A 205,435-nucleotide genomic window follows, 5' to 3' on the forward strand; every position below is an offset into this window, starting at 1 on the left:
CTTTGTCATTAAATTTTTTATTTTTACTCACCCTATCAAGTTTTGGAAATGAAATAATTGTAAAAAACTGGCTTCTTCTTGGGACGAACTCTTCATAAAAAAGGTTTACGCTTTTTCCGTTTTCCAACTGGTTTCTCGCAACTACAGGTAAATCTTCCAAAAGTTTTCTAAATTCACCGTGTGGAAAAACTGCGATATTCTCTTCACCTGTAAATTCAACCAAATCTTTTAAATCATCGTTTTTCTTTACTTCTGTATCTTCAATTACTGTATTTACATTTGATTTAACTTCTTTAAGATTGGTATATTTTTTCAATTTTGATGAGAATTCATTATCAATGTTTAAACTCTCCATTTTATCCACAAGCGTTTTTATACTCTCATCTGACATACAAAAAACATAAGGATAATCCTTGCTTCTAAAAGGCATACCAAGCAGATTGGCTTCGGTAAAGACAACATTCCCCTGATTTTTATCCTCATCTCCGAAAATATGTCTGATAAATTCATCATCGTTTTTATAAAACTCAAAAAATTCTCTTATTGCACCTTTTAACGATGAAGAATGAATTACAGGGTAATTTGTCAATACATCCCTTTGAACAAGATTATCAACTATTCCAAAATTAGTATCCCCGCTTCCAACGTGTAAATTTGTAATATTTTGTATTTTATAAATTTTATTATCATATAACATCCTAGCTCCTTTTATATTTATTGTATCCGAATTTATATAAATGATTTTTAAGTAATTTTTCTACTTTTTGCATATCATTTACGTAAAGCACACTTCCTCTCCTTAGTATCCTTGTTCTTTTAGTTTTTTCCTTACCTCTTCTTACCCCACGAAAAATTTCATTTTCACCGAAGATATAATCACAATACTCTTCTATCTCACTATCTACATACCCGTCACTCGTCAAAACGAATCTCTCAAAGCCCTCTTTTTTCTCAAATTCAGGCATTTTTAGTTCTTTTATTTCCTGAGTTAATTTAAAATAACTCCTATCTCCTCCAATCTTTACAATATCTTCCAAATTAATCTCTTCCTCCAGCTCGACAAAAAATCCAAACTCAAACCCCTCTTTTAATTTATATGCTTCACGCTGAAAAAACCCTTCTTCTTCAGAGTTTTTCTTAATCCCGACACTTACCACTTTTTCAAAAATATCACTTACACTTAAAGTGTCCTTATTTGAAATAAATTTATCATTTTCAAACTTTTTTGGATTTATTCCAAAATCAATAAATTTTCTTTTTCTACCGTTAAAACTGACTTCAATATCAGTTTTTTTAGGCTCTAAATCATTATCATTTGGAGCTTTATAAAAAGCTTCATCACCATTTAAAATAAAACATTCACTGATACCTTTTATAATACCGCTGTTTATTTTTTTTGAAAAATCAAATGCCTCACTTCCGACAAGCCTTACGACTTCAAGCCACTCTTTCGAGTCTTTTTCCTTTCTTTTAGGAAGTCCTACCCACTCTCCGTTTATATGAAGTTTCATTTTGCCTGTCTTACGCAAAATCTCCGCTCTTAACATCCCGAAAATTGAATGAGGCTGAGGGAACATAAAACTTTTGGCAAAAAAAGAAGCTTTGCCGTTTGAATCTTGATTATCTTTTCTCAAATCATCCCTGCTGAAACTCTGCTCACTTCCAAAGAAAAATTCCCCAAGAGGTTTTAATCTTATTAAATATTTCATTTTCTGCCTTTTAAAAGTTTTATAACACTAACTGCCGGAAAAACAAACTTCAGTTTATCAGGCTTAAGCTCTTCTTCTGAAACTTTTTTTCCTTCTTTTTTTTCTTTTTGAAGTTTTTCAATTATCTTTTTTTCCTCTTTATCTGTCAGTTCGATTAACTTTTTAATTTCTTCAAGCCCTTTTTTAAATTTTTCTTTGTGAATATTTTCATTAAAATAATTCTCAAAAAACGCATCATAACTGTCTATTAAATTGATCAGTTCTTTTAGCTCATTTAACTTATAATGAACTGAAAAAGGAACGTCAGATTTATCAAACAAAACATCTTTTAAGAGATTTTTAAAAACTTTATATCTTTCATCATCAAATCTTACCCTCAAGTCAAACGTCTGGCCGCTGTGTTTTCTCATTGTTATATTTACAGCGTTTTTTATCTCTTTTGCTTTTCCAAAAAGAGCATTTCTTGATAGATTCAGTGCTTCATTGAGAGGGAATTTGTAATAATTTATACTTATTCCGAAACTTAATGTAGTTTTATCACCTTTACTAACATTTTTATTATAAAACTCAAATTCTTTTTCATAAATATCTTTTAATTCATCCAGTAAATCAAAAATTGTTTTATCTTTATCATCCACTTTCATAATAACAGGAGCAAAAAACAGTAAATCATCCCCTCCTATAAAAATAGTATCGCATCCGTATTTATCCAAAACGTCTTTAGATTTTTTTCCGAAATTAAAAAGAGCTTTTGATACTTCATTTTCATATTTTTTTTCACCGTCCAGTTTTAAATTCTTGACCACCTTTCCGAGATTATCCCCGTCAGCGTGAACAATTGCGATATATTTATAAACCTGCTTAAAATCCTCTCCGAGTTCATTATCAAGTTTTTTATAATAATCACTGTCATCTTCCATATATCCGTAGTTTTTTCCGCCTGCCGCAGAAGCTATTTCAGGAATAGAGTGAAATCCTTTTTTACCTGTCTTTTTAACCAAAGATGAGCTTATAATATTTTCTCTAATCAAAAATCTGTCAATATAGTTTTCATAATCATAAACTTCTTCATTGTATTCGAGATTATCAAGTATTTCATACATTTCTATTATAGAATAATCGCTTTCTTCTTTTGCGGCAATGTATGTTTTTATATATTTTTTAATATATTCTTTTACTTTTTGCTCATCATCTTTTACGGCTTTTGCGATTAATCCGCCGAGGTTTTCTTTTTCTTTTTCTATTATCTTTTCAACTTCATCAATTGACATATCCCCTTCAAATATCAGTCTGTCATGATACATTCCGATTCCGCCGTCTTTTTCTTCAAAATTTCCATCCACATAAGGAATGATGAATTTTGCGTTTTTTTCATAAAGACTTTTGGCTATATTTTTCATTAAATAACTGAAAATATAACTCGCCGCCCAGATTTCCGCCGTTTTCTTACCTCTTGACAGTGTCTCAACAATAGGCCCTACAGTTACTCCGTAAATCATTTCCCCACCTTTTTCATATCATTTAAAACTCTTTTTAAAATTCTGTATTCATTCGATTCAACCCCGTTAGAGAGTTCATCGACTATCGTATTTTTATTTTTATACAGCCAGTTTAAAAAATCGTTTACATCAAACTTCTCAACCACATTCAAATCAAAAGAACATCTTCCGGCTTTTATTCTAAAAGGTTTATTTAAAAAACTTTCAAGTTTTTCTTCCGCTCTTTTTTCTTCGGAGATATAAACAGTATAACCGTTCGAATTTTTTATATATTTAAAAAAAAGAGGTGATTTGAATCTTTTTATATGAGGATTTTCTTTTTCAACTTTTACCCTGTAACTTCTCCAATCCTGTGAAGTAGAAAGCCCTAAAACATCTCTTACAATCCTTTCTTCCCCGTCCTTGGTTAAAATTTCGTCATTATTGTGCTCTATAGCCTGTTCTTTAAGTTTATTTGAAAAACATCTTTTTTTTATAGCTTTTTTTTCCCACACAATGTTTTTATCAATAAAATATTTCCATATTGCCGGCTTGATATAAAAAGGCGAGCTTTTTCTTTGAGATAAATTTATTCCGCTTCTTATAAATTTATAAAAAATTTCCATATATTTCATAACATCATTATAATTATTTTTATTTATTATTATTTTGTAAGTATTCGGATAAACCACAACTTTATCAAGAGAAAAAGAGCCGTATCCTTTATTTTGCCGTGTACCAAAATTAGTAACGCTTAAAAACAGCTTGAAATTATCTTTTATAGCTTTTATGATTTCAGGATTAAAACTGAAAAACTCAATTTCAGCTTCTTTTACAAACACAAGCCTTTTATCGCCGTTTTTATAATCATCCCCCATATTCCCAAAGAAAAAAGGCAGTTTATTATCTTTGTTTATCGGTCTGCTTTTGGAATGGTCTATATTTATATTTTTGATTTTAATTTTATAATCAAAATACTCTTTTTTTCCATCAGGTGTCTTAACTGAGAGATTTTTATATCCTTTTCCTAATAAAAACTTATCCAGTTTGCTTTTTAGTTCCGTAGGTCTTAAAGCAGGCGCAGAAATATTCTTTTCAAAATGAATAATAGGAGTATGTCCTATTAATTTAATGACGTATCTATTTTTATTCATTCTAATCCTTTTCTCCAATATAAAAAATTGTAACAAAAGATTTTTTGAATACTAATTCGATATTTATATATTTTTATAAAATTTTATAATTTTTAGTTAATTTTTTCTGCTAACAAACTAAACAAAACAAATATTACATTTTTAATACTTATTTTACTTACTTATTACATTTCTGTCTATTAAATTATATACACAAATATAGACAACGAATGTCGTTTAAAATTTTATTTTTACGTTAGTGTCTGTCACTATTAATTTAAAATGGAGGAAAAAGAAATTTTTCTTCCAAATAATAAGTAAATTTTTAATTGGAAAGAAAAAATAAAACTATGTTTCCGAGTAATAGGTAAATTCAATGATGGTGTGTGTAGCAGCGTTTGCTTTAAATCGTCTCGAAATCACTCTCTTTCCGAGTAATAGGTAAATTTGAGTATTTCGGAGTATTAGTATATGCAACAACTTTAATGATAATGTCTCGAAATCACTCTCTTTCCGAGTAATAGGTAAATTTTAACGATGATGAAACACAGTTAGTTAGTATTTGGTTCTCGTCTCGAAATCACTCTCTTTCCGAGTAATAGGTAAATGTGTAAGCGTAACTGTCTATGAAGACAAATTACACAAGTCTCGAAATCACTCTCTTTCCGAGTAATAGGTAAATCCCCGGCAAAAACCGGGATCGATTCTATTGATCTCGCTTTTCGTCTCGAAATCACTCTCTTTCCGAGTAATAGGTAAATAATTTCTTAGTAGGAATCGACTTTGAGGGAACGTATGGTGTCTCGAAATCACTCTCTTTCCGAGTAATAGGTAAATGAGGTTACCGGCGGTGAAACCGACCTTTATGCGATGTCTCGAAATCACTCTCTTTCCGAGTAATAGGTAAATAAGGAGGTTGCATGGCAATGATAATAGCGAGGCTAAAAAGTCTCGAAATCACTCTCTTTCCGAGTAATAGGTAAATAGCCTATATTTCGGAAACTTAATTTTAGCATATTTTTCTTTAACTACCCTTTTCCACCAATTTACCGATCACTTTAAAAAAATCGGAAAATCTAAACTTTTTTACACCTCTCAACTTCAACGTTTTGCTTATAGTTTGCTTAAAGTATCCTATCTGTGGAACTTTCTTTAATCCAAAAAGTTGGAAAATCGAATAATATTTTTTTGTTTTTTGTCAATTTGCCGACTTTTTGTTTTTTTATCTGTTACTAACAGCCTATTATCGGGTCTTTTAAAACAACGAATTTTCAAAAATCGGAAAATCGAATCTCTTTAAAATATATTTTAGTCGATTTGCCGACTTTTTTCAAGCCGTTTTTACCGTTCTCGGGCTTTTCAGGGCTTAAAAAGTCGGAAAATCAAAAAAAACCACCAATAAGATCAAACACTTTTGAATTTTTAGTCAAATCAAATGATTTACTCTCACAGTTTTTACATATATGGTAAAACCTTACACTGTCATATTTTTTCGAAACGATTTTTTTAAGTTCTCTTTTAATAATATTCAATTCTTTTATCGAAATATCCATCTCAAATACCGAAAAATTAACTCGAACACCATATCCTTCAAGCAAGTCGGATACTTTTTTCCTTCTTTTATTATCTGTTATATCGTATGCAACAACATAATACATCAATATCTCCCTATAAAAGGTCTATAAGTTTTATTTTCAACAATATAATTTTTAAATTCGTATGCTTGTGAATATATTATGTTTTCTATCTGCATAGATTTATTTTTATATTCTACAAAAGTCGCCAATCTTTCATGAATGTTTTTTGATATATTTCTTTTACTCTCAATATCTAATAAGCCGTTTTCAACCTTAATATGTTCTTTTTTATTAATCATAGCTACTATAGTTCTATCGACTATATAAGTTCTAAAAAGTTCCATAAAATCAAACACCAAAGTCGGTTTTGTTCTATCCAACGAATGAAGATATGAAATATGTAAACTAAGACCGGCCATTATTAACGCATGCTGAATTTTTCCATACAAAACAGCATATGCATAATTAAGAGCTGAATTTATTTCATCACCTGCTCCTTTTGTTATTCTTTCAAAATTTTCATTATTTATCAACTTTCCTATACCATTCCAATATACAGCCGCCGCACTTCCTTCATAACCCATAAGTTCATTTACAGTTTTAGCTTTATTTAAATAATTTATAATTTTTTTTATATTTTTTATTTCGTAATCTGTTTTTTTATGATATTTATTCATATATACAAGAAAATTCTTTTGATTTCTAAGTTTTGCGTATATAAATTTTTTTGCAATATTTAAATGCTCTGGAGTATTTAAAATTAAAGCTTGTTTATGTATTAACTGAGGTATTGAAGAGTTGTAAAACGTAATACTGGCATACGGATTAGCATTTTTATCAATAAAATCAATAGGTATATTTAATCTTGAAGCTTTATAGAATACATTAGAAGAAAGAGAAAAACCCTGAGATTCGATTATTATACGTTTAATTTTGTTTAAAGGAAAATATCTAATAACTTTACCGTATTTTTTCAAAACGAACCTGTTTTTAGATATTCCTAAACTCATTCCGTATCCTGAAATATGCATTAATCCGGAAAGTGATAGTTTTTTTGCATATTTTGATCGTTGTGTATTTAAAGAAGCTTTCACACTTTTTTTCAAAGTATATGCTCTTTTTAATATAATATCAATTACACGATTTTTTGCAGCAAAAATATTAAGAGATTTCATACGGGTTAATTTTTCTTTTATTTCAATTTTTTTATATTTTTCTTTTTTATTAATTACAGCTTTTACTAAAACATCTATCAGTAAATTTTTTATTTCGTCTTTTGCCGCCGTATTGTTTCTAATAATATGAATATAATAATTTGAAATCAATGTAAAATAATTATCTATTTTTTCAAAAACATCTTCTTCGTTTACAAATGAAAAAAGTTTTTGTTTTATTTTTTCAAACCTGTCGTTATCAAGTGTTCGGTACTTACCTCTGAAATAAACTCCCAAAAAACTAAATCCGTTTCTGATATGTGTTATGTATGTTTTTTCTTCATTAAGAGAAAGTTTTATTATTTTCAGAAATCTTTTTAAATTTCTTAAAACAAATTCCGCTTTTTGCTTTGAGTAGGCAAAAACCACAAAATCATCGGCAAACCTGACAAAATCAATATAATGTCTTTCTAAAAACCTATCCATTTCATTAATATAAATATTTGAAAGGATTGGTGAAATTACACTACCCTGATCAACTCCGGTATCATGTTCTATATAATTGTTTTTAGTATCAAAAGAACCTATTTTTAAAAAATAAATTATATATTTTATAATTATTTCATCTTCAATTTTATTTCTTAACAGTTTGACTAAAATTTCATGATCAATATTTTCAAAAAAATCCTTAATATCTGTTTTGATAACATAACTATAACCTCTGTTAATATAATCACTCACTCTATTTAATGCTTTAACTGCTGATTTACCCGGCCTGTATGCATATGATTTGTTACTAAATTTTTTTTCGTATAAATCGCTTAAATATTTAGACAATATTTTTTGAACTATTTTATCTTTGGTACTGCTTAATTTAATCGGTCTTATTTTTTTATTTTGTTTCAAATCTATTTTTATTAACGGATCTGGAATATAAGTTCCTGAAACGAGTTCATTATGTAAATCTATAATATTTTCCTCATTATTAAAAAATTCAAAATAATCTTCCGGTTTTCCTATCTCTTTTGCAGCCGATTTTAGATTTTCCACCGAAAAAATATCTTTCATTTTAATCCTTTAAAAAATCATAAATATCCCTTGCAGTGTGTGAAGACAGATTTACTAGTTTTATATCAAAGCTTTCGGCTCTTTTTTTTATCATCTCTTTAATTTTGCTTTTTAAAGAAACTATTACGGCTTTTGAATCATAATCAACCATTTTTTTTAATGCTGCATATTTATAGACCACATCATTTATATCCAATGTTTTCGCTTTATGTTTACATTCTATAATATGCAAATGATTGTTCTTTATTACTAACACGTCGTATTCATTTTTAACGTTATTATCATATACGACTGTACTTACGGCAATATCATCAAAATCAAAATTTTTTAAAAGCAGATAAATATAATATTCAAAAAGCCCTCCTGTTAAAAGCTGCTTATCGGAACTAAAAGAAAGCCCCATTTCATTCAAACATTTGTAAATATTTGGAAAATTATATTTTGTTGGTTTTTTATATTGACTTTTATATCTTTTATCATATGGGTTAACAGTTAGACAAAATTTAAAAAGCCTATACTCATTATGATAGTTTTCAAAAATTTTTTTTATGAATTCTTCATTTTTAACTGCAAAATTAAGATCGCCATGAAAAAACACCTCCACCCCTTTAAGCAAAAAATGCTCCTGTATATTCATAGCTTTAGCCTGTCTTCGTTCAATTATACCTCTGCGGTCCAAAACATGATATTCATTGTCAAAAATATCGTAAGAAACAAACTTTACCCCTTTTGGCAGCAGCTTCTGAGTCATTACCGTATTTAAAGCGGCAAGACCGTCACTTATATTGACATATATTTCCCCGGCAGAATTTTGAATTATATATTCACAAACCTTGTCGATAGCACTGCTTGAATCTTCGTCTATTATTACAAAATGTTGAGTAATGTTTTTATTTTTTTTAAGACAAAAATCTCTCACGCCATTTTTAAATTTTTTAGCATAATAAGAATCTCTTTTCGAATTGTCAGATATGATTATATGCGTTGTGATTTTATCGGAAAAGTCATAAAACACAGGAGTTACGGAAGAAAAAAAATCACCTATCACACTTACTAAAGTCATAATACGCCTTTTAAATTTTAATTAATTTATAATTTCTTTTGCAATCTTTTCAAGTTTTTCCTGAAGACGGGAAGGTGAAATAATTTTCATATAAGGCATCCACTCTTTTGCCAAAAGTAAAATCTCATTTTCATCGTTAATATAATATCTTAAAATAAGACCTTCTTTAGTGTCCTTTAAAACAGTCTGGGAATCTAAAAATTTTTTGGCCTTAAAATGTCTTTCAACCTCCTGATCCACAAACACGACAACTTCATATTTCGGTTTGTCGTATGCGCTCATTAAAGACTGGAAGTTTTCTATAAACTCGAGCAAATCTTTATTTTTTTTGAACTCTTTAGGTTTCAATTCAACCTTTTTTATAAAATTCAGCCTTAAAAATTTTACTCCACCGTTAAAATTGTCATTATCCTGTGTCACTAAATACCAGTTTCCTTCCGCAAAAACTATTTTATGCGGTTTTAAATTTTTAAAAACCCTTAAACGTTCGCTGTCGTATTCTATATCTATCATCTGAGAATATTTAATCGCCTTTTTTATTTTTTGGAAAAGAGAGAAATTCATAATCTCTTCAAACGGTGAGAGTTTAATATAAAAAAGCTCGTCATCGATTATTCTTTTCAATATTTTTTCATCTACGTTAAAATATTTAAGCAGTTTAGGATTAAATGCAGCCACAATATTTGCAAACTTTTCAAAATCCTCATAATCTTCCTGATTTAAAAGAATTTCTTTTACTTTACCAAAATTCAAAAATTTATAACAGCCTCTTTTTTCTGTTACCAGTTCTATATCGAAAAATTCACTTATATCTTCAAGATACCTCTGAACCGTTCTGACGCTGACTCCTAATTTTTCAGCATAGTGTTTAGTGCAAATCGTGTTTAATTTCGATAAATCTTTCAAAATCTGCAATATGTTAAATACTTTTTTATCTTTCATCCAATTCCCCGTTCAAAACTTTTTTGACATAAACGGCATATTCCACCGGAAATAAAATTTCTTCGATTATTTTATCATTTATTTTTTCAAATAAAGGAATATTTTGCTTAAAATCCGAATAATTCAACTGGGTAAACACCACATCTTTTATAAAACTCAAATATCTGACACCTGCTTTTTTATTAAGCCCGATTAACATATTCATATAGTTATGGTCAAGCAGATATCTGGCTTCCACCTGATCGGCACTGTATACGTCGAATACTTTTTCAAACTCCGGGTTGTCCAGTTTCACTCTGTATTTATCATAAGTAATTGGAATTATCTCATTCAGATGAAACCTTGAAGGCTCAATAATCAAGTAATTCCTTATAAATCTGTTATGTTTTAACACTGCCAAAAAACCTGCATATTTTGTTACCGTTTCTGTTTGCGTATCTCCGTCGCTGTCTTCATATTCCTCTTCTTTTGTGAATTTAACATAAGCCAGTTTAAAATCGTCTCCCACAATCAAATCATAAGAATCATAATCATCATATTCAAAATCAAAAAAAGAGCTGCTTAACGCTTCTTTCTCACTTAAACCGTCTTTTGGAAAATAATGTAAACCGTTAGCTTCCAAAACAGGCTTTAATATTTTTTTTATAAAAGCCTCTTCATAATTATCAACGGCATTTGCGGCAATACCGATAACAACAAACGCCAAAACCGCTCCAATCGCATAATGCCACCAGAGAACGGAAAATTTAAACGTTACAAACGCAATTACAGGAACTATAACAACAGCGCTAATAACTTTCAGTAAAGCGGCTTTTCTCAATTGATTAACAGCTTCCATTTTCAGCCTTTAAAATAATCGGCTACATTAATATTCTCCCGCTCGGTTTCAGAAATTTCAAACACTCTTTTACGTTTCCACCCCATTATTGAAGCCAGTATATTTGTCGGAAACATTTCTATCGCGTTGTTGTAATCCGTTACAGCCTGGTTATACGCCCTTCTCGCAGCAGATATCTGATCTTCCACGTCTTTAACGGCAGTCTGCAGCTGCATAAAATTTTCACTTGCTCTTAACTGAGGATAATTTTCAACATTTACAAACAAGCTTCTGAGATATTCGCTCAATCTGTTTTCAAGTTCGATTTTTTCGTTTTCGTCATCGGTATTAAGTATTTGAGACCGTATTTCCGTTATTTTCGTAAGCAGGTTTCTTTCGTGTTTCATATATTCTTTAACGCTTGCTACTAGATTTGGAATCATATCCACTCTTTTTTTCAAAAGAGCGTCTATCGAACCGTACATATTTTCTACCATATTTTTTCTGGCAATCAGCGAGTTATACATCATAATAATAAGCAGAATAAAGAAAACGGCTCCTCCGATTCCCCAATATAACGTTACTCCCCAATGCATCTCTTTCTCCTTTTTTATTGACATTATAGGAGAATTGCAAGACAAAAAATGACGCTTAACTTAATATTTATTCTTCATCGTTTTTCAACATCGCAATATCCGCAAGATCTTTCGATATTTCCTTTTTAGGTTTGATTCCAGCTTTTTCTTTAAGTATTTCAATTTGTCTTATTACGTTGCCTCTTCCGGAAGTGAGTCTGTTTTTGGCATTGTCAAATGACTTTTGGGCGCTTTCAAGAGACTTTCCGACTTTTTCGAAATCTTCCGTAAAGCCTCTTACTTTATCATAAAGATTTTCTGCGGCTTTTACCACTTCATCAATATTTTTGGCCTGTCTTTCAAATCTCCAGCTGCTCTCAATAGCTCTTAACGATACCAAAAGAGTCGTAGGAGAAACAAGTACCACCCTTTTCTTAAATGCATACTCAAAAAGCCCAGGATCGTTTTCAAGCGCCAGCATTAGCGCATTTTCGATAGGAACGAACATAAAAATAAAATCAAGGGAATTTACGCCTTTAAGATTTTCGTATTTTTTTTCGGCAAGCGAGTCTATATGGTTTTTAAGCGCCTGAATATGTGCTTTGATATACGCTTTATCTTCCGTTTTTATATATTCCTGATATGCGTTAAGAGAAGTTTTGGCATCGATTATCACATCTCTGTTATTCGGAAGATGAACGATTACGTCCGGACGGTATCTTTTATTGTCCTCGTCGTTTAAACTCACTTCCCTTTCAAATTCTCTGCCTTCTTCCAGACCGCTTAATTCAAGCACCCTCTCAAGAACAAGCTCACCCCAGTTACCCTGTGTTTTACTCTCGCCCTTAAGCGCTTTTGTCAGGTTTTCCGCATCGGTTGAGAGTTTATGGCTTAGTTCTTTTAGGTTTTTCAGTTCGTTTTGCAATGCGCTTATTTTTTCTGCTTCGTCTTTGCTTAAAAATTCTATTTTTTCTTTAAACTCTTTCATCTGGTTTTGTAAAGGGTTCAATATTTGAGAGAGGCTTTCTTTTGAGGTTTTTGTCATTTTTTCGTTTGTTTTTTCCAAGATTTCGTTTGCGAGGTTTTCAAACGATTCTTTCAATTTTTCCTCGCTTTTTTTGAGAAGCTCCAGTTTTTCTTCAAAAGATTTTTCACTCTCTTCAAGTTTTGTTTTCAACTCCTGGTTTTCTACGGAAAGTTTGGAGCTTAACTCCCTTAACCGCTTTAGTTCCTCATAAACATTTTCAAGTTCTCTGGTTTTTTCAAAGAGCTGTTTTTGAGCTTCTTCATATTTGGTTTTTAGTTCCTGAAGCTGAATGTTAAGGTTGGAGTTTTCTTTTCTTAAATTTTCTATTTCTTCTTCAAAACTTCTATTTTTTAATTCTTTTTCCGTTAACTGACTCTTCGCTTCTTCATATTTAGTCTGAATTTCTTTTAAAATTTCTTTATTTTTTATATATTCGCTTTCAAGCAGTTCATGTCTGCTTTTGTATTCGTTTAAACTTTTAATCTGCTCCTCTTGTATTGCGTTTTGCGTTTTTTCATACTGCAGGGCTGCATTAATCTCATTCAGTTCATCTTCTTTCTTTGAAAGCTCTTCCAAAAGTTTTTCGGCTTTTTTTCTCAAAACAAACGCCGTAAATCCCACAGACAGAACCAAAGCCCCTAAAATCCCGATTATTAAATAAATATTTTCCATTGCTCCCCTTTATATTTTCTTTTCAAATTCTCTTAGCAGTTTTCTTCTTTTTTTCACGTCCGGAAGATACCTCTCCACCTCATCCCAGAATTTATTCGAATGGTTTTTATGCTTTATGTGAGCCAGTTCGTGTACTACCACATACTCTATCAGATCTTCCGGAAGCTGCGCGAGATAATAATTGAAACTTATACTGTTTTTAGGGCTGCAGCTGCCCCATCTTGTTTTATTAAATCTGAAAGAAACCCTGCTTGGATACAGATTCATTTTTTCAGAATATGTTTTTACATATTTCAAAACTGCAGGAGGCAGTTTTTCTTTAAACAGCTCTTTTACATCAGCTCCGTTTTTATCGTATTTTTTACCGAAAAGATAAAAAAACTCTTTTTCGGAAAGTTTATGAATAATATGCTCTGCATGTTTTAGAATAAATTTTTCTATATGTCTTTTAGGCACAAATCCGTTGCACCTTATTTCCACAAATCCTTCTTTTACTTCCAGATACAGATTTTTAATAGGTTTTTTAACTATTTTATATCTTATTTCAGCCCCGTTGAAAAAAAGTCTGTCCATTTATTTTTTCTTCATAAATTCAACGATTTTACCATGAAATCTCGCATAGCACAAATTCAAATCATTCTCGTAAACATCCGATAGTTTATCCCAGTTTTCTTCAATTCCTCTTTCGCACCACTCTCTCATTTCATCATACGTTTCAAATTCATATCCTTTTTTCTTAAGAAGCCTTCTGGTATATGCGTCTACTACCATTATATCACGTCCGCATGCATAGCAAAGAATAGAATCGGCCGTCTCAAACCCTATGCCTTTTTGTTCAAGCAGCCACTCTCTGTTTACATTTTCCCTGAAACTATCAAAACTGCCAAAATTCCTTAGAATATTCCGGCTCAAAGCTATAAGGCGCTTTGACTTTTGATTGTAAAAACCCGCCGGTTTTATAATTTCAGACAAAAATACCGGGTCTAAACATGCAACATCTTCAATTCTCCATTCACCATTTTCCATTTTCCATTTATTAAGGGCTTTTTCGACGTTTTCCCATTTTGTATTTTGTGTCAAAACGGCTCCGACCACCACTTCAAACGTGCCGTAATTCGGCCACCAGTATTTAGGCTTGTTTATTAAAAGATTTTTGCTTCTTAGTTCTTTTAGAAGCTCGTAAGAATTGCTAAATTCCAACTTCAACCTCCTGGGAAACATACAACTCGCCCTCACCAACGGCTTTAAACTTTTTAGCCGATACGCTCTTATTTCCGTCGGTTTTAATAAGCAGCGCCTGAAAAATAGCCTCGCATTTTTCTTTTACGTCAAAATTATGCTTAAGACCTGTCAGCATATGGGCAATAGGCGCTTTCGCTTCCATGCCAATTACGTTATCCCTGCAGCCCGTAAGACCTATATCCGTCAGATAACAGGTTCCGTCCTCTATTTCCAGATCATCGGTACCGATATGCGTATGCGTACCTACCACGGCTCCCACCCTGCCTTTTAGCATAAGATACATAGCTCTTTTTTCTGCTGTGGCTTCCGCGTGGAAATCCACAAAAATAAACTTATCTTTTCCTTCTACAAATTGATTGAGCTCTATAAACGGGTTTTTGCCGTAAGGCATCGCAAATATCCCCATTGCACTTATTACGATAATATTATCGTCTTCATAATACCATTCTCCCGGAGCTTCAAAATAATTCAGCGGTCTTAATATTTTTTTTTCTTCAAGCAGCGTAAAAGCGTCTTTTTTCTTATCAAAAGTATGATTTCCTCCCGTAAAAATATCCACTCCCGCAGTTTTCAATTCTTTATACACTTTTTCCGTCACACCAAAACCGTGCGCCGCGTTTTCGTAATTAGCAATTACGTAATCAATCTGATACTCTTTTTTTAAAGAGGGAAGAAATTTTTTAACCATTTTTCTTCCCGGTTTGCCTACAATATCGCCTATAAAAAGTATATTCATTAAAATCCTTTGGTAAAATACTAAAATGAAAAAGTTTATTTTATTTATAATTATAATTAATTTATCGTTTGCTACAGACAAGATTGTATACAAAAAAACAAAAACAGAACAAAACACCTTATATGAAACCCTAATTTCTATAAAAAAAGGGCTTATCAGCAACGTTAATTTTTTTATACCCGATTATTTGAAAATAAACCCTAAAGAGTCGTTTTTTCATTTTAAAATAAGCTATGATTCGCTAAACAGCAAGGTCTCAACCTCTCTGTCACTGCATTTAAAACTTCCGGGTTTAAAATTTTCCCACATTATCGTTAAAAATAAAACGACAAAACAAAAAAATTTAAAAAAGCAGAATCCGCAGACCAAAAGTTTATATACCTCATTGACAATAAGACCCTATTTAAGAATAAGAGATTCCAAACTCAAATTTTTTATAAAAAACAGCTTTTTGATTCAAAAAACTTATTATCTTACTTATGCGTTTAACCAGCAGTTTTATTATTACCCTTTTGATAACTACTGGGAAGAATATTCAATAGTAATTATCAAAAAAAATCCTTACACATTCAATACCACCGTATCAAGAACAAAAAACGATTCGTTTTTTACATACACTTCTGGAATTTATAAATCGTTTATTTACAATAAAAGGCTTTATGTTTTAGGATACTCTTTTACGGGCTATACCGACAGGGCTCCTTTTTGCTATTCTCATAAACTGAACCTTGTTTTCAGGCATATTATCAGATCCAAAAGAATATATATAGAATTCGAGCCTTATCTTCTATATTCCAAAACATACGATTATCACTTAAAAGAAGCGGTAAATATAAGTTTAAATTACAAATTTTAGATAAAATTTCATAAAAAAAGGTATTTTAATGATTAAAGCGTTAAGAGGAATGAAAGACATTGAGGACCCTCGTTTTTTAAAAATATTCGATACCGCCAGGGAAATTGCCGAAAATTACGGATATTCATACATAGAAACCCCTATTTTAGAAGAAACGTCTTTGTTTAAAAGAAGTGTGGGAGAAAGCAGCGACATAGTAAATAAAGAGATGTATCAGTTTATAGACAAAGGGGGCAACGACGTCTGCCTAAGACCCGAAGGGACGGCGGGAGTTGTCAGAAGCTTTATAGAGCACAAATACGACAGACAGCAGACTCCTAAAAGATTTTGGTATTTCGGACCTATGTTCAGATATGAAAGACCGCAAAAAGGAAGACTGAGGGAATTCCACCAGTTCGGAATTGAAAGCTTCGGAGAGCCTAGCATATACGAAGATATAAACATCATTGCCCTTGCGGCGGATATTTTCGATTCTTTGGGGATTGATTACACTCTTAAAATCAACTCTTTGGGATGCAGCGTATGCATGCCTGAATACAGAAACAAACTGGTTGAATTTTTAAATTCGCACAAAGAAGAACTCTGCGAAGACTGTCAAAGAAGAATTACCCAAAACCCTATAAGAACACTTGACTGTAAACAGCAAAGCTGTCAGGAGATTCTAAAAGACGCCCCAAAAATTACGGACAACCTCTGCGAAAACTGCCAAAAAGACTTCGAAACACTGAAAAAAGGTCTTGAAAATCTCGGTATCAGTTACGAAGTGGACAAAAACCTCGTAAGAGGTCTTGATTATTACACAAAAACGACTTTTGAATTCGTATCAACCGAAATCGGAGCCCAAAGCGCAATATGCGGAGGAGGAAGATATGACAGGCTGGTTGAGTTTTTAGGAGGGAAATCCACACCGGGAGTCGGATTCGCAATAGGAGTGGAAAGAATTCTGGAACTTGTTAGAACAGACGAAATCAGAGACGGTATATATATGGGTGCAATGCTTGACGAAGCTTTGCCTTTTATACAAAAAGAAGCAAAAAAACTAAGACACAACCAAAAAGTGTTCGTAGAAACAAAAACAAAATCTTTAAAAGCGCATCTTAAAGCCGCAGACAAAGGCGGATACAAAAAAGCTCTTATAGTAGGTGAAGAAGAACTAAAAGAAGGAAAATTTTTCGAAAAAGAGCTATAATTAAATTAAGTTAAACAAAGGCTTAACATGAACTACGGAATAGATATCTGGGGTGCCAACAATTTCTTTATAGAAAACGGCAAACTGAAAATAAACTACGGAAACCAGCCGGCTCTTATAGACATAATAGAAGAAATAGAAGAAAAAGGGATAAAAGGGCCTATTCTTCTCAGATTTCCCCATCTTATAAGAAAACAGATAAATTCCATATACACTTCTTTCAACAAGGCGATTAAAGAGTTTGATTACAAAGGAAAATTCCAGGCGGTATTCCCGCTTAAAGTAAACCAGTTTCCGACTTTTTTAAAACCTCTCATTAAAATAGCTCATAAATACAATTACGGACTGGAAGCCGGAAGCAAGGCGGAACTTATCCTGGCAATGGCTTATAACAACAAAAACGCCCCTATCACAATTAACGGATTTAAAGACAAAGACATGATACGCCTGGCATTCATAGCCGGTTTTATGGGATTTGACGTAACTATTACCATTGAAGGACTGAATGAACTCAAATCCATTATAGAAGTCAGCACCGAATACCATAAAATGCCGGTAAATATCGGTATCCGTATCCGTCTTCATACAAGCGGCGTCGGGATATGGGCTAAAAGCGGGGGGATTGAGAGCAAATTCGGACTAAGCTCTACCGAAATTATAGAAGCCATTGAAATACTCAAACAAAACGGCATACTGGACAAACTTAAAATGATCCATTTCCATATCGGCAGTCAGATAAACGATATATCACCGCTTAAAAAAGCTATCCGTGAAAGCGGTAACATATATGCGGATTTAAGAAAGCTCGGAGCCAAAAACCTGAGCGCCATCAATATTGGCGGAGGACTTGCGGTAGAGTATTCACAGTGGGAGGAAAAACGTGACAAAAACTATTCAATTGAGGAGTTCAGCAACGACGTTGTGTATCTTTTAAAAGAAATTTCAAACAAAAAACAGGTTCCTATGCCTGATATTTTCACTGAAAGCGGACGATTTATCGCATCGCCTTCCACTATATTAATAGCACCGGTAATCGAACTTTTTTCTCAGGAATATACCGAAAAATCCTTAAGGTTAAAAAACAAAAACCCCGATCTGGTGGAAGAACTGTTTGATCTTTATGATACACTTAACGAAAGCAACTATATTGAATATTTCCATGACGCTCTGGATCATTTTGAAAGTCTGCTTACACTTTTTGATTTGGGATATATAGACCTTATAGACAGAAGCAACAGTGAAATTCTTGTGCATCTTATAATTAAAAAAGCTCTCAAATTCGCAACTTCCAGAGGATTTAAAAACAAAGAGCTTAAATCCATTAACGAAAAAATACAGGAAAAATACCTTGCAAACTTTTCTATTTTTCAGAGTCTGCCTGATTTTTGGGGACTCGGACAGAGATTTCCTGTTATGCCTATAACAAAACTGAATATCAGCCCAAACAGAAGTGCGACTATATGGGATATCACCTGCGACAGCGACGGAGAAATACCTTTTAACAAAGAAAACCCTATATATTTACATGACGTTGACCTGAACAAAGAAAAATATTATTTAGGATTTTTCCTTGTAGGAGCCTATCAGGAAATTCTGGGCATGAAACACAACCTTTTCAGCTTCACAAATGAAGCTATCGTAAGTTTTGACGAAGAAGGAAACCACCAAATAGAATTTCTTGAACCGACCCAAAAAATAAGGGAAATATTAATCGATCTTGATTATGATATAAACGAACTTGAATGGAGATTAAAAGACAATATAGAAAATAACATTAAAAACGAAGAAAAACAAAAAGAGATTTTTGGAGAGCTTTTACTGCTCCTTAACGATATGGTTTATCTGAAAGATTAAAGATTGTTTTCCTGAGAAGGCACTATATCTTCTCTTTTTATCAAATTATCCACTTTTAAAATAGTAATAATTCTTCCGTCATCCATTCTTCCCACGCCTTCAATTATATCGTCTTCATTTGAATAAGTATCCGGAGGAGGAAGTATGTTTTTTTTCTTGATTCTAAGAGCGGAAGTAAGTCTGTCGATAATAAACGCCACATCCTCGTCTTTTATTTTCATAACGATAAATCTTGTATTTTCATCAATATCGTTTGCGGAAACTCCGAATTTTATTCTTAAATCTATAAGTGGAAGCACGTTACCCCTTAAGTTAAACACGCCTAATACGTAATCAGGAGTAAACGGAACCCTTGTCCATTCTATAGGTTTAATAATTTCCTGAATGGATAAAATAGGCACGGCAAATTCTTCTTCACCCACTATAAATCCCACTAACTGTACAATCTCTTCAGAAACGTTTTCTTCCGGCTGCGTGAGAGACTGTTGCTGCTGTTTTACGATTTCGTTTAAACTTCCCATTTTTTACCCTTATAATCCAAGATTTCTTCTAACTACATTTTGTAAATATTCAGGAGTATACGGCTTTGTAATATATTCGTTCATTCCCACTTCAACACCTCTTACCCTGTCTGATTTTGTAGTTCTGCTCGTAACCGCTATTAAAGGCAGTTTTCTGTATTTGTTATATTTTCTTATTTCCTGCGCTAACGTATAACCGTCCATTCTAGGCATTTCAATATCTATAAGCATTGCGTCGACTTCATTGTTTTTAAGCATCTGAAGGGCTTCTACGCCGTCTTTTGCCTCTATAAGATTCACTCCGAGTTCTTCAAGCGCGTTTCTCATAATTTTTCTATCCATTGCGCTGTCGTCCACAAGCATAACGGTATAATCGCTAGGTTTTTCTTTTTTCTTTTTAGCTTCGTTTAGAGATTCGGTTACTATTTTTTTGTTATGAGTTTCTTTTGCCAGCTTCATTAAAGTACCCACGTCTATAATAAGCGTAACCCTACCGTCGCCTCTGATAGTAGCACCGGCAATTCCAGGAATACCTTTTAAAAATTCGCCCAGTGATTTAATAACAATCTCTTCCTGACCTATAAATCTGTCTACAATAAGACCTATTTTAGTGGCACCGAGTCCTAAAATAACAACATACAGATATTTTTCAGGCTCTAGTACTTTTTCAATTTCAAAAATATCCGCCATATTTACAAGCGGAAGCACTTCTTCACGAAGTTTAAGTACGCTTTTTCCTTCAATTGTATAAATATCTTCTTCTACGATTCTCACCGTTTCTATAACGTTTGAAAGAGGCACGGCAAAAAGATCTTCCTGACTTGCCACAAGCAGAGCCTGAATAATTGCAAGAGTTAAAGGAATTTTCAATTTGAACGTGCTTCCTTTACCCGGAGCCGAATCGACTTCAATAATACCGTTAAGTTTTTCAATATTCGTTTTAACAACGTCCATTCCGACTCCGCGTCCTGATACGCTTGTAACTTTAGCAGCTGTTGAGAATCCTGGCTTAAAGATAAGCATAAACGCTTCTTTATCGCTCATATTAGCTGCTTCACTTTCGGTAATAATTCCTTTTTCAATCGCTTTTCTTTTTAAGACTTCAGGATCCATACCTTTACCGTCGTCTTTAATTTCGATAACGATCATATTACCTTCGTTATAAGCCCTAAGCCATACAGTACCTTCTTCCGGCTTTCCGAGTTTTTTTCTCTCTTCCGGCGGTTCAATACCGTGGTCAACGGAATTTCTGATCATATGCACAAGAGGATCGCCTATTTCTTCGATAATTGATTTATCAAGTTCAGTATCTTCACCTTCGATAATCAGTTTAACTTTTTTACCGAGTTCGCGTGAAAGGTCTCTGACTAAACGAGGGAATTTGTTAAATACTTTACCGATAGGAAGCATTCTTGTTTTCATAACGGCGATTTGAAGGTCTGTAGTTACTATAGAGATACTTGACACAACCTGATTAAGTTCTTCAAGGAATTTTTCGCCTTCATATCTTTCTTCTACGTCGTTATAAATTTTAATAAGCCTGTTTTTGGCAAGAACAAGCTCACCTATAAGGTTCATTAACTGGTCAAGTCTTTTTACGTCAACCCTGATAGTCTGTTCGGCCACGGATGAAATCGCTTTTTTGACTTCTTTTTTCTTCTGTTCTTGTGTTAGCTCCTGTTTTTTAGCAGGCGCTATTTCTTTTTTTTCTTCTTTTTTCTCTTCTTTTGTCTCTTCAGATTTCTTTTCTTCTTGGCTTTGTTCTTTTTTATCTTCTTTAGGTTCGGTTTTGCCGCCTTTGTTTCTAAGCTCAACTAAATGTTCAAGCACCGCATCGGCTTCTTCGGGAGAAAGCGAATCAAGATCTATTTCATCGGCATTTTCAAGAGTTATGTCTTCTAAATTGATATTGCCTATTTTTTTAGGTTTTTCTTTTTTGTTTCTAAGCTCAACTAAATGCTCAAGCACCGCATCAAGCTCTTCAGGCTCTAAAGAATCAAGATCTATTTCATCTGCGTTTTCCAGAGTGATTTCGTCTAAATTAATGTTTCCGACAATTTTAGGTTTATTAGAAGATTCCTGACTTTCAGATTCGGCTTCTTTTTTATTTTCTCCGTTTACAATAGCGTCAAGTTTGACTACGATAGGCTCAATATCTATATCCGGAGCCGAATCGTCGCCGTTGTCTCTTATGTATTCCAAAATACCTTTCATGGCGTCTACGGACTCAAGAATGACGTCCATTATTTCAGGAGTGATGGTAAGCTCGCCTTTTCTTGCTTTATCCAGCACTGCTTCCATGTGATGCGTAAGTCTGGTTAACTTATCAAAATTTAAAAAACTTCCGCTTCCTTTAATCGTATGCGCGACTCTGAATATTTTATTAAGAAGATCCAGATCATCGGGAGAGTTCTCCAGCTCAACAAGATCCTGGTCCATCTCCTCTATCATTTCAAAAGCTTCTACAAGGAAGTCTTCTAATAATTCTTGAATTTCATCCATAGCCTACCTTTCTTAAGAATTATTTTCTTTATGGTTTTGTAAAATATCCGCAATCTGCTGATAAAATTTATTTGAATCGAATTTAACAAGATATCCTTCAGCACCTACGGCCTTACCTCTTATATCGCTGAATGCGTCGGAAATAGACGAACTGAACACAAGAGGAATATCTTTAAATCTTTCATCCGCATGTATTTTAGCCGCCATATGATATCCGTCCATTTTAGGCATTTCAACGTCGCTAAGGATAAGTTTTAATTTGTCTTTCAAATTTTCCCTGTATACTGCATATAACTCTTCAAGCTTTTGAAGGCCTTCCTCTCCGTTTGTTGCCTCAATAACTTCAAATCCCATTTTTTCAAGCGCGTCTCTTTCTATTCTTCTGGCCGTAGCAGAGTCGTCCACAAGCAATACCATACCGCTGAATTTTTGAATAGAATCCAAATCAACGTCTTCAAGATTTGCTTCAAAAAGCCCCATTTCTTCAACAATACTTTCCAAATCAAGTATTAAAAGAATTTCGCCGTTTTCTATTCTTGTAATACCGGTGATTTTACTTCTGTCCAGTTTTCCCTGGCCGACACCGAACTGAGCCGGTTCGATATCCGCCCAGCTGATTCTTCTGATTCTTTTAGCGTCATGAACGATAAAACCTATAAGGATATTATTAAATTCCGTAATAATCACTCTTTTTTTAATAGGAGCCTCATCTTCGCTCGGCACCGTAATTCCCATCCATTTTGCCAGATCAACGACAGGGACAACCACTCCCCTTAAATCGAAAATCCCTTCAATATAATCTTCGCTTCCAGGCAGCTCAGTGAGTTCAGGCATTTTTATAATTTCTCTTACTTTAGCAACGTTAATACCGTAAACACCTTCATAAATACCGCCGTTCGGTTCTTTTTTATAAAGTCTGAAATCGACAAGTTCTAATTCGTTAGAGCCTACTTTTAGCGTTTTATCGTCCATCATATCCTATTTCCTTTATTATCGGATTATTGTCTAATTGTATTAAAATATAGCTTTTAGTGCAAATAAATGCCGGCAAATTTATATACTCTCTGTCTTGAAAATGTAATATTCTGTTTTGATGGTAATGACCTTCAATAATTATACCATAATCGTATAATTTTAACTTTTCTTTAATTTTTTTTTCAAAATTTTCAAGCTTTTTACAGCTTATTTTTTTAGAAAGAATTTTTTTAAACATCCAGTTGTTTATGAAGTTCAGGGAAATCACATTCAATATTTTTTCAACTGTTCCGTTTCTTATAATTTTCACATACATTCTGTACAAAGAATCGGTATCGGTTAAATCGCCGTGCGTTAAAAAAATATTTTTTTTATCGTCAAAAAAAGCATCGGCAAAAACCGCGTTTGGAAAAATTTTTTCTATATTAAAATCATGATTTCCCGGAGTATAAAACACTTCCGTTTTTTTAGAGAGTTCGTTTATAAGGTTTACGGCTTCTTTATTATAATTTTTCAAATAGGCAAAAGGCAGAAGAAGATGAAAAACATCCCCCAGAAAAAACACCTGAGGAGGCGGGTTTTCAATCCATTTTTTTAAAAGATTTAAAAACTTTTTATCCCCTTTTTTATAATGCACGTCGGCAATTACGGCCGCTTTGTCTTTCAGTTCAATTTTTTTAACTTTTAATTTTTCACTTTTCACTTTTCACTTTTCACTTTTACGGAACATAGGCTATTTTAGGCAGTGCGAGCCCTTCTTCAAATCCGAACATAAGATTTGCGTTTGCAACCGCCTGGCTGGAAGCCCCTCTTAAAAGATTGTCGATTACACTGTTAATAAAAAGCATATTGCCGTTTTTAACGGCAAAAATATCGCAGTAGTGCGTACCCGCAACGTTTTTAATTTCCACCGGTTTATCGCTTATTCTTATAAATTCTTCATTTTTGTAGGTTTCTTGTAAAATTTCTAACGGGTCTATCTCTTTTTTCAGTTTTGCATATACGCTAACCTGCATTCCCCTCGTAATCGGCAGAAGCTGCGGAACAAAAGTGACATTTAATCCTGTTTTTTCTTTTATTTCAACCGAATGGCGGTGTTTTACAGGGTTATAGGCAAAGAAATTCTCATTGTCTTTTACAAAATGAGTAGTCGAGCTGAGCTTCTTGCCCGCTCCGCTTACTCCACTTTTGGCATCTACGAAAACACCGTCTTCAATATACTCTATAAAAGGATAAATAGCCAGTATGCTGGCTGTAGGATAACATCCAGGATTTGCAATTAAACTTGCTTTTTTAATATACTCCCTGAAAATTTCAGGCAGTCCGTATGCCGAATTTTCAAGATTTGCAGGATCGGTATGAGGACAGTAATAATCTTCGTAATTTTTCTGATTAAGCCTGTAATCCGCTGAAAAATCGACTATTTTAGTTTTGCCGTAAAGCTCTTTTACCAGCGCCATAGCTGTTTTGTGAGGAACGGCAAGAAAAACCAAATCATATTTCGCCAGTTTTTCGGTATCGGATTTTTGTATTTCACATTCAAACACGCCTTTAAGAGAAGGATAAATTTTTTCTATTCTCTCTCCTCCTTCGCTTCCGAAAAGCCCTGATATTTCAAAATAAGGATGGTTTAACAGTATTTTTATAAGCTCCAGCCCCGTATAACCGCTCGCTCCAACTATTGCCACACTGATTTTTTTCATTCTCAATTCTCCATTCTAAATTATTTCCCTGTGCTCCCGAATCCTCCGGCACCTCTGTCGGTATCGCTTAATTCTTCAACCTCTGTTATTTCCGCCTGTACCACAGGAGCTATTACGGCCTGAGCTATTCTTTCTCCCTCTTTTATCTCAAAAGCCTCATTTCCGTGATTGATTAAAAGCACTTTTATCTCTCCCCTGTAATCGCTGTCAATTGTGCCAGGAGTATTTAATACCGTAATACCGTGCTTATATGCCAGACCGCTTCTTGGTCTAATCTGCACCTCGTATCCAAACTCGATCTCAAAAGCCAGACCAGTGCCGATAAGTTTTCTCTCTCCGGGATTGATAATTACGTCTTCTATCGAATGCAGATCAAACCCCGCCGCTTCTTTAGTCTGATATGCGGGAATAACCGCATTTTTATTTAATTTTTTAATTTTAAGTTTCATTTAAAACCTTTATTAGCTAAAACAGATATTTTCAAAACAGATTTTATCTATTTCATATACTTTAACGCCGCCCGGAAGATTTACTTCGACCTCATCTCCCACTTCTTTTCCGATTAACGCTTTCGCCAAAGGAGAATGATAAGAAATCAGCCCTTTTTCAGGATTTGCTTCCGGAGCTCCCACTATAGTGTATTTTTCTTCTTCATCCGTATCAACGTCTACAAGATAAACGGTGCTCCCGAACGCCACCCTGTTATGGGCGTGCTCACTAGGATCCACTACAACTGCTCTGCTTAATATATCGCTGAGCTCCGCTATTCTTCTTTCAATATGAGACTGCTTTTCTTTCGCCGCGTGATATTCCGCGTTTTCTTTTAAATCCCCGAGTTCTCTTGCGCTGTCTATTTCTTTAGCCACTTCGGGTCTTGCTTTTGTTTTCAAATACTCAAGCTCTTTGCTTAATTTTTCATATCCGTATTTAGTCATCGGTTCTTTATGCATTATTATCCTTTATACCGTATATTTTTTAATAATTATAGCAAAAGAGGAGAGAAAAAATCAGGTTTTATAATGATTTAAAAGTTCATCAAGATCTTTGATCATTTTATTTAGAGATTCGATAGCGTTGATAATCTTATCAACGTTTGCAGCGTTATTTTGAGAGATATCCATTACAGCTTCCAGATTCTTAGCCACTTCTTCTATAGATTTCGCCGAAACTTCGAAATTATTAACCAAATCTTCCACTTTATGAGTAGATGAAATCATTTTATTCATACTTTTATCTATTTCGTCTTTTGCTTTAGAGGCGTCTTCAACAAGCTCTAATACGTTTTTGGCGCTTTCATCCATATTCTGACTCGCATCCATAACAGCCATTACGATGACGTTTATAGTAGCGTCTATTTCAGCCAGACTTTTTTGAGTTTTTTCAGCCAATTTTCTGACTTCATCCGCAACCACGGCAAACCCTCTTCCGTGTTCTCCCGCTCTTGCAGCCTCAATAGCCGCATTTAACGCCAAAAGATTTGTCTGATCCGCAATATCCCTTATTACGTTAAGAACGCTTTTAACATCCTGGGTGTTTTCATTTAAATGTTTAACTTTTTCGGCAAGTTCCGCTTCTTTATGAGATACGTCCACTATTTTTTGTGTTAGATAGTCTATTTCTTTATTCGCTTCTTCAAGTTCAAGCTGAGTCGTTCTGATATCTTCCAGCGTTTCTGTAGCCGCTTCTTTTGATTCGCTCATGGTATTGGAAACATTATCGACTTCTTTATTGACTCTTTGAATAAGACTGCTTTCCGTTTCGACTTTTTTACCTACGTCGTGAGCCGTTTTTGCAAGATGAGAAGAGGTGTCCGCATTTTTATGACTGATTGATTTGGCTTCTACTACCGTATTTTTAATATTCTCAAGAAGCATATTTACGGCCTCGGCAATTTCCGTTATTTCATCTTTTACATTTGTAGGTATTCTATAATTCAGATTCAGACCTACATTTAGAATATGCCCTTTTAAAAACTCAATACGCTTAATAATAGTTATAAAATTCCAGATAACGAATATCATACCTATAATTGCGAATATAACCATTATCGTTTCTATAATCGTTACGTCTCTTTCAATTTCATGTCTTTTTTTAATAAGTGAGTTTTTATATTTGGTGTAATAAGTTACTATATCATCCAGAAATTTTTCAATGTGTTCAAGGTCTTTAAACGTTCCGTTAATAATCTGGTCACTGATTTTGGCGTTGATATTGTCATCTACTTTTGTAAGTATATTTAAATATTTCATAGACATTTTCTGAAGCTTTTTATAAACGGGAACTATTTTTTCTTTATAAAAAGCCTCTCTTTGGGATTTTGGCAGTTTTTCAAGCTCTTCTGCGAGTTTATGAAGTTTTTCATGAGGTTCTTTCATTTCTTTATATAATTTTGCAGCTTCAGGCATATTTATTTTTTTAAAATACTCCTCACTGTATTTATTCAGATATTTGCCTATTTTACACTTACTGCTTGAAGATGTAACTTTTTCATTTGCACCCATGGCTACATTAGCCACGTCCAGCAGCCAAAGATATTTATGCATCAAAGCTTCATAAGTCTGTTCGTGTATATCTCTGTCCATTCTCACATATTTTGTATTATACGTTTTTACTAAATTATGCAAATGTTCATGATATTTTCTGATTTTTTCCAGCTCCTGCTGAAGATACGGAGGCAGGTCGCTTTTATATTTTTTGATGAATTTGCCTAACGCACAGTTGTTAAAATTACTTGTTAAGTTTGCCGGTTTGTTTTGCAGATACGCCTTTTCAAACTGAGCCACAAACCTGATATGCGCGGTTCTTACTTTTTCCGTTGCGATTATTTTATTCTCAACCTCCGTCACTTTGCTGCTGACTTCTTCTATCGCTCTTTGAGAATAAAAATTTACAAAAATCAGCCCCCCGATACTGATTATAAGCAAAATAATAGAAATAACACTGCGTTTTTTAATACTCATTTTTCACCTTTCCCCTTTGTAATTTAATGATCTTTTTTGAATTATAGCCAATAAAAATAATTTAGTTAAGTAAAAATTACTGTTTTATTAAAATATTTTTAACGTATTCCGCACTTCCATGCCTTAACACTTTTCTTAAAAGTTTTGATTTTTCCTGAAATTTCTCCAGACTGCTGTTTTTATATTCATTTATCAGATCTTCAATATCAAAATCCTGCAGATATTCACTGTGAAACTCTCCAAGGCCTTCGCGTTCAAAAATTATATTCGCCAGCCCTACGTAATTAAGCTTAACAAACGTTTTGGCAATAATATACTCTATTTCACGGGCTTTATACATAAGAACGAAAGGAGTGCCTATAATCGCCGCTTCAAGTGTAGCCGTTCCGCTGCATATATACGCAAAATCGCTTTTCAACAGAGCCTTATGCGCATCGTTAACAATCTCAAAACCGCTGACATCCCCGTAAATCTCATTTATATTATTTTTATAAATTTCAGGCACGGCCAAAAGTTTGCCGCCCGGCAGATGCTTGATAAGCTCTCTGAATACCGGCATTAAAGACTTTATTTCACTTTTTCTGCTGCCGGGTAAAAAAGCAATATTGCCGTATTTTTCACTGTCCCTGTATGATTTTATTTCATCAAGCAGAGGATTGCCCACATATATGCCGTCTTTCCATATTTCTCTTTCGAACGGAAAAATATACGCTTTAACGTCCACGTATCTGTTTACGTCTTTTATTCTGCCTTTTTTCCATGCCCAGACTTTAGGCAATATGTAATAAATAATCTCCTTATCGGGATGTTTTTGTTTTATTTTTTTGGCAAGTCTTAAATTAAAACTAGGCGCGTCAATCAAAAGCACCTTATCCGCTTCGCCGGCCATATCGCTTAATTTTTCTATAGTCTTTTTGGCAAGTCTGATTTTAGGAATTACATCCAAAAATCCCATCACGTTAAACTCGTTACCGTCTATTATAGGATTTCCAAGACTCTTATCGAAAACACCTTTTATTTCGAAACCATATCCATCTTTTTTCAAAGCATTGAGCACTTCTTTAAGATGTACATTTGCACTTGGCTCCAGAGCGCTTACAAGCAGCTTATTCAAATTCCACCTTTGACTGGTTAATTACTTTTTTTGATTTTCCGGCATCTCTTTTTTGAGCTTTTAATTTTTCATTTTTCACTTTTAACTTTGCACTTTTGCTTTCAATGACTTTTCCGTCTATTAAACAGCATCCGAAATTTGTCTGCATACACATCCTAAACCTCCCTTAATCTCTTTTCATCAGCATAAAGTATAAAACCTCTTACTTTTTTATCAGTCAGTTTCTCAGCCGCGGTTTTATATTTTTCAACCTGTGAAATATAACTGCTTTCGTCTTTAGGCCTTGCTGATTTGTAATCTATAATAACTACTTCCTCTTCGTTTTCAATCATCAGATCCATAATTCCCTCTTCGTTTCCAAACACAAAAGGAATTTCTTTGTATTTTCTGCCTTCGAATATTTCCAATTCTTTTTTACTCGTCTCATACAGGGCATATGCTTTTTCTACATCGGTATAAATTCCGTATTTGTTTAAGACCGCGTCGTAATCTTCCATTTCAAAAGCGTAATGCAGAGCAAGTCCGAAATATATGGCTCCAAAATCGTTCGGTTTGTATTCCGTTTCTTTTTTAACGTCCTGAAGACCGTGATGTCTGAGGGGCAGACTGAATCTGCTTTTTTCTTTTTTGGTTTCCGGCACAGTTTCCGTTTCGAATTTACCAATTTTTTGAGGACTCAGCGGACTTACAAAAGAAGATTTTTCTTTTTTTAATATAAAAAGGGAATTAACGGCTCTGGTGAAAGCTACATATTCGACGTTTTTTTTATCTCTGAATTCCAGACTTTTTTCTTTTTCCTTAATTTTTGCGTATTCATAATCAAGAATTTCCCTTCCGGCTATGTTGTATTTTATATCTTTTAAATCTATACCTTCATAATCAAACAGCAGATTGCTGCTTCTGTTATTGTCCCTGCCGATTTTTTCCATCACGATTACGTTTTCAAATTCCAGACCTTTGCTTTTATGCACCGTCATAACCGTAATACCGTCAAATTCGCTTAACGGAAGCTCTTCATCGTATTCGTCTATTCCGTATACGAAATCATACAGATCTTTGTATTTTAGTGAATGTTCAAGAAGTTTAAGGCTCGATTCGTCTATCAGATTATATTCAAACATCAGATCCCTGATCATTTCCGAAGGTTTTTTTACAGGAACGTAAAAAGGCTCGGACGTATAAGGTCTGCCTATGAGCGTTAAAAAATTAAGTTTGTATATTTCGGCCTTTTTGTTTTCAAGCGTATAAAAAGTGTATTTAAGTATATCTATCAGCGCTTTGGCAAACGGCTGGGAAGAAACTTTCGCCCTTGTGGCGGTGACCACTTCTTTATTAAATTTTTCCTTTATAAAATCGGCCACTTTTAGTATATCGTCGTTGGTGTATACCAAAACGGCAATATCCCTTTCCCTTACGCCGTTTTCAAATAAAAACTTCAAAGTGTCTTCAAGCCCTTCAAACAGATCTCCCTCTTTAACTTCTACATATCCGCCTTTTTTTTCCGCCTGCTGGTTTAAATTAAACAGTCTGTTTACAAATTCTACAATCACTTCTTTCGAACGGTAATTTTTAGGAAGTTCCACCTGCTGCATTCCGAAAGGTTTAAGCTGTTCGTAAACATAATCGAAAAGATCGCTGCTGCCTCCTCTGAATCTGTAAATAGCCTGCTTTGTGTCTCCAACATAAAAGAAACTTTTAAAATTCTTAACGCCCTCACCCGATTTAATCTCATCCACGAGAGGCTCGAATATTTTCCACTGCGTTATAGAAGTATCCTGAAATTCGTCAATCAAAATATGCTCTATCTTCGAATCAAGTCTGAAATACAAAAAATCGCGGTTAAGTTCGTCTTCAACCAAAAGTTCGTAAACCTTATGCTCAATATCTTTAAAATCAAGATAGTTTTCTTTTGATTTAACGCTGTTTTTTATTTCCAGATATTTTTTATACAGTGAAAAAAGAGAATTTAGAACATACCTTTCTTTTGAAATCAAAAGCTCTTTTATAAGTGAAACAAGCCTTTCAAATTCACCATCCATCCATTCTTCGTAGCATTTTTTAAAACCTCTGACTTTGGCAAGAGTCCCGTTTTCCAAAAAGCTCGGTATTGTTTTAACTTTGAGCATATCAAAAGGGTCTTTTTTAAAGAAATTGTTTATCTGTGTACATCCTTCGGTCGCCAGAATAAATTTCGATTTTATATCTTCAATCTCTTTTAAAAGATCTTTAATTCTCCATTCTCCATTCTCCATTCTCCATTCAGAAAGCTCTTTTTCTTTTTCATACAGCATTTCAAAAAGCTCGACTATGCTTTTTGATTTTTTATTTTCGATTTTGGCAAATTCTATAAGTGAATTAAATTCTTTATTATTCAGTTTTTCAATAAAAAGCTCAAAAATATTCTCCAAATTATCGCTTTTTATGTCAAAATCCGCATCCACTCCCGCGTAATAACCGAATTTTCTGATAATTTTCTGAATAAACGCGTCTATTGTAGTTATGTGTATATCGCTTGTAAGAAACTCTTTTAGAATAAAATCTTTTTTGTTTAAAATCTCTTTTTTGTCTATCCCTGACGTTTCGCTTAAAATTTCCAGCAAATCTTCATCGTTTTGTATAGAATTTAAAAATTTAATAACTCTCTCTTTCATTTCGTTCGCCGCTTTATTCGTAAACGTAACCGCCAGAATCGAGCTTGGGTTTACACCCCTGAAAAGAAGCGCAAGATACCTGAGAGCCAGCGAAAACGTCTTACCGCTTCCGGCTGACGCTTTAAGGGAGAGAAGTCTTTGCATAAAATGCCTTTTTTATATAATTTTACCTAAAAACCTTCAAATTAAAAACTCCAAATCATAAGTTAATTTTAAGTTTTTTGCGTTACTCTGTCAGTAAAAAGAAAGGGAGGGGAAAATTATGAGTGATATTTTAATTAAATTACAAAACAACATCGAAAAAAGCAATGTTAACGAACTTCAAAATATATTTTACGAAAATGCAAAAAAACTAATGAATGAATATGTTTTAGTAATCGAAGATAAAGAATTTGAACTAACGGAATTAGAATATTATTTTTATGATGAAAACAAACATCCTGACTGTTATGTTCACTTAAATGAAATGCAAAAAAAAACATGTGGAAAATTATACGTGCACAATAAAGGCAATTGGATAGGTGGAATAGATATTACATTTGGAAACGGCAAATATTATGGCGGTATTTTAATAAGAGGTATTAAATATAAGAATGAATTTATTTCAGGCCCTGCTAAAACTAGACAATTTTTTATTAAAACTTTTAAATTAAATGAAAAAATAAATTACAAACTATTACAAAAATTTTTTAATGATAAAAAAATATTGTTAAGGGAAAAAAAAGAACCAAAAAATAATTTTGATTGCTATGTTGATATAAGATTTAATAATGGTGTAATACATTACGAACAATTTCAAAAATTACTATATAGATTTATAAGAATAGATTATTTTTCAAATCCTACAGTATATAGAAAAATTCAATATAAAGAACAAATAAGAGCAATTTCTTATTTAATTTATGAAAAATATTTAGACAACTTTGATAAAGTTAATAAAAAAATAGAAACAATAAAACAAGACCAAAAATTACATAAAAATATTATAAACTTCAAAAAACACCTTACTTAATTCCCGCACCACCAAATCCTCAACAATGGTATTTTCAAGAACAAACTCCCTGTTTTTTTAGGACCGTTTCGAATTTTATATAAATCAGAAAGTCAGTTTTGTATTCCTGAGTTATTTTTATTTTTTATCAGTTTCATAAGTTTTATGTAAAAATTAACATTTTGCAACTCTTTTTCTGAAACCACAATATTATGATTCAAGCAATGTAATACTTCATTGATAAAAGTATGTAAATAGCTTTTATTTTGACTAAATTCAAATATCTCATTATCTAAATGATACAATGTCTGAGAATTTACATATAATCCGTCATCAAACAGTTCAAAAATATACAACTCTCTCCAAAAATATAATTTTTGTTGACAGTTATGTTTATAAACCATAAAACATTCATTATCTTTAACTTCAATAAAATCATCCATCCGTTTTTCCGATACAAAACTTCCTTCACATACACTATAACAATACCATTTGTCATTATAAAAAAACTGAAAATTCTCCAATGCCATTATATGCCCTTTTATCAAATCAATTTTATGAAAGTTTTTTATACCAAATCCTCAACGCTTATATTTTTGAGGATAAAATCCTTAATTTTTTCAAGCCCGGATTTAAGGGTTTCTTTTTGAATTTCAAGATGTTTCATTAAGGCTTTTCTTTTTGCATATGTACTTAAATCTATCTTTTTAAATTCAGCCAGACAATATTCATCTTTTGCTTTTAGATTTAATTGATCAATCAAAAGATTCATACCGCAAGGTTCTACAAATCCCACGTTATATTCATCCCGTACAAACGAATCGTAAGAGAGCGGTTTGGCAAATACGATTATGCTTTTATTCTCTTTACAAAGATGTGGAAGTAAAAGCAGATAATTTTTTACGGATTTATTCAAACTTTTTAAATCTTCATTAAGAAAATATCTCCATTTCATCTCAGGTGTCCCGAATGAAGAGTTTTGCAAAAACTCCTCACTAAAATCCAACGCAAGATAATGATTTGCTGTTTTATCCACTTTATCGATTACATCTTTTAATGATTCATATATTTTAAATACAAGTTTCGGATTTTCCGTATTTAAATTATCCGCAACCATATTTGTCAGACTTACAATATCACTAAGCATTTTTTCCCTTTATATTGAATTCAGCCATACTACATCATCACACATATAGTAAATATCCGAAAAATCAGCGAAACTCTCCACCCAACTCTTATCATCCAGATTTACAAAACCAAAACCTGTTTTTTCTATTTTTTCACAAAAATTTTTTTTGGCTTTTGATTCATCAAAATCAAGGATTATTTTGATTTTCAGTGATTTTTTATTAAAAACGAACATAATATTTGATTTAAGACACACAATTAATAAATCGTCAAACTCCGAATTTATAACTTTTTCGTGATTAACGGCTTTATTTAAAACCTCATCCATTTTTTTGTTCTGTATAAGAAAAAAGACGTTTTTTTGTTCTTTTATATATTCCAGCCATTCGTTATATTCATAAAAATGTTGAAATTTAACCGTTTTACCTTTAAAAGCAATTCTTTCATACCAGTTGTTTTTTATAAACTTAAAAATTTTCAATGCCGCTTTTTTGTATGAGTTGTTTCGCTTTTCATCTTTCCAAAACCTGTTTTCAAAAACCTTTTTTACCGTCAAATAAACCTGTTCTTCGGTTCTGTATTCATTATTTAACAGACTGTAAACAATATCTTTTACTTCACACTGATATTCATAAAAATCATAAGCACAGTTAAACGGATCGGTTTCATACAGTGTTTTATTTACAAAGACATACAGTGTCTTGTATTTTTCAGGATTTTTGACAATCAGTCCCGTTTCCCTTTCACTCTTAAAAAGCCCGTTTAAATCTTTATACATATCAATAAGTTTATAAATCTCTTCTTTTGTCAGAGAATATTTTTTCATTTTTCATCCATCAGATATTTTAATCCCATAGCACTGAAAAGCATTTTACTGCTGTTTGAGTTTTTGGGGCTTATTGCATATATTTCTACAAGCTGACTTTTTTGATTTTGAGACAAAATCGAACTGATGATTTCTTTCAAATCAATAGCCTCTTCACTTCCTCTTTTTATATAACAGTTTTCGTTTGAAAAAATATTTTTAATTTTTTCAATATTCACATTCGAAAAACGAACAAATAAAAAATCAGCAGTTTCTTCACTCTCCAAAACGGCTGTCATTTTATAGCATTCCACACCTTTTAATGGTTTTAACTTTTTAACGTATCCGCCAAAATCATCAGCCATTACTATGCAAAAATTTTCACCTCTGTTTATAATTTCTTTGATTAATTCAAAAGTTCTTACACTTATCATCCCAGTGGTTTTTTCTTCGATTATTTTATTATGTGTTTGATTAAACATATTCATCCTTTCAAAAGTGCCATTATGGCACTTTTATTTCATCCAGCTTATACAGTGTAAAGCTCCGCCGTCTTTGATTATATGAGGTATTTTTACCGGTTCGACTGTTTTGTCTTCAAAAATCGTTTCGATAAAATCGACAGTGTATTTATCCTCTTCCATTCCATATACAGGCATGAATATAATGTTGTCAATTTCTATAAAATTCAAATAAGCTCCCCATTCGTGTTTTCTTAAAAAACTTTCAGGATAAGTAATTTGAACAAAATCCAGATTATGTTTTTCGAGCGTTTTAAACAGTTTGTTTATATAACTTTCACTTTCAATTGAAATATCATTAACTAACAGCGTGTTATCATCTATAAACCTTAACATTCCGTCGGTATGCCCGTATATGTCATAAGGCTGTTTAGGAACGATTATAATTTCATCAACTTTTAAAAGTTCTTTCAGTTTTTCAATAAGTATGCTTTTGTCAATTTCAGGATTTTCCTTAAATATTTTATCCGTCATTAAAACTTTGTTTTTATGCTTCACAACATTTCCGCCGTCAATATTGATTTCACTGATTTTCGGATTTATATCAAGCTAATTATGAAGTGTAAACGGATCTGTTTTAAGATATTCATAATCTTTTAAATAGTCCGGCTCGTATCTAAACTGCACATACTCGTTTTCACTTACTTTAACAGGCATATAATCCCTGCACCAGATATCTTTTGTATTGTTAATAAATTCGTAAAATATACCGTGTTTTTCCAAAGCGTTTTTAATTGTTTCAAAATCCTCAGAAAACTTCTCTTCTATCAGACTTGAAAAATAAACTTTTTTCATCCTCTCTCCTTTTCTTTTTTGACAGTATCACACAAAATTTTTAATTTTTTCTTAAGCGGCTGATATATAAAAAACTATAAAATTTTTAATAAAAATATCTATTTGTTACAATTTCAAAAAGGCAGCATATGAAAGTGTTTGTGCGTTATTTTATAAAAGGCGTTTTTGCCATCTTACCGGTTGTTTTTACAATCTGGGTGGTTACTTACATTACCGGTATATTAATCCAGTTTATAAAAATTTTCTATTCAAAAATCAACAATCCTTTATACAGCATTATCCTTATAATCGCTACGGTTCTGCTTATCACATACATAGGATATATAATCACCAAAAAGCAAAAAAGCATAATTCTTTATATTACGGAAAATATTTTTTCAAAAGTCCCCGTTATCAAAAGCATATACAATTTTTTCAAAGAGCTTATTCATATGTTTACAAACGATAAAAATTACCTCGGAGTTGTTGAAGTTATGTTTGCAAACTACAAGACCTATGCGTTTTTGACAAAAGAGGAAAAAGAAAGATTCATTGCGTTCGTCCCAACCGCTCCAAACCCGACTTCGGGATATGTCATACTGCTTGACAAAGATAAAGAAGTTAAAGGTGAAATAATGACTCTGGGAGAATGGAAAAGAGTCGATACAGACGTAAAAGAGGCTCTTGGTAAAATAATTTCATTAGGTATAAAATAAGGAAGCGTTTTGGAATTGTGGTTAAAAAAAATATCGGAAAATTACGTTAATCTGCCGGAATTCAAAAGGCTTTACCACGGGCGGGGAGAAAATGAATATAAATTTCTCACAATAGACAGCATAGACAAAATTCTTTTTGTTCAGTTTTATGAGCGTTCGGATTTGGAAGAAAATATAACAGGCACCCTTAAAACCTTTATCCAAAACACCAGACATCATACAATAATCATAAAAAAACGCTATAACAACGAAACTTTTGCTGTTTTAGGCGAGATACCGGAAGAATATTTCGCAATTGAAAACGGTATAAAATTCAAACTCAATTTTTTTAATCAAAATATAGGCTATTTCGGAGATATGAAAAATTCACGCAAATTTATTGAAACAATCGCCAAAGATAATAAAATTCTCAATCTGTTTGCCTATACGTGCGGCTTTTCACTGTTTGCCAGAAGAGGAGGCGCCGAATACGTAGCAAACGTGGATATGAACAAATCGGTCCTTGCCACGGGCATGGCAAACCATCAGATAAACGGGCTTGATATTAAAAACATATCGTTTTGGCCGTATAACATCCTAAAAGCATTTCCGAAACTGAAAAGACAGGCACCTTACGACATAATCATAATAGACCCGCCCACACATCAAAAAGGAAGTTTCATAGCTTCTAAAGATTACATCAAAATCATAAAAAAACTGCCCGGACTTTCACATAAAAACACAACCCTCTTGGCATGTATCAATTCACCTAAGTTTTCAAAAGAGGAGCTTATCGAAATGATAGAATCCAACACCTCCTTTAAATTTCAAAACCGGATTAAAAACCCGGAAGAATACACAAATTCAACTCTAAAAAGCCTAGTGTTTAGTATTCAATAACTTCTATTACCTTATCTCCGTTTTCAAGAACCGTTTTGACCATTTCCTGAAATCTTTTTGGAAAAGATCTTTTATCTTCCTCGGTTGCATCAGGAGAAATAGCGCTTTTTAAAATCGCCATAGGATTTACTATTTTGCCGGGTCTGTAATTTACGCCTACGCTTCTTTTGGTATCAAGCCTGGTAAATTTTACGTCGCATTCAATATCGGCACCGTAAAACAGAAGATCACGTCTGTTAAATTTACCTGTAGGAACACCTCCGAATCCGTAATCCGTAGTAGCTCCCGTTATATTCGAAAGCACACATCCGACCACTCCGGCATTGTTTTGAGTGGGAGTTTTCTGTATTTCAACTTTTATTTCACCTCTTTTTGGATAGCCTTCCGGATACAGGGCTTTTAATCCGTATAAAGCCGTTAAATACGCACCTGCCACGGTTGCACAGCTGTGCCCGGCGGTTTTAACTACGTCTGCGTAAGAAAAATCTATTATTCCGTCATCATTTACACCTAAAAACTGAGCCAGTTCGTCATAGGTAATTATTTTTTCCACTTCATCAAAAAATTTTGGATATTTCATCTTTCTCTCCTTTTACTTACCGTTAAGTAAGTTTTTAATATAATAACATAATTAAAAGAAAAACTGGTATTTATTTGACATATGTTCATAAAAAGGTTATAATTTCAATCTAAAATTAATAAAAGGAATTAAATTGGATAGAACTCAAATCTATAAAGAAAAGAAAAAAATAGCTCTGTTTTCTGTTACGGTTAATGCCACCCTTGCTTTAATTAAAATTATAGGTGGTATGATATCTGGATCTGCTGCATTGACGGCCGACGGTATACATTCACTTTCAGACCTAGCGGCATCGTTCAGCGTATTGGCCGGAATTATAATTGCAAATAAAAAAGCAAAAGATTTTCCTATGGGACTTTACAAAGTGGAAAATCTTGTTGCGTTGATTTCGGCTTTTGCAATATTTTTCGCAGGTTATGAAATAGCCAGAGACGTGTTTTTCGGTGAACCTATGAAAATAACCAACCTGCCTGTAGCGGTTATAGCAATAGGTCTTACGGTTGTGATAACATTTTTGTATGCAAGATGGGAAAAGAAAAAAGCGATTGAACTTAATTCGCCTTCATTAATGGCGGATGCCGAACACGTAAAAAGTGACTTTTTTACCGCTCTTGTTGTTTTAGTAGGTGTTATAGGCCAGTATATGGGCTACCCGGTTATAGAAAAAATAGCGGTAGCGGTAGTCGTTTACTTTATTTTCCACAGCGGATGGGAAATTTTAGTTGATGCCATTAAAGTGCTTTTAGACGCATCAGTCGATCATGAAACGCTTGATGAAATCAGAAAAATACTTGAAAAAGAAGATATGATAGAGAAAATAAACGATATCAGGGGAAGAAACGCGGGAAGCTATAAATTTATCTATCTTGATATAGACGTAAAAACAGACTCAATTAAAGAAGCTCATGCATATGTGCATCAGCTGGAAGAAAAAATCAAACAGGCTATTCCTGAGGTGGAGAGAGTAATTACCCATTACGAATAATAAAAACTTATACCAAATTTGATTTTTCTCCCCCTTTTAACATATAATAGATAAAAAAGGGGGATTTATGAAAAAACTTCTGATATTAGGCACTTTAACACCGTTAATATTTGCTTCTCAGATTACTGTAGAAAAAGCCGTAAAAGACCAGTTTAATTCGGTAATAGCGCCTCAAATTATTAAAAATCTTAAAAATAATTCTTCTTATACCATAACTTTGCATTATGACCTTTCAAAAGGCACACAGTTGAAAATTACTGTTACAAAACCTGTAAAAAAAGGAGAATATTTAATTATACTTCATAAAAAAGGCGATTATAATATCGGATATAAATATTACACAAAATACATTTTTAAAACAAGCAAAATTAAAGTTACGGATTTTTTAAAAATGCTTAATATAAAAACAGCCGAAGATTTAGACAGATATTTTAAAAACAATGCTGAATTATTAATTAACTCATTAAACGAACTTGACCAAAAATATGCCGTTGAAGGACTTAAAAAAATAATTAAAAAAGGAAAATTAGACGATTTGAAAGCATTTTTAAAAGGTGTGCTTGCCGGAAAAGTTCCGGCCAGCTGTTCTTAACTACTGCATACTGCATGCACTAGGCGTGCCGTTTACGCCGTATACGGGCTGAATCATTTCATTTCCTGAAAGATCTTCAGCCAATACGTAATCAATAAACTCTATAACCTCTTTTGCCGCTTTTGCAAATCTTTTAGCGCTTTCGCTATCAGGCCTGTTTACAAGAATAGGTCTTCCGGCATCTCCGCCTTCTCTGATTTCAGGCTCAATCGGAATCTGAGCAAGCACTTTAGTGTCATATTCTTTTGCCAAAGTTGCGGCCGCGCCTTTTCCGAAAATATCATATTCGACACCGCAGTTAGGACATATAAACCCGCTCATATTTTCAATTACTCCCGCAATCGGAATATGCAGCTGTTTAAACATATCAAAACTTCTTTTTGCATCGTCCACCGCAACAGTCTGAGGAGTAGTAACAGCAACTCCCGCAGTCACAGGAACCTGCTGAGCCATAGTCATCTGCGCGTCACCCGTTCCCGGAGGCATATCTATAACCAATATATCAAGTTCGCCCCACTCTACATCTTCCATAAACTGCTGAAGCGCTTTTACAAGCATAGCGCCTCTCCACATAAGAGCTTTACCTTCAGGAAGCAAGTTTGCCATTGATATAAATTTAACACCGTAATTTTCAAAAGGTTTTACTTTATTACCTACAACTTCAGGTTTTCTGTCCTGCATTCCAAGCATTCTGGCTACATTAGGTCCATAAATATCACCGTCAAGGATACCTACTTTTTTACCTTCTTTTGCAAGTGCAAGAGCAAGGTTTACAGCAGTAGTAGTTTTACCCACTCCCCCTTTACCTGATGAAACCATTACGAAAGATTTTACTCCAGGCATTTTATTTACGCCTCTTGAGCTTGTTTCCCTTGGTTTTTTAGGTCTTATAATGTTTACACTTGCTTCAATGCCTTCGGCTTTTAATGTGTCGATTGTTGTATCGTTTAATTTTTGAGCGACCTCATCATCCGTTGAAGGGATTTGATATGTAATAATTGCCTGTTTGCCGTCTTCGCTGACTTCTACGTCTTTTAAAAAACCGAAATCCACCACAGATTTTTTAAATCCGGGATAAATTACGTTTTTGAGCATCTCTTTAATTTTTTCTTTCACTCTAACTCCTTAAGTTTTTTTGCTTTATAATACTTTTTTTTGTTTTTGTCAATAACCGATATCAATTATTTGCTTCAGCTTTCATTTTTGCTTCCGCTTCTTTTTTAAATTCATCCCAGTCAAAATTCTCCATAGCGTCCTGAGTTACCTTGTAACTGCAGAACTTCGGTCCGCACATAGAGCAGAATTCCGCTTCTTTAAAAACTTCCTGCGGAAGCGTTTCGTCATGGTATTCTTTTGCCCTTTCCGGGTCGAGTGCCAGTTCAAACTGTTTTTTCCAGTCAAATCTGTATCTTGCGTCGCTCATTTCATCGTCTTTATCTCTTGCACCAGGGATTTTCCTCGCGATATCCGCAGAATGGGCGGCAATTTTATATGCAAGCATACCTTCCCTTACGTCCTCTTCGTTCGGAAGTCCGAGGTGTTCTTTCGGTGTTACGTAGCAGAGCATACTAACTCCGTACCATGCGGCCATTGCAGCACCGATAGCACTTCCTATATGGTCATATCCCGCACCGATATCAAGTACAAGAGGACCCAATACGTAAAACGGCGCTTCATGACAGTATATCTGCTCTAACCTGACGTTTCTTTCTATTTCATTAATAGGAACGTGTCCAGGTCCTTCTATCATTACCTGAACGTCTTTATCCCAGGCTTTTAGAGTCAACTCTCCTAATGTTTTAAGCTCTTCAAGCTGCGCTTTGTCGCTTGCGTCATACAAACATCCAGGTCTAAGGCTGTCACCTAGTGAAAGCGATACGTCATATTCCCTGCATATATCCAAAATATCATCAAATATAGTATAAAAAGGATTTTCTTTATGGTGTTTAAGCATCCAGCTTGCCGTAAGACTTCCTCCGCGGCTCACTATTCCCATTTTTCTTTTTGCGATTTCAGGCATATGTCTTAATAAAAGCCCAGCATGGATTGTAAAATAGCTGACGCCCTGTTTAGCCTGTTTTTCAAGAACTCTTAAAATATCGTCGTATGTAAGTTCAAGAACATCTCCTATTTCATCAATTATCTGATACATAGGAACGGTTCCGATAGGAACCGGACTTGCCGCAATAATAGCCTCTCTTATTTCATCCATGTTTTTGGCTCCGGCACTCAGATCCATTACCGTATCGGCTCCGTATTTTACGGAAGTTTCAAGTTTTCTGACTTCTTCTTCGATATCACTCGCAAGAGCGCTTGCTCCTATGTTTGAGTTTACTTTTGTTCTGCTGACCCTTCCGATTGCCATCGGCTTTAAATGTTTATGATTTATATTTGCGGGAATTATCAGCCTTCCTCTGGCAACCTCGCTTCTGACAAGCTCTGGATCCAGGTTTTCTTCTTTTGCGACATATTCCATCTCTTCAGTAATAATGCCTTTTTTGGCATAATACATCTGAGTTCTGGTCGTATCTTTCATTCTTTTTTTAATCCATTCAGTCCTCATCTATGTCCTTTAAGATATATTTGCTCGGAATTTACCTAAAAAAGCTTAAAATTAGCTTAATTATTTAATAATTAACGTAAGTTTATCACCGTTATCCATTTCAAAATCAAATTCGTCTCCGCTGTTCCCTTCAACTTTAACCCAAAAAGTTATATGCGTATCAATTATTAAGTAAGATTACAAACACTTCTTCATTATTCACCTTACAAAGATTTTACAAATTGTAACATTTTTATGTATAATTTTGTAACACTTTTACCAAAGGAAACAGTTTGGATGTTACATTGATAGTTTTAAGCGCCGGAAATTCAACAAGATTTAATTATCCGGTAAAAAAACAGTGGCTGAGAATAAAAGACAAACCTTTATGGCTGTATGTCGCAGACAGGCTAAACGGCTTCTACAGTTTTAAAAACACGATAATAACCGCAAACAAAAACGATGTAAGACTTTACGAAAAACTTTGTGATTACACTATTATCGAAGGAGCGGGAGAAAGACAGTATTCCCTCAAAAACGCTCTTGCAAAAGTCTCTACGGAATATGTAATGGTTACGGATGTTGCCAGAGCCTGCATTCCTAAAAAAATAATTGAAAACCTGATACAAAATCCTGCAGACTGTACCGTTCCTTATCTAAAACCCGTAGATACAGTTGTTTACGCAGACTCAACAATAAACAGAGACGAAGTTAAACTGATACAGACTCCTCAGCTAAGCCGTACAGAAATTTTAAAAAAAGCCCTTAACACAGACAGACTTTTTACGGATGAAAGAGCGGCCGTTGAAGCTTTAGGCGGCAAAATAAAATATATCGAAGGCAGCGAAGAAAGCCGGAAAATAACGTATTTTAGGGATTTAAACCTGCCTTGTCTTAAATCTCCTTCACAAAACATATTACTCGGAAACGGTTACGACACACATTCATTTACGAAAAACAAAAAAATGATATTAGGCGGTATTGAAATCGAAGCGGATTACGGATTAAAAGCTCACAGCGACGGCGACGTCGTAATACATTCCCTAATCGATGCTCTTCTAGGAGCTGCCGGATTCGGGGATATAGGAGAGTTCTTCCCTGACACGGACGAAAAATACAAAGGAATATCAAGTATCAAACTTCTAGAGCATACTATCGACACTCTAACATACACCGGATATGAAATTATAAATGCCGACATTACAGTTATAGCCGAAAAACCCAAACTTAAAAATTACAAAACGGCCATACAGAGAAATTTAAGCCGTATATTAAACTCGCAGGTAAACGTTAAAGCCACAACAAACGAAAAAATGGGATTTGTGGGGAGGGGCGAAGGAATAGCCGTAATATCTACAGCAACATTAAAATATAAGGATTGGCATGAAGATTATAATAGTTGAAAACGAATTATATCTCGCACAGAGCATTCAAAACAATTTAAGTGAAAAACTGAATGCTAAATGTGAAATATTCGCTTCTTACGACGAAGCGATTGAAACGGACGGAGACGTATATATAGTTAATACAAATTTAAAAGGCAATATAGAAAAACTGATTGACGCAAAAAAAGAAACCATTATTATTCTTTTAGCTCCTTACGTAACTTATACTAGCGTTACTCAGCCTATCCAGATGGGTGCTGACGATTATCTACAAAAGCCTTTTTCCATAGAAGAGTTGATAAGAAAAATCGTTCATTTAAAAGAATATTATTCTTTAAAAAAACGCACTATGAAGATGGAAAATTTCATAGAGCACATTCTTGAAGATATCGAACTGGACGATACATACGATTTAAAATTTCCTCTTTTTATAAAAACAAATTATCCGAAAGCCGTTGATAAAATAATATTTGACTACGCTAAAGAAAACATGTGTGACATAAAGCTTATTGACATTCAAAACTTAAACGTCAAAGAATTAAAAAATAAAGACACCATTTACTATGCTAAAAAATTTTATGACAATCCGGAAATTATCAATACTCTCTCAAAATACAACTCCGTAATAGTAGTGCCTAAAGATTTTGAAAACAGCTATCCTCATTTTAATATGCTTGAAATAGAAATTTCCAAAAAAAGTTTCTTAAATGACGAAATACTCTCAATAGAAGACTACATAAAATTCATAATATTAAACCATCAGCACAAACTGCCTGATACTGAACTTAGCAAAAGACTTGGAATCAGCAGAAAAAGTTTATGGGAAAAAAGGAAAAAATATGGCATCTTTAAACAAAAATAGAATATTCATAGACAAAGAAGCATATATAACCCTGGCTATGGTTCAGGCCGGGCTGTTAAACCCTATAGACAAACTAATGAACCAGGAAGAGGCAAAAATAGCAGACACCCAAAAAAGATATAAAAACCAGGCTGTGCCGTTTTCATTTATATTGGCTCCTTCAGGCAGAAAAAATGAAGAAATACTAAAAACAAATCCCAAAAAAATAGAACTTTACTGTGAAAAACACAAAATCGGCGAAGTAGAAGTAGAAGAAATTTATAAAATAGACCCCCTAAAAAGAGTAGAAACGATATACGGAACAAAAGACGCAAAAAATTATCCTCAGGTTGCAAAAACATTAAAAAGACTTGGAAAGTATGCAATAGCCGGTGAATTTTGGGTTGAAGACACAGGTATTAAGAAAAAAATAGATTTTATAAAAGAAAAAGTGAAAAATCTCGATAACGTAGTCGGAATGACCATGCACGCCAAACCGATTCACAGGGTGCATGAAAAAATCATGAGAAGCGCTATTGAAAAAAACGACCTTTTAATCGTTTTTCTTATAAAAAACATGCAAAACGAAGAAGTGCCTTACGAACTCAGATATGAAGCTCTTTCCCATGTAGTGGACAACTATTTTCCAAAAGACAAAATAATAATTGTGCCGCTTTTAAACACATATATTTTCTCAGGCGTAAACGAAGCGATATTGGATGCAATGATCGCTAAAAACTTCGGTTGCAACAAATTCATTATGGGACAGACGCATAAAGGCTTAGGAATTCATTATGAAGCCAATCATTTAAAAAGCATATTCGACTCTATGGATTTAGATATCGAAATTGAAACAATCAACGAATATGTATACTGTGACCAGTGCAAAACCATTGTAAGCGTAAATTCATGTCCTCACGGGAGCCATCATCATATAAGTTATCACAGTGATTCTATATTTGAACTGTTAAAAACAGGCCTTATGCCTCCTACCATTTTAATGAGAAAAGAGATAAGCGCTAAATTTCTGGCAAAAATGTATCCTGACAGATTTGCCAATCTTCAAAAACTTTATTACGACATATCGCCTAATAAAGGCCTGATAGAAAAAAACAAAGAAGAAGACTTTTATATTTCTCTTATGAAACTGTATCAGACAAGTTCGCTTACGTAGTTGGATTGATAGTTGATGATTAATAGTTAATGGTTGATGGTTGATAGTTAAGGTTTAGAGAAAAAAATAAAAAACGGAGTATTGAAAATGGAAAATTACAGTAAATTCAACTGGTTTTTATTAACCGGATTTTTCAGCGGGCTATTACCAAAAGCACCTGGAACATGGGGCAGTATAGTTGCAGCTGTTCTGGCTTACGTAATAATAGTTTATTTTCCGAATCCCGTTTTAACGATATGGCTTTTGGCCGTATTTTTTTCCGTAGTCGGAATAAAACTTGTAAACGATTACGAAAGCAAAGGCGGTATTCACGACGACAAAAGAATAGTAATAGACGAATTTGCGGGTATGTTTATAGCGGTAGGTCTGTTTGGCAATTTAAAAGAAGATACTTTAATTAAAGTTTTACTGGCTTTTCTGGCTTTCAGACTTTTAGACATTTGGAAACCTTCGATAATAGGAAAAATAGATAAAAAAGCTCCTGGAGGAATAGGCGTTATGGGAGACGACATCCTGGCTGGAATATTCGGAGGCGTACTGGCAGGCATAGTTTATATGGGATATTTGAAATTAATTTAAACTTTTTGATGTATAATAAATAAAAAGGCCGAAAAATGAAAGCTTTCAATACGCTAAGCGCAGCAATGCTCGGAATAGGTTCAATGGTGGGGGCCGGAATATTCATTGTTATAGGACAGGCTGGGAGTATAGCCGGAAATATAGTCTGGCTCTCTTTCGTGCTCGGTGGAATTGCAGCCCTTCTTAGCGGGTATTCTCTTGCCAAACTTGCTTTAAGATATCCCAGCCGGGGAGGTATAATAGAATATCTTATACAGGAATACAAAGAAAGCTTTTTTTCCGGCGGATTAAGCATTATGTTTTATCTCGCACAGCTTATAGCCATTGCGGCTGTTGCCAAAAGCTTCGGAGAATACGGAGCAAGACTGTTCGGATTTTCTTCGCTGTTTGTCATAAATACGTTTGCACTTTCAATTGTGTTGATATTTATGTTTATTAATCTGATAGGAGCCAGTCTGGTGGCAAAATCTGAAAATCTGATTGTATCAATCAAACTTACCGTTTTAGTTCTTTTTACGATTGCCGCGCTTTTTACTATTAAACCAGAATATTTGAGTTTAAAAGATATGCCGCCTATTTCAAATATGTTCTTTGCAATAGGGCTTACATTTTTTGCATATCAGGGTTTCAGCGTTATTACAAATACGGTGGAAGACATGGAAAACCCTAAAAAAACAATGTTAAAAGCCATGATTTTGGCTATCGCAGTAGTTATGGTTTTATATGTGGCCACAAGCATAGCCGTTCTTGGAAACCTTCCTTTAAGTGAAGTTATTAAGGCAAAAGATTACGCTCTGGCAAAAGCTGCAGAGCCTATTTTTGGTTCAGTAGGATTTAAAATTATGGCTGTTACAGCCCTTATCGCCACTGCAAGCGCTATTAACGCCACCCTTTACTCGGTAACTGAAATCAGCTATACGCTTGCAAAAAAAGGTGACTTGCCTAAAATATATGAATATAATGTTTTTAATTCCACTGAAGGTCTTATTATAAGTACCGCTATTGTAGTGCCTTTAATTCTGTTTTTCAATCTTTCTCAAATAACCACCATAGCCGCGCTTAGCGTTCTAATTATCCAGGGGCTTGTTCATTTGGGGCATCTTTTTATAATAAAAAAGACTCAGGCAAACAAAATACTCGTTTTACTGGCGTGCCTGTCAATGTTCGGAATTGCAGTTACTACTATTATTTACAACTGTAAACAGGATATCAGAATCGTATATTATATGATAGCAGCGTTTATTATAAGCTTTATATTAGAACTTCTGCTAAGATTGTTCACAAAAAGAACTATTAAAAAACAAATTAAAAGTATTACTGAAGAATTAGGGAAAAAAAGAAATTAAGGAGTGGCTATAATGCCCATTGGGCATTGTTTAACACCTTTCATTTCGTCAGCATTGTCTATAAGCTGATAAAAATCCCCCGTTACAGGATTACCTTTTAAATTAATTCTGATTTCCGTAACATAACCTTTTTTACAAACCATCTGGAATTTTCTTACATTTCCTTTTCCGAATATCTGACCGAACGTCCATCTCATTCTTTTAAGACTTACAGTCTGACCCATATGCATTCTAAAAAACTGTAAAAGAAGAGTTTCGTTAAACTGCTGTGTAAATTTTATTGCTGTAATAAAATAAGTTTCGGCATCCGTACCGAAACATGTACCGTGTTTTTTCCACTCATGTTTTGCCAGGCCGTATTTTGCTCCAGGCATATATTTTTCAAGAATTTTCATAAACCTTTTAGAAAGTTTCATCGGTTTATAAGAACAGTATTCTTTATTTTTAGGCCATAACCCGTGCAGAGTAAAATGAGTAAGAGAATAATCACCCGGTTTTCTGTTAATACATACCGGTTTGTTCGGATAAGCTTTACAATATCCGTTCAGCCAGCTTACAGCAAGAATATTTTCATTTGATACCGCAAGAAGCATTAAAGGAAACATTAACGCCAACAAGATCTTTTTCATAACACACCTTTTATTAGATTTATTTTTTCAATATCGTCTCTTACGGTATATTCGATACCTTCAATACCGAATTCCCTGTTTTCGACGAATATTGAGTTTTGTTTGAGAATATACTCGATTTCTCTCGTTTTTTCATAATCAACACTAAAAGAATACTCAAAAATATCTTTATATTCAAGTAATTGTGCATTTTTTACAGCTAAATTCGCTGCATCACTGTATGCTTTTACAAGCCCTCCCACACCTAAAAGAATACCTCCGAAATATCTGACGGTTATAATACCCACATTTATCAGATCATTTCCCTGCAATACTTTAAGAGTCGGCCGTCCGCTGCTGCCTCTCGGCTCGCCGTCGTCGGAAGAACCTTCTACTATCTGATTGTATTCGTTAAGATATCTGAATGCGGTAACGTGGTGGTTTGCTTTAGGATGAAGTTTTTTAAGTTCTTCCAGTTTTTCTTCAAAAGAGGAAAAAGGAACAAGAAAAGAGTGAAATTTTGATTTTTTAACTTCCAGTGTAGCCGCTGAAAGAGCTTTAACGGTTTTCATTAATCAAAAAGTTTATTAATACTTTCGTTATACATAATTCTTCTGATAACTTCTGCAAAAAGCTTTGCAGTTGAAAGCACTTTTATTTTTTTACAGTTGCCTTTAAAAGGAATAGTATCGCTTATAACAAGCTCGTCAAGTACCGAATCTTTAATTCTGTCAATTGCCGGTCCGCTTAAAACACCGTGCGTAGCGTATGCCATTACAGAATTGGCTCCTTTAGCTTTAAGCGCCGCGGCAGCTTTAACCATAGTACCTGCAGTATCAACCATATCATCGATTAAAATAACGTCTTTGCCTTTAACATCGCCTATTATATTCATAACTTCGCTTACATTTGCTTTTTCTCTTCTTTTATCAACGATTACCATATCAAGCCCGAGTTTGCTGGCAAAATATCTGGCTCTTGCAACCCCTCCGATATCAGGACTTGCAATAATAGGATTTTTAAGATTTAATTCTTTAAAATAATCAAAAAATAGAATGCTTCCGTAAAGATTGTCAACAGGAATATCAAAAAATCCCTGAATCTGTCCCGCATGCAGGTCGATTGTCACAACCCTGTCGATTCCGGCTTTTTCCATCATGTTCGCTACAAGTTTTGCAGTAATCGGAACTCTCGGAGCCGCTTTTCTGTCCTGTCTTGCGTATCCGAAATAAGGCACGATTGCAGTAATGCTTTTCGCACTCGCTCTTCTCATTGCGTCCGTAATAATTAAAAGCTCCATTAAATTATCGTTTGCCGGTGCACAGGTAGGCTGAATAATAAAACAGTCAATTCCCCTGATACTTTCGCCTATCTGTACGTTAATCTCACCGTCGCTGAATCTGTTAACAGTAATTTTACTTAAAGGTCTGTCAAGATACTCCGCAATATCCGCCGCCACTTTAGGGTTCGCCGTACCGCTGAATAGTTTAAATTTCATTTTTCACGCTCCTTTGTTTTGTTAATGAAATAGTAACAAATTTACCTTAATTTTACATTGCCAACTTTTGGTTTTTCTCTTTAATTTTTCTCATTTTTCACTATAAATATTATCTTCCGCCTCTTATCCATCCGCCTCCGAGAAGTCTTTCACCCTCGTAAAACACACACGCCTGCCCTTTTGCAACACCTAAAACCGGTTCATAAAAGTTCACAACAGCTTTGCTTTTGCTTTCCATTTTCACAACAGCCGGCATTTTCGGTGCTCTGTATCTTATTTTGGCTTCACATTCAAATGTTTTTTCATCAATAAAAAGATTTACGCCTTTTAAAAACACCTGTTTTTTTTCAAGATCCTTTTTATCTCCGACAATAAGGGTATTGCTTTTGGCGTCTATGCCTATTACATACTGAGGCTTATGTGATTTAAAAAGTGTAAATCCTTTTCTCTGACCCACGGTATAATACGGATACCCTTTGTGGAGACCTATTTTATGGCCTCTTTTGTTTACAACTTTTCCTTTTCTTTCCGGATTAAAATGAAGTTTGAGTACATCCGTATAACTCGTATCTATAAAACATATATCCTGGGATTCTTTCTGGCTTGCAAATTCGTCAAGCCCAATTTCCGAAGCCAGCTTTTTGATTTCATCTTTTGTATATTCTCCTAAAGGAAACAGGATTTTAGGAAGAATCTCTTTTTTTATTCCGAAAAGAAAATAGCTCTGGTCTTTGCTTTCGTCTTTTGCCTGATATAAAAACTCTCCGTCGTTTCTGACATAATGGCCGGTAGCCGCCAAATCACACCCATATTTTTCTAAAAAATTCATAAAAATACCGAATTTTATTTTAATATTGCACATTGCACACGGATTTGGCGTAATACCGTTTTTGTAACTTTCAATAAAATATTCGTATACCTCTTTTTTAAATTCATCCTGAACGTCTTCAACGACATATTCAAAATTCAGCTTTTTTGAAAGTTTTTCTATTTTTGCAAGATTTTCGGAATGATTAACACCTTCATGCATTTTCATATATATACCTAAAACATCATATCCCTGCTCTTTTAAAAGATATACGCTCATTGCGCTGTCAACACCCCCGCTGACACCCACCAATACTTTTTTATTTTTTAATTTCTCATTCTTCATTATTTAAAAAACTCCTTCATAAAAAACGTAGAACAGTCTATATTTCCAAAAGCACTGTCAAGTCTTTGAAACAGTTTAGGCTCTTTTTCTTCCATATCTTTAAGCCACTGTTTGATTTCATTTCTTACATAAGGCGTTTTAGCCTGATCGGCTTCGTTAAATGCTAGACAGCTTGATTCTCCGTCTATTATAGGAAAATCGTTTCGATCACTCATATACTGTATCCATTTTTCCCTAACCTTTATTAAAGGCCTTATAACTTCTATTTCGTTGTAGGCTTTGTATTTAGGAGGCATAGAGCGCATCATTCCGTTATAAAACATACTCATAAAGAAAGTTTCCACCGCATCGTCGAAATGATGCCCGAGCGCTATTTTATTGTATCCGAGCTCCAACGCTTTGGTATAAAGAGCACCTCTTCTCATTCTGGCGCAAAATCCGCATGCACTGCTCCCGGGACGTTTCTTTTCTTCCAAAATTTCAAGTATCGGTGTTTGATATATAATATATTCTATTCCGAATTCTTTACAGTGTTTAACTAAAGGAGAATAATCTATTCCGGTTCCCGCATCTATAGTAACGGCTAAAAGATCAAATTTAAAAGGGGCGATTAGCTGCATTCTTTTAAGAACATGAAGTAAAACGAAACTGTCTTTACCGCCGCTGAAAGCGACCATTACACGGTCGCCTTCTTTTATCAGATCAAACTCTCCGTTCGCACGCCCGGCAAATTTAGTGACTTTTTTTGAAAAATATATATCTTTTATAGGGTTTTTCATTTTCTCTTTATTTTTTTCCTTTTCCAACAATTACTCTTTAGTCTTTTTAATTTATTTTATAAGCTGTCCGTCACTGTAAAGCTGTCCTTTTTTATATTCAAGATTTAACACAACCTTTCCGTTTTTTTTCTTAGCCAAAGCAAATAAAAATGCGCTTCTTGGAACCATATTCATAATCAGATTCGCTATTTGAGGAGTTGTAGTCAAATCAAGTTTTATATCTACAAAATCAATATTTTTGCTGTTAACTTTCGCTCTAAAGTTTTTAGTTGGTAAAAATTTAATATTAAGCCCTAAATTGTATCCGCCCAAGTCTCTTTGCATAACTTTTGCGTCTTTTAGGCTGCTGTTAACATTTATATTGAAACCTTTTTCAAAAATTTTATCCAGATATTGTTCCTGTTCGTCTTTAGGAGCTTTTGCCAGCTGCTCAAGAATTTTTGTTTCAATACCGTTAATCTGGGCTTTTACATCAAATTTCTGGGCATTTGCCATATTCGGAACATCCAGACTGTCAAATCCTAATGAAGAATGTACGGTAACTTCTTTTGAAAGCAGCGTTTTGGTTGTTGAATAAACGTTCTGAACCTGAAGTTTAAATCTGTTTATATTCACATCGACATCGAAATTCGTTTTTGAATAAGTGCTTTTTTCATTGCCTTCGAAATGGTTTTTGAAATTTTTAATTTCAAAATATCCTTTTTTGTCTTTTATATATATTTCTTTTATATTCAGACTGTTTTTAATCAGTTTTCCGTTTTTAAACGTTCCTTTTATATTTTTGATACCTATATCCGCTTTGTCTTTTATGACGATATCATCGAATTTATATGCATAATCCCTGAAATTAGGCGTTGTGACGACAAATTTAATATATTTTTGCAAGAAAGGGTTTATTTTGCTTTCAAGATTTTTATACTGGTCGCTTAAAACGACTTGATCCAGTTTTCCAAGAAACAGTACATTCGTTACCGGCAGGTTTTTGAATTTTGTTTCGATATGCAGTTTTATCTCTTTTATTACTCCGTTGTCGTTTAAAAGTTTTGAAGGTATGCTTACTTCTAGAACTTTGTCTGTTTGAAGATAAGTACTTTTGTCTTTTACCACATTAATGCTTATGCCCTTCGATCTTAAATCATTAAGCATCTGGTTGTATCTTGAATTCATAAGTTTGCCGAATATAAACGGAGTCGCCGCTATCAATACGGCAAACGTTATGAACATTACTATTAATTTATTTTTATTCATTTAATTTCCTTTAACATATTTACTAAAAATTTTGCACTGACTTTGCTCGATTCTTCCAAAAATTCATCAAAATCCACACCCGCACCTTCTTCAGCGGTATCGCTGATGGCTCTTAGCATAAAAAACGGCACCTGTTCGTTCCAGCATACACACCCTACGGCACCGCCTTCCATTTCAATTGCACTTGCCCCGAATACTTCTTTTATCCACTCTTTTTTTTCTTTTGAATGGATAAACTGATCGCCGCTTGCGATAATTCCCGTTTTGAGTTTTATACCCATCTCATCCGCAACTTTTTTAGCAAGATTTATCAGATTTACATTACAGTCAAAATATATTTCACTCTCAGGTATAAATCCGTGCTTATATCCGAATACCGTAAGATCAACGTCATGCTGACACACATGCGTTGCTGTTATAAGATCTCCTATTTTCAAATCCTCGTCTATACCTCCGGCGACGCCGCTGAAAAGCAAAACGTCTACTCCGAACTTTTCTATCATCACAGTTGCCGTAATCGAAGCGTTCACTTTGCCTATTTTACTATATGCCAATACAATATTTTTACCGTTAAATTCCGCAATATAATAAGTATTGTTTGCGTGCTCTTTTTTTTCTTTAATATGCATATACTCCAAAATAGGCTCAAGCTCCTCAACCATTGCGCACATTATTCCAATCATCAGCTTTTCCTTAAAAAATATTTTTGCGTAACTGTCAGGCTATGGTTAAGCTCGCATTCTATTATCTGTTCTTCAAAATAATCAGCTTTTATTTCAACCTCTCCTTTAGGATTGACAACCCTGCTTCCTCCCCAGAATCCCAAACCGTCTTCAAAACCTACCCTGTTGCAAAAAACGATATAAGCACCGCTTAGTATAGCCATTGACTTTAAAAGAGCGTCCCACTGCTCCTCTATCAACAGCTTACCCTCACTAAATTCTCTTGCGGGAGAAGCGGCTATTACGATAATCAAATCAGGCTTGTGTTCCGATACGAAATCCATAGCGTCTCCGCTAAATACATCTTCACAAACAAACATAGCAGTTTTACCGGCTTTAGAGTCAAATACGCTAAAACTTTCCCCGGAAAAAAAGAATCTCCCTTCTTCAAAAACTCCGTAAGTAGGAAGATGCACTTTATTGTGAATATGTAAATCTTTGCCTAAATATAAAGCGCTGTTGAATATTTTTCCGTCTTTTTTTATAGCCGCGCCTAAAACCACATCTTTATCAAACTTTAAATTTTTAAAATAATCCAAACTGAAAGAATCTTCCAATAAAGCGTCTTTTATTTTATATCCGTTCATTGAAAGTTCCGGAAAAACGACAAGATCGGCATCTGTTCCGGAGATATACTCCAGATGTTTTTCCAGATTTTCCGGAGACAGTTTCGGAGCTATCTGTGCAAGAGCTATTTTCATATTTTTTCCCTGAATGTTAATTTAATTACTTAATGAACCGATTACTTTTTCCAAACTCGCCATGTCAGTTATCGGAAGAGTCTTTTTCTTTGTGATTTTTCTGTTTATACCCATTAACACTTTACCTCCGAATTCTACAAACACGCCGGCGTCATTTTCATAATTTTTAATTGACTGTTTATACAATACCGGTTTTGTAAGCTGTACAGGAAGTACTTCAAGAGCTTCAGCTTTTGTATTATACGCTTTAGCCGTTACATTGCTTACTACGTCTTTAAATTTATCTTTCAGCGCTTCCGCCAAAAGCTCTTTTAAAGGAGCGCTCGCACTCTCAAGTAAAGGACAGTGACTCGCCACGCTCATATTTAAAAGCATTGCTCTTTTTGCGCCTTTTTCTTTTAGTACAGGTTCAAGTTTTTCCAAATCTTCTCTTATTCCGGCTAATACTAGCTGACCGTCACTGTTGTAATTTGCAGGCCAGACTTGAAGATTGGATTCTTTACATATATTTTCTATTGTTTCGTCATCCAGACCCAATACAACCATCATAGAACCGACTTTATCCCTGAAAGCCGCATTCATAAGCTTACCTCTTTCATGTACAAGCTTTACAGCATCTGCTAAATCAATCGCACCGGCAGAATAAAGCGCGCTAAATTCCCCTAAAGAATGTCCTAAAGAAAACGCATAATCAAAATCTGCGCTGTTTTTAAACAATTCGTATGCTATTGCGGAATACATTAAAATTGCAGGCTGAGTATATTCGGTTTTATTTAAATCTTCGTTTTCTTCAAACATGAGTTTTTTAAAATCAATTTTTACCGAATCGCTTGCAAGTTCAAACATCTCTTTTGCAACTGCCGAATTTTCATAAAAATCTTTACCCATTCCGACAAACTGGCTTCCCTGTCCCGGAAACAATAAACCTATTTTCATTATCACCCTTTTTTACTAAAATTATATCATATAGGATAGAAATGGTTTTAATTTTAAAATATATAAACATAAAATCATAATTAAGTGCCGATATCAAACTAAATAAACAGATTATAAAAATTAAGATAATGGAAGAATAAGATACTTAGCGCCAGACACCAATATAAAACAAAAAAAGAAAAAAGAGAGGGATTAGTGGCATCCGCATCCTGTACCGCATCCGCATCCCTGACCTTGCTCTCCACCTGCAAGCTCTTCTAATGTTGCATCTCTTTTGCTGACAACTTTAACATCAAATGTTAAATCTTCACCTGCTAGAGGATGATTATAATCGATAGTTACGTTTTTATCGTCAAAATCTACAACAGTTACTGCAATAGTCTGTCCGTCAGGAGATTGTCCGTAAAGAGTCATTCCTTTTTGTAAATCAATCCCTTCGAACTGTTCTTTAGGAAGAGTCTCAACCCACTCTTCATTTCTCTGACCGTAAGCTTCGTCTGCTTTTACAGTTACAGTTTTTTCTTCTCCTACTTCCATACCTTCAACTTCTTTTTCAAGTCCCGGGATAATTTGGTTTTGTCCTGCTATAAATTCAAGAGGAGCCTGTCCTTTATTAGAGTCAACTACTTCACCTTTTGAGTTCTTAACCGTATATTCAATTCCGTATACTTTTGCCATTGTAATCCTTTAAAATTTTACGCAGTATAACATAATCTTATAATTTTTCCAACTCTTTTTTAGCTAAAGCCGCATATTTTGATTTAGGAAAATCCAAAACAAGCTTTTTAAATGTAAGTTTGGCGTTTTTGGTCTGTTTAAGTTTTAAGAATGATATTCCCGTATGATATAACAGTCTGTCAGTAAATGATGTTTTCTTCGGATAAAGTGAAATGCTTTTTTTATAATATGCCAAAGCTTCTTTATAATGTCCCTGTTTATAGGCTATTTCACCTAAATAATAAGACGAAGTGGCAGGCAGATGTCTTTTTTGAAGTGAGTATAAAAACAGATCTTTTGCTTTATTCAGTTCACCTTTAAAGTAAAGTTTTTTTGCTTTTTCGAAAGCTTCTTTAGGATTCAACTGTTTAGTCTGCTGATTTAATTTTTTCAGCTGGTCTAGAATAACCTGTATGGAATTGCTTAAATTTTGAAAATTTTCATTTTGTATTTTTGTAATTTCTTCAATCGTTTTTTTTATAGCTTTATTCTGCTCTTCCAGATTAGAAACTCTCTGCTCTAAATCTGAAATTTTATTTTTCATATCTGTTAAATTGGTATCGTTCAATTCTTTTTTAATATTTTCTATAGAAAGTTTAGCTGCATCTATTTCACTTAGTATGGTATTAAAAGATGAAAGTTTATTGCTCAAATCTGAAATAGTCTGATCGTATTCCACAAATTTCTGTGCAAGCTTAGATTTAAAATTTTCAAGTTCAGTTTTTAAACTGCTGATTAATTTGCTGTTTTTTTGAATGTTCTTTTTATTTTGAAGTATTGCTTTTTCCTGAGGTGTAAGCCCGTAAGGATTTGGAGAGTTTAAATTACCTGCGCCAAATGGATTGACATCGGCTAATAACAATACCGGGATAAGAAAAAAAAGTTTTTTCATACAATTCCTTTTTTAAGGAATTGTACACTATTTATGGAAGATATGTAAAATTATCTCTTCTGTTTTTTCTCCAGCACCATTTAGCATGTGCGGTACATACAGGATTTAATTCCCCATAACTGATAATTGTAAGTTTTTTAGGGTCTACACCTAATTTGATTAAAGCGTTTTTAACAGAGTTGGCTCTTTTTAAACCTAAAGCATAGTTGTATTCTTCTGTACCCCACTCGTCACAGTTACCTTCAATTCTTACAGTGTAATTTGCAGGATTGCTTTTAATAAGTTTTGCAAGTTCTTCAACTTTCGGCCATTGGTCAGGTCTGATATTGTATTTGTCAAAGTCAAAATAAACAACAATATTAGCAAGTTTTTTAGCAAATTTTTGATTTGCTGTTACTGTTATTTTAGTACCTTCGCCTATAGTCTGTTCTTCAACGTTTGCATTTTGAGTATTTACAGTTTCATTGCCGGTTGCAGTTGCACTGTTTTGGTTTGCATTCTGAGTGTTAGCTGTTTGAGCAGTCTGTTCAGTTTGAGTTGCATTTTCAAGATTCGGCTGCTTTGAACATCCTGTGATCATGAGTAACGCTGCTACTCCTGTTGCGATTAGTAATTTTTTCTTCATTTCTTCTCCTTTATTTTACCAATCAAACGATTGTAATATTTTTGGCAGTGGATAATAAAAAACTTTGTTTTCATTTAATCGTATTATACCAATTTTTGAATAAAAATTTTCTCTTTTTATAAACATTATAGAATTTCCATCTACAGAAAAATTAGGAAAACTGTTTTGTCCTTTAAAAGTAAGTCTTTTTAAAGAATCATCCTGTTTATTAATCAAAAACAGGTTAAACGTATTTTTTGAAAACGCATTGCTGGTTTCTCTTGTACTTATTACAAGATAATTTTTATATGCATCTACACCTACCTGGTTTTTACCGTGATAAAGCACCCTTTGTACTATTCCGTTATCAAGGTTTTTGCTAAACACCATAGGCATTCCGTATCTGTCGGAAACAAATACTATTTTATCTTTGCCCCAAAACTTTCCGTTTACGTCTATTCCGTTATAATTAGTTAGCTTCGTAAGTTTTTTTGTGGCGATATCATATTCATATACATCAGGCTGCCCTTCAGGTGCAAGAGTCAGCAGCAGCTTATCTCCCTTTACATCAGAAACAATGAGCATTCCCTGGGAAGTCAGTATTTTTTCTCTTTTTCCCGTTCTTAAATTAAGTCTGTATAAAGTCGGAAGTCTACCGAGTTTTGTATAATAAATCACATTCTGCTTAACGTCCGCCCATTTAGGGAAAATATTAAGCCCTCCGCTGATTATTCTTTTTTTATATGAAAGAGTGTAATCCGCAAGATAAATATTTGCCTGTTTAGGTGCCACAAGCATAGAATAAATAACTTTTCTGATTAAAAACTTAGCATGAGGCAGTCCAAAATATTCATTAATATCATAAACAGCTTTATGAACTAAAAACGGAAAATAGGCGTAACTGTTTGATTTATATATTTTTTCTACTTTAAGAGCATTCTTTTCATAATATTTTACTTTTAACGTCTTGTTTTGATAAGTGAAATCAAATCTGTATGTAGCGTTATTGTCTTGATTGATCACATAATTAAAATGATCAAGAACCGTTAAATCCATTTTTAAAATTTTTAAAACGTTTTTATCGCCCGTATATGTAATTTCTATTTTCGGTTTTTCGTTAAAATACTTTGTTATTACTAATTCGTTCGCAAAAACACTAATTGTCAACAAAATACTTAGTATAATTTTTTTAATCATTGCTTACCTTTGATTGGAATAATACTGTTATATTAAAATTTTTATCAAACTTTACTTTTTTTATTTCATTTATCAGCATTGTCTGTTTTGAAACAGGCAGATTGCTGTCTAATATATTAACTTCTACATTCCCGTTCATAGACTGTATGTTAATTTTAGCATATTCGCTGGGAATTGTAGAAATATCATACCATATTGAATAAAGCTTTTGTGAAATAATGTCGTTTATTTCGTCTTTAGTCAATTTTTTACCGCTGTTCTGCACAAAATTAACTTCAACACTAATTTTTTTAATTTTTTTAAGATTTCTTTCTATTCCTCTAAATCTGCTCATATCTAGCTGCTTTTTCTGAACTATTTTTTTAGTTTCAACATTATAATCCACATTTTTAAATATATCATTAAATCCTATGTCCTGCCCCCCGTGGGTCATGTTAGTTTTAGAGCCTGATTTTTTAACTTTTTTAGGTGTTTTCTTTATTTTAGAAACAATTTTTTTCTTTATTTTTTTTGACTGTTTTTTAGCGTTGGAGTTAATTTTTGCCTTTTTGGCAATTATTGCAGTATGTATATAAACTTTTTTTTCCGGCTTAGGTTTTGGAAAAAGAAAAAAGAGAAAAAAAATAACTATCAGTCCGTAAACGATTACGGTCAGAATAAAAGAAACAGCTATTTTCATCTAGTTAACAGCCCTATTTGAGTAAATCCTGTTTTTACCACCGCTGCGTAAACTTTCATAAAAGTTTTATATTTAATGTTTTTGTCCGCTGCAATATAAACAAGAGAATTTTTATTGAAATTACCGTATTTAAGATTGAATTCCTCTAAAAAATTTTTAAGTGGAATTTCTTCTTTATTTACCTTTACTATACCTTTTGCATTTATGGTAATTGTAATTGTCGGTTTTTTTGCAGCAGGTGTAGTTTCGCTGCCTTTTGGCAGATTAACTGTTTTTTCCTGATAAGTGCTTACCGTCACCGATACCATAAGTATAGCAAGCAGTACTAGCATAATATCTACAAAAGGAGTAATATTTAATTCTGGCTTTTTCATTTGCTTAAATAAAAATCCTTTTGCATTGTTAATACACTTATCAAATCTTCAACTTTTTTGCTTAGTATCTGATGAAACGAATACGCGGGCACCGCTACTATAATACCTACAGCAGTTGCTACTAAAGCATCCGCTATTGCAGGAGCAATCATATTAATAGTAGTCACGCTCTGCATAGAAGAAAACGCAGTTAGTATTCCTATAACTGTTCCAAACAGACCTATAAACGGTGCTGTGGATGCAACTATACCTAAAAACGTTATTCCGCTCTCAGCGCTGCTTTTTGCAGCTTGTATACATGCGTCAAATGTAAGTGAGTTTATGTTTTCAGTTTTATCTATACATCTTTTAAGTGATGAAACACCTGAAATGTTTCCGCTCATAAGTAAAGCATTTAATGATTCTTTTTCTTTTTTTATCCAAGAAGACAATCCTATAAATTTGTAGAAAAATATGAAGAATACAAAAAATAGATAAATCCCAAGCCACCCTAAAACAACAATGTTTATAGGGTTGCTTAAGATTTTAGATATTTCTGGCAGCACTTTCTATCTTTGCCTCAACAGATGCAACAAGAACATCGCTGTTTGCCGCATCACGAATAAGTTTTTTAGCTTTCTCTATCGCTTCTGCAATATCTCCGGCTTTTTCACCTGAAACAGGCTGGGCGCCGTCTACTAATACGTTTACGTGATCAGGCGTAACTTCTACGTAACCTGTATTAATAGCAATAATTTCTTCACTGCCGTCTTCTTTTTTAACAGTAATTACTCCCGGCTGTAAAGTAGTCATTAAAGGTGCGTGTCCTTCAAGGACACCAAATTCACCTTCAATTCCCGGAAAATATGCTTCTTTTATTTCACCCTCGTATATTCTTCCAAGAGGTGTAACAATATCAAGTTTCATTTGCTTCCTTTAGCTTTGAGCCTTCATTTTTTCAGCTTTTTCTTTAGCTTCGTCTAAATCACCTACCATGTAGAATGCATTTTCCGGTAAGTCGTCAACTTTACCTTCAAGAATTTCTTTAAATCCTGCAATTGTTTTATTAAGTTCTACATATCTTCCGTCTGCTCCGGTAAACACTTTTGCAACGAAGAACGGTTGTGATAAGAATTTCTCAATTTTTCTTGCTCTTGCAACAGTTAACTTATCTTCTTCGCTAAGTTCGTCCATACCAAGGATCGCAATAATATCTTGTAAATCTTTATATTTTTGTAATACTTCCTGAACACCCCTTGCTACTTTGTAGTGCTCTTCACCTACGATTTGAGGATCAAGAATTCTACTTGTTGAATCAAGCGGGTCAACTGCCGGGTAAATACCTTTTTCAGCAATTTTTCTGTTAAGTACTGTTGTTGAATCCAAGTGTGCGAATACGCTTGCCGGTGCCGGGTCAGTCAAGTCGTCAGCCGGTACGTAAACAGCCTGGATAGACGTAATACTTCCTTTTTTAGTAGAAGTAATTCTTTCTTGTAATTTACCCATTTCAGTAGCAAGTGTAGGCTGATAACCAACCGCACTTGGAATTCTTCCAAGAAGCGCTGACATTTCCGCACCCGCCTGAGCAAATCTGAATATGTTGTCGATGAACATAAGTACGTCTCTTCCTTCTTCGTCCCTGAAGTATTCAGCCATTGTAAGACCTGTCATCGCAACTCTGTTTCTACATCCCGGAGGTTCGTTCATCTGACCGTAGCACAGTGCAACTTTGTCAAGAACCCCTGATTCTTTCATTTCATGGTAAAGGTCGTTACCTTCTCTTGTTCTTTCACCAACCCCTGCAAATACAGAGTAACCGCTGTGTTTATATGCAACGTTGTGGATAAGTTCCATAATAATAACCGTTTTACCAACTCCGGCACCACCGAATAGACCAGTTTTACCACCTTTCATGTAAGGACATAGAAGGTCTACAACTTTAATACCGGTTTCGAATACTTCCATTTTAGTTGACTGCTCTTCAAACGGAGGAGCGTCTCTATGGATTGACCATCTCGGTGTATCAGCAGGAACTTCTTCACCGCCGTCAATTACGTCACCTGTTACGTTGAAAATTCTACCAAGAACAGCTTCACCGACAGGTACTTTAATAGGAGCGCCAGTAGCTACTACTTTTTCTCCTCTTGTAAGACCGTCAGTCAAATCCATTGCAATTGTTCTAACGATATGATCACCGATTTGTGCAGCAACCTCTAATACAACTTTTTTCTTCTCACCATTTGCTTCAAATTCCACATAAAGCGCTTCGTTTATCGCCGGAATATCTCCTTCAAATTCTACGTCAACTACAGGACCTAAAATTTGTAATACTTTACCTTCCATTTTACTCCTTTACTTTTTCATTGCTTCTATTGCAGTAACGATTTCGATAAGTTCTCTTGTTACAGCTTCTTGTCTTGCTTTGTTAAATTCCAGTGTCAACTGATGTACCATTTCTTTTGCGTTGTTAGTCGCAGCATCCATTGCCTGCATTCTCGCACTGTGCTCTGCTGCTAATGAATCTAAAAGCGCATAATAAAGTGAATACTCAATATATTTTTTAACTAAAGTTTCCAAAATTGTTTCATAATCGTTATCAGGTTCAACTTCTAAAAAGTCTTGAGAATCATTAACATCCACTTCAATCGGTAAAAGTTCTTTTACATAAACCTGCTGTGTAAGTTTATTTACATAACCGTTGTGTATTGTAATAATATTATCGATTTCTTCGTTTACGAAATCTTGATAACTCTGTTCAATCAGCTCAGCTGCTTTTTCGTAATTAGGCTGAGCGCTTAGTCCAACAATTTCTTCATACATTTCAATGCCGACGAATTTGAAATATTCTATCGCTTTTTTACCGATTACTTTAAGTCTTATTTTAACTTTTTTTTCTTTAAGCTCTTCAATTAATGCAATCGTTTTTTTAATTGTCTGAATATTGAATCCACCGCACAGACCTTTATCAGCTGTAATTACAAGCACGTCTACTTTTTCAACATTATCTATTTTAGCAAATGCTCTTAACTCAATAGAGTCTTTAACGCTTGCAAGTTTTGCTGAGATCTCATGCATAACTTCATCAATTTTTTTAGCATATTCTCTAGAGCGAAGAATTGCTTCTTCCGCTCTTTTAAGTTTAGCGGTAGAAACAAGTTTCATCGCCCTTGTTGTTTTTTGAGTGTTTTTAACACTGCTTATTTTTTGTTTTAGCTCTTTTAAAGTTGCCATTTATTATCCTTCGAACCCAGCCTTAAACTCTTCTAATGCTTTTTTAAGTAGTTCTTCAGTTTCATCGTCTAGTTTTTTCTTAGTTCTGATGCTTTCAAAAATCTGTGGATATTTAGTTTCGATGAACGGATATAACTCATCTTCAAATCTTCTGATTGATTTAGTATCGATATCATCTAAATATCCTCTTGTACCAGCGTAAATAATTACAACTTGTTTTTCAACTGGCAGCGGTGAATATGCCGGCTGTTTTAGAATTTCAACAAGTCTTTCACCTCTTTCAAGCTGTTTTCTACTTGCTTCATCAAGGTCACTTGCAAATTGTGAGAATGCTTCAAGCTCTCTGAACTGCGCAAGGTCAAGTCTTAAGTTTCCGGCAACTTGTTTCATTGCTTTAATCTGAGCGGCACCACCAACCCTTGATACTGAAAGACCAACGTTAATCGCAGGTCTGATACCTTTGTTGAAAAGGTTAGTTTCAAGGAAAATCTGACCGTCAGTAATTGAAATTACGTTTGTCGGAATATAAGCAGCAACGTCACCACCTTTAGTTTCGATAATTGGTAAAGCTGTTAAACTTCCCGCACCAAGCTCATCGTTAAGTTTAGCTGCTCTTTCAAGTAATCTACTGTGTAGGTAGAATACGTCACCTGGATATGCTTCCCTTCCCGGAGGTCTTCTTAGAAGTAATGACATTTCTCTGTACGCATCTGCGTGTTTAGATAAATCATCGTAAACGATAAGAGCATGTCTTCCGTTATCTCTGAAATATTCACCCATTGTAACACCGGCATATGGCGCTAAGAATTTAAGTGAAGCAGCTTCAGATGCAGAAGCGTTAACAACGATTGTGTAATCCATTGCACCGTGCTCTTCAAGAATTCTAACGATGTTAGCAACAGTTGACTGTTTTTGACCTACTGCAACATAAATACAAATAACATCTTCATTTTTCTGGTTAAGAATAGTATCTAGTGCAACTGTAGTTTTACCAGTTTGTCTGTCCCCAATAATAAGCTCTCTTTGCCCTCTACCGATAGGAACAAGCGCATCGATTGCTTTAAGACCAGTTTGAAGAGGCTCATGAACAGATTTTCTTGCCATAATTCCAGGCGCTTTTTCTTCTACATATCTGTATTCAGTAGCTTCAATAGGTCCTTTACCGTCAATCGGTTCACCAAGCGCGTTTACAACTCTTCCTATTAACGCTTCACCAACAGGTACTGAGATTAGTTTACCAAGTCTTTTAACTGAACTTCCTTCAGTAATGTCTGTACCTTTTCCAAGTACAACCACACCAACGTTGTCAGCTTCAAGGTTGAATACCAAACCTTTTTCACCAGTTTCAAATTCAACCATTTCACCGGCCATTACGTTTGTAAGACCGTATACCTTAGCGATACCGTCAGCTGAGTAAATTACTTTACCAACTTCTTCTACGTCTACTTTTAAGTCGTAGTTTTCAATTCTTTCCTTGATTATCGAAGTGATTTCTTGTACCACTTATACTCCTTTCTTTTAGATTGCTTTTAAAATATTGTTTATTAAATCAGATTTGATTTTATCTTCACTGAGTGCAACTTCAACGTTTAAGATATCTACGAAAACTTTTATTCCGTTTATATCTTTTTCGTCCAATTGAAGTTTAATTGTCGCATTGAATTTTTGAGACAATTTAGCTTCAATTTTTTTTAACGTGTTTTCGCTCACTTTACCCTCAACTACACCTGCGTAAGTATTAAAATGTCTGGAAACTTTTTCATATAAAGAAGTATGTATCTCTTTAAAAAGGTCTTCTCTTTTGTTTTCAAGAATAATTCTTAAAAAATTTAAAAATTTCGGATTGTCATACTCGGCGATTTTTGCCAAAGTATTAATTTTTTCATCTATGCTTAAAAGAGGAGATTTAACGATTAAAATAAATTTTGGATCTTTAGCAACTGATGCGATTCTAGCAACAGCTTCATAAGCGGGTGCTATTTCGTCTTCATTTAAAGATGCCAAAAACGCCTTTGTATATTTTTCAACTACCATTATGCTACCTTTAATACAAGTTTAGCTGCGTCTTCGCTTGAAAGATGTACGTCTTTAAGAACATCTTCAAGGAAAGCTTTAATTGCTTCTCTTTTAGCTTTTCTGATTTCGGCAAGCTTAGCTTCTTCAAAATGTTTTTCCATTATTTCAAGTTCAGTTTTAGTGTCTTCAATAATTTTGCTGTAAATTAATTCTGCTTCTTTTTTAGCATCTTCAACTATTTCCGTAGCTTTGATTTTTGCTTCTTCAAGTTTTGCTTTAAGCTCTTCTTTTCTCTGTTTAGCTTCTTTTAATTTGTTTTCAACTTCTTGGAATTTATTTGCGATTTCTTCTTTTCTGTTTCTAAAAAACGCAATAACTTTGTTTCCAACCAAGTACCATAATATTGCAACGAAGATTAAAAAGTTAATCGTTCTGGCAACTATATCAGTACCTCCTGCAGCAGCTTCGTTTGCAAAAAGCATACTGCTTAACAGTGCAACTAAAAACAACGCTTTTTTCATGCCGCATTCCTTATTTTGTTTTCAACCAATGTTTTGATTTCTTCTTTAGAACCAGCAAGTTCTGAAAGAATTCTTTCTTTTTCAGCCTGAATTTCTTTTGCAAGCTCTTCTTTGGCAGCTTCAATTTCAGCTAATCTTTTTGCTTTCATTTCTGCCGCTTCAGCCTGAGCTTTGGCTCTTGCTTCATCTCTGATCTCTTTAGCCTCTTTTTTTGCTTTGGCAAGAACTTTTTGAATCTCTTCTTCAAGTTCTTTAGTGTCTTCAGTATTGGCGTTTATCATTTCAAGAGATTTTCTTAATTTTTCTTCTCTTTCATCCATAAATTTAACCAACGGTTCAAACAGCCAAATTTTCAGTAAAATCAGCGTTACCAGGAAAATACCGGCTTCAATAAGCATCACACCTATATTAAGGTCAAGCATTAATTCTCCTTTTTTTGGAATTTTAACATAAATTTAACCGATTAGATTTAAAAGTTTTTCTAATTTTTTCAAATCTTTGTTATTTTTAAATCTAATTTTCAGCGAATCTTTGTTAATTTCAACTTTTAATCCGATTTTTTTAAATTTCTCCGCAAGTACGACAACTCTTTTATCCAGCTCGAAATCTTCTTTTTCTTTTGCAGGATTTTTAAGTCTCTGAATAAGTTTCTCGGTATCGCGCACGTTTAATGATTTTTTTTCAATTTCATCTATAACTTTTTTTAATAATTCGTCATCAAGTCCTAATAAAACTTTAGCGTGCCCTACGCTTAAAACGCCTCTTTTAATCTTGTCATGCACAAATTCAGGTAAATTTAAAATTCTGAGTAAATTTGTAACATAACTTCTGCTTTTAGAAATTGCGTTAGCCAGTTCTTCATGAGTATAGCCGTGCTCTTCTATAAGACTTTGCAGCGAATATGCCACTTCAATAGGATTTAAATCTTCTCTTTGAATATTTTCGATTAACGCGTATTCTCTTAAATCATCTTTTGAATAATCGACAACTATTGCTTTAATAAGCTCTTCGCCTAGAAGTTTGGTAGCTCTGAGTCTTCTTTCACCGGCAACCAGAATATAGCCGTCTCCGTCTTTTATAAGAACTATCGGCTGTAAAAGACCGTATTTTTTGATTGAATCGGCAAGTTCCTCAATCGCCTCTTGATTAAATTCGCGTCTCGGCTGATAAGGGTTTGTTTTGATTTTTGAAATTTCTATTTCTTCAACGCCTCCGCTAGGCAGCTCTTTTAAATAACCAGCTTCGGCATCTTCTAAAATCGAGCTTAAGCCTCTTCCTAATCTTTTCATTGTTCGGATTCCTCTATTATGGTTTTTGCAAGCAGTTCGTAAGCTAATGCACCTGAGCTTTTAATATCGTATAAAATAACCGGTTTTCCGAAACTAGGCGCCTCGGCAAGTCTGACGTTTCTTGGTATATAAATGTATTTTCCGCTTTTTTTATTTTTGAAAAGTTTGCTTGAGTAATGATTGATAAGATCCTGAAAAACCTGTTTTGAGAGGTTGTTGCTTTTGCTAAACATTGTAGGAAGCAGACCTTTTATTTTTAGTCGTGGATTTTTGGTTCTTTGTACGAGTTTAATGGTATTTAATAGCTGTGCAAGCCCTTCGAGTGCAAAAAATTCCGTCTGTATAGGGATAATAACGCTGTCACTGGCACTTAAAGCGTTAATCGTTATAGTCCCCAGCATCGGCGGAGTGTCTATTATTATGTAATCGTAATCTTCTTTAAGCTCTTTTATTCTTTCTTTAAGAGTAAGTTCTTTTTTATCAAGATATTCGCTCTCTTTCTCAATACCGGCCAAACCTATATTAGAAGGCACCAGATCAAGAGTCGGAATAAGCGTGTTTAATATAGTGTCGTTTATGTCTTTGCTTCCGATTAAGACATGATAAAGACTGTATTCATAATCACTTCTTAAAAAACCTAGTGAAGAAGTCGCATTCGCCTGCGGATCTGCATCAATTAATAAAACTTTTTTTTCGGTAATCGCAATTGAAGCGGCTAAGTTCACAGCCGTAGTAGTCTTACCTACCCCTCCCTTTTGATTAGCTACAGATATTATTTCTATCATCGCTTTGAATATATCCTTTTTTTATTATTTTCTATGCTTCCGTCCTCGGCTAAAACGCCTTCTATTGAAAAAATATTTTTATATTTTTCAAACTCTCTTTTGAATTCTATAAATACAGTATCCCAACCTCTTATTTTTTCAAAGTTAGAAAAAAATCTTTTAAGAATTTTATCATTTTTTAATTCAATATCCAAACTTCCGAATTCATCTTCAGGAGCAAAGCGCGTATTTAACCCTATTCCGCAGATAATATAATTATTTATTATATTTGTAATCACTCCGCCTATTTTTTTCGGTTTATTCCGTATTAAATAAATATCGTTTGGCCATTTCATTACCGCTTTGCTTCCGAGTTCATTTAAAGTTTTTTTGAATATCCAGCCGAAATATATTGACAGACTCTGCAAAGGCACATCTTCAAACTTTTCCTTTTCAAACGCAAAAGAAAAAAAGAGATTTCCTTTTTTTCCTTTCCAGACATTTCCTCTGCTGCCTATGCCGTCAGTCTGCAGTTCCGTCCATACGCATACGGGCGGAAAAAGCTCTTCTTTTTTTATTTTTTCAATTAGATATTTTTGAGTTGAATCTATTTTTTCCAAATATATATATTTAAGTGGAGAGTAAGTAGTATGTAGTGTGTAGTTTTCGGTATTCAGTTTACAATTTACAGTTCTTTGGTTTATATTGATTTTAAATTGTTTTTTTTTCATTTCCTATCTTTCTTTTTCACTTTTAACTTTTTATTCTTCCACCCTTCACAACATACCTACTTCACTACTTACCTACTTAACAACTTAACTACTTATAATATTATCTCCCACTTTCAAACGTTTGCCGTTTGCGTAATCAACGGCATTTATTTCCTTTTTACCCGGCACCTGGATTTTGATAAGTCTGATTTTTCCTTTTTTGCAGCCAATAACAACACCGTTGCCTATTTCCAGGATTTCACCTTCATTATTGGACGAGTCCGTATCTATCAGCTCCATTTCGTTAATTTTAAACCTCTCACAGTATATTCCCGGCCAAGGCTGAAACGCTCTGTATTTTCTGTCTATAATTAAAGCGCTTTCAAAAGTCACATATCCGTCGCTTTTTTTTATTTTAGGAGAATAAGAAGCCAATGCGTCAATCTGTTTAAGCGGTTTTATCTTACTGAAATTATCTATAACAAAAGGAGTCTGCTTTGCTGCTATAACAGCCAGTTCATTAAAAAGATCGATACTTGTTTTTCTTCCCACTTCTGTATAATCCCATGAGAGTATATCCCCCGTATCAAGCCCTTTGTCCATTAGCATGGCTGTAACACCGGTATACTCGTCCCAGTTTAATATCGCACTCTGAATAGGGCTCGCTCCTCTGTATTTCGGCAGCAGTGACGCATGAAGATTTATACACGGAGCGATATTTAATATTTTCTCCGGAAGCAAAAGCCCGTATGCCGCCACTACAATAAAATCAGGTTTTAAATTTTCTATAGTGTTATTGTCTTTTAATGTTATAGGCGTATACACCTCCAGGTTTTTTTCAAGAGCATATTTTTTTACAGGCGTCGGAGTCAAAACCTTTTTTCTGCCTACCGGCTTGTCTGGCTGTGTATAAACAGCGGCGATTTCATATCTTTTATTTAGTTCGTCTAATATTTTCACTGCATAATCGGGACTTCCCATAAAAACTATTCTCATTAGAATCCTTTAAATATTTATTTATGAAATTATATCAAACTCTCATATTAGGTGTCTGGCACGTTTTATTAAAAACATATGGAAAATGGCCAACGGCCGACTTTCCATTTTAATTACAGCATCATTCCTTTAATCATAAAGAAAATCATTGCCGCAAGCACCGCTGCTACAGGAACTGTAATAACCCAGGCCAAAATAATTTTATTAAACAGATCCCTTTTGACATATTTTACTTTTTCTTCTTTTTTAAGAATTTTTTTGAATCTTTTAACTGTTTTTTCCAAATCTTCAATCATTTCTATAAGTTCGACTATTTTCTTATAATCTTCTTTAGTTTTGTCGGTTCTTTGCTGCAGGTCTTCAAGTTCAAGCTCGTATGCTTTTAATTTTTTTTCCGCGTCATCTATTTCTTTTACTATTTCTTCTTCTTTCTGTTCAATCAGGTGAAGCCATTCTCTCAAAAATCCTACTCCGAATATAGCTCCTACCGCAATATGCGTAGAACTTACCGGAAGTCCCAGCTGAGATGCCACAATAACGGTAATAGCCGCTGCTAAAGCCACACAGAAACCTCTTATCGGGTCTATTTTTGTGATTTCGTCGCCAACCGTTTTAATCAGTCTAGGACCGTAAAGTGCAAGACCTATAGAAATACCCAGTGCACCGATTGCCATAACCCAGAAAGGTATCGCCGATTTGCTTGCGATTCCTCCGTTTAAAACGGCATCGCTGATAGCCGCCAGAGGACCTACCGCATTCGCAACGTCATTTGCACCGTGAGCAAAACTAAGAAGTGCTGCTGAAAAAATAAGAGGAACGGTAAAATATCTGTTTATTCCTTCCCTGGTATTTAAAATAGCTTCTTTTTTTAATTTAACCACCATTACAAAATATACGATGACACCGGCAATCAGACCGAAAACGGCAGCAACACCGAATGTAGGTTTTTTAGTATGAGGCAAAAAGCTTAAAACATCCGTAATATTAACCCATACGTGCTTTAAACCTTTCATTGTCAGATATGTTACAAAAGCCCACGTCATAATTGATACATATATCGGAACCCATTTTTTCGCAGCTGAAGCCATATCTTCTTTAAAAACGACCGTTTTTTTAATGGCATATAAAAATCCTGCGGCTATAATACCTCCAAGAACGGGAGATATAACCCATGAAGCTGCAATTTTCCCCATTGTAGCCCAGTGAACGATGCCAAATCCCGCAGCCGCTATTCCGGCTCCCATTACACCGCCTACGATAGAGTGTGTCGTAGAAACGGGCGCTTTAAACGCAGTAGCAAGATTAAGCCAAAGAGCAGCCGCCAGCAAAGCCGACATCATCGCCCATATAAACACATTAACATCTCCGTGAAAAGCACCTAAATCAATAATACCTTTTCTGATGGTGTTCGTAACATCTGCACCGGCAATCAAAGCCCCTGCGGCTTCGAAAATAGCGGCAATAACGATAGCGCCCGCAAGACTCAAAGCCCTGCTTCCGACTGCCGGACCCACATTGTTAGCAACGTCGTTCGCACCTATGTTCATAGCCATATAAGCACCGAAAACCGTAGCTATCACCAAAAACAGACTGTTTGGCACGCTTCCTGTTTTTGCATATGTATAAATAACCACAACGGCAATAAAAATAAGCGCAATACCAAGGCGCATTAAATCTATACCGGCGGATTTCCTTGCTTTTTTTTCAATTTTAGAGACAGTTTGCAGCTCCATTACATCCTCTTTTTTATAGGAATTTTACAAAAAGAAAAAGAAGTTGTAAATGAAGATTAATATTATCTTAAAAAATTTTTAAAAATTAGCCGAATTTACCCGCAATATAATCTGCAGTGTGTTTTTCTTTTGGATTAAGGAATATCTGAGTGGTTTCACCGAATTCTATAAGCTCTCCTAAATACATATAAGCCGTATAGTCGCTCACACGGCTTGCCTGCTGCATATTGTGCGTAACTATTGCTATAGTGACTTTATCTTTCAGCTGGGTTACAAGCTCTTCAATCGCTAAAGTTGAAATAGGGTCAAGCGCACTTGTAGGTTCGTCCATTAAAAGCACTTCCGGCTCTACCGCAATGGCCCTTGCTATGCACAGTCTTTGCTGCTGACCGCCGCTGAGACCCCTTGCATCGTCTTTAAGCCTGTCTTTAACTTCGTTCCACAGCGCTCCGCCTTTAAGTGCATCTTCGACCCTGCCGTCAAGTTCGCTTTTGCTTTTTATACCTTTTAGTCTAAGTCCGTATGCGATATTGTCGTATATACTCATTGGAAACGGTGTCGGTTTTTGAAATATCATTCCGACTCTCTGACGAAGATTAATAAGTTCGTTTTCTTTTTTAAATTCAAGAATATTTTCCATCTCTCCCGTATCAAAATTTTTGAGAAGGATTTCCCCTTCATACTTATTTCCAGGATACAGGTCGTGTATTCTGTTTAAACTTCTTAAAAGCGTTGATTTTCCGCATCCGCTAGGCCCTATTAATGCCGTAACTTTACCTTCGTAAATAGGCAAGTTTATATTGTTTAAAGAAGGTTTTGGAGCACCCGCATATGTAAAACTGAAATTTTTAATATCCATTACTTTCATATCAAACCTTTATTTTTTATCTTTTATTAAATATCTTCCGAGAAGGTTTATAATCAAAACGAAAAGCGTTAATATAAACGCTCCGGCCCATGCTATTCTTACCAGATTCGCATCCGGCATTGTAGCAAGGTTATAAATAGCGACAGTTAAGCTAGGAAACACCTGGTTTAGGTTAACGGTAAAATATTCGCTGTTTCCGCTTGTAAATAACAGCGGAGCAGTTTCTCCCACTATTCTGGCGAAAGCCAGCAGAATTCCCGTCATTATACCTACTTTTGCGGCTTTTATAATTATATTTAAAATCACTTTATATTTAGGAGCGCCAATCGCGACTCCGGCTTCTCTTAGCTCTTTCGGAACGAGTCCCAGCATATCGTCCGTAGTTCTTACGACTATCGGAATCATCATAATGGCAAGCGCAATTGCTCCCGCCCATCCGCTTTGATGTCCTACAGGGTTGACTACAACAGCATAAACGAAAGTACCTATTACGATTGACGGAGCCGACATCATAACGTCGCTCAGGTTTCTTATAAACTGCGCGTATTTGTTTCCGAACGAATATTCCTGAAGATATATACCGGCCACCATTCCTATAGGAACACCGATAATCACAGCTATCAGAGCAAGTATAAACTGCCCTACAAGCAGGTTTCTAAGACCGTTGTTTACCAAATCGTGCGTAAATATGTGAAGATCTATAGCACCAATGCCTTTTATAGTCAGGGTTATCAGTATCCAAAACAGAAATCCGAGCCCTATTAACGCACTTAACGTAGAAAGAAGCAAAACAATTTTATTTATTATAAGTCTCATTTTTTATCCCTTAAAAAATAGAACTTCGCAAATGAAATAACAGCGAATGAAATAATAAACAGTATCAGCGCCAGATAAAACAGAGCGCTTAAACTCATTCCGCTGCTTTCCGCAAAGTTGTTGGCTAGAACTACCGGAATCGAAACGGTAGGATCAGTCAGTTTGTGAGGGAAACTGAAAACCCCTCCGATTACGAAAGCGACAGCCATTGTCTCACCCAAAGCTCTTCCCAGCGCCAAAATGATACTTCCGATTATTCCCTTTTTCGCATAAGGGAAAATAACGTCTTTAATTACTTCAAATTTAGTCGCCCCCATTGCATATGCGGATTCTTTAAGAACATTTGGAGTAGTATTCATACTGTCTCTGGTTAGAGACGCCATAAAAGGAATAATCATAACGGCCAGCACCATTCCGGCTACCAGCAGCGAAACACTCTGTCCTCCGAATATGTCCGCTATTAACGGACCGAAATAAAAAAGTCCCCACATACCGTAAATAATACTCGGAATCGCGGCAAGCAGCTCTATTGCGATACCGACCGGTTTAGATATAAAAGGCGGTGCAATTTCGGCTAAAAATATTGAAATCCCCATTGCGATAGGAACAGCAAAAACCATCGCAAGCACAGTGGAAAGAATAGTTCCGACTATCGGAATAAGCCCGCCGTAAATTGTTTTCGTATTTGAAGTGCCCATTCCTCCCAGATCATTATCTTCCGGAATTGCAATATTGTCATTATCCTGAGGAATATTTCCTATATCATCGCTGTCTGTCGGGATGTTCCCGATATCGTCACTGTCTGTCGGAATATTTCCTATATCGTCGCTGTCCTGAGGAATTGCAGCGTTTGAGGCTGTACTATTTGTTGTATTATTTTGAACGCTCTGAGCCGAGGCATTGTCTGCCGGTTTGTTTTTAGCCGGAAGCTGAACGGTTACGTCCCATCTCGGATCAATAATAAAATGCAGTCCGTATTCTTTAATAGCAGGTTTTGCATACATAAATAACACAACAAATATAGCAGAAAGCAATATTAAGATAATCGTAGCACTGAGAGAGGATAACTTTCTAAAAAGAGCTTCCATACACCGCCTTTAATTTTTGTAATTGTATAAAAAATAAAAAAGGATTTAAAGCCCTTTTTTATTTTGCAGGAGAAATACCTTTTTCGGCCCAGTATTTCATAATCTGGTCTTTAACGCTCTGAGGCAGAGGGATATATCCCAGTCTGCTTGCAGCGGCGTCTCCGTGTTTATATGCGTAATTGAAAAACGCCGTTACTTCTTTATCTGTATTTACTTTTTCCTGAGGTATCAAAATAAATGTAGACGCGATAATCGGATAACCTTTTCTCGGATAAGCAATTATTTTATAAAAATCTTTTTTAGGGTCAAATCCCGCATATTTTGCGCCTTCGGCAAAGTTCGCAGGGGTAGGCGCTACGAATTTTCCGTCAGCCGCCTGAACGATAGCCATTTTAAGACCGTTTTTCTTAGCATCCGCATAATCAACATATCCGATAGAGTATTTGTTTGTTTTAATAGCGGCGCTGACACCGAAGTTTCCTTTACCAGCGATACCTCTGCCCTGTGCGTCTGTAGGCCAGTTGATAAGTTTTCTTGCACCGAAATGCGTTCTCCATGTATTGCACATTTTGCTTAAATAATATGTAAAGTTAAAAGTAGTTCCCGATTTGTCGCTTCTGTGAACGAAAATAATTTTTTTGTGAGGGAATTTTTCTCCCGGATTGTATTTTACTATTAAAGGATTGTCCCAGTATTTGACAGTGCCGAGAACTATACCTTTAATTGCCGCTTCGCTTAATTTAAGTTTGTTTATACCGGGTACGTTATAACCGAAAACGATACCTCCGACTACTGTAGGAAACTGATAAAGTCTCGCTTTTCTTAAAATATTGGGAGTCAAAGGTTTGTCGCTTCCTCCGAAATTTACGTGTCTGTAAGCAACTTCTTTAATTCCCGTTCCGCTTCCCGTTGCGGTATAGTTTACTCTGTTGCCGGTTTTATCATAATAACTTTTAATCCACTGTTTATATACAGGATATGGAAAACTTGCACCTGTTCCGTTTATAGTATATGCAAATGAACTTGCTGCGATTAACGCTCCTAATACTAATTTTTTCATTCGTTCTCCTTTTTTGATTTTCAAAATTGTAAAAAAACAAAATAACATTTTGGTAACAAAATAGAGTTTTGAATAACACAACGATAACAAACTAAATATATATTTAATGTATAATAACACAAAAAAAGGATTCAAATGCTTAGTACTTTTGAGCAGTCACTCCAGCAGATTAACAATAAATTTGTAAATTATATTACGGCTATTGAAGATTCTCTTCAAAAAAAAGAGTTAACTGAAGAGTTTTTTCTTATTGATTTAAAAGAATTTGACAACGAAGTAATTAAATTCCTTGCACTTTTCCATCCGCAGGGAGAATATTTAAGAGAAGTAGTGGCGTATCTTAAAATAAGCTCGTTTTTAGCAAAAATAAAAAAATCAACAAAATCGTTTATTAAAAAATACGATTTCGAAGACGAAAAAATCGACGCTTTATATCAAAACGCCCTTTCAACCATCGATACGCTTAAACTTGCCGTAAAAGGCGATACAATAGAAGACGCATATTCAACTATTATAAGTTACGAAAAAATCGCTGATGAAATATACAAAGACCTTGTGCTTGAAGTAAAACAGAAAGAAAACGTAGATGAAATCCTGAAAATTTTAAACATAGCAAAAAAACTTGAAAGAATCAGCGACAGTGCAAAAACAATCGCATCATACCTGCTCTTTGCAAAAGAGGGACTTGAACTTTAACTGAGAACGGAGAATTTAGAATGATAACAATCGCGATTATTGAAGACGAGGAGGATCTTTTAGAACTCCTTGAATTTACTCTTCAGCAAAACGGCTACGACGCCGTGGGCTTTACCAATACCAAAAAAGTAAAAGACTTCATAATAGAAGAAAATCCCGACCTGCTTATAGTAGACAGAAACCTTCCGGGTGTTGAAGGCAGCATGTTTGTAAAAGAGCTGAAACAGGAAGGTTACGACATACCTGTAATATTTCTAACCGCCAAAGCGGATGAAGACGACATTATTGAAGGTTTTGAAAGAGGCGCCGACGATTATATAACCAAACCGTTTAATATGAAAGAACTTCTTGCCAGAATCAAAGCGGTGCTTAAAAGACACAATATTACAGCTAAAGTTATTTCGTATAAAGACTATCATCTCGATTTGCAAAACAGAACACTCTCACACGACAGCGTAAATATAACACTGACCCCTTCCGAATTCAGACTATTAGAACTATTTTTCAAAAATCAAAAAAGAACACTCAGCCGGGAAGAAATTATGGAAGTTTTGGATATAAGCAATGAAAAAAGCGTTAATGTCGCCATAAACAGGCTTAACCACAAAATTGACGGTATTATACAAAGCGTCAGAGGCGTGGGATACAAATTAAAGTGAAAAGTGTAAAATGAAAAGTTAAAATAGAAATGGAGAATTGAGAATTGAGAGTTAAGAATATTTTAAAAAAAATCTTTTTTAAAAATGATTTAAAAGAGATTGAAAAACTGAAAGAAGAAAACAGAAAGCTCAAAAAAGAAAATAAAAAGCTTCATATTTTAAACTTTTCAAAAGACGAACTAATTTCCGCCGTTTCACATGAATTCAAAAATCCTATATCCATTATAAACGGTTATATTGAAACGATACTTACCAACGAACTGCCGGATGAAATGAACAGAAAGTTTTTAAACAAAATACAGAGAAACTCTCTTAGACTCAGCGAACTCATCGACAGACTTTATCTTATTACAAGACTCGAAAACGAAAAAGTAAAAATTAAATTTGCCAAATTCGATCTGTGTGCAGCCGCAAAAAACATAATTGAAAGTTTTAATACCGACAGAATTGAACTAAACTGTCAAAAAACACCTGTTTACGGTGATAAAACCCTGATAGAAACGGTAATATACAATCTGCTTTCAAATGCAATAAAATATTCCGACGATAAAATAACACTGAATATTACAGATACTTATTTGGAAGTTATAGACAAAGGTAAAGGTATAGACGAAAAAGAAATAGAACTCATTAAACAAAAATTCTACCGTATAGCAAAAAACGACTGGGACAACTCTTTGGGATTAGGACTGGCAATTGTTGAAAAAATACTCAAAATTCACAAAACCAAACTTCAGATTGAGAGCCAAAAAGGAAAAGGAAGCAGATTTTATTTCGATATCACTTCATTAAAAAGTAAGGCACAAGAATAATAATACTCGTTAAAATCAAAAGACCTAAAAATATACCTAATATAAATTTACCGAAATTAAACGGTTTTTCTTCCTGATTGTTGTTTTCAGTATTTAACTCTTTATTTTCCATTTTCAATTCTCCGTTTTTTAAATTTCTTTTACGTTTGCAAATGCGGCTTTTAGATACGTCGTATCTTCCGGTGTGGATATATAAAACGTATCGCTTCCGTCGCTTAAGTTAAAAAGATCCTGCAGGGCATCCACGTTCATGGCTTTAAACCCGTTTTTTCTGACTTCATCTATCGCTTCAAGATCGTTTACGCAAAAGACCGGAGTTTCATCCAGAGCCTTTGCTACCTCAACGGCTTTTTTAATTCTCTCAAATTTCTCTTTATCGGCGGTATATACATAAATGTATGTCATTAAATTCCTTTTTTGGCATTTATATAAAAAAAGAGAAAATTTGTCAACTTTTCTTTTTTCTCATATTGATATACATATGTATAATGTCAATCGCCGCAGGCGTTACACCGCTTATTTCACTTGCCGCAAATAGTGTAGGCGGTCTGAATTTTTCAAGTTTTTCGACGATTTCTCGGCTGAGTCCCGGAATTCCTTTGTATTCGAAATCTTCAGGAATTTTGACATTCAACATCTCTTTCATTTTGTCAATCTGTGCTTTTTGTCTTTCAATATAGTGATGATATCTTGCGTCAATAAGTATCTGCTCAAGCGCGTCTTCGCTGAAATCTTTAAATTCGGGAGCGAGCTTTAAAAGTTTTTCCCTGTTGAACGTATGACGCCCTGCTATTTTTCTTATTTCCATTTTGCTTTGAATTTTTTCTTCGCCCATCTCTTCAAGCATTGCGTTTATCTGTTTGTTAGGCGTTACAAACGTCTCATTCAGGATTTTCATTCCCCTGTTTATCTCTTCTCTTAACTTCTGCACTTTCTTATACGTTTCATCATCAAGAATTCCAAGTTCATGCCCGTAATCGGCAAGTCTTAAAATCGCATTGTCTTCTCTAAGCAGGAGTCTGTATTCGCTTCTGCTCGTAAACATTCTGTACGGCTCGTTCGTTCCTTTTGTAACCAGATCGTCAATAAGAACGCCTATATACGCTTCATCCCTTCTGAAAATTATAGGCTCTTTTCCGTCTATTTTAAGTGCGGCGTTAATTCCGGCCATTATTCCCTGCGCCGCCGCTTCTTCGTATCCTGTAGTTCCGTTAATCTGTCCGGCAAAGAAAAGCCCTTCGATTTCTTTAGTTTCAAGCGAATGCTTAAGGTTTGTCGGCTGTATGAAATCATACTCAATCGCATATCCGAATCTGACTATCTTGGCATTTTCAAGCCCCGGAATCGAATGGATAAAGTCTTCCTGAACGTCCATGGGAAGAGAGGTTGAAAGTCCGTTTAGATAATATTCCGTAGCTTCAAGCGTCTGAGGTTCAACAAATACGTGATGACGCTCTTTATCAGGGAATTTATTAAGTTTATCCTCGATACTCGGACAGTATCTCGGCCCAACACCTTCAATCTGACCTGTAAAAAGAGGCGCTCTGTGGAAGTTGCTTTTAATAATATCATGTGTATTTTCGTTTGTATATGTTATGTAACATGGAAGCTGTGTAGGGTTAAATGTTTTTTTATCGGTTCTGAAAGAAAAAGGTTTAGGGTTTTCATCACCCGGCTGAATTTCCATTTTTGAAAAATCAATCGTTCTTGCGTCAATCCTCGCAGTCGTTCCGGTTTTGAGTCTTTCAAGTTTAAATCCTAAATCTTCAAGCGATTTGCTGATTTTTTTAGCAGGAAGCTCGTGAAATCTTCCGCCTTCAAGTTTAACCGGTCCGAAATGCATAATTCCTCTCATAAACGTTCCGGTTGTCAGAATCAGGGCTTTTGTTTTGTATTCGTTTAAAAGGTTTGTTTTAACTCCTGCAATTTTGCCGTTTTTTACGATTATTTCATCAACAATTTCCTGAGCTACAGTAAGGTTCGGAGTATTAAGACAAACCGTTCTCATATATATTCTGTATCTGTCCATGTCTATCTGAGCCCTGCTTCCTCTAACAGCCGGACCTCTGTTTTCGTTAAGAACCCTGAACTGTATTCCCGCATGGTCGGTCGCCAGCGCCATTTCACCGCCGAGCGCGTCTATTTCCTTAACCAGATGTCCTTTTGCAAGACCTCCGATTGCCGGGTTACAGCTGGCTGCTCCTATCTGTTCTACAAGCATGGTAAGCAGAAGTACTTTTTTACCCATTCTCGCCGGCGCAAGAGCGGCTTCTATTCCCGCATGCCCTCCGCCGACAACAATTACGTCAAATTCTTTCATCAAACTCCTTTAGTTTTTCGGCATTTTGTATATATTTGTCTATATTGTTATATTTCTTAGACAGTTTCAGCATCTCGTCAAATTCCACTTCATTTTTAGGAACGGCTACATCATCCGCAAACACATCAAGCAGTACGTTTGTATTTCCTATCAGCATTAGATACTTTCTGTCCTGATATTCAAAAAGCACTATTTTATTCTTAGCGTCTATCGGTTTTTGCGCAAGAACTTTCATGTTTTCTCTAAGACTCGGAAGCGAAGCCGTTTTTCTTTTCAAAAACCATAAAATCAACGCAAGTATAATAAGAATAGATATACCGACTATATAAGAAACGGCATCGAGCCCTTCTTTATTTGCATTTAAATTTTGCAGACTGTTTTGCACATTTTGGACTTTTATAGGCTTTTCGTTTATTATTCTAAATCTAACACCGTATCCGTCAGGCGTTAGGGCAACAGACGTTTTTATAGGCTTATTAGCCGTAATATCAATTCTTACTCCGTTTTTATCAGGCGAAATTATAATAGAATTTATAAAATTTTTAGTAAATTCTTTTTGAATTACCTTATCCGTGCTTATATCCGTTAGAATATACGAGTTTTTTGACACCTGTTTTACTTTTCCTTTAAATACACTGTCTAACGAAAAGAGAATGTCAAGTTTGTTTTTACTCTCAAAAAAATTCACGTTTATAAGATTGGCTCCAAACAGTAATACCCCGAGACATATCAAAATTATTTTTTTCACAAATACTCCTTCTTTTTTAAGTAGATAAGTTGTTAAGTAGGTAAGTCGTTAAAGGCATATATGCATATGTTATCGTATTTTATCTTTTAAAATCCCCTTCACAACTTCACAGCTTATCTACTTCACAACTTACCTAGTGTTCTTTTGTCAGATAATATATAAGCTGATTTGCATCAAGAACTTCATTAAGTCTGATTGCAAGGTTTTTTTCATACACCATTACCTCGCCTTTTCCTATAATCCTTCCGTTTATATAAACTTCGGCACTTTCGCCTTCCGGCTTTTGAAGGTCGATTACGCTGCCTTTTTGAAGAGCGAGGATCTCCCTTAAAGTGATATCAACCCTTCCAAGATCACTTTCAAACAGCACTTCCGTATCTAAAAGATTTGAATAATCGGGAATATATTCTTCAACTTCCTCTTCTATAATATTTTTTTCTTCCATTATTTCCCCTTAAACAGGATATAAAAGCATTTATCTCCGTTAAATTTAAACGACAGTATATCGTCATATTCAATGTTTTTATCAAATTCTCCGAGATACTCAGGCACACCTATATCAAAAGAAACGTTTCTTTTTTGCGCCACTATTTTAGCATTTCCGATTATCTGATTTGCTATTTCTTTAGTTAAATCTTCAGTATCGTAGCTGTCGTCGCCAAAATAATAATTCGCTATATATGAAAGTTTTTCATGAGGCACTACGATATAAATATCATAATTTTCATCACCGCTTATTGATATTTTACTTACAAACCCCTCTTTTACCTCTTCGTTACATTCATCGGCTTTAGCTTCAATAGAGTCCATAAAATTCTTTACCGCCTCTTTTATAATATTAAACATCCATATCCTTTAGATTTACTAAATTTTACTATGATATAATTTTATCAAAAAAGGCTTAATTTGATAAGTGCCATAATTATTGGGATATTTGTAGGTTTCGCTTCCGGCTTTTTCGGAATAGGAGGAGGAACTGTATTAGTGCCTATACTTCTGTTTCTCGGATTCGGATTTAAAGATGCGGTAGGCATAAGCGTCACCCAGATGATGTTAAGCTCAATGTACGGGTCTTATCTTAATTTTAAAAAAGGTCTGCTAAAAATTCAAAACGGTCTCTCCCTTGCCATAGGTGGCGCCATAGGTGCCGCTCTTAGCGGATATATCGTAAAACACACCTCAAAAGAAATACTCGGTGCCGTATTCCTGACACTTGTTTTTGTAGCTATTGTAAGATTTTTTATAACAGTGCCCGAACCTAAAGAAGAACCTCCAATCGATAATAAAAAACTTTTTTTTATTGGTCTTTTTGTCGGAATGATTGCTATAAGTGTCGGTGTGGGAGGAGCCATTTTAATAACGCCGATACTTGTAGGATTCCTGCATTACAGGCTTAAAACAACGGTAAGCCTCAGCCTGTTTTTTGTCGTTTTTTCTTCAATTTCCGGATTTATTTCACAAAGCCTGGCCGGACATATCGATTATTCCAAAGGCTTTACAATCGGGCTGGCTTCTCTTATAGGAACGTATTTCGGTATAAAACTTTATCACGCAATGCATCCAAAACATCATAAAAAATTTCTGCTTGTATGGTATATTTTCGTATTTTGCGCAACAACATACAAACTGTACTTTCAAGGAAATTAATGGATATTAAACTAATAACCGAACTTATTATAATAATGCTGATAGGTTTCAGAATATACACTCTTGAAAAGTTCGGTATCCGCTCCGCAGCTGATAAACTTTTTGCACTTTATTACCTGAAAAACCACTACCCCCTTATAGGCTACACTATTATTTTTTACATATTTGAAATAATAATTATCGAAATGATTGCTCTTAAAATTGTAGATATAACACTGATTATTATAGCAATAATAGAGCTTTTTATGATTTACAGACACCTTTTTATCGCTCTCAAAACCGACGACAGAGACGACTACATCGATACAGTTATCAAAAGAATGTTTAGTACTCTTACATACAGCGAATACCAGCAGATAAAAGGAGAACTGTATAAAATCCAGCCTAAATGGAAACTGTACATAACTGAAATGCTTGTGTTTTTCTTCGCTATATGGGCTATTGAGTTTCAGTAAAGTAAAAATTTGAAAGAATTATTTAAAAATTGGCTTATTAAAAACAATAAACCAAACAGATATGCCAATACAATTACAACAATTTCTAATGACTTACAAAAAGTAAATTATAAAGACTATGACTTATATTCTATTACTGATCCAACAATAGCAAAAAAAATAAAAAACGATTACTTCAAATTCAATCAATATTTTGATAAAAACAAACGTGGTAACAATATGTATAGTAGTGCATTTGATAGATATATAGAATTTTTACTTGATTACCGTAATTCAACTCATTTAAACAATAATATTTTTCCAGATGAAATTGAAGAAAGCAATAATTTATATGAAGGGACAAAAAAACAAATAATTGTTAATTCTTATGAAAGAAATCCAAAAGCTAGACAAATTTGTATAGATCATTATGGATATGAGTGTCAAATTTGCGGTTTTAATTTTAAAAAAACATATGGTGAAATTGGTAAAAATTTTATTCATGTTCATCATATTGTAGATTTAGCTACTATTGGTAAAAATTACAAAATTGATCCAATAAAAGACATGATACCGGTATGTCCAAATTGTCATGCTATGTTACATAGAAAAAAGCCCGCATATACTCCTCAAGAATTAAAACAACTGATTAAAATAAAAAATAACTATCACTAAAAACTCTTTCCTTAAACTTTCCTTAAATTTATGGTATAATGCGCGATTAATTTTTATAAAAAAGTGGCATATTATTAAATAAATAAACCTAAATAAAGAGAAACAACTGCAAATTTTAATGTAAAAAAACGTTAAAAAAAGTGTTCTTAAGCAAAGCGGCTTACACTTTTTAGTTTTTTGCAGTGTTAAGAAATTTGCACTATTGTTGAACGCATTTAGGTGTTTTATAAAAACAACAGGAGCATAAATGGATAAAATCAAAATCATTGGAGCCAGGGAAAACAACTTAAAAAACATAAACCTTGAAATACCGAAAAACAAACTGATAGTGTTTACGGGACTTTCCGGAAGCGGTAAATCCACACTTGCGTTTGATACGCTGTATGCGGAAGGTCAGAGAAGATATATCGAAAGTCTCAGCTCATACGCAAGACAGTTTTTACAAAAAACCGGAAAACCCGAAGTTGATAAAATAGACGGTCTTACCCCGGCTATTGCGATTGATCAAAAAACTACGTCCAAAAACCCACGCTCAACCGTCGGGACAGTTACCGAAATATACGATTATCTAAGACTCCTGTACGCAAGAATAGGTATCCAGCACTGCCACCTGTGCGGTAAACAGATCACCCAGATGACTCCTCAGGATATTATCAATGAGGTTCTTAAACTGCCTGAAGGTGCGAAAATTATCATTTATGCTCCTATTGTAAAAGAAAAAAAGGGTGAATTTCACGATTTAATCGAAAAACTAAGAAAAGAAGGAATCATAAGAGCCTACATAGACGGAGTAATAGTAAGGCTCGATGAAGAAATTGAACTTAAAAAAACTAAAAAACACACCATTAAAGCCGTAATCGACAGGGTTATCGTAAAAGAAGAAAACAAATCCCGTATAGCAGAAGCTGTTGAAAAAGCTCTTAATAAAAGTTTCGGCGAAGTTGAAATAGAAATATTAAACGCAAAAGAACTCGGACTTGAGAGGGATTTTATCCATTACAGCGAACATCTTGCGTGTTTTGACTGTAAGATAAGTTTTGAAGAGCTTGAACCTGTCAGTTTTTCGTTCAACTCCCCAAAAGGCGCCTGTCCGAAATGTGACGGGCTTGGCGTAACTTATACGCTTGATATCGAAAAGGTTATAAAAGACAAACCCCTAAATAAAGGCGCAATACCGCTTATCTGGGGATTTAACAAAAAATATTACCAGGAGTTTTTCAAGGCTCTTTGCCGCGAGCTTGATATAGATATGAACAAAAGCTTTTTCGAGCTTGACGATCTGCAAAAAAGAATCATCCTAAACGGCACGGCATATGATATAGAGTTTGAATACGCTAAACACAAAATCTCAAAAAGATGGCCGGGACTCAGACAAATCGCACTGGATCTTTACAAAGACGAAGATATGAGCGAAATAATGAGCGAGAGCGTGTGTCCTTCGTGTAAAGGCTTCAGACTGCGCCCCGAAAGCCTAGCTGTAAAAGTAGCGGGTAAAACGATCAGCGAAATAATATCTATGCCTATAAGCGATGCGTATGAGTTTTTCAAAAACGAAGAAAACTTCTCACACCTAAACGAGCAGGAAAAAAGAATTGCCGAACCTATTTTAAAAGAAATACGCGAAAGACTCTTTTTCCTTGTGGACGTGGGACTCGGATACCTTACCCTTCACAGGGACGCGAGAACTATAAGCGGTGGTGAAAGCCAGAGAATCAGAATAGCAAGTCAGATAGGAAGCGGGCTTACGGGCGTTATGTACGTGCTTGACGAGCCGAGTATCGGTCTGCATGAAAGAGATACGCTTAAACTTATCAACACACTCAAAAACCTGAGAGACAAAGGCAACACCGTAATAGTCGTGGAACACGACAGGGAAACAATCCTTAACGCAGATCATATTGTGGATATCGGTCCTGGAGCCGGAAAATTCGGAGGAGAGGTTATATTCAGCGGTAATGTTGACGAACTTCTCAAAAGCGACACCGAAACCGCAAAATACATAAAACGCGAAAAAGACATAAACTATAGAAAAGACAGACCTCAAAACGAATGGATTGAAATCAAAAACGTAAATATCCACAACATAAAAGATCTAAACGTAAAAATCCCGCTAAGAAACCTCGTATGTGTAACAGGAGTCAGCGGCAGCGGTAAAAGCTCACTAATCCTTCAAACCCTGCTGCCTACTGCAAGGGAAATCCTTAACCACGCACACAAAATACAAAAAGTAAAAGGTGTTGAAATTACTGGACTTAAGCAGCTTGATAAAGTAATTTACCTCGACCAGAGCCCTATCGGAAGAACACCACGCTCCAACCCGGCAACTTACACGGGAGTGTTTGACGATATAAGAAACCTCTTCGCCCAGACTCCCGAAGCACAGCTTAGAGGCTATACTCCGGGGAGATTCAGCTTTAACGTAAAAGGCGGTAGATGTGAGGTGTGTAAGGGTGAAGGACAGATAAAAATCGAAATGCACTTCCTGCCGGATGTAATGGTAACATGCGAAGCTTGCGGAGGAAAAAGATATAACGAACAGACGCTTGAAATTAAATACAAAGGCAAATCAATTGCGGACGTGCTTGAAATGAGCGTGGATGAAGCGTATGAGTTTTTTGAAAAAATACCGAAAATAAAACAGAAACTAAAAACCCTCAAAGACGTGGGACTCGGATACATTACACTCGGACAGAACGCCACAACCCTAAGCGGAGGGGAAGCACAGAGAATCAAACTTTCTAAAGAACTCAGCCGCCGTGATACCGGGAATACTCTTTATATTCTTGACGAACCTACAACGGGGCTTCATTTCGCCGACATAGACAGACTGGTTAACGTATTACAGCATCTGGTTGATTTAGGAAACAGCGTAATAGTGATTGAGCATAACCTGGACTTTATTAAAAATGCAGATTATATAATAGATATGGGTCCTGAAGGTGGTAGCGGCGGTGGAAAAGTCATTGCTACCGGAAATGTAAAAGAAATAGCTAAAAACTATGCGGATATTTCATATACCGCAAAATATTTAGCCCAAGAGCTGCAACATCAGGCGTAAGTGTCTATACTGGTTGCAGTTATCGTATTAGTTTGAGTTTCTGGATTTAGAATATCAAGAATTGATTGATATAGCTGATCCTGAGACATACTTGAAGTATCAAGTGATTTAATCTGATCAACTATGTTTTTTCTGTCATCCTGAGAAAGACTTTGCAATTGTGAAGAAATATCCTGTCTTTGATCAGGTGTAAGGCTTTGCATTATTCTGCCCATGCCTTTACCGTGGCCTCCGCCTTGGCCTTGGCCCTGCATTCTCATCTGATGCATCTGTTGCATCTGCATACTGTTTGAAACTTGCATATACCTCCCTCCTTTCTTCCACCGCTTAAATTTTGCGTAAACAACGCTTTATAAAGATAAACAACAAAAGTAAATGAAAGGTTAATGAGAAGAAAAAAAAGATTATTTTTCGTTAAAACTGCCGTAGTTTAAATATTTTTCGAATCTTTTTTGAAGCAGATCGTCTTTTGAAAGTTCTTTTAGTTCTTTTACCTGTTTTAGAAAATAGTCTTTAATATTTTTCGCCGTAGTTTCATAATCTCTGTGTGCACCTTCTAAAGGTTCGTCAATAATATCATCGATAAGGCCTAATTCTTTAAGCTCTTCGGCTGAAATTTTAAGCGCTTTTGTCGCCGTTTCGGCTTTTGAGTTATCACCCCATAAAATAGCCGCGCAGCCTTCCGGAGAAATAACACTAAATACTGAATATTTAAGCATTGCGAATTTATCGGCGACACCTATGGCAAGTGCTCCACCGCTTCCGCCTTCACCTATTACGATTGAAACCGTCGGTGTTTTAATTCTCGATAATTCAAACAGATTTCTGGCAATAGCTTCGCTCTGTCCTCTCTCTTCCGCTCCTATACCCGGAAATGCACCCGGAGTATCCACAAGGAAAAGAATAGGCAAATCAAATTTTTCGGCTAGCTTTGCCACTCTAAGCGCTTTTCTGTAGCCTTCAGGATGCGGCATACCGAAATTTCTCGCAAGTTTTTCTTTAGTGTTTCTGCCTTTTTCCTCACCGATTACCACACATTTAGTATCGCCTATCATACCGATATAACATACTATAGAAGCGTCGTCGCGAAATTCTCTGTCCCCGTGGATTTCTACTTTTTCATCCATAATTAAATTAATGATATCAATTGCGTGAGGCCTGTCTGGATGACGCGCTAAAAGAAGTTTTTGATAAGGAGTTAAATTTTTAAACGTTTTTTCAATCTCTTTTTCAAGTTCTTTTTGTAAGGTAGAAGCGGCATGAGAGTCGCCTTTTATCTTAGCGACGTCTATCTGCTCTTTTAATTCTTCTATTCTTTTTTCAAAATCAAGTACTGCCAAAGTTAGCCTTTTATTTTACTTTTTTAAATATAACCACTCCGTTTGTTCCGCCAAATCCGAATGAATTGCTCATAGCTATATTAATTTCCGCTTCTCTTGCTTTATTTGGAATATAATCCAAATCACAATCAGGATCCGGCTCTTCATAGTTAATAGTAGGAGGCATAATATTTTTATCCATTGCCATTAACGTAATAACCGCTTCGATGGTTCCCGCAGCACCTAAACAGTGTCCTGTAGCACCTTTGGTAGAGCTTACAGGAGGAGTGTTTTCTTTGCTTCCGAAAAGAGTTTTAAGCGCCATTGTCTCATACATATCGTTATATTTTGTTGATGTTCCGTGGGCGTTTACATAGTCTATTTTAGGCTCTCCGGCCATTTCATAAGCCATTTTCATAGCCCTGTATGCACCTTCTCCGCCCGGAGCCGGAGTAGTAATATGGTTGGCGTCTCCGCTTTCGCCTATTCCGATAATTTCTCCGTAAATTTTTGCTCCTCTGGCTACAGCGTCTTCATATTTTTCCAAAATCAGACACGCTCCGCCTTCACCCATTACGAACCCGTCTCTTTTAGCGTCAAAAGGTCTTGAAGCGTGAGCAGGGTCATCATTTCTTGTTGAAAGAGCTTTCATTGCCGCAAATCCGCCTACACCGATTTCACAAATCGCAGCTTCTCCGGCAACTACCATCATTTTATCCGCCATGCCCATTTTAATTGTTTTGAACGCTTCGGTAATAGCGTGGGTTCCCGCCGCACATGCAGTTACGCTTGAAAGGTTAGGGCCTTTAAGTCCGTAAGTAATAGACACAAATCCTCCAAGCATATTAACAAGAGCGCTAGGGATAAAAAACGGAGATATTCTTCTAGGTCCTCTTGTTTCACAAATAACAGAGTTTTTTTGGATATTCGGAAGTCCACCTATTCCGCTAGCAGCAGAAATACCGAATCTGTTTCCGTCATAGTCGTTTTCTTTAAGACCGCTGTCAGCCATTGCTTCTTTAGCAGCCGCAATTCCTAAATGAATAAATCTGTCCGCTTTTTTTACTTCTTTAGGATCCATAACCGTCTTAGGATCAAACCCCTTAACTTCTCCGGCTATTTGAGATCCGAATCCTTCAGGATCGAAATGAGAAATTCTATCAATTCCCGTTTTTCCAGCAATTATATTTTCAAAAGCTTCGTCTTTATTAAGACCTACAGCGTTTATCATACCTATTCCGGTTACAACAACTCTCATATATTTCCTTTATTTGAGGTTAATATTAATAGATATTTATAAAATATCCGTTAATATTATCCCCGGAAGGGAAAAATTATTAAGACTTAGCTTTTTCGATAAAATCGATAACGTCTTGAACAGTTTGGATTTTTTCCGCTTCGCTGTCAGGAATTTCGATTTCGAATTTTTCTTCAAGCGCCATAATCATCTCAACTACGTCAAGACTGTCAGCTCCAAGATCTTCTACGAATTTAGCTTCCGGTTTTACTTCTTCAGGTGCAACGTTTAGCTGCTCAACTATAACTTCTTTTACTTCATCAAATAGTGCCATTCTGTCTCCTTTAATTTTTTATTTCAGCATTTTATCAAAATTTTGGTTGCACTTGCAAATTAATATAATTTTTCATTCCGCTGTGCACGCAAAGATTTTTAACATCTTTTTAAAATTTTTACATATACATTCCGCCGTTAACTTTAAGCGTTTCTCCCGTAATGTAACTTGCCTCGTCGCTTAATAAAAACGCAACTGCGTTCGCCACTTCCCTAGGAGAGGCAAATCTTTTAAGAGGAATTCTTCCAAGCATCTCTTCTTTCACTTTTTCAGGAAGGTCTTTTGTCATATCTGTATCTATAAATCCCGGAGTAACACTGTTAAATCTGATATTTCTGGCGGCGCCTTCAAGTGCGAATGTTTTAGTCATAGCTATTACCCCGCCTTTGCTTGCAACATAGTTTGCCTGGCCGATGTTTCCGGCTTCCGCAACTACGCTTGCCACGTTTACAACTGCACCGAATCTTTTTTTACTCATAACTTTTACGGCTTCCCTGCAGCCTACAAATGTAGAAGTCAGGTTTGCGTCAATTACCTTTTTGAAATCTTCCACACTCATTCTCATTGCAAGTTTATCGTTTGTGATACCCGCATTGTTTACAAGATAGCTAAGTTCTCCGTCACTGTCTACAATTGTTTTTACCGCTTCTACAAACGCTTTTTCGTCGCTTACGTCAAATCCTATTACTGCAGCTTCTCCTCCGTTTGCTTCTATTTCCTCTTTTACTCTGTCGGCAGCTTCTGCTCCGCTTCTGTAGTTTATCCATACCTTAAGCCCGTATCCTGCAAGTACTTTTGCGATTTCGGCGCCTATTCCCCTGCTTGCACCCGTTATTAAAACGTTTTTACCTTTAAAATTCATATACTCTCCTTTATTAACATTTCATTTACAGTTATTATGTTAAAATTTTATCTAAAAAAGGCAAATAATGTTATATTACCTGTATGAACATTATCATATTAATTTATTCCATTATATTACAGTTAGAGCAATTCTCGCATTTTTCCTGGCATTTCTTATGACAATTTTTTTAATGCCTAAATTTATAAAATGGGCAAAAGCCAAAGCGACTCAGCCTATTTTCGATCTGGCACCCGATAATCACAAAGCAAAAAGCTCAACTCCGACAATGGGCGGACTGATATATATGTCAAGCGCCGTAATTTCAATTTTAATTACCACGGAGCTTAACAGATACGTAATTTTAACCGTTTTGCTTTTGGTCTATTTTACGTTTTTGGGATTTATAGACGATTACGGCAAAATAAAAGGCTCGTCAAACCAGGCGGGACTGAGCGCCAAAGCCAAATTCGCCCTACAGTGGCTAGGAGCATTAGTAATTTCATATATTTTAATCAAAATAGGTTTTGATACCAAACTTTACGTTCCTTTTTACAAACATCCGCTTTTTGACATGGGATATTTTGCAATCCTTTTCTGGGCGTTCGTAATAGTGGCCATGAGCAACGCCGTAAATCTGACGGACGGCCTTGACGGTCTGGCTACCGTTCCTTCCATTTTTTCCCTGTTTACACTCGGAATTCTTTTATATATTGTCGGAAACTATAAATTCAGCACATATCTTTTTTATCCGTTCGAACTTGGAGTCGGAGAACTTACTATTATCGTATTTGCCCTTATCGGAGCGCTTTTAGGATTTCTTTGGTACAACGCAAATCCGGCGGAAGTGTTCATGGGAGACAGCGGAAGTCTGCCGTTAGGAGCCGTAATAGGGTTTCTGGCAATTTTGGCAAAAAGCGAAATTCTGCTTATATTTATAGCTTTTGTATTTATTATGGAAACTGTGTCCGTAATTCTTCAGGTCGGAAGCTACAAAACAAGAGGAAAAAGAGTCTTTAAAATGGCCCCTATTCACCACCATTTTGAAAAAGTGGGATGGAAAGAAAATAAAATCACGATAAGATTCTGGATAATAGCGTTAATTACGAATTTAATAGCAATACTTTCGATCAAAATCAGATAAAGGTTATAAATGTATGACGAAAACCAAAAATTAAAAGCGGAACTTAAAATATTCAAAATAAGAGCGCTAAAAGAAAAAGCGGTACTTTTCGGAGTTCTTATATTAATACTGGCGGAACTTATAGCCCTGGGTGTATTTTTGAAAAAAACCCTCTCGCCTTCCACTCCTATAGGTAAACCATATGTTGCGGTAATTAACATCAATAAAACAATTACCGTTGATTACATAAACAAACTGATGGATAAAATGAACAGACTGAAAAAAGATAAAAACTGCAAAGAATACCTGCTTGTGTTTAACACTCCGGGAGGAAGCCCGAGCGCAAGCGATGAATTTAACGCATATCTTAAATTCCTGAACAAAACAAAAAAAGTAAACGTATATGTAGAAAGCATGGCAGCAAGCGGCGGTTATTACATAATAAGCGCCATCAGACCAATCGTGGCGAATAAAAATGCGGTAGTGGGAAGTATCGGGGTTATAATGCCTCATTACGTAATAGGAAAACTCGCTAAGAAAATAGGCGTTGAAGAAGACGACATTACAGTCGGAAAATACAAAAAACCTATTTCGCTTTTTAAAAAAGCTACGCCTGAAGAAAGAAAATACCTTATGGACAACCTGCTCCTTCCGACATATGAAAACTTCCTAAAAACGGTCGCCCAAGACAGAAACATACCTGTTGACAAACTAAAAAAATACGCCGACGGAAAAATATTCATAGCTACAAAAGTAAAAGGTATACTGGTTGACAAAATTTCAACTCTTACACAGCTTAAAAACGAAATAAAAAAAAGACTCGGAGGAAACGTCGTATTTGTAAATATTTCTCTGGATAAAAAGAAATTTCCGTATCTCAACATTAAACTCGATTCCGATTTAGGCCAGCTGCTAAAAGGATACCTTCAGCAATGAAATCTCTTTTCGGATACGGAATAACCGCAAAAGCCATTTCCAAAAGCGGCGGATGGCATATATTCGACGATTCGTTTAAAGAAATCACTTATGACAAATACGGAAACAAACTTTTACCTTCTTCCGAATTTAATCCGGAAAAATCAACACTTGAAATAACATCTCCCGGCATTCCCCCTTCACATCCTTTAATCACAAAAGCTAAAAATTTAATAAGCGAATTTGATTATTTTTATGAAGATTCGCCCTTTCAGATATGGATAACCGGCACAAACGGCAAAACCACAACTACACAGATGACCTACCATCTTTTAAAAGAAAAAGGCGCTGACATTGGAGGAAACATAGGCATACCCCTGGCTGAAATGAAAAAAAACGCCAATTTCTGGGTTGTGGAAGCCAGCAGTTTTCAGCTTCATTATACAAAATACGCAAAACCGAATATTTTTATCATACTGCCGCTTAATGAAGACCATACCTCATGGCACGGCAGTTTTGAAGAATATATAAACGCCAAGCTTTCACCTCTTGAAAGAATGACCGAAAGAGACATCGTCATAATGCCTAAAAATCTGGACAGGGAAACAGCCGCATTTAAAATAACGTATGAAAACGAAAAAGACCTCGTTAGCTATTTCGGACTGGAAAACCTTGAGTTCGAAGTTCCGTTTTTACTGGACGAAATCCTGGCAAAAGCGGTATATAAAATACTGTTTTTAAAAGAAAAAAAACTTGAAAATTTCAAAATAGATCCCCATAAACTTGAAAAAATTACAGATGGAAAAGGCAGAACCTGGATAGACGACTCAAAAGCCACAAACGTTGACGCGGCTCTTAACGCACTTATAAGATACAAAAACAAAAAAATTTATCTGATACTAGGAGGGGACGACAAAGGTCAGGATTTTACGCCTCTTTTTAAATATATGCAAAACCTAAATATTGAACTGTTCATTATTGGCAAAAATATGGAAATTTTCACAAATCTTGCGAAAAAATATAAAATAAACTGTTTTAAATCCGATACTTTAGAAAATGCCGTCAGACAGATAGACAGACTGCACAATAAAAAATCGGTCGCTCTTTTGAGTCCTGCTTGTGCAAGTTTTGATCAGTTCAGCGGCTATAAAGAAAGAGGGGAAAAATTCAAATTTTATATAAAAAACCTACAAAAGCGTTCACATTAATAGAACTGATATTCGTAATTGTTATATTAGGACTGCTGGCAGCTGTTGCGGTACCTAGATTTGTCCACCTAAAACAAAGAAGCTTCGTAATTACAATCATCAACACTACGGTCAGCGGGGACAAAGAAGCCGTAGAAACTGCGGCAAACCTTGCATATATGGAAAATAACGACAGTTTCAAATTAAAAGACCTTATCCACCTGCAGGGAAAAGGCTGGAAATACAACGCTGCTTACCGGGACGGGGATTATTATTATCCCAACAGCGCCGTTACAGCCTCATACGCATATATAGTACTTGACAAAACAAATAAAGAAATCACATTTAGAATAAACTGCAACGTATTTGAAAACGAGACAGAACAGAAAATCTGCAAACAATATATACAATCGGATCTGTCTTTTACGGATGTTTACAACGAACAGCATTTATATTACTAATTTTAAGCGAACTTTAAGAGTAGTTAAGTATAATTTCAGTCCTTGCCCAGGTAGCTCAGTCGGTAGAGCAAGGGACTGAAAATCCCTGTGTCGGCGGTTCGATTCCGTCCCTGGGCACCATTTATTAATTAAACTTTAAGTGTCTGTCACTGTTTACTTCGACAATTTAATTATTTCCCTCCAAATACGCTGTAAATATCTGTTTTACAGACAGTTTAAATTATTTGTTAAACATCTGTGCCGTTACAGATATACATTTTATATCATTATGCGCTCTGCGCTTTTTTCTTTTATATTATTCTTTGCAAAAAATATTCCCACGGCAAATCAAAACCAATATGATAAAATTCCACAAAAAGGCTTTAATTGAAAAAAATAGTCGTATTTTTCGGAAAAGGCGGTAGCAATTTTTTAAATATATTAAAACAGCAGAGTAATTACAAAGTAGTTTTAGGCGTAACCAACCGCGAAGACAGCGAAGTGCTAAAAAACAAAAATCTTCCTCCAATTCTCATAAGTAAAGACCACAATGAAATCTTATCAGAATTAAAACAGTTAAATCCCGATTTGATTGTTTTAGCTGGATATATGAGAATAGTGCCTGAATATATTATCAATGAATTCAAAGGCAAAATCATAAACCTGCATCCGAGTATTCTGCCTGATTTTAAAGGCCTTAACGCAGACAGGCTTTCATTTGAAGCCAAAAAATCAACCGGTATAACGATACATTACGCAGATATCGAACTTGACAGCGGAAGCATTATACTGCAGTATCATATTAATGCAGACAAATATAAAACTTTTGAAGAATATCATAAAGAGCTGAAAAAAGCCGAGCATAAATTTCTGCCGGCCATTGTAGAGATGCTTTGCGGGTAATTATTTAAGTTTTATAAGCGTTCCCATTCCGTAATAATCCATAACAGCTTCACCGTTTTCGTTAGTAGCAGGCGTTACCGTTACCGTAATATTTTTAACTCCGTCAGCTCCCATTTCCTGAGCCTGTTCCTGAAGCATAATAATAACCTGCTTAACGGCATCAGTCGGAAGCACGTCTTTATAAAGTCTGTTTTGTTCTACCCTTACGCTGCCGTATGCTATCGTAAAACTTTCATGAGGTTCTTGAATTTCTCCGAAACTCAAAATCTGATCGTTAATTTCTCTTGCCATTATATTCCTTTTTTTGGTTAATTATATTAAACTCATACATCAATGTAAAGTAAAAAAGTGTCATATAAGTGTTTTTAGGTTTTTAAAGAACGCTTCTAAAGATTCTCTTATATCTTTACGGTTAAATGCCAGGGGTGATGGATGGAAACAGAGTCCCACTTTGTATCCGTTTATATCATAAACACCGCATTTTTGTAAATTTTTAACCTCTTTTGCCCAAGGTATATATGAAAACGCTTTTATTGCTGAATTTCCCAAAAGAAGTATAAGAGCAGGATTTACTATTTCTATTTCATTTTCTAAAAGTTTTGCCCCGATTTTTAATTCGGAAGCTTTTGGCGTTCTGTTTTTATTTCCCTCAAATGTTCTGAAAGGAAAAGCGTTCGTAATTAAAAAATCTTCTGCCCTGCTTAAGCCGCTTAAATTTATTAAATAATTCAGGTTTTCCCCTGCTTTCCCGACAAAAGGCTGCTTCAGCCTTACTTCGTTAGCTCCGGGAGCCTCACCGATAATCATTATGGGATTGCTTCTTTTTTCAGGCAAATACGGATCATACACATCCGTAAAATCAATGTTTTCATTAATATATTTTTTTATAAAATCATTTCTTGTTTTATAAAAATCAAATAAACTTTCTTTCCAGTTCATTATTTCTCCGTTTTTATCTGCAATTATACCATCTCTTACAATAAGTGTCTGGCACTGTAAATAAAAACTGTTTTTCTTTAACGCTTACAGTTTGTATCGTGTTTTACAACCGAATTTTATATTTTTATTTTAATTTTAACAGTTTTTAATATCATAATATGAAAAAAACGGATAATAAAAATCCCTACACTGTCTGCTTACTACAAACGCATTAACTAAAAAAGCAAATTAAGCTTTTATATTTATGTTGGTTCCTCTGCCCGTCGCCGCTGCGGACATCTGCTCTACTTTCATAGTGTTTTCGAATGTTTTTTCCAAAATATCGCCTACAACGTTTTTTACCACATCCTGTGCTTTTTTCTGAACGTCTACCTGTATAGCCGTCCTCATGTCGGTATTATTTGATACCTGCATAATAATCCTTTATTTTTTGTAAAGTGTTTTCCAAACTGTTATTGTATATTACAATATCGGCTAGACGGGAATATATTTTATCTCTTTTGTCAAAAAGCTCTTTTGCTTTATCCAAATCCTGAAACAGAGGGCGTTTAGCTCTTTCCTCTTCGGTCATTCTTTTCAATATGTTTTCAAAATCAACTTTCAGATACACCACTTTGCCGGCTTCTTTTATTTCCGGTATAAATACAGGAAAACCCCCGCCTACCGAAATTATTGTGTTTTTGACGCTGTTTTTGATCCATTCAAAACATTTTTTTTCCATATTTCTAAAAGCTTCCTCTCCGTCGCTTTGAAAAATATCGCTGATTTTTCTGTTTTCAAAACTTTCAATCAGCACGTCTGTATCGAGAAAATATGTATTAAGCTCTTTTGCAAGCAGTCTTCCGACTGTGGATTTGCCGCTGCCCATAAAACCGGTTAAAATAAGGTTATTGGAGTTCAATTTTAATACCTTCTTGTGTCTTGGTCAGCTTATACATATATTTTGCGTCAAAGTATATAACAACCCTGTAATACCCGTTATGGTTACCTACGACCACTTTTTTGACAAACGAATTTTTAAGATATTTTTTAATAGTGAGAAAATCGGCGTCTCTTTTAAAATCAAGCACTATTCTAAAAGGCTTAACCAGAAAAAAGTTTCTTAAAAGTTTGTCTTTTGTCTGAATAAATATTTTTTTGTTTTTTATATACATTTTGAAAAGATCTAAAAAATTAAGCTCTTCCATCGGAAATTTTTTAGGAGTGTGTGATATGTAGATAGGCTTGTGAAAATCAATGTGTTTATTTATTTCTACGGTTTTTTCTTTAATATCTCCGCTTACGCTCTGATATACGAAAATTACTTTTTTTAAAACCCTTGCGTCACTCGGAAGATACACCTTGGCTTCTTTAAAATATGACGGGTTTACAATAATCGTGTTTTGAGGCTTGACAACCGGAACAAACGGGTTGATTCTAGCAAACAAGAACGTAAAAATAAATAAAAACAGTAATTTTTTCACTCGCCGCCTTCTAATTCTTTTAATTCAAAATACTCTTTTTGCAGTTTTTCATTTTTCTTTTTTAATTCACCCACATGAGTCTGAAGAGTTTTATATTCGTTTTGCAAATCCAAAAGCCTCATATAAGACCTGCTTCCAAACAGCAGATCATAAACATAAAAAGCAAATAAAAATGCGATTATTACAACAAGAGCTATTTTGTAATCAAATTTTTTCTGTTGTAAATCGTCAAAATCAATCATTGATTAACTCCGGTGAAAACAAAAAAAGTTTTCACCTTTTAAAATAGTTCTTTTCCGATATATTCTGCACCGGCAATGCTTCTTGTGATTTCAAGAAGTCTGTTATATTTAGCGTTTCTTTCACCTCTTGCAGGAGCGCCCGTTTTGATTTGACCGCTGTTCATAGCAACGGCAAAATCCGCTATAAACGCATCTTCACTCTCACCGCTTCTGTGTGAAACCACACAAGTATATCCGTTTCTGTATGCAAGTCTCATAGTCTGCATTGTTTCCGTTACGGTACCGATCTGATTTAATTTAATCAAAATAGAGTTAGCCACGCCTAAATCTATACCTTTTTTAAGGATTTTTTTGTTTGTTACGAATAAATCGTCTCCCACAAGCTGAATTTTGTTTCCTAATTTTGCCGTAAGGATTTTCCATCCGTCCCAGTCGTCTTCCGCCAAACCGTCTTCTAAAGAAACAATAGGATATTTATTGCATAAATATTCATAATAATCCACAAGCTCTTCCGCGCTTAATGTTTTGTTTTCTCCAGCTAAAACATATTTTCCGTCTTTATAAAATTCGCTGCTTGCAGCGTCAAGAGCTATATTAATCTGCTCTCCAGGTTTATATCCGGCTTTTTCGATAGCTTTTAAAATATATTCAATAGGCTCTTCATTGTTTTTAAAGTTAGGAGCAAATCCGCCTTCATCACCTAACGCTGTGCTGTGCCCGTCTTTTTCAAGAAGTTTTTTAAGCGTATGATATACCTCGCTGCTGGCTCTGAGCGCTTCCGCGAAATCATCAAAACCTGTCGGCATAATCATATATTCCTGTAAATCAACATCATTGTCCGCATGCGCTCCGCCGTTAATAATATTTAGCATAGGAGTCGGCATAATAACCGCATTAGATCCGCCGAGATATCTGAATAACGGCATATTAAGAGATTTTGCAGCGGCTCTGGCTACGGCCATACTAACTCCGAGAATGGCATTAGCACCTAGTTTGCTTTTATTTTCCGTTCCGTCAAGTTCAAGCATAATACCGTCGATTTCCGCCTGATCGTAAGGAGAAACGCCTATTAATTCGTTAGCTATTATAGTGTTTACATTTTCACACGCTCTCAAAACGCCTTTTCCTAAATATCTGTCTCCTCCGTCTCTAAGCTCAAGCGCCTCCAAAGCTCCTGTACTTGCACCGCTAGGTACGATTGCGCTTGCCTGAGTTCCGTCGCTTAAAGTAACTGTGGCTCTTACAGTAGGATTTCCTCTGCTGTCTAATACCTCATCGGCAAATATATCTTCTATGAATATCATTTACTCTCCTTTTAAATTTAATTCGTCTTCGTCTTTTTCAATAGCTTCTATCATATGAGAAAGTTCAACGCCCAAAGCGTCTTTAATTTTCTGTTCTATTTCCTGAGCCAGTTCAGGATGCGTTTTTAAATATTCTTTTGCATTCTCTTTACCCTGTCCCAGTCTGGTAGCACCGTAACTGAACCATGCTCCGCTTTTGTCAATTATGTCAAGCTTAACACCGTAGTCTAAAAGCTCTCCTTCTCTGGAAATACCTTTACCGAACATAATATCGAATTCGGCTATTCTGAAAGGAGGAGCCACTTTATTTTTCACTACTTTAACTTTAACCCTGTTTCCGACTTCTTTATCTGCCTGTTTAAGGGTGGCTATTCTTCTCACATCAAGTCTTACGGAAGAATAAAATTTAAGAGCGTTACCTCCTGTTGTTGTTTCGGGAGAACCGTATCCCATCATACCTATTTTCATTCTGATCTGGTTGATAAATACAACGGTTGTGTTCATTTTATGAATAGCCGCAGTAAGCTTTCTTAAAGCCTGACTCATAAGTCTGGCCTGAACACCAACCTGAGCGTCACCCATATTTCCTTCTATTTCCGCTTTAGGAGTAAGAGCTGCTACGGAGTCGATTACGATAATATCCACAGCCCCGCTTCTTGCAAGCGTTTCCACTATCTCAAGAGCCTGCTCTCCGAAATCAGGCTGAGAAACAAGCAAATTATCCACATCTACGCCTATATGTTTTGCATATATTACGTCAAGAGCGTGTTCCGCATCTATAAACGCCGCCACTCCGCCTTCTTTTTGAGCCTGAGCGATAATAGACAGCGCCAAAGTCGTCTTACCACTGCTCTCAGGACCGTAAATTTCAGTAATTCTCCCTTTAGGAATACCTCCGATTCCAAGCGCCATATCAAGCCCGAAACTTCCTGTGGGAATTGCAGCTATAGGCTCTATTTCTTTTTCGCTTAATTTAACCAAAGAGCCTTTCCCAAACTGCTTATCAATCTGTTTCATTGCAAGTTCAAGAGCTTTTTGCTTATTTGCATCCATTTAAATCCTTTTAGATAATATTATGCAATTATATCAAATGTATTTATTCTAAATTAATTTTAAAGTTTATTTTTTAAATTATCCAAAGGAACAGGTTTGCTGAAATAATATCCCTGAAGATAGTCAACTCCCAAATCTTTCAAAATAAGCGCTATTTCCTCATTTTCCACAAACTCCGCAACTACGGATAAATTAAATATTTTTGCCATATTTACAAGCGCTTTTACCAGTTTGTAGTTGTTAAGATTCTCATTAATGTTTTTAATAAGATATCCATCAATTTTCAGTATGGATACCGGCAGTTTTGAGAGAAGATAAGAAAGATTGCTGTGCCCGCTTCCGAAATCGTCAATCGCAAATTCCACATCGAGATTATGAAGGAATATCAAAAATCCCATAAGTTCTTCATTGTGAAGTTTTTCATCTTCCAAAAGCTCTATAATCAGTTTGTCTGCAACATTGTATTCGTCAATTTTAGTGATCAGATATTCCCTGAACTGTTCGTTTGCAAGTTCAAATGCCGAAAGATTTATCGAAAATTTGTAATCAAGGTCTTTAAAAGTTTTAAAACATTTATCAATCATAATTTTCTGAAGATCGATATACTGGCCTGTTTTTTTTGAAATCTCCAGAAAATGATAAGGCGGATAAATTTCCCCTTCATACTCTATTCTTATCAGACATTCGTATTTTTCCGTTTTATAATCTGACGCGTTTACTATAGGCTGTACGTAAGGGATTACACCGTCTTCTTTAATTACTTTTTTAAGTATATTTTTCCATTTTATATTGTTATGGTATTCTTTGACTATCGGAAGATGGTCGTTGTAAACCATAATATTTACATTTGAATTTTTATTGGTTTTTACAAATTTTAAAGCCATGTCGGCCTGAGGAAGGTTTTCTCCTATTCCGGCACTCATAGAAATTTCGACTTCTACACTTCCGTCTACTTTTATTTTCTGTTTTTCAACCTCTTCTATTATTTTTTTAACCCTTTCTTTCAATTCTTCAAGATCATCTCCTATTATTGCAAACTCGTCAGCCGGAAGTTTATACCCCAAATCAAGTTTCTTCAAAATTTCCGCTACTTTTTTTAAAACTTCGTCTCCCAGGTCCAAACCGTAAAAATCGTTTATTTCTTTAAAAGAGTCGATGTTTAATATAGCCACATACCTGTGATTGTCCACATCAACAAGAAGTTTTTCACGGTTAGGCAGACCGGTCAAAGGATCGGTAAAAAAGCTTCGAACAAGCTCCTGAGTTTTTTTATCTATCTCTTTTTGAAGATTTTTGTTCAGTTCTTGCAGTTTTTCGCTTTTGAAATGAATTCTTTTTTCGTATTTATCCACAATTATTGACAGAAGATTGTTTTCATATTTTGTAATAAAATATACGAGTATCAGAAAAATAACAGAAATAACTATATACATTACGAAAATATTAAATATCTCTTTTTTAATAAGCTCTTTTCTTTTTTTTACAATTTCTTTAATTTTGGAAATATCAAGACTGTCTATTATAAGCCAGTTAAACGGTTTGTATTTAGCTATAAAAGCTATACAGGTTTTATTTTTATATTTATATATGAGATATTTTTCATTCTCTTTAGAAATGTTTTTTATATACTCTCTTAGATATTCAAAATTTTTCTTACTGTCTACAAAACTGCCGTTTAAATTTTTATCAAGCGCATTAACAATAAATTTTCCGTATTCTCCGGGATTTTTGGTTGTTATTTTCACTATAGTCACATGACTGTTGCTGAAAAGAGAATTAACTGTGTTTAACAGATTGGCGATGGCGGACTGAATGTTTTTGTCTATTGTGGATTTTAATACCGCATTGGTTATAAAATATTTTTTTCCGTCAAATATATTCGTAAAAATCCTGCTGCTGGCATATATAGTCCCTTCCGGGGTATTTAACGTCAAAAAACCGTTATTGACAATTTTGCCTGAAAGTATTTCATTAATGAATTTTTTTCGTTTAGTTTTATTGTAATCTTTAAAATTGGCAAATATTTTATTCCCGTTTAAATCGCTCAGCGCAACAATAAAAAACGGATGTTTTTTTGCAAATTCGGAAAGGACGTATTTAAAATTGGAAGGATTTTCCTTCTTTAAAACATTTGACAGAAATATGACACTTTCTTTCAGTTTATGCAGATATTTTTTATTTTCTATTTTACTTATCTGGTTTATATAGTTGATTAAATTATACACTTCGTTTTTAACAATAGTTTTTCTTGTATACAGATAATCGTTTTGAATAAACTCTATCTCTTTTTTTAATGAGGTTTCTATAATAAAATATACGAATGTAAAACTTAATATTGAAAACAGTATTATTATTGAAAATATCGATAAAAAGTTAAGCTTTACAATCCTTTCTTTTAAACTCCCCACCCCTTTCATTCACAATCCTTTACACTGTTTGAGGTAATATATTATACTATATATAAAGCCTTAAAACAGCGTTTTGAGACAAAAAAGCCTATTATGATATAATTTTCCAAAAAAGGTGTAAGATTTATGAAAAATTTTATAATCGCACATTCGCCTGACGCAGACGATATATTTATGTACTACGCAATCAAGTTCGGCTGGATAACAGAATCCCTAACCGGAAAGCCGTCCAAAAAATATAAATTTCAAAACATTGCCGAAGATATTGAAACGCTGAACCAAAAAGCCTTAAAAAACATATATGACGTAAGCGCTATAAGTTTCGGTGTGTATCCCTTTATAAAAGACGAATACGCACTCTTAAGAACGGCTATAAGCTTCGGATACGGCTACGGTCCGAAACTTGTAAAATTAAAAGGAAAAAAACTAAAACCCAACTTCAAAGTGGCATTAAGCGGCGAATACACGACAAACGCCCTAATATTCAAAATAGCCTATCCAAAAGCCAGAATTGTTTACAAAAATTTTCTTGATATTGAAAAAGCCGTCCTTGACGGAGAAGTTGACGCCGGAGTGCTTATACACGAAAGTATTCTCACATTTAACGAACGGCTTGAAGTGGAAAAAGAGCTTTGGGATTTATGGGTAGATATGGCCGGTGAAACGCCTCTTCCTTTAGGAGGCATGGCAATAAGAAGATCCGTTCCGCTGATAGATGCGATAAACATTGAAAACATCCTGACACGAGCCGTTGAAGTGGCCAACAGACATAAAAACCTGCTTGCTAAGATGCTGATAGAAAGAAACCTCGTAAGGGTTGATGATAAAACGTTAGACAAATACCTTTCTTTGTATGCAAACGACAAATCCGTAGAACTTGACGAAGAACAGTTAAACGCAATCAATAAACTGTATGAAATAGGACATAAAGCCAAACTGCTGCCTAAAATAAAAGATATAAGAGAATATCTTATTCCCAAAGAATATAAAAATCTCAGATTCGAAGAAGAGTAAAATGGAAAAAGAAAAATTCAAAAAATGGCTTGAAAGAAACGAACTTTCCCTTAAATGCAGACCCAGAACCCAAAGAGCCAGTTATATTGAATTTTTCGAAGGAGAGTTTAAAGGCGAAAAAGTTCCTGAATTTAAAAGAGGCGAAGTTTATTTTGCCAAACTGACAGATTCCGCAAAAACCCGCCCGTTTTTAATTTATCAAAACGATTATCTGAATTTCGCTTGTTATGAAGACATATACCACACAGTAGTAGTCCTGCCTCTTTCAGGCCAGCTTTTAGGAGGGGATTACAGGGTGCTTATTAAAAAAAGGGATTTAATGACAAAAGACAGTGAAATAGTTGCCACCGCAATTGGTATAATATCAACAGGAAAAATAATTTTTTCAAAAGGCCTGGTTACGAAACTGACAGAAGAAGAAATGAAAAAAGTTGACCGGGCCGTCATGAAAGTATTAGGAGTTGACTTTGCAATCTGAAATTATAGCTTTGGCGGTTCAAACGTTAAAACTGGCTCTTTTGCTTGCGCTTCCGGCTCTTTTGGTAGGTATGATAGTAGGGCTTTTAATTTCCATTTTTCAGGCAACGACACAGATTAACGAAATGACTTTAAGCTTTGTGCCTAAAATTCTCGCTATAGCGGCCGTTCTGATTTTAACAATGCCGTGGATGCTTAATGAAATGACGGATTTTACAAAATACGTTTTCAGTTTAATTCCTACGTTTCTCAGATAAGCTTGTATCTGTCCACCATTGAAATATCTTTAAACAGTTTATTCAAATCCAGCATTCCGATGTATTTTCCCTCCTGATCCACATACGGCACATTGGATGCGGTCAGCAGCCCTATTGTTTTAATTATTTCATCCATTGAAGCGTCTTTATGCAGAATTATCGGATGTTTGCTCATCAAATCCCTAACCGTTGCGTTTTTGCTTTTAAAATATGATTTTCTCAAATCCCTTACGGAAAGAACTCCCACCAATACATTACTGTCGTTTACGACAGGCAGATATCTTATATGATGTTTTTTGAAAAGCGTTTTAACTTTTGATATTTTCATATTTTCGCTTACAGGCGGAACATCTAAAAGATATTTTTCAAATTTCAGATTTTTTAAAAACCTGAGCACTTTTTGATTTTCAATATCGATTCCTTTTTGGATAAGGCTTCTTTTAAAATAGCTTCCCGGCTCAAATTTAGCCACAATAAATGACGTTATACTGGCTGCTATCAGCGAAGGGATAAGCAGCTGATATGAATGCGTAAGTTCAATAATTATAATCGAACTTCTAAGAGGCGCCCTGGATATGCCGCTGAGCATAGCAACGCTTCCGACTAAAGCCAAAACTTTAGGATCCACATTAAAATGTATAAACAGATCTCCCAGAAAATATCCCCCAAACGCCCCTATAAAAATGGAAGGAGACATAAGCCCTCCGAAAAGACCGCTGCCTATTGCTATAATAACAGCAACAAACTTAATAACGGTAATGCTGAACACCTGTGTAAAAGTAAAACTGTCCTGAAAAAGAGCCGTTACGTAATTGTAACCGACCCCCATTGTTTCAGGAACGGCAACGATTAAAAGACCTACGATAAATCCGTTTAATATAACGATTTTGTCCCATTTGTGTTTAAATCTTATACGCATTTCCCTGAAAAGATCGAAAAAATAAGCCATTATAAGAGCCAAAAACGCAAAAAAGACACCTTCAACCGGAACGATGTAAAAATAAACATCCCTAAATTCCAGATGAGGAACAAAAAAGGCGGTATAATCCCCCAGATACTCCCTGGCCATCAGTGTAGCAGTAGAACATGCCACAATCATTGGAATAATAATATATGTGTTTATTTTTCCGAGTATTATTTCAATTCCCAAAATTATACCCGCAAGCGGCGCGTTAAAAGTTGCTGCTATTGCCGAAGAAACAGCTGCTCCGAGGTAAATGGGCATATTTACTTTTGAAGTTTTTACAAACATCAAAAACACTTCTCCGAAAAGACCTCCCAGTTTGGCGATAGGCGCCTCTCTTCCGACGGGAACTCCGAAACCAATATTTAAAGAAGTCAAAAACAGTACCAAAAATCCTTTAAGTATTGAAAAATTCCCTCTCATAATTGATATTTTTTTGGCTATGTTGTCAAGCGTTACGTTTGTTGTATTGATTAACAGCTTATGTATCAGAAAATGGGAAAACCAAAAAACAAGCGGCATTGTAAAAAGATAAAGATAAGGAGAATGAAATATATCTATTTTGTTATAAACCGTTTCGAAAAAATTAATAAGCCATCTGAACAGAATAGCTGAAAAACCGCCTAAAATCCCTATCACTACGGGAATAAACAGAAAATGTAAAAACTCTTCTTTTTTCATATTTTTTCTCTGTTATACGAAGAAAAATTTTTTAAATTGCCTTTAAAAATATTTTTCTGTCCGAGATACGTGCTGTATCCGAAACTTGTAAGATAACTGGTAATTACGGCCGCGGTCATAGGTATAACCACATCGTCATGGCTCATTTCCGTAATCATAACTATCGCGGCAAGAGGCGTTTTTGCTGCGGCTGCAAGTGCGGAGCCCATTCCCGCCAGCGTAAACGTCACCAGCTCCCCCGGAAAAAAATGCCCGAATATGTTGCCTATGGCAGAACCCATAATAAGCACTGGAAGAACCAGTCCTCCCGGAATTCCGAACGCCAAAGTAAAACTGGTTATAAAAAACGTGCTGAGTATTATTACCAGATCATCCTGTATGGAAAAACTGAAATTCGCCATTTTCGAAAGTATGGCCATATTAGCGGGCGCCGAAAGCACATCCATGTCTTTTGTAAAATAGTATAAAAACATTATCACCGGCACCGCAAGCAGAGTCCCCACTATAGGCTTTTTATGCATAGGAAAAATCCTGGAAACCTTTTGGGAGAAATGAAATATTATCGTATACATATAAATAACGGCCGAAATGGTAAGACCCATTAAAATAATATAAGGAATGGTATTCAAATCCCACACCGGCTTTCCGCTCAAATCTATAAAAGGATGATTACCCCTGAAAAACGAAAAAGTCAGATAACTTACAATAGAAGCCACAATCATAGGAATAAAAGGCCTGTAGTCAAAATCATACATATTTTCGAGTTCCATTGCAAAAATACTGCTCCCTAAAGGCGCTTTTAAAAGAGCACCCGTAAACGCTCCTCCTCCGATTAAACCCAAAAGATTTTTATATTTTCTGCTGAATCCGTATATTTTGCCTATCCATTCTCCAAAAGCCACCCCTAAAAAGAACGAAGGCCCTTCCCTTCCGGCTATAAATCCGCCTGAAAGCGTAAATACGGAAACTATAAATTTATGGATTATTACACTGAAACGAATATATTTTCTGGTTTTTAAATGAAGTATCGAAAAGCCTATTCCGGGTCCTTCCACTTCCGGATATCTTTTTATCGTATATCCCACAACCCATGCAACCAGAACCGGATAAATAAAAAAGTATATGACGTCTCTTGATAAAAAACCGTTTATGTTAACTACAATCAGATCCATTACGGAAGCCACTATACCCGTGGTAATTCCGACCGCAATGGCAAAAGGTAGCCACTTTCCCAAAAAAAACAAAATAGACAAAACGTCAATTTTCATATTGGATGATGTTATAATTTCTTTGAAAGATTCCTTGAAGTATTTATAGAATTCTATATTTTCATTATCGAACAACAAACGATAAAAAAATGATTTGATTTTTTTCATTTTTTCTCCTTGGAGTCTTTAATATTTTATTACAATAATATGAATTTATTATTAACATAACAAAAACTTATCTTTCTTTAAGGACAGGTATGATTATTGATTTTTCGAAACTTTCCAGTATTAAAATAGGTCCGAAAACGGAAGTAAAACTGTTAAACGAAGACAATTATGAAGGAGAGTTTATTATCGGCAGAGCCACAAACACCCTGATTTCACCGCAGGCCGAAAATCTTGCAATACTCGACGACAAATATAAATTTATAACAATAAAAAAAGGCTATCTGCATGTGGGAGGCAAAACGAACAACAGGGTGTTTTACACTTTCTGCAAAAAAAACAATATAAAAGGATTTGAGTTTTTAAGCAAACTGCCAGGCAGTATCGGAGGCAGTATTAAAATGAACGCGGGCGTTAAAGAATATGAAATATCCGACAGACTTATAGCCCTCAAAACCCTCAGCGGTATAAAAGAAAAAAAAGACATAAATTTCAGATACAGAAATTCTGATATATATGAACCGGTATTTGAAGCCGTTTTCGAACTTGAAGAAGGGTTTGATTTTGAACTTGATCTTAAACTGAAAAAACTCAGGGAAAATCAGCCGAAAGACCCTAGTTTAGGCAGCGTATTTAAAAATCCGGAGGGAGATTACGCAGGAAGGCTTATAGAAGCCGTCGGAATGAAAGGCATGGCAAAAGGCGGAATAAAAGTCAGCGAAATACATGCGAATTTTTTCGTAAATGCGGGAAACGGCACGTTTGAAGAGATGATATTTCTTATTGAAGAGGCGAAAAAAAGAGTTTTTGAAACGTTTGGAATAAAACTGGAAGAAGAAATAAAAATAATTTAGCGGTTTTCATATTTGGAATGTAAAAACGCTATTACCAGCAGTCCCAAACCGATGGTTCCGGTTAAAACTTCACCTACATGCATAAATATTTTCAAAAGCATAATAACCGCCAGAACCCCTATTGCATAATGGGCTCCGTGCTCAAGGTATTTGTATTCGTTTAAGACTCCTTTTTCAACCATCCAGATAGTAAGGCTTCTGACAAACATTGCGCCGATACCCAAACCTATCATAATCAAAAATATATTGCCCGTAATCGCAAACGCGCCTATTACGCCGTCGAAACTGAAACTTGCATCCAAAATTTCAAGATACAAAAATCCCATAAGTCCGTTTTTTGCACCTTCAACGGCAAACGCTTCATTTATACCGTTAAGCAGGGAATAAGTCAGCATACCCAAAAGATAAGCTATACCTATTTCATATGACTTTGAATCATAAATAACTATAATACCGATAACCGTCGCGACTATTAACGAAATATTGTTAACTTTACCCAGTTTTTCGGCATATCTCTCTACGGGTTTGATCCATCTTACGCTTTTATGTTCAAATAAAAAGTCCGTAAACACCAGCCATAAAAAGGCCCCACCGAACGCATATATGAGGTTTTCGCTTTTCAAAAGCACTTCATGATACTGATGAGGATGGTTGATCGCTATGTTTAAAGTTTCCATAATACCCATATTTGCCGCAACCGCAACTATCAAAATAGGGAATATAAATCTCATTCCAAATACGGCGATTACCATACCCCAGGTCAAAAACCGCCTTTCCCAGATTTTATCCATGTCTTTTAATATTTTGGCGTTAACAACGGCGTTGTCAAAAGATAATGAAATTTCTAAAACAGCCAAAATCGCGGTCAGATATACCGCACTGAAACCGCCTATAAAAAAAGAAAGGGCAAGGCCTACGGCCGCTATAATAAAAGAGACATAAAAATATTTCATCTACTCTCCGTTATATTTTAAACAAGTTTTCAAGCTTGCTAGTGTCTTTTGTTTTTTCTTCAGCGTCTTTTAGCTCTATTTTATATTTCGTAAGCATTCCGGCAAGTGTAATGTTTATACCGTTTTTTCCAATCGCTTTGGCTTTCTGGTCGGGATCGACTTCAACAACTGCTAAAGCCTTATCCTCATCCACCTGCACATTTTTGACTATTGCAGGAGAAAGTGCACGGGCTATAAAAATTTCAGGTTTTGGAGAATATTCTATTACGTCGATATTTTCTCCGTTAAGTTCGTTTGAAACGGAATTGATTCTAACTCCGTTTTTACCGATAATAGTTCCTATCGGTTCTACTTTAGGATTAAGAGAGCTTACGGCCACTTTGCTTCTCACACCCGGAATTCTCGCACTCGTATGAATCTTGATAATTCCGTCCCTGACTTCCGGCACGGCTGATTCTATAAGCTTTTCCAAAAATTTAGGATTCGTTCTGCTTAGCTCTATTGTTATACCTCTGTTTGTATCAAAATGAACGAATTTAAGCAGAGCTTTTAAAACATCCCCTACTTCGAATTTTTCGCCTTTGATTCTGTTTCTCATAGGGAGAACGCCTTTTACGCCTTCAAGCTCTACCCATGTGTTTTCTTCGCTGTCTACTTTTACCACTTCTCCGCTTACAATAGTGTTCAGTTTCGAAATAAGCTTTCTGTAAATTTCGTTTTCGAGAAGTCTTGTTATTTCTCTTTCAAATTCTCTCTGAAGGGCCATTGCGCCGCTTCTTCCGAGTTTTCCAAGATCAAGTTCGACTTTCAGTTTGTCGCCGATCTGCGCGTTAGGGTCAAACTCCCTCGCTTCATCAAGATAAAAATATTTTTCAGGCTCTTCCAAAGCGACATCGTCATTTCTTACTTCAAAAATCTGATAAATTTTGAGCTCTCCGTTTTCAATATCAACCTCTACGTCAATATCTCCTAAAACTTTTTTAGCAGTTTTGATAACAGAACGTTTAAACGCTTCTTTCACTTCGTCAAAATCAAGCCCTTTTTCATTTGCTACCAGTGATAATAAATCCAATACTTTTTCCACGATTTTCCTTTTTTAAGTTTGTATTCGGCAGTGGGTTTTTAGCGGTTAAAAAATATTTAACGACAACTGCTTGCTCACTCACTACATACTACCCACTTTTTTAGTTATAATTTTACAAAAATTTTTGCTAAAATAATAATAAAAGGATTACAATGACGTTAAAACTTATCAGTACTGATAACAACATCATAGAAAAAACGTATGAAGAGTTTTTAAAAGAGATAAAACCCAACTCATTTTTCTATTTTCACAAGGACACTTCGTACAAAGATCTTAAAGATCTTATCGACAAACTTGAAAACGACGGATATTCCGTATATTTCAGAGAAGTGAAATTCGGCCTTGACGAAGGCGCTTATATGTACGAACTTCACATAATCTAGGGCGGAAATTGAAAAAACTCTACATAGAAACGTTCGGATGTCAGATGAACGTCAAAGACTCCGAACATATCATCGCCGAACTTTCCGACGAATACACAACTACACAAAATCCGGAAGAAGCGGAACTCATACTACTTAACACCTGTTCGGTAAGAGAAAAACCCGTTCAAAAACTTTTCTCCGAACTCGGTGCGCTTAAAAAGAAAAATCCTGACGCAAAATTCGGCGTGTGCGGATGTACCGCCAGCCATATGGGAAAAGAAATTATAAAAAGAGCGCCTTTTGTCAGTTTTGTTTTGGGAGCCAGAAACGTCAGCCGCATAAAAGAAGCCTTAAACACACCTAAAGCTGTAATAACCGACATAAATTACGACGATACGACATATATTTTCAAAAACACAAGAAAAAATCCATATAAAGATTTTGTAAACATAATGGTCGGATGCGATAAAAAATGCTCATTCTGCATAGTTCCGAAAACTAGAGGCAAAGAGCTTTCAATTCCAATGGATCTGATATTAAAACAGGTTGAAAAATTAGCAAACGAAGGCGTAAAAGAAATCACGCTTCTAGGACAAAACGTAAACAATTACGGCAAAAGATTCAGTGTCGATCATCCTAAAATAGATTTTACCGACCTTTTAAGGGAAGTAAGTAAAATCGGAGGAATCGAAAGAATCAGATTCACATCCCCTCACCCTCTTCACGCCGACGACAGATTTCTTGACGAATTCGCAAACAACCCTAAAATATGCAAACATATACATTTCCCTCTTCAAAGCGGCAGCAGTGAAATTCTTAAAGCCATGAGAAGAGGATATACAAAAGAATGGTTTTTAAACAGATGTGAAATAATACGCCAGATTCCGGATGTCAGTATTACTACAGACATAATCGTAGGCTTTCCGGGTGAGAGCGAAAAAGACTTCGAAGAAACCATGGACGTTCTTGAAAAAGTAAGATTTGAGCAGATTTTCAGTTTCGTATATTCCCCCCGTCCTTTAACGGAAGCCGCTCAAATGTCAAACCAGGTGGATAAACAGACGGCAAAAGAAAGACTCTACAGACTGCAGCAAAGACACGGGGAAATACTTGACGAAATAGCAAAAAACCAGATAGGCAAAATCTACAAAGTGCTGATTGACGAACCCGGAAGCGGCAAAAGCGACAATTTTTTCACCGTCAAAATACCTGAAACGGATAAATACTTAGGTGAAATTGTCGATGTTAAAATAACCGAGGCAAACAAACACACATTAAAAGGGGAGGTAATATAAAAAAGTTACTTTTATTTCTTGGTATAATTATTATCGGATTTGTGCTTTATTTTACCCTTAATAAATCATACCGCCTCTCTCTGGAGGCTAGATATTATTTTGAAAACGGTGAATACGACAAGGCTTTTGTAAAAGCGAAAGAGGCTTATATCCTCGACCCTTACAACAGAATGGCCTTTACCGTATACACCCAGTCTAAAATAGCCAAAGAGTGGGTAAATTTTCTTGAAGATTCAAACAAATATTTCAAGGAAATAGAAGCAATAGCAAACAAACCGAAAATAACGGACAAAGAACGTCAAAAAGTAAAAATTATGCTTGAAATATTACTTGACGAATATAAAAACCTTAAACCTTCTCTTTTGATAGGTGAGGAACTTAAGTTAAAAGCCAAACAACAATACGAAAAGGCAAAAGAGATATATGAAAAAGTTTTTGCAAAAAGAGATTAACAAATATCTTAGCTTTGTTAAAAAAACAAAATCAATAAACACATATAAAACATATGAAACTATCCTCAATGAAGCAATAGAGCATATTGAAATAGAAAACAGCATAATAGACATCACTCCTTACAGACTGCATATAGCAAACCTGAACAAAAAAACCATAGCTAAAAAAGTTTCAGCCCTCAGAAGCTTTTTTGAATTTTTGGAAACTGAAGGGCATAAATTCAAAATTGTTGGAGACGAACACGTAAAAGTCCCTAAAACACTTCCGAAACCGGTAAGCATGGAACATATAAAAAAAGCGCTTAAATCAGCGACAATGGATGAATACCTTGCCATAATGGTCATATTCTCCCTGGGACTCAGAATCAGCGAAGCGGCAGGTATAAAACTAAACGACATAAAAGGCGAATGGATAGAAATTACGGGTAAAGGCTCCAAAACGAGAATACTTCCACTTCATCCCAAACTTAAAGAATTTATAGAAAAATATCTGCAGACAAACCCTAAAAAAGAATATCTTTTTGAAAAAAACGGCACTCCTTTAGGAAGTGACAAAATAAGGTATCTTATTCAAAAAGCATTCAAAAAACACGGTATACACGTCACACCTCACCAGTTAAGACACTCGTTTGCCACTTATATGCTTCAAAATGGTGCCAGAATTAACGACGTAAGCGAGCTTTTAGGGCATGAGTTTATATCAACCACGCAAATATACACCAAACTCAGCGACACTTTAAAATTAAAAAATTATCTCAAGGCTCATCCGCTATGTTCTTGAAAAAATTACTGTTCAAACCAAACCTTATAGCGTTTTATAAAGATGAGAATATTTATAAAGTTTTAAATGAAAGATATAAAAAGGAAAAATTAATATTTTCCGAAACAAAAGAATTCGAAAATAAAAAAGAACTTAAACAATACATCGACGAAGTTATAGACGACAACCCTCAGACATACGTATCCACTTTCGTAGCTACGCAAAACCAGGGAACGGTTCCTTCATGCGACAAGCACAAATATAAAGAACTAGGTATTGAACTTGAAAACATAAAATCCATATGTATAAACAAAAAATACTCTTTTTACATTACTCTTTACGAACTGATGGAAGAAAAAAAAGAGTATCCTTTTATAGACTTTTTATATTCCGCGTTTGCCCTGATAGACGTCAAATCTTCTTTGAGACATAACGCTCTTTATATTCTTTCAACGCAGGAATATTCTTATATTTTAATCTATAAAGACCACATCCCGGTATTTTCCGATATATTAGAAACGGCTGATGAGGAAATAAATCCGGAAAACGAAGACATTGAAGACATTTCTGATATGGATATAGTAGAAGATTTTGACGAAACGTTAGACGAAAACATAGAAAACGTCGAAGACATGGAAGAAGAGACGGAAAACATAGAAACACTAAACATCGAATATAAAATAAAAGAGCATATTAAAACTGCCCTTAAAGAATATTATGAAAACGGCGGAGATTTTATTGAAAAAATTTATATTTTTGATACCATAGGCATAGAAGAAAACATTACCGAAATAATAAACGACGAAATCTTTATTCAAAGCAGCCTTGAAAAACTGGATATATTAAAAACATTAAATGAGATAAGTAGGAAAAATGTATAGTTTTATAACGCCTAAACCAAAGCCTCTGATAAAAGAAGATACTAAACTATGGCTTATTTTTATAGGTATTTCAATTATATTATATACACTTTTTGCCCTGTTTTTGGAAATTAAAACCATCCTTTACAATAAAGAGACAGAGTCTTTTAACAAAGAGATTATCTCTTTAAAACAGAAAATAGCAGATATATCTGTAGAAAAGCAGTTTATATACAAACAGAAAACTTTATATGAAGACATTATGGTTAAAAACTCTTTAATGAAAGACAGTATCAAAAATCTGCTGGACCTTATACCTGACCCTATTACCTTAAACAGTATCTATTTTGATAAAAACAAACTGATTATATACGGTATCACGCCTACGAAAGATATTTACAATATGCTTATGCTGCCTCCTCTGGAATCGATTTTTACCGAAACCAAAACATATTTTTACCAGATGAGCAACGGATGGTATAAATTTAAATCTGAAAATTATCTGAAAGAAGAACAATGAAAATGCCTAAATTTTCTTTTAAACTGCCAAAAGTAAAAGTTTACGGCATAGATGTTATTAAAAACTTCCTATTTTTTACGCTTTTTATAGTTTTAACTCTGCTTTTTATAGCTTTTATAATTTCACCTGCGATTCATTCTTTTAAAAAATCTCAAACCGAATATTACCAGACAAAATATACATTGGATATGACCACAAACGAATATAAAGAAAGACTGACCGAACTTAAAAAACTGAAAAACGCCAACAGAAAAATTTTAAACGCCCTGAGGAGAAATTTTGATATAAACAATTTCAAAATGTTTGCTTCAAAATATATGAGTATTTCATCAATTAAGGAAATAAACTCAACCGTATATAAAAAAGATTTTATAAAAACAACCTATATCATGAAAGCAAAAATAAAATCGCCTAAAAACTTTTACGATTTAATAGACGCCCTTAAAAATTATAAAGCGGTGCTTAGAATATATTTTCCTATAGATTTTATAAAAAATAAAGAAAACATTGATTTGACCCTGAAACTCGAACATTACAGACTTAAAGACATTGAAGCGCAAAACGCGCTTGAAAAAGCCCACTGAAAATTATATCCTCCCAGCTCTCCAGTAACATCGATTACTTCTCCTATAAAATACAGACCAGGCACTTTTTTTGATTCCATAAATTCATTAAGTTCATCCGTAGCAACACCGCCTTTAGTCACTTCCGCCCTTTCAAATCCAAACGTGCCGGCAGGAGCAAACTCATAGTTTTCAAGAATTTTAAGTTTTTCCATTTCTTCTTTTTTCAGCTGTTTTACAGGTCTGTCCTTAATATCTACATGCTCTAAAAACTCTTTAACAAACGCTTTTGGCAAAGGCAGCTGTGTGATTATCTGACGGTTAGGGTTTTTCAGCAGGTTTTCAATTTTTCTTCCGGCTAAAAAATCTATATTTATTTTGCCCTTCTCCCAATACAAAGATGCATTCAGTATAGCGGGACCGGTAATTCCTCTGTGGGAAAACAGAATGTTTTGGCGGAATTTTTTAGAAGACACTTTAACATCAGCCAAAAAAGACACTCCGCTTAACTTTTTAAACCATGCTTGTGAGGGCTGAACGGTAAAACCTACAAGCGCAGGTCTTAAAGGATTTATTTTGATTCCGAATATTTCAGCTATTTCATAACCTTTCAGACTTGCCCCGAGTTTTTTAAAACTTGCCCCTCCAAGAGCTACAACAACATTTTTTGCTTTAAATACGCCTTTGTCAGTAACAACTTCAAAACCTTTTTTTACTTCTAAAATTTCCGCATTGTATACAACTTTGCATTTAGGCCGCAAAACTTTTAAGAAAACCTCGGAAGAATCAAAAAAATACTGATTTTTCTTTAATTCCTTAACTTTCAGTTTTTTCTTTTTAATCCATTCCAGCAATGTTCTGTTATCTGCTTTTTCCAAAGCCTTCTTAACAAATTCACTTTTAGGATAATAATTTTCCGCACTTACTTTCTTATTGGTAATATTGCATTTTCCGCCGCCGCTTATTTTAATTTTAGCACCGTACGTCTTGTTGTGTTCTATAATAAGTGTTTTTTTATTTTTCAGCATATCCGCAAGAAACAGTCCCGAAGCTCCCGCTCCTAAAATAATGACATCGTACAAATAAAACCTTTTTGATAGAATTATATCATTCAAATAAAAGGATTAATATGCAGATTAGAGTTTATTACGATTCCACCGATGCAGGAGGAATAGTTTATCATACCGAATATATAAAATTCTGTGAAAGGGCACGAAGCGAAATATTTTTTGAAAAAGGAATATTTTTTGAAAACGAAGGCTATGTGGTAAGCGGGCTGAAAGCAAAATATATCTCTTCCGCTAAACTTGGAGATCTGTTAACGGTTAAAACAAAAATATTAAACCGGACAAAAGTAAAAGTTCAGATTATGCAGGAAATCTATAAAGAAGAGAAAAAAATTTTTGTTTTGGAATTAAGCGTAGTGTATATCAAAAACGGAAAAATTGCCAAAATACCCGACACTCATATAAAGATACTCGATGAATACTCGTAAAAAAGGAAATATTGCGGAAGACAGAGCGTGCTCATATTTAAAAGAACAAGGTTATAGAATAATCGAAAGAAATTTTTATACAAAATTTGGTGAAATAGACATAATCGCATATAAAGACGGAGTTTTTCATTTTATTGAAGTAAAAAGCGGTAAAACATTCGAACCTATTTTTAACATAACACCCGCTAAATTAAAAAGAATTATAAATTCCGCACAATATTATATTAAGATAAATGGTATCGATTCCGCCTTTTGTATCGACGCTGTGGTCGTTAAAGGCGGAATCGAACATTTCGTCAATATCTCTTTTTAGTAAATCTAAAAAGGAGAAAGGATGAAAAAGGGGGGGGATTAGAATTATAGAACACAAACATTAAATTATTGTTAAATTTGTAAGATTTATGTCAAATTTTACATAAAACTTGTAAAAATTATGTAAAACAATACGGTTTAGGCTTATAAAAATAGTATCCCTGACAGTAATTTATATGTAGTTTTTTTACTAAATTGTAAATTTCTTCGTTTTCTACAAATTCCGCTATCGTTTTAATACCTGTTTCTTTCGCAAAATCGTTTATTACTTTTACTATTTTATAAGCATTCGGATTAACGGCCAGCTGTTTTATTAAAGAACCGTCTATTTTTATATAATCAACGTTTAAATTAATTAAATGCTCAAAATTTGAATAACCGCTTCCGAAATCGTCAATTGCTATTTTAGACCCGTAATATTTCACCCTTTGAAGAAATTTTTCTATTTCCTGGTAATCTTTAATCGCTTCACTTTCCAGTATTTCAAAAGTAGCCCTTTTTGCAAGAGATCTGTTTTTCAGATAAAGATAATACATATGTCTTACTATACTGGTATCTAATATATCTTCAATAGAAATGTTAATACTGAAATCAATTTCTTCTTTTTTAATAACCCTTTCATATGTTTTTTTCATTATTATTTTTGTAATATCGCCGTAAAGCTTATTGTCTTTGGCAATCTGAAGATAAGGATATATGGACTGAGGCTCGCCGTTTATTATTATTCTTGCAAGTACTTCGTATTTAGTTATCTCTTTGGTATAAGTATCCACTATAGGCTGAAAAAACGGTTCAATTCTGTTTTCTTTAATAGCCTGATATAATATTTTGCTTTTTTCAATATTCTGCTGTATCTCTTTTTTGGCATTCATGTTTTCCGAATAAAACATTATTTTTTTTCTTAAAGATTTTTTTATGTATTTAAGAGCGATATCCGCATTTTCAAGAAGAGGCTCCACTGTACTTATACCTATACTTACGGAAATGTTAAGTTTAATATTTTCTATTTCCAATTCGTTGCTGTCAAAATATTTGACTATTTTTCTCGCCAGGGTTTTTATATTAGGATAATATTCATAATCGTACAAAATACCGAAATCGTCGGCTCCAAGTCTGTAAAGCTGGGCATTCAGATTTTCCGGAAGTATGTTTTGTATGACAACGGCCACTTTTTTTAACAGCTCGTCTCCCACCTTTGAACCGTAATAGTCGTTTATATGTTTAAACCTGTCAATGTTTACGAGTATTAATACCGGGTTTTTTAATTTTTTTACGTCACTGTCAAATTTGTTTCTGTTGTAAAGACCTGTAAGCTTATCGGTTATATAAGATATGTTAAGTCTTCTGTTTAAAACTTCAAGTTTTTCATAGTCCATATGGAGTTTTGACATTAAAAACACAACGGTAAATACCGCTATCAATACAAAAGCAATAAGAAGCATAGAAACTATCTTAATAATAACTATTTTATTGTTTACCCTCTCAAGATGCTCTTCGTGTATCTGCTCCAAAAGTTTGGCCGCCCTGTTATCCGTAATAGATTTTAATACATCCGTATATCTGTTGAAATAATCTACGAACACTCTTAAATTAGCCACCAGAACTTTATTAAACTGCCTGAAATGGGGATTTTTAGTTTTGTAATTTCTAAAAAAATCAAAATCGAGATTTTTAATAAAATCCTTATCAAGACTGCTTCTCGCCAAAAATACGGAAGAAACCACGCTTATCATTTTCTGAGCGTAAAGGTTATTGCTTTTAAAAGCATTTTGCAAACGCTGGTATTTCATTCTTTCTCTGCTTATTTTTGGAAGTCTGTCCAACAGATCGGCAAGATACATTATAGAATTTTTAATAGGAGAATTCAGTGTCTCGAATTCATATACTTTTTCTATTTTTTTATCAATAAGTTTTTTATATTTCAACATCTGCCGATAAAGATATGGGTATTGGTGTTTGAAATATTGATTGGATAAAAGCTTATTAATACACTCCTGAAGCTTATCCGTCGCTTTTATGATTTTATCGTTATTCGTATACATATAAATACTGGTAACAAGCACCTCGTAACGAAGCTGAAGTTCGGCGTTTTTAATATTGCTGAACTGTTTTTGTATTTTATTGTTTTCCAAAAAATAATACTGGGTATATCTGTCGAATTTATATAAAAGCCCTACTATAACAACGCCTATAAATATTATAATGTAAAGTTTTATTTTATAACTCAGACTGGCTTTTTTCATTTCTCTTCTCTCATAATTGCAGGAGTTTTGCCGGTAAGTGTTTTTAGAAAAATCACAATCTTTTCGGCATCGCTTTTGGAAAGTTTAAATCCCAGATTATGATATGCCATAATCTGTACCGCTTCATATAAGCTATATGTCCTTGCATCGTGAAAATAAGGTGCGGTTAATGCAATATTTCTCAAAGTAGGAACTTTATACACACATTTGTCCAAAGAATTATGGGTAACGGAATACCTGTCTTTTGTGCAGTCTTTTATAGGAAAAATAACACCCATTTTCTGAAAAGAGTTGCCGCCTATGTTAATCCCGTTATGACACGTGATACAGCCGTATTTTTTAAATAGAATGTAACCTTCTTCTTCTTTTTTGGTAAGTTTTGCTTTTCCTTTCAAATAAAGATCGAATTTACAATCCGGGGTAATTAAAGCTTTTTCAAATTCGGCTATGGCGTCGGCATACATTCCGAATGTTATTTTATCCGTATGATATGCTTTTTTAAACAGCTTTTTATAATATTCGGAAGAATTTAATATTTCAATAACGCCTTTTTTACTAATACCCATTTCGTGAGTGTTTTCAACAGGACCTTTTATCTGGTCCTTAAGATTTTTCGCCCTGCCGTTCCAAAACTGTCTGAAATTAAATCCTGAATTTAAAACGGTCGGAGACTGTATATCCCCTTTTCTTCCGTAAGATCCTATAGAAACCTTTCTTTTGTCCGCCCAGCCCTGAGCCGGATTGTGACAGCTTGCACAGCTTATTTTTTTATCAAGGGAAAATTCCGTATCAAAAAAAAGAAGTTTTCCGAGTTCCGCTTTTGCTTTATCGTATTTTACGGTTTCGGGGATGGTTTCTATTAAACCCTGCGCATATAAAAATATAAAATTTATTAATAAAAACAGTATAAAACGCATTTATTTTATCCTTTCCCTGTAATAACTAAATCCACCCCCTTTTTATTTAATAAGTTCTACATTCTACTCTTTTAAGTTTTTCCTCAAAGTTTACTTTAGGAAAATCAAGTTCTTTATATGACGCGATAGTGCCTTTTCTTATATTATTATAAGGATGAGTATAAATTTTCATACCCAGTTTATAAAAAGCGCATCTTACCGGCGTTGCAACGCTGTATGTGGTAATTATACCACTTTTGTTTAAAATATTCGAAATATCCCTGAAATATTCTATACTCCAAAGCTCCCCGTTTACTTTAGGAGAAAACGCATCCTGATAAACTATATGTATATTTTCAAGTTTTTTGATGTATTCTCTTGCGTCACCGGCAAACACTTCTATTTCAACATCGGAAGATTTATAATAAAAATTTTCACTGAGTTCATTGATTACACTCAATAAATTTTTAAATTCTTCCGGGTATTTGAAATCTTTTAAAGATTTGACAAGATCAGCATCGAGTTCGGGAGAAAAAATTTTCAGCTTAACGTTTTTGGGTTTGTGAAGCACAGCTGTGAGAGTATTGTATCCCAGACCGAAACAGATATCGAGTATTCTGATTTCAACTCCGTAATAATCAAAGCGCTCTGCCGCTTTAAATCCCGGAAGAACATGTTTGTAAAGACTTTCCGTATAAGCACCCTCGCTTGAATGGTAGCATTCGTTATATTTTTCGCTTTTTAACGTAATACTGCCGTCTTTAGTCAATACTTCTTTCAACTTTTATATTCCTTTCACCTTCATCCTTCCGCCTTATCCCTTCTACCTTTACACCTCATCTTTCAGTCATTTTCAACAACCTCAACAAAAGCGTTAAAAAGGGTTATTACATCACTGTCGGCCTTTCTTAAATGTTTGGAAATATCATAAGCTACAACCCATAAAAGTTTAATTGCGATTGTAGGCTTTTCATCCATCATATTTATAAAATCGTTATGTGTAATCTGAAGAATATCACAGTCCGTTTTTGCTTTAATGGTAGAAGTCACCAGCCCTCTGTCAATCAGATTAACCTCTCCGAAAAACTCATCGCCTCCGGCTTTAATATCAGTAATAATATAGTCGTCTTTATAAATAGTTTCTTTTATTACGGAAACTTCTCCGCTTTGCAGCAAAAAAGCACTGTCGGAATATTCGCCCTCTTTAACTATAAAATCACCCGCTTTTACCTTTTTTTGCTGAAAATAAGGAAGTATTTCTTCAACCTCGCTGTCGTTTAAAGCCTTAAAAATGGAATGTTTCATAATATCTCCTCTATCATTAGTTGCACGCTTCTTCCGTAATAGCTGTTTTCGTTTACGCTGAATTTAAACTTTATAAATTCGTCAAACTCTCCGTCATATCTGAAAATAACGGCAGGTAAAACAATATCGTCCTGAGAAAGAATAAGCTTAAAATGATTCTCTTTAAGGTTTTGAATATGTTCTATTTTAGCCGCCGCCGTAAATTTTGGTTTCGGATTTCCCTCTCCGTACGGTTCAAACGATTTAAGTATATCCAAAAGCTCTATATCTATTTCACTAAAAGGAAGTTCGCCCAAAACATAGTCTTCAATAAAAAAATCCTCATCTGAATATTTTACTATTTTTTCGTTTACAGCCTGTTTGAAAAGTGTGAAATTATCCTCTTTTAATGAAAGACCGCATGCCATTTTATGTCCGCCGAAACCTTCAAGAATTTCACTGCATTCATTTACAAGGGCAAAAATATCTATATTTCCGAGACTCCTGCCGCTTCCTTTAAGCATTCCGTCTTTTTTACTTAAAACAATTGCCGGTTTTTTATATTTATATACCAGTCTGCTGGCAATTATTCCCACCACTCCCTCGTGATAATCGCCCTTTACGACAATAAAACTTTCATTATCCACATCTATGGATTCGACTGCTTCTTTTTCCGTCTCTTTTCTTAAATTATTCAGTCCGTCCAGCTCCATAAGCAGGTCAAAAGCCCTGTTTTCATCTGTGCTTATTAAAAATTCATAAGCCGTATTTGCATGCGCCATTCTTCCCGCCGCATTTAATCTAGGAGCTATCTGAAAAGCAATATCCTCACTCGAAAAATCCTTGTTAAAAAATCGTTTTAAAGCTTTTGAAAAAGGTTTTAATGCGCCGTTTAGCCTTTTTAATCCCATATTCACCAGAGTTCTGTTCATATGTGTAAGAGGCATTACGTCCGCTATTATGGCAATACACAGAATATCGAGATATTCCCTCAAATCTATTTTGACTTTAAGCGAATTCTTAACAGCCGCACAAAGATACCATGCCACTTCCGCCCCGCATATTTCTTTGAAAGGAAAATCCGGAGAGGTTTTTGGGTTTACTACTGCATACGCATCGGGAAGTTTAAACTTAGAATCGCTTTTTTTCTCATTTATCAAAGGCGTATGGTGATCGGTTATAATTAAATCTATATCTCTTTCTTTACAGATTTCAGCAGCTTCAAAACTGGTAATTCCGTTATCGACGGTAATGATCAGATCCGCTTCAATTCTTTCAAGCAGTTTGGGAGTAAGTCCGTATCCGTCCTCAAACCTGTCGGGTATAACGATTTCGGCGCTATATTCTAAAAAATCAAAAAAAAGTTTCATAATTGCGCTGCTGCTGACTCCGTCTACGTCATAATCGCCCACTATGACAATTTTTTCATTGTTTTTTATAGCTTTGATTATTCTTTCGGCGGCTTTATCGATATCTGAAAGAAGTGAATAATGTGGAAGGTTTGAAGAGCTGAGCTCTTCGATTCGGTTTGAGAGTATCTGTTTTATTTTTTCTTTTGTGAGCATTAATCAGCAGCTTCTTTGACATTTATAGGCATTCTCTACAAATGACATAATAACCTTGTTAGGTGATTTTAGTTTATTGGTAAATTCAGGATGGAACTGAACGGCTACAAACCAAGGGTGTTCTTTAAGTTCAACCGCTTCTACCAGACCTTCAACGCTTTTACCGCTTACTATCATACCTTTTTCTTTAAGAGCGTCCTCATACGCACCGTTTACTTCGTATCTGTGTCTGTGTCTTTCGATTACTTTATCCGTTTTGTAAGCATCGTAAAGTTTAGTCCCCTCTTTTACAAAGCACTCATATCCTCCGAGTCTCATTGTCCCGCCAAGAGGAGATTTATGGGTTCTTAGCTGTTTTTGTCCGCTTGCATCGATAAATTCGTCTATCAGATAAACGACAGGTTCCGGAGTATCAGGATCAAACTCCTGAGAGTTTGCATATTCAAGTCCCAATACGTTTCTTGCGAATTCTATTACCGCAAGCTGCATTCCAAGACATATACCAAGGTAAGGGATTTTATTTTCACGTGCGTATTTTATGGCTTTGAGTTTTCCTTCTACTCCTCTTTCCCCAAAACCTCCTGCAACTAAAACGCCGCTTACTTCGTTAAACAGCTCATCCATTTTTTCATCGTCCATTTTTTCAAGGTTTTCACTGTCAACCCATTCTATATCCACTCTCATATCAAGATGGGCACCGCTGTGGATAAGCGCTTCGATTAATGATTTGTATGATTCTTTTAACTGAAGGTATTTCCCGACAAAAGCTATTTTTACGCTTTTTTGAGGTGAAATTATTTTTTTGACTATAAAGTTCCATTCGGTCATATCAGGATGAAGCTCCCCTAAATCAAGCTGTTTTGAAATAGGCGTCAATATATCCTGATTTAAAAAGTTCAAAGGCACCTGATAAACCGTCGGAGCGTCAACCGCTTCTATAACGGCGTCTCTTTCTATGTCACAGCTGTCGGCAAGTTTTTCTTTAAGGGCTTTAGGCAGGGGCTTTTCCGTTCTGCACACAAGCATATGAGGCGTGATACCTATACGTCTCAGCTCCTGAACGCTGTGCTGTGTAGGTTTTGTTTTAAGCTCTCCGGCGGCTTTTATATAAGGTATTAAAGTCACATGTACAAACATTGCGTTTGTTTTGCCGACTTCATGTTTAAGCTGTCTTACCGCTTCTAAAAACGGAAGACCTTCAATATCCCCTATCGTTCCCCCGAGTTCCACAACCACAATATCAACGTCTTTTGCGACTTCTTTTATTCTTCTTTTGATTTCGTCCGTAATATGAGGAATTATCTGTACCGTTTTCCCTAAATAATCCCCTCTTCTTTCTTTTTCGATTACGCTTAAATATATCTGTCCGGTTGTAAAATTGTTCTTTTTACCGAGATTCGTATTTAAAAATCTCTCATAATTTCCGATATCAAGATCCGTCTCAGCACCGTCTTCGGTTAAAAAAACCTCTCCGTGCTCAAAAGGACTCATTGTTCCCGGATCAACATTTATATAAGGGTCTATTTTTACCATAGATACTTTAAAACCGCTGTGCTGAAGCAGCGTGGCAATAGAAGCTGAAGTAATACCTTTCCCGAGTGAACTCAAAACTCCGCCGGTTACAAAAATATATTTGCTCATTTAGCACCTTTTTAATTGGAATTATAACATTTTACCCTTTTACAATCTATATTTTACTCTTTCCGTTTAAAAAGGAATTTTTAAAATTGTTATATTTTTTATTTTTTAAAAATTTTGGTAAAATTTCATTCACAAAAAAAACGAAAGGTGGTGAGAGCAGTGCCAGGAATCGTAGTACATCAAGGCGAAGATTTCGAATCTGCTTACAGAAAGTTCAAAAGACAGGTTGACAGAAACCTGATCGTAGTAGAACTTAGAAAAAGAAGATTCTACGAGCCGCCGAGCGAAAGACGTAAAAAAGAAAAAATCGCGACTCGTAAAAAAATCCTTAGAAAACTTTGGATGCTTAGAAGATACGAAAGCAGATTATAATTTCTGCTTTCCTTTTTTGCTTCATAATTCAGTGACAGACACTTTATCTAACAGCAAAACAGCCGGATTTGAAACTGTTTTGTATTTTAAACATTTATTCGCATTTTTCAAATTCAACTCTCGGAATTATCTTTATTTTTTTATAATCCGTAAACATTCCTTTGTTATACATCTCAACTGCAGCCCTTGCTATCATGGCCGCGTTGTCGGAAGTAAACTTCATTTCCGGATATAACAGTTTAAAACCGAATTTTTTTGACAGTTTTTCAAACTCTTCTCTTAATTTCAAATTGGCGCTGGCGCCCCCGACTATCGCAAAATTGGAAGGTCTGTATTTTTTAACGGCCCTTTTGCTCATAAAAACAAGATGTTCAATAGCTTTGGCCTGAAAAGAGGCCGCAATATCCTCAGGCTTATACCTGCCCGTTTCAATGGCAAGTCTTACGGCGTTTTTAATACCGGAATAACTAAACGCAATCTCGGGAGAGTTTTTAAGAGGCAGAGGAAGTCCTACCGTTTCAGCACCTTTTTCGGCAAGCTTTTCTATTACCGGCCCTCCGGGATAACCTAGTCCCAGCATTTTAGCGACTTTATCAAAACTCTCCCCGAAACTGTCATCCATCGTGCTGGCAATTTCGCATACGTCGTCAATCCCGTTAAAATTCAGTATTTTAGTATGTCCTCCACTGACAAGAAGCACCATCATGGGTTTTATTTCATCTTTTTCAATAAAAAGAGAATAGATATGGCCTATTAAATGGTTTACGCCTATCAAAGGTATATTTAAAGATATACTTAAAGCCTTTGCCATCATTACGCCTTCTTGAAGGGTAACGGAAAGACCTGGCGCATTAGTCACGGCAACGGCTTTTAGTTTCGGGAAAAACTCTTTTGTCTGGGAAAGTATTTCCGGAAGGGCTTTCGCGTGAAGCCTGCTGGCAAGCTCCGGCACCACTCCTCCGTATACCGAATGTTCGAGCTCCTGGGATATTTTTTTATGAAAAAGAAGTTTTTTCGTCTTTATTTCCATTACAGCCAAAGAGGTGTCGTCGCAGCTGCTCTCAATTGCCAAAATCATATATTTCCTTTAAATTTTACAAATATTAAATTTTTTAACCAAATTTTAACATTTTTGTATTAAACTTTGTATAATATTAGTATAGCAACAAAGGAGATCCCATGAAAATACTACTAATAGAAGATGACGAAAAAATAGTAAAATTCATTCAGGCCGGATTTAGAAAAGTCGGGTACAGAATAGATATAGCAACAGACGGTGAAGAAGGCCTTTATATGGCGCAAAACAACAATTATGACGTATTAATCGTAGACTGGATGCTTCCTAAAATCAGCGGAATAGAACTGCTTAAAGAGCTTAAAAAAGAAAAAAACACGCCGGCTCTTATTTTAACTGCAAAAAGGGATATCGAAGATAAAGTTGAAGGTTTAAGCGTGGCTGACGACTATCTTACAAAACCTTTCGAATTTGAAGAACTGATAGCAAGGGTAAAAGCGCTTTACAGAAGAAGCAACAACCTAAACGACAATATTATAAGAGTGGCGGATTTAGAATTAAATCCTGAAACAAAAGAAGTAAGAAGAGCCGGAAAGCTTATAGAGCTTACAGCAAAACAGTTCGAACTTTTAAAATATCTTATGATTAACAAAAACAAAATAGTAAATACGGATATGATCCACAGCAACCTGTGGGAAATGGACGATGAAATAAATTCAAACGTAATTAACGTGTATATTTCACATCTTAGAAAAAAAATAGACAAAGATTTCGACAAAAAACTTATTAAAACATACAGAGGCATGGGATTCAAACTAAGCGATGAATAATCTCAGAAACACTCTTTTTATACAGTTTGCGATTGTAGTTTTTTTAATAATCGCAATATTCGAAGGAGCTTTGATCTTCTTCCTTATCAGCTCTTTTAACATGCATCTAAAAGACAAACTCGTAATAATCGCCACAGAAATTTCAAACGAACAGTTCAATAAAACCACTCTTTTAAAAATACAGCATAAATACAAAGTTTATCCGCTTTTTATAAGAATAATCAATAAAACAAACCCTTTTATAATGCAAAAAGACAAAAAAAACATAGAAGGTTTTATAACCAAAAAAATTGACACGCCTACCGGTAAAGAAACACTTTTAATATACAACTACATAAAAAACGGCAAAATTATTCAGGTTTCCACCGTAATATCCGGAAACGACGACAAAATACAGATCGTAAAAACGATTTCACTCGCAGTATCGCTTTTTATTTATCTGATAGTGCTGCTTATCGGATATAAATTTATCGATAAAGTCGCAAACAACATAGAAGAATCTTTCAGAAGGCTTAAAATATTCAATTCGAACGTTTCGCATGAACTGAAAACGCCTCTGACGATAATGAAAGGCGAAATAGAAGTCGCCCTTATGAACAACGAATGCGACGAGGAGCTTTTAAAATCACTGCTTAACGAAATAAACTACATAAATGAAATTACCGACAAACTGCTGTTTTTAACTAAAAAAGACGCTCTAAACAAACAGAACTTCGAAAATATAGATTTAGAAGACATTATTCTTGAGCTTTTTGAAAAATACACCAAAAAAGTTTCTATTGACCTTAATATAAAAGAGGATGAAGAATACTATTTAAAAGGCGACAAAACGCTTCTAATGATAGCTATATCCAATCTGATAGAAAACTCCATTAAATACGGAGCCACTAAAATAGACATTACTCTGAAAAAAGAGAAAAATAAAATAATTCTTAAAATAAAAGACAACGGAATAGGAATACCTAAAGAAAAACTTCCGTTTATATTCGATGAATTCTACAGGGTTGACGAAAGCAGAAACAAAAAAGTAAAAGGTTTCGGACTCGGACTTTCAATCGTAAAATCCATTATCAACCTTCACAACGGAAAAATAAAATTAAACAGCGACGGAAAAAACGGAGTGGAAGCCACTATAGAGTTTTTCTACCAAAAATAGACAATTACGCAAATCCATACCAGTACACTGAAAAATATAGAAATCATCACAGCGGCTGCCGCCGCGTCTTTAGCGTATTTGGCAAGTTCATGATATTCGCTTGTAACCATGTCTACAACTCTTTCTATCGCGGAATTCAAAAGTTCCACTATCAAAGGGACAAGCATCCCCGTTATAAGTATTATTTTAGCCCATACGGGATACGGCAGAAAAACGGCTACAACAGATAAAACTGCAAAAAAAATTATTTCTAGTTTAAAAGAGGTTTCTTTTTTAAAAACCTCTGCAAACCCTTCCCTTGCGTATTTAAAATTTTTAAAAAAATTGTATTTAGGTTTCATTTTTTAATCCTGCATTTATAAAATATATCCATCTTAGGATTATACACTTTTGTTTTTACATCCAAAAGCCCCAAAAGGGTGCTGAATAGATTATCCTGGGTATATGCGTCTTTTGCTATCTTTTTAACACAGCTGACGTTTATATCGAAATTTTTACCGAACCAAGCCACACTTGCGGGATGCTTCTGAACGTCCGGCGCTATAAAATAAGGCATACCGTGCAGATATATTCCGTTTTCACCGAGACTTTCACCGTGATCGGACATATAATACATGGCAACCCTGTATTTGCCTTCGTTTTTCTTTAAGAATTTTATTACCTCATCCAAGAAATGATCCGTATATAAAATGGTATTGTCATATGCGTTTACGACTTCTTCTCTTTTACAGTCCTGAAGCTGGTTTGTTTTGCAAATAGGTTTAAATTTTTCAAAACTTTTCGGATATCTTTTATAATACGCCGGTCCGTGGGAGCCTTTTGTATGCAGCACTATAAATACCGGTTTTGAATTATTCAGATCGTTAATCCACTTCTGAAGTTTGTAAAGCAGCACGTCATCAACACAGTTTCCGTCTTTACAGTAAGGTTTTATATTCGCATTGTTGTAATCTTCATAATTTTTAATTCTGCTGGCCACTCCTTTGGAGCCGGAATCGTTATCCCTCCATAATACGTTCACGCCCGCCCTGTTTATGATGTCTATTACGGAATCCGTATGTTTGGCAAGCTTATCGGAATAATCGCTTCTGTTATACGGTGAAAACATACACGGCACACTAACCGCAGTTTCGGTACCGCACGAATGAACGTCTGGAAAATCTATAAGGTCTTTTATTTTTTCAAGGTTTGGATTCGTATCTCTTTTATATCCGTTTAATGAAAAATGGTCATACCTCGCCGCTTCTCCGAGTACGAATATAACAAGTTTCGGTTTGCCTTTTTCTTCTACTTTTGCATCCATACCTATATGTTTGAACTTCATCGGTTTTGTGAAATATTTCTCGTCAATGTATTTTCCTAGAGAATATATGTAAAAAGTAGGATTAGTATACATTCTCAGTGTTTTGTGGCTTCTGAAAAAAGACACCCAGTATTTTGAAAACATAAGATACAGCACCGGTACAAGCAGTATGTTAAAAGCGACAAGTTTAAGTCTTGAAATAATCTCTTTTTTAATTCCCCTGTTTTTTATTTTGACTTTATAAACAAAAAGCGAAGGAAGCACACCTAAAAACAAAATATATGCAAACAGTGTGAAATTAAGTAAATCCTTAACCTCATTCGTATCGGTTTCAAAAATATTTTGAATCATTTTATCGTTAATAATAGTGCCGTAAGCCTGCATGTAATATGCCGCCGCCGAAGAAACCAGAAACAGCACAATCAAAAAAGGTTTAATAATATAACGGTTTGAAATTAAAATCAATAAAGTTGAAATAACGACAAATAAAAGCCCTCCGAGCCCCAGCATAAACAAAACGTTATGAAAGGCCTCATACGACTTTTTAAAAAACACGAAATTCTCAAACAGAACAAAAAACAGCGAAGAGACAATAATCAGCTGTGTCTGTGTAAGCTCGATATTAAATTTGAATTTAAATTTCATTCAATACCTTTAATTTAGCTGTAATCTGAGAATCCTGCGGATGTTTTTTTAATAAAGAGGTTAAAATCTCTTTTGCTTTAAGCCTGTCGGATTTCATATACGAATTTGCAAGATATATATTTCCAAGATAATTGTTAGGTGAAATTTTAACAATCTTTTCCGCGGTTTTTCTCAAATTTAAAAAATCTTTTTTAAAATTATACACTCTTGCCATAATTAAAAGAGCTTCTTTTTTATTAGGGCACAATTCATATGCTTTTTTCGCCGTTTCAAGACTTTTTTCTATATTTTTATTCAAAGCGAATTTATTGGCCTGATTTATTAAATTTTTATATTCAGTTTTTTTATTATACTCGATTACTCTGTTTTCCGGTTTTATCTGATATGCAAAACTGATATTAAAAGATATAAACGTTATTACAAAAAAATATCTTAATTTCATTTTTTTCCTTTTTTGTGATTATATTTAAGAGCGGTTAAATATAAGTTAACTTTTTTTTGTATAATTACAAAACTATTTTCAGGTTGTAGAGGCGATGTAACAAAAATTATATCTCCTCTGCAACCTCCTAAAGGAGGTGCGCTATGTTTATCTTCACCGACAAACTCCAGCAGACTGAAAAAATAATTATCAACAACGACAGACAGATTATTTTTTCAACGGTAGATAACAAAGACATTATCAACTGGCTTAAAACCCATTCGTTTCCGGAAAGTTTTATAGAAGATATTCAGAGCGAAGACCAGTCTATTACATATGAAGAGGCAGACGAGTTTAAATTTCTTGTATTAAAATACATCAAATTCGACGAAGAGGAAAATCTCCTTTATGACGATTCAAACGTAGTATTTATTATTACCGAAAACAAACTTTTCATTTTAGCCGAAGAAAGAGACATTATAGTAGAACTGGCTAAAAAATTCGCCAAAAGAAGACATAAATTTAAAAACTTCGAATATCTTTTATACCAGATTGCCGATATTCTAGTTGACAATACAATTTTGATAATTGACGTAATAGACGAAGCCCTGGAAAACTTGGAAGATTCTATTTTCCACGAAAACATAGAAGAGGACGAACTGCAAAAAGACATCTACTATGCCAGACGTACTTTAAACAGAATCACCAAAGTCTCTATACACGAAAAAGACGTTTTAAACAGAATGTACCACAGATTCGATTCGAATATAAAAGAAGATCTGAAATACGAATTCATCGACTTAAACGAACACCTTAAATATCTGATCGACGAATCAAAAACCCTTCTTGACAGAACGGGTTATTTGCTAAACCTGCATATGGGTATTCTGTCTACTAAAATGAATAAAGCAATGCAGCGCTTAGCCGCAATTTCACTTATTTTCCTTCCTTTGACGTTCGTGGTTGGAAATTACGGAATGAACTTTGAATATATGCCGGAACTGCACTGGAAATACGGGTATCTGATGACGTGGATCGTAAATATCACAATAGCCGGAAGCATATACTGGTGGCTTAAAAAGAAAAAATGGATTTAATGTTCTCCAAATTTTAATATCTCTTTTACAATATCTGGAAAATCTAATATTTTACAGGCTCCGCCTCTTTCTTTTGCGGCTTTCGGCATTCCGTATACCGCCGCCGTTTTTTCCGATTCGGCTATAGTATAAGCTCCCGCTTTTTTTAAAGCGACTAGCCCGTCCGCACCGTCATCGCCTATGCCTGTCAGCACTACTGCCATTATATCTTTCGGATTCATTACTTCAAGAGCGGAAAAAAACATTTCATCTACACTTGGCACAAAAAATCTGTTTTTGGAATTAGGGGCATGTTTGCAGTAAACTATCCCGTCTTTATTTCTGAAATGCAAATGCCATCCTCCTTTGGCGATAATAAAATACCCTTTTACAACCGGCTGGGTATTATCCGATTCGACAACGTTTAATTTTGACACCGAATTCAACCTTGAAGCAAACTTAGACGTAAAATTAGCGGGCATATGCTGAACCACGCACACCGGATAAGGATAATCTTCAGGCAAAGACCTTGCTATTGTCTCAATAAGCCCGGGACCTCCCGTTGAAGAGCCTATAAGCACATATTTTTCAGCCCCTTTTATTATTTCAGGTATTTTTTTTCTTTTCTGTCTGATACCAAGTTTTTTTTCTATTAAATTTAAAAGATTCTGTTTAAACTCTTCTGATATAAAATCGGGTTTTTCAATACAGTCTTCGCATTCTCCGCCTATAAGCACAACTTTGTTTAAAAATTTTTTATATTCATCCCCGTAGTCTTTATCAAAAATAATTAAATCATATTTTTTTAAATCTATTTCTTTGTTTTTATTTGTATCAACCTCAAACCTGTTTTCCAAAAACTTTTTAAGAGTAAGCCTGAAAACGGCGGAAGGACTAACTATCAGCAGTTTTTTTGTAAACAAAACTGTCTCCTATCTTCATACTTTTAAACAAGACTATATCACTTGGCACTCTTTCCGCATGCCCTAAAAAAAGATATCCGTCATTTTTTAATATATTGTAAAATGTGGCCAAAACTTCTCTTTTTGATTTTTCATCAAAATATATAAGCATATTCCTGCTGAAAATCACATCAAACATTCCTAGTTTTTTCATTTGATATTTATCCATTATGTTAACTATTTTGAAATTAACCGCTTTTTTTAGAAAATCTTTCACCTTATAAAGATTTCCTGTTTTTACAAAATATTTTTCTATAAGTTCCGGAGGAAGTTTATGCACGCTTCTGGCTGAATATATTCCTGCTTTCGCTTTGGCTATCGCATCTGAATCGATATCAATACCTAAAAGCATAAAATCCCTTTTTTTAATAAGCTCTCCTTCTTCCATAAGCATAATCGCTATCGAATAAAGCTCCTCTCCGCTGGAAACGGGTGCGCATAATATATTGATTATCTCATTGGCCGGTCTTTTTATATGCAGCTCCGGCAAGACATGCTTTACCAACGTATCAAACTGATATTTTTCCCTAAAAAAATAAGTTTCGTTAACCATAAAAACATTAATCAGATCCTGCTTTAAAAAAGAGCTCTTTTTTAATACAAGGTCTTTATAAAACTCCTCGAAATCACTATAACTTTTCTCTTTTAAAAGTTTCAGCAGTTTTCTTTTATATATTGTCTGCATTTTCGAGTCGTCAACATATATACCTATTTCATTATTAAGATAATTTCTCAATTTTTTTAACTGATAATCACTTATTTCCAAGTTTTTCCTTTAATTTTTTGGCATATTCCTCATCATAAATTTCAAAAAACTCCACGGCTTTTTTTATAACCTCCTCATCCTGTTCACCGCTTAATTTTTCTTTTAAATATTTTACACAGCCGGGAAATTTTTTAAGAATTTCTACCGCTTCGGTTTTCAATCCCCTTTCATACATTTTTTTTGCGAATTCTTCATTGTTACAGCTTTTTATATAGTCTATAACTATTTTTTTTAAGATCCTGTCAGACCTTTTTACTATTTTTATCAATAAATCCAAATCCTCCTCTCTTTTAAGACAGGGAAGATTAAAAAAAAGATATGCCAAAATGTTCTTTTTGGTATCTATCTGCTTTAACACGTTTTTAAGCAGAAAATAATACTCTTTATGGTTTATCATATAATCGACAGCTTCGAAAGTATCTTTGTCGTCTTTAAAGTTTTCTATATAAATTCTTGCTTCGTCAAATTCTTTGAATCTGAATATTTTATCTTCTTCAAAACCCTTAAACATTAGAGATCCTTAGGCCAGCTTATATTAATAAGAGGGATCATTTCTTTGTCTTTAAGCACCATTCCTCCGATAATACCGTCATTGTCATCGCTTAAAAGAATGTTTTCTTTTTTTACGTAAATGATATCATCGATACCGTCTACCAAAATGGCTTTTAAATGCTTTTCGTCTTTTATAACTATAATTTTGGAATCGTCAGTTATTTCAGGTTTTTTATTTAAAACTTTTTCAAAACTTAATATAAAAGTTGCGCCTTCTTTTGTGGTAATTATACCTTTTACGTGAGGATTGTCATTTGCGAAATTAAGACTTGCCTCGTTATATTCGCTGATATCGGCAACACTGCTCATTCTTATCGCAAATCTTTCTCCACAGATATTAAGCAGTAAAACTTCAATTTTTTCATCAAATTTTTTGACTTTGTCTTTTTTAACAACCGCTCCAAATTTGTCAATCAGCTTTTTTAAATAATTTTTTGAAAAAATTTTAACTTCCTGAGATTTAAAAAGAAAATATTTTTCAAAAACATCACCACGGACCAGCGTGATTTCATCTTTATCTATCAAATGCACATCTATTATATTTCCAATGGGAAATGCAAGCACTTTTTCATCTTCAAGAATTAGAATGTTTCTTTTTTCACACTCTTTGTATATTTTTTCCCCTAAAACCAGTTTTACAAGCATACCGTTTACAACTACGCTATCGTTTTCATAGTCTTCGATTTTTTTAACTACCGAAGTATCAATCCCCAGTATTTCCCCGCCGCATTCATAAAGCAGAAAACTCTCTTTGTTGACATCTTTTTTTCGTTCTTTGTTTTCGGTTCTGTTTTTAAAAGTGGGAATATTATAATCGTCTAAAAATTCGAGATTTAAATTGCCTATAAGTTTTCCGTTTTCTTCAAACACTTCAACCAGAAAATTCTCTTTTTTATCCAATTCGTCTATTTTAATTATTTCATCAATCAATATTGCATATTCCCTGTTGTTAAAAACAATGGCTACAGCCGTATCTTCTTTTTTTCCGTCATCTATATGCCACGCTTTTTTCAGTGAAATCAATGGATATACGTAATTGTTGTAATTTACAATACCCTCCACAAAAGAAGGAAGAAAATCAAGCCGTATTATATTCTCAACTTCAAAAAAATGCTTAACCCTGCTCATTTCAATGGCAAAAAACTTATCGGCAACCCTAAACTCAAGTGCCGCTACTTTCATAACTCACTCTTTACCATATTTAATGAAATTTCTTTTAGTTTATTTATAATCGCGCTCATTTCTTTTGAAATATTTAAAATAATATTCGCTGCCTCTTTGGATTCGCTTGCGTTGTTTTTCGATATTTCCGCAGCTTCCACCGTCTGTTTGGCCGCAAGCTGAATCTGTTCGAGCGCAATGTTCATTTCATCTATCGAGGTTTTTAATTTTTCCGTTTTGTGCATAACGCCTTCTAGCATATTAAGACTGTTGTCGAATTCGTTTGTAGTTTCTTTAAGCTTATTGCTTTCATTTTCAAGAATTAAAAATATATTGTTTATTTCAACAAGTATTTTGTCGTTTTCCTCATTTACTTCATCAATAATATCTATTACTTTATCCAGATTTTCTTCCGAAGTATCTGCAAGATTTCTGATATCGTGGCTGACTTCGCTGAATCCTTCCCCGCCTTCGCCTATTCTTACAGCTTCCACGGCTCCGTTGATGGAAAGGGCGCCTATTTGTACAATTGAAAGCTCTATCTTTCTTATCGCATTGTTAAGTTTTCTGATTTTGGATTTGATCTCGTTAATTTTGGCTTTTTGCTCGTTTGACGATAATATGTTCTCGGCCGATTCATCCTTCATGCTGATCAAAGTTTTGGATATATCGTTAAATTTTTCTTTAATGCTCAAAAAGCCATTATAAATTTCTTCCATAAAGTCTTTGGCTTTAGCTATATAATTTACGCAGTTGCCTGCAATATCCTGTGCTTTATTGGCATCGTTTTTCGAAATTTCGGCGGCTTCCTCTATCTGGGAAAGAGCCTCGACTATCTCTCTCATTGAATCTTCAAGCTGTGCCACACTGTAGCTGAGTTCTTCGCTTGCAGTCGCCAGTTCATTTTGAAAATTGTCTTTTTTTAAAATTTCCTTTAAGATTTCAGCTGCTTTTTGAGACTCGTTAAAAGCATTTACCTGAGAAGCGATAGTGTTTGTAACTTCACTGACGGCGCTTGCGCTCTCTTCAGCCGCAGCGGCTATTGTTTCGCTTGCCTGATGAAGATCTTCTATTTCGTCGACGGTTAATTTAATATTTTCAATAAGTTTCTCGGCATCCGCCACTATTTTTTCAATAATATTTCCGATTTCCCTCATTTCCGCGGCAAGTTTTAAAGATTCTTGTGAAAATTTTTCTATATCTTCTTTAATCTTTCCCATATCGTTATTTGCATTATGTATTTTTTCCTGTATGTCGTTAACAAGAACACTGATTTTTTCGGCATATACATTTGATTTTTTTGCCATTGCCCTGATTTCGCTCGCCATTACGGTAAAACTTCTCCCGCTCTGTCCCGCGCGGGCAGCTTCAATCGCCGCATTTAATGCCAGAAGACCCGTTTTTTTGGATAATTTAGTTATAAGTTCTACCGCATCGTTTATCTGTTTACTGGCATCTAAAAGATTTTTGGCTTTTAACGAAATTTCTTCAGCTTTTTGAGAAGTGTTTTTTAAGCTTTCGCTGGCTTCTTCAAAAGAATCTATCGAACTGTTAAGCATATCTTTAAAATCCAGTATCGTTTCAACCGTATTTTGAACTTCAACCTCCAGGTATTTAGAATTTTGCTTAATCTCCGTAATAGCGCTTAACGTCTCCTCTGCGGCTCCGGCACTTTCCTCGGCAGCCGCCGCTATCTGTTCCATAGTGCCTTTCAGTTCTTCAATGGCAGCCAGACCTTCAGCGGTTTTTGTATGTAATTTTTCAGACAAATTTTCCAAATCGCTTTCCGTGATTTCAAACTCTTGATGAAAATTTTCGTTGTTGGATACTTCTTGCGGCAGTGTTTCGTTATTTATTTCTTTTTCCTCTAAAGAAACAAATCCCATTTACAGCTCCTTTGAGTAAATTAAGAAGCTGAATTTGTAATTTTGATTAAAAAATCCACAAATACCTTAATAAAAACTACTTACAAAAACAACTTCTTATAATAATCTTATCAAAAAAAATATAAAAAAAAGTGAAGGAAACGTTAGTTTAATTTGAAGATATTTCAAAAATAAACACCTCTTATTGAATACTCTCTTCCTGGATTCTGAGTTTGGCAAAAGTCTGTGAAAGAGGAATAAATTCGTTTTTAATTACGTCTATAGTTTCTTTTTTACCTATCAAAAGAACTTCATCGCCTTCTTTAATGGAGGTAATTACGGAATTATGAAGCCATCTTCCGTTTCTGAACACATACAGGATTTCCGCACCTCTGTATTTTTTGAAAAGATCCCCTTCGTTTAACTTAACTTCTTTTGTAAATGTTCCGAAAAACACATATTTATTGTCGCCTACTTCAACCGCTTCGCCTTTTTCCAAAAGACTTATGATATCTTCCCTTTGAACGACGGCTTTTTTCAGATTTAATATTTTAGAATGGCAGATTAAAATATCTCTTATTTTGTCCATCTGATATGAAATCGAATACTCTTTATTTAACAGCTGAGCTTCATACAGTGAAATATATTTCGGCTGTATTATTCTTGCAAGCATATTATGCACTATATACGCACTTAAAACACCAAGAGTAGTCGGAGCCAAAAGGCTGTAACCTCCGGTCATTTCCACAACCATAATAATAGTCGCAAGAGGCGTTCTGGCTGCCGCTCCAAATACGCTGGCCATTGCTATTATTACAAAAGCCGCAATCGGCGCATGCAGAAGATATCCAACAAACGCCCCTAGCATTGCTCCTATAAACAGTGACGGAGCAAACACCCCTCCGCTGCCCCCGCTTCCGACTGTAAACGAAAAAGCAAGAATTTTGGCAATTAGCAAAAACAGAACAAAATATCCGAGCATATTTCCGTTTATACTTTCTTGTATAAACCCGTAACCGCCGCCTAAAACTTCAGGAAAATACAAAGCGATAATTCCCACAAGCAGTGCGCCTATTGCCGGTTTTACATGCGGTTTTACAGGTAATGATCTGAAAAAATCCCTCACACCGTAAAACACATTAGGAAGTATTAGTCCGATAGCTCCGCTTGCTATCCCCAGTATTACGATTTCAAGATACGTTTTAACTTCCGTAACCTGCACGTTCGGAACGTGAAAAATAGGCTCCCAGCCGAATAAAAATCCGGTAATCGTATATGCTATCAATGGACCGAAAAGAAGATATATGAGCTCTCTAGTTTCGAATTCATTATCCGCATACAAAACTTCAATCGCAAAAATAGACGTGCCTAAAGGAGCTTTAAATACGGCACTAAGCCCGCTGGCCATACCGATAAGCACATATATCTGTCTTCTTTTCCATCCTACTTTTCTAAAATTCGAATATAAAGACCCTACCCCTGCGCTAAAAAGTGCAGTCGGTCCTTCTCTACCGGCACTTCCTCCCGTACCGATAGTAATAGCCGACGCTATTATTTTTACAGGAACCACCACTCCTCTTAAATATCCGCCTTGTCTGTGAAACGCTCTAATTACGGTATCCGTTCCGTGCCCTTCTGCTTCCGGTGCAAACGTATAAACCAAAAATCCGCTTATAAGCCCTCCGGTCACTATTACGATTAAGAGCATAACCGCGTTATATTCACCGTAATTTGTATAATTTGATAGTAATTTAATTGTATCCTGAGGAATATAACCGACTAAATAATCCAGAGAAAATTTGCTGATAAAATGAAGAAGCACAATAAAAATCTGAGCACACACCGAACCGATAATACCAATAATAAACGTATCTATGATTAAGGAATAATCTTTTTTAATTTTTTTTCCTTTAAATGAATTTTATGTTTTACAGTAGTTTTGACGAGCTGACAACTTATTTTTTATTATAAATCGAAAATTTTGAAAAGTAAACCGATATAAGTTATTTTAATACAAATTTTAAAAAATTCAATATTTTTTAAGTAAAAACGCTTAAAATATATTATATTTAAATCAAAATCTGACAAAATATTAATATGCATATTATTTAACTTCTTATTTAATTTTATTACAAAATCAATCTCCAATATTATCAATTTTCATTAACTGCGGAAAAAACTGATAATAATTTGCTAGTGCCTGACACTTATATTTATAACAACAAAAAAAGAGAAGATTAAACTCCGGCTTCTTCTCTTCTTTGTAAATATTCCCAATATGCATCAACATTTTTTTGCCATTCTTCAATAATCCATTTGTTTTCCGGTTTAAACAGATGGCTAAATCTTCCCTGTCTGCTTAAATATTCTTCAATAGGAAGTTTGTTTTTAGGTCTGTATGTAATTGTTAATTTGTGACCGTCTTCAATTTCATATAGAGGGAATGCACAAGTTTCAACCGCAAGGTCCGCGATTTCAACAGTTTCTTCAGGTTTAAATTTCCACTCAGTCGTACAAGGGCTTAATGCATTAATAAATGTCGGGCCTACTGTACTGATTGCTTTTGCCGCTTTAGTCGCAAGGTCTTTCCAGTGTTTAGTACCAGGAATAGCAGTCGCAACATAAGGGCATCCGTGAGCTGCCATAATCATAGTTAAATCTTTTTTTCTCTGTTTTTCACCGTAACTCACTCTACCTCTAGGAGTTGTTGAAGTATGTGCACCGATTGGAGTCGCACTACTTCTCTGACCGCCTGTATTTGCATAGTTTTCATTATCCAAACATACATAAAGAAAATCATGACCTCTTTCAGCCGCACCTGAAAGTGACTGGAATCCGATATCATAAGTACCGCCGTCACCACCGAATGCAACGAATTTCACTTTTCTGTCTTCATTATAAAGTTTGTTTTTTCTACTTAACGCACTGTACATAGCTTCAGCTCCGGAAATAGCTGCCGCAGCATTTTCAAATCCGATATGAAGCCAAGAAACGTCCCAAGACGTATAAGGATAAATTGAAGTACAGACTTCAAGACATCCCGTCGCAGTAGACACAACCAAATCATCATCAGTTGAATTAACCACTTCTCTTACTATCATACTGTGAGCACATCCGGGACATAGTCTGTGTCCACCTTGGAATCTGTCAGGAGTACATGCGAATTCTTTTAAAGTACCTATATTTTTCATAAAAACTCCTTAATTAAATGATAACTTAGGACCTCTAAGGTTTACAAAACCTTGTAAGTCAGTTACTCTTTTTCCAGCTTTTGCGTTTTCGTTTGTTTCGTTAATTACCTCTAAAATATGTTCAACCGTTGTATCTCTTCCGCCAAGACCGTAAATATAGTTAGTCATAATTGCACTCTGTCCGTTTGCAGCAAGCGCACCGGCAACTTCGTTGTAAAGAGCGCCTGTAGTACCCATTGGAGCACTTCTGTCCAGAGCAGCAACAGCTTTTACGTTTGCAAGTTTTTTAGCTACTTCGTTATAAGGGAAAGGTCTGAATACTCTCGGCATTACAAGACCTACTTTAATACCGTTTTCTCTTGCCCTGTCAACAGCAAGCATTGCAGTTTCATAAGCACTGCCCATAATAACAAGTGCAATATCGGCATCTTCGATTTTATAACTTTCTACAAGATTATATTTTCTTCCTGTAAGTTCAGCAAATTCATTAAATACTTCTTCTATTACAGGGAAGCTGTCCATTAAAGCTTTATGCTGAGCGGCTTTATGTTCGAAATGCCATTCTTCCTCTGTCTGCGCACCGTAAGTTACAGGGTTTTTAGTATCAAGCATAGGATTAAGAGCTTTATAATCTCCTACAAATTTTTGAGCAACTTCATCCTGAAGAGGTTCGACAACCTGAGCCGTATGTGATACTAAAAATCCGTCCTGGTTAGTTGTAACAGGAAGTCTCACTCTGCTGTCTTCAGCGATTTTAAACGCACATAAAGTCATATCATACGCTTCTTGAGGGTTATTGGCAATTAAATGAATCCATCCCGCATCTCTTCCTAAGTATAAATCACTGTGGTCTCCGTGAATGTTAAGCGGAGATGCCAAAGCTCTGTTTACTACAGTCATAACTATAGGAAGTCTCATACCGCTTGCCTGATATAAAACTTCTACCATTAACGCATAACCCTGAGAAGACGTAGCAGTTGCAACTCTTCCACCGGCCGCTGCGGAACCGACACACGCACTCATAGCTGAATGTTCACTTTCAACCATTACGAATTCACCGTCTACATATCCGTCAGCTAAAAACTGAGCGTAATTTTGAACAATTGGTGTTGAAGGAGTAATCGGATAAGCAGCAACTACATCAACCTGAGCCTGGCGCAGAGCATGAGCAGCCGCCATATTACCGTCCCAAACTTCCTTTGCTTTTAATTCATATCTTTCAGCCATTATCTATCCTTTATTTATCTTTTTTAGGCCACTGTTTTAAAGCCTCTTCATTTTCAACATGTTCAGGGAACATTAAAAGCGATTTAATCGGTGTAGGGCAAACATCAACGCAAACACCGCACCCTTTACATAAATTATAATTAATACCTTTGATTTTAGCCTGTTTTTTACCTCTTTTATTTACAACTTCTTCTACCTCAAAGCAGCTGTCAGGACAAAATACCCAGCAAAAATCACAGTCTATACACAAATCTCTGTTAAATACAGGTTTTTCAACTCTCCAGTCAGCAACTTTATAGTTATATGAATGGAATTTACTTCTTTTTTTTGCTTCCGGATCTTCAAATGATGGTAATACCGCACCAAACTGAATTTGATCCCAAGTCGTTAACATTTCTTTAGGTGTTGCCATAATATCTCCTTAATTTACTTCTTCGTAAGCTCTTTTAATAGCTCTTAAGTTACCGTCAATAATTTTTTGAGGGAATTTTGAAAGAATATCTTCAATTGATACTAAAAAGTCCTCAAAAGGTAAAATTTGTGAAACTTTAATAAATGCCCCAAGCATAGGAGTATTTGGAATCGCTCTTCCGATTTCTTCCTGAGAAATTTTAATAGCGTCAATAGTATAAAGTTTTTTACCTTCAAGATGTTTTGCAATCTTTAAAAGCTCGTCTTTGCTTAAATGTGTTGTAACTATAAATACCGTATCGTCAGTAGTATTGTCTACGATTTCTTCCTGGAATACCAAAGAAGGGTCGATAACCAATACATAATCCGGAGTCATCCATTTTGAATGGTCTAAAATAGGCTCATCGGCGATTTTGTCATATGCAGTCATCGGTGCCCCTCTTTTTTCTGCACCGTAAACTGAGTATGCTTGTACATACTTTCCTGTTCTAGACATAACATCAGCAAGAGCCTTTGCACCTGTTACTGCCCCTTGTCCTGCGCGAGAGTGCCATCTGATTTGTAACATATTTATCCTTTTTTTGTCATATTTTAGCGAATTTTTACTTAAAGTAGTATTAATATAGCATAAATTTCATCCGAAATTATTTCATTTTATTTTATTTGCGCATTTTTATATAAAATGTTACTTTTTGAAATATATTTTTCCGTATACACAGCTCTTTTATGTATAAGTTTTAATTAAATCACATGCATTTTTTTACATCTTTACTGTTTTAGTGCTATAATAATCAGTTGTAATTTTAGAAAAAGGCTATATATGAACATATTAATAGCAGGTGCCGGAAAAGTCGGCTATAACGTTGCAAAAGCTCTGTCGCACAAACATAACGTGGTAATTATTGACAAAAACGAAAAAGCGCTTGAAATGCTTAAAGAAACGCTTGACGTTATGACCATATGTGCGGATTTGAGAGATTCAAGGGCATATATGGGCCTTGAAGAAAAATTCGACTTTTTTATTGCGGTAACAAACAATGACGAAATCAATCTTATCTCAACGATAGTCACGGAAAACCTTATAGATATAGAAAACACCATAGTCAGACTTACAAATACATCATACATATCTACAAACTTTCAAAAACTGAATATTAACAGACTTATTTTTCCATATAAACTATCGGCTACGGCGGTGGCAAAGCTAATTGAATTTCCTAAAGCCAACAATATAAAAGAATTTCCTTTTAACGATTTTATACTTCTGTCATTAACGGTTCAAAAACCGGAAATAGACAAAGTTTCCGCTATTAACGATGAAGACGTAATAGTAATAGGCGTACAAAGAGGAGAAGAGTTTCTGTTTTTAAACGAAGAAGACTACATCGAAGAAGAAGACCTTCTTTATATTTTCGGTGAAAAAGAAAAACTAAAAAACATAATAAACAAACTTGACACCGTTTCACCGGAGGTTATACAAAATGTGCTTATATACGGTGCAAATCCTCTGGGTATCGAAATAGCCAAAATACTGATATCTTTCAATTTAAACGTAAAAATACTAGAAAAAGACGAAGCGCAGGCTACAATAGCAGCGGAACTGCTCGGAGAAGAGGCAATGGTAATCAACTCATCTTATGAAGACGAGGAGATGATTATTAACGAAGGCCTTCACTATTCAGATATAGCCATAGCTGCTTCGCTTAAAGACGAAAGCAATATTATCAAGTCCCTTCAGGCAAAAAAACTCGGAATCAAAAAAATAATAACTATCAATAATAACTTAAATTACTATTCTCTTATGCACTCATTAAAACTCTCAACTATAAGAGGGCCTAAAATCGCTGCTTATTACGAAATACTGGAAGAAATAGATTCCAGACTTTTAATATACGAAAGATTTTTCTTAGGAGCCAAAGGCAAAATATTCATTAAACAGATATTTCAGCCTAAAAAAGTAACTCCTCCTAAGGAAAACAATAAAACTCTTATCATTAGAAACGACAGAATCATCGAATTAAAAGACAAAATGGAACTCGAACCAAACGATATAGTTATGGAGTTTAATTTTTCAGGAAACAGGAAGTGGATAGAAGCTCTGTAAAAAACATACTAAAATTTTTAGCGCTTGTAGGTTTGTTAAACAACCTATTTTTCCTTATTCCCGTAACGACTGGAGTAATATATCATGAAAACATAGACGGTTTTATTTTTTTCACCATTACCACCACCCTGCTTTTCGGACTTATTTTATACTGGCTGAAAAACCACAAAATCGAAATGAAAATAAAAGAGGCCATTCTCAGCGTGAACCTGGTTTGGCTGATGGTTTCTGTTCTTGCTGCGATTCCTATGATAATGATGACGCATATTTCATTTATAGACGCTTTTTTTGAATCGGTAAGCGGCTTTACTACAACCGGAGCCACTATATATCCGGAGGTAAGCAACCTTCCTAAAACGGTTCTGATGTTAAGAAGCACCACCAATTTTTTCGGAGGTATGGGTATTATCGTTTTAGGAATAGGACTTTTGTCCATTATCAACCCGACAGGGACACTCGCACTTTTCAAATCCGAATCCACCGGTATAACCCCCGATAAAATCACTCCGAAGATAAAACACACCGCTCTAATATTATGGATTGTGTATTTTTGTATGATAGTGGCTAACATCGTTCTTTTCAAACTAGAAGGAATGAACTGGTTTGACGCAATCAACCAGGCGTTTGCCTGTGTCGCCACGGGAGGTTTTTCTACAAAAGACAACTCTTTCGGATATTGGATTAACAACCCCTGGATACTATGGACTGCTATATTTTTTATGTTTATTTCAGGTATGAACTTTATAGCCCATATAAAACTTATAAAAGGCGATTTTTCTGGATATAAAAGCGAAGAGGTTAAATGGTACGTTATAATCTTTTTGGTGTTTTCACTCGCTTTAAGTCTTGTTCATTATTTTCATTCAAACAACACTTTCTTTTTTTCACTTACCAACGGATTTTTTACCATTACCTCAATACTTACCTGTACGGGATTTGCCACAGTCAACTACGATACATGGACGCATCTAGCACAGGCACTTATTCTTGTAACTATGCTTTTTGGAGGTAATGCCGGAAGCACCGCGGGAGGTATAAAAACCATCCGTTTTGTTGTAATGTTTAAAAACCTTAAATACCAGATCCAGAAAATTCTTTATCCAAATGCAATACTCTCTATAAAAATAGACAAAAAAACGGTCTCAAGATATGTGGTAAACAATGTAAGCGCATTTATATTTTTATATATTTTAACCGTAACCGTAATATCTCTTATTCTGTTTGCGGGAGGGCATGACGCATTAACTTCTCTTTCCGCCACACTTGAATGTGTAGGCAATATAGGTGTAGGCCTTCAGCATGTCGGTCCCGTATATAATTTTTCCGGATTTAGCGGATTTGACAAAGTAGTGCTTGCCATAGGAATGATAATCGGAAGACTGGAATGTTATACTGTTTTGATACTTCTGACCAGACAGTTCTGGAAAAAATTTTAATCCCTTTTTTAACACTCTTTTATATCTGATAATGCTATAATTATACTTTTAAAAATTCCAACACAGGATAAAAAATGGATAAAAACACAATAAAAAATATTCTAAAATTTTTAGCGCTTGTCGGCCTGATGACGGAATTTTTCTTTTTAATACCTATGATTACGGGAATAATATATCATGAAAACATCAAATCTTTCGTGCTCTATTCCGCAGTAAGCACCTTTATATTCATACTTATACTTCTGTGGCTGAGAAACCACGAAATGAAAATGAAAATCAAAGACGCCATTTTAAGCGTTAATCTCGTATGGATAATGCTTTCCACCTTAGGTGCAATACCTCTTATGCTTGAAACACATGTTACTTTCATAGACGGGTTTTTTGAAGCCGCCAGCGGATTTACTACAACGGGTGCGACTATATATTCGGATATAGCCGACCTTCCTAAAAACATTTTAATGCTCAGAAGCACCATGCACTGGATCGGTGGTATGGGTATTATCGTGCTCGGAGTCGGTCTTTTATCTCTAATCAACCCTACCGGATCACTAGCCCTGTTTAAAGGTGAATCTACTGGAATCACACCCGATAAAGTAACCCCTAAAATAAAACATACCGCCCTTAAATTATGGGGAGTGTATTTTACAATTACGTTTATAGACGCATTATTGCTTAAATTTGAGGGAATGAGTCTTTTTGACGCCATCAACCATGCGTTTGCAACCATATCGACGGGCGGTTTTTCAACCAAAAACGAATCAATGGGCTACTGGCTTCACAACCCTTGGATACTCTGGACAACAACGTTTTTTATGTTTATTTCCGGTATAAACTTTATAGCACACATTAAACTCCTAAAAAAAGATTACAGCGGGTATAAAAGCGAAGAAGTTATTTGGTATACGGTTATTTTCATTGTTTTGTCAATCGGAGTGAGTATGGTTCATTATTTTAACACTCATGATTCCCTTTTTTATGCTTTAACGCACGGATTTTTTACAATAAGCTCCATCCTAACTACTACAGGTTTTGCAACGGTGGATTATTCGCAGTGGGGTCAATGGGCGATAGCCCTTATCTTTATAGCGATGCTTGTCGGAGGTAACGCCGGAAGTACCGCCGGAGGAATTAAAGTAATCAGGTTTGTTGTAATGTTTAAAAACCTTAAATACCAGATTAAAAAAACTCTTTTCCCTAACGCCATTATATCCGTAAAAGTAGATAATAAAACCGTCCCTCAGACAATTATCAACAACGTAAGCGCATTTATATTCTTATATATTTTAACAGTGACAGCCATTGCGCTTTATTTATTCGGGAACGGTTACGACACGCTTACCTCCTTAAGCGCGTCAATAGCCTGCGTAGGAAACATAGGACCTGGATTCGGACATGTGGGGCCTGTAGATAATTTCGCGTTTTTCACACAGACGCAGAAATTTGTACTGGCAATAGGAATGATAATCGGAAGACTTGAATTTTTTACCGTCTTAATGCTTTTAAGCAGAGATTTCTGGAAGAAATTTTAATTTCTTTTTCCTTTTATATAAAGAACCGCTTCAAGTGCGTTGTCTTTTATTATTTCAGCACATTTTTTCATATTATGCAAAGATTCATATTCCCATTTAACGCCTATATACTTAACGCCAGCTTCTTTGGCGCTCACCATATCAAGACAGGTATCGCCTATCATCCATGTTGCCTCTTTAACGGCATTCATTATATGAACGGCTTTAAGAACGGGTTCAGGATGAGGTTTTGGGTTTTGAACGTGTTCTCTGCCTATTAAAACCTCAAAATATTTCATAATTCCAAAATGTTCCAAAAGCTCCTTTGAATACTCTCCGGTTTTTGTCGTAACAATTCCGAGCCTTGCAAATTTCGAAGCTTCCATTACGGCTTCTTTAGCAAAAGGAAGCAGCACCGTTTTCTGTTTTGAAATCTTACGGTAATGTTTTTTATACGTATCAACATAATCCCATACCTTCTCTTTTTCCACGCCTAGTTTAGAAAACATTACATCAAGAGGCAGGCCTATAAGTTTTTTTATCTCTTCAGCTGCGGGAGGTTCTTTTCCAAACGACTTAAAAGAGACGTTAAAACCTTCGAGAATAGCTTCCGTAGAATCTATAAGCGTTCCGTCAAGATCAAATAAAATCACTCTCACACCAAACCTTTACTTCTTTTTTTACTTCAAATATATCTTCTATACTGTTAATATCTATATTTTCAAATTTTTTAACCGCCTGCAATATTGTGCTGCTTATGGCAGAAAAAGATATTTTATTTTGCAAAAATCTCTCAATGGCAAACTCATTGGCCGTATTTACAACAACCCCCAAATCAGGTTTTTCCAAAAGCAGATTTTTAATATCCCATACGGGATACCTCTGCGGTTCTATTTTTCTAAATTCTAAATTTCCCACTTCTAATAGATTTACCGGTTCTAAAATCTCATCGCCGACCTCATCCATAACAGCATAGGCAATAGGCAGTTTCATATCCGTTTTACTTATATGGGCGGTGGTTGAGCCGTCATTCCATTCTACAAGGGCGTGTATTACGGATTTTGTTTCTATAAAAGCGTCAATATCGGAAGTGTTAAAGAGCCATTTTGCTTCAAGCAGTTCAAAAAGCTTATTTACCATTGTTGCCGAATCTATAGTTATTTTGACACCCATAGACCAGTTAGGATGATTAAGAACGTCTTTAAGAGTCGCTTTTTTGATATCTTCCATGTCCCAGTCTCTAAGAGCCCCTCCGCTTGCGGTTATATAAAGTTTTTTTGCATTGCATTTTTCACTTTTTACTTTAGACTTTTCATTTAAAAGATACCAAAGAGCGAAATGTTCGCTGTCTATAGGGGTTATTTTTGCAGTATTTATAAATTTACCGGCATTTACAAGAGATTCTTTATTTGCAAGCGCTATTTTTTTATTGCATTCCTGTGCTTTAAGAGTAGGTTTCAGTCCGGCATCTCCAACCAGCGCGTTTACAATCAGCGGGCTTTTTACACGTTCAATAATTTCAAGCAGAGCCTCTTCGCCGTATAAAACGTCTTTAAATTCTATTTTTTCAGCCGTTTTTTTATCTTTTACGACAACGTATTTAGGTGAAAATTCTTTAATCTGTTTATTCAGAAGCTCAAAGTTGTTTCCTGCAGCCAGAGCTTCTATTTCCAAACCGTATCTTCTGGCTATTTCCAGGGTATTTACACCTATACTTCCTGTAGAGCCTAAAACAACCAATTAAGCCCCCATTAATACAAACATTACAGGTGCGGCAAACAGATAACCGTCGATTCTGTCGAGTATTCCTCCGTGTCCCGGAAGTATATCCCCGCTGTCTTTTACTCCTGCTCTTCTTTTCAGATAACTTTCAAACAGATCGCCAAAAACACTTGAGAGACTTACAAGAAGGGAAATAAAAAACGCCTGGAAAAACCCCATAAAATATAACCCTACAAAAGCGCCAATAACAGTAGCGCCGGCCACTCCGCCTATTACACCTTCCCATGATTTGTTAGGAGACGTAGCGCAAAATCCTTGAGGTATAAATTTTTTTGCAAAATTTTTACCTGTAAAATAAGCCAATGAATCCGTTAAAGCCACTATTACAATAAGCCACCCTATAATTCCCATTGAGTTTTTTACATAAAGGGCATATAAAATCATTAAAGAAACCAAAGGATACAATACCGGAGACAAAATTTTTAAGTCTTTCTGATAATAAGCTATATACGATACGCTTACAATCACTCCGAAAACAGCGGCGGCCAAAGGATTTATTATTAAAGAAAGAGCAACAGACGCAGCAGCAATATAAAAAATCTCCCTCTCTTCCGTTTTGAAAAGTTTTTGAGCTTCTAAAACGCCTCCAATCGCAATAGCTCCGATAAACAGTCCCGTTACAAATCTGTTATCAATTATCCCTACTATCAATAAAATGACTATAAGTACCAGTGACGTTATTAAACGTTCTTTCATTAAATTCCTTTTTTCTAATTATACTATATTAAAGTTTTGAAGTGGATAAGTAGCTAAGCTGTAAAGACGGCAGTGTCTTGACAACTTAACCGCTTACTTACTTTACAGACTTGTGCTGTTAAGCTTTTAAATCTATATGTCTGCTTTCTCTTTCTATTTCTTCTTTGGAATCGTCTTCCGGAAGAATTTTTTCAGTCTGTTCCACAGGTCTTACTTCTTTAACTTTAAGCTCTTTTTCTTCATTAATTATTTTCTGTGTCTCTTTGCTTATCTGCTCTCTGGCAATATTATCGGCAGCCATTGCGGATGCCACATGCATGTTTTGATTTATTAATGTCACTTGTCCTATTAAGCTCATATTTTCACCTTTACAGTCGAATATTTGCCATACTCTACGTTAGCGCCATCTTTGACCTTTACAAATTTTCTTTTAGTATAATCGACATTTCCTTCATTTTTTTTAGAAAACGCAACTGCTAGTTTTGCAGCCTCGTTTATTACCTGCTGAGGAATGGAGAGTTTATTGTTTTTTATAATTACATGCGCACCCGGATAATCTTTAATATGCAGCCATAAATCATTTGCGTTTGCCGTTTTTAACAGTTTTATATTTCCTTTTTCATTTTTTCCGACCATTATTTTATAATCGTCTATAAAAAACTCGGCAACATTTTCATCAGCGCTTTTTTCTTTTTTAGGAGGTCTGTAATAGTTTAAACTTCCCAAATCCTGCGTTTTTTCAATAAGTTTTTTATAATTTTCCAAAAACTCAAGCTGAGAATTTAGATGTCCTTTTTCTATATGAAGATTTTGGGCTTTTCTTTTAGCCTTTTTGGCAAGGCTGTAAAAATAATTTCCCACTTCGTTGACGTTTTTCAGCTCAGGCAGCGGAATTGTTATTTCATTGCCTTCGAAGTCATATGTTTTAAGCTCTTTGCTGTACGGTTTAATCTGATACAGGTTAGCCATTGAAATATCGGCGTATTTTTTATAAAGTTCCGCTTTTTCAAGAAGTTTCTGTTCATCATCGAGTTTTGAAAGTTTTTTTTGGATCTCTTTTATTTTTTTATTAATACGGTTAATTATCGCTTCTTTTTTCTGTTTTAGGCGGTTTTGGTATTTTTTTTCAAAAAGATCTTTTGTGTAACTTTCAAGATCTTCTATTTCAAACTCTTTTTCCTTAATTTCAAAAGGCGGCAGTTCCTCAAGTTTAACTCCCGGCTTTACAACCCTCGAAGACTGGCTTTCGCTTATATGCCTCAAAGACTCTATCACTGTGTAGTTTTCATCAAGAATAATGGCGTTTGTATACCGCCCCGTAAATTCAAATCTTATTTTTACTCTCTCTTCTTTAAAACGGTTCTGGTTTTTGGCCGTAATTGTAAGAATCCTCTCTTTTACCTCAACGTTCACAATTTCCGCTTTTGTAAACTTTTTTTCTAAAACAATGTCAAAAGGCGCCTGAAACTTGCGTGAGAGAGGATAGTCTATATTTATATAAATATCCCCGCTGCCTTTTGTAAGGTCAAAATAATACTTGTCTTTGTCAAACTGCATTAAAATCAGGTTTTCATCAACCCTGAGCGCCCTTTTAATATATTTATATTTCTTTAAATGCTGGGCAATTTTTTTTAATACGAACGCTTTCAATCTTTACCTTTTTATTTTAATACCATCCACAATTTACCATCAACCGTTAACCATCCACCATCCACTATAAACCATCTACTATCAACTATTTACTATCTACTATTCTTATCCGCATCTGAAACCGTATTTGGCAAGCTCTATAAATTTTCTTACTTTTCTTTTATCTTTCTTTCCGGGTTCTCTTTCTACGCCGCTGCTGACATCCACACCGTAAAATCCGTATCTTCCGACTTCAAAAACATTTTCGGCAGACAGCCCGCCTGCAAGGATAATATCCGAATTATCCCTTCCTTCAAACCATTCAAGAGCCACTCTTTTACCGCTTCCTCCATATTCCGGAACATAAGCGTCGACTATTTTATACTCTCCCGTAAATTTTTCAATATCGTTTTTTTCTTTCGCACGGATTACTTTTATATGCCTGCACTTAAGACTTTCATAAAATTTATCATCCGCCTCAAAATGTATCTGCGCAAGATCCGCTTTCGTGTAATCCATCACTTCGTTTACATACTTGGCATCCACATTTACAAAAAGAACCGTTTTAGTAACAAACGGAGGCAGTTTGGTAATTATCTTTTTTATCTCTTCCGGTTTTATAAACCTTGGAGACTTCTGATATGTCACAAACCCTAACGCATCCGCTCCCGCGTCACAGGCCAGTTTAGCGTCTTCATAGTTAGTAATGCCGCAGATCTTTACCCTCATACCCTGAGACTCTCTATGGCTTTTTTATAATCTTCTTGTTTAAAAACATAACTTCCTGCTACAAGTATGTCAGCTCCGGCTTCTTTAAGCAAAGGAGCGTTTTTATCATTAACGCCTCCGTCTATTTCTATTAAAAGATCAGGATTTTTACGCTCTGCCAAATTTCTTAATTCTTTTACTTTATCAAGTACTTCAGGAATAAACTTTTGACCTCCAAATCCCGGATTCACGCTCATCAAAAGCACCATATCCACATCCGCCGCTATATTTTCCAAAAGGCATACAGGAGTTGCGGGATTCAGTACCACAGCCGGACGGATTCCTTCGCTGCGTATTTTTTGAATAACTCTGTTTATATGTTTTTCTTCTTCTATATGAAAAGAAATAAATTCGGGTTTGAGATGTTTATAAAGATCTATAAAAAACGGTATGTTCTCAACCATAAAATGTATATCCAAAGGTTTTGTAGCCACTTTGGCCACAGCATCAACAACCATAGGACCCATTGTCATATTCGGCACAAAATGCCCGTCCATTATGTCCACGTGTATATAATCGGCACCGGCTTCGCATACCGCTTTTACATCATCCGCCAAATTTCCAAAATCAGCACTTAAAATACTAGGAGCTATTTTCATTTTTTACCTTTTACTTGATTTCTACCACTGTTTTTCGCTTCATATAACGCTTCATCGACTCTGTTTATAACGTCATTTTCATTTTCACCTTTTTTAAATTCAGTAACCCCGGCGCTTATAGTGATTTTTAAACCGTCAAAATCGCTGTTTTCAATAATTTTTCTTAATTTCTCAGCAATTTTATGCGCCGCGTTAAAAGAAGCGTTCGGCAGAATAATAACAAATTCTTCGCCTCCCCATCTACCGAATAAGTCGCTTTTTCTGATATTTTCTTTAATAATTCTGGCTAAAGAGGCAAGTACCAGATCCCCTTTTTCATGTCCGTGTTTGTCGTTTACCTGTTTGAAATGGTCAATGTCAAAAAATATTATACTTCCGTCTGTTTCTTTTATTTTTTTATGAAGCAGTTTTTCAATAGTGCCTCTGTTGTAAATTTTGGTAAGTGCGTCGAATTCCGATTTCAATTTATAATTTTTAGCTTTATATACGACAAAAACAATTACGATTATAAGAACCGCGATAATAAGATAAAACCATACGCTAAAGCCGTTTTCTTTTATATATATTTTTTCACCAATGTATTTGGAAATAATTTTATTTTTGTCATATACGGAAAGACTGTCTATGGCTTTATTGATTTTATCCCTTACGCCTTTTAAATTTTTTCTTAACATAATCTGAAGTTTAAACGTAAACGGTGTCTTAAAATAGATTCTCATATCACCTATGTTTTTTTGATTAATAAGCCAGACGATAGTCGGAAGCACATCCACCACACATTCCGCTTTTCTGTCTCTTACAAGTTCAAATGCGTCTATTACGCTTTTAGCGGGCACATAATTTAAATAAGGATAATGCTGTTTCATCATTTTATGGGCGGTGTAATGATAACCGACAGCCAGTGAGGTGATATCGTCGATTTTTTTAATGCTAAGCCCGTTTCTGCAGGCTATAGCCAAAGGAAACTCAACATAAGGTTTTGAAAAAATCGCATATTTTTTTCTGTCCGGCGTCTCGGACGTATTAGGCGTAATGTCGTATTGTTTATTTTTAATCCCGTTTAAGATTTTTATCCATATCGGCTGCGTAATAATTTCATAATCAAGCCCGGCCCTTTTGGCTATAAGCCTCCAGAAATCTATACCTATACCTTTAAGTTCCCCTTTAACTTCCAGATCAAAAGGAGGCCAGTACGGAGTTACCGCTACTTTAAGTTTTTTTGCGACTATTTCTTTAAACATATCATCGTACATTGAAGATAGGTGAATCTTTTTATTTAAATAATATCCGGTGAGAATAAGAGAAGGATTCGTTTTTGATTTAGGAAAATACGCATTTAAAAACGACGCGGCGTTTTTATTGTTTTTAAGAAACTCCCTGCTTGCTACGAGATAATATTTATTATATTCAAGCCCCAACTTATCCAAATCGTAAAGAAAAGCGTTTTTTACATATATTTTTTTTGACGTAACTATTGCGTCGACTTTGTTTTTTTTGAAATCATCAAGACTCGCGGTAGTATATTTAACATCACTGAACACCTTAAAAAGCACCTTAGCCGGCAGATTGGCATTTGCGACCACTCTTATATCATTAAGGTTTTTATGTGAGAGAATATACGTTTTCAGTTTTCCTATACCAGAAATAACGCTTAAATTATGTTCTATTATCAATGGAAGTTTGTCATAGCTTAATATATAAAAGCCGTTTTTGCTTAAGTGTTTAAACTCTTTTTTTACAAACGGCTTGGGAAGTTTTTGTTTAAACTCCTTATCAACATACACATTAACGTTAACATCAGCGTATAAAACAACTATACTGAATAAAATAGCTAAAAACTTCATTAATCCCCTTAACAGTATCTTTTAGTTATACAGCCGTAATTTTCTATTCTTCTGTCTCTGAAAAACGGCCATATTTTTCTTATTTCGGCAGCCTGTTTCAAATCTATTTCCGCTTCAATAATTTCTTCTTCAAACGATCCTTTTGCTATTTCTTCACCCTGGGGACCGAATATGAAACTGTTGCCCCAGAATTCTATACCTCCGAGCACCCCGCTTTCATCTTTTTCTTTTCCTACTCTGTTTACCGCCGCCACATATACGCCGTTTGCAACGGCATGGCCTCTTTGAACGGCGATCCATGCATTCAGCATTTTGTCTTTTTCTTCAGGGGTGTTTTCTTTTTCACAAAGTTCATCCACCCTGTCTTCAGGACACATTAGCCATCCTATTGCGGTAGGATAAATAATTATTTCCGCACCTTTAAGCGCCATAATTCTGGCAGCTTCCGGATACCACTGATCCCAGCATACAAGCACGCCAAGTCTTCCCACACTCGTATCTACAGGCTCCATTTCATCGCCGGGAGTAAAATAAAACTTCTCATAAAACCCCGGGTCGTCCGGAATGTGGTTTTTTCTGTATTTTCCGGCCACATTTCCCCTGTCAAAAACAACTGCCGTGTTATAGTAAATACCGTCCATCACCTTTTCGAAAAGACTGGCGACAAGGACAATGTTTTTTTCCTGACTGACTTTTCTCCAAAATTCCACATCTTCTTCAAAGCTTTCAGCATAATCGAAAAATTTCGTATCTTCGCTTTTACAGAAATATTCATTCTGGTGAAGTTCCTGCAGTATTATCAGCTCGCCTCTGGCTTTAGCTATCATTTCAAGCGTATGCTTTACGGTAGCTTCTTTAGAGCCTTTATATTCCTGCTGTATTAAGGAAATTTTCATCTTAAACCTCAAAATCTTTTATCATTTCGTTAAGTTCAAAAATATTTCTTGCCATAGAATCAAATTTGTCTATAATCTCCTGCAGCGACCCCATAAGCTCTTTCACTTCGTTTTGTGTATTTTCTATATCCATATTCATGTTGTGCACGTTTGATTTTATGAGATTAATAACAGCCGTAATTTCACTGGCGCTTTTTTGCGATTTTTCCGCTAGTTTTCTAACCTCATCCGCAACTACCGCAAACCCTCTTCCGTGTTCGCCCGCTCTTGCGGCTTCTATTGCCGCATTTAAAGCAAGCAGATTGGTCTGGTCTGCTATGTCTTTTATTATATCTACCATTTTTTCAATCTCGTTCATTGACTCGCTAAGCTCGTTTGCTCTGTTACTGACTTCCATCTGTGAAGGCAGAAATTTGGTTTCATTCCACTCAAGAAGCCTGTTTAGTCTGTCAGAAACGTCTTCATAAACCTCTTTTACAAGATTTGAAGAATTTCTAAGCGAAACTACAAGACTGCTAAGCGTTTTTTGTATCTCTTTGATAGGCTCTTCCAGGATTTTAAAATCATTCCCTTCGGAAATAGTAAATTCCGTATTCAGTTTATGATTGGAAATATGTTCCAATACTTTAATCAGCTCATTTGCCTCTTTTGCAAAAAATTCTTTTCTTATTTCCGCTTCTTTTTTTCTTTCAGCCATTAAGTTTCTAAGGCTAACATAAGTTTTTACTACCTCTCCGTTTTTTACGATAGGCTCGATGTATACATAAACGGGAATTGTTTCTCCGTTTTTGGTCATAATTTCAGCCACGCCTATTCCGCTTTTTTTCTCGCTGTCGTATTTCCCGACTAGTTTGCACACTTTACACTCTTTAGGATTTTTAGGCCATAATATTTTAGGCGCCTGAGGAATGTCCAGATTTTTTATTTCATATTCGCTAAAACCGGTTAAATGTTCAAACTCTTTATTCCAGACAATCATTTTTCTTTTCGGATCAACTGCAAAAAGCGCTACAGGGAAATTCTGAATAAAATAATTAAATTCATAACTTATATTTTCAAGGTAATTGATAATAAAATCAAGCTTTTCTTCCGTTTTACTGCATTTATCAAGCCCTTCCAAAAACGTTTCGTCTATAACCTTTGATTTCAAATCTCTAATACATTCATCTACTTTTTCCCTGATATCAGGCACTTTTTTATCTTCTTTTTTTCCGAAAAACATTTTCATCCTTTTGTGCGGTTTCCTATATGTTAATTATATCACAAATGAATTACATAAAACTGATATAAAAATTGATATAATTTGATAAAAAAGGAGAATAATGGCAAATCTGTTAATAATAGGCGCCGGCGGAGTCGGAAGAGTGTCTGCTTTTAAAGCGGCCCAAAACACGGACGTTTTTGAAAAAATAGTTCTGGCAAGCAAAACCAAATCAAAATGCGATGATATCGCTGCTGACATTCAAAACAGACTCGGCGTTCAAATCAAAACATATTCCCTTGACGCAAATAAAAAAGAAAATGTTATAGAACTTATAAGAAAAGAAAATATTGACATTATCTGCCATGTGGCCCTTCCTTACCAAAATTTGCCTATTATGCACGCATGTATCGAAACAGGATGCGCATATCTCGATACAGCTCTTGCAGAAACAGAAGACAATCCGGATACATATTACGATCTTCAGTGGGCGCTTGACGAAGATTTCAAAAAAGCCCATACAATGGCTCTTTTAGGATGCGGTTTTGATCCGGGAGTTACATCTGTCATGGTTAAATACGCAGCGGATTATCTGCTGGACGAACTTGAAGAAATAGAGATATACGACTGTAATTTCGGAAGCCACGGAAGATATTTCGCTACAAACTTCGATCCGGAAATCAATCTAAGAGAGCTTAATCTGCCAGGTAAATACTGGGAAAACGGTGAATGGAAAACAACAGACCCTTTTGAAATACAGGTAAAACACGACTATCCGGAATGCGGTGACGCAACAAGCATACTTATCTGGCATGAAGAGCTTGAAAGTATAGTAAAACATTTTCCTAATTTAAAAAGCGCAAAATTTTATATGTGTTTCAGCGATCAGTATCTTTATCATTTTAATGCTCTTAAAAACGTCGGAATGTTCAGTATAGAACCTATTGAAGTATGTGAAGGAGTAAAAATTTCTCCGCTTCAGTTTCTGGCAAAAGTGCTTCCGGATCCACAGGAGCTTGTAAAAAATTATAAAGGACAGACAAATATCGGTGTAATAGCCAAAGGCAAAAAAAACGGAGCTGAGAAAAAATTTTACATTTACAACATCTGCAATCACGAAAAAGCCATAGAAGAAACAGGAGCGCACTGTGTAAGCTATACAACGGGTGTGCCGGCTATTATCGGATGTAAACTGATGGCTAAAAAGATCTGGTGGGATGAAGGCGTCAAAAATGTGGAAGAATTTGACGCAAAACCGTTTTTTGAAGAAATGGAAAAAGACGGTCTTCCTATAAAAGTCATGGAAATCAAGGAGTAACAATGAGCAATCTATTAATTATCGGAGCCGGAGGAGTAAGCCGCGTAGCTACTTTTAAAGCCGCAATGAACAATCATATTTTTAAAAATATCGTTTTGGCCAGCCGTACAAAAAGCAAATGCGACACCATTGCAAAAGACATTAAAGAACGTCTGGGCGTAGAAATAAAAACTTACGAAATAGACGCTATGGACGTAGAAGCGACTGCTAAACTCATAAAAGACACTAACAGCGACATCGTGTTAAACGTAGCCCTGCCTTATCAGGACCTGGCTATTATGGACGCGTGTCTTAAAGCAGGAGCACATTACGTAGATACGGCAAACTACGAACATCCGGATGAGGCAAAATTCGAATACAAAGAACAGTGGGCAAAACATGAAGATTTTAAAAAAGCGGGACTTATGGCGCTTCTCGGAAGCGGTTTCGACCCGGGTGTAACGAACGTATTTACGGCATTCGCCGCTCAGGAGCTTTTAGACGAGATTGAATATCTTGACATTCTTGACTGTAATGCGGGAGATCATGGATATCCTTTTGCGACAAACTTCAACCCGGAAATAAATATCCGTGAAATCACTCAAAAAGGCAAATATTACGAAAACGGAGAGTGGAAAGAAATAGACCCTATGAGCGTTAAATTCAAATGGAAATATCCTAAAGTCGGAGAGTACCCGAGCTACTTACTATACCACGAAGAGCTCGAAAGTCTTACCAAAAACTTCCCGAGCATTAAAAGAGCCAGATTTTTTATGACATTCAGCGATAATTATCTGTGGCATCTGAATGCGTTGCAAAATGTCGGAATGACAAGTATCGAACCTATTAAAATTGCAGAAGGCTGCGAAATAAGTCCTATGGAATTTCTTAAAAAAGTGCTTCCGGATCCTGCGAGTCTGGGGCCTAGAACGAAAGGACAGACTCACATCGGAATAGTTGCCACAGGATATAAAAACGGACAGAAAAAAAGATACTATATATACAACATCTGCGATCATCAGTGCGCATTCAGAGAAGTCGGAGCGCAGTGCGTAAGCTATACAACCGGTGTGCCCGCAATGATCGGATGTTTAATGATAGCTACTAAAACATGGTTTGAAACAGGCGTTAAAAACATGGAAGAATTTCCTGCCCGTCCTTTTCTTTATCAACTGAACAAACAAGGTTTACCTTGGTTTGTAGAAGAAATGCCAACAACTGGTCTTCCTATAGATAATTAATTTTACACAAGGCTTTTTAGCCTTTCTTACTCAACTTACTTGACTTTATATATTAAAATAGTTTATAATTACTCTTGTAAAACTTTTAAGGAGGAAAAAATGTTCGTATTAAACAACATCGACAAAGAAAAACTGAAAGAGTTCAGTACAATGTCGATTATCACAGGTATTCTGATGGTACTTGCCGGTACATTCGCAATTATTGATCCGTTTGCGGGAAGTGTTGCATTCGTAGTGTTTTTAGGCGCTATGTTTATATCAAGCAGTATCATTCAGGGATACATTACTTTTAAAGCTCACCAAAAATCTTTAGGTGCGTGGTTTAAAGTTTTCTTACTGTTTGTAACAGGTGTACTTTTATTAATCTGGCCTGGCAGCGGTATTGCAGCGGTAGCTATTCTTTTTGCGGCGTATTTCTTTATGGACGCATTTGCGAGTTTCGGAATGGCGCTTGATTTAAAACCGTTAAAAGGTTGGGGATTAGCTGCACTAAACGGGCTGTTAAGTTTGCTGTTAGGTATCGTTATGATCGTAGGATGGCCGTTTAACGCACCGTTCACTGTAGGTGTAATAGTAGGAATCAGCTTCTTAATGGACGGTTTTGTATTAATCTATCTTGGATGGCTTTCAAAAAAAGGTCTTCACGACTAATCTTTTTTAGGCCAGAATTTAACTATTGAATAACCCTCGTCTTTATGACGGGGGCCTTTTTCATTCCAATCATACTCTTCAATATAATCATTCAAAACCGTTGCTAAATATTTAAGTCTGTCTTCAGTAGAAATATCAGGCATTTCATCTTTCAAAAACATATACAGATCTTTATCCTGAGCCTTACATTTTTCATGCAGTCTTTTTATATTTTCTATACTCAAATCAAGTTTACCGTGTTCCATTTTACCCCCTTTTTCAATGCTGTGTTATTAACCGCCGTATATTTTATCTCCGATTTCCCTGTATCTTTGATAATAATATTTCACAAATTCATCTGCATCTTTATTTTTAGGATAATAATTTTTATCTTTATAAATAAATCCGTCTAAAAACTCTTTAGCGTCTTTTTTTTCTGCATAATACTGCGCAAGTTTTAAATATGTAGATTTATACCAGCTTTTAAGCTTGTCATAATTAGAATAATCATAATCCAGACTTGCACCGTTAAATTTCACAACTTCCGTTTCAAAAAGTCCCGTTAAATGGATAAGCCCCTCGATATAGTAAGGAAGCACCTCATCAACTTCCATCCATGCTATAAGTCCTACAGCCCTTTTTATCGTATCTTCCAAAACAGCTTCTCTTAATTCCGTATCTTCATTCTCAAAAAACGCCATAAGTCCGCCTGTAGTAGCTTTAAACTCCTCTACGTTTTTAAACATTCCCGATTTGTTCATTACGCTTTCCGTATTTTCATCCACCCATAAAATATGTCCGAATTCATGCCCGATGGTCGTAATATCGTAAACTTTTATAAATTTATCTTTATCTTCCAAATCATTATAAAATTTATCCATAAACTCTTTGCCTAAAATCTCATAGCTTAAAGCCATTTTAGGTCTGGCTTTTATATCTTCATACACTTTGTCTACAAAAGCAAATATTTTTTTGCCTTTTTCCCTGCTTACTATCTCATCGTTAGGAACCACCTGTGCGCTAAAAAGCCCGTTAAATTCCGCTCCGTAAAAAGTGGCCGGAGATGAAATGTAAAGCTGTGTTTTTTCTATATTCTCAATTGCGCTTTTTAGAAGTTTTTCGTTTTGACAGTATTTTTTATACATTAAAACAATATTGTCTTTTACTTCACTTTTAAGCTTCGGGTTTTTAATCCTGACATCTAGTTCGAGCGCAACGGCCTTTCTGTATTTATCCTCATAATATTCAAGAGGGTGTCCCACCTGTACTGGAGATTTTATATCCATCCATAGCTTATCAACATCCGCCCATTTTTTTATCAGTTCGTGTCTGTTTTTTTCTAAAAGAGCCATTTTAAGAGCATGGAAATATAAAATCCACTGAAGTTTATATTCATCTTCAAGATTTTCAAGATTCAAAATAAGCTCATCTATCGCCTTTACCGCTTCATTTACTTCATCTTCGAATATTTCGGAATAACATTTTGCGATATAATTGCCGCTTTCGCCTTTTACCAATACAGAATAGCATCTTTCTCCTATTTCTCCGTCGTGCCCTTTATCCAAAAGGTCCTTTTCCAGAAGATAAGCCATAACTTTTGCTTCGTCACCTCCGAATTCTTTACTCAAATCTTCATTTACCGTATGAATGATATGTTTAGTCCAGTTAGGCTGCCATTTAGAAAACGCTATCCCTATTTTGTGCACGCCTCTTAATATCTCGGCGTAAAAAGGTCCCACAAACGGTGCCATGTTTTGAATCAGTTCTTCATGTTCTTTTAACCAGAAATTTTTTGTCAGCTCATATAAATCAAGCTGAATCTCTTTTATCTCCTCTTCGCTGAAATTCCCTTTTTTGAGAAGATTTAAAATACTGTCTTCGCGCAGATGAAAAAATCTTTTTTTAAGACTCAGAAGATTCTCTTCGTTTATTTCAAGCCCGAGTTCTCTTAAAATCGCTTCAAACAAAGCTCTTATATCGTCAGGACATTTTTTAAAATACCCGTTTATTTTTTCGTCTCTTTTTCTTACAACCTCGTAAGCAGCTTCTAAAAACATATTCATCCTTTACCAGTCGTTCCATGAATGGACTTTTTTCGCTATCAGCATTCCGTCCATTCTGTTTAATGCGCTAAATCCTATATCATACAGTTCATTATCGTCCATATCAACAAGAGAAATCATATATCCGCCGTTTCTAAGCGCCCTGAAAAGCGGTTTGATTTCCCTTTTTTTATCACATACGATGAAATGGTAAAACCTTTTTGCACTCAAATCATCATCTAAAACATCTATGTTTCTCTCTTCCGAATCAATTAATTTTTTTAATTCTTCGCTCGTCACACCCACGTTTATATTCGGCTCATATCCTATGATTTCATTAATTAATTTTCCATTCTCCATTTTCAATTCTCCACCAGAATTTTTCACTTCTTATACGCTTCCGTAAGAAAAAAGCTCTCTGAATAAAAACGCTTCCACTATATCGTTAATACTCATTTCTTCCGAAGGCGTCATTAAAGGTTCCGCTCCGGCTTCTAAAAAATCAAAAACATACTCTTCTTTAGGAGTTATAAAAAAATGCACTAACCCCACCAAATCATCCCTGTTATCAACATAATCTATTTTTTCAATCTGTCCGTTATTTACGAAAACTTTCGCAAATTTTTCAGCCTCGCGGCTTCCAACGCAGATATTGTCTTTAACAGGTATTCCTAAAACAAACATTATTTTAACTCCTAATTTTCATTTCACATTTTTCATTTTTAACTGTTTTATCCTCTTTCTATTTCGCCGTAATAATCGGCAATTCCGTAAGTAAGGTTTCCGACTTTGGTAAATCCAAGCTGCTGCTGCAGAGCTCTTTGGAGATATCCGCTTCTGCTTCCTACATGACAGTAAATAATTATTCTTTTATCTTTATACTGCATCCATTTATCCAAATCATACTGAACCCTGCTTATAGGCAGAAGTTCATCCGTTCCTTTTATTCTCATCATTTGATTTTCAAAAGGTTCTCTTATGTCAATAAGCTTGAAATCTACCAGTCCGGCTTCTCTCGCCTTTAAAAGTATTTCAAGCTCTTCGCCTAAAATCTGCTCTTTTTCTAAAATTCTTTCAAGCTCTCCTACGCTTAAACCTTCAACTTCCCTGGCTTCTTTTTTAGGATGTTCTTTATTATAGTTTTGAGCGAATTCATTAGTACAGAAAATTCCGCAGTGGCATACCCCCTCATTTGGAATCTCTTCTTTTATAGCCTGCGGGCAAGGACAGATTCTGTTATCGCTGCTGACGTATCTGCCGTCTTTCTCTTCTATCGGAAAACATGGACAGAATCTTTTCCCGTAAACAACCTTATTGTTAGTAAGGCCTTTTAAAACTCTCTCGACAATTTCTTCATCCGGATGAAAAGTCCATCCGAACTGTTCAACAGTTTTATGCGCAAACTTTTCTGTTTTAAGAAATTCCTGCTGAAATTCAGGAGAATTTATATCGACTGCTTTCATTATCCCTCCATCTCTTTACATTTTTCAGGATTACAGAAAATTCCGCAGTGGCAGCACCCTTCGGCCACTTCATGGTCTACTGCCGGTTTACAAGGGCAGATTCTGTCTTCTTTGTCTCCCATAGGTATAAAACAAGGACAGTATCTTTTACCGTACATTAATTTATTTCTTGTAAGACCCATAACGATAGCGTCATACACTTCTTTATCCGGATTAAAACACCACCCGAACTGGTCCACTACTTTTTGTACAAATTTTTTTGTTTTTTCTTCTTCTTTTTTAAATTCTTCACTGTTCATATCAACATCGCTTCTTTTAGGCGCTAACATATAATCTCCTTTTTTCCTTGATTTTAGCATATTTCATAAAAAAGTCAAAATCAGACTAATTATATCTTATTGATTAATTTTTATACATTAAGTGATTAATTTTTAATCATAAACAGAGCCTTCAAAAGAAGAATTTAGAATTATAATTACAACAACAAAACACAAAGGAGCGCTTATGAAAAAAATCGAAGCCATTATTAAACCTTTTAAACTTGATGAAGTTAAAGAGGCTTTAATCGAATCAGACATTACAGGTATTACTGTAAGCGAAGTAAAAGGTCACGGTAGACAACACGGACATACCGAACTTTACAGAGGTGCGGAATATGTGGTTGATTTTCTGCCTAAAGTTAAACTTGAAATTTTTGTAAATGACGATTTCGTAGAAAAAACTGTTGAAATTATCACAGAACACGCAAAAACGGGAAAAATCGGTGACGGTAAAATATTTATACTGCCTGTGGAAGAAGCTATAAGGATCAGAACGGGCGAAAGGGGAAGAGATGCTGTTTAGAATTTTATCTTTGCTTGGACTGGCAAGCCTGGCTTTTGCGGGGGAGCCTAAACTCGACAGCGGAAATACCGCATGGATGATGGTCGCAACGGCGTTTGTTATGCTTATGACGCCTGCTGGGCTAGCACTCTTTTATGCCGGAATGACAAGAGCCAAAAACGCTCTTAACACGTATATGATGGTATTTTCGGCATTTGCCGTAGCAACGGTTGTATGGGTGTTTTGGGGATATTCTTTGGCTTTCAGCGGCAATATAGCCGGAGTTATAGGAGATTTGAAAAACGCGTTTTTAAACGGTATAAGCTATAACGATTTGGAAAGCAGCGGTTATCCTACGTATGTATTTATCGCATTCCAGGGAACATTCGCAGCTATTACCGTGGCAATCGCAAGCGGAAGTATTATTGAGAGGGTTAAATTTTCGACATGGCTGTTATTCGTTGTATTATGGGTAACATTTGTTTATGCACCTGTAGCACACATGGTATGGGGCGGAGGATTTTTAATGAGCGACGGAGCTCTTGACTTTGCCGGCGGTACAGTCGTACATATGAACGGTGGTCTCGCAGGTTTGGTTGCAGCGCTTATGATAGGCAAAAGAAGAGGATATCCAAAAACTCAGATGATGCCTAGCAGCGTTATACTTACAGCTTTAGGTGCGGCTCTTTTATGGTTCGGATGGTTCGGATTCAACGCAGGTAGCGAATTTGCAGCCGACAATGTAGCCGGAAGCGCATTTATAATGACAAACTTTGCAGCGGCAGTAGCGGCTGTGACTTGGATTATTCTTGATTACATTAAATTCGGAAAACCGACTCTTTTAGGTGCGGCTTCAGGTGCGGTTGCCGGACTTGTAGCTATTACTCCTGCAGCAGGTTTTGTAGGAATTGTAGGTGCGCTGGTTATAGGCATGGGAGGAAGTATTACAGGATTTTTCGGTGTAACGGTTCTTAAAAAAATATTCAAATACGATGACTCTTTAGATGCGTTCGGCGTTCACTTTATAGCAGGTCTTTGGGGTGCAATTGCAACAGGTATATTCGCTCTTAAAGATTTAGCATGGGACGGTCCTCTAAAACACGGAGACAGATTAGGACAGGTATGGGTTCAGATCGAATCAGTTTTGGTAACAATCGTATTCGTTGCGGTTATGACTGCAGTGGTACTCAAAGTGGCAAGTCTTCTAACAGGCGGGGCAAGAGTAGACGAAGATGCTGAAATAGAGGGTCTTGACTCTGCGGAACACGGTGAAAAAGGCTTCAATCTATAATCAAGTAAAAGAGTTCTTTCTTTTACTTCCTTTTTAAATTCAACATTTCACATTCAGCTTTATAAATCACCAAAAAAAGGCTTACAGTGAATGAACTGCTTGAAATATACGAACAAAACAGGGCTTTTATAGAATCATTTCTAAAAGACACCATTTTAAATAACACATCAAATCTTCTTTCAGAACATAATTTGAAACATCTTTTTGAATATTTTAAATCTTTAGAACTGATATATGTGGTAGACAATGAGTCAAAAACACAAATTTCTCCTAATTATTACAGAAACAAAGAAGACGGAAACGAAAAAGGAAAATCAAGACAATATCTGTTTAAAAAAATAGAATTCAAAAACTCTTTAATGAGTACGCCTTATAAAAGCTCCGCCACAGGAAATATATGCATTACTTTAGCGATTCCTCAAAATGAAAAAACGCTTTTTTTGGATTTTAATTTAAAAACGCTGCTTGAGAGGCTAAAACTTCTGGAAACCCATACCGTATTTGATTCCACAACCAAGCTGTTTTACGCCCTGAGCGGATTTTTTATGATGTTTTTATCATTTTCAATACTGGCATATTCGGTATACGAAATATTCAAACACGGAGAACTTTCAATTATGTCTTTTTTCAAACCGATAATTTACATCACAATTGCAATTGCGATATTCGACCTTTCAAAAACGCTGCTCGAGCAGGAGGTGTTTTTTAAAAGCTTTAAAAAAGATGAAAATATAGAAAAGAAAACGTTTGTAAAATTTATTATTTCAATTCTTATAGCGCTTTCAATAGAAGCGTTAATGCTGGTATTTAAAATATCGTTAAAAAACATATCATTAATGTCGAATGCTTTTTGGCTGTTTGCCGGCATATCTTTAATGATTGCCACACTTACTTTTTTCATAAAAACAAACAAAAATATTTGATATAATCATAAGCAAAAAGGTGATTATGTTTTTAGCAACTTCGGAATATTTAAAAAAAATAAAAAACATCGCCGACATGTGTAAACAGCTCAAAATAAACGTCTATATATGGGGTGAAAAGGGAGTCGGCAAAACCTTTCTCGCCAAATATATAGCGCCTAATGCCGTAATAAATCCCAAAACCCCCACAATAAACCCCGTTATCTTGGAAGATTTCGATAAAAATCCGGTACTTGAATTTAAAAACAACTTTTTAATAGCTACCGGAACGCAGCCTTTAAACAAAGAAATTTTAAAAAAATATTTCACTATGGATATAGAATTAAAACCTCTAAAAGAACACCCGGAAGATATTTACGATTTTATAGACTTATTTAAACAGCAGGCAAAAGAAGAGTTAAAAATCAGCAAAAACATTCACATTGAACATCCGGATATAAGCGAAAACCTAAATTCTTTAAAAAGGCAGATCTTTTCAAAATTCCTTCTGCCTGAAAACAAACAGGAAGTTTATAAAATTTTAACTGATTATTTTGAAAATATAAATGAAGACTTCACTTATGAAGAAGAATTGAACAATTTTGAAAAAGCCCTTTTTAAAGCGGCAAAGACCAAATATAAAAGCAAACTTCAAATAGCAAACCATCTCAAAATAAACCGAGTTACCTTAACAAAAAAAATGAAGGCTTTAAATGTTTGAATTCTGGTGCGAATACGATATAAATCCGCTTATTATATTCAATGAAAAAGGACATATACAATACTGCAATCAGGAAGCGGAAATTTTTCTGTCGTACGTCAATAAAAAAGAAGTTTACGAATTTGTGATAAACAACGCTCCCGCTAATCCAGGAATAAAAACGGAGTTTAAACACGTTAAATTCAAAGATTTCGAATTTAACGGCTACAGTATAGGCTATAAAGACGATACCAACGTCGGAATAAGATTTTTTATAAACACAAACACCCATTCGATAGAATTAACAGAATTAGAAGAAATAGACCTTTCCATGCTTTTAAATTTTGCAATAGAATATTCCACTCTTAAACAAAACATAACCATTACAACCATGTTCGACCCTTCGATACCTACGATTCTTGTACATAAAAAGGCTCTTTTAGATATAATTTTCGATATGCTTGAAAACCAAAAAGAAGCTATAATTTCAACAAAAATAAACGTCGGCGAATATATTAAAATCAACGATAAAAAATATCAGATTATAGAAATTGGCATAAAAACCAAACCGCATAAAACAATAAAATCTCCTTATTTCGAGATTTTAAACAAAGACGACGGATACATAATAAAAATACCACTTATTAAGGAAATAGATGAAAATAATAATACTTGACACTGAAACAACCGGAAACAAAGAAGAAGACAGAATAATACAGTTAAGCTATCTGGTTTTAAACGAAAACCTTGAAATCGAAGAAATACACGACGAGCTTGTAAAGCCACCTCTTCCAATCAGCTTTGAGGCAATGGCCGTTCATCACATTACGAACGAAATGGTCGAAGACAAGCCTTTAATAAAACACACCGATGCATATAAAAGATTAAAAGAGCTTAATTCACCCGAAAACCTGCTTGTAATACACAATGCCAAATTTGACCTTGATATGCTTAAAAAAGAAGGTTTTAACTCGTTTTTCAAACTTGTAGACACATTTAGGGTTCTGAAACATTTAATTCCGGAAGGCAAGTTTTCACTTCAGTATAACAGATACGCACTGGGACTTTATAAAAAAGAAAAAGAGATATGCGAAAAATACAATATCCAGATTAACGCACACGACGCACTCGGAGATGTAATAGTTTTAGGTCTTTTGTTTGAATACCTGGTAAAAAACTTCGATAAAAGCTTTGAAGAGCTTGCTGATTTGACTACAAAGCCGGTTCTTCACGATAAATTCTATCAGGGCAAATACAAATTTGAAAAAATAAAAGACGTTCTTATAAACGATCCGGATTATATAGAATATATGCTGAGCCTCACGGATCTTGACCCGGATGTGAGATATTCAATAGAACATCACCTTGAAAACCTGGATGAACCTATGGAGTTTAAATTCGGAGTTGGCAAATATAAAGGCATGAAAATAGAAGATGTAGCCGAAATAGATATGCAGTATTTAAGCTGGGCTTATCATAACATGAAAATGGGTAAATGGATGAGAGAAAAAATCGGAGAAATTTTAAACAGAAATTAACCTCCGAGGTATTTCTTCTTAATTTCGTCACTTGCAAGAAGGGCTTTTGCCTCATCTTCCATAACAAGAGAACCGTTTTCCATAACATACGCTCTATCGGCGATTTTAAGAGCAGCCGCAGCGTTTTGCTCTACTAAAAGAATTGTAACGTCGTCGTTTTTGTTTAAATCCACTAAAATCCCGAATAAATCTTTTACGATTATAGGCGCTAGACCAAGGGACGGCTCGTCAAGTACCAGCATTTTAGGTTCACTCATCAAAGCCCTTGCAATTGCCAGCATCTGCTGCTCACCACCGCTCAGGCTTCCTCCGTAGTTGTTTCTTTTTTGTTTAAGTCTTGGAAAAAGTCTAAACATTTCTTCTTTTAGAGTTTCGTAATTCTCTTCATTCGTATATGCTCCGATTTTAAGATTTTCTTCAACGGTTAAGTTAATAAAAATCTTTCTTCCTTCAGGAACCAAAGCCATTCCGTGTTTAACTATTTTGTCAGTTGAAAGTTTAGATATATCGCCTTCTACAAACCTTACTTCACCCTCTTTTTTAACCAGGTTGAAAATAGCGCTAAGTGTAGAAGTTTTACCCGCTCCGTTAGCTCCGATAATAGTGACAATTTCACCCGCTTTTACATTAAAGTCAATTCCTCTAACCGCCTCAATAACACCGTATTTTACCTTTAAATTTTTAACCTTCAACATCGATATCTCCTAAATAAGCTTTTATTACCGTCTCATCCTTCATCATATCGGCAGGTTTTCCTTCGAAAATTGTTTTACCGTAATCAAGAACCATTACCCTGTCTGCAATCTTCTGAACGAATTTCATATCGTGTTCGATAAAAAGAATTGTTTTTTCTTTTTCGCTTCTAAGTCTGAATACGGTATCAGCAAGTTCGTCCGTCTCTTTAGGGTTCATACCGGCTGCCGGTTCGTCTAAAAGCAGTAAATCAGGCTCGGTCGCCAAAGCCCTTGCAATTTCCACTTTTCTCTGGTTACCGTAACTCAGTGCTTTTGCGTTGTGATTTGCATATTTGTCAATTTTCAAAAATTTCAAAATTTCCATTGCAAGTTCTTTATGAACTTTTTCCTGAGAGAAAAATCTAGGCAGTCTGAAAACAGCTTCGAAAAACGTATACTCGATATGATTGTGAAATCCAATTAAAACATTTTCAAGTACAGTCATTGAATTAAAAAGTCTGATATTCTGGAATGTTCTGGCAATACCTTTTTCCACGATTTTTACAGGACTAAGCCCGGTAATTTCTTCATCTTTAAAATAAACATGTCCGCTGGTAGGTTCAAACGCCCCTGTGATGATATTAAAAAGAGTGGTTTTACCGGCACCGTTAGGACCTACGAGTGCAAATATTTCTCCCTGCTTGACTTCAAAATTAACATCTTTAATCGCCACGACTCCACCAAACTGCTTCGTTACGTTTTTAACTTTTAACATTTTTCTCCTTTAAGTACTCTTCGCCTTTTTTTCTGGCCCATTTTATAAAAACTCTTTTTGTATCTAAAATACCCAAATCTTTATTTCCGACAATATGCTCTTTTAAAGCTTTGGCACAGTAATATGCGTTAGAAAAACCTCTGCCGCCCATACCGTTGATAATATAAAGGCCTTCTAAATAACTAATAAACTTTGGAACCTCTCCTTTAACTATTTTAGGGTTTGATTCCATAGTTTTATCTACATCTATAATTTTACCAACCACAGGAAAATAATCAACACTAGCAGCCCTAAATCCGCCTATAATTTTTGATATTTCAAAATTTTTAATATCAACTATCTCTTTTGCCTTGTTTATCAGCTCATAAGCTTCTTCTTCATTCTCTTTGCATTCCGGACAGTTTCGTTTATGAGTCGCACCTATTTTGATAATTCCTCCGACTTCGGTTAACGAACAGTTTTTATGAAAATGGCAAGGCAGAAAATCTTCTTTTATTCCATCTTCATTCTCAATTCTAAATTCTCCTCTTCCTTCTATTCTTTCTCCCCAGATAGGACGGATATTTATATAAGGGATATCTATTACCGTTTTATGCCCGGTTGCCAGAATTACATTTTTGGCAGTATATCCTCCTACTTTCCAAAAACAGCCTTCTTTTTCCAGTTTGTCAATTTTTTTGATTTCAAAATCTACTTTAATTTTTTCTCTTACCTCTTCAGGGAAAACCACCCCTCCTTCTTTAAAGAAAAATCCTCCGTATCTTTTTTCATATGGAAGCCTAATATCTTTTTCATACTGTTTAAATTTTTCTATATCCCTCTCATCTCTTGGCAGAATTGTTACGCCAATTTTATGCGTATCTATACCTTCTTTTTCATAAAATTTTAGAGAATCAACAATCGCCTGGTTTATAAATCTTGTATATGCGGTGTCAAATCCGACTTTAGGAAACAAAAACGCTCCCGCAGCCGCACTTGCTCCGGAAGTCAGTATTCCGTTTTCATCTATTAAAAGAGTATTATAATCCCTAAGCTCATACGCGCTTAAAAGTCCGGCGATACCTCCTCCGATTATTATAAAATCAAAAGGTTTCATCAAATGCGCTTTGTAAAACTTTCTTATCTATTTTTTTATATCTGTTAAAAAGAAATTTTTTAAACCCTTCTTTATCTATTTTAACCTGCACATATATCATCTGCTCTTTTTTATTGTACCAGGTATCGCCCTGAAGAGCGTTTAAAATAACATAATCTTTTATATCCGAATCTATTTTTTTATCTTCTATTCCGAGTTTTCTTAAAAAAAGCTTCGTTTTACTCTGAAGCTTGGATATAAGCTCGCTAACACCCAGGGAATAAGCTTCTTCCTGCTTTAAACGGTTAAGCTTTTCGGAATGGACTTTTCCCACACTCAAAAACGAAGACTGATAACACACCCAAAAAGGAGCCGGCATCTGATGCACGTAACATTTGGTAAATTCCTTAACCTTAACCGTAGTATCAGAAACGCTGCACCCTAAAAAAGCCAAAGGGATCAAATAAAGCGTTTTTTTCATTCTATGCCTTTTTCTTTTATTATAAGTTCGAAAAACAGTTCTCTTGTTTTGCTTCTTTCTTTTGCAAGGTATAAATTTTCACCTTCTATTATTATGCGGTTTTTTTCTTTTTTGATAGCCACTTCCGGCATTGACAGATTAATATTTACAAGTTTAGCAACCCAGAAAATATTACAGAGTTTTTCAATAATATTCTTTTGAGGAAGCAGACATTTATATTTTTCAATTTCTCTTTTTTTTATTTTTTTTCTTTTATAAAAGCGGATGATTTTTGACATTAGAAGCCTGTCACAATGCCTGAAACCGTAATGAAGAGAGTTTAAAAGTATATAATCGGTATGCTTATGCGCTTCATAAAAATCTATAAGCTCACCCGCACGCGAAAGTTTAATGGCATAGGTTAAATGAAGCTTATATTTCTCATCCAGTTCAAATTCGTCTTTTAATAAATCGAACAGTTCCAAAGCTATTTTCGTTTCATATGAAGAAAGTTTCGTATTTATTTGATAAACGTCAATAATTGTTCTGACCGAGGGATTAAAATTCTCTGGAAACTTGTAGTTGTCGTGTCTGAGCAGATCCGTCAAAAAAACACCCTCTCTCACACCCACACCGCTTGTAATAACCTGCTTGGCTTCTAAAAAGTCCAATAACTCCGTGAAAATAAGCACTCCGGGTCTTATAACGTCAAGCCTTTCGGGCTTTACTCCTATTTTAAGGAGTTCTTCATCTTTCATTTTAATAAGCGACTTTAAAAATTTTATATGTTCTTTGGTATCGTAGGTAAATCCGTGCAGTATATCCAGCGGATATTCTATTCTTTTCATTATTACCTGAGAAAGCGCCCTTATAGTACCGCCTATTCCGAAAACTTTATTCTGTTTAAACGCCTCATCAAGTCTTTTTATCTCTTTTCTTACATGCTTTTTGGCGCCTTCAATATCGCCTTTGTCAAAATAAAGCTCTTTAAGCCTTACCGTTCCGAGTTTCAGTGAAATAGTCTGTTGAATCTGCTTTTTCTTAATTAAGGCAAGTTCAGTTGAACCTCCGCCTATATCTATGGTTACTCCGTTTTTTTCATATAAGAGGTTTGCTGCGGCGACTCCTCCGAAAAACGCTTCTTTATCTCCGTCTATCACTTTTATATTTATGCCGAGTTCTTTTCTGACCCTTGCTAAAAATTCACTTTTATTAGGAGCATCCCTTACGGCCGAGGTGGCTACGGCTAAAATTTTTCTGACCTTTAAAGACTTTGCAATTAAAAGAAACTCTTTTAAAGCTTTTATGGCTCTTTCAATTGCAAAATCCTGAAGATTCCCTCCGTTTTCATATGCGCCTTCGCTGATTCTTACTTTGGATTTCTCTTCCCTTAGAAGATAAAATCCAAAACGGCTGGTTTTTTTAAACACAGCCATTCTGGCCGAGTTAGAACCTATATCTATTACAGCCGTAATTTTAGCCATTACTCTTCTTCATCTTTATGAATAAATTCCGCTTTTAATTTCAGTTCTTTCGCGCTTTCCTGATTATCCGGATCCGGCACTATAGCATCTACAGGACATACCTGTACACACTGAGGCTCTCCTCCGTGTTCTATACATTCCGTACAAAGGTCCGGGTCTATTTCGTATATTGGATCTGCAGGCTCAATTGCGCCGTTTGGACATTCGTCCACACAAGCATCACATGCAATGCATTCATCGTTAATCATTAAAGACATGCTACTCCTTTGGATAACAAAATTTATAGCCTCTGCGGCGAATGGTCTTAATTGTATCAATTTTAAAAACTTTGTCAACCTTTTGACGTATCTGATTTACAGCAACTTCTATAACGTTCGGAGTTACCAGCTCCGGCTCCTCCCAGATGGCGTCTAAAAGCTGCTCTTTTGATATAACCTGGTTAGGATATCTGGCCAAATGTGTAAATACTTCAAAAGCCTTGCCTTTTAGATATGTTTCTTTACCGTTGTAAATAATTTTTTCTTCGTCTTTTATAATAATCAGATCTTTTATTTTAATTTGCGACTCTTTACCGCTTCTTAAGGCTACGTTTATTCTTGTAATTAACAGATCAAAATTCAGAGGTTTTCTTATAAAATCATCCGCCCCCATTTTTAAAACTTTTATTTCGGTTTCTACGGACTGATCGTTTGAAATAACGATTATTTTAATAAGAGGATATATCTCTTTAGCATAATCGATAAATTTAAACACTTCGCTTAAACCGAAATCGGCGTCTATAATTGCCAAATTGTAATGTCTGACATCCAAAAAATACTTACCATCTCTGACGGTAAAAGCCTCATCGCTTTTATAACCGACTTCTTCAAGAGATTTAGTAATAAGATGATTTAATGTTTCGTCTTTTTCAATCACAAGAAGTCTCACACTCTCTCCTTTATTTCGTATTCGGCAAGCGGCCGAATACGACCCCAAACCTAATACTTGAAAAAATTATATCAAAAAATTAATATTTTCTTAAGATTTTCACTCCCACTAAAGCATTTCTTAAAATTTCAGGTTTTTTTATATGAAGTTCAAGGCTTTTCATTTGAGGATATTTCTCCAGAAGTTTAGCTTCTATAGCCTCCATGGCGTCTTCTATAAGCAGAAATTTCCTCTCAATCATAAGTTTTTCAATTAAATCGCATACTTCGGCATAATCTATATAATTGTTTTTGCCTTCATATTCAATTTCCGCATTTACTAAAACTTTTTGCGTTTTTTCCCTCTCTTCGGGCAATATTCCGATTATAGCCTTAAATTCCAAATTTTCAATTAATATTTTATAATTATTCTCAATTCTCAATTCTCAATTCTCCATTTTTATATTACTCTTTTTTCTTCCCCGATAATCAGCCTGTATATATTGTCTTTATGTTTATAAAGAACGATAAATCCGATAATAATTAATGGAGCGTGAGAATGTATCGGAAGATCAGGATATAAAACGTAAGTGCTCGCAATTCCTACGATTATCGCGCTTAGAGAACTCAGTGAAGATATTTTAACCGTTTTAGCCATAATAAACCATACAACAATAGCTACCAGCACAGCTTTTGGCACAAGCACCAAAAGAACGCCGGCAGTTGTTGCCACGCCTTTTCCTCCTTCAAGTTTCAGATAAGGGGAAAAACAATGGCCTATTACCGCAATTACAGCTATCGCCCATTGAGTAGCCGGACAGACTCCCATCATTTTAGCCGCAAGTATAACGGCCGCACCTTTAAAAGCATCCAGCAAAAGAGTAACCGCAGCAAGTTTTTTTGCTTTGGCAGGATCAGTCTGTTTCAAAACCCTAAGCACGTTTGTAGCACCTATATTGCCGCTTCCTTGTTCTTTTATATTAATCCCTGCAAAATATTTAGCTATTAGATATCCAAACGGAATTCCTCCTACCAAATAAGCTATTAAATACCATATTAACGGTGACATGTTTTTCCTTTTTTGTGAAATTATAATATAATTTTTATAAAGTAATCACTGTTTACATACGCATAAAAAGGACCTAAATGCTAAATAAAGTAAAAGAGCTTATAAAAAAACATAATATAACCATAGCAGCGCATTATTATGAAAAAGACGAAATATTTGATTTAGCAGATCTTACAGGCGACAGTCTGGAACTTGCCAAAAAAACAAGTTCACTTAAAAACCCGCTAATATTTTGCGGGGTTAAATTTATGGGAGAAAGTGCGAAAATTTTAAATCCCGATATTGACGTATACATGCCTCGCCTTTCCGACTGTTCCATGGCCAGAATGGCAGAAGAGGCTAAAGTGGAAAACAATATAAAAACCTTGAAAGAAAACAATATAGATTTTATACCAATCACATATATAAATTCAACAGCCAAAACAAAAGCCATAGTTGCCGAAAACGGCGGACTTACATGTACTAGCTCAAACGCACAGAAAATAATCGAATGGGCCCTCGCCCAAAATAAAAGAATTTTTTTCCTTCCTGATAAAAACCTCGGAAGAAACATCGCAAACAGACTCGGTATAACCTCAGCTATTATCGGAGAAGAAAACTGGCAGGATGCCACTATGATATGTTTTGACGGTCACTGCAGCGTTCATCAGCTCTTTATGCCCGAACATGTGGAATTTTACAAAGAAAGATTTCCCGATATCAAAATCGTAGTTCATCCGGAATGCTCTCCCGAAGTGGTAAAACTTGCGGATTTTGCCGGAAGCACTTCCCAGATTCTGAATTACGTAAAAGAAAACCCTACAACTCCTATGGCTATCGGGACTGAATTTAATTTCGTAAACAGAATGAGAAACGAAATAAATCCTAATATATACGTATTAAGTTCCACAAAACCGGAATGTCCTTCAATGAATGAAACGACTTTGGAAGAACTTTATAAACTTTTAAAAGCGATAGACGAAGGGAAAGATTACAATAAAATCGAAGTGGACCCAAAAATTGCAAAATACGCAAAAACCGCACTTCAAAGAATGATGGAGCTGTCATGAACCTGATGAAATACCAGATAGTGGATTTTTTAAAAAATGCGTTAAGCGAAGATATCGGAAGAGGAGATCTGGCCAGAAGTCTGATAGATAAAAACGCAACCGCCATAATCAGGGCAAAAAGCGAAGGAGTAGTTGCGGGAATTGAATATATAAAACATTTAAGCGAACTGGCGGATATTAAATTTGATTTTTATTTTCGGGACAGTGATTTTTATAAACATGGCGATATTATCCTTGAAATTTACGGAAATGCCAAAGATATTCTTTCAATAGAAAGAACCATGCTCAATATCCTCCAGCACGCCAGCGGAATTGCCAGCAACGCTTATGAGTTTGTAAAACTGACAGACGGAAAGCTAAATATTCTCGATACCAGAAAAACAAGACCGGGACTGAGAGTATTTGAAAAATATGCGGCGGCATGCGGAGGCGTAACCAACCACAGATTAGGACTTGATGACTGTCTGATGCTAAAAGACACCCACCTTGCACTATTTAACTCTATAGAAGAAGCCGTAAAAACCGCAAGGGAAAATATACCGTTTACCACAAAAATAGAAATAGAAGCGGAAACCGTAGAAATGGCAATAGAAGCCATGCAGGCGGGAGCTGATATCGTAATGTGCGACAATATGAGCTTCGAAGAGATTAAAAAGGTTGTAAATTACAGAAACGAAAACCATAAAGGCATATTACTCGAGGCGAGCGGAAACGTAACTCTTGAAAACATTAAAAACTACGTTCAAACCGGGATAGACGCCGTAAGCAGCGGAGCTATAATCCATCAGGCCACATTTAAAGATTTCTCAATGAAAATGAAATAAGGAGTAAAATATTTTAATAGAAGACAAAAATTTTGAATACGGTCATTTTATAGGTATCAAACCTGCAAAAGATGTAATTGAATACATAAAACAAAAACACAGCTACGAACTCAAATACTGGGATTTTATAATTACCTACGATGAAATGAACGAAAGAGACTTGGCATACTGCTACAATCCTTATAAAGGTATTGAAAGAATTGACAACATTCCAGAAACTTCAAAAATAAGAATAAAAAACGCCAAAATTTTTGAACCTCTGGATATCTACCAAAAATGCGCCGTTTATGCAATGGTAGAAGCACCTGCTAGTCTTATAACAGGAAGATTCGGAAGCGGCAAAACCCTGCTTGCAACCGCCACGGCTTTGAGTCTAACCAAAAAGAAAATATTCATAACCCGGCCTCCTATTGGTATCAGCAGCGATTATGATATAGGGTTTCTGCCGGGAAGCAAAGATGAAAAAATGCTTGAATGGGCGGGAGGGTTTTTAAGCGCGCTTAATTTCCTGTACCGGGATCTCAAAGGTCAGACATATGACTCTATAAAATCCCAGCTATTTTTTGAAAAATTTGAAATTATTCCTTTAAATATGATTCAGGGTGTATCAATTCTTGAAGGAGAAGTACTGATTGTTGACGAAGTACAGCTTATCACAAGGGAATATATGAGTATGATACTCTCAAGAATGAGTGAAGGAAGCAAACTGTTTTTATTAGGCGATTTACACCAGACATATTCTACAATAGAAAAACAGGACAGTGGACTTTACAGACTGCAGCAGGTACTGCCGCATGAAGCACTTGCATGGGTTGATTTACAAAAAATTTACAGAAACGCCCTTACTGAAATCGCCATAAAACTTTTAGAATAATTTTCTTTTTCTTTTTTTATTTAAAAGCCATACCTCTTACACTTTTTTATATAGCGCCAGACACTATTAATTACCTTTTACCTTTTTCCATCATATCACAACCCTTCACAACTTACCTACTTATCCACTTTCTTAATATAAGGATTATAAGCTTTTGTTCCTACCACAACTCTGTCTCCGACATTAAAATTCTCGGCTTCATTGTAAGATATCACAACCTCAACAATCTGTTCCCCGATTTCTACAACGGCGATATGAATCACATCTTCTTTTACTATATCCAATATTTTACCTTCAAAAGAAAATTTCGCCGAACCGCTTGTCTTAAGCAAAACATCGGAAGGATGGCCGAATTTAACTACTTTACCGTTTTTCAAAAGCATCGCAAAATCGGCAAGTCTGTATATTTCACTCGGAGAATGGGACACCATAATTGTGGTTAAATTAAATTTTTGATGAAAATTATAAACGTCTCTTTGAAGTTTTTCTCTCATTTCCATATCAAGTGCGGAAAACGGCTCATCCAACAGAAGAATTTTAGGTTTTCTCATTAAAGCCCTGCATAATGCCACTCTCTGCTTTTGTCCGCCGCTGAGCATTGCAGGATATCTGTTTTTAAGCTCGTTTAATTCAACCATGTCCAGAAGTTCCTGTGCAAGCTGTTTATCTTTATTTACATAAAGAAGATTGTCAATAACTTTCATATTGGGGAATAGGGCAAAATCCTGAAAAACAAATCCCACTCCTCTTTTTTGCGGAGGAAGTTTTGTTTTTTTATCCAGCCAGACCTCATCTTCAATTAAAATTTCACCTTCACTGTCCTCAAGACCGGCAATAATCCTTAAAAGAGTCGTTTTTCCGCTTCCGCTGGGTCCCGTAACAGCCAAAAAATCCCCGGACTTAATGCTGAAATTACATACAAGTTCCATATTTCCGCTGCTCCCGTGCAACTCTTTTTTTAAAGACACTTTTATCAAACTACACCTTTATTCTGTTTTTTTCGTTAAATATATAAACAAACAGCAGTACCATAAAACTGATTCCAAGCATAATCGCACTGTAGATATGGGCATTGTGATAATCCAGGGTTTCCACATAATCGTATATTGCCACACTCGCCACCTGCGTTTTACCGGGAATTGATCCGCCCACCATTAAAACAACACCGAATTCCCCTACAGTATGGGCAAACGTAATGATTATAGCCGTCATTAAAGAATTTTTCATATTAGGAAGCATTACTTTAAATAAAGTTGTTATTTTACCTTTTCCGCTTAAATAAGACGCTTCTATTATGTTTTTCGGAATATGTTCAAATCCGCTTTGAAGAGGCTGAATCATAAAAGGAAACGAATAAATACAGCTGGCGACTACAAGCCCTTCAAACGTAAACACCAGCCTTATATGAAAATATTCGTATACAAATTTTCCGATCGGAGAACTTTGAGAAAGAAATACAAGCAGATAAAACCCGAGCACTGACGGAGGAAGAACAATCGGCAGTGCGCTTACTGCTTCAAGAACGGGTTTAAACCGGCTTTTGGTTGAACTTAAATACCAAGCAAAAGGAATGCCTATTATCAATAATATCAGCGTTACGAAAAAAGCCAGTTTAAAAGAGAGTATAAAAGGTGTAAAATCTATCATTCAAAAACCTTCGAAATGGCTACCTCATTGGCTTTAAAAGCTATATAAACTTCACTTCCTTCAAAATCAGCCAGTTCTTTTATCATAATCGATTCTACGGCAAAGCCTTCTACATCCACCGTTATTCTCGAAAGAATTTTTCCTTTTTCTACATCCTTTAACTCTGCCGAAAGCACATTTTCAAACACACATCTGTTTTTCAGAACACTTACTGCCGTAGGTTTTATCAAAAGTTCAGCTTTTTTTCCTACTTTAAGATTCAGGTTCATTTCAAGAATCAAAACATTTATTATCTGTTCATTTAGTTTGAATTTTATTAAATTCACTCTTTCTAATGACTGAATTTCAAAAACCTCGGCAATTAATCTGTTCACTTATCTCCTTTTATTCCAAGTAACCGTACTTCTTAAAAATCTTTTTGGCTGTGTCGGATAAAATAAAATTATAAAATTTTTGCGCGTCTTTACTTTTATTTAAAAGAATTATACCCTGATTTATAGGTTTATATAAATTCGCAGGAACTTCCGCAAAATTTTTATATTTTTTCATTTTTGGCGAGAAAAGGGAACTTTTTGCAACAATACCCACATCCGCTTCATTAATTGTATAAGGAATTACGGCGGTCACTGTTTCGGCATATACAAGTCTGTTTAACACCTGATTGTAAATACCGGCATTTTTCATTGCCTCCACTGCAGCCCTTCCGTAAGGAGCCGTTTTAGGATTGGCTATAGCGATAAGTTTCGCGTTTAACAAAGCCTGTTTAAAATCATGTAAATCCATATCTTTAACACTAAAAAGCGCAATGGCACCTTTTGCATAAATTACCGGTTTTGTTTTTGCAAATCCTTTTTTATACAGCACATTGGGATATTTCATATTAGCAGACATAAATACATCATATGGAGCACCGTGTATAATCTGAGCCGTAAGCTTCCCGCTGCTTGCCAAAATAAGTCTGATTTTTATATCCGGATATTTTTTGTTAAAAGCCGAAATAATATCAGGCATTGCATATGTCGTATTTGCGGCAGCGGCAACAAGTAACTGTGAAGCATATGAGGATAATGCAAATATTAAAAGCAAAATAAATTTTTTCATTTTCAACCCTTTCGTTATATATTTTCAGATATAACGCTATTATAATTATATTTTTACTGTTAGTCAATATTTAGATATAATTTTTATTCTACTAAATAAAAGGAGAAAGAATGAAAAAGGGGCTATTGGCTGTATTATTTACAGCCGTATTGATTTTTACGGGGTGCAGCAAAAAAAATTCGCCTGAAACCGCTGCAAAAGAATTCATTTCTTCATTTATTAATGGAGACACAAACGCATTCAAACAGTATTCCACAGATTCCACAAAAGAGCTTTTCACCCTGGCAATGGCTATGAAGTGTTCACAGGAAGAAATGAACAACGATATGCCTAAATGTCTGAAAAAAATTGGTGAAAACTTAAAATCCGTAGAAGTTGTGGGTGTGAAAAAAAACGGCAAAGAAGCTCTTGTTACTTTAAAAGAGACTCTGGCTAACGGAAAAGTAACCAATGAAAGCATTCCGGTAGTAGAAACGAAAGACGGATGGAAAGTAAATATAAAAAAATAATTTTTACTTTCCTTTTCTGTTTTTTATACGCACATCCTGTATTAAAAACGGGAGATATCATCCTTAGAAAAGAATCAAACATATTAAGCAATCTTTTCTCTCAAATTGATCCCTGCGGATATTCCCACTCCGGTATTATCATTATTAAAAACAAAAAACCTTACGTCTGCAATATCGAATATGAAAAAAAAGGCGAAAATTTAAAAATAGTGCCTTTAAAATCATTCCTGTCTCTTGCATCATCTTATGTGATTTTAGAACCTTTGTTTAAGATAAACCAAAAAAAATTAAAAAAAATTATTAACAGTTTAAAAAAACAAAAAATAGAGTTTGATACTCAAATCAGTCTGACTAATAATAAATATTACTGCACCGAACTTGTTGATTATATATATTATAAACTTTTAGGCCGGCACATTTACGCATATCTTTATAAATTTAACAATAAAAAAATCATAACGGTAAGGAGTCTGCTCAAAAGCAGATATTTTAAACTCTCTAAATAACTTTATTTCTCATTACATTGACAATCGCATCATCAACGCCGCTCATTGCATCTGAGACATTTTTAAGATTTTTAATACTGTTTGTTATATTTTCTTCTAAAATACCGTCACTGAAAACCGGCTTGTTTTCCAATGCAAAAACAGCAGCTTCATATCCGCTTTGAGCCCCAAGCATTACTTTTAAAGAACATCCCATTTTAGCACCGTCGCAAATTACTCCGTTTATTGTCTGTATCAGATACGATACGGCGTTTTTTGAGATGTTTCTATCTTTACTTTCGAGATATGATATTGCCCCGGCAACACCGCATCCGCTTGCAAATGCGGCGCCGCATATAGCTGAAAGTCTGCCTATAAAAAGTTTCACATATACCGTAATTAACATGCTAAGAGCCAAAGCTCTGAAAGTCTCATGTTTTGAAAATCCTTTTTCACTGGCGTATATCCATACGGGAAGTGTTGCGCTTATACCGTGATTTCCGCTTCCGACAAGACTCATGGCAGGGAAATTAACCCCTTCCATTCTCGCATCAGAAGCGGCTGTGGTATATGAAATAATTTTCGATTTTACATCATCACCTGTAAAACTTTTACCGATATTAAGCGCACAGTCTTCTTCAAGTCCGATTTTTGAAAGTTTCATATTCATATTTATAACATCTTCCATAAAAGAAAAATCATCTTCTTTTTCCACAAGATCATATAATACTTCGAAATCCTGATTTTTAAGCCACTTTTCTATAACACCGGTATCTGCACTTTCCTGTCTGTTTACAAGTTTTATTTCCTTTTTTGGGGTTTTTATATTTTCTATATTGTCATGAAACGTCTTCGTTAAAACCTCATAACCCTTATAAGAGCTTTTTATAAAAATTTCACTGCCTTTTACGATTTCAAGATTTATATTTTTCTCCATTTCGGCAGCTTTTTTTATACATTCTTCGGTAACTGTCTCAAAAACATTCAGTCCATTTTCTTTATTTCCGCACAAAAGTCCTAAAGCAAAAGCAAATTTAACTCCAAATCTTCTGCCTGTATTAGGAATAGGAACATACATTGCGTTTTTTAACAGATTGGTATTGATAGTCAAATTTATTTTCCCGTCCACATCAGTAAGATCTTTTAAATATGCTGCGTTTAAAGCTATGGCAGCCGGTTCGGTACAGCCTAGGGCAGGTTTTATCTGAGAAATTAAAATCTCTTTTGCGGTATACATGACAACGCCTTTTTTTGGGAAAGTATATAAGAAAGTCAGATATTAAGATAGAAAAAAATTGCGAAAAAGGATTAAATTCCTTTTTCTTTTTTATATTCGACTACCGCCGCATACACTTCGTCTTTAATATGAAGTTTTTCTTTTTTAAGTTTTTCAAGCTCAAGTTCGTCCATATGCTCTCTTCCTGCTTCAACTTCATCAATTATTTTATTAAGTTCTTGATGTCTTTCGATTAATTTAGCTATATGTGGATTTTCTGCCGCAACTTGTTCCATAACAGGTATTAATTCAGGGCAACATTCTTTAAACATATCTTCTCCTTTTAAATAATTTGTAACTATATTATATCACATCTTGTGTCGTCATAATCTTCATCTTCGTCAAATTCTTCGTAAATATCATCATAATCTTCATCAAGAGACTCTTTATTTTCTACAGGTTTACATATTTCACATTCTACAACTTCAAAATCTTCCGTATTGTTCAAATATTCCTCTATTTCGGAATAGTAATGAAACGGAATAAATTCCCAGTTCGGATCAAGAAAAAGCTCTTCTTTTTTGTCAAAAACAACGTCACACATATCAGAGTGAATTTCTATTTTTTTATTTTCATTGTCTATTATAAGCATATAAGCCATGTTCACCCTTTTTTGTTGAAATTATAGCACTTTAATACTGTAAAAAAATTTAAAATATTTTTATTACATAATTTTTACTTATAACAGATATAATTTATCCTTATTTATGATACACTTCGCTCCAAAAAAAGGAGAATATATGCAACAGATGATAGTTCAGGAAAAATATCCTGTATTCGTATTAGACGTAGAAAAAAATGAAACTCATTATAAAACGGCTCAGGAAATTATCGAATTTTTCAAAGAAAAAATCAATTCACACCCTGTTTGTACATATATCGGTGAATTCGATCATTACGCACACACCTCATCGCTTGAAAACGGTGAAATCAATCCGGAAATAAAAGACTGCAAATTGGTTCTTTTCTGTTTTGGAAACAAACTCCCAAACGGTAAAATCACAGCAGCAAGACCAAGAAGTATCAGCGTAACGGAATATACTGAAAAATTTGAAATAGCTTTTCTCGAAGCTCCTGCATTAATCGCAAACGAAGTAATGGAAGGCTGGGTAAAAGAGCTTAAAAAGACTCTATAACAACCTTCACATCCGCTCCTTTAGCAAAATAAGGAGCGGTTGTAACGATACTGTCTACTCCCGCTTTTGCATATTCTTCCACATTATTTATATTAATTCCTCCGGCACTTATCACTTTTATATTTTTTTCATGCGCGATTTCTACAATTTTTTCTGTTGTTTCAACATCCAGTTTATCAAGCTGTAAAACATCCACTCCTATTTCTACAAGTTTTTTGGCATGTTCAAAGTTTTTCGCTTCCACTACCCATTTTTTTTCTATAGATTTATGTTTTAATTTTTCGAAATTTTTATAAAACTTATCCCATCCTCCATAAAGGTTAATGTAATTTTCAAAAATAAGTATTGTTTCTGTTGTTGTAACTCTGTGAGGCAGCCCTCCTCCGTCGATAACAGCCTGCAATGCAACCTTTTTAGTAAAAGGAATCACCTTTCTGGTTGTAAGTATTTCTATGTTTGGATTGTGTTTTCTGGCTTTTGAAGTCATCTCATGTACATATGTAGACACGCTTAATGCATATTCATATATATTTTGAGCAACTTTCCATAAAATCAGTACATTTTCTCCTTCTGCTTCAAACAGTTTACTTCCGGCTTTAACAAATCTTCCGTCTTTTTCTTTAAATACTACCTTAAGCTCAAGTTTTTTTGCCAGTTTTTCTATAAGCTCGCTTGCAGTTACAATACAGTCTTTTCTGGTAAAAAATGAAATTTTTCCTTTTTCTTTTATATCCAGAAGTTTCTGAGTCAAATCAAAAAACGGCATATCTTCAGAAACAAGCCTGTCAATTTCTTCGTAGGTATAAAACATTAACACTCCTTATTCGTTATATAAAATTGTATATAACGCATTTTATAACTTTTATTTTTTATTGTCAATAATAAACAGTTAAAAAACACAAATTTAATACATCTTTAAATTAAAAGATTTATAATTATTAAAACAACCCATCATCAAGGAGCGGGAAATGAAAAAAATAATTTTACCGTTAATCGCGAGCCTTTCTTTTGCACTGTCTCCTCATATTCTGCCAGACAGTTTTGCACAATGTTTAAGTATCAATTATTATACACCGCAAAATACTCCAATAGCATTAAATGATTTCTTTAAAGTTATTAAAAAATACGAATGTTCCAATAATATTGTCTATATAGGAATTGAAAACAGAATTCCTGGTATTTTAAAATTAAATGTAAACAATGACACAAAAAATTTCTTATTAAAACATTTAACAATAAACGGCTTTAAAAGTGCAGTTTATATTGATAAAAAACTACAAAAAGGGGTAATTGCAGTTCAGCTGAATGACAAATATACCTTAAAACTTCTTTTTTACGGAAATAATTACAATAAATATGTAAATATTTTAAAACAGCTGGATCTTAAAAAAATTAAATCTTCCCTTTAATTTTTCCTCTTTTATAGACATTTAAACAAATTAGTATTATAATTATTTATTATCTCTGTCAGAAGGTTTTGTTATGGTTAAATATTTTAAATTAACAGGCGGTATCGAAGAAATAGAAAAAATTGAAACTAACTGTTGGATTAATGTTGTAAATCCGACGGATAAAGAGCTGGAATATTTAAAAACAGAACTAAACCTTCCCTCAGACGTAATAAACGATATTTTAGACCCGGATGAAGTTTCTCATATCGAATACGAAGATGATTACACTCTTATAATTCTTAGAATCCCTATATATGATATTAATAATGATATCCCGTATTTTACAGTACCGTTAGGTATTTTTATCACCAAAGAATATATTTTAACTCTCTGTGCAAAAGAAAATGAAATACTTCCAATAAACGAACTTAACCTTATAAAAAAATATTATAAAAAAGTCCCCGATAATTTAAATTTTATTTTAAAAATATTTCTTAGAACCGGCAAAATTTATTTAAGATATCTTAAACAGATCAATAAATATATTTCATTAATACAAAAAGACCTCGAACAGTCCATTAGAAATAAAGAGCTCATCGATCTTTTAAAAATGGAAAAATGTCTTGTATATTTTATTACCTCTATTAAAGCAAATGAAATTATTTTAGCAAAACTTAACCATTCAAAAAACATAAAAAGCGAAATAAATGAAGATTTGCTTGAAGACGCCATTATTGAAAACAAACAAGCTTTAACGATGGCACAGATATACTCTGATATTTTAAGCGGAATGATGGATGCGTTTGCCTCCGTAATATCCAATAACTTAAACATTGTTATGAAACAGCTTACTTCAATTTCAATTATTTTAATGATTCCGACTGTTATTTACAGTTTATTCGGTATGAATGTCCCTCTTTTTATTGAAAACAAACAATGGGCGCTGCCGTTTATAATAATCGGGTCATTCTTTTTATCTTACTTAGGTGTAATATTATTCAAAAGAAAAAACTGGTTTTAGTTTTTTTCTTCAGTTTATAAAGTGAAAAAAGTATTCTGTGTCTAGACATAAGGTGCCTGACACTTGTTTAATATAAAAAAGAAAAAAACAAGGAATTAACCTTGTCTTTCTTTGATAATTTCATCAGCAATGTTGCTTGGTACTTCTTCATAGTGATCGAACACCATTGAGTATGTTCCCCTACCCTGAGTCATACTTCTAAGGTCTGTTGAGTAACCGAACATTTCGCTTAGTGGTACGAATGCGTTAATTTTTTTGATTCCGTGTACATCTTCCATAGAATTAACCTGACCTCTTCTTCTGTTGATGTCACCGATAACGTCACCCATGTACTCTTCAGGAACTTCGATTTCAACTTTCATGATCGGCTCAAGAATAACAGGGTTAGCTTTTTTAACACCTTCTTTAAATGCCATAGAACCAGCAAGTTTAAACGCCATCTCACTTGAGTCAACGTCATGGTAAGAACCGTCGAATAATTCAACTTTAAAGTCAACTACCGGGAATCCTGCAAGTACACCGCCTTGAGCAGCTTCTTGGATACCTTTGTCAACTGCCGGGATGTATTCTCTTGGAATTACCCCACCTTTAATTAAATCAACAAACTCATAACCTTTTCCAGGCTCTTGTGGGATTAATCTGATGAATACGTGACCGTACTGACCTCTACCACCTGACTGTTTTGCGTATTTGTATTCTTGCTCAACTTGGTTTTTGAATGTTTCTCTGTATGCAACCTGAGGTTTACCAGTGTTACATTCAACTTTAAATTCTCTTTTAAGTCTGTCTACGATAATTTCAAGGTGTAATTCACCCATACCAGAAATAATAGTCTGTCCAGATTCTTCGTCAGTTGTCACTCTGAAACTTGGATCCTCTTCAGCAAGTTTTTGAAGAGCGATTGCCATTTTTTCCTGGTCAGCTTTAGTTTTAGGCTCAACAGCTACGCTGATAACCGGATCAGGGAATTCCATTCTCTCAAGAATAATTGGTCTTTTTTCATCACAAAGAGTATCCCCTGTAAGTGTGTTTTTAAGACCAACGATTGCTCCGATTTCCCCACTGTAGAATTCGTTAACTTCTTCTCTTTTGTTTGAGTGCATTCTTAGAAGTCTACCAACTCTTTCTTTTTTGTTTTTAGTTGCGTTTAGTACGTAACTACCTGAAGTAATTGTACCTGAATAGAATCTTGTAAATGTAAGTTTACCAACGAACGGGTCAGTCATAATTTTGAACGCAAGACCTGCAAACGGTTCGTCGTCACTTGGATTTACACTGATTTCTTCACCAGTTTTAGGATCAATACCTTTAATCCAGTCAACTTCATCAGGAGCCGGAAGATAATCGATTACCGCGTCAAGTAACGGCTGAACACCTTTATTTTTGAATGCAGTACCGCAAAGCATTGGTACGATTTCAATAGCAATTGTAGCTTTTTTAATAGCATTTTTAATTTCTTCTTCAGTTAACTCTTCACCAGCAAAATATTTTTCCATTAATGCTTCGTCAGTTTCAACAACTGATTCAATCATTTTTTCTCTGTATTCTTCAGCTTTTTCTCTTAAATCTTCAGGAATTTCCTGCTCTTCATATTTACTTCCAAGCGCAGCTTCGTCATCCCATACAAGAGCTTTCATTTTAACAAGGTCAACAACACCTTTGAAGTTGTCTTCCGCACCGATTGGAATCTGAATTGGAACTGCGTTAGCTTTTAGTCTTTCTCTGATTTGTTTTTCAACGTTATAGAAATCCGCACCGATTCTGTCCATTTTGTTAACGAATGCGATTCTTGGAACTCTGTATTTGTTTGCCTGTCTCCAAACTGTTTCAGACTGAGGCTGAACACCACCAACCGCACAGAATACCGCAACGGCACCGTCAAGTACCCTCATACTTCTTTCAACTTCGATTGTAAAGTCAACGTGCCCCGGAGTATCGATAATGTTAATTTGGTGGTCTTTCCAGAAACATGTAGTTGCTGCAGAAGTAATTGTAATACCTCTTTCTTTTTCCTGATCCATCCAGTCCATTGTAGCTGCACCTTCGTGCACCTCACCGATTTTATGAGAAACACCTGTATAGTAAAGGATTCTTTCTGTAGTTGTTGTTTTACCTGCGTCGATATGCGCGGCGATACCAATGTTTCTTACCATATGTAAAGGGGTTTTTCTTGGCATATTATCTCCTTATTTGTGATTGTGTGTGAATTTTGAAAGGGGAAAAGAAGAAAAGAAAAATCATTTTTAACTTTTCACTTTTCATTTTTAATTTGTTTTTACCATCTATAGTGAGCGAACGCTTTGTTAGCTTCAGCCATTCTATGAGTATCTTCTCTTTTCTTAAATGCCGCTCCTCTTTCGTTTGCAGCATCAAAAAGTTCGTTTGCAAGTCTTTCTACCATAGTTCTTTCGTTTCTGTTTCTTGCAGCGTCAACAATCCATCTGATTGATAAAGTCTGCTGTCTTTCAGGTCTTACTTCCATTGGAACCTGGTATGTAGCACCACCGACTCTTCTACTTCTAACTTCAAGTAAAGGTTTTACGTTTTCAATCGCTTTGAAGAATAGGTCAATTCCTTTTTCTTCACCTTTTTCGTCTAATTTTTCAATCGCACCGTATACGATTCTCTCTGCTAATGTTTTTTTACCGTCCCACATAACTTTGTTAATAAATTTTGTAACTACTTCGCTGTTATATACCGGATCCGGCATTACCGGTCTTTTTGGGGCTCTTCTTCTTCTCATAATATCTCCTTCTCTTCAGTTTTTTACCCTGCATTTCACAGGACTTACTCTACCTTTTGGCAGTGAGGAGCAATTTCAAGTTAAAAGTTAAAAGTGAAAAATCAATAACTTTTCACTTTACATTTTACACTTATAATGTTGCTCCTACTATAACCAAAACCAACTATAACTTATATGTCTATACCTTTTACTTCACAACTTAAGCGCTTATTCGCTTAATTACTATATTACTTCTTACCTGCGTCAGCTTTTTTAGTACCGTATTTACTTCTTGAGTGTACTCTTCCTTTAACACCAGCTGTGTCAAGAGCACCCCTAACGATATGATATTTAACCCCTGGTAAGTCTTTTACCCTACCACCTCTTACAAGCACGATGCTGTGCTCTTGTAGGTTATGACCTTCACCCGGGATGTAACTAATTACTTCATAACCTGAAGTAAGTCTAACTTTTGCAACTTTTCTCAAAGCTGAGTTAGGTTTTTTAGGAGTAGTAGTATATACTCTTGTACAAACCCCTCTTCTTTGAGGACAGCTTACAAGTGCAGGTGATTTAGATTTTTTAATTACCTGTTTTCTACCTTTTCTAACTAATTGGTTTATAGTAGGCATAGCTTTCCTTTTCTGTGATTTTACTAACTTTTTTAGTGTGAAATAATATCAAATTTTAATGAATTTTCAAAGAAATTTTGTAGATTATTGACTTTTAGGAAGGAAAAGAGAGAAATTATTCGTGATCTAATTTTAAATCTCTCTCATGATGATAGAACATACCCGTACCGACAGGTACAACCCTACCAAGAACAATGTTTTCTTTAAAGTCTTCAAGATAATCGAATTTACCTTGAATGCTTGCTTCTGTTAAAACTCTTGTAGTTTCCTGGAATGACGCTGCTGATATAAAGCTGTCACTCTGGATAGCCGCTCTTGTGATACCTACAAGCATCGGTTCTGCAATTGCAGGCTCGCCGCCGAATTTTTTAATTCTTTCATTTTCTTCATTAAACATTTTTTTACTTACCAAATCGCCTTCGATGAATTTAGTATCACCGCTGTCTAAGATTCTTACCTGTCTTAGCATCTGGTTAACAATAAGTTCGATGTGTTTATCGTTAATGTTAACCCCTTGAAGTCTGTACACTTTTTGAACTTCTGCAACAATATATTGCTGAAGCGCTTTTTCTCCAAGGATGTTAAGAATATCATAGCTTGAAATAATACCGTCAGTAAGTCTCTCCCCAGCATGTACAAAGTCACCTTCGTGTACCAGGATTTGTCTGTCTTGAGGCACAAGATATTCTTTTACGCTTGTTTCACCTTCAACTATCAATCTTTGTTTACCTCTTACGGTTTTACCGAATTTAACAGTACCGTCAATTTCACTGATAATCGCAGGCGATTTAGGTCTTCTTGCTTCAAACAGTTCGTTAACTCTTGGAAGACCCCCTGTAATATCGGCACTTCTTGCAACCGCTTTTGGTGTTTTAGCTAAGATATCACCCTGTTTAACCTCAGCGCCTTCCTGAACGTGAATAACTGTTTTAGGTTCAAGCACATATTCGAATACTTTTTCTTTATTTGCAAGTAAGATTCTTGGCTGATAACCTTTTGGTAAATATTCTTTTACAATAATTCTTGATTCACCTGTTAATTCATCTACCTGAGTTGTAACAGTAAATCCGTCGATTACGTCTTCAAATTTAACAACACCGTCAGCCTCAGCTAAGATTGGATTCGCAAACGGATCCCACTCAGCAATCACTTTGCTCTCACCTTTAATAGGTTCGGCAATTAAATCACCCGCTTTAATCTTAGCGTTGTCGTCTACAAGAATTTTAGAACCTCTAACAATATAATATCTGTCTGCTTCTCTGTCGTTATCATCAACGATTACGGCAAACAGACCTTTGTATTCGTTATCAAATCCGATTTCAATTCCGGCTTTGATATCATAAATTCTCTCAAGATGATCTCCGCTTAGTTTATAGTATTTAACCATACCGCTGGCTTTAGCTTCAACTTTTAAAGGAACCGGCTCATTGTCAGCAACTTTAAGTTCGGCACCGTATGGGATCCTTTGTGGGATATACCACGCTTCTTTAATTACCTCAACTATAGCGTCATCTTTGCTGACTCTTGCGTTTTTATACGGAATATAAAGTTTACCTTCAGTTTTACCCGCAATACCTGCAAGTTCAGTACCCTTAACGATATCATTTTTTCTTAATGAGTATCTTTTAACAGTTCCGTCGTCACATTCGATTTCAACAAGCACTTCTTCGTGCTGAGTTTCAATTCTTACAATTCCGTCACACGGCGATTTTAATTTTGGTTCTACTAATAGTACTGCCGCATTTCTTCTGTTTGCAACGATTTTTTTACCGTTTCTGTCGTAAGTTTCAATATTATAGTATCTGATGTATCCGTATTTTTCAGCTACGATTTGTCTCTCTTCCTGAGTTGAACCAGCAATACCACCTGTGTGGAATGTTCTTAGTGTCAACTGTGTACCAGGTTCACCGATTGACTGAGCGGCTAGGATACCTACAGCCTCACCAACTTTTACAAGACGTCTTTCAGCAAGACTCATTCCGTAACATTTAGCACAGATACCTTTAGGCGCTTTACATGTAAGTGCACTTCTAATTTTTACTGATTTAACACCTTTTCTAACGATTTCTTTCGCTTCTTCTTCAGTAATTAACGTACCTTCAGTATAAAGAACTTCGTTAGTAATCGGATCGTATACGTCATCCGCTAAAACTCTTCCGTAAATTCTCTCTTCAAGAGACTCAACAAGAGTAGAACCGTCTGCGATATCAGTAACTTCGATACCTTCATGAGTTCCACAGTCCTGCATAATAACTCTGAAGTTTTGCGAAACGTCAACAAGTTTTCTTGTAAGGTATCCCGCACTTGCCGTTTTAAGGGCTGTATCCGCAAGACCTTTTCTCGCACCGTGAGTTGAGATGAAGAACTCAAGTACGTTTAGACCTTCTTTAAAGTTTGAGATAATCGGTGTCTCGATAATTTCACCGTTAGGTTTTGCCATAAGACCCCTCATACCTGCAAGCTGTTTAATCTGAGACGCACTACCCCTCGCACCTGAGTCAGCCATCATATAAATTGAGTTGAATCCATCTTTGTCTTTTTTCATAAGTTCCATCAGTTTATCAGCGATATCATTGTTAGCTTTTGTCCAGATATCGATAATTTTATTATATCTTTCCTGATCTGTAAGTAGACCTTTTTTATACTGATCCTGAACTTCTTTAACTTTTTTAAGCGCTTCTTCTACAATTTTCTGTTTTTCTTCCGGAACTACAATATCAGCAGCCGAAATAGATACCCCAACTTTTGCCGCATATTTGAAACCTAAGTTTTTAAGGTTGTCCAAAAATTCCGCTGTTACTTTAAGTCCGCCGTATTTATATACATAATCTACAAGGTTTGAGATATCTTTTTTCTTCATGATCTTATTGTACATCTCAACTGGCACGAAATCAGGAGCGATTGAGTGTAAAATCATTCTACCAGGAGTTGTATCAACAACTTCGTTTTTAACTTTTACTTTTACTTTTGCATGTAAATCCACAGCACCTTCGTCAAATGCCGCAAGTACTTCTTCAGGTGAAGCGAATAGTTTATGTTCACCTTTTACTCCGTCTTTCATAAGTGATATGTAATAAATACCAAGTACCATATCCTGTGAAGGAACCGCAATAGCTTTACCGGAAGCCGGTAATAGAATATTCATAGAACTTAACATCAATACTTTAGCTTCAGCAATAGCCTCCTGGCTTAACGGCACGTGAACTGCCATCTGGTCACCGTCGAAGTCTGCGTTGAATGCCGCACAAACAAGCGGATGTAACTGAATCGCGTTTCCGTCGATAAGTACCGGATGGAACGCCTGAATTGATAATTTATGAAGTGTCGGCGCCCTGTTTAAAAGTACAGGATACTGATCAACAACTTCCTGCAGACATTCCCAAACTTCAGGTGTTTTTTCTTCAATATGTCTTTTTGCCTGTTTAATTGTAGTCGCGTAACCTTTTTCTTCTAATTTTCCGATTAGATGCGGTTTGAATAGTTCAAGCGCCATTTTTTTAGGAAGACCGCACTGATCCATTCTAAGGTTCGGCCCTACTACGATAACACTTCTTCCTGAGTAGTCAACCCTTTTACCAAGAAGGTTTTGTCTAAATCTTCCCGTTTTACCTTTAATAACATCACTTAGTGATTTAAGAGGTCTTTTGTTTGCACCTTTAATAGTGTTACCTCTTCTTCCGTTATCAAACAGTGCGTCTACCGCTTCTTGAAGCATTCTTTTTTCGTTTCTGATAATAATCTCAGGCGCATCAAGTTCGATTAGTCTTTTAAGTCTTTGGTTTCTGTGAATAACCCTTCTATATAAATCGTTAACGTCCGCAACTGCAAATTTACCACCGTCAAGCGCAACTAAAGGTCTTAAATCAGGCGGTAATACAGGAATTACAGACATAATCATCCACTCAGGTCTGTTGTCAGAATTCAAGAAACCTTCAACAATTTTAAGTTTTTTAACAATGTCTTTTTTTCTTGCTTCGCTTCTTGTATTTTTAAGTTCTTCTTTTAACGTATGATACATTTCAGCTAAATCAAGCTCTTCAAGCATTCTTTTAATAATTTCAGCTCCCATTTCAGCATGGAAACCAGTATCACCGTATAGTTCTATAAGTTTTCTGTATTCATCCTCAACAAGTACGTCACCTTTTTTAACTGGTGCGTCACCCGGTTCGTACACAACATACGCTTCATAATACAGTACTCTTTCAAGATCTTTCATTTTAATATCTAGAAGCGTTCCGATTCTACTTGGAAGGTTTGAAACATACCAGATATGTGCTACGGGAGTCACAAGTTCTATATGCCCGAATCTTTCTCTTCTAACTTTAGAAGAAGTTACTTTTACCCCACATTTTTCACAAACGATACCTTTATAGCGCATTTTTTTGTATTTACCGCAAAGACACTCATAGTCATTTATTGGTCCGAAAATTTTTGCACAGAAAAGCCCGTCTCTTTCTGGTTTTAGAGTTCTATAGTTAATAGTTTCAGGCTTTTTAACTTCACCAAAAGACCAAGAAAGAATCTCTTCCGGAGATGCTATTTTAACTTGAACGGCATCTATATCTTTTGGTCTGTTCTCTTCATCCCAGTCAAGTTTTACGTACTTAAATTTCTTCATTGTCTTCTTCCTTTTTATAAAACTCTAAATCAAGTCCAAGCGCTCTAAGTTCTTTACTTAATACAAAGAATGTTTCACTAAGACCCTCAATCGGAACGTTCTCTCCTCTTGTAAGTGCTCTATAAGCTTTATTTCTACCTTCAACGTCGTCAGATTTGGTTGTAAGCATTTCTTTAAGGTTGTATGCCGCACCGTATGCTTCAAGTGCCCAAACTTCCATTTCCCCGAATCTCTGACCACCGAATAGGGCTTTACCACCAACAGGCTGCTGAGTAATTAAGCTGTATGGCCCGATACTTCTTGCGTGAACTTTGTCATCAACTAAGTGATGAAGTTTTAGCATATACATATATCCTACATTTACTCTTTCTTTAATAGGCTCACCTGTTCTTCCGTCATAAAGCTGAGTTTTCCCGTCTTCCGGAATACCGGCAAGTTCAAACAGCTTTTTAAACTCTTCTTCGTTTACACCCTCAAATACAGGTGTTGCGAATTTCACACCTTTAGCCCAGTCCTGAGCATATTTAAGCAGCTCTTCATTTGTAAGTGAATCCAGAAAATCTTTATAATGTTCACCGAAATGTGCAACTTCAACGATTTCTTTCATTTTTTCTCTTAATTTATTTACATAATCAGCCTGTTTTTCTTCTAAGATTTTTTGGAGCTGATTACCAAGGTTTTTACCTACAAGTCCAAGATGTACTTCAAGAATCTGTCCGATGTTCATCCTTGAAGGAACCCCCAGAGGGTTTAGAACAACGTCAACAGTTCTTCCGTCTTCCATATACGGCATATCTTCTTGCGGTACAATAATACTTACGATACCTTTGTTTCCGTGACGACCCGCCATTTTATCACCGACTTTGATTTTTCTTTTATTTGCTATATAAACTTTTACCATTTTAGCTACGCCGTTTGGCAGAATGTCGTCTCTTTCAAGAACTTCAAGTTTTTCGTCGTATTCTTTTCTTATATTGTCTTTCTCATTCAGGTATTTAGCTTTAATATTTTCAAATTCCTGAACAGTTGCTTCATCAAAATATTCTACTAAACTTAGAAGCAGGAATTTATTTATATTAATAAGTTCGTCTTTTGGAAGTTTTTCTCCGGCTTTATATGTTTTACCGTTTAGCTCAACATCTTTTGCAAGAGGTTTGTTTGCTAATAGATTTGCAAGAGCTAAAACTTCCTCTTTATCGATAATGCTCAGCTGATTTTTATAAATTTCTTCAATTTTAGCTTTTTCTTCATCATATGCGGCTTTTGCTCTTTCATCAAGTTCATAACCTTTTTTAGTATAAACTTTAACGTCTATTACAACACCTTCCATACTTGCTGGCGCATAAAGCGAGCTGTTTACAACATGTCCTGATTTGTCACCGAAGATTGATTTAAGAAGTCTTTCTTCAGGTGTCGGTTTTACGTCACCTTTTGGTGAAATTTTACCTACCAAAATCATCCCAGGTTTTACGTAAGTTCCAATTTTAATAATACCGCTCTCATCAAGATGAGTTAAATATTCAGGTTTAACTCCCGGAATATCCGCTGTAATTTCTTCAAGTCCGTGTTTAAGTTCTCTAACCTCACAAACCTCTTCATAAATATGAACTGATGTATAAACGTCGTCTTTAATAATTCTTTCACTTAAAACTATAGCATCCTCAAAGTTGTATCCGTTCCAAGGCATAAATGCAACCATTACGTTTTTACCGACACCAAGTTCACCGTTATCCATATTCGGACCGTCGGCAATTACGTCACCGGCTTTAACTACGTCGCCTTCTTTTACGATAGGTCTTTGGTCAAAGCATGTGTTTTGGTTAGTTCTAAGGTATTTTTCAAGTCCGTAATGATCAATATACGCACCGTTTTCATCTTCACCTAAAATATAAATGTTTTTAGCGTCAACTTTAATTACTTTTCCGCCTCTTTTCGCTTTTACGATCTGCCACGCATCGCGAGCTACATATTTTTCCATACCTGTACCGACCATAGGCGCTTCGCTTCTAAGCAGCGGAACACCCTGTCTTTGCATGTTTGATCCCATTAGCGCCCTGTTGGCGTCGTCATGCTCTAAGAATGGAATAAGCGATGCACCAACCCCTACAATCATTTTAGGGTTAAGGTCATAAAGGTCTACTTCTTTTTTATCTACTAAGATAATTTCACCGTCTTTTCTTGCTTCAATTAAATCATCTAAAATTTCACCTGTTTCTTCATCGATTTTTACAGATGCAGGCGCGATTGTTTTTTCTTCTTCCTGAGTAGCTGTTAAATATACTACTTCATCCGTCACACGTCCGTCTTTTACAATTCTGTAAGGAGCTTCAATAAATCCGAACTCGTTAACTTTTGCATAAGTTGAAAGCGTATTAACAAGACCGATATTTTGACCTTCAGGAGTTTCAATCGGACATATTCTTCCGTAGTGACTCGGATGAACGTCCCTGATTTCAAATCCGGCTCTCTCTCTTGTAACCCCGCCTTCACCAAGAGCTGAAAGTCTTCTTTTATGTGCAACTTCACTTAATGGGTTAGTCTGGTCCATAAATTGTGAAAGCTGACCTGTTGCAAAGAAATCAAGAATAGTTGTTGTTACAAGTTTAGTATTTACTAAATCCATTGGAAGCAAATCATTAATATTTGTAACAGTTGTCATTTTGTCTCTGATTGTTTTTTGCATTTTAGCAAGACCGTCTTGCAGTCTGTTTGCTAAAAGTTCACCGATACTTCTGATTCTTCTGTTACCAAGATGGTCTCTGTCATCAATCTGACCAACACCGTTTTTAACTCCGATTAGATATTGAATAGTTTTAATTATATCCTGATATGTTAAAATAGTTACATCATCAGGCACATTAAGACCTAATTTGTGGTTCATTTTCATACGACCTACTTTTGTTAAGTCGTATCTTTCAGGATCAAAGAATAATTTATCAAACAATTCTTTTGCAGTTTGTGGTGTTGCAGGTTCACCAGGTCTCATAACTTTATAAATTCTGATTCTTGCTAAATCGTTTTCGTTTTCAATACCTTCAACCTGTCTTAAAATTTTAAGTGTTTCGATATCTTGGTGGAAAGCTCTAAGAATTGAATCATCAACACCTTCAGCCAAATCGTTAACAATTTTAAAATCTTCAATTTGTGATTCAAGAATTTTTTTAAGTTTAACTTCGTTTAGTACTGTTAACGTATCAAATAGCACTTCACCTGTTACCGGATCATAAATAGGCTCAGCTAAATGTCTGTCTATAAGTATTTCAATTGGATATTCGACATACTCTAATTCCTCTTGAATTTTCTTTAATTTTCTTTCGCTAAGTCTTTTACCAGCAGTTAAAATGATGTTGCCGTCAGGATCTTTCAAGTCATAATCTAATTTACCGCTCTCTAAAGCTTTAGTGGACATTAAAAATTTATTATCTTGAATTTTAATATCAATAATAGGATAAAACATTCTAAGAATATCTTCTTTAGAATAATCCATGGCTCTAAGAAGTATTGTTACGGGAACTTTTCTTCTTTTATTAACTCTTACATATAAAACATCTTTTACATCATATTCAAAATATACCCAGCTTCCTCTGTCTGGAATAATTTGAGCAGAATATAATAGTTTATTTGAATTTTGTGCTTCTTCCTGTTTAAAAATAACACCCGGGCTTCTGTGAAGCTGATTTACGATAACTCTTTCTACTCCATTTATAATAAAACTGGTTCTTTCCGTCATTAAAGGAATATCTCTAATATAAAGAGTTTGTTCTTTAATATCTTTTATACCAATTTTTTCACCTGTTTTCTCATCTCTTTCATGAACAATAAGTCTGATTTTAATTCTAATAGGTATAGAATATGTAAGACCTTTTTCCATACATTCACGAACAGTATACTTCGGTTTTTTAAATTCTATACCGGCATACTCTAGAGTGATTCTGTTTTGGGCATCTGTAATCGGAAACATTGACTTAAAAACTTTATGAATACCACTTTTTTCAGGCTCTTTAAGATTGATAAAATCTTGGAAAGAGTTTTGTTGTAAATGTAGTAAATTCGGAATATCCAATATTTGTGGGATTTTAGAAAAATCTAATCTTAATCTATTGGCTGATTTTAATTGGTTTAACATAGGCTCTCCTGCGCAGAATATTTAGTAGAGATTGTATATATATCAAAATATATAAAAAAAAGCAAGGGGAGAAATTATTTAACTTCTACAGTTGCTCCCGCTTCTTCTAGTTGTTTTTTAATTTCTTCAGCTTCATCTTTGCTTACAGCTTCTTTAATTGTAGTAGGTGCACCGTCTACCATTTCTTTAGCTTCTTTTAATCCAGCACCAGTAATTTGTCTTACAACTTTAATTACGTTGATTTTTTTAGCACCAGCATCTTTAAGAATTACGTCGAATTCAGTTTTTTCTTCAGCAGCTCCACCAGCAGCTCCACCAGCAGCACCAGCTACAACTGTAGGTTGTGCGCTTACATCAAATTTTTCTTCGAATAATTTTACTAATTCGTTTAATTCTTTAACTGTTAAGTTTTCAATAGTTTCTAAAATTTGTTCAAATGTACAAGCCATAGTAACTCCTCCTATTTATTTTTTATTTTATTCAGATTCTTTTTTTTCAATTAATTTATTTAAAGCCCATGCAAATTTTGCAACAGGAGCTTTCATCATAAATGCAACCATTCCAAGTAATTCGTCTTTTGTTGGAAGTTTGCTTACTTCATCAACATAAGCAGCGTCTTTTACTTCACCTTCAATTACTGCACCTTTAATTTTAAAAGTGTCTTTGTTTGCAGCTGCGTGTTTTGTAATTATTTTTGCAAGAGTGATTTGATCTTCACCCCAGATAAAAATATTGTTTTCTTCAAACTCAGCTACAATACCGTTGTTAGCGAATGCGATTCTTGCAAGAGTGTTTTTAATAATTCTTGCTTTGCCTTCAGCTTCTCTAACAGCTTTTCTTAGAGCCTCTAAATCTTTTACTGTTTGACCTTTGAAGTCTGCGTAGAATACGCTAACTTCGTTGGTAAATTCTTTTGAGAGCTCTTCTACGATTTGTTTTTTTAATTCTTTTTTCATAAAGCTCCTTTCACTTAGACTCGGCAGGAAATTAAGGGAAATCCCACCTGCTTTCTAAGTCATTTAGACTTAGGCCAAAGCCTTTTTATTTATATTCAGTCAATTCGTTTACGTCTAGTTTTACACTTGGGCTCATTGTTAAACTTAGAGCCGCATTTTGAATGTATCTACCTTTTGCACTTGCAGGTTTCATTTTATTAATTTTTTCAATAAATGCTACTGCATTTTCATATATTTTATCAGCATCGAAACTTGCTTTTCCGATACCTACATGCATATTACCTTTTTTATCAACTCTGAAGTTAACCTGTCCAGCTTTAGCATTTTTAACCGCTTGTGCAACATCCATAGTAACAGTACCAGTTTTAGGGTTTGGCATTAATCCTTTTGGTCCTAAGATTTTACCAAATCTACCAAGTTTACCCATCATATCCGGTGTAGCAATTAAAATGTCAAAATCTAGGTTTCCGTTTTGAATCATTTCAAGTACTTCTTCTTCACCAACTATATCAGCTCCAGCTTCTTTAGCTTCATCAGCTTTAGCACCTTTTGCTAATACTGCAACTTTAACATTTTTACCAGTTCCGTGAGGAAGTACTACGCTACCTCTGATCATTTGATCAGCATGTCTTGGGTCTACACCAAGTTTAAGTGCCAATTCAACTGTTTCGTCGAATTTTGCTGATTTAAGTTCTTTAACTTTTTCAGCAGCTTCTTTTAGAGCATATACATCTTTGTCTATTTTTTTAAGAAGCTCTTGATATCTTTTTGAATGTTTTTTTGCCATTTTCTCTCCTACGCAAATTTTTTGCTTCCACGCCAGTGGTATTAATCTACTATTTCAATTCCCATACTTCTTGCACTACCTGCAAGAATTTTCATTGCCTGTTCAATATCATCAGTGTTTAAGTCTGGTAATTTTTTCTCAGCCACTTCTTTTAGTTGAGCTTTAGTAATTTTTCCAACTTTGTCTTTAAGTGGGTTTGAACTACCTTTTTGAATTCCAGCAGCTTTTTTTAATAAATCAGTTGCCGGTGGTTGTTTAGTGATGAATGTAAAACTTCTGTCACTGAAAACTGTAATTTCAACAGGAATTGTAAAGCCCATCATATCTTTAGTTTTTTCATTGAACGCTTTACAGAATTCCATAATGTTAATACCTCTTTGTCCAAGTGCCGGACCTACTGGAGGTGATGGATTTGCTTTACCTGCTGGGATTTGAAGTTTTAATACTTCTACTACTTTTTTTGCCATCCCTAATCCTTTATACTATTTTTTCTACTTTAGTGTAATGTATTTCTACAGGAGTGCTTCTACCAAAAATCGTTACATTTAGTTTAAGCATTCCTTTTTCATAATCAAAATCTTCAACTTCTCCTGTGAAGTTTGCAAACGGACCTTCATTAATTCTAACAATCTCACCTTCTTCAAAAGAAACTTTTGGTTTAGGTGCAGATTTAGTTTTTGCTTTTTCGAGTATAAGCTCGATGTCTTCTTTCTTTAGAGGAGTTGGTTTTTTAGATTCACCAATGAATCTACCAACTTTTGGAAGAGACTGGATTTTATGCCAAAGTTCAGTATCTAAATCAGCTTCTAAGAAAACATATCCCGGATATATACTTCTTTCAAATATTTTCTTTTTACCGTTTTTGACTTCAATTACTTCTTCAGTCGGAACAATTACTTCACCAATAACGTCTTGAAGATTTAATTCGTTTTTTAAATTTTCAATAGCTTTTTTAACACTAAGCTCACTTCCAGAATATACTTGTAATGCATACCAGTTCATATGTTTCCTTATAATACGGCTTTTAAAATACCGCTCATGATTAAATCAACTAAACTTAAAAATAGTGTAACTACAGTTACAACTACTACTACAGAGATAAATGACTGTTTTATTTCTGTGCTTGTCGGAAAAATTACTTTATCCAACTCATTTTTAGCTGCTTTAATATAGTCCATTAATGTTTTTAATTTACCCATGTTACCTCTTCCAAAAATTGGTTGATGGCAGGGCAGGAGGGACTCGAACCCCCAACAAGCGGTTTTGGAGACCGCCGCTCTACCATTGGAGCTACTGCCCTACACGTGGAGCGGGCGACGAGACTCGAACTCGCGACCCTCAGCTTGGAAGGCTGACGCTCTAGCCAACTGAGCTACGCCCGCTCATTTAGACTTGCTGAACAAGTCTAAATGAAAGGGCAAAAGCCCGGAAATTAAAGTTTAGATTCTTTGTGAACAGTGTGCTTATTACACCATTTACAATATTTTCTAACTTCAAATTTTTCTGGATGTGCTCTTTTTTCTTTTGTAGTGTGATAGTTAAATCTTCCACACTCTTGGCATTTTAGATGAATAATTTCTCTCATCTTTGTCCTTTAAAAATAAGGGGAAAACCCTTATTCGATAATTTTAGTTACAACTCCAGCACCTACAGTTCTACCACCTTCTCTGATAGCGAATCTTGTACCTTCTTCAAGTGCGATTGGAGCGATTAGTTCTACAGTTAATTTTACGTTATCACCAGGCATAACCATTTCTACACCTTCTGGAAGAATTACGCTCCCAGTTACGTCAGTTGTTCTGATGTAGAATTGTGGTCTGTATCCGTTGAAGAATGGTTTATGTCTACCACCTTCTTCTTTAGTTAATGCGTAAACTTCTGCTTCGAATTTAGTGTGAGGTGTAATTGTTCCTGGTTTAGCAAGAACTTGTCCTCTTTCAACTTCGTCTTTTTTGATACCTCTTAGAAGTACACCAACGTTGTCACCAGCTTGAGCTTCGTCCATTTCTTTTCTGAACATTTCAATACCAGTAACTTTTGTAGTTACAGTAGGTTTGAAACCAACGATATCAACATCGTCGTTTAGGTGTAAAGTACCTCTTTCAATTCTACCTGTAACAACTGTACCCCTACCAGAAATTGAGAATACGTCTTCGATTGGCATTAGGAAATCTTTTTCAGTATCTCTTTCCGGAGTTGGAATATATTCGTCAACAGCTGCCATTAGTTCAAGGATTTTATCAGCCCATTCACCTAATTGACCAGCTTTAACTTCTTCAAGTGCTTTAAGTGCTGATCCAGCTACAACTGGAGCATTGTCACCGTCGAAATCATATTCGCTAAGAAGTTCTCTAACTTCCATTTCAACTAATTCTAATAGTTCTTCGTCGTCTACCATATCCATTTTGTTTAGGAATACAACGATTGCTGGAACACCAACCTGTCTTGATAGAAGGATGTGCTCTCTAGTTTGAGGCATAGGACCATCTGTAGCTGCAACAACTAAGATAGCTCCGTCCATCTGAGCAGCACCAGTAATCATGTTTTTAACGTAGTCTGCGTGTCCTGGACAGTCTACGTGTGCGTAGTGTCTGTTTTCAGTTTCATATTCAACGTGTGAAGTATTAATTGTAATACCTCTTTCTTTTTCTTCAGGAGCATTATCGATGTTGTCATAATCTTTCATTTCAGAAAGACCTTTTTGAGCAAGAACACCAGTAATAGCTGCTGTTAAAGTTGTTTTACCGTGGTCAACGTGTCCAATTGTACCAATATTAACGTGTGGTTTGGTTCTTTGGAATTTTTCTTTTGCCATTTTATTCCTCCATTTAAAATTTTTAAAAATTAGCTCTATTAATGAACTCCAACAAGGCCTTGCTGGAGCCCATAGCCGGGATTGAACCGGCGACCTCTTCCTTACCAAGGAAGTGCTCTGCCACTGAGCTATATGGGCAAAAACACTGCTAGCAATGTTTTATAACACAAAACATTAGTAATTTCGGGAGTATATGAGCAGACAACAATTATAAGCAGTTTGCTCAGCTCCCAGTTTGTCATGACTGGAGCGGGCGACGAGACTCGAACTCGCGACCCTCAGCTTGGAAGGCTGACGCTCTAGCCAACTGAGCTACGCCCGCTCAATGGTGGTGGGGGAAGGATTCGAACCTTCGAAGGCAAACGCCAACGGGTTTACAGCCCGTCCCCTTTGGCCACTCGGGAACCCCACCAGTATAACTGGTCAAACGCTGAAATACATGGAGCCGGCGAAGGGACTCGAACCCCCGACCTGCTGATTACAAATCAGCTGCTCTAGCCAACTGAGCTACGCCGGCATCTCCAACTTGTCTTTGTGGACTGAAATTATATGCAAATTGATTTTATATGTCAAGAGTTTTTTATTATTTTTTGCAAAATTAAACTATTTTTTGCTCACAGCATTTCTTAACAGTATAATCTAATAATTTGATTAGAACACTTTTTTTACTCTTTAGTTCCATAAAACATATTTTAGTATTTTTTATTGTAACTAGATAATAACTTTCGTTATGTAATAACTTATTAATTCCAAATACTTCATCATTTTTAATTTTTTTAATTATTTTACTATCTTTAAGTATCACAATTTCACCATCTATAACGTATAATAAATCGTAATTATCTTCTATAACCTTTTTCTGATCAAATTCTTTAACGGTTATTTTTTTTATTTCTTTATCTATAACATAGTCATCAATATTTTCCAAAAACTTAACCTCTTTTTTTAAGTTTATATATTTATTGTTAGTCAGTGATAATAAAAACTCAATTTCTTCCTCTGTATATTCTGTAAATAAATTCATTCTATTACCTTTAATAGCTCATTTAAATATGAATACCAGTCGCCATTTGAACTTTTACTTGTATCTATGTGTTTTAAATAGTAATTTATAAATGTTTTTGTAGAGAACTCTCCATCAATATTTGACTCTTCAAAAAATTTTTTTATTAAATCAGATTCTGAAGCCTGCAACCATAATAACTTTTCATAATAGTACAACTTTACATTTATAATTTTTTCAAGTTTTTTAAGATGCATTTCCTTGTATTTATTAAATTTCGGTATAAACTGTTTTCTTTCATACTTTTCTAACTCTGACATTTTTTTCTTAACTTCAGAATATTCATCTTTAATTTTAGATATATAATAAATAGAATCAACATGTTTCTTTTTTAATTTTTTATACTCGGCAAGTTCTTTTTCATCTTTTGGCACTTTTTTATATCGTTTTAATTTTAATTCTGTGTCCTGTATACTTTTATTGTAACTTTCAATTTCAGTTTTAAGCATTTCGTAGCTGTTTTTTAACTCCTTGTATCTGTCAACTTCCATTAGATAATCATTAACAAACACATACTCGTCATATTCAGTCTTTTTTTTAAAATTTTGGTAATATTTATATAATGAATCGACATCACCATATAATTTAGCCGTCAATCCTCTTAATAAATTATCATCAATTTCAGACAAAAAATTTGTTGCTGTATCAATAAATCTTTTTAATTGAAGATAATTATGTTTAGGAAAAGTGAATCTATGAGTTACTAAAAAATTAAAATGATAGGTGTTTATTTTTTCAATTTCCTCAAAATAATGATCAATGAACTCATCAAGTGTCATACCCCCGCCCTTTAAAAAAAACAATATTTGTAAGATTATATTACCAAAAAAAATTACATTTAGCTGCGAATATAAGAGTAAAAAATTAAATTGGAAATTAATTTTAGAATAATAATTAAAAAATAAATTAAATATGTAATATAAATGTAAAATTTAAATTACTTGTTAACTTAAATTTTAAAACAATTATAAATGAATCTATTAGATAAATTATTTTTATTAATATATTTTAGAAAAATGATGTTGTAAAGAAAATAAATATAATAAAACAATAAAATCTAAAATATTAATAATGAATAATCAATGAACGAATACTGATTTTACACAATAAGTATAGCAAATTTATTATATATGAAGCGTAAGTTGTTTTATCTATGCATATTTAATAATAAAATAAGTTAGATAACAGGAAAAGATAGTAAATGTTAGGTGCCAGACCCTATTGGTAGTAATTTGAAAGATTAGATTGGGATGATTAGTAGGTTAAGGACTTACAGTATATACTATAAATCCTAGCGGGGACCTACTTTCCCACACCTGAAAGGTGCAGTATCATCAGCGCTGTAGGGCTTAACTGCCAGGTTCGGAATGGAACTGGGTGTTTCCCCTACGCTTTTCCCACTAGGATTGATACTATATACTATCAACTATTAACCATTGATAGTTAGCTGTTAAAAGTCTTGTCCATCACCGCAAGTAAAGCCAATCGGGTTATTAGTACTGGTCAGCTCAACCCCTTGCAGGGCTTACACCCCCAGCCTATCAAGCAGGTAGTCTTCCTGCACCCTCATGGGAAGGCTCATCTTGGAGTGGGCTTCCCGCTTAGATGCTTTCAGCGGTTATCCCTTCCGAGCTTGGCTACCCAGCACTGCCCTTGGCAGGACAACTGGTACACCAGTGGCTCGTCCAACCCGGTCCTCTCGTACTAGGGTCAGCTCTCCTCAACCTTCCTACGCCCACGGCAGATAGGGACCGAACTGTCTCACGACGTTCTGAACCCAGCTCGCGTACCGCTTTAAATGGCGAACAGCCATACCCTTGGGACCTGCTCCAGCCCCAGGATGCGATGAGCCGACATCGAGGTGCCAAACCTCCCCGTCGATGTGAGCTCTCGGGGGAGATCAGCCTGTTATCCCCGGGGTACCTTTTATCCTTTGAGCGATGGCCCTTCCACTCAGAACCACCGGATCACTAAGACCGACTTTCGTCTCTGCTCGACCTGTTTGTCTCGCAGTCAGGCTGGCTTGTGCCTTTACACTCTTCTGACGATTTCCAACCGTCATGAGCCAACCTTTGTGAGCCTCCGTTACTCTTTAGGAGGCGACCGCCCCAGTCAAACTACCCGCCAGGCACTGTCCCCCAGCAGGATTACTGCTGCGGGTTAGTAGGCAGGATATCCAAGGGTGGTATCTCAAGGGCGGCTCCACCCGAGCTGGCGCCCGGGCTTCATAGCCTCCCACCTATCCTGCACATGAATATCCCACCTACAATGCCAAGCTGTAGTAAAGGTCCACGGGGTCTTTCCGTCTTGCCGCGGGTAGGAGGAATTTTCACCTCCACTACAATTTCACTGGATCCCTCCCTGAGACAGCCCCTCACTCGTTACGCCATTCATGCAGGTCGGTATTTAACCGACAAGGAATTTCGCTACCTTAGGACCGTTATAGTTACGGCCGCCGTTTACCGGGGCTTCGGTTCACCGCTTCGCCTTACGGCTAACGGATCCCCTTAACCTTCCGGCACCGGGCAGGCGTCACACCCTATACTTCCTCTTGCGAGTTAGCAGAGTGCTGTGTTTTTGGTAAACAGTCGGCAAGAGCGCTGCGCTGCGACCCCTTTCGGCTCCACCCGCTAGGGGCTTCACCTACTCGGGGCACACCTTATCCCGAAGTTACGGTGCCAGTTTGCCGAGTTCCTTAGGGAGGGTTCTTCCACGCGCCTTAGAATACTCATCCCGCCTACCTGTGTCGGTTTGCGGTACGGGCTACTAATAGCTCAAACGCCTTAGAGGCTTTTCTCGGCACGACGGCATCACCGATTCCCCCTCCGCTCCGAAGAGCTTTGGGGGCCTGTCAGGTCTCGGCCTAGCGTGAGGCGGATTTGCCTACCTCACAGCCTACACCCTTCGAGCCACTATTCCATCAGTGACCTCGGTTAGCCCTATGCGTCCCCCCTTCGGCTCGCTATTAGTAGGTAACGGAATATTAACCGTTTTCCCATCGACTACGCCTTTCGGCCTCGTCTTAGGTCCCGACTAACCCTACACTGACGAGCATCGTGTAGGAAACCTTAGGCTTTCGGCGAACAGGATTCTCACCTGTTTTATCGCTACTCATGCCTGCATGCTCACTTGATGCCGCTCCACTGCTCCTTACCGGTACAGCTTCGACGCTGACATCAACGCTCTCCTACCACTCCAGTCCAACTGGAATCTACGACTTCGGCGGATAGCTTTAGCCCCGTTATATTTTCGGCGCTCCCCCGCTCGACCAGTGAGCTGTTACGCTTTCTTTAAAGGATGGCTGCTTCTAAGCCAACCTCCTGGTTGTCTAAGCAGGAAAACCTCCTTTTCCACTTAGCTATCACTTGGGGGCCTTAGTCGGTAGTCTGGGTTGTTCCCCTCTCGACATAGGATTTTAT

General features: G+C 35.2%; 221 protein-coding genes, 7 tRNA genes, 2 rRNA genes, 1 pseudogene and 1 CRISPR repeat array (2 of these 232 only partly in view). Of the genes and pseudogenes, 63 read left to right on the forward strand and 168 right to left on the reverse strand.

What is annotated here, in order from left to right:
* The 14 genes from cmr4 to ACZ5EP_RS05840 form a co-directional block, all read right to left on the reverse strand.
* Window positions 1–697 carry the 5' portion of a type III-B CRISPR module RAMP protein Cmr4 gene (cmr4, locus tag ACZ5EP_RS05775; protein WP_464508344.1) on the reverse strand. It extends 122 nt beyond the left edge of the window, so only the first 697 of its 819 coding nucleotides appear in the window; the start codon lies at window positions 695–697; its stop codon lies off the left edge, out of view.
* 1 nt (window position 698) lies between these two features.
* Complete coding sequence (locus tag ACZ5EP_RS05780; RefSeq protein ID WP_464508345.1) at window positions 699–1,709, reverse strand: type III-B CRISPR module-associated Cmr3 family protein; 1,011 nt, start codon at window positions 1,707–1,709, stop codon at window positions 699–701.
* Window positions 1,706–3,208, reverse strand: a complete 1,503-nt coding sequence (locus tag ACZ5EP_RS05785; RefSeq protein ID WP_464508346.1) for a Cas10/Cmr2 second palm domain-containing protein — start codon at window positions 3,206–3,208, stop codon at window positions 1,706–1,708. The genes ACZ5EP_RS05780 and ACZ5EP_RS05785 overlap by 4 nt, the downstream gene beginning before the upstream one ends.
* A complete protein-coding gene (locus ACZ5EP_RS05790; protein WP_464508347.1) occupies window positions 3,205–4,341 on the reverse strand; it encodes a hypothetical protein in 1,137 nt (378 codons plus the stop codon). Before ACZ5EP_RS05790 ends, ACZ5EP_RS05785 begins: the two co-directional genes overlap by 4 nt.
* 389 nt (window positions 4,342–4,730) lie before the next feature.
* Window positions 4,731–5,305: a CRISPR direct-repeat array (repeat unit 37 nt; unit sequence GTCTCGAAATCACTCTCTTTCCGAGTAATAGGTAAAT).
* 397 nt (window positions 5,306–5,702) lie between these two features.
* Entirely contained in the window at window positions 5,703–5,978 is a 276-nt protein-coding gene (gene cas2 / locus ACZ5EP_RS05795) for a CRISPR-associated endonuclease Cas2 (RefSeq protein ID WP_464508348.1), read from the reverse strand.
* Complete coding sequence (gene cas1 / locus ACZ5EP_RS05800) at window positions 5,978–8,119, reverse strand: CRISPR-associated endonuclease Cas1 (protein ID WP_464508349.1); 2,142 nt, start codon at window positions 8,117–8,119, stop codon at window positions 5,978–5,980. Before cas1 ends, cas2 begins: the two co-directional genes overlap by 1 nt.
* A gap of 1 nt (window position 8,120) precedes the next feature.
* Window positions 8,121–9,182, reverse strand: a complete 1,062-nt coding sequence (locus ACZ5EP_RS05805; RefSeq protein WP_464508350.1) for a Card1-like endonuclease domain-containing protein — start codon at window positions 9,180–9,182, stop codon at window positions 8,121–8,123.
* 21 nt (window positions 9,183–9,203) lie between these two features.
* The gene (locus tag ACZ5EP_RS05810) at window positions 9,204–10,124 is read right to left on the reverse strand and encodes a helix-turn-helix transcriptional regulator (RefSeq protein WP_464508351.1); all 921 of its coding nucleotides are present in this window, start codon (window positions 10,122–10,124) and stop codon (window positions 9,204–9,206) included.
* Window positions 10,114–10,962 (reverse strand): DUF3137 domain-containing protein, encoded by an 849-nt coding sequence (locus ACZ5EP_RS05815; RefSeq protein WP_464508352.1) that lies wholly within the window; start codon window positions 10,960–10,962, stop codon window positions 10,114–10,116. Before ACZ5EP_RS05815 ends, ACZ5EP_RS05810 begins: the two co-directional genes overlap by 11 nt.
* Before the next feature lie 2 nt (window positions 10,963–10,964).
* Window positions 10,965–11,537 carry a LemA family protein gene (locus ACZ5EP_RS05820; RefSeq protein ID WP_464508353.1) on the reverse strand — a complete coding sequence of 191 codons (573 nt, stop codon included), beginning with the start codon at window positions 11,535–11,537 and terminating at the stop codon, window positions 10,965–10,967.
* A 67-nt stretch (window positions 11,538–11,604) separates the two neighbouring features.
* Window positions 11,605–13,215 (reverse strand): DNA recombination protein RmuC, encoded by a 1,611-nt coding sequence (locus ACZ5EP_RS05825; protein WP_464508354.1) that lies wholly within the window; start codon window positions 13,213–13,215, stop codon window positions 11,605–11,607.
* A gap of 9 nt (window positions 13,216–13,224) precedes the next feature.
* The gene (locus tag ACZ5EP_RS05830) at window positions 13,225–13,788 is read right to left on the reverse strand and encodes a M48 family metallopeptidase (RefSeq protein WP_464508355.1); all 564 of its coding nucleotides are present in this window, start codon (window positions 13,786–13,788) and stop codon (window positions 13,225–13,227) included.
* The gene (locus ACZ5EP_RS05835) at window positions 13,789–14,415 is read right to left on the reverse strand and encodes a 3-methyladenine DNA glycosylase (RefSeq protein ID WP_464508356.1); all 627 of its coding nucleotides are present in this window, start codon (window positions 14,413–14,415) and stop codon (window positions 13,789–13,791) included.
* Window positions 14,405–15,193: a TIGR00282 family metallophosphoesterase gene (locus ACZ5EP_RS05840; RefSeq protein ID WP_464508357.1), complete on the reverse strand. Its 789-nt coding sequence runs from the start codon at window positions 15,191–15,193 to the stop codon at window positions 14,405–14,407. Before ACZ5EP_RS05840 ends, ACZ5EP_RS05835 begins: the two co-directional genes overlap by 11 nt.
* Before the next feature lie 25 nt (window positions 15,194–15,218).
* On the opposite strand from ACZ5EP_RS05840, the gene ACZ5EP_RS05845 reads away from it, so the two are divergent.
* From ACZ5EP_RS05845 to speA, 3 genes are read left to right on the forward strand one after another with little or no spacing between them, the layout of a single operon-like run.
* Window positions 15,219–16,049, forward strand: coding sequence for a hypothetical protein (locus tag ACZ5EP_RS05845; RefSeq protein WP_464508358.1), 831 nt, complete (start codon window positions 15,219–15,221; stop codon window positions 16,047–16,049).
* Between the two features lie 28 nt (window positions 16,050–16,077).
* The gene (hisS, locus tag ACZ5EP_RS05850; protein ID WP_464508359.1) at window positions 16,078–17,238 is read left to right on the forward strand and encodes a histidine--tRNA ligase; all 1,161 of its coding nucleotides are present in this window, start codon (window positions 16,078–16,080) and stop codon (window positions 17,236–17,238) included.
* Window positions 17,239–17,265: 27 nt separating this feature from the next.
* Complete coding sequence (gene speA / locus ACZ5EP_RS05855) at window positions 17,266–19,092, forward strand: biosynthetic arginine decarboxylase (protein ID WP_464508360.1); 1,827 nt, start codon at window positions 17,266–17,268, stop codon at window positions 19,090–19,092.
* On the opposite strand, the gene ACZ5EP_RS05860 is transcribed toward speA, so the two are convergent.
* The 11 genes from ACZ5EP_RS05860 to ACZ5EP_RS05910 form a co-directional block, all read right to left on the reverse strand.
* Window positions 19,089–19,613 (reverse strand): chemotaxis protein CheW, encoded by a 525-nt coding sequence (locus tag ACZ5EP_RS05860; RefSeq protein ID WP_127679463.1) that lies wholly within the window; start codon window positions 19,611–19,613, stop codon window positions 19,089–19,091. The two genes, speA and ACZ5EP_RS05860, sit on opposite strands and share 4 nt — an antisense overlap.
* A 9-nt stretch (window positions 19,614–19,622) precedes the next feature.
* A complete protein-coding gene (locus ACZ5EP_RS05865) occupies window positions 19,623–22,115 on the reverse strand; it encodes a hybrid sensor histidine kinase/response regulator (protein WP_464508361.1) in 2,493 nt (830 codons plus the stop codon).
* Between the two features lie 12 nt (window positions 22,116–22,127).
* Window positions 22,128–23,090 (reverse strand): chemotaxis protein, encoded by a 963-nt coding sequence (locus tag ACZ5EP_RS05870; RefSeq protein WP_464508362.1) that lies wholly within the window; start codon window positions 23,088–23,090, stop codon window positions 22,128–22,130.
* A complete protein-coding gene (locus ACZ5EP_RS05875) occupies window positions 23,077–23,793 on the reverse strand; it encodes a UDP-2,3-diacylglucosamine diphosphatase (RefSeq protein ID WP_464508363.1) in 717 nt (238 codons plus the stop codon). The genes ACZ5EP_RS05870 and ACZ5EP_RS05875 overlap by 14 nt, the downstream gene beginning before the upstream one ends.
* Before the next feature lie 16 nt (window positions 23,794–23,809).
* A complete protein-coding gene (gene argC, locus ACZ5EP_RS05880; RefSeq protein WP_464508364.1) occupies window positions 23,810–24,793 on the reverse strand; it encodes an N-acetyl-gamma-glutamyl-phosphate reductase in 984 nt (327 codons plus the stop codon).
* 20 nt (window positions 24,794–24,813) lie between these two features.
* Complete coding sequence (gene dut, locus ACZ5EP_RS05885; RefSeq protein ID WP_127679458.1) at window positions 24,814–25,242, reverse strand: dUTP diphosphatase; 429 nt, start codon at window positions 25,240–25,242, stop codon at window positions 24,814–24,816.
* A gap of 12 nt (window positions 25,243–25,254) precedes the next feature.
* Window positions 25,255–25,743 carry a transcription elongation factor GreA gene (gene greA, locus ACZ5EP_RS05890; RefSeq protein ID WP_464508365.1) on the reverse strand — a complete coding sequence of 163 codons (489 nt, stop codon included), beginning with the start codon at window positions 25,741–25,743 and terminating at the stop codon, window positions 25,255–25,257.
* A 57-nt stretch (window positions 25,744–25,800) separates the two neighbouring features.
* A complete protein-coding gene (locus ACZ5EP_RS05895; RefSeq protein WP_464508366.1) occupies window positions 25,801–27,753 on the reverse strand; it encodes a methyl-accepting chemotaxis protein in 1,953 nt (650 codons plus the stop codon).
* A 76-nt stretch (window positions 27,754–27,829) separates the two neighbouring features.
* Entirely contained in the window at window positions 27,830–28,867 is a 1,038-nt protein-coding gene (gene lpxB, locus ACZ5EP_RS05900; RefSeq protein WP_464508367.1) for a lipid-A-disaccharide synthase, read from the reverse strand.
* Window positions 28,860–29,015: a lipid-A-disaccharide synthase gene (locus ACZ5EP_RS05905; protein WP_464508368.1), complete on the reverse strand. Its 156-nt coding sequence runs from the start codon at window positions 29,013–29,015 to the stop codon at window positions 28,860–28,862. The genes lpxB and ACZ5EP_RS05905 overlap by 8 nt, the downstream gene beginning before the upstream one ends.
* Before the next feature lie 7 nt (window positions 29,016–29,022).
* Entirely contained in the window at window positions 29,023–31,662 is a 2,640-nt protein-coding gene (locus ACZ5EP_RS05910; protein WP_464508369.1) for a RecB-like helicase, read from the reverse strand.
* Between the two features lie 118 nt (window positions 31,663–31,780).
* Here ACZ5EP_RS05910 and ACZ5EP_RS05915 point away from each other — a divergent pair, with 118 nt between their 5' ends.
* Window positions 31,781–32,530, forward strand: coding sequence for a hypothetical protein (locus ACZ5EP_RS05915; protein ID WP_464508370.1), 750 nt, complete (start codon window positions 31,781–31,783; stop codon window positions 32,528–32,530).
* Between the two features lie 92 nt (window positions 32,531–32,622).
* On the opposite strand, the gene ACZ5EP_RS05920 is transcribed toward ACZ5EP_RS05915, so the two are convergent.
* From ACZ5EP_RS05920 to ACZ5EP_RS05945, 6 genes are all read right to left on the reverse strand, one after another.
* The gene (locus ACZ5EP_RS05920) at window positions 32,623–33,039 is read right to left on the reverse strand and encodes a hypothetical protein (RefSeq protein WP_464508371.1); all 417 of its coding nucleotides are present in this window, start codon (window positions 33,037–33,039) and stop codon (window positions 32,623–32,625) included.
* A 38-nt stretch (window positions 33,040–33,077) separates the two neighbouring features.
* A complete protein-coding gene (locus tag ACZ5EP_RS05925; RefSeq protein ID WP_464508372.1) occupies window positions 33,078–33,656 on the reverse strand; it encodes a hypothetical protein in 579 nt (192 codons plus the stop codon).
* 9 nt (window positions 33,657–33,665) lie between these two features.
* Entirely contained in the window at window positions 33,666–34,463 is a 798-nt protein-coding gene (locus tag ACZ5EP_RS05930) for a hypothetical protein (protein ID WP_464508373.1), read from the reverse strand.
* The gene (locus ACZ5EP_RS05935) at window positions 34,460–34,924 is read right to left on the reverse strand and encodes a hypothetical protein (protein ID WP_464508374.1); all 465 of its coding nucleotides are present in this window, start codon (window positions 34,922–34,924) and stop codon (window positions 34,460–34,462) included. The genes ACZ5EP_RS05930 and ACZ5EP_RS05935 overlap by 4 nt, the downstream gene beginning before the upstream one ends.
* A 33-nt stretch (window positions 34,925–34,957) precedes the next feature.
* The gene (locus tag ACZ5EP_RS05940) at window positions 34,958–35,437 is read right to left on the reverse strand and encodes an agmatine deiminase family protein (protein ID WP_464508375.1); all 480 of its coding nucleotides are present in this window, start codon (window positions 35,435–35,437) and stop codon (window positions 34,958–34,960) included.
* 75 nt (window positions 35,438–35,512) lie between these two features.
* Window positions 35,513–35,758, reverse strand: a complete 246-nt coding sequence (locus tag ACZ5EP_RS05945; RefSeq protein ID WP_464508376.1) for a hypothetical protein — start codon at window positions 35,756–35,758, stop codon at window positions 35,513–35,515.
* 128 nt (window positions 35,759–35,886) lie between these two features.
* Between ACZ5EP_RS05945 and ACZ5EP_RS05950 the strand changes: the two genes are divergently transcribed.
* Window positions 35,887–36,453: a DUF502 domain-containing protein gene (locus ACZ5EP_RS05950; RefSeq protein ID WP_464508377.1), complete on the forward strand. Its 567-nt coding sequence runs from the start codon at window positions 35,887–35,889 to the stop codon at window positions 36,451–36,453.
* A 9-nt stretch (window positions 36,454–36,462) separates the two neighbouring features.
* On the forward strand, window positions 36,463–37,332 hold the full coding sequence (locus ACZ5EP_RS05955; RefSeq protein ID WP_464508378.1) for a class I SAM-dependent methyltransferase: 870 nt from the start codon (window positions 36,463–36,465) through the stop codon (window positions 37,330–37,332).
* On the opposite strand, the gene ACZ5EP_RS05960 is transcribed toward ACZ5EP_RS05955, so the two are convergent.
* On the reverse strand, window positions 37,319–37,912 hold the full coding sequence (locus ACZ5EP_RS05960) for a hypothetical protein (protein ID WP_464508379.1): 594 nt from the start codon (window positions 37,910–37,912) through the stop codon (window positions 37,319–37,321). The genes ACZ5EP_RS05955 and ACZ5EP_RS05960 overlap by 14 nt on opposite strands.
* Before the next feature lie 133 nt (window positions 37,913–38,045).
* Between ACZ5EP_RS05960 and ACZ5EP_RS05965 the strand changes: the two genes are divergently transcribed.
* Entirely contained in the window at window positions 38,046–38,897 is an 852-nt protein-coding gene (locus tag ACZ5EP_RS05965) for a cation diffusion facilitator family transporter (RefSeq protein WP_464508380.1), read from the forward strand.
* Window positions 38,898–38,964: 67 nt separating this feature from the next.
* Window positions 38,965–39,489 carry a hypothetical protein gene (locus ACZ5EP_RS05970; protein ID WP_464508381.1) on the forward strand — a complete coding sequence of 175 codons (525 nt, stop codon included), beginning with the start codon at window positions 38,965–38,967 and terminating at the stop codon, window positions 39,487–39,489.
* On the opposite strand, the gene ACZ5EP_RS05975 is transcribed toward ACZ5EP_RS05970, so the two are convergent.
* Window positions 39,490–40,605, reverse strand: a complete 1,116-nt coding sequence (locus ACZ5EP_RS05975) for an Mrp/NBP35 family ATP-binding protein (RefSeq protein ID WP_127679448.1) — start codon at window positions 40,603–40,605, stop codon at window positions 39,490–39,492. It lies immediately after the preceding gene.
* Between the two features lie 61 nt (window positions 40,606–40,666).
* Window positions 40,667–42,052, reverse strand: coding sequence for a phosphomethylpyrimidine synthase ThiC (thiC, locus tag ACZ5EP_RS05980; protein ID WP_464508382.1), 1,386 nt, complete (start codon window positions 42,050–42,052; stop codon window positions 40,667–40,669).
* A 272-nt stretch (window positions 42,053–42,324) separates the two neighbouring features.
* Here thiC and ACZ5EP_RS05985 point away from each other — a divergent pair, with 272 nt between their 5' ends.
* From ACZ5EP_RS05985 to ACZ5EP_RS06005, 5 genes are all read left to right on the forward strand, one after another.
* On the forward strand, window positions 42,325–43,434 hold the full coding sequence (locus ACZ5EP_RS05985) for a bifunctional 2-C-methyl-D-erythritol 4-phosphate cytidylyltransferase/2-C-methyl-D-erythritol 2,4-cyclodiphosphate synthase (protein ID WP_464508383.1): 1,110 nt from the start codon (window positions 42,325–42,327) through the stop codon (window positions 43,432–43,434).
* On the forward strand, window positions 43,415–44,278 hold the full coding sequence (locus ACZ5EP_RS05990; protein ID WP_464508384.1) for a response regulator: 864 nt from the start codon (window positions 43,415–43,417) through the stop codon (window positions 44,276–44,278). The genes ACZ5EP_RS05985 and ACZ5EP_RS05990 overlap by 20 nt, the downstream gene beginning before the upstream one ends.
* Complete coding sequence (locus ACZ5EP_RS05995) at window positions 44,256–45,431, forward strand: sulfate adenylyltransferase (protein WP_127679443.1); 1,176 nt, start codon at window positions 44,256–44,258, stop codon at window positions 45,429–45,431. The genes ACZ5EP_RS05990 and ACZ5EP_RS05995 overlap by 23 nt, the downstream gene beginning before the upstream one ends.
* Window positions 45,432–45,518: 87 nt before the next feature.
* The gene (locus tag ACZ5EP_RS06000) at window positions 45,519–46,010 is read left to right on the forward strand and encodes a phosphatidylglycerophosphatase A family protein (protein ID WP_127679442.1); all 492 of its coding nucleotides are present in this window, start codon (window positions 45,519–45,521) and stop codon (window positions 46,008–46,010) included.
* 35 nt (window positions 46,011–46,045) lie between these two features.
* Window positions 46,046–47,356, forward strand: coding sequence for an APC family permease (locus tag ACZ5EP_RS06005; RefSeq protein ID WP_464508385.1), 1,311 nt, complete (start codon window positions 46,046–46,048; stop codon window positions 47,354–47,356).
* Here the strand turns inward: ACZ5EP_RS06005 and ACZ5EP_RS06010 are convergent.
* The 32 genes from ACZ5EP_RS06010 to pstS all read right to left on the reverse strand — a co-directional run bounded on the left by ACZ5EP_RS06010 (window position 47,353) and on the right by pstS (window position 74,535).
* Window positions 47,353–47,985, reverse strand: a complete 633-nt coding sequence (locus ACZ5EP_RS06010) for a ribonuclease T2 family protein (protein ID WP_127679440.1) — start codon at window positions 47,983–47,985, stop codon at window positions 47,353–47,355. The two genes, ACZ5EP_RS06005 and ACZ5EP_RS06010, sit on opposite strands and share 4 nt — an antisense overlap.
* On the reverse strand, window positions 47,982–48,536 hold the full coding sequence (locus ACZ5EP_RS06015; protein ID WP_464508386.1) for a YigZ family protein: 555 nt from the start codon (window positions 48,534–48,536) through the stop codon (window positions 47,982–47,984). Before ACZ5EP_RS06015 ends, ACZ5EP_RS06010 begins: the two co-directional genes overlap by 4 nt.
* Complete coding sequence (locus ACZ5EP_RS06020) at window positions 48,536–49,462, reverse strand: ribose-phosphate pyrophosphokinase (protein WP_127679438.1); 927 nt, start codon at window positions 49,460–49,462, stop codon at window positions 48,536–48,538. The genes ACZ5EP_RS06015 and ACZ5EP_RS06020 overlap by 1 nt, the downstream gene beginning before the upstream one ends.
* Before the next feature lie 109 nt (window positions 49,463–49,571).
* Window positions 49,572–50,615, reverse strand: coding sequence for a tRNA 2-thiouridine(34) synthase MnmA (gene mnmA, locus ACZ5EP_RS06025; RefSeq protein ID WP_464508387.1), 1,044 nt, complete (start codon window positions 50,613–50,615; stop codon window positions 49,572–49,574).
* A complete protein-coding gene (locus ACZ5EP_RS06030; protein WP_464508388.1) occupies window positions 50,615–51,394 on the reverse strand; it encodes a tRNA 2-thiocytidine biosynthesis TtcA family protein in 780 nt (259 codons plus the stop codon). The genes mnmA and ACZ5EP_RS06030 overlap by 1 nt, the downstream gene beginning before the upstream one ends.
* 51 nt (window positions 51,395–51,445) lie before the next feature.
* Window positions 51,446–52,642 (reverse strand): YdgA family protein, encoded by a 1,197-nt coding sequence (locus ACZ5EP_RS06035; protein WP_464508389.1) that lies wholly within the window; start codon window positions 52,640–52,642, stop codon window positions 51,446–51,448.
* On the reverse strand, window positions 52,639–53,325 hold the full coding sequence (locus tag ACZ5EP_RS06040; RefSeq protein ID WP_464508390.1) for a 5'-methylthioadenosine/adenosylhomocysteine nucleosidase: 687 nt from the start codon (window positions 53,323–53,325) through the stop codon (window positions 52,639–52,641). Before ACZ5EP_RS06040 ends, ACZ5EP_RS06035 begins: the two co-directional genes overlap by 4 nt.
* On the reverse strand, window positions 53,325–54,065 hold the full coding sequence (locus ACZ5EP_RS06045) for a nitrilase-related carbon-nitrogen hydrolase (protein WP_464508391.1): 741 nt from the start codon (window positions 54,063–54,065) through the stop codon (window positions 53,325–53,327). Before ACZ5EP_RS06045 ends, ACZ5EP_RS06040 begins: the two co-directional genes overlap by 1 nt.
* A 21-nt stretch (window positions 54,066–54,086) precedes the next feature.
* Window positions 54,087–55,001: an ACP S-malonyltransferase gene (fabD, locus tag ACZ5EP_RS06050; protein ID WP_464508392.1), complete on the reverse strand. Its 915-nt coding sequence runs from the start codon at window positions 54,999–55,001 to the stop codon at window positions 54,087–54,089.
* Window positions 55,002–55,193: 192 nt separating this feature from the next.
* Window positions 55,194–55,679: an FKBP-type peptidyl-prolyl cis-trans isomerase gene (locus ACZ5EP_RS06055; RefSeq protein ID WP_127679432.1), complete on the reverse strand. Its 486-nt coding sequence runs from the start codon at window positions 55,677–55,679 to the stop codon at window positions 55,194–55,196.
* A 37-nt stretch (window positions 55,680–55,716) separates the two neighbouring features.
* Complete coding sequence (locus ACZ5EP_RS06060) at window positions 55,717–56,610, reverse strand: tetratricopeptide repeat protein (protein ID WP_127679431.1); 894 nt, start codon at window positions 56,608–56,610, stop codon at window positions 55,717–55,719.
* A gap of 31 nt (window positions 56,611–56,641) precedes the next feature.
* Window positions 56,642–57,235 carry an OmpA family protein gene (locus ACZ5EP_RS06065; RefSeq protein ID WP_127679430.1) on the reverse strand — a complete coding sequence of 198 codons (594 nt, stop codon included), beginning with the start codon at window positions 57,233–57,235 and terminating at the stop codon, window positions 56,642–56,644.
* A 15-nt stretch (window positions 57,236–57,250) separates the two neighbouring features.
* Complete coding sequence (gene tolB, locus ACZ5EP_RS06070) at window positions 57,251–58,411, reverse strand: Tol-Pal system protein TolB (RefSeq protein WP_464508393.1); 1,161 nt, start codon at window positions 58,409–58,411, stop codon at window positions 57,251–57,253.
* Window positions 58,404–59,090: a hypothetical protein gene (locus tag ACZ5EP_RS06075; protein ID WP_464508394.1), complete on the reverse strand. Its 687-nt coding sequence runs from the start codon at window positions 59,088–59,090 to the stop codon at window positions 58,404–58,406. Before ACZ5EP_RS06075 ends, tolB begins: the two co-directional genes overlap by 8 nt.
* Complete coding sequence (locus ACZ5EP_RS06080) at window positions 59,087–59,464, reverse strand: ExbD/TolR family protein (RefSeq protein ID WP_127679427.1); 378 nt, start codon at window positions 59,462–59,464, stop codon at window positions 59,087–59,089. The genes ACZ5EP_RS06075 and ACZ5EP_RS06080 overlap by 4 nt, the downstream gene beginning before the upstream one ends.
* Complete coding sequence (locus ACZ5EP_RS06085; RefSeq protein WP_464508395.1) at window positions 59,461–60,009, reverse strand: MotA/TolQ/ExbB proton channel family protein; 549 nt, start codon at window positions 60,007–60,009, stop codon at window positions 59,461–59,463. The genes ACZ5EP_RS06080 and ACZ5EP_RS06085 overlap by 4 nt, the downstream gene beginning before the upstream one ends.
* Complete coding sequence (gene atpC / locus ACZ5EP_RS06090) at window positions 59,990–60,370, reverse strand: ATP synthase F1 subunit epsilon (RefSeq protein ID WP_127679425.1); 381 nt, start codon at window positions 60,368–60,370, stop codon at window positions 59,990–59,992. The genes ACZ5EP_RS06085 and atpC overlap by 20 nt, the downstream gene beginning before the upstream one ends.
* A 9-nt stretch (window positions 60,371–60,379) precedes the next feature.
* The gene (atpD, locus tag ACZ5EP_RS06095) at window positions 60,380–61,786 is read right to left on the reverse strand and encodes a F0F1 ATP synthase subunit beta (RefSeq protein ID WP_127679424.1); all 1,407 of its coding nucleotides are present in this window, start codon (window positions 61,784–61,786) and stop codon (window positions 60,380–60,382) included.
* Window positions 61,787–61,795: 9 nt separating this feature from the next.
* A complete protein-coding gene (gene atpG / locus ACZ5EP_RS06100; protein WP_464508396.1) occupies window positions 61,796–62,674 on the reverse strand; it encodes an ATP synthase F1 subunit gamma in 879 nt (292 codons plus the stop codon).
* A 3-nt stretch (window positions 62,675–62,677) separates the two neighbouring features.
* Window positions 62,678–64,177, reverse strand: coding sequence for a F0F1 ATP synthase subunit alpha (gene atpA / locus ACZ5EP_RS06105; RefSeq protein WP_015902281.1), 1,500 nt, complete (start codon window positions 64,175–64,177; stop codon window positions 62,678–62,680).
* Window positions 64,178–64,192: 15 nt separating this feature from the next.
* Window positions 64,193–64,708 carry a F0F1 ATP synthase subunit delta gene (locus ACZ5EP_RS06110; protein ID WP_464508397.1) on the reverse strand — a complete coding sequence of 172 codons (516 nt, stop codon included), beginning with the start codon at window positions 64,706–64,708 and terminating at the stop codon, window positions 64,193–64,195.
* Window positions 64,708–65,211: a F0F1 ATP synthase subunit B family protein gene (locus ACZ5EP_RS06115; protein ID WP_127679420.1), complete on the reverse strand. Its 504-nt coding sequence runs from the start codon at window positions 65,209–65,211 to the stop codon at window positions 64,708–64,710. Before ACZ5EP_RS06115 ends, ACZ5EP_RS06110 begins: the two co-directional genes overlap by 1 nt.
* The gene (locus tag ACZ5EP_RS06120) at window positions 65,208–65,633 is read right to left on the reverse strand and encodes a F0F1 ATP synthase subunit B family protein (RefSeq protein ID WP_127679419.1); all 426 of its coding nucleotides are present in this window, start codon (window positions 65,631–65,633) and stop codon (window positions 65,208–65,210) included. Before ACZ5EP_RS06120 ends, ACZ5EP_RS06115 begins: the two co-directional genes overlap by 4 nt.
* Window positions 65,634–65,666: 33 nt before the next feature.
* Entirely contained in the window at window positions 65,667–66,500 is an 834-nt protein-coding gene (locus ACZ5EP_RS06125; protein ID WP_464508398.1) for a ParB/RepB/Spo0J family partition protein, read from the reverse strand.
* The gene (locus tag ACZ5EP_RS06130) at window positions 66,497–67,285 is read right to left on the reverse strand and encodes a ParA family protein (RefSeq protein ID WP_127679417.1); all 789 of its coding nucleotides are present in this window, start codon (window positions 67,283–67,285) and stop codon (window positions 66,497–66,499) included. Before ACZ5EP_RS06130 ends, ACZ5EP_RS06125 begins: the two co-directional genes overlap by 4 nt.
* Complete coding sequence (locus tag ACZ5EP_RS06135; protein WP_464508399.1) at window positions 67,282–67,995, reverse strand: biotin--[acetyl-CoA-carboxylase] ligase; 714 nt, start codon at window positions 67,993–67,995, stop codon at window positions 67,282–67,284. Before ACZ5EP_RS06135 ends, ACZ5EP_RS06130 begins: the two co-directional genes overlap by 4 nt.
* Before the next feature lie 84 nt (window positions 67,996–68,079).
* The gene (gene fmt, locus ACZ5EP_RS06140; protein ID WP_464508400.1) at window positions 68,080–68,970 is read right to left on the reverse strand and encodes a methionyl-tRNA formyltransferase; all 891 of its coding nucleotides are present in this window, start codon (window positions 68,968–68,970) and stop codon (window positions 68,080–68,082) included.
* Window positions 68,971–69,083: 113 nt separating this feature from the next.
* Window positions 69,084–70,703 (reverse strand): inorganic phosphate transporter, encoded by a 1,620-nt coding sequence (locus ACZ5EP_RS06145; protein ID WP_464508401.1) that lies wholly within the window; start codon window positions 70,701–70,703, stop codon window positions 69,084–69,086.
* Window positions 70,704–70,788: 85 nt separating this feature from the next.
* A complete protein-coding gene (gene pstB, locus ACZ5EP_RS06150) occupies window positions 70,789–71,571 on the reverse strand; it encodes a phosphate ABC transporter ATP-binding protein PstB (protein ID WP_127679413.1) in 783 nt (260 codons plus the stop codon).
* A 9-nt stretch (window positions 71,572–71,580) separates the two neighbouring features.
* Entirely contained in the window at window positions 71,581–72,387 is an 807-nt protein-coding gene (gene pstA, locus ACZ5EP_RS06155; RefSeq protein ID WP_127679412.1) for a phosphate ABC transporter permease PstA, read from the reverse strand.
* Window positions 72,384–73,475 carry a phosphate ABC transporter permease subunit PstC gene (pstC, locus tag ACZ5EP_RS06160; protein WP_464508402.1) on the reverse strand — a complete coding sequence of 364 codons (1,092 nt, stop codon included), beginning with the start codon at window positions 73,473–73,475 and terminating at the stop codon, window positions 72,384–72,386. The genes pstA and pstC overlap by 4 nt, the downstream gene beginning before the upstream one ends.
* A 58-nt stretch (window positions 73,476–73,533) precedes the next feature.
* On the reverse strand, window positions 73,534–74,535 hold the full coding sequence (pstS, locus tag ACZ5EP_RS06165; protein WP_464508403.1) for a phosphate ABC transporter substrate-binding protein PstS: 1,002 nt from the start codon (window positions 74,533–74,535) through the stop codon (window positions 73,534–73,536).
* A 135-nt stretch (window positions 74,536–74,670) separates the two neighbouring features.
* Between pstS and ACZ5EP_RS06170 the strand changes: the two genes are divergently transcribed.
* From ACZ5EP_RS06170 to ACZ5EP_RS06180, 3 genes are read left to right on the forward strand one after another with little or no spacing between them, the layout of a single operon-like run.
* On the forward strand, window positions 74,671–75,231 hold the full coding sequence (locus ACZ5EP_RS06170) for a PhoU domain-containing protein (RefSeq protein WP_464508404.1): 561 nt from the start codon (window positions 74,671–74,673) through the stop codon (window positions 75,229–75,231).
* Between the two features lie 20 nt (window positions 75,232–75,251).
* Window positions 75,252–75,890 carry a response regulator transcription factor gene (locus tag ACZ5EP_RS06175; RefSeq protein ID WP_464508405.1) on the forward strand — a complete coding sequence of 213 codons (639 nt, stop codon included), beginning with the start codon at window positions 75,252–75,254 and terminating at the stop codon, window positions 75,888–75,890.
* Between the two features lie 44 nt (window positions 75,891–75,934).
* The gene (locus tag ACZ5EP_RS06180) at window positions 75,935–76,702 is read left to right on the forward strand and encodes a sensor histidine kinase (protein WP_464508406.1); all 768 of its coding nucleotides are present in this window, start codon (window positions 75,935–75,937) and stop codon (window positions 76,700–76,702) included.
* On the opposite strand, the gene ACZ5EP_RS06185 is transcribed toward ACZ5EP_RS06180, so the two are convergent.
* The 6 genes from ACZ5EP_RS06185 to ACZ5EP_RS06210 all read right to left on the reverse strand — a co-directional run bounded on the left by ACZ5EP_RS06185 (window position 76,671) and on the right by ACZ5EP_RS06210 (window position 80,616).
* Entirely contained in the window at window positions 76,671–76,814 is a 144-nt protein-coding gene (locus tag ACZ5EP_RS06185) for a tRNA uridine 5-carboxymethylaminomethyl modification protein (RefSeq protein WP_127679406.1), read from the reverse strand. The genes ACZ5EP_RS06180 and ACZ5EP_RS06185 overlap by 32 nt on opposite strands.
* Before the next feature lie 17 nt (window positions 76,815–76,831).
* Entirely contained in the window at window positions 76,832–77,107 is a 276-nt protein-coding gene (locus ACZ5EP_RS06190; protein ID WP_464508407.1) for a hypothetical protein, read from the reverse strand.
* A gap of 43 nt (window positions 77,108–77,150) precedes the next feature.
* On the reverse strand, window positions 77,151–79,022 hold the full coding sequence (gene mnmG, locus ACZ5EP_RS06195; protein WP_464508408.1) for a tRNA uridine-5-carboxymethylaminomethyl(34) synthesis enzyme MnmG: 1,872 nt from the start codon (window positions 79,020–79,022) through the stop codon (window positions 77,151–77,153).
* Window positions 79,009–79,770: a flagellar biosynthetic protein FliO gene (locus ACZ5EP_RS06200; protein WP_464508409.1), complete on the reverse strand. Its 762-nt coding sequence runs from the start codon at window positions 79,768–79,770 to the stop codon at window positions 79,009–79,011. The genes mnmG and ACZ5EP_RS06200 overlap by 14 nt, the downstream gene beginning before the upstream one ends.
* Window positions 79,771–79,903: 133 nt before the next feature.
* Complete coding sequence (fliN, locus tag ACZ5EP_RS06205; protein ID WP_464508410.1) at window positions 79,904–80,215, reverse strand: flagellar motor switch protein FliN; 312 nt, start codon at window positions 80,213–80,215, stop codon at window positions 79,904–79,906.
* Window positions 80,215–80,616, reverse strand: coding sequence for a hypothetical protein (locus ACZ5EP_RS06210; RefSeq protein WP_127679401.1), 402 nt, complete (start codon window positions 80,614–80,616; stop codon window positions 80,215–80,217). The genes fliN and ACZ5EP_RS06210 overlap by 1 nt, the downstream gene beginning before the upstream one ends.
* A 60-nt stretch (window positions 80,617–80,676) precedes the next feature.
* Here ACZ5EP_RS06210 and ACZ5EP_RS06215 point away from each other — a divergent pair, with 60 nt between their 5' ends.
* The 4 genes from ACZ5EP_RS06215 (at window position 80,677) to uvrA (ending at window position 85,584) form a co-directional block, all read left to right on the forward strand.
* On the forward strand, window positions 80,677–81,417 hold the full coding sequence (locus ACZ5EP_RS06215; protein WP_464508411.1) for a sulfite exporter TauE/SafE family protein: 741 nt from the start codon (window positions 80,677–80,679) through the stop codon (window positions 81,415–81,417).
* The gene (locus ACZ5EP_RS06220) at window positions 81,417–81,872 is read left to right on the forward strand and encodes an excinuclease ABC subunit A (RefSeq protein ID WP_464508412.1); all 456 of its coding nucleotides are present in this window, start codon (window positions 81,417–81,419) and stop codon (window positions 81,870–81,872) included. The genes ACZ5EP_RS06215 and ACZ5EP_RS06220 overlap by 1 nt, the downstream gene beginning before the upstream one ends.
* A gap of 9 nt (window positions 81,873–81,881) precedes the next feature.
* On the forward strand, window positions 81,882–82,526 hold the full coding sequence (locus ACZ5EP_RS06225; protein WP_464508413.1) for an HNH endonuclease: 645 nt from the start codon (window positions 81,882–81,884) through the stop codon (window positions 82,524–82,526).
* 247 nt (window positions 82,527–82,773) lie between these two features.
* Window positions 82,774–85,584: an excinuclease ABC subunit UvrA gene (gene uvrA, locus ACZ5EP_RS06230; RefSeq protein ID WP_464508414.1), complete on the forward strand. Its 2,811-nt coding sequence runs from the start codon at window positions 82,774–82,776 to the stop codon at window positions 85,582–85,584.
* On the opposite strand, the gene ACZ5EP_RS06235 is transcribed toward uvrA, so the two are convergent.
* From ACZ5EP_RS06235 to fabG, 5 genes are all read right to left on the reverse strand, one after another.
* Complete coding sequence (locus ACZ5EP_RS06235) at window positions 85,575–85,886, reverse strand: hypothetical protein (RefSeq protein WP_464508415.1); 312 nt, start codon at window positions 85,884–85,886, stop codon at window positions 85,575–85,577. The genes uvrA and ACZ5EP_RS06235 overlap by 10 nt on opposite strands.
* Window positions 85,887–85,988: 102 nt before the next feature.
* On the reverse strand, window positions 85,989–86,924 hold the full coding sequence (gene accA / locus ACZ5EP_RS06240) for an acetyl-CoA carboxylase carboxyl transferase subunit alpha (protein ID WP_464508417.1): 936 nt from the start codon (window positions 86,922–86,924) through the stop codon (window positions 85,989–85,991).
* 10 nt (window positions 86,925–86,934) lie between these two features.
* A complete protein-coding gene (locus tag ACZ5EP_RS06245; RefSeq protein ID WP_464508418.1) occupies window positions 86,935–88,161 on the reverse strand; it encodes a beta-ketoacyl-ACP synthase II in 1,227 nt (408 codons plus the stop codon).
* Window positions 88,162–88,240: 79 nt separating this feature from the next.
* On the reverse strand, window positions 88,241–88,474 hold the full coding sequence (gene acpP, locus ACZ5EP_RS06250; protein ID WP_127679393.1) for an acyl carrier protein: 234 nt from the start codon (window positions 88,472–88,474) through the stop codon (window positions 88,241–88,243).
* A 118-nt stretch (window positions 88,475–88,592) separates the two neighbouring features.
* Window positions 88,593–89,336: a 3-oxoacyl-ACP reductase FabG gene (gene fabG, locus ACZ5EP_RS06255; protein WP_464508419.1), complete on the reverse strand. Its 744-nt coding sequence runs from the start codon at window positions 89,334–89,336 to the stop codon at window positions 88,593–88,595.
* Between the two features lie 67 nt (window positions 89,337–89,403).
* On the opposite strand from fabG, the gene mraY reads away from it, so the two are divergent.
* The 6 genes from mraY to ACZ5EP_RS06285 all read left to right on the forward strand — a co-directional run bounded on the left by mraY (window position 89,404) and on the right by ACZ5EP_RS06285 (window position 93,883).
* The gene (mraY, locus tag ACZ5EP_RS06260; protein ID WP_464508420.1) at window positions 89,404–90,459 is read left to right on the forward strand and encodes a phospho-N-acetylmuramoyl-pentapeptide-transferase; all 1,056 of its coding nucleotides are present in this window, start codon (window positions 89,404–89,406) and stop codon (window positions 90,457–90,459) included.
* 9 nt (window positions 90,460–90,468) lie between these two features.
* Complete coding sequence (sppA, locus tag ACZ5EP_RS06265; RefSeq protein ID WP_464508421.1) at window positions 90,469–91,374, forward strand: signal peptide peptidase SppA; 906 nt, start codon at window positions 90,469–90,471, stop codon at window positions 91,372–91,374.
* Window positions 91,371–92,561, forward strand: a complete 1,191-nt coding sequence (gene murD / locus ACZ5EP_RS06270; protein WP_464508422.1) for a UDP-N-acetylmuramoyl-L-alanine--D-glutamate ligase — start codon at window positions 91,371–91,373, stop codon at window positions 92,559–92,561. Before sppA ends, murD begins: the two co-directional genes overlap by 4 nt.
* A 158-nt stretch (window positions 92,562–92,719) precedes the next feature.
* Window positions 92,720–93,001 (forward strand): hypothetical protein, encoded by a 282-nt coding sequence (locus ACZ5EP_RS06275; RefSeq protein ID WP_210402420.1) that lies wholly within the window; start codon window positions 92,720–92,722, stop codon window positions 92,999–93,001.
* Window positions 93,002–93,045: 44 nt separating this feature from the next.
* Window positions 93,046–93,121, forward strand: a tRNA-Phe gene (locus ACZ5EP_RS06280).
* 246 nt (window positions 93,122–93,367) lie between these two features.
* Window positions 93,368–93,883 carry a formyltransferase family protein gene (locus ACZ5EP_RS06285; protein WP_464508423.1) on the forward strand — a complete coding sequence of 172 codons (516 nt, stop codon included), beginning with the start codon at window positions 93,368–93,370 and terminating at the stop codon, window positions 93,881–93,883.
* Here ACZ5EP_RS06285 and ACZ5EP_RS06290 read toward each other — a convergent pair whose 3' ends face one another.
* The 9 genes from ACZ5EP_RS06290 to ACZ5EP_RS06330 all read right to left on the reverse strand — a co-directional run bounded on the left by ACZ5EP_RS06290 (window position 93,884) and on the right by ACZ5EP_RS06330 (window position 101,301).
* Window positions 93,884–94,174 (reverse strand): hypothetical protein, encoded by a 291-nt coding sequence (locus tag ACZ5EP_RS06290; protein WP_127679387.1) that lies wholly within the window; start codon window positions 94,172–94,174, stop codon window positions 93,884–93,886. It abuts the gene before it with no gap.
* A 60-nt stretch (window positions 94,175–94,234) separates the two neighbouring features.
* Window positions 94,235–94,822: a uracil-DNA glycosylase gene (locus tag ACZ5EP_RS06295; RefSeq protein ID WP_464508424.1), complete on the reverse strand. Its 588-nt coding sequence runs from the start codon at window positions 94,820–94,822 to the stop codon at window positions 94,235–94,237.
* Between the two features lie 228 nt (window positions 94,823–95,050).
* A complete protein-coding gene (locus tag ACZ5EP_RS06300) occupies window positions 95,051–95,236 on the reverse strand; it encodes a shikimate kinase (protein ID WP_127679385.1) in 186 nt (61 codons plus the stop codon).
* Window positions 95,220–95,723 (reverse strand): shikimate kinase, encoded by a 504-nt coding sequence (locus tag ACZ5EP_RS06305; protein WP_464508425.1) that lies wholly within the window; start codon window positions 95,721–95,723, stop codon window positions 95,220–95,222. Before ACZ5EP_RS06305 ends, ACZ5EP_RS06300 begins: the two co-directional genes overlap by 17 nt.
* Window positions 95,710–96,285, reverse strand: a complete 576-nt coding sequence (locus tag ACZ5EP_RS06310; RefSeq protein ID WP_127679383.1) for an AMIN domain-containing protein — start codon at window positions 96,283–96,285, stop codon at window positions 95,710–95,712. Before ACZ5EP_RS06310 ends, ACZ5EP_RS06305 begins: the two co-directional genes overlap by 14 nt.
* Complete coding sequence (locus ACZ5EP_RS06315; RefSeq protein ID WP_127679382.1) at window positions 96,282–96,527, reverse strand: septum formation initiator family protein; 246 nt, start codon at window positions 96,525–96,527, stop codon at window positions 96,282–96,284. Before ACZ5EP_RS06315 ends, ACZ5EP_RS06310 begins: the two co-directional genes overlap by 4 nt.
* 38 nt (window positions 96,528–96,565) lie before the next feature.
* Window positions 96,566–97,831 (reverse strand): phosphopyruvate hydratase, encoded by a 1,266-nt coding sequence (gene eno, locus ACZ5EP_RS06320; protein ID WP_464508426.1) that lies wholly within the window; start codon window positions 97,829–97,831, stop codon window positions 96,566–96,568.
* Window positions 97,832–98,884, reverse strand: coding sequence for a recombinase RecA (recA, locus tag ACZ5EP_RS06325; protein ID WP_464508427.1), 1,053 nt, complete (start codon window positions 98,882–98,884; stop codon window positions 97,832–97,834).
* 59 nt (window positions 98,885–98,943) lie between these two features.
* Window positions 98,944–101,301, reverse strand: a complete 2,358-nt coding sequence (locus ACZ5EP_RS06330; RefSeq protein ID WP_464508429.1) for an EAL domain-containing protein — start codon at window positions 101,299–101,301, stop codon at window positions 98,944–98,946.
* Window positions 101,302–101,418: 117 nt separating this feature from the next.
* Between ACZ5EP_RS06330 and ACZ5EP_RS06335 the strand changes: the two genes are divergently transcribed.
* From ACZ5EP_RS06335 to fliQ, 3 genes are read left to right on the forward strand one after another with little or no spacing between them, the layout of a single operon-like run.
* Entirely contained in the window at window positions 101,419–102,306 is an 888-nt protein-coding gene (locus ACZ5EP_RS06335; protein ID WP_464508430.1) for a menaquinone biosynthesis family protein, read from the forward strand.
* A gap of 1 nt (window position 102,307) precedes the next feature.
* Entirely contained in the window at window positions 102,308–102,784 is a 477-nt protein-coding gene (locus ACZ5EP_RS06340) for a type II toxin-antitoxin system PemK/MazF family toxin (protein WP_127679377.1), read from the forward strand.
* Window positions 102,774–103,040, forward strand: coding sequence for a flagellar biosynthesis protein FliQ (gene fliQ, locus ACZ5EP_RS06345; protein WP_127679376.1), 267 nt, complete (start codon window positions 102,774–102,776; stop codon window positions 103,038–103,040). The genes ACZ5EP_RS06340 and fliQ overlap by 11 nt, the downstream gene beginning before the upstream one ends.
* On the opposite strand, the gene ACZ5EP_RS06350 is transcribed toward fliQ, so the two are convergent.
* Both ACZ5EP_RS06350 and ACZ5EP_RS06355 read right to left on the reverse strand, forming a co-directional pair.
* Window positions 103,033–104,685 carry a chloride channel protein gene (locus tag ACZ5EP_RS06350; RefSeq protein ID WP_464508431.1) on the reverse strand — a complete coding sequence of 551 codons (1,653 nt, stop codon included), beginning with the start codon at window positions 104,683–104,685 and terminating at the stop codon, window positions 103,033–103,035. The genes fliQ and ACZ5EP_RS06350 overlap by 8 nt on opposite strands.
* Entirely contained in the window at window positions 104,682–106,061 is a 1,380-nt protein-coding gene (locus ACZ5EP_RS06355) for a chloride channel protein (RefSeq protein WP_464508432.1), read from the reverse strand. Before ACZ5EP_RS06355 ends, ACZ5EP_RS06350 begins: the two co-directional genes overlap by 4 nt.
* A gap of 89 nt (window positions 106,062–106,150) precedes the next feature.
* Between ACZ5EP_RS06355 and ACZ5EP_RS06360 the strand changes: the two genes are divergently transcribed.
* The gene (locus ACZ5EP_RS06360; protein ID WP_464508433.1) at window positions 106,151–106,912 is read left to right on the forward strand and encodes a UDP-N-acetylmuramate dehydrogenase; all 762 of its coding nucleotides are present in this window, start codon (window positions 106,151–106,153) and stop codon (window positions 106,910–106,912) included.
* On the opposite strand, the gene ACZ5EP_RS06365 is transcribed toward ACZ5EP_RS06360, so the two are convergent.
* Window positions 106,909–107,865 (reverse strand): DUF475 domain-containing protein, encoded by a 957-nt coding sequence (locus ACZ5EP_RS06365; protein WP_464508434.1) that lies wholly within the window; start codon window positions 107,863–107,865, stop codon window positions 106,909–106,911. The genes ACZ5EP_RS06360 and ACZ5EP_RS06365 overlap by 4 nt on opposite strands.
* A gap of 10 nt (window positions 107,866–107,875) precedes the next feature.
* Window positions 107,876–108,949, reverse strand: coding sequence for a transcription termination factor NusA (gene nusA / locus ACZ5EP_RS06370; protein ID WP_127679371.1), 1,074 nt, complete (start codon window positions 108,947–108,949; stop codon window positions 107,876–107,878).
* A 152-nt stretch (window positions 108,950–109,101) separates the two neighbouring features.
* Here nusA and ACZ5EP_RS06375 point away from each other — a divergent pair, with 152 nt between their 5' ends.
* The 7 genes from ACZ5EP_RS06375 to ACZ5EP_RS06405 are packed head-to-tail and all read left to right on the forward strand — an operon-like array spanning window position 109,102 to window position 113,785.
* A complete protein-coding gene (locus ACZ5EP_RS06375; protein ID WP_015902014.1) occupies window positions 109,102–109,332 on the forward strand; it encodes an HP0268 family nuclease in 231 nt (76 codons plus the stop codon).
* A 44-nt stretch (window positions 109,333–109,376) separates the two neighbouring features.
* Window positions 109,377–110,609 (forward strand): tRNA (N6-isopentenyl adenosine(37)-C2)-methylthiotransferase MiaB, encoded by a 1,233-nt coding sequence (gene miaB / locus ACZ5EP_RS06380; RefSeq protein WP_464509638.1) that lies wholly within the window; start codon window positions 109,377–109,379, stop codon window positions 110,607–110,609.
* A gap of 41 nt (window positions 110,610–110,650) precedes the next feature.
* Window positions 110,651–111,061: a hypothetical protein gene (locus ACZ5EP_RS06385; RefSeq protein WP_464508435.1), complete on the forward strand. Its 411-nt coding sequence runs from the start codon at window positions 110,651–110,653 to the stop codon at window positions 111,059–111,061.
* Window positions 111,033–111,842 (forward strand): tyrosine-type recombinase/integrase, encoded by an 810-nt coding sequence (locus ACZ5EP_RS06390; protein ID WP_464508436.1) that lies wholly within the window; start codon window positions 111,033–111,035, stop codon window positions 111,840–111,842. The genes ACZ5EP_RS06385 and ACZ5EP_RS06390 overlap by 29 nt, the downstream gene beginning before the upstream one ends.
* The gene (locus ACZ5EP_RS06395) at window positions 111,833–112,702 is read left to right on the forward strand and encodes a hypothetical protein (protein WP_127679367.1); all 870 of its coding nucleotides are present in this window, start codon (window positions 111,833–111,835) and stop codon (window positions 112,700–112,702) included. The genes ACZ5EP_RS06390 and ACZ5EP_RS06395 overlap by 10 nt, the downstream gene beginning before the upstream one ends.
* Window positions 112,695–113,201, forward strand: a complete 507-nt coding sequence (locus tag ACZ5EP_RS06400; protein WP_127679366.1) for a hypothetical protein — start codon at window positions 112,695–112,697, stop codon at window positions 113,199–113,201. Before ACZ5EP_RS06395 ends, ACZ5EP_RS06400 begins: the two co-directional genes overlap by 8 nt.
* On the forward strand, window positions 113,198–113,785 hold the full coding sequence (locus ACZ5EP_RS06405) for a hypothetical protein (RefSeq protein WP_464508437.1): 588 nt from the start codon (window positions 113,198–113,200) through the stop codon (window positions 113,783–113,785). Before ACZ5EP_RS06400 ends, ACZ5EP_RS06405 begins: the two co-directional genes overlap by 4 nt.
* Here the strand turns inward: ACZ5EP_RS06405 and ACZ5EP_RS06410 are convergent.
* The gene (locus ACZ5EP_RS06410) at window positions 113,734–114,846 is read right to left on the reverse strand and encodes a BaiN/RdsA family NAD(P)/FAD-dependent oxidoreductase (protein ID WP_464508438.1); all 1,113 of its coding nucleotides are present in this window, start codon (window positions 114,844–114,846) and stop codon (window positions 113,734–113,736) included. The genes ACZ5EP_RS06405 and ACZ5EP_RS06410 overlap by 52 nt on opposite strands.
* Before the next feature lie 47 nt (window positions 114,847–114,893).
* Between ACZ5EP_RS06410 and ACZ5EP_RS06415 the strand changes: the two genes are divergently transcribed.
* Window positions 114,894–115,259: a YbgC/FadM family acyl-CoA thioesterase gene (locus ACZ5EP_RS06415; protein WP_464508439.1), complete on the forward strand. Its 366-nt coding sequence runs from the start codon at window positions 114,894–114,896 to the stop codon at window positions 115,257–115,259.
* On the forward strand, window positions 115,246–115,572 hold the full coding sequence (locus ACZ5EP_RS06420) for a YraN family protein (RefSeq protein WP_464508440.1): 327 nt from the start codon (window positions 115,246–115,248) through the stop codon (window positions 115,570–115,572). Before ACZ5EP_RS06415 ends, ACZ5EP_RS06420 begins: the two co-directional genes overlap by 14 nt.
* Before the next feature lie 118 nt (window positions 115,573–115,690).
* On the opposite strand, the gene ACZ5EP_RS06425 is transcribed toward ACZ5EP_RS06420, so the two are convergent.
* From ACZ5EP_RS06425 to pyrG, 6 genes are all read right to left on the reverse strand, one after another.
* Window positions 115,691–117,814 carry an EAL domain-containing protein gene (locus ACZ5EP_RS06425; RefSeq protein ID WP_464508441.1) on the reverse strand — a complete coding sequence of 708 codons (2,124 nt, stop codon included), beginning with the start codon at window positions 117,812–117,814 and terminating at the stop codon, window positions 115,691–115,693.
* Window positions 117,811–118,731 (reverse strand): cytochrome-c peroxidase, encoded by a 921-nt coding sequence (locus ACZ5EP_RS06430; protein WP_464508442.1) that lies wholly within the window; start codon window positions 118,729–118,731, stop codon window positions 117,811–117,813. Before ACZ5EP_RS06430 ends, ACZ5EP_RS06425 begins: the two co-directional genes overlap by 4 nt.
* A 46-nt stretch (window positions 118,732–118,777) precedes the next feature.
* A complete protein-coding gene (locus tag ACZ5EP_RS06435) occupies window positions 118,778–119,491 on the reverse strand; it encodes a tRNA (5-methylaminomethyl-2-thiouridine)(34)-methyltransferase MnmD (RefSeq protein ID WP_464508443.1) in 714 nt (237 codons plus the stop codon).
* A gap of 62 nt (window positions 119,492–119,553) precedes the next feature.
* Entirely contained in the window at window positions 119,554–120,015 is a 462-nt protein-coding gene (locus tag ACZ5EP_RS06440; RefSeq protein WP_127679358.1) for a Crp/Fnr family transcriptional regulator, read from the reverse strand.
* Window positions 120,012–121,559: a single-stranded-DNA-specific exonuclease RecJ gene (recJ, locus tag ACZ5EP_RS06445; protein ID WP_464508444.1), complete on the reverse strand. Its 1,548-nt coding sequence runs from the start codon at window positions 121,557–121,559 to the stop codon at window positions 120,012–120,014. Before recJ ends, ACZ5EP_RS06440 begins: the two co-directional genes overlap by 4 nt.
* A gap of 3 nt (window positions 121,560–121,562) precedes the next feature.
* Entirely contained in the window at window positions 121,563–123,200 is a 1,638-nt protein-coding gene (gene pyrG, locus ACZ5EP_RS06450) for a glutamine hydrolyzing CTP synthase (protein ID WP_464508445.1), read from the reverse strand.
* A 159-nt stretch (window positions 123,201–123,359) separates the two neighbouring features.
* On the opposite strand from pyrG, the gene rpsU reads away from it, so the two are divergent.
* Window positions 123,360–123,572, forward strand: coding sequence for a 30S ribosomal protein S21 (rpsU, locus tag ACZ5EP_RS06455; RefSeq protein WP_012663671.1), 213 nt, complete (start codon window positions 123,360–123,362; stop codon window positions 123,570–123,572).
* Window positions 123,573–123,666: 94 nt separating this feature from the next.
* On the opposite strand, the gene tsaD is transcribed toward rpsU, so the two are convergent.
* A complete protein-coding gene (gene tsaD, locus ACZ5EP_RS06460; RefSeq protein ID WP_464508446.1) occupies window positions 123,667–124,650 on the reverse strand; it encodes a tRNA (adenosine(37)-N6)-threonylcarbamoyltransferase complex transferase subunit TsaD in 984 nt (327 codons plus the stop codon).
* Between the two features lie 101 nt (window positions 124,651–124,751).
* Between tsaD and ACZ5EP_RS06465 the strand changes: the two genes are divergently transcribed.
* Entirely contained in the window at window positions 124,752–125,417 is a 666-nt protein-coding gene (locus ACZ5EP_RS06465; RefSeq protein ID WP_464508447.1) for a response regulator transcription factor, read from the forward strand.
* Complete coding sequence (locus ACZ5EP_RS06470; protein WP_464508448.1) at window positions 125,410–126,573, forward strand: sensor histidine kinase; 1,164 nt, start codon at window positions 125,410–125,412, stop codon at window positions 126,571–126,573. The genes ACZ5EP_RS06465 and ACZ5EP_RS06470 overlap by 8 nt, the downstream gene beginning before the upstream one ends.
* On the opposite strand, the gene ACZ5EP_RS06475 is transcribed toward ACZ5EP_RS06470, so the two are convergent.
* Genes ACZ5EP_RS06475 through ACZ5EP_RS06485 form a run of 3 tightly spaced genes read right to left on the reverse strand, consistent with a single transcriptional unit; the run spans window position 126,561 to window position 128,963 of the window.
* Complete coding sequence (locus ACZ5EP_RS06475; RefSeq protein WP_464508449.1) at window positions 126,561–126,914, reverse strand: diacylglycerol kinase; 354 nt, start codon at window positions 126,912–126,914, stop codon at window positions 126,561–126,563. The genes ACZ5EP_RS06470 and ACZ5EP_RS06475 overlap by 13 nt on opposite strands.
* Complete coding sequence (locus tag ACZ5EP_RS06480) at window positions 126,911–128,521, reverse strand: phosphoethanolamine transferase (RefSeq protein WP_464508450.1); 1,611 nt, start codon at window positions 128,519–128,521, stop codon at window positions 126,911–126,913. Before ACZ5EP_RS06480 ends, ACZ5EP_RS06475 begins: the two co-directional genes overlap by 4 nt.
* Entirely contained in the window at window positions 128,511–128,963 is a 453-nt protein-coding gene (locus ACZ5EP_RS06485; protein WP_464508451.1) for a tetratricopeptide repeat protein, read from the reverse strand. Before ACZ5EP_RS06485 ends, ACZ5EP_RS06480 begins: the two co-directional genes overlap by 11 nt.
* A 143-nt stretch (window positions 128,964–129,106) precedes the next feature.
* On the opposite strand from ACZ5EP_RS06485, the gene ACZ5EP_RS06490 reads away from it, so the two are divergent.
* On the forward strand, window positions 129,107–130,039 hold the full coding sequence (locus ACZ5EP_RS06490; RefSeq protein ID WP_464508452.1) for a magnesium transporter CorA family protein: 933 nt from the start codon (window positions 129,107–129,109) through the stop codon (window positions 130,037–130,039).
* Here the strand turns inward: ACZ5EP_RS06490 and ACZ5EP_RS06495 are convergent.
* The 10 genes from ACZ5EP_RS06495 to ACZ5EP_RS06540 form a co-directional block, all read right to left on the reverse strand.
* Entirely contained in the window at window positions 130,036–130,941 is a 906-nt protein-coding gene (locus ACZ5EP_RS06495) for a CheB methylesterase domain-containing protein (RefSeq protein ID WP_464508453.1), read from the reverse strand. The two genes, ACZ5EP_RS06490 and ACZ5EP_RS06495, sit on opposite strands and share 4 nt — an antisense overlap.
* Window positions 130,913–131,746 (reverse strand): CheR family methyltransferase, encoded by an 834-nt coding sequence (locus ACZ5EP_RS06500; protein ID WP_464508454.1) that lies wholly within the window; start codon window positions 131,744–131,746, stop codon window positions 130,913–130,915. The genes ACZ5EP_RS06495 and ACZ5EP_RS06500 overlap by 29 nt, the downstream gene beginning before the upstream one ends.
* Window positions 131,733–132,257 carry a hypothetical protein gene (locus ACZ5EP_RS06505; protein ID WP_464508455.1) on the reverse strand — a complete coding sequence of 175 codons (525 nt, stop codon included), beginning with the start codon at window positions 132,255–132,257 and terminating at the stop codon, window positions 131,733–131,735. The genes ACZ5EP_RS06500 and ACZ5EP_RS06505 overlap by 14 nt, the downstream gene beginning before the upstream one ends.
* On the reverse strand, window positions 132,257–133,480 hold the full coding sequence (locus ACZ5EP_RS06510) for a chemotaxis protein CheW (RefSeq protein ID WP_464508456.1): 1,224 nt from the start codon (window positions 133,478–133,480) through the stop codon (window positions 132,257–132,259). Before ACZ5EP_RS06510 ends, ACZ5EP_RS06505 begins: the two co-directional genes overlap by 1 nt.
* Entirely contained in the window at window positions 133,477–135,345 is a 1,869-nt protein-coding gene (locus ACZ5EP_RS06515; RefSeq protein WP_464508457.1) for a methyl-accepting chemotaxis protein, read from the reverse strand. Before ACZ5EP_RS06515 ends, ACZ5EP_RS06510 begins: the two co-directional genes overlap by 4 nt.
* Window positions 135,346–135,526: 181 nt before the next feature.
* Window positions 135,527–137,167, reverse strand: coding sequence for a chloride channel protein (locus ACZ5EP_RS06520; RefSeq protein WP_464508458.1), 1,641 nt, complete (start codon window positions 137,165–137,167; stop codon window positions 135,527–135,529).
* A gap of 394 nt (window positions 137,168–137,561) precedes the next feature.
* Window positions 137,562–138,515 (reverse strand): thiamine pyrophosphate-dependent enzyme, encoded by a 954-nt coding sequence (locus tag ACZ5EP_RS06525; RefSeq protein ID WP_464508460.1) that lies wholly within the window; start codon window positions 138,513–138,515, stop codon window positions 137,562–137,564.
* A gap of 9 nt (window positions 138,516–138,524) precedes the next feature.
* Window positions 138,525–139,742 (reverse strand): 2-oxoacid:ferredoxin oxidoreductase subunit alpha, encoded by a 1,218-nt coding sequence (locus tag ACZ5EP_RS06530; protein WP_464508461.1) that lies wholly within the window; start codon window positions 139,740–139,742, stop codon window positions 138,525–138,527.
* A gap of 10 nt (window positions 139,743–139,752) precedes the next feature.
* A complete protein-coding gene (locus tag ACZ5EP_RS06535; RefSeq protein WP_127679341.1) occupies window positions 139,753–140,154 on the reverse strand; it encodes a 4Fe-4S dicluster domain-containing protein in 402 nt (133 codons plus the stop codon).
* A 9-nt stretch (window positions 140,155–140,163) separates the two neighbouring features.
* Complete coding sequence (locus ACZ5EP_RS06540; protein ID WP_127679340.1) at window positions 140,164–140,721, reverse strand: pyruvate flavodoxin oxidoreductase subunit gamma; 558 nt, start codon at window positions 140,719–140,721, stop codon at window positions 140,164–140,166.
* 252 nt (window positions 140,722–140,973) lie between these two features.
* On the opposite strand from ACZ5EP_RS06540, the gene ACZ5EP_RS06545 reads away from it, so the two are divergent.
* The 3 genes from ACZ5EP_RS06545 (at window position 140,974) to ACZ5EP_RS06555 (ending at window position 145,222) form a co-directional block, all read left to right on the forward strand.
* On the forward strand, window positions 140,974–142,257 hold the full coding sequence (locus ACZ5EP_RS06545) for an NAD-binding protein (RefSeq protein WP_464508462.1): 1,284 nt from the start codon (window positions 140,974–140,976) through the stop codon (window positions 142,255–142,257).
* The gene (locus ACZ5EP_RS06550) at window positions 142,239–143,693 is read left to right on the forward strand and encodes a TrkH family potassium uptake protein (RefSeq protein ID WP_464508463.1); all 1,455 of its coding nucleotides are present in this window, start codon (window positions 142,239–142,241) and stop codon (window positions 143,691–143,693) included. The genes ACZ5EP_RS06545 and ACZ5EP_RS06550 overlap by 19 nt, the downstream gene beginning before the upstream one ends.
* A gap of 74 nt (window positions 143,694–143,767) precedes the next feature.
* Window positions 143,768–145,222 carry a TrkH family potassium uptake protein gene (locus tag ACZ5EP_RS06555; RefSeq protein WP_464508464.1) on the forward strand — a complete coding sequence of 485 codons (1,455 nt, stop codon included), beginning with the start codon at window positions 143,768–143,770 and terminating at the stop codon, window positions 145,220–145,222.
* Here ACZ5EP_RS06555 and ACZ5EP_RS06560 read toward each other — a convergent pair.
* The 11 genes and pseudogenes from ACZ5EP_RS06560 to ACZ5EP_RS06610 all read right to left on the reverse strand — a co-directional run.
* Window positions 145,219–145,860: an HAD family hydrolase gene (locus ACZ5EP_RS06560; RefSeq protein WP_464508465.1), complete on the reverse strand. Its 642-nt coding sequence runs from the start codon at window positions 145,858–145,860 to the stop codon at window positions 145,219–145,221. The two genes, ACZ5EP_RS06555 and ACZ5EP_RS06560, sit on opposite strands and share 4 nt — an antisense overlap.
* Window positions 145,841–146,941 carry a 1-deoxy-D-xylulose-5-phosphate reductoisomerase gene (gene dxr / locus ACZ5EP_RS06565; protein ID WP_464508466.1) on the reverse strand — a complete coding sequence of 367 codons (1,101 nt, stop codon included), beginning with the start codon at window positions 146,939–146,941 and terminating at the stop codon, window positions 145,841–145,843. The genes ACZ5EP_RS06560 and dxr overlap by 20 nt, the downstream gene beginning before the upstream one ends.
* Window positions 146,942–147,679 carry a phosphatidate cytidylyltransferase gene (locus tag ACZ5EP_RS06570; RefSeq protein ID WP_464508467.1) on the reverse strand — a complete coding sequence of 246 codons (738 nt, stop codon included), beginning with the start codon at window positions 147,677–147,679 and terminating at the stop codon, window positions 146,942–146,944. It lies immediately after the preceding gene.
* A gap of 118 nt (window positions 147,680–147,797) precedes the next feature.
* Window positions 147,798–148,037: a hypothetical protein gene (locus ACZ5EP_RS06575; protein WP_127679333.1), complete on the reverse strand. Its 240-nt coding sequence runs from the start codon at window positions 148,035–148,037 to the stop codon at window positions 147,798–147,800.
* Window positions 148,034–149,329, reverse strand: a complete 1,296-nt coding sequence (locus ACZ5EP_RS06580) for an NFACT RNA binding domain-containing protein (RefSeq protein ID WP_464508468.1) — start codon at window positions 149,327–149,329, stop codon at window positions 148,034–148,036. The genes ACZ5EP_RS06575 and ACZ5EP_RS06580 overlap by 4 nt, the downstream gene beginning before the upstream one ends.
* 105 nt (window positions 149,330–149,434) lie before the next feature.
* Entirely contained in the window at window positions 149,435–150,037 is a 603-nt protein-coding gene (locus tag ACZ5EP_RS06585; RefSeq protein ID WP_464508469.1) for a phosphoribosylanthranilate isomerase, read from the reverse strand.
* On the reverse strand, window positions 150,034–150,675 hold the full coding sequence (gene rpe, locus ACZ5EP_RS06590) for a ribulose-phosphate 3-epimerase (protein WP_464508470.1): 642 nt from the start codon (window positions 150,673–150,675) through the stop codon (window positions 150,034–150,036). The genes ACZ5EP_RS06585 and rpe overlap by 4 nt, the downstream gene beginning before the upstream one ends.
* Window positions 150,672–152,519 (reverse strand): transporter substrate-binding domain-containing diguanylate cyclase, encoded by a 1,848-nt coding sequence (locus tag ACZ5EP_RS06595; protein WP_464508471.1) that lies wholly within the window; start codon window positions 152,517–152,519, stop codon window positions 150,672–150,674. Before ACZ5EP_RS06595 ends, rpe begins: the two co-directional genes overlap by 4 nt.
* Window positions 152,520–152,527: 8 nt before the next feature.
* The gene (locus ACZ5EP_RS06600) at window positions 152,528–153,415 is read right to left on the reverse strand and encodes a carbon-nitrogen hydrolase (RefSeq protein ID WP_464508472.1); all 888 of its coding nucleotides are present in this window, start codon (window positions 153,413–153,415) and stop codon (window positions 152,528–152,530) included.
* 1 nt (window position 153,416) lies between these two features.
* Window positions 153,417–153,773: a methyl-accepting chemotaxis protein gene (locus ACZ5EP_RS06605; protein WP_464509639.1), complete on the reverse strand. Its 357-nt coding sequence runs from the start codon at window positions 153,771–153,773 to the stop codon at window positions 153,417–153,419.
* 384 nt (window positions 153,774–154,157) lie between these two features.
* A pseudogene (locus ACZ5EP_RS06610) lies at window positions 154,158–154,643 on the reverse strand (PAS domain S-box protein); the annotation flags it as partial.
* Window positions 154,644–154,737: 94 nt separating this feature from the next.
* Between ACZ5EP_RS06610 and ACZ5EP_RS06615 the strand changes: the two are divergent.
* From ACZ5EP_RS06615 to ACZ5EP_RS06625, 3 genes are all read left to right on the forward strand, one after another.
* Complete coding sequence (locus ACZ5EP_RS06615; RefSeq protein WP_127679326.1) at window positions 154,738–155,934, forward strand: saccharopine dehydrogenase family protein; 1,197 nt, start codon at window positions 154,738–154,740, stop codon at window positions 155,932–155,934.
* A 2-nt stretch (window positions 155,935–155,936) separates the two neighbouring features.
* A complete protein-coding gene (locus ACZ5EP_RS06620; protein WP_464508473.1) occupies window positions 155,937–157,154 on the forward strand; it encodes a saccharopine dehydrogenase family protein in 1,218 nt (405 codons plus the stop codon).
* A gap of 99 nt (window positions 157,155–157,253) precedes the next feature.
* Window positions 157,254–157,805 (forward strand): HdeD family acid-resistance protein, encoded by a 552-nt coding sequence (locus tag ACZ5EP_RS06625; protein ID WP_464508474.1) that lies wholly within the window; start codon window positions 157,254–157,256, stop codon window positions 157,803–157,805.
* On the opposite strand, the gene ACZ5EP_RS06630 is transcribed toward ACZ5EP_RS06625, so the two are convergent.
* Genes ACZ5EP_RS06630 through ACZ5EP_RS06655 form a run of 6 tightly spaced genes read right to left on the reverse strand, consistent with a single transcriptional unit; the run spans window position 157,802 to window position 161,618 of the window.
* Complete coding sequence (locus tag ACZ5EP_RS06630; protein WP_464508475.1) at window positions 157,802–158,050, reverse strand: hypothetical protein; 249 nt, start codon at window positions 158,048–158,050, stop codon at window positions 157,802–157,804. The two genes, ACZ5EP_RS06625 and ACZ5EP_RS06630, sit on opposite strands and share 4 nt — an antisense overlap.
* Window positions 158,051–158,077: 27 nt before the next feature.
* Entirely contained in the window at window positions 158,078–159,841 is a 1,764-nt protein-coding gene (gene ciaB / locus ACZ5EP_RS06635; protein ID WP_464508476.1) for an invasion protein CiaB, read from the reverse strand.
* 9 nt (window positions 159,842–159,850) lie between these two features.
* Window positions 159,851–160,186 (reverse strand): hypothetical protein, encoded by a 336-nt coding sequence (locus tag ACZ5EP_RS06640; protein ID WP_464508477.1) that lies wholly within the window; start codon window positions 160,184–160,186, stop codon window positions 159,851–159,853.
* Window positions 160,187–160,216: 30 nt separating this feature from the next.
* Window positions 160,217–160,510 (reverse strand): hypothetical protein, encoded by a 294-nt coding sequence (locus ACZ5EP_RS06645; protein ID WP_127679320.1) that lies wholly within the window; start codon window positions 160,508–160,510, stop codon window positions 160,217–160,219.
* 47 nt (window positions 160,511–160,557) lie between these two features.
* Window positions 160,558–161,289, reverse strand: a complete 732-nt coding sequence (locus ACZ5EP_RS06650; protein WP_464508478.1) for a ferredoxin-thioredoxin reductase catalytic domain-containing protein — start codon at window positions 161,287–161,289, stop codon at window positions 160,558–160,560.
* Window positions 161,289–161,618 carry a ferredoxin-thioredoxin reductase catalytic domain-containing protein gene (locus ACZ5EP_RS06655; RefSeq protein ID WP_464508479.1) on the reverse strand — a complete coding sequence of 110 codons (330 nt, stop codon included), beginning with the start codon at window positions 161,616–161,618 and terminating at the stop codon, window positions 161,289–161,291. Before ACZ5EP_RS06655 ends, ACZ5EP_RS06650 begins: the two co-directional genes overlap by 1 nt.
* Before the next feature lie 175 nt (window positions 161,619–161,793).
* Here ACZ5EP_RS06655 and ACZ5EP_RS06660 point away from each other — a divergent pair, with 175 nt between their 5' ends.
* The 6 genes from ACZ5EP_RS06660 to ACZ5EP_RS06685 all read left to right on the forward strand — a co-directional run bounded on the left by ACZ5EP_RS06660 (window position 161,794) and on the right by ACZ5EP_RS06685 (window position 166,542).
* Window positions 161,794–162,132, forward strand: coding sequence for a P-II family nitrogen regulator (locus tag ACZ5EP_RS06660; protein WP_127679317.1), 339 nt, complete (start codon window positions 161,794–161,796; stop codon window positions 162,130–162,132).
* A complete protein-coding gene (locus ACZ5EP_RS06665; RefSeq protein ID WP_464508480.1) occupies window positions 162,122–163,402 on the forward strand; it encodes an ammonium transporter in 1,281 nt (426 codons plus the stop codon). Before ACZ5EP_RS06660 ends, ACZ5EP_RS06665 begins: the two co-directional genes overlap by 11 nt.
* Window positions 163,403–163,488: 86 nt before the next feature.
* Window positions 163,489–164,325 (forward strand): PDC sensor domain-containing protein, encoded by an 837-nt coding sequence (locus ACZ5EP_RS06670; RefSeq protein ID WP_464508481.1) that lies wholly within the window; start codon window positions 163,489–163,491, stop codon window positions 164,323–164,325.
* A 25-nt stretch (window positions 164,326–164,350) separates the two neighbouring features.
* Entirely contained in the window at window positions 164,351–165,025 is a 675-nt protein-coding gene (locus ACZ5EP_RS06675; protein WP_464508482.1) for a P-loop NTPase family protein, read from the forward strand.
* The gene (locus tag ACZ5EP_RS06680; protein ID WP_127679313.1) at window positions 165,018–165,680 is read left to right on the forward strand and encodes a hypothetical protein; all 663 of its coding nucleotides are present in this window, start codon (window positions 165,018–165,020) and stop codon (window positions 165,678–165,680) included. Before ACZ5EP_RS06675 ends, ACZ5EP_RS06680 begins: the two co-directional genes overlap by 8 nt.
* On the forward strand, window positions 165,661–166,542 hold the full coding sequence (locus tag ACZ5EP_RS06685; protein ID WP_464508483.1) for an exonuclease domain-containing protein: 882 nt from the start codon (window positions 165,661–165,663) through the stop codon (window positions 166,540–166,542). Before ACZ5EP_RS06680 ends, ACZ5EP_RS06685 begins: the two co-directional genes overlap by 20 nt.
* On the opposite strand, the gene ACZ5EP_RS06690 is transcribed toward ACZ5EP_RS06685, so the two are convergent.
* The 9 genes from ACZ5EP_RS06690 to plsY form a co-directional block, all read right to left on the reverse strand.
* On the reverse strand, window positions 166,539–167,237 hold the full coding sequence (locus ACZ5EP_RS06690; RefSeq protein ID WP_127679311.1) for an ABC transporter ATP-binding protein: 699 nt from the start codon (window positions 167,235–167,237) through the stop codon (window positions 166,539–166,541). The genes ACZ5EP_RS06685 and ACZ5EP_RS06690 overlap by 4 nt on opposite strands.
* Window positions 167,224–167,991 (reverse strand): ABC transporter ATP-binding protein, encoded by a 768-nt coding sequence (locus ACZ5EP_RS06695; protein ID WP_015902335.1) that lies wholly within the window; start codon window positions 167,989–167,991, stop codon window positions 167,224–167,226. Before ACZ5EP_RS06695 ends, ACZ5EP_RS06690 begins: the two co-directional genes overlap by 14 nt.
* Complete coding sequence (locus ACZ5EP_RS06700; RefSeq protein WP_464508484.1) at window positions 167,978–169,087, reverse strand: FAD-dependent oxidoreductase; 1,110 nt, start codon at window positions 169,085–169,087, stop codon at window positions 167,978–167,980. Before ACZ5EP_RS06700 ends, ACZ5EP_RS06695 begins: the two co-directional genes overlap by 14 nt.
* Window positions 169,074–169,547, reverse strand: coding sequence for a hypothetical protein (locus ACZ5EP_RS06705; RefSeq protein WP_127679309.1), 474 nt, complete (start codon window positions 169,545–169,547; stop codon window positions 169,074–169,076). The genes ACZ5EP_RS06700 and ACZ5EP_RS06705 overlap by 14 nt, the downstream gene beginning before the upstream one ends.
* Window positions 169,544–171,010, reverse strand: coding sequence for a Ppx/GppA phosphatase family protein (locus tag ACZ5EP_RS06710; protein WP_464508485.1), 1,467 nt, complete (start codon window positions 171,008–171,010; stop codon window positions 169,544–169,546). Before ACZ5EP_RS06710 ends, ACZ5EP_RS06705 begins: the two co-directional genes overlap by 4 nt.
* Complete coding sequence (locus ACZ5EP_RS06715) at window positions 171,010–171,267, reverse strand: YfhL family 4Fe-4S dicluster ferredoxin (RefSeq protein WP_127679307.1); 258 nt, start codon at window positions 171,265–171,267, stop codon at window positions 171,010–171,012. The genes ACZ5EP_RS06710 and ACZ5EP_RS06715 overlap by 1 nt, the downstream gene beginning before the upstream one ends.
* Before the next feature lies 1 nt (window position 171,268).
* On the reverse strand, window positions 171,269–171,937 hold the full coding sequence (hsrA, locus tag ACZ5EP_RS06720) for a homeostatic response regulator transcription factor HsrA (RefSeq protein WP_127679306.1): 669 nt from the start codon (window positions 171,935–171,937) through the stop codon (window positions 171,269–171,271).
* Window positions 171,938–172,016: 79 nt separating this feature from the next.
* Window positions 172,017–172,358 carry a dihydroneopterin aldolase gene (locus tag ACZ5EP_RS06725; RefSeq protein WP_464508486.1) on the reverse strand — a complete coding sequence of 114 codons (342 nt, stop codon included), beginning with the start codon at window positions 172,356–172,358 and terminating at the stop codon, window positions 172,017–172,019.
* 17 nt (window positions 172,359–172,375) lie between these two features.
* On the reverse strand, window positions 172,376–172,984 hold the full coding sequence (plsY, locus tag ACZ5EP_RS06730; RefSeq protein ID WP_127679304.1) for a glycerol-3-phosphate 1-O-acyltransferase PlsY: 609 nt from the start codon (window positions 172,982–172,984) through the stop codon (window positions 172,376–172,378).
* 77 nt (window positions 172,985–173,061) lie between these two features.
* Between plsY and nadA the strand changes: the two genes are divergently transcribed.
* The 3 genes from nadA to ACZ5EP_RS06745 all read left to right on the forward strand — a co-directional run bounded on the left by nadA (window position 173,062) and on the right by ACZ5EP_RS06745 (window position 175,731).
* A complete protein-coding gene (gene nadA, locus ACZ5EP_RS06735) occupies window positions 173,062–174,033 on the forward strand; it encodes a quinolinate synthase NadA (protein ID WP_464508487.1) in 972 nt (323 codons plus the stop codon).
* 5 nt (window positions 174,034–174,038) lie between these two features.
* A complete protein-coding gene (nadC, locus tag ACZ5EP_RS06740) occupies window positions 174,039–174,857 on the forward strand; it encodes a carboxylating nicotinate-nucleotide diphosphorylase (protein ID WP_464509640.1) in 819 nt (272 codons plus the stop codon).
* Between the two features lie 145 nt (window positions 174,858–175,002).
* Complete coding sequence (locus ACZ5EP_RS06745; protein WP_127679300.1) at window positions 175,003–175,731, forward strand: PhoH family protein; 729 nt, start codon at window positions 175,003–175,005, stop codon at window positions 175,729–175,731.
* A gap of 116 nt (window positions 175,732–175,847) precedes the next feature.
* Here the strand turns inward: ACZ5EP_RS06745 and ACZ5EP_RS06750 are convergent, their stop codons facing one another.
* From ACZ5EP_RS06750 to modA, 4 genes are read right to left on the reverse strand one after another with little or no spacing between them, the layout of a single operon-like run.
* Window positions 175,848–176,708, reverse strand: coding sequence for an ABC transporter ATP-binding protein (locus ACZ5EP_RS06750; RefSeq protein WP_464508488.1), 861 nt, complete (start codon window positions 176,706–176,708; stop codon window positions 175,848–175,850).
* A gap of 1 nt (window position 176,709) precedes the next feature.
* Entirely contained in the window at window positions 176,710–177,378 is a 669-nt protein-coding gene (gene modB / locus ACZ5EP_RS06755) for a molybdate ABC transporter permease subunit (RefSeq protein WP_464508489.1), read from the reverse strand.
* Complete coding sequence (locus ACZ5EP_RS06760; RefSeq protein WP_464508490.1) at window positions 177,375–177,752, reverse strand: hypothetical protein; 378 nt, start codon at window positions 177,750–177,752, stop codon at window positions 177,375–177,377. Before ACZ5EP_RS06760 ends, modB begins: the two co-directional genes overlap by 4 nt.
* Window positions 177,753–177,762: 10 nt before the next feature.
* Window positions 177,763–178,479 (reverse strand): molybdate ABC transporter substrate-binding protein, encoded by a 717-nt coding sequence (gene modA / locus ACZ5EP_RS06765; RefSeq protein WP_464508491.1) that lies wholly within the window; start codon window positions 178,477–178,479, stop codon window positions 177,763–177,765.
* Between the two features lie 110 nt (window positions 178,480–178,589).
* Between modA and ACZ5EP_RS06770 the strand changes: the two genes are divergently transcribed.
* Both ACZ5EP_RS06770 and ACZ5EP_RS06775 read left to right on the forward strand, forming a co-directional pair.
* Entirely contained in the window at window positions 178,590–178,988 is a 399-nt protein-coding gene (locus ACZ5EP_RS06770; RefSeq protein ID WP_127679293.1) for a DUF4878 domain-containing protein, read from the forward strand.
* Window positions 178,964–179,494 carry a YiiX/YebB-like N1pC/P60 family cysteine hydrolase gene (locus ACZ5EP_RS06775; protein ID WP_464508492.1) on the forward strand — a complete coding sequence of 177 codons (531 nt, stop codon included), beginning with the start codon at window positions 178,964–178,966 and terminating at the stop codon, window positions 179,492–179,494. The genes ACZ5EP_RS06770 and ACZ5EP_RS06775 overlap by 25 nt, the downstream gene beginning before the upstream one ends.
* Here ACZ5EP_RS06775 and ACZ5EP_RS06780 read toward each other — a convergent pair.
* The 3 genes from ACZ5EP_RS06780 to ACZ5EP_RS06790 all read right to left on the reverse strand — a co-directional run bounded on the left by ACZ5EP_RS06780 (window position 179,487) and on the right by ACZ5EP_RS06790 (window position 181,350).
* Window positions 179,487–180,710, reverse strand: a complete 1,224-nt coding sequence (locus ACZ5EP_RS06780) for an L-cysteine desulfidase family protein (protein WP_464508493.1) — start codon at window positions 180,708–180,710, stop codon at window positions 179,487–179,489. The genes ACZ5EP_RS06775 and ACZ5EP_RS06780 overlap by 8 nt on opposite strands.
* 71 nt (window positions 180,711–180,781) lie before the next feature.
* The gene (locus ACZ5EP_RS06785; RefSeq protein WP_127679290.1) at window positions 180,782–181,021 is read right to left on the reverse strand and encodes a YdcH family protein; all 240 of its coding nucleotides are present in this window, start codon (window positions 181,019–181,021) and stop codon (window positions 180,782–180,784) included.
* 26 nt (window positions 181,022–181,047) lie between these two features.
* A complete protein-coding gene (locus tag ACZ5EP_RS06790) occupies window positions 181,048–181,350 on the reverse strand; it encodes a hypothetical protein (RefSeq protein WP_127679289.1) in 303 nt (100 codons plus the stop codon).
* Between the two features lie 139 nt (window positions 181,351–181,489).
* On the opposite strand from ACZ5EP_RS06790, the gene ACZ5EP_RS06795 reads away from it, so the two are divergent.
* Window positions 181,490–181,885 carry a DUF6858 family protein gene (locus tag ACZ5EP_RS06795; RefSeq protein WP_127679288.1) on the forward strand — a complete coding sequence of 132 codons (396 nt, stop codon included), beginning with the start codon at window positions 181,490–181,492 and terminating at the stop codon, window positions 181,883–181,885.
* Here the strand turns inward: ACZ5EP_RS06795 and modD are convergent.
* Window positions 181,869–182,696: a ModD protein gene (gene modD / locus ACZ5EP_RS06800; protein WP_464508494.1), complete on the reverse strand. Its 828-nt coding sequence runs from the start codon at window positions 182,694–182,696 to the stop codon at window positions 181,869–181,871. The genes ACZ5EP_RS06795 and modD overlap by 17 nt on opposite strands.
* Window positions 182,697–182,853: 157 nt before the next feature.
* On the opposite strand from modD, the gene ACZ5EP_RS06805 reads away from it, so the two are divergent.
* The gene (locus ACZ5EP_RS06805; protein WP_464508495.1) at window positions 182,854–183,294 is read left to right on the forward strand and encodes a hypothetical protein; all 441 of its coding nucleotides are present in this window, start codon (window positions 182,854–182,856) and stop codon (window positions 183,292–183,294) included.
* A gap of 73 nt (window positions 183,295–183,367) precedes the next feature.
* Window positions 183,368–184,297: a magnesium transporter CorA family protein gene (locus tag ACZ5EP_RS06810; protein WP_464508496.1), complete on the forward strand. Its 930-nt coding sequence runs from the start codon at window positions 183,368–183,370 to the stop codon at window positions 184,295–184,297.
* 95 nt (window positions 184,298–184,392) lie between these two features.
* On the opposite strand, the gene fusA is transcribed toward ACZ5EP_RS06810, so the two are convergent.
* The 23 genes from fusA to ACZ5EP_RS06925 form a co-directional block, all read right to left on the reverse strand.
* Window positions 184,393–186,474 carry an elongation factor G gene (gene fusA / locus ACZ5EP_RS06815; protein ID WP_127679284.1) on the reverse strand — a complete coding sequence of 694 codons (2,082 nt, stop codon included), beginning with the start codon at window positions 186,472–186,474 and terminating at the stop codon, window positions 184,393–184,395.
* Between the two features lie 98 nt (window positions 186,475–186,572).
* Complete coding sequence (gene rpsG, locus ACZ5EP_RS06820) at window positions 186,573–187,040, reverse strand: 30S ribosomal protein S7 (RefSeq protein ID WP_127679283.1); 468 nt, start codon at window positions 187,038–187,040, stop codon at window positions 186,573–186,575.
* Between the two features lie 227 nt (window positions 187,041–187,267).
* Window positions 187,268–187,651, reverse strand: a complete 384-nt coding sequence (gene rpsL, locus ACZ5EP_RS06825) for a 30S ribosomal protein S12 (protein WP_015902097.1) — start codon at window positions 187,649–187,651, stop codon at window positions 187,268–187,270.
* 115 nt (window positions 187,652–187,766) lie between these two features.
* A complete protein-coding gene (rpoC, locus tag ACZ5EP_RS06830; RefSeq protein ID WP_464508497.1) occupies window positions 187,767–192,269 on the reverse strand; it encodes a DNA-directed RNA polymerase subunit beta' in 4,503 nt (1,500 codons plus the stop codon).
* Window positions 192,256–196,395, reverse strand: a complete 4,140-nt coding sequence (gene rpoB, locus ACZ5EP_RS06835) for a DNA-directed RNA polymerase subunit beta (protein ID WP_464508498.1) — start codon at window positions 196,393–196,395, stop codon at window positions 192,256–192,258. The genes rpoC and rpoB overlap by 14 nt, the downstream gene beginning before the upstream one ends.
* A 74-nt stretch (window positions 196,396–196,469) precedes the next feature.
* Window positions 196,470–196,844 carry a 50S ribosomal protein L7/L12 gene (rplL, locus tag ACZ5EP_RS06840; RefSeq protein WP_464508499.1) on the reverse strand — a complete coding sequence of 125 codons (375 nt, stop codon included), beginning with the start codon at window positions 196,842–196,844 and terminating at the stop codon, window positions 196,470–196,472.
* 27 nt (window positions 196,845–196,871) lie between these two features.
* The gene (gene rplJ / locus ACZ5EP_RS06845) at window positions 196,872–197,351 is read right to left on the reverse strand and encodes a 50S ribosomal protein L10 (RefSeq protein WP_464508500.1); all 480 of its coding nucleotides are present in this window, start codon (window positions 197,349–197,351) and stop codon (window positions 196,872–196,874) included.
* An 85-nt stretch (window positions 197,352–197,436) separates the two neighbouring features.
* The gene (gene rplA / locus ACZ5EP_RS06850; protein WP_464508501.1) at window positions 197,437–198,138 is read right to left on the reverse strand and encodes a 50S ribosomal protein L1; all 702 of its coding nucleotides are present in this window, start codon (window positions 198,136–198,138) and stop codon (window positions 197,437–197,439) included.
* A gap of 41 nt (window positions 198,139–198,179) precedes the next feature.
* Window positions 198,180–198,605: a 50S ribosomal protein L11 gene (gene rplK / locus ACZ5EP_RS06855; protein ID WP_015901971.1), complete on the reverse strand. Its 426-nt coding sequence runs from the start codon at window positions 198,603–198,605 to the stop codon at window positions 198,180–198,182.
* 10 nt (window positions 198,606–198,615) lie between these two features.
* On the reverse strand, window positions 198,616–199,140 hold the full coding sequence (gene nusG / locus ACZ5EP_RS06860) for a transcription termination/antitermination protein NusG (RefSeq protein WP_127679277.1): 525 nt from the start codon (window positions 199,138–199,140) through the stop codon (window positions 198,616–198,618).
* 8 nt (window positions 199,141–199,148) lie between these two features.
* The gene (gene secE, locus ACZ5EP_RS06865; RefSeq protein WP_127679276.1) at window positions 199,149–199,337 is read right to left on the reverse strand and encodes a preprotein translocase subunit SecE; all 189 of its coding nucleotides are present in this window, start codon (window positions 199,335–199,337) and stop codon (window positions 199,149–199,151) included.
* 25 nt (window positions 199,338–199,362) lie between these two features.
* Window positions 199,363–199,438: transfer RNA gene (locus tag ACZ5EP_RS06870), tRNA-Trp, on the reverse strand.
* Between the two features lie 5 nt (window positions 199,439–199,443).
* A tRNA-Gly gene (locus tag ACZ5EP_RS06875) sits at window positions 199,444–199,520 on the reverse strand.
* 50 nt (window positions 199,521–199,570) lie between these two features.
* Entirely contained in the window at window positions 199,571–199,723 is a 153-nt protein-coding gene (gene rpmG / locus ACZ5EP_RS06880; RefSeq protein ID WP_012663752.1) for a 50S ribosomal protein L33, read from the reverse strand.
* A 30-nt stretch (window positions 199,724–199,753) separates the two neighbouring features.
* Entirely contained in the window at window positions 199,754–200,953 is a 1,200-nt protein-coding gene (gene tuf, locus ACZ5EP_RS06885; RefSeq protein ID WP_464508502.1) for an elongation factor Tu, read from the reverse strand.
* A 63-nt stretch (window positions 200,954–201,016) separates the two neighbouring features.
* Window positions 201,017–201,091, reverse strand: a tRNA-Thr gene (locus tag ACZ5EP_RS06890).
* A gap of 107 nt (window positions 201,092–201,198) precedes the next feature.
* Window positions 201,199–201,275, reverse strand: a tRNA-Gly gene (locus tag ACZ5EP_RS06895).
* 4 nt (window positions 201,276–201,279) lie between these two features.
* Window positions 201,280–201,365, reverse strand: a tRNA-Tyr gene (locus tag ACZ5EP_RS06900).
* A 28-nt stretch (window positions 201,366–201,393) separates the two neighbouring features.
* A tRNA-Thr gene (locus ACZ5EP_RS06905) sits at window positions 201,394–201,470 on the reverse strand.
* An 81-nt stretch (window positions 201,471–201,551) separates the two neighbouring features.
* Window positions 201,552–201,977 (reverse strand): hypothetical protein, encoded by a 426-nt coding sequence (locus ACZ5EP_RS06910; RefSeq protein WP_464508504.1) that lies wholly within the window; start codon window positions 201,975–201,977, stop codon window positions 201,552–201,554.
* Window positions 201,974–202,795: a hypothetical protein gene (locus ACZ5EP_RS06915; protein ID WP_464508505.1), complete on the reverse strand. Its 822-nt coding sequence runs from the start codon at window positions 202,793–202,795 to the stop codon at window positions 201,974–201,976. Before ACZ5EP_RS06915 ends, ACZ5EP_RS06910 begins: the two co-directional genes overlap by 4 nt.
* A 510-nt stretch (window positions 202,796–203,305) precedes the next feature.
* Window positions 203,306–203,421: ribosomal RNA gene (rrf, locus tag ACZ5EP_RS06920) — 5S ribosomal RNA — on the reverse strand.
* A gap of 67 nt (window positions 203,422–203,488) precedes the next feature.
* Window positions 203,489–205,435: ribosomal RNA gene (locus ACZ5EP_RS06925) — 23S ribosomal RNA — on the reverse strand (it continues 962 nt past the right edge of the window).

This window comes from Nautilia abyssi, from assembly GCF_055388085.1.

Excerpts from the sequence above, each read along its gene's own strand:
- rplJ (WP_464508500.1), bottom strand. The coding sequence starts at position 197,351 with ATGAAAAAAGAATTAAAAAAACAAATCGTAGAAGAGCTCTCAAAAGAA.
- ACZ5EP_RS06485 (WP_464508451.1), bottom strand. The coding sequence starts at position 128,963 with ATGAAATTAAGATATTTTTTTGTAATAACGTTTATATCTTTTAATATC.
- ACZ5EP_RS06390 (WP_464508436.1), top strand. The coding sequence starts at position 111,033 with ATGAAAAAGTTTTTGCAAAAAGAGATTAACAAATATCTTAGCTTTGTT.
- ACZ5EP_RS06625 (WP_464508474.1), top strand. The coding sequence starts at position 157,254 with ATGTTCGTATTAAACAACATCGACAAAGAAAAACTGAAAGAGTTCAGT.
- fmt (WP_464508400.1), bottom strand. The coding sequence starts at position 68,970 with ATGAGAATAGTTTTTATGGGAAGTCCCGATTATGCAGTGAAAATATTA.
- ACZ5EP_RS05915 (WP_464508370.1), top strand. The coding sequence starts at position 31,781 with ATGAGTGATATTTTAATTAAATTACAAAACAACATCGAAAAAAGCAAT.
- greA (WP_464508365.1), bottom strand. The coding sequence starts at position 25,743 with ATGCATAAAGAACCGATGACTAAATACGGATATGAAAAATTAAGCAAA.
- ACZ5EP_RS06010 (WP_127679440.1), bottom strand. The coding sequence starts at position 47,985 with ATGAAAAAGATCTTGTTGGCGTTAATGTTTCCTTTAATGCTTCTTGCG.
- ACZ5EP_RS05825 (WP_464508354.1), bottom strand. The coding sequence starts at position 13,215 with ATGGAAAATATTTATTTAATAATCGGGATTTTAGGGGCTTTGGTTCTG.
- recA (WP_464508427.1), bottom strand. The coding sequence starts at position 98,884 with ATGGATGCAAATAAGCAAAAAGCTCTTGAACTTGCAATGAAACAGATT.
- rpoB (WP_464508498.1), bottom strand. The coding sequence starts at position 196,395 with ATGTTAAACCAATTAAAATCAGCCAATAGATTAAGATTAGATTTTTCT.
- ACZ5EP_RS06680 (WP_127679313.1), top strand. The coding sequence starts at position 165,018 with ATGTTTGAATTCTGGTGCGAATACGATATAAATCCGCTTATTATATTC.
- ACZ5EP_RS06220 (WP_464508412.1), top strand. The coding sequence starts at position 81,417 with ATGGATATTAAACTAATAACCGAACTTATTATAATAATGCTGATAGGT.
- ACZ5EP_RS05970 (WP_464508381.1), top strand. The coding sequence starts at position 38,965 with ATGAAAAAACTTCTGATATTAGGCACTTTAACACCGTTAATATTTGCT.
- rpe (WP_464508470.1), bottom strand. The coding sequence starts at position 150,675 with ATGAAAATAGCTCCTAGTATTTTAAGTGCTGATTTTGGAAATTTGGCG.
- ACZ5EP_RS05895 (WP_464508366.1), bottom strand. The coding sequence starts at position 27,753 with ATGAGTATTAAAAAACGCAGTGTTATTTCTATTATTTTGCTTATAATC.
- ACZ5EP_RS06440 (WP_127679358.1), bottom strand. The coding sequence starts at position 120,015 with ATGAAACATTCCATTTTTAAGGCTTTAAACGACAGCGAGGTTGAAGAA.
- ACZ5EP_RS06785 (WP_127679290.1), bottom strand. The coding sequence starts at position 181,021 with ATGTTTAAAGAATGTTGCCCTGAATTAATACCTGTTATGGAACAAGTT.
- mnmG (WP_464508408.1), bottom strand. The coding sequence starts at position 79,022 with ATGAAAGAATTTGACGTAATTGTTGTCGGCGGAGGGCATGCGGGAATA.
- ACZ5EP_RS06475 (WP_464508449.1), bottom strand. The coding sequence starts at position 126,914 with ATGAAACCTAAATACAATTTTTTTAAAAATTTTAAATACGCAAGGGAA.
- ACZ5EP_RS05830 (WP_464508355.1), bottom strand. The coding sequence starts at position 13,788 with ATGGACAGACTTTTTTTCAACGGGGCTGAAATAAGATATAAAATAGTT.
- ACZ5EP_RS06120 (WP_127679419.1), bottom strand. The coding sequence starts at position 65,633 with ATGCTTGACCTTAATATAGGTGTGATGCTTATTGAAGCCGGTATTTTC.
- ACZ5EP_RS06065 (WP_127679430.1), bottom strand. The coding sequence starts at position 57,235 with ATGAAGAAAAAATTACTAATCGCAACAGGAGTAGCAGCGTTACTCATG.
- speA (WP_464508360.1), top strand. The coding sequence starts at position 17,266 with ATGAACTACGGAATAGATATCTGGGGTGCCAACAATTTCTTTATAGAA.
- ACZ5EP_RS05780 (WP_464508345.1), bottom strand. The coding sequence starts at position 1,709 with ATGAAATATTTAATAAGATTAAAACCTCTTGGGGAATTTTTCTTTGGA.
- rplK (WP_015901971.1), bottom strand. The coding sequence starts at position 198,605 with ATGGCAAAAAAAGTAGTAGAAGTATTAAAACTTCAAATCCCAGCAGGT.
- ACZ5EP_RS06275 (WP_210402420.1), top strand. The coding sequence starts at position 92,720 with ATGGAAAATAACGACAGTTTCAAATTAAAAGACCTTATCCACCTGCAG.
- ACZ5EP_RS06505 (WP_464508455.1), bottom strand. The coding sequence starts at position 132,257 with ATGTTTAAGGGTTTTGAAGAAGATAAAATATTCAGATTCAAAGAATTT.
- ACZ5EP_RS06675 (WP_464508482.1), top strand. The coding sequence starts at position 164,351 with ATGTTTTTAGCAACTTCGGAATATTTAAAAAAAATAAAAAACATCGCC.
- pstC (WP_464508402.1), bottom strand. The coding sequence starts at position 73,475 with ATGGAAGCTCTTTTTAGAAAGTTATCCTCTCTCAGTGCTACGATTATC.
- ACZ5EP_RS06110 (WP_464508397.1), bottom strand. The coding sequence starts at position 64,708 with ATGGTAGTTGAAAAATATACAAAGGCGTTTTTGGCATCTTTAAATGAA.
- ACZ5EP_RS06000 (WP_127679442.1), top strand. The coding sequence starts at position 45,519 with ATGGAAAATTACAGTAAATTCAACTGGTTTTTATTAACCGGATTTTTC.
- ACZ5EP_RS06185 (WP_127679406.1), bottom strand. The coding sequence starts at position 76,814 with ATGGAAAATAAAGAGTTAAATACTGAAAACAACAATCAGGAAGAAAAA.
- plsY (WP_127679304.1), bottom strand. The coding sequence starts at position 172,984 with ATGTCACCGTTAATATGGTATTTAATAGCTTATTTGGTAGGAGGAATT.
- ACZ5EP_RS06710 (WP_464508485.1), bottom strand. The coding sequence starts at position 171,010 with ATGGCTAAAATTACGGCTGTAATAGATATAGGTTCTAACTCGGCCAGA.
- ACZ5EP_RS06915 (WP_464508505.1), bottom strand. The coding sequence starts at position 202,795 with ATGACACTTGATGAGTTCATTGATCATTATTTTGAGGAAATTGAAAAA.
- ACZ5EP_RS06415 (WP_464508439.1), top strand. The coding sequence starts at position 114,894 with ATGCAGATTAGAGTTTATTACGATTCCACCGATGCAGGAGGAATAGTT.
- ACZ5EP_RS06555 (WP_464508464.1), top strand. The coding sequence starts at position 143,768 with ATGGATAAAAACACAATAAAAAATATTCTAAAATTTTTAGCGCTTGTC.
- ACZ5EP_RS06330 (WP_464508429.1), bottom strand. The coding sequence starts at position 101,301 with ATGAAAGGGGTGGGGAGTTTAAAAGAAAGGATTGTAAAGCTTAACTTT.
- fabG (WP_464508419.1), bottom strand. The coding sequence starts at position 89,336 with ATGAATTTTAAAGGTAAAAACGTTTTAATAACGGGTGCAAGCAGGGGA.
- ACZ5EP_RS05920 (WP_464508371.1), bottom strand. The coding sequence starts at position 33,039 with ATGGCATTGGAGAATTTTCAGTTTTTTTATAATGACAAATGGTATTGT.
- ACZ5EP_RS06805 (WP_464508495.1), top strand. The coding sequence starts at position 182,854 with ATGAAAAAAATAATTTTACCGTTAATCGCGAGCCTTTCTTTTGCACTG.
- ACZ5EP_RS06640 (WP_464508477.1), bottom strand. The coding sequence starts at position 160,186 with ATGGAGAATGGAAAATTAATTAATGAAATCATAGGATATGAGCCGAAT.
- rpmG (WP_012663752.1), bottom strand. The coding sequence starts at position 199,723 with ATGAGAGAAATTATTCATCTAAAATGCCAAGAGTGTGGAAGATTTAAC.
- sppA (WP_464508421.1), top strand. The coding sequence starts at position 90,469 with ATGTATGACGAAAACCAAAAATTAAAAGCGGAACTTAAAATATTCAAA.
- ACZ5EP_RS06395 (WP_127679367.1), top strand. The coding sequence starts at position 111,833 with ATGTTCTTGAAAAAATTACTGTTCAAACCAAACCTTATAGCGTTTTAT.
- ACZ5EP_RS06125 (WP_464508398.1), bottom strand. The coding sequence starts at position 66,500 with ATGAAAAGATTAGGAAGAGGCTTAAGCTCGATTTTAGAAGATGCCGAA.
- ACZ5EP_RS06355 (WP_464508432.1), bottom strand. The coding sequence starts at position 106,061 with ATGAAAAAAATCAAATCATTTTTTTATCGTTTGTTGTTCGATAATGAA.
- ACZ5EP_RS06400 (WP_127679366.1), top strand. The coding sequence starts at position 112,695 with ATGTATAGTTTTATAACGCCTAAACCAAAGCCTCTGATAAAAGAAGAT.
- ACZ5EP_RS06425 (WP_464508441.1), bottom strand. The coding sequence starts at position 117,814 with ATGAAAAAAGCCAGTCTGAGTTATAAAATAAAACTTTACATTATAATA.
- ACZ5EP_RS06175 (WP_464508405.1), top strand. The coding sequence starts at position 75,252 with ATGATAACAATCGCGATTATTGAAGACGAGGAGGATCTTTTAGAACTC.
- ACZ5EP_RS05945 (WP_464508376.1), bottom strand. The coding sequence starts at position 35,758 with ATGAAAAAAGTTTATTTTTCAAGTCTGATAGAAGAGAAGTTTTCTGAG.
- ACZ5EP_RS06290 (WP_127679387.1), bottom strand. The coding sequence starts at position 94,174 with ATGGCAAGAGAAATTAACGATCAGATTTTGAGTTTCGGAGAAATTCAA.
- ACZ5EP_RS06705 (WP_127679309.1), bottom strand. The coding sequence starts at position 169,547 with ATGAAAAAAACGCTTTATTTGATCCCTTTGGCTTTTTTAGGGTGCAGC.
- ACZ5EP_RS06045 (WP_464508391.1), bottom strand. The coding sequence starts at position 54,065 with ATGAAAATAGCTCTTGCACAGATAGCTCCGAAACTGTCTCCGGAAAAT.
- ACZ5EP_RS06510 (WP_464508456.1), bottom strand. The coding sequence starts at position 133,480 with ATGAAAGTAGCGGCACTTGAGTTTAGGGTTGCCGATAAGTTTTTTGCC.
- ACZ5EP_RS06810 (WP_464508496.1), top strand. The coding sequence starts at position 183,368 with ATGGTTAAATATTTTAAATTAACAGGCGGTATCGAAGAAATAGAAAAA.
- ACZ5EP_RS06235 (WP_464508415.1), bottom strand. The coding sequence starts at position 85,886 with ATGCAAGTTTCAAACAGTATGCAGATGCAACAGATGCATCAGATGAGA.
- recJ (WP_464508444.1), bottom strand. The coding sequence starts at position 121,559 with ATGCTCACAAAAGAAAAAATAAAACAGATACTCTCAAACCGAATCGAA.
- ACZ5EP_RS06005 (WP_464508385.1), top strand. The coding sequence starts at position 46,046 with ATGAAAGCTTTCAATACGCTAAGCGCAGCAATGCTCGGAATAGGTTCA.
- ACZ5EP_RS06405 (WP_464508437.1), top strand. The coding sequence starts at position 113,198 with ATGAAAATGCCTAAATTTTCTTTTAAACTGCCAAAAGTAAAAGTTTAC.
- ACZ5EP_RS06015 (WP_464508386.1), bottom strand. The coding sequence starts at position 48,536 with ATGAAAACCGTTAAAGCTCTTTCAGCGGCTACACTGGAAGTTAAAAAA.
- argC (WP_464508364.1), bottom strand. The coding sequence starts at position 24,793 with ATGAAAAAAATCAGTGTGGCAATAGTTGGAGCGAGCGGTTATACGGGG.
- ACZ5EP_RS06030 (WP_464508388.1), bottom strand. The coding sequence starts at position 51,394 with ATGAAAAACCCTATAAAAGATATATATTTTTCAAAAAAAGTCACTAAA.
- ACZ5EP_RS05905 (WP_464508368.1), bottom strand. The coding sequence starts at position 29,015 with ATGCAGACAAATTTCGGATGCTGTTTAATAGACGGAAAAGTCATTGAA.
- rpsG (WP_127679283.1), bottom strand. The coding sequence starts at position 187,040 with ATGAGAAGAAGAAGAGCCCCAAAAAGACCGGTAATGCCGGATCCGGTA.
- ACZ5EP_RS06660 (WP_127679317.1), top strand. The coding sequence starts at position 161,794 with ATGAAAAAAATCGAAGCCATTATTAAACCTTTTAAACTTGATGAAGTT.
- ACZ5EP_RS06575 (WP_127679333.1), bottom strand. The coding sequence starts at position 148,037 with ATGAGCTTAATAGGACAAGTGACATTAATAAATCAAAACATGCATGTG.
- ACZ5EP_RS05925 (WP_464508372.1), bottom strand. The coding sequence starts at position 33,656 with ATGCTTAGTGATATTGTAAGTCTGACAAATATGGTTGCGGATAATTTA.
- ACZ5EP_RS06295 (WP_464508424.1), bottom strand. The coding sequence starts at position 94,822 with ATGAACTGGAAAGAAAGTTTATTTGATTTTTATAAAACAAGAAATGAT.
- ACZ5EP_RS06535 (WP_127679341.1), bottom strand. The coding sequence starts at position 140,154 with ATGGCAACACCTAAAGAAATGTTAACGACTTGGGATCAAATTCAGTTT.
- miaB (WP_464509638.1), top strand. The coding sequence starts at position 109,377 with ATGAACGTCAAAGACTCCGAACATATCATCGCCGAACTTTCCGACGAA.
- thiC (WP_464508382.1), bottom strand. The coding sequence starts at position 42,052 with ATGAGGACTGAATGGATTAAAAAAAGAATGAAAGATACGACCAGAACT.
- uvrA (WP_464508414.1), top strand. The coding sequence starts at position 82,774 with ATGGATAAAATCAAAATCATTGGAGCCAGGGAAAACAACTTAAAAAAC.
- ACZ5EP_RS05820 (WP_464508353.1), bottom strand. The coding sequence starts at position 11,537 with ATGCATTGGGGAGTAACGTTATATTGGGGAATCGGAGGAGCCGTTTTC.
- ACZ5EP_RS06145 (WP_464508401.1), bottom strand. The coding sequence starts at position 70,703 with ATGGAGCTGCAAACTGTCTCTAAAATTGAAAAAAAAGCAAGGAAATCC.
- ACZ5EP_RS06700 (WP_464508484.1), bottom strand. The coding sequence starts at position 169,087 with ATGAAACCTTTTGATTTTATAATAATCGGAGGAGGTATCGCCGGACTT.
- modB (WP_464508489.1), bottom strand. The coding sequence starts at position 177,378 with ATGATAGATTTTACACCTTTTATACTCTCTTTTAAACTGGCTTTTTTC.
- nadC (WP_464509640.1), top strand. The coding sequence starts at position 174,039 with ATGAAATACCAGATAGTGGATTTTTTAAAAAATGCGTTAAGCGAAGAT.
- ACZ5EP_RS06515 (WP_464508457.1), bottom strand. The coding sequence starts at position 135,345 with ATGGGATTTGTTTCTTTAGAGGAAAAAGAAATAAATAACGAAACACTG.
- tsaD (WP_464508446.1), bottom strand. The coding sequence starts at position 124,650 with ATGATTTTGGCAATTGAGAGCAGCTGCGACGACACCTCTTTGGCTGTA.
- ACZ5EP_RS06570 (WP_464508467.1), bottom strand. The coding sequence starts at position 147,679 with ATGAAAGAACGTTTAATAACGTCACTGGTACTTATAGTCATTTTATTG.
- modA (WP_464508491.1), bottom strand. The coding sequence starts at position 178,479 with ATGAAAAAATTTATTTTGCTTTTAATATTTGCATTATCCTCATATGCT.
- murD (WP_464508422.1), top strand. The coding sequence starts at position 91,371 with ATGAAATCTCTTTTCGGATACGGAATAACCGCAAAAGCCATTTCCAAA.
- ciaB (WP_464508476.1), bottom strand. The coding sequence starts at position 159,841 with ATGTTTTTAGAAGCTGCTTACGAGGTTGTAAGAAAAAGAGACGAAAAA.
- ACZ5EP_RS06465 (WP_464508447.1), top strand. The coding sequence starts at position 124,752 with ATGAAAATACTACTAATAGAAGATGACGAAAAAATAGTAAAATTCATT.
- eno (WP_464508426.1), bottom strand. The coding sequence starts at position 97,831 with ATGATATTCATAGAAGATATATTTGCCGATGAGGTATTAGACAGCAGA.
- ACZ5EP_RS05815 (WP_464508352.1), bottom strand. The coding sequence starts at position 10,962 with ATGGAAGCTGTTAATCAATTGAGAAAAGCCGCTTTACTGAAAGTTATT.
- pstS (WP_464508403.1), bottom strand. The coding sequence starts at position 74,535 with ATGAAAAAATTAGTATTAGGAGCGTTAATCGCAGCAAGTTCATTTGCA.
- ACZ5EP_RS06585 (WP_464508469.1), bottom strand. The coding sequence starts at position 150,037 with ATGAGGGTAAAGATCTGCGGCATTACTAACTATGAAGACGCTAAACTG.
- ACZ5EP_RS06480 (WP_464508450.1), bottom strand. The coding sequence starts at position 128,521 with ATGAAATTTAAATTCAAATTTAATATCGAGCTTACACAGACACAGCTG.
- ACZ5EP_RS06655 (WP_464508479.1), bottom strand. The coding sequence starts at position 161,618 with ATGTTAGCGCCTAAAAGAAGCGATGTTGATATGAACAGTGAAGAATTT.
- nadA (WP_464508487.1), top strand. The coding sequence starts at position 173,062 with ATGCTAAATAAAGTAAAAGAGCTTATAAAAAAACATAATATAACCATA.
- ACZ5EP_RS05935 (WP_464508374.1), bottom strand. The coding sequence starts at position 34,924 with ATGTTTAATCAAACACATAATAAAATAATCGAAGAAAAAACCACTGGG.
- ACZ5EP_RS06245 (WP_464508418.1), bottom strand. The coding sequence starts at position 88,161 with ATGAGAGTTGTTGTAACCGGAATAGGTATGATAAACGCTGTAGGTCTT.
- secE (WP_127679276.1), bottom strand. The coding sequence starts at position 199,337 with ATGGGTAAATTAAAAACATTAATGGACTATATTAAAGCAGCTAAAAAT.
- ACZ5EP_RS06035 (WP_464508389.1), bottom strand. The coding sequence starts at position 52,642 with ATGAATAAAAATAAATTAATAGTAATGTTCATAACGTTTGCCGTATTG.
- atpC (WP_127679425.1), bottom strand. The coding sequence starts at position 60,370 with ATGAAACTTGATATTGTTACACCTCTTGGAAGAATATACGAGGGTGAA.
- ACZ5EP_RS05845 (WP_464508358.1), top strand. The coding sequence starts at position 15,219 with ATGAAAAAGTTTATTTTATTTATAATTATAATTAATTTATCGTTTGCT.
- ACZ5EP_RS06650 (WP_464508478.1), bottom strand. The coding sequence starts at position 161,289 with ATGAAAGCAGTCGATATAAATTCTCCTGAATTTCAGCAGGAATTTCTT.
- acpP (WP_127679393.1), bottom strand. The coding sequence starts at position 88,474 with ATGGCACTATTTGATGAAGTAAAAGAAGTTATAGTTGAGCAGCTAAAC.
- cas1 (WP_464508349.1), bottom strand. The coding sequence starts at position 8,119 with ATGAAAGATATTTTTTCGGTGGAAAATCTAAAATCGGCTGCAAAAGAG.
- pyrG (WP_464508445.1), bottom strand. The coding sequence starts at position 123,200 with ATGAGCAAATATATTTTTGTAACCGGCGGAGTTTTGAGTTCACTCGGG.
- ACZ5EP_RS05805 (WP_464508350.1), bottom strand. The coding sequence starts at position 9,182 with ATGACTTTAGTAAGTGTGATAGGTGATTTTTTTTCTTCCGTAACTCCT.
- ACZ5EP_RS06695 (WP_015902335.1), bottom strand. The coding sequence starts at position 167,991 with ATGTTAAAAGTTAAAAACGTAACGAAGCAGTTTGGTGGAGTCGTGGCG.
- ACZ5EP_RS06040 (WP_464508390.1), bottom strand. The coding sequence starts at position 53,325 with ATGATTGGAATAATGTGCGCAATGGTTGAGGAGCTTGAGCCTATTTTG.
- ACZ5EP_RS05995 (WP_127679443.1), top strand. The coding sequence starts at position 44,256 with ATGGCATCTTTAAACAAAAATAGAATATTCATAGACAAAGAAGCATAT.
- ACZ5EP_RS05840 (WP_464508357.1), bottom strand. The coding sequence starts at position 15,193 with ATGAATATACTTTTTATAGGCGATATTGTAGGCAAACCGGGAAGAAAA.
- ACZ5EP_RS05960 (WP_464508379.1), bottom strand. The coding sequence starts at position 37,912 with ATGAAATATCCAAAATTTTTTGATGAAGTGGAAAAAATAATTACCTAT.
- ACZ5EP_RS06420 (WP_464508440.1), top strand. The coding sequence starts at position 115,246 with ATGAATACTCGTAAAAAAGGAAATATTGCGGAAGACAGAGCGTGCTCA.
- ACZ5EP_RS06600 (WP_464508472.1), bottom strand. The coding sequence starts at position 153,415 with ATGAAAATTTCCTTAATACAGCAGGAATATAAAGGCTCTAAAGAAGCT.
- ACZ5EP_RS06360 (WP_464508433.1), top strand. The coding sequence starts at position 106,151 with ATGATTATTGATTTTTCGAAACTTTCCAGTATTAAAATAGGTCCGAAA.
- ACZ5EP_RS06620 (WP_464508473.1), top strand. The coding sequence starts at position 155,937 with ATGAGCAATCTATTAATTATCGGAGCCGGAGGAGTAAGCCGCGTAGCT.
- ACZ5EP_RS06340 (WP_127679377.1), top strand. The coding sequence starts at position 102,308 with ATGGAAAAAGAAAAATTCAAAAAATGGCTTGAAAGAAACGAACTTTCC.
- ACZ5EP_RS06135 (WP_464508399.1), bottom strand. The coding sequence starts at position 67,995 with ATGAAAAAAAAACAATTTAAAATCAATATAAACCAAAGAACTGTAAAT.
- ACZ5EP_RS06770 (WP_127679293.1), top strand. The coding sequence starts at position 178,590 with ATGAAAAAGGGGCTATTGGCTGTATTATTTACAGCCGTATTGATTTTT.
- tuf (WP_464508502.1), bottom strand. The coding sequence starts at position 200,953 with ATGGCAAAAGAAAAATTCCAAAGAACCAAACCACACGTTAATATTGGT.
- ACZ5EP_RS06615 (WP_127679326.1), top strand. The coding sequence starts at position 154,738 with ATGGCAAATCTGTTAATAATAGGCGCCGGCGGAGTCGGAAGAGTGTCT.
- mnmA (WP_464508387.1), bottom strand. The coding sequence starts at position 50,615 with ATGAAGAATGAGAAATTAAAAAATAAAAAAGTATTGGTGGGTGTCAGC.
- ACZ5EP_RS06545 (WP_464508462.1), top strand. The coding sequence starts at position 140,974 with ATGAACATATTAATAGCAGGTGCCGGAAAAGTCGGCTATAACGTTGCA.
- cas2 (WP_464508348.1), bottom strand. The coding sequence starts at position 5,978 with ATGTATTATGTTGTTGCATACGATATAACAGATAATAAAAGAAGGAAA.
- ACZ5EP_RS06375 (WP_015902014.1), top strand. The coding sequence starts at position 109,102 with ATGACGTTAAAACTTATCAGTACTGATAACAACATCATAGAAAAAACG.
- ACZ5EP_RS06790 (WP_127679289.1), bottom strand. The coding sequence starts at position 181,350 with ATGGCTTATATGCTTATAATAGACAATGAAAATAAAAAAATAGAAATT.
- ACZ5EP_RS06540 (WP_127679340.1), bottom strand. The coding sequence starts at position 140,721 with ATGTTACAAATCAGATGGCACTCTCGCGCAGGACAAGGGGCAGTAACA.
- ACZ5EP_RS06715 (WP_127679307.1), bottom strand. The coding sequence starts at position 171,267 with ATGTCTTTAATGATTAACGATGAATGCATTGCATGTGATGCTTGTGTG.
- ACZ5EP_RS05870 (WP_464508362.1), bottom strand. The coding sequence starts at position 23,090 with ATGATGGACGATAAAACGCTAAAAGTAGGCTCTAACGAATTAGAACTT.
- ACZ5EP_RS06745 (WP_127679300.1), top strand. The coding sequence starts at position 175,003 with ATGAACGAAAGAGACTTGGCATACTGCTACAATCCTTATAAAGGTATT.
- ACZ5EP_RS06595 (WP_464508471.1), bottom strand. The coding sequence starts at position 152,519 with ATGAAGTTTTTAGCTATTTTATTCAGTATAGTTGTTTTATACGCTGAT.
- ACZ5EP_RS06665 (WP_464508480.1), top strand. The coding sequence starts at position 162,122 with ATGCTGTTTAGAATTTTATCTTTGCTTGGACTGGCAAGCCTGGCTTTT.
- fliN (WP_464508410.1), bottom strand. The coding sequence starts at position 80,215 with ATGGAAGAAAAAAATATTATAGAAGAGGAAGTTGAAGAATATATTCCC.
- ACZ5EP_RS06525 (WP_464508460.1), bottom strand. The coding sequence starts at position 138,515 with ATGAAAAATATAGGTACTTTAAAAGAATTCGCATGTACTCCTGACAGA.
- pstA (WP_127679412.1), bottom strand. The coding sequence starts at position 72,387 with ATGAGACTTATAATAAATAAAATTGTTTTGCTTCTTTCTACGTTAAGT.
- ACZ5EP_RS06775 (WP_464508492.1), top strand. The coding sequence starts at position 178,964 with ATGGAAAGTAAATATAAAAAAATAATTTTTACTTTCCTTTTCTGTTTT.
- ACZ5EP_RS06060 (WP_127679431.1), bottom strand. The coding sequence starts at position 56,610 with ATGAAAAAACTTTTTTTTCTTATCCCGGTATTGTTATTAGCCGATGTC.
- mraY (WP_464508420.1), top strand. The coding sequence starts at position 89,404 with ATGTTATATTACCTGTATGAACATTATCATATTAATTTATTCCATTAT.
- hisS (WP_464508359.1), top strand. The coding sequence starts at position 16,078 with ATGATTAAAGCGTTAAGAGGAATGAAAGACATTGAGGACCCTCGTTTT.
- ACZ5EP_RS05860 (WP_127679463.1), bottom strand. The coding sequence starts at position 19,613 with ATGGGAAGTTTAAACGAAATCGTAAAACAGCAGCAACAGTCTCTCACG.
- ACZ5EP_RS05790 (WP_464508347.1), bottom strand. The coding sequence starts at position 4,341 with ATGAATAAAAATAGATACGTCATTAAATTAATAGGACATACTCCTATT.
- rpoC (WP_464508497.1), bottom strand. The coding sequence starts at position 192,269 with ATGAAGAAATTTAAGTACGTAAAACTTGACTGGGATGAAGAGAACAGA.
- ACZ5EP_RS05785 (WP_464508346.1), bottom strand. The coding sequence starts at position 3,208 with ATGATTTACGGAGTAACTGTAGGGCCTATTGTTGAGACACTGTCAAGA.
- ACZ5EP_RS06685 (WP_464508483.1), top strand. The coding sequence starts at position 165,661 with ATGAAAATAATAATACTTGACACTGAAACAACCGGAAACAAAGAAGAA.
- fusA (WP_127679284.1), bottom strand. The coding sequence starts at position 186,474 with ATGCCAAGAAAAACCCCTTTACATATGGTAAGAAACATTGGTATCGCC.
- ACZ5EP_RS05990 (WP_464508384.1), top strand. The coding sequence starts at position 43,415 with ATGAAGATTATAATAGTTGAAAACGAATTATATCTCGCACAGAGCATT.
- ACZ5EP_RS05865 (WP_464508361.1), bottom strand. The coding sequence starts at position 22,115 with ATGGATGAAATTCAAGAATTATTAGAAGACTTCCTTGTAGAAGCTTTT.
- ACZ5EP_RS06075 (WP_464508394.1), bottom strand. The coding sequence starts at position 59,090 with ATGAAAATAGCTGTTTCTTTTATTCTGACCGTAATCGTTTACGGACTG.
- ACZ5EP_RS06630 (WP_464508475.1), bottom strand. The coding sequence starts at position 158,050 with ATGGAACACGGTAAACTTGATTTGAGTATAGAAAATATAAAAAGACTG.
- ACZ5EP_RS06210 (WP_127679401.1), bottom strand. The coding sequence starts at position 80,616 with ATGTTTAATATTATAAAAGAGGCGGTAAAGAATTTTATGGACTCTATT.
- ACZ5EP_RS06190 (WP_464508407.1), bottom strand. The coding sequence starts at position 77,107 with ATGACATACATTTATGTATATACCGCCGATAAAGAGAAATTTGAGAGA.
- modD (WP_464508494.1), bottom strand. The coding sequence starts at position 182,696 with ATGTTTTATACCTACGAAGAAATTGACAGGCTTGTTTCTGAAGATATG.
- pstB (WP_127679413.1), bottom strand. The coding sequence starts at position 71,571 with ATGAAAGTAATGGATATTAAAAATTTCAGTTTTACATATGCGGGTGCT.
- ACZ5EP_RS06130 (WP_127679417.1), bottom strand. The coding sequence starts at position 67,285 with ATGATAGAAATAATATCTGTAGCTAATCAAAAGGGAGGGGTAGGTAAG.
- ACZ5EP_RS06115 (WP_127679420.1), bottom strand. The coding sequence starts at position 65,211 with ATGAAAAAAGCGTTGTTTTTAGTTGCACTGTTAAGCAGTATGCTTTTT.
- rpsL (WP_015902097.1), bottom strand. The coding sequence starts at position 187,651 with ATGCCTACTATAAACCAATTAGTTAGAAAAGGTAGAAAACAGGTAATT.
- rplL (WP_464508499.1), bottom strand. The coding sequence starts at position 196,844 with ATGGCTTGTACATTTGAACAAATTTTAGAAACTATTGAAAACTTAACA.
- nusG (WP_127679277.1), bottom strand. The coding sequence starts at position 199,140 with ATGAACTGGTATGCATTACAAGTATATTCTGGAAGTGAGCTTAGTGTT.
- fabD (WP_464508392.1), bottom strand. The coding sequence starts at position 55,001 with ATGAAAATAGGTTTATTGTTTCCGGGACAGGGAAGCCAGTTTGTCGGA.
- ACZ5EP_RS06780 (WP_464508493.1), bottom strand. The coding sequence starts at position 180,710 with ATGTATACCGCAAAAGAGATTTTAATTTCTCAGATAAAACCTGCCCTA.
- ACZ5EP_RS06490 (WP_464508452.1), top strand. The coding sequence starts at position 129,107 with ATGTTTATCTTCACCGACAAACTCCAGCAGACTGAAAAAATAATTATC.
- ACZ5EP_RS05950 (WP_464508377.1), top strand. The coding sequence starts at position 35,887 with ATGAAAGTGTTTGTGCGTTATTTTATAAAAGGCGTTTTTGCCATCTTA.
- ACZ5EP_RS06350 (WP_464508431.1), bottom strand. The coding sequence starts at position 104,685 with ATGAAAAAAGAAGAGTTTTTACATTTTCTGTTTATTCCCGTAGTGATA.
- ACZ5EP_RS05810 (WP_464508351.1), bottom strand. The coding sequence starts at position 10,124 with ATGAAAGATAAAAAAGTATTTAACATATTGCAGATTTTGAAAGATTTA.
- ACZ5EP_RS06470 (WP_464508448.1), top strand. The coding sequence starts at position 125,410 with ATGAATAATCTCAGAAACACTCTTTTTATACAGTTTGCGATTGTAGTT.
- ACZ5EP_RS06300 (WP_127679385.1), bottom strand. The coding sequence starts at position 95,236 with ATGCAGGTATCAAATAATACCGACATGAGGACGGCTATACAGGTAGAC.
- atpD (WP_127679424.1), bottom strand. The coding sequence starts at position 61,786 with ATGGAAGGTAAAGTATTACAAATTTTAGGTCCTGTAGTTGACGTAGAA.
- ACZ5EP_RS06795 (WP_127679288.1), top strand. The coding sequence starts at position 181,490 with ATGCAACAGATGATAGTTCAGGAAAAATATCCTGTATTCGTATTAGAC.
- ACZ5EP_RS06690 (WP_127679311.1), bottom strand. The coding sequence starts at position 167,237 with ATGTTGAAGGTTAAAAATTTAAAGGTAAAATACGGTGTTATTGAGGCG.
- ACZ5EP_RS06080 (WP_127679427.1), bottom strand. The coding sequence starts at position 59,464 with ATGAAAAAGCCAGAATTAAATATTACTCCTTTTGTAGATATTATGCTA.
- ACZ5EP_RS06605 (WP_464509639.1), bottom strand. The coding sequence starts at position 153,773 with ATGAACGAGATTGAAAAAATGGTAGATATAATAAAAGACATAGCAGAC.
- dut (WP_127679458.1), bottom strand. The coding sequence starts at position 25,242 with ATGAAACTTAAAATTAAAAAATTAAATAAAAATGCGGTTATTCCCGCA.
- ACZ5EP_RS05910 (WP_464508369.1), bottom strand. The coding sequence starts at position 31,662 with ATGCAAAGACTTCTCTCCCTTAAAGCGTCAGCCGGAAGCGGTAAGACG.
- tolB (WP_464508393.1), bottom strand. The coding sequence starts at position 58,411 with ATGATTAAAAAAATTATACTAAGTATTTTGTTGACAATTAGTGTTTTT.
- ACZ5EP_RS06055 (WP_127679432.1), bottom strand. The coding sequence starts at position 55,679 with ATGGCAAAAGTATACGGAATTGAATATACGGTTAAGAACTCAAAAGGT.
- ACZ5EP_RS06910 (WP_464508504.1), bottom strand. The coding sequence starts at position 201,977 with ATGAATTTATTTACAGAATATACAGAGGAAGAAATTGAGTTTTTATTA.
- ACZ5EP_RS06315 (WP_127679382.1), bottom strand. The coding sequence starts at position 96,527 with ATGATTGATTTTGACGATTTACAACAGAAAAAATTTGATTACAAAATA.
- ACZ5EP_RS05930 (WP_464508373.1), bottom strand. The coding sequence starts at position 34,463 with ATGAAAAAATATTCTCTGACAAAAGAAGAGATTTATAAACTTATTGAT.
- ACZ5EP_RS06335 (WP_464508430.1), top strand. The coding sequence starts at position 101,419 with ATGAAAAATTTTATAATCGCACATTCGCCTGACGCAGACGATATATTT.
- ACZ5EP_RS06020 (WP_127679438.1), bottom strand. The coding sequence starts at position 49,462 with ATGAAATTTAAACTATTCAGCGGTACGGCGAACCCTAAAGTGGCGGCG.
- ACZ5EP_RS06530 (WP_464508461.1), bottom strand. The coding sequence starts at position 139,742 with ATGGCTGAAAGATATGAATTAAAAGCAAAGGAAGTTTGGGACGGTAAT.
- ACZ5EP_RS06645 (WP_127679320.1), bottom strand. The coding sequence starts at position 160,510 with ATGTTTGTTTTAGGAATACCTGTTAAAGACAATATCTGCGTTGGAAGC.
- ACZ5EP_RS06365 (WP_464508434.1), bottom strand. The coding sequence starts at position 107,865 with ATGAAATATTTTTATGTCTCTTTTATTATAGCGGCCGTAGGCCTTGCC.
- rplA (WP_464508501.1), bottom strand. The coding sequence starts at position 198,138 with ATGGCAAAAAAACATTCAAAAAGATATCAAGAGCTTCTTAAAAAAATA.
- ACZ5EP_RS06170 (WP_464508404.1), top strand. The coding sequence starts at position 74,671 with ATGCTTAGTACTTTTGAGCAGTCACTCCAGCAGATTAACAATAAATTT.
- atpG (WP_464508396.1), bottom strand. The coding sequence starts at position 62,674 with ATGGCAACTTTAAAAGAGCTAAAACAAAAAATAAGCAGTGTTAAAAAC.
- ACZ5EP_RS05940 (WP_464508375.1), bottom strand. The coding sequence starts at position 35,437 with ATGACGGATAAAATATTTAAGGAAAATCCTGAAATTGACAAAAGCATA.
- ACZ5EP_RS06430 (WP_464508442.1), bottom strand. The coding sequence starts at position 118,731 with ATGCGTTTTATACTGTTTTTATTAATAAATTTTATATTTTTATATGCG.